General features: G+C 63.6%; 198 protein-coding genes and 4 pseudogenes (1 of these 202 only partly in view). 91 read left to right on the forward strand and 111 right to left on the reverse strand.

All coding sequences use genetic code 11. The annotated features are described in order from the left end of the window. On the reverse strand, positions 1-419 hold the 5' portion of the coding sequence (locus GV035_RS08960; RefSeq protein WP_236572497.1) for a phasin family protein. Its footprint begins 169 nt before the window's first position; only the first 419 of its 588 coding nucleotides appear in the window; the start codon lies at positions 417-419; its stop codon lies off the left edge, out of view. A gap of 90 nt (positions 420-509) precedes the next feature. On the opposite strand from GV035_RS08960, the gene GV035_RS08965 reads away from it, so the two are divergent. Continuing rightward, positions 510-701, forward strand: a complete 192-nt coding sequence (locus GV035_RS08965; RefSeq protein ID WP_159834586.1) for a DUF2964 family protein — start codon at positions 510-512, stop codon at positions 699-701. A 42-nt stretch (positions 702-743) separates the two neighbouring features. On the opposite strand, the gene GV035_RS08970 is transcribed toward GV035_RS08965, so the two are convergent. The 5 genes from GV035_RS08970 to GV035_RS08990 form a co-directional block, all read right to left on the reverse strand. Beyond that, complete coding sequence (locus GV035_RS08970) at positions 744-1118, reverse strand: DUF3564 family protein (protein WP_159834587.1); 375 nt, start codon at positions 1116-1118, stop codon at positions 744-746. A gap of 336 nt (positions 1119-1454) precedes the next feature. Beyond that, on the reverse strand, positions 1455-2138 hold the full coding sequence (locus GV035_RS08975; RefSeq protein WP_159834588.1) for a helix-turn-helix domain-containing protein: 684 nt from the start codon (positions 2136-2138) through the stop codon (positions 1455-1457). A gap of 61 nt (positions 2139-2199) precedes the next feature. Further along, complete coding sequence (locus tag GV035_RS08980) at positions 2200-3531, reverse strand: ATP-binding protein (protein WP_159834589.1); 1332 nt, start codon at positions 3529-3531, stop codon at positions 2200-2202. After that, positions 3528-4241 carry a response regulator gene (locus GV035_RS08985; RefSeq protein WP_159834590.1) on the reverse strand — a complete coding sequence of 238 codons (714 nt, stop codon included), beginning with the start codon at positions 4239-4241 and terminating at the stop codon, positions 3528-3530. The genes GV035_RS08980 and GV035_RS08985 overlap by 4 nt, the downstream gene beginning before the upstream one ends. A gap of 12 nt (positions 4242-4253) precedes the next feature. Beyond that, entirely contained in the window at positions 4254-4562 is a 309-nt protein-coding gene (locus GV035_RS08990) for an EF-hand domain-containing protein (protein ID WP_442859534.1), read from the reverse strand. Between the two features lie 253 nt (positions 4563-4815). On the opposite strand from GV035_RS08990, the gene GV035_RS08995 reads away from it, so the two are divergent. From GV035_RS08995 to GV035_RS09040, 10 genes are all read left to right on the forward strand, one after another. Next, positions 4816-5166, forward strand: coding sequence for a hypothetical protein (locus GV035_RS08995; RefSeq protein WP_159834591.1), 351 nt, complete (start codon positions 4816-4818; stop codon positions 5164-5166). A gap of 169 nt (positions 5167-5335) precedes the next feature. After that, the gene (locus GV035_RS09000) at positions 5336-5617 is read left to right on the forward strand and encodes a DUF3303 domain-containing protein (RefSeq protein WP_159834592.1); all 282 of its coding nucleotides are present in this window, start codon (positions 5336-5338) and stop codon (positions 5615-5617) included. 48 nt (positions 5618-5665) lie between these two features. After that, positions 5666-6502: a 3-keto-5-aminohexanoate cleavage protein gene (locus GV035_RS09005; protein WP_159834593.1), complete on the forward strand. Its 837-nt coding sequence runs from the start codon at positions 5666-5668 to the stop codon at positions 6500-6502. 135 nt (positions 6503-6637) lie between these two features. Continuing rightward, a complete protein-coding gene (locus GV035_RS09010) occupies positions 6638-7330 on the forward strand; it encodes a FadR/GntR family transcriptional regulator (RefSeq protein ID WP_159834594.1) in 693 nt (230 codons plus the stop codon). A 131-nt stretch (positions 7331-7461) separates the two neighbouring features. Next, a complete protein-coding gene (locus GV035_RS09015; protein ID WP_159834595.1) occupies positions 7462-8397 on the forward strand; it encodes a dihydrodipicolinate synthase family protein in 936 nt (311 codons plus the stop codon). Between the two features lie 342 nt (positions 8398-8739). Then, positions 8740-9912, forward strand: coding sequence for an ABC transporter substrate-binding protein (locus tag GV035_RS09020; protein ID WP_159834596.1), 1173 nt, complete (start codon positions 8740-8742; stop codon positions 9910-9912). A 75-nt stretch (positions 9913-9987) separates the two neighbouring features. Then, on the forward strand, positions 9988-11064 hold the full coding sequence (locus GV035_RS09025) for an ABC transporter ATP-binding protein (RefSeq protein WP_159834597.1): 1077 nt from the start codon (positions 9988-9990) through the stop codon (positions 11062-11064). Further along, entirely contained in the window at positions 11061-11921 is an 861-nt protein-coding gene (locus GV035_RS09030; protein WP_159834598.1) for an ABC transporter permease, read from the forward strand. Before GV035_RS09025 ends, GV035_RS09030 begins: the two co-directional genes overlap by 4 nt. Before the next feature lie 68 nt (positions 11922-11989). Then, on the forward strand, positions 11990-12829 hold the full coding sequence (locus GV035_RS09035) for an ABC transporter permease (protein WP_442859548.1): 840 nt from the start codon (positions 11990-11992) through the stop codon (positions 12827-12829). Next, a complete protein-coding gene (locus GV035_RS09040; protein WP_236572498.1) occupies positions 12826-13740 on the forward strand; it encodes an aldose epimerase family protein in 915 nt (304 codons plus the stop codon). The genes GV035_RS09035 and GV035_RS09040 overlap by 4 nt, the downstream gene beginning before the upstream one ends. A gap of 13 nt (positions 13741-13753) precedes the next feature. Here the strand turns inward: GV035_RS09040 and GV035_RS09045 are convergent, their stop codons facing one another. Next, positions 13754-14206, reverse strand: coding sequence for a histidine kinase (locus GV035_RS09045; RefSeq protein ID WP_159834600.1), 453 nt, complete (start codon positions 14204-14206; stop codon positions 13754-13756). Between the two features lie 195 nt (positions 14207-14401). On the opposite strand from GV035_RS09045, the gene GV035_RS09050 reads away from it, so the two are divergent. Then, on the forward strand, positions 14402-15097 hold the full coding sequence (locus tag GV035_RS09050; RefSeq protein WP_159834601.1) for a response regulator: 696 nt from the start codon (positions 14402-14404) through the stop codon (positions 15095-15097). A gap of 147 nt (positions 15098-15244) precedes the next feature. Beyond that, the gene (locus GV035_RS09055) at positions 15245-15787 is read left to right on the forward strand and encodes a hypothetical protein (protein WP_159834602.1); all 543 of its coding nucleotides are present in this window, start codon (positions 15245-15247) and stop codon (positions 15785-15787) included. 16 nt (positions 15788-15803) lie between these two features. Here GV035_RS09055 and GV035_RS09060 read toward each other — a convergent pair whose 3' ends face one another. Further along, positions 15804-16130 (reverse strand): hypothetical protein, encoded by a 327-nt coding sequence (locus tag GV035_RS09060; protein WP_236572499.1) that lies wholly within the window; start codon positions 16128-16130, stop codon positions 15804-15806. Positions 16131-16489: 359 nt separating this feature from the next. On the opposite strand from GV035_RS09060, the gene mprF reads away from it, so the two are divergent. The 3 genes and pseudogenes from mprF to GV035_RS29420 all read left to right on the forward strand — a co-directional run bounded on the left by mprF (position 16490) and on the right by GV035_RS29420 (position 20636). Continuing rightward, complete coding sequence (mprF, locus tag GV035_RS09065) at positions 16490-19087, forward strand: bifunctional lysylphosphatidylglycerol flippase/synthetase MprF (RefSeq protein ID WP_159834604.1); 2598 nt, start codon at positions 16490-16492, stop codon at positions 19085-19087. Continuing rightward, positions 19084-20373, forward strand: coding sequence for a virulence factor family protein (locus GV035_RS09070; RefSeq protein WP_159834605.1), 1290 nt, complete (start codon positions 19084-19086; stop codon positions 20371-20373). The genes mprF and GV035_RS09070 overlap by 4 nt, the downstream gene beginning before the upstream one ends. Positions 20374-20389: 16 nt before the next feature. Next, a pseudogene (locus GV035_RS29420) lies at positions 20390-20636 on the forward strand (hypothetical protein). Here GV035_RS29420 and GV035_RS09080 read toward each other — a convergent pair. Together GV035_RS09080 and GV035_RS09085 are read right to left on the reverse strand one after the other, a co-directional pair. Continuing rightward, complete coding sequence (locus GV035_RS09080; protein ID WP_159834606.1) at positions 20629-21138, reverse strand: DUF1993 domain-containing protein; 510 nt, start codon at positions 21136-21138, stop codon at positions 20629-20631. The pseudogene GV035_RS29420 and the gene GV035_RS09080 sit on opposite strands and share 8 nt — an antisense overlap. Before the next feature lie 97 nt (positions 21139-21235). Then, positions 21236-21412, reverse strand: a complete 177-nt coding sequence (locus tag GV035_RS09085; protein ID WP_159834607.1) for an oxidoreductase-like domain-containing protein — start codon at positions 21410-21412, stop codon at positions 21236-21238. Positions 21413-21683: 271 nt separating this feature from the next. On the opposite strand from GV035_RS09085, the gene GV035_RS09090 reads away from it, so the two are divergent. The 3 genes from GV035_RS09090 to GV035_RS09100 all read left to right on the forward strand — a co-directional run bounded on the left by GV035_RS09090 (position 21684) and on the right by GV035_RS09100 (position 26924). After that, positions 21684-24107: a penicillin acylase family protein gene (locus GV035_RS09090; protein WP_159834608.1), complete on the forward strand. Its 2424-nt coding sequence runs from the start codon at positions 21684-21686 to the stop codon at positions 24105-24107. Between the two features lie 72 nt (positions 24108-24179). Continuing rightward, entirely contained in the window at positions 24180-25649 is a 1470-nt protein-coding gene (locus GV035_RS09095) for a M20 family metallopeptidase (RefSeq protein ID WP_159834609.1), read from the forward strand. A gap of 171 nt (positions 25650-25820) precedes the next feature. Next, complete coding sequence (locus GV035_RS09100) at positions 25821-26924, forward strand: malate/lactate/ureidoglycolate dehydrogenase (protein ID WP_159834610.1); 1104 nt, start codon at positions 25821-25823, stop codon at positions 26922-26924. A gap of 58 nt (positions 26925-26982) precedes the next feature. Here the strand turns inward: GV035_RS09100 and GV035_RS09105 are convergent, their stop codons facing one another. Next, positions 26983-27879: an NAD-dependent epimerase/dehydratase family protein gene (locus GV035_RS09105; protein WP_159834611.1), complete on the reverse strand. Its 897-nt coding sequence runs from the start codon at positions 27877-27879 to the stop codon at positions 26983-26985. A gap of 114 nt (positions 27880-27993) precedes the next feature. Between GV035_RS09105 and GV035_RS09110 the strand changes: the two genes are divergently transcribed. Both GV035_RS09110 and GV035_RS09115 read left to right on the forward strand, forming a co-directional pair. Beyond that, complete coding sequence (locus GV035_RS09110) at positions 27994-28893, forward strand: LysR substrate-binding domain-containing protein (protein WP_159834612.1); 900 nt, start codon at positions 27994-27996, stop codon at positions 28891-28893. A gap of 37 nt (positions 28894-28930) precedes the next feature. After that, positions 28931-29326: a RidA family protein gene (locus tag GV035_RS09115; protein WP_159834613.1), complete on the forward strand. Its 396-nt coding sequence runs from the start codon at positions 28931-28933 to the stop codon at positions 29324-29326. A 590-nt stretch (positions 29327-29916) separates the two neighbouring features. Here the strand turns inward: GV035_RS09115 and GV035_RS09120 are convergent. Beyond that, on the reverse strand, positions 29917-31596 hold the full coding sequence (locus GV035_RS09120) for an acid phosphatase (RefSeq protein WP_159834614.1): 1680 nt from the start codon (positions 31594-31596) through the stop codon (positions 29917-29919). Positions 31597-31815: 219 nt separating this feature from the next. After that, positions 31816-32610 (reverse strand): sulfite exporter TauE/SafE family protein, encoded by a 795-nt coding sequence (locus GV035_RS09125; protein WP_159834615.1) that lies wholly within the window; start codon positions 32608-32610, stop codon positions 31816-31818. A gap of 188 nt (positions 32611-32798) precedes the next feature. Here GV035_RS09125 and GV035_RS09130 point away from each other — a divergent pair, with 188 nt between their 5' ends. Beyond that, positions 32799-35051: an amylo-alpha-1,6-glucosidase gene (locus GV035_RS09130; protein ID WP_159834616.1), complete on the forward strand. Its 2253-nt coding sequence runs from the start codon at positions 32799-32801 to the stop codon at positions 35049-35051. A 351-nt stretch (positions 35052-35402) separates the two neighbouring features. Here GV035_RS09130 and GV035_RS09135 read toward each other — a convergent pair whose 3' ends face one another. Next, a complete protein-coding gene (locus tag GV035_RS09135) occupies positions 35403-36584 on the reverse strand; it encodes a 4-hydroxybenzoate 3-monooxygenase (protein WP_159834617.1) in 1182 nt (393 codons plus the stop codon). Positions 36585-36767: 183 nt separating this feature from the next. Here GV035_RS09135 and GV035_RS09140 point away from each other — a divergent pair, with 183 nt between their 5' ends. Next, positions 36768-37634, forward strand: a complete 867-nt coding sequence (locus tag GV035_RS09140) for an SDR family oxidoreductase (RefSeq protein ID WP_159834618.1) — start codon at positions 36768-36770, stop codon at positions 37632-37634. 25 nt (positions 37635-37659) lie between these two features. On the opposite strand, the gene GV035_RS09145 is transcribed toward GV035_RS09140, so the two are convergent. Further along, positions 37660-38712 (reverse strand): aldo/keto reductase, encoded by a 1053-nt coding sequence (locus GV035_RS09145; RefSeq protein ID WP_159834619.1) that lies wholly within the window; start codon positions 38710-38712, stop codon positions 37660-37662. Between the two features lie 220 nt (positions 38713-38932). On the opposite strand from GV035_RS09145, the gene GV035_RS09150 reads away from it, so the two are divergent. The 6 genes from GV035_RS09150 (at position 38933) to GV035_RS09180 (ending at position 43370) form a co-directional block, all read left to right on the forward strand. Next, on the forward strand, positions 38933-39922 hold the full coding sequence (locus GV035_RS09150) for an AraC family transcriptional regulator (protein WP_159834620.1): 990 nt from the start codon (positions 38933-38935) through the stop codon (positions 39920-39922). 153 nt (positions 39923-40075) lie between these two features. Beyond that, positions 40076-40447: a COG4315 family predicted lipoprotein gene (locus GV035_RS09155; RefSeq protein ID WP_159834621.1), complete on the forward strand. Its 372-nt coding sequence runs from the start codon at positions 40076-40078 to the stop codon at positions 40445-40447. Between the two features lie 48 nt (positions 40448-40495). Continuing rightward, on the forward strand, positions 40496-41011 hold the full coding sequence (locus GV035_RS09160) for a sigma-70 family RNA polymerase sigma factor (protein ID WP_159834622.1): 516 nt from the start codon (positions 40496-40498) through the stop codon (positions 41009-41011). Further along, complete coding sequence (locus GV035_RS09165; RefSeq protein ID WP_159834623.1) at positions 41008-41775, forward strand: anti-sigma factor family protein; 768 nt, start codon at positions 41008-41010, stop codon at positions 41773-41775. The genes GV035_RS09160 and GV035_RS09165 overlap by 4 nt, the downstream gene beginning before the upstream one ends. 424 nt (positions 41776-42199) lie before the next feature. Beyond that, the gene (locus GV035_RS09170) at positions 42200-42679 is read left to right on the forward strand and encodes a DUF2778 domain-containing protein (protein WP_159834624.1); all 480 of its coding nucleotides are present in this window, start codon (positions 42200-42202) and stop codon (positions 42677-42679) included. Between the two features lie 205 nt (positions 42680-42884). Beyond that, the gene (locus GV035_RS09180; RefSeq protein ID WP_442859536.1) at positions 42885-43370 is read left to right on the forward strand and encodes a type VI secretion system tube protein Hcp; all 486 of its coding nucleotides are present in this window, start codon (positions 42885-42887) and stop codon (positions 43368-43370) included. Positions 43371-43477: 107 nt separating this feature from the next. Here GV035_RS09180 and GV035_RS09185 read toward each other — a convergent pair whose 3' ends face one another. Continuing rightward, positions 43478-43681 (reverse strand): hypothetical protein, encoded by a 204-nt coding sequence (locus GV035_RS09185; RefSeq protein WP_159834626.1) that lies wholly within the window; start codon positions 43679-43681, stop codon positions 43478-43480. Between the two features lie 313 nt (positions 43682-43994). Beyond that, on the reverse strand, positions 43995-44417 hold the full coding sequence (locus GV035_RS09190) for a BspC domain-containing protein (RefSeq protein ID WP_159834627.1): 423 nt from the start codon (positions 44415-44417) through the stop codon (positions 43995-43997). Positions 44418-44644: 227 nt separating this feature from the next. Between GV035_RS09190 and GV035_RS09195 the strand changes: the two genes are divergently transcribed. From GV035_RS09195 to GV035_RS09205, 3 genes are all read left to right on the forward strand, one after another. Beyond that, positions 44645-45184: a putative glycolipid-binding domain-containing protein gene (locus GV035_RS09195; RefSeq protein ID WP_159834628.1), complete on the forward strand. Its 540-nt coding sequence runs from the start codon at positions 44645-44647 to the stop codon at positions 45182-45184. 66 nt (positions 45185-45250) lie between these two features. After that, positions 45251-46330: a selenide, water dikinase SelD gene (gene selD / locus GV035_RS09200; protein WP_159834629.1), complete on the forward strand. Its 1080-nt coding sequence runs from the start codon at positions 45251-45253 to the stop codon at positions 46328-46330. Between the two features lie 35 nt (positions 46331-46365). After that, positions 46366-47295, forward strand: coding sequence for a cation diffusion facilitator family transporter (locus GV035_RS09205; RefSeq protein WP_159834630.1), 930 nt, complete (start codon positions 46366-46368; stop codon positions 47293-47295). 147 nt (positions 47296-47442) lie between these two features. Here the strand turns inward: GV035_RS09205 and GV035_RS29425 are convergent, their stop codons facing one another. After that, positions 47443-48117 carry a M23 family metallopeptidase gene (locus tag GV035_RS29425; protein WP_236572567.1) on the reverse strand — a complete coding sequence of 225 codons (675 nt, stop codon included), beginning with the start codon at positions 48115-48117 and terminating at the stop codon, positions 47443-47445. 339 nt (positions 48118-48456) lie between these two features. Here GV035_RS29425 and GV035_RS09215 point away from each other — a divergent pair, with 339 nt between their 5' ends. From GV035_RS09215 to GV035_RS09245, 7 genes are all read left to right on the forward strand, one after another. Then, positions 48457-51015: a mechanosensitive ion channel domain-containing protein gene (locus tag GV035_RS09215; RefSeq protein ID WP_159834631.1), complete on the forward strand. Its 2559-nt coding sequence runs from the start codon at positions 48457-48459 to the stop codon at positions 51013-51015. A 165-nt stretch (positions 51016-51180) separates the two neighbouring features. Further along, the gene (locus tag GV035_RS09220; RefSeq protein WP_159834632.1) at positions 51181-52296 is read left to right on the forward strand and encodes a purine-nucleoside phosphorylase; all 1116 of its coding nucleotides are present in this window, start codon (positions 51181-51183) and stop codon (positions 52294-52296) included. Positions 52297-52808: 512 nt separating this feature from the next. Beyond that, a complete protein-coding gene (gene flhD / locus GV035_RS09225) occupies positions 52809-53126 on the forward strand; it encodes a flagellar transcriptional regulator FlhD (protein WP_159834633.1) in 318 nt (105 codons plus the stop codon). A gap of 19 nt (positions 53127-53145) precedes the next feature. Further along, positions 53146-53817, forward strand: coding sequence for a flagellar transcriptional regulator FlhC (gene flhC / locus GV035_RS09230; RefSeq protein WP_159834634.1), 672 nt, complete (start codon positions 53146-53148; stop codon positions 53815-53817). Between the two features lie 191 nt (positions 53818-54008). Further along, a complete protein-coding gene (locus tag GV035_RS09235; RefSeq protein WP_159834635.1) occupies positions 54009-56417 on the forward strand; it encodes a DNA polymerase II in 2409 nt (802 codons plus the stop codon). Positions 56418-56510: 93 nt separating this feature from the next. After that, a complete protein-coding gene (locus GV035_RS09240) occupies positions 56511-59177 on the forward strand; it encodes an ATP-binding cassette domain-containing protein (protein WP_159835048.1) in 2667 nt (888 codons plus the stop codon). Positions 59178-59186: 9 nt separating this feature from the next. Beyond that, positions 59187-59798, forward strand: coding sequence for a ParB/Srx family N-terminal domain-containing protein (locus tag GV035_RS09245; RefSeq protein WP_159834636.1), 612 nt, complete (start codon positions 59187-59189; stop codon positions 59796-59798). Here the strand turns inward: GV035_RS09245 and GV035_RS09250 are convergent. The 10 genes from GV035_RS09250 to GV035_RS09295 all read right to left on the reverse strand — a co-directional run bounded on the left by GV035_RS09250 (position 59788) and on the right by GV035_RS09295 (position 70850). Then, entirely contained in the window at positions 59788-60771 is a 984-nt protein-coding gene (locus GV035_RS09250; protein ID WP_159834637.1) for a UDP-glucuronic acid decarboxylase family protein, read from the reverse strand. The two genes, GV035_RS09245 and GV035_RS09250, sit on opposite strands and share 11 nt — an antisense overlap. Before the next feature lie 36 nt (positions 60772-60807). Further along, positions 60808-61767, reverse strand: a complete 960-nt coding sequence (locus GV035_RS09255; RefSeq protein WP_159834638.1) for a glycosyltransferase family 4 protein — start codon at positions 61765-61767, stop codon at positions 60808-60810. Beyond that, positions 61754-62818: a glycosyltransferase family 9 protein gene (locus GV035_RS09260; protein ID WP_159834639.1), complete on the reverse strand. Its 1065-nt coding sequence runs from the start codon at positions 62816-62818 to the stop codon at positions 61754-61756. Before GV035_RS09260 ends, GV035_RS09255 begins: the two co-directional genes overlap by 14 nt. Then, positions 62815-63870 (reverse strand): glycosyltransferase family 2 protein, encoded by a 1056-nt coding sequence (locus tag GV035_RS09265; RefSeq protein ID WP_159834640.1) that lies wholly within the window; start codon positions 63868-63870, stop codon positions 62815-62817. The genes GV035_RS09260 and GV035_RS09265 overlap by 4 nt, the downstream gene beginning before the upstream one ends. Beyond that, the gene (locus tag GV035_RS09270; RefSeq protein WP_159834641.1) at positions 63867-65612 is read right to left on the reverse strand and encodes a carbamoyltransferase family protein; all 1746 of its coding nucleotides are present in this window, start codon (positions 65610-65612) and stop codon (positions 63867-63869) included. Before GV035_RS09270 ends, GV035_RS09265 begins: the two co-directional genes overlap by 4 nt. A 12-nt stretch (positions 65613-65624) precedes the next feature. After that, complete coding sequence (waaF, locus tag GV035_RS09275) at positions 65625-66809, reverse strand: lipopolysaccharide heptosyltransferase II (RefSeq protein WP_159834642.1); 1185 nt, start codon at positions 66807-66809, stop codon at positions 65625-65627. Then, the gene (locus tag GV035_RS09280) at positions 66806-67384 is read right to left on the reverse strand and encodes a D-glycero-alpha-D-manno-heptose-1,7-bisphosphate 7-phosphatase (RefSeq protein WP_159834643.1); all 579 of its coding nucleotides are present in this window, start codon (positions 67382-67384) and stop codon (positions 66806-66808) included. The genes waaF and GV035_RS09280 overlap by 4 nt, the downstream gene beginning before the upstream one ends. Next, positions 67381-68670, reverse strand: a complete 1290-nt coding sequence (locus tag GV035_RS09285; protein WP_159834644.1) for a glycosyltransferase family 4 protein — start codon at positions 68668-68670, stop codon at positions 67381-67383. The genes GV035_RS09280 and GV035_RS09285 overlap by 4 nt, the downstream gene beginning before the upstream one ends. Positions 68671-68868: 198 nt before the next feature. After that, complete coding sequence (locus GV035_RS09290; protein ID WP_159834645.1) at positions 68869-69825, reverse strand: glycosyltransferase family 2 protein; 957 nt, start codon at positions 69823-69825, stop codon at positions 68869-68871. Beyond that, positions 69822-70850, reverse strand: coding sequence for a PIG-L deacetylase family protein (locus GV035_RS09295; RefSeq protein WP_236572500.1), 1029 nt, complete (start codon positions 70848-70850; stop codon positions 69822-69824). The genes GV035_RS09290 and GV035_RS09295 overlap by 4 nt, the downstream gene beginning before the upstream one ends. 357 nt (positions 70851-71207) lie before the next feature. On the opposite strand from GV035_RS09295, the gene GV035_RS29080 reads away from it, so the two are divergent. Beyond that, positions 71208-71615, forward strand: a complete 408-nt coding sequence (locus GV035_RS29080; RefSeq protein ID WP_201303938.1) for a hypothetical protein — start codon at positions 71208-71210, stop codon at positions 71613-71615. Here GV035_RS29080 and GV035_RS09305 read toward each other — a convergent pair. After that, positions 71583-73208, reverse strand: coding sequence for an FAD-dependent monooxygenase (locus tag GV035_RS09305; protein WP_159834646.1), 1626 nt, complete (start codon positions 73206-73208; stop codon positions 71583-71585). The genes GV035_RS29080 and GV035_RS09305 overlap by 33 nt on opposite strands. Positions 73209-73389: 181 nt before the next feature. On the opposite strand from GV035_RS09305, the gene GV035_RS09310 reads away from it, so the two are divergent. From GV035_RS09310 to GV035_RS09350, 9 genes and pseudogenes are all read left to right on the forward strand, one after another. Continuing rightward, entirely contained in the window at positions 73390-74784 is a 1395-nt protein-coding gene (locus GV035_RS09310; RefSeq protein WP_159834647.1) for an MFS transporter, read from the forward strand. Positions 74785-75119: 335 nt separating this feature from the next. Next, the gene (locus tag GV035_RS09315) at positions 75120-76328 is read left to right on the forward strand and encodes a hypothetical protein (RefSeq protein WP_236572501.1); all 1209 of its coding nucleotides are present in this window, start codon (positions 75120-75122) and stop codon (positions 76326-76328) included. Positions 76329-76420: 92 nt separating this feature from the next. Continuing rightward, on the forward strand, positions 76421-76621 hold the full coding sequence (locus tag GV035_RS09320; protein ID WP_159834649.1) for a hypothetical protein: 201 nt from the start codon (positions 76421-76423) through the stop codon (positions 76619-76621). A 27-nt stretch (positions 76622-76648) separates the two neighbouring features. After that, positions 76649-76966, forward strand: a complete 318-nt coding sequence (locus GV035_RS09325; protein WP_159834650.1) for a four-helix bundle copper-binding protein — start codon at positions 76649-76651, stop codon at positions 76964-76966. 184 nt (positions 76967-77150) lie between these two features. After that, positions 77151-77378 carry a hypothetical protein gene (locus tag GV035_RS09330; RefSeq protein ID WP_159834651.1) on the forward strand — a complete coding sequence of 76 codons (228 nt, stop codon included), beginning with the start codon at positions 77151-77153 and terminating at the stop codon, positions 77376-77378. A gap of 98 nt (positions 77379-77476) precedes the next feature. Continuing rightward, positions 77477-79321 carry a glycoside hydrolase family 15 protein gene (locus GV035_RS09335; RefSeq protein WP_159834652.1) on the forward strand — a complete coding sequence of 615 codons (1845 nt, stop codon included), beginning with the start codon at positions 77477-77479 and terminating at the stop codon, positions 79319-79321. Positions 79322-79612: 291 nt separating this feature from the next. Continuing rightward, positions 79613-81006: pseudogene (locus GV035_RS09340) on the forward strand (GMC family oxidoreductase); the annotation flags it as partial. 39 nt (positions 81007-81045) lie between these two features. Beyond that, positions 81046-81540 (forward strand): DUF421 domain-containing protein, encoded by a 495-nt coding sequence (locus GV035_RS09345; RefSeq protein ID WP_159834653.1) that lies wholly within the window; start codon positions 81046-81048, stop codon positions 81538-81540. 101 nt (positions 81541-81641) lie between these two features. Beyond that, on the forward strand, positions 81642-83921 hold the full coding sequence (locus GV035_RS09350; RefSeq protein ID WP_159834654.1) for an FdhF/YdeP family oxidoreductase: 2280 nt from the start codon (positions 81642-81644) through the stop codon (positions 83919-83921). Positions 83922-83996: 75 nt separating this feature from the next. Here GV035_RS09350 and GV035_RS09355 read toward each other — a convergent pair whose 3' ends face one another. Genes GV035_RS09355 through coxB form a run of 4 tightly spaced genes read right to left on the reverse strand, consistent with a single transcriptional unit; the run spans position 83997 to position 89470 of the window. Then, a complete protein-coding gene (locus GV035_RS09355) occupies positions 83997-85289 on the reverse strand; it encodes a c-type cytochrome (RefSeq protein ID WP_442859549.1) in 1293 nt (430 codons plus the stop codon). A gap of 43 nt (positions 85290-85332) precedes the next feature. Beyond that, positions 85333-85803, reverse strand: a complete 471-nt coding sequence (locus GV035_RS09360) for a hypothetical protein (protein WP_159834656.1) — start codon at positions 85801-85803, stop codon at positions 85333-85335. After that, complete coding sequence (gene ctaD / locus GV035_RS09365; protein WP_159834657.1) at positions 85803-88403, reverse strand: cytochrome c oxidase subunit I; 2601 nt, start codon at positions 88401-88403, stop codon at positions 85803-85805. The genes GV035_RS09360 and ctaD overlap by 1 nt, the downstream gene beginning before the upstream one ends. 11 nt (positions 88404-88414) lie before the next feature. Then, complete coding sequence (coxB, locus tag GV035_RS09370; protein WP_236572502.1) at positions 88415-89470, reverse strand: cytochrome c oxidase subunit II; 1056 nt, start codon at positions 89468-89470, stop codon at positions 88415-88417. 296 nt (positions 89471-89766) lie between these two features. Between coxB and GV035_RS09375 the strand changes: the two genes are divergently transcribed. From GV035_RS09375 to GV035_RS09390, 4 genes are all read left to right on the forward strand, one after another. Continuing rightward, positions 89767-90183, forward strand: a complete 417-nt coding sequence (locus tag GV035_RS09375) for a MarR family winged helix-turn-helix transcriptional regulator (protein ID WP_159834659.1) — start codon at positions 89767-89769, stop codon at positions 90181-90183. A 258-nt stretch (positions 90184-90441) separates the two neighbouring features. Continuing rightward, a complete protein-coding gene (locus GV035_RS09380; RefSeq protein ID WP_159834660.1) occupies positions 90442-91443 on the forward strand; it encodes an SDR family oxidoreductase in 1002 nt (333 codons plus the stop codon). Next, positions 91440-93215 carry a glycoside hydrolase family 15 protein gene (locus GV035_RS09385; RefSeq protein ID WP_159834661.1) on the forward strand — a complete coding sequence of 592 codons (1776 nt, stop codon included), beginning with the start codon at positions 91440-91442 and terminating at the stop codon, positions 93213-93215. The genes GV035_RS09380 and GV035_RS09385 overlap by 4 nt, the downstream gene beginning before the upstream one ends. 376 nt (positions 93216-93591) lie before the next feature. Beyond that, on the forward strand, positions 93592-95886 hold the full coding sequence (locus GV035_RS09390) for a multicopper oxidase family protein (RefSeq protein WP_159834662.1): 2295 nt from the start codon (positions 93592-93594) through the stop codon (positions 95884-95886). A gap of 193 nt (positions 95887-96079) precedes the next feature. Here GV035_RS09390 and GV035_RS09395 read toward each other — a convergent pair whose 3' ends face one another. The 7 genes from GV035_RS09395 to GV035_RS09425 form a co-directional block, all read right to left on the reverse strand. Further along, complete coding sequence (locus GV035_RS09395) at positions 96080-97036, reverse strand: ABC transporter permease (protein ID WP_159834663.1); 957 nt, start codon at positions 97034-97036, stop codon at positions 96080-96082. 2 nt (positions 97037-97038) lie between these two features. Continuing rightward, positions 97039-98046 (reverse strand): ABC transporter permease, encoded by a 1008-nt coding sequence (locus GV035_RS09400; protein WP_159834664.1) that lies wholly within the window; start codon positions 98044-98046, stop codon positions 97039-97041. Then, positions 98043-99587: a sugar ABC transporter ATP-binding protein gene (locus GV035_RS09405; protein ID WP_159834665.1), complete on the reverse strand. Its 1545-nt coding sequence runs from the start codon at positions 99585-99587 to the stop codon at positions 98043-98045. Before GV035_RS09405 ends, GV035_RS09400 begins: the two co-directional genes overlap by 4 nt. A 10-nt stretch (positions 99588-99597) precedes the next feature. Continuing rightward, positions 99598-100617 carry an ABC transporter substrate-binding protein gene (locus GV035_RS09410; RefSeq protein WP_159834666.1) on the reverse strand — a complete coding sequence of 340 codons (1020 nt, stop codon included), beginning with the start codon at positions 100615-100617 and terminating at the stop codon, positions 99598-99600. Positions 100618-100698: 81 nt separating this feature from the next. Beyond that, positions 100699-102036: a metal-dependent hydrolase family protein gene (locus tag GV035_RS09415; protein WP_159834667.1), complete on the reverse strand. Its 1338-nt coding sequence runs from the start codon at positions 102034-102036 to the stop codon at positions 100699-100701. A 143-nt stretch (positions 102037-102179) separates the two neighbouring features. After that, positions 102180-102965: an alpha/beta fold hydrolase gene (locus GV035_RS09420; protein WP_159834668.1), complete on the reverse strand. Its 786-nt coding sequence runs from the start codon at positions 102963-102965 to the stop codon at positions 102180-102182. A gap of 2 nt (positions 102966-102967) precedes the next feature. After that, the gene (locus GV035_RS09425) at positions 102968-103846 is read right to left on the reverse strand and encodes a fumarylacetoacetate hydrolase family protein (protein ID WP_159834669.1); all 879 of its coding nucleotides are present in this window, start codon (positions 103844-103846) and stop codon (positions 102968-102970) included. Between the two features lie 126 nt (positions 103847-103972). Here GV035_RS09425 and GV035_RS09430 point away from each other — a divergent pair, with 126 nt between their 5' ends. The 4 genes from GV035_RS09430 (at position 103973) to GV035_RS09445 (ending at position 108029) form a co-directional block, all read left to right on the forward strand. After that, on the forward strand, positions 103973-104698 hold the full coding sequence (locus GV035_RS09430; protein WP_159834670.1) for a FadR/GntR family transcriptional regulator: 726 nt from the start codon (positions 103973-103975) through the stop codon (positions 104696-104698). Between the two features lie 396 nt (positions 104699-105094). Continuing rightward, positions 105095-106210 (forward strand): sugar ABC transporter substrate-binding protein, encoded by a 1116-nt coding sequence (locus tag GV035_RS09435; protein WP_159834671.1) that lies wholly within the window; start codon positions 105095-105097, stop codon positions 106208-106210. Further along, a complete protein-coding gene (locus GV035_RS09440; protein ID WP_159834672.1) occupies positions 106210-107220 on the forward strand; it encodes an ABC transporter permease in 1011 nt (336 codons plus the stop codon). Before GV035_RS09435 ends, GV035_RS09440 begins: the two co-directional genes overlap by 1 nt. Continuing rightward, a complete protein-coding gene (locus GV035_RS09445; protein ID WP_159834673.1) occupies positions 107220-108029 on the forward strand; it encodes an ATP-binding cassette domain-containing protein in 810 nt (269 codons plus the stop codon). Before GV035_RS09440 ends, GV035_RS09445 begins: the two co-directional genes overlap by 1 nt. A 209-nt stretch (positions 108030-108238) precedes the next feature. Here GV035_RS09445 and GV035_RS09450 read toward each other — a convergent pair whose 3' ends face one another. From GV035_RS09450 to GV035_RS09465, 4 genes are all read right to left on the reverse strand, one after another. Continuing rightward, a complete protein-coding gene (locus GV035_RS09450) occupies positions 108239-109981 on the reverse strand; it encodes a tannase/feruloyl esterase family alpha/beta hydrolase (protein ID WP_159834674.1) in 1743 nt (580 codons plus the stop codon). A gap of 471 nt (positions 109982-110452) precedes the next feature. Further along, entirely contained in the window at positions 110453-111160 is a 708-nt protein-coding gene (locus GV035_RS09455) for an H-NS family nucleoid-associated regulatory protein (RefSeq protein ID WP_236572503.1), read from the reverse strand. Positions 111161-111385: 225 nt separating this feature from the next. Further along, a complete protein-coding gene (locus GV035_RS09460) occupies positions 111386-111787 on the reverse strand; it encodes a hypothetical protein (RefSeq protein WP_159834675.1) in 402 nt (133 codons plus the stop codon). A gap of 206 nt (positions 111788-111993) precedes the next feature. Beyond that, a complete protein-coding gene (locus tag GV035_RS09465; protein ID WP_236572504.1) occupies positions 111994-113487 on the reverse strand; it encodes a DUF1254 domain-containing protein in 1494 nt (497 codons plus the stop codon). Between the two features lie 613 nt (positions 113488-114100). On the opposite strand from GV035_RS09465, the gene GV035_RS09470 reads away from it, so the two are divergent. Next, positions 114101-114925: an isocitrate lyase/PEP mutase family protein gene (locus tag GV035_RS09470; RefSeq protein ID WP_159834676.1), complete on the forward strand. Its 825-nt coding sequence runs from the start codon at positions 114101-114103 to the stop codon at positions 114923-114925. 17 nt (positions 114926-114942) lie between these two features. Next, positions 114943-115341, forward strand: a complete 399-nt coding sequence (locus GV035_RS09475) for a RidA family protein (protein ID WP_159834677.1) — start codon at positions 114943-114945, stop codon at positions 115339-115341. Positions 115342-115358: 17 nt separating this feature from the next. Here GV035_RS09475 and GV035_RS09480 read toward each other — a convergent pair whose 3' ends face one another. Further along, on the reverse strand, positions 115359-116486 hold the full coding sequence (locus GV035_RS09480; RefSeq protein ID WP_159834678.1) for a YbdK family carboxylate-amine ligase: 1128 nt from the start codon (positions 116484-116486) through the stop codon (positions 115359-115361). Positions 116487-116670: 184 nt separating this feature from the next. Here GV035_RS09480 and GV035_RS09485 point away from each other — a divergent pair, with 184 nt between their 5' ends. Then, positions 116671-117156 (forward strand): SLATT domain-containing protein, encoded by a 486-nt coding sequence (locus tag GV035_RS09485; protein ID WP_159834679.1) that lies wholly within the window; start codon positions 116671-116673, stop codon positions 117154-117156. A 12-nt stretch (positions 117157-117168) separates the two neighbouring features. On the opposite strand, the gene GV035_RS09490 is transcribed toward GV035_RS09485, so the two are convergent. Next, positions 117169-118581, reverse strand: coding sequence for a cytochrome-c peroxidase (locus tag GV035_RS09490; protein WP_159834680.1), 1413 nt, complete (start codon positions 118579-118581; stop codon positions 117169-117171). Between the two features lie 100 nt (positions 118582-118681). Then, positions 118682-120358: a phospholipase C gene (locus GV035_RS09495; RefSeq protein WP_159834681.1), complete on the reverse strand. Its 1677-nt coding sequence runs from the start codon at positions 120356-120358 to the stop codon at positions 118682-118684. A 461-nt stretch (positions 120359-120819) separates the two neighbouring features. Here GV035_RS09495 and GV035_RS09500 point away from each other — a divergent pair, with 461 nt between their 5' ends. Continuing rightward, entirely contained in the window at positions 120820-122001 is a 1182-nt protein-coding gene (locus GV035_RS09500) for a sensor domain-containing diguanylate cyclase (RefSeq protein ID WP_159834682.1), read from the forward strand. Here the strand turns inward: GV035_RS09500 and GV035_RS29435 are convergent. Then, a pseudogene (locus GV035_RS29435) lies at positions 121998-122258 on the reverse strand (molybdate ABC transporter substrate-binding protein); the annotation flags it as partial. The gene GV035_RS09500 and the pseudogene GV035_RS29435 sit on opposite strands and share 4 nt — an antisense overlap. A gap of 188 nt (positions 122259-122446) precedes the next feature. On the opposite strand from GV035_RS29435, the gene GV035_RS09510 reads away from it, so the two are divergent. Continuing rightward, positions 122447-122971 (forward strand): hypothetical protein, encoded by a 525-nt coding sequence (locus GV035_RS09510; RefSeq protein WP_159834683.1) that lies wholly within the window; start codon positions 122447-122449, stop codon positions 122969-122971. Between the two features lie 208 nt (positions 122972-123179). Here GV035_RS09510 and GV035_RS09515 read toward each other — a convergent pair whose 3' ends face one another. The 4 genes and pseudogenes from GV035_RS09515 to GV035_RS09530 all read right to left on the reverse strand — a co-directional run bounded on the left by GV035_RS09515 (position 123180) and on the right by GV035_RS09530 (position 129269). After that, on the reverse strand, positions 123180-124142 hold the full coding sequence (locus GV035_RS09515) for a 3-hydroxyacyl-CoA dehydrogenase (RefSeq protein ID WP_159834684.1): 963 nt from the start codon (positions 124140-124142) through the stop codon (positions 123180-123182). Between the two features lie 49 nt (positions 124143-124191). Beyond that, positions 124192-125124 carry a 3-keto-5-aminohexanoate cleavage protein gene (locus GV035_RS09520; protein WP_159834685.1) on the reverse strand — a complete coding sequence of 311 codons (933 nt, stop codon included), beginning with the start codon at positions 125122-125124 and terminating at the stop codon, positions 124192-124194. Positions 125125-126704: 1580 nt separating this feature from the next. Next, positions 126705-127370: pseudogene (locus GV035_RS09525) on the reverse strand (porin); the annotation flags it as partial. Positions 127371-128270: 900 nt separating this feature from the next. Further along, positions 128271-129269 (reverse strand): glycosyltransferase family 2 protein, encoded by a 999-nt coding sequence (locus GV035_RS09530; protein WP_159834686.1) that lies wholly within the window; start codon positions 129267-129269, stop codon positions 128271-128273. Positions 129270-129575: 306 nt separating this feature from the next. Between GV035_RS09530 and GV035_RS09535 the strand changes: the two genes are divergently transcribed. Continuing rightward, entirely contained in the window at positions 129576-130292 is a 717-nt protein-coding gene (locus tag GV035_RS09535; protein ID WP_159834687.1) for a YrzE family protein, read from the forward strand. Between the two features lie 497 nt (positions 130293-130789). On the opposite strand, the gene GV035_RS09540 is transcribed toward GV035_RS09535, so the two are convergent. From GV035_RS09540 to GV035_RS09575, 8 genes are all read right to left on the reverse strand, one after another. Next, entirely contained in the window at positions 130790-131953 is a 1164-nt protein-coding gene (locus GV035_RS09540; RefSeq protein WP_159834688.1) for an extracellular catalytic domain type 2 short-chain-length polyhydroxyalkanoate depolymerase, read from the reverse strand. A 124-nt stretch (positions 131954-132077) separates the two neighbouring features. Next, positions 132078-133991, reverse strand: coding sequence for a hybrid sensor histidine kinase/response regulator (locus tag GV035_RS09545; protein WP_159834689.1), 1914 nt, complete (start codon positions 133989-133991; stop codon positions 132078-132080). 236 nt (positions 133992-134227) lie between these two features. After that, the gene (locus tag GV035_RS09550) at positions 134228-134548 is read right to left on the reverse strand and encodes a DUF1840 domain-containing protein (protein WP_159834690.1); all 321 of its coding nucleotides are present in this window, start codon (positions 134546-134548) and stop codon (positions 134228-134230) included. Positions 134549-134602: 54 nt separating this feature from the next. After that, positions 134603-135055: a universal stress protein gene (locus GV035_RS09555; RefSeq protein WP_159834691.1), complete on the reverse strand. Its 453-nt coding sequence runs from the start codon at positions 135053-135055 to the stop codon at positions 134603-134605. A 320-nt stretch (positions 135056-135375) separates the two neighbouring features. After that, complete coding sequence (locus tag GV035_RS09560; protein ID WP_159834692.1) at positions 135376-135852, reverse strand: thioesterase family protein; 477 nt, start codon at positions 135850-135852, stop codon at positions 135376-135378. A gap of 3 nt (positions 135853-135855) precedes the next feature. Continuing rightward, entirely contained in the window at positions 135856-136803 is a 948-nt protein-coding gene (locus GV035_RS09565; protein WP_159834693.1) for an L-carnitine dehydrogenase, read from the reverse strand. A 17-nt stretch (positions 136804-136820) separates the two neighbouring features. Beyond that, positions 136821-137750 carry a 3-keto-5-aminohexanoate cleavage protein gene (locus GV035_RS09570; RefSeq protein ID WP_159834694.1) on the reverse strand — a complete coding sequence of 310 codons (930 nt, stop codon included), beginning with the start codon at positions 137748-137750 and terminating at the stop codon, positions 136821-136823. A gap of 60 nt (positions 137751-137810) precedes the next feature. After that, the gene (locus GV035_RS09575; RefSeq protein WP_159834695.1) at positions 137811-138749 is read right to left on the reverse strand and encodes a choline ABC transporter substrate-binding protein; all 939 of its coding nucleotides are present in this window, start codon (positions 138747-138749) and stop codon (positions 137811-137813) included. A gap of 180 nt (positions 138750-138929) precedes the next feature. Here GV035_RS09575 and GV035_RS09580 point away from each other — a divergent pair, with 180 nt between their 5' ends. Further along, on the forward strand, positions 138930-139901 hold the full coding sequence (locus GV035_RS09580) for a GlxA family transcriptional regulator (protein ID WP_159835051.1): 972 nt from the start codon (positions 138930-138932) through the stop codon (positions 139899-139901). Between the two features lie 2 nt (positions 139902-139903). Here GV035_RS09580 and GV035_RS09585 read toward each other — a convergent pair whose 3' ends face one another. The 3 genes from GV035_RS09585 to betC form a co-directional block, all read right to left on the reverse strand. Further along, positions 139904-141031, reverse strand: coding sequence for a porin (locus tag GV035_RS09585; protein WP_159834696.1), 1128 nt, complete (start codon positions 141029-141031; stop codon positions 139904-139906). Positions 141032-141209: 178 nt separating this feature from the next. Continuing rightward, entirely contained in the window at positions 141210-142157 is a 948-nt protein-coding gene (locus tag GV035_RS09590; RefSeq protein ID WP_159834697.1) for a choline ABC transporter substrate-binding protein, read from the reverse strand. Between the two features lie 42 nt (positions 142158-142199). Next, positions 142200-143735 (reverse strand): choline-sulfatase, encoded by a 1536-nt coding sequence (gene betC / locus GV035_RS09595; RefSeq protein WP_159834698.1) that lies wholly within the window; start codon positions 143733-143735, stop codon positions 142200-142202. A gap of 125 nt (positions 143736-143860) precedes the next feature. Here betC and GV035_RS09600 point away from each other — a divergent pair, with 125 nt between their 5' ends. The 6 genes from GV035_RS09600 to GV035_RS09625 all read left to right on the forward strand — a co-directional run bounded on the left by GV035_RS09600 (position 143861) and on the right by GV035_RS09625 (position 150107). Beyond that, complete coding sequence (locus tag GV035_RS09600; RefSeq protein WP_159834699.1) at positions 143861-144760, forward strand: choline sulfate utilization transcriptional regulator; 900 nt, start codon at positions 143861-143863, stop codon at positions 144758-144760. A gap of 121 nt (positions 144761-144881) precedes the next feature. Continuing rightward, complete coding sequence (gene betI, locus GV035_RS09605) at positions 144882-145469, forward strand: transcriptional regulator BetI (protein WP_159834700.1); 588 nt, start codon at positions 144882-144884, stop codon at positions 145467-145469. A gap of 30 nt (positions 145470-145499) precedes the next feature. Continuing rightward, positions 145500-146969, forward strand: coding sequence for a betaine-aldehyde dehydrogenase (betB, locus tag GV035_RS09610; RefSeq protein WP_159834701.1), 1470 nt, complete (start codon positions 145500-145502; stop codon positions 146967-146969). A gap of 11 nt (positions 146970-146980) precedes the next feature. Next, positions 146981-148684 carry a choline dehydrogenase gene (betA, locus tag GV035_RS09615; protein ID WP_159834702.1) on the forward strand — a complete coding sequence of 568 codons (1704 nt, stop codon included), beginning with the start codon at positions 146981-146983 and terminating at the stop codon, positions 148682-148684. A gap of 61 nt (positions 148685-148745) precedes the next feature. Then, entirely contained in the window at positions 148746-149675 is a 930-nt protein-coding gene (locus GV035_RS09620) for a choline ABC transporter substrate-binding protein (protein WP_236572568.1), read from the forward strand. 84 nt (positions 149676-149759) lie between these two features. Beyond that, positions 149760-150107, forward strand: a complete 348-nt coding sequence (locus tag GV035_RS09625) for a DMT family transporter (protein WP_159834704.1) — start codon at positions 149760-149762, stop codon at positions 150105-150107. Positions 150108-150241: 134 nt separating this feature from the next. On the opposite strand, the gene GV035_RS09630 is transcribed toward GV035_RS09625, so the two are convergent. The 9 genes from GV035_RS09630 to GV035_RS09670 all read right to left on the reverse strand — a co-directional run bounded on the left by GV035_RS09630 (position 150242) and on the right by GV035_RS09670 (position 159127). Beyond that, positions 150242-150847: an HAD-IB family hydrolase gene (locus tag GV035_RS09630; RefSeq protein WP_159834705.1), complete on the reverse strand. Its 606-nt coding sequence runs from the start codon at positions 150845-150847 to the stop codon at positions 150242-150244. Next, complete coding sequence (locus tag GV035_RS09635) at positions 150844-152343, reverse strand: helix-hairpin-helix domain-containing protein (RefSeq protein WP_159834706.1); 1500 nt, start codon at positions 152341-152343, stop codon at positions 150844-150846. Before GV035_RS09635 ends, GV035_RS09630 begins: the two co-directional genes overlap by 4 nt. Positions 152344-152435: 92 nt before the next feature. Further along, positions 152436-154307: a PP2C family serine/threonine-protein phosphatase gene (locus tag GV035_RS09640; protein WP_201303940.1), complete on the reverse strand. Its 1872-nt coding sequence runs from the start codon at positions 154305-154307 to the stop codon at positions 152436-152438. Positions 154308-154311: 4 nt separating this feature from the next. After that, on the reverse strand, positions 154312-155361 hold the full coding sequence (locus GV035_RS09645) for a TerY-C metal binding domain-containing protein (RefSeq protein WP_159834707.1): 1050 nt from the start codon (positions 155359-155361) through the stop codon (positions 154312-154314). A 96-nt stretch (positions 155362-155457) separates the two neighbouring features. Beyond that, positions 155458-156096 carry a VWA domain-containing protein gene (locus GV035_RS09650; RefSeq protein ID WP_159834708.1) on the reverse strand — a complete coding sequence of 213 codons (639 nt, stop codon included), beginning with the start codon at positions 156094-156096 and terminating at the stop codon, positions 155458-155460. Positions 156097-156120: 24 nt separating this feature from the next. After that, positions 156121-156762, reverse strand: coding sequence for a TerD family protein (locus GV035_RS09655; protein ID WP_159834709.1), 642 nt, complete (start codon positions 156760-156762; stop codon positions 156121-156123). Positions 156763-156774: 12 nt separating this feature from the next. Continuing rightward, on the reverse strand, positions 156775-157458 hold the full coding sequence (locus GV035_RS09660) for a vWA domain-containing protein (RefSeq protein ID WP_236572505.1): 684 nt from the start codon (positions 157456-157458) through the stop codon (positions 156775-156777). Next, positions 157455-158033: a TerD family protein gene (locus tag GV035_RS09665; RefSeq protein WP_159834710.1), complete on the reverse strand. Its 579-nt coding sequence runs from the start codon at positions 158031-158033 to the stop codon at positions 157455-157457. Before GV035_RS09665 ends, GV035_RS09660 begins: the two co-directional genes overlap by 4 nt. Positions 158034-158077: 44 nt before the next feature. Then, a complete protein-coding gene (locus GV035_RS09670; protein WP_159834711.1) occupies positions 158078-159127 on the reverse strand; it encodes a DUF475 domain-containing protein in 1050 nt (349 codons plus the stop codon). Between the two features lie 18 nt (positions 159128-159145). Here GV035_RS09670 and GV035_RS29440 point away from each other — a divergent pair, with 18 nt between their 5' ends. After that, positions 159146-159517: a hypothetical protein gene (locus tag GV035_RS29440; protein WP_236572506.1), complete on the forward strand. Its 372-nt coding sequence runs from the start codon at positions 159146-159148 to the stop codon at positions 159515-159517. Positions 159518-159538: 21 nt separating this feature from the next. On the opposite strand, the gene GV035_RS09680 is transcribed toward GV035_RS29440, so the two are convergent. From GV035_RS09680 to GV035_RS09710, 7 genes are all read right to left on the reverse strand, one after another. Continuing rightward, positions 159539-159760 carry a hypothetical protein gene (locus GV035_RS09680; RefSeq protein WP_236572507.1) on the reverse strand — a complete coding sequence of 74 codons (222 nt, stop codon included), beginning with the start codon at positions 159758-159760 and terminating at the stop codon, positions 159539-159541. 328 nt (positions 159761-160088) lie between these two features. After that, the gene (locus GV035_RS09685) at positions 160089-160754 is read right to left on the reverse strand and encodes a hypothetical protein (protein ID WP_159834713.1); all 666 of its coding nucleotides are present in this window, start codon (positions 160752-160754) and stop codon (positions 160089-160091) included. 31 nt (positions 160755-160785) lie between these two features. Further along, positions 160786-161892: a hypothetical protein gene (locus GV035_RS09690; protein WP_159834714.1), complete on the reverse strand. Its 1107-nt coding sequence runs from the start codon at positions 161890-161892 to the stop codon at positions 160786-160788. After that, entirely contained in the window at positions 161883-163043 is a 1161-nt protein-coding gene (locus GV035_RS09695; protein WP_159834715.1) for a hypothetical protein, read from the reverse strand. Before GV035_RS09695 ends, GV035_RS09690 begins: the two co-directional genes overlap by 10 nt. A 44-nt stretch (positions 163044-163087) precedes the next feature. Then, a complete protein-coding gene (locus GV035_RS09700; protein WP_159834716.1) occupies positions 163088-163552 on the reverse strand; it encodes a hypothetical protein in 465 nt (154 codons plus the stop codon). Beyond that, on the reverse strand, positions 163542-164201 hold the full coding sequence (locus GV035_RS09705; RefSeq protein ID WP_159834717.1) for a hypothetical protein: 660 nt from the start codon (positions 164199-164201) through the stop codon (positions 163542-163544). The genes GV035_RS09700 and GV035_RS09705 overlap by 11 nt, the downstream gene beginning before the upstream one ends. 37 nt (positions 164202-164238) lie before the next feature. Further along, entirely contained in the window at positions 164239-165429 is a 1191-nt protein-coding gene (locus tag GV035_RS09710) for a hypothetical protein (protein ID WP_159834718.1), read from the reverse strand. Positions 165430-165734: 305 nt separating this feature from the next. Between GV035_RS09710 and GV035_RS09715 the strand changes: the two genes are divergently transcribed. Continuing rightward, positions 165735-166085 carry a winged helix-turn-helix domain-containing protein gene (locus GV035_RS09715; RefSeq protein WP_159834719.1) on the forward strand — a complete coding sequence of 117 codons (351 nt, stop codon included), beginning with the start codon at positions 165735-165737 and terminating at the stop codon, positions 166083-166085. A gap of 41 nt (positions 166086-166126) precedes the next feature. On the opposite strand, the gene GV035_RS09720 is transcribed toward GV035_RS09715, so the two are convergent. Both GV035_RS09720 and GV035_RS09725 read right to left on the reverse strand, forming a co-directional pair. Beyond that, positions 166127-166804: a flagellar brake protein gene (locus tag GV035_RS09720; RefSeq protein WP_159835055.1), complete on the reverse strand. Its 678-nt coding sequence runs from the start codon at positions 166802-166804 to the stop codon at positions 166127-166129. 88 nt (positions 166805-166892) lie between these two features. Then, positions 166893-167216 (reverse strand): hypothetical protein, encoded by a 324-nt coding sequence (locus tag GV035_RS09725; RefSeq protein WP_159834720.1) that lies wholly within the window; start codon positions 167214-167216, stop codon positions 166893-166895. A gap of 178 nt (positions 167217-167394) precedes the next feature. Here GV035_RS09725 and GV035_RS09730 point away from each other — a divergent pair, with 178 nt between their 5' ends. Beyond that, complete coding sequence (locus GV035_RS09730; protein ID WP_159834721.1) at positions 167395-167745, forward strand: winged helix-turn-helix domain-containing protein; 351 nt, start codon at positions 167395-167397, stop codon at positions 167743-167745. A gap of 236 nt (positions 167746-167981) precedes the next feature. Then, positions 167982-170111 carry a TonB-dependent receptor gene (locus GV035_RS09735; RefSeq protein WP_159834722.1) on the forward strand — a complete coding sequence of 710 codons (2130 nt, stop codon included), beginning with the start codon at positions 167982-167984 and terminating at the stop codon, positions 170109-170111. Between the two features lie 14 nt (positions 170112-170125). On the opposite strand, the gene GV035_RS09740 is transcribed toward GV035_RS09735, so the two are convergent. The 9 genes from GV035_RS09740 to GV035_RS09780 form a co-directional block, all read right to left on the reverse strand. Then, positions 170126-170917 carry a DUF2182 domain-containing protein gene (locus tag GV035_RS09740; RefSeq protein WP_159834723.1) on the reverse strand — a complete coding sequence of 264 codons (792 nt, stop codon included), beginning with the start codon at positions 170915-170917 and terminating at the stop codon, positions 170126-170128. A 2-nt stretch (positions 170918-170919) separates the two neighbouring features. Next, on the reverse strand, positions 170920-171522 hold the full coding sequence (locus GV035_RS09745) for a DUF1326 domain-containing protein (RefSeq protein WP_159834724.1): 603 nt from the start codon (positions 171520-171522) through the stop codon (positions 170920-170922). Between the two features lie 307 nt (positions 171523-171829). Beyond that, the gene (locus GV035_RS09750; protein ID WP_159834725.1) at positions 171830-172996 is read right to left on the reverse strand and encodes a TIGR03118 family protein; all 1167 of its coding nucleotides are present in this window, start codon (positions 172994-172996) and stop codon (positions 171830-171832) included. A 656-nt stretch (positions 172997-173652) separates the two neighbouring features. Then, the gene (yjfF, locus tag GV035_RS09755; RefSeq protein ID WP_159834726.1) at positions 173653-174759 is read right to left on the reverse strand and encodes a galactofuranose ABC transporter, permease protein YjfF; all 1107 of its coding nucleotides are present in this window, start codon (positions 174757-174759) and stop codon (positions 173653-173655) included. Further along, the gene (locus tag GV035_RS09760; protein WP_159834727.1) at positions 174756-175793 is read right to left on the reverse strand and encodes an ABC transporter permease; all 1038 of its coding nucleotides are present in this window, start codon (positions 175791-175793) and stop codon (positions 174756-174758) included. Before GV035_RS09760 ends, yjfF begins: the two co-directional genes overlap by 4 nt. Then, a complete protein-coding gene (locus GV035_RS09765; protein WP_159834728.1) occupies positions 175790-177304 on the reverse strand; it encodes a sugar ABC transporter ATP-binding protein in 1515 nt (504 codons plus the stop codon). The genes GV035_RS09760 and GV035_RS09765 overlap by 4 nt, the downstream gene beginning before the upstream one ends. A 70-nt stretch (positions 177305-177374) precedes the next feature. Beyond that, positions 177375-178310, reverse strand: coding sequence for an ABC transporter substrate-binding protein (locus GV035_RS09770; protein ID WP_236572571.1), 936 nt, complete (start codon positions 178308-178310; stop codon positions 177375-177377). A 309-nt stretch (positions 178311-178619) separates the two neighbouring features. After that, positions 178620-180209 carry an alanine/glycine:cation symporter family protein gene (locus GV035_RS09775; protein ID WP_159834730.1) on the reverse strand — a complete coding sequence of 530 codons (1590 nt, stop codon included), beginning with the start codon at positions 180207-180209 and terminating at the stop codon, positions 178620-178622. A 171-nt stretch (positions 180210-180380) separates the two neighbouring features. Continuing rightward, positions 180381-181043, reverse strand: a complete 663-nt coding sequence (locus GV035_RS09780; protein ID WP_159834731.1) for a GntR family transcriptional regulator — start codon at positions 181041-181043, stop codon at positions 180381-180383. 324 nt (positions 181044-181367) lie between these two features. On the opposite strand from GV035_RS09780, the gene GV035_RS09785 reads away from it, so the two are divergent. Both GV035_RS09785 and GV035_RS09790 read left to right on the forward strand, forming a co-directional pair. Further along, complete coding sequence (locus tag GV035_RS09785) at positions 181368-183614, forward strand: alpha/beta hydrolase domain-containing protein (protein WP_236572508.1); 2247 nt, start codon at positions 181368-181370, stop codon at positions 183612-183614. Between the two features lie 14 nt (positions 183615-183628). Beyond that, positions 183629-184441, forward strand: a complete 813-nt coding sequence (locus GV035_RS09790) for a hypothetical protein (protein WP_236572509.1) — start codon at positions 183629-183631, stop codon at positions 184439-184441. Positions 184442-184459: 18 nt separating this feature from the next. Here GV035_RS09790 and GV035_RS09795 read toward each other — a convergent pair whose 3' ends face one another. Then, positions 184460-186172 (reverse strand): IlvD/Edd family dehydratase, encoded by a 1713-nt coding sequence (locus GV035_RS09795; protein ID WP_159834732.1) that lies wholly within the window; start codon positions 186170-186172, stop codon positions 184460-184462. Between the two features lie 1006 nt (positions 186173-187178). Here GV035_RS09795 and GV035_RS09800 point away from each other — a divergent pair. Beyond that, on the forward strand, positions 187179-188864 hold the full coding sequence (locus tag GV035_RS09800; RefSeq protein ID WP_159834733.1) for an alkaline phosphatase family protein: 1686 nt from the start codon (positions 187179-187181) through the stop codon (positions 188862-188864). A gap of 275 nt (positions 188865-189139) precedes the next feature. Continuing rightward, positions 189140-191170, forward strand: coding sequence for an alkaline phosphatase family protein (locus tag GV035_RS09805; RefSeq protein ID WP_159834734.1), 2031 nt, complete (start codon positions 189140-189142; stop codon positions 191168-191170). 315 nt (positions 191171-191485) lie between these two features. On the opposite strand, the gene GV035_RS09810 is transcribed toward GV035_RS09805, so the two are convergent. Next, positions 191486-191692 carry a hypothetical protein gene (locus GV035_RS09810; RefSeq protein WP_159834735.1) on the reverse strand — a complete coding sequence of 69 codons (207 nt, stop codon included), beginning with the start codon at positions 191690-191692 and terminating at the stop codon, positions 191486-191488. A 31-nt stretch (positions 191693-191723) separates the two neighbouring features. Here GV035_RS09810 and GV035_RS09815 point away from each other — a divergent pair, with 31 nt between their 5' ends. Next, positions 191724-193241, forward strand: coding sequence for an ATPase domain-containing protein (locus GV035_RS09815; RefSeq protein ID WP_159834736.1), 1518 nt, complete (start codon positions 191724-191726; stop codon positions 193239-193241). Positions 193242-193245: 4 nt separating this feature from the next. Further along, the gene (locus GV035_RS09820) at positions 193246-194937 is read left to right on the forward strand and encodes an ATP-binding protein (RefSeq protein WP_159834737.1); all 1692 of its coding nucleotides are present in this window, start codon (positions 193246-193248) and stop codon (positions 194935-194937) included. 70 nt (positions 194938-195007) lie between these two features. On the opposite strand, the gene GV035_RS09825 is transcribed toward GV035_RS09820, so the two are convergent. Beyond that, entirely contained in the window at positions 195008-196147 is a 1140-nt protein-coding gene (locus GV035_RS09825) for a PDDEXK nuclease domain-containing protein (protein WP_159834738.1), read from the reverse strand. Positions 196148-196287: 140 nt separating this feature from the next. Between GV035_RS09825 and GV035_RS09830 the strand changes: the two genes are divergently transcribed. Beyond that, entirely contained in the window at positions 196288-196512 is a 225-nt protein-coding gene (locus tag GV035_RS09830) for a hypothetical protein (RefSeq protein WP_159834739.1), read from the forward strand. A gap of 310 nt (positions 196513-196822) precedes the next feature. Beyond that, positions 196823-197797, forward strand: coding sequence for a glycosyltransferase family 2 protein (locus GV035_RS09835; RefSeq protein ID WP_159834740.1), 975 nt, complete (start codon positions 196823-196825; stop codon positions 197795-197797). Here the strand turns inward: GV035_RS09835 and GV035_RS09840 are convergent. After that, positions 197790-198419, reverse strand: a complete 630-nt coding sequence (locus GV035_RS09840) for a CDP-alcohol phosphatidyltransferase family protein (protein WP_159834741.1) — start codon at positions 198417-198419, stop codon at positions 197790-197792. The genes GV035_RS09835 and GV035_RS09840 overlap by 8 nt on opposite strands. Before the next feature lie 215 nt (positions 198420-198634). On the opposite strand from GV035_RS09840, the gene GV035_RS09845 reads away from it, so the two are divergent. Beyond that, on the forward strand, positions 198635-199264 hold the full coding sequence (locus GV035_RS09845; RefSeq protein WP_159834742.1) for a lysophospholipid acyltransferase family protein: 630 nt from the start codon (positions 198635-198637) through the stop codon (positions 199262-199264). 35 nt (positions 199265-199299) lie between these two features. Continuing rightward, a complete protein-coding gene (locus tag GV035_RS09850) occupies positions 199300-200223 on the forward strand; it encodes a phosphatidate cytidylyltransferase (protein ID WP_159834743.1) in 924 nt (307 codons plus the stop codon). Between the two features lie 67 nt (positions 200224-200290). Here the strand turns inward: GV035_RS09850 and GV035_RS09855 are convergent, their stop codons facing one another. From GV035_RS09855 to GV035_RS09875, 5 genes are all read right to left on the reverse strand, one after another. After that, positions 200291-201736 (reverse strand): NAD-dependent succinate-semialdehyde dehydrogenase, encoded by a 1446-nt coding sequence (locus tag GV035_RS09855; protein WP_159834744.1) that lies wholly within the window; start codon positions 201734-201736, stop codon positions 200291-200293. A gap of 162 nt (positions 201737-201898) precedes the next feature. After that, complete coding sequence (locus GV035_RS09860) at positions 201899-202723, reverse strand: NAD(P)-dependent oxidoreductase (protein WP_236572511.1); 825 nt, start codon at positions 202721-202723, stop codon at positions 201899-201901. Positions 202724-202814: 91 nt separating this feature from the next. Beyond that, a complete protein-coding gene (gene argG, locus GV035_RS09865; RefSeq protein ID WP_159834745.1) occupies positions 202815-204149 on the reverse strand; it encodes an argininosuccinate synthase in 1335 nt (444 codons plus the stop codon). A gap of 128 nt (positions 204150-204277) precedes the next feature. Continuing rightward, a complete protein-coding gene (locus GV035_RS09870; RefSeq protein ID WP_159834746.1) occupies positions 204278-204598 on the reverse strand; it encodes a DUF1330 domain-containing protein in 321 nt (106 codons plus the stop codon). Between the two features lie 85 nt (positions 204599-204683). Next, entirely contained in the window at positions 204684-205700 is a 1017-nt protein-coding gene (locus GV035_RS09875; RefSeq protein ID WP_159834747.1) for a 1-aminocyclopropane-1-carboxylate deaminase, read from the reverse strand. A 176-nt stretch (positions 205701-205876) separates the two neighbouring features. Here GV035_RS09875 and GV035_RS09880 point away from each other — a divergent pair, with 176 nt between their 5' ends. Beyond that, positions 205877-206377: an Lrp/AsnC family transcriptional regulator gene (locus tag GV035_RS09880; RefSeq protein WP_159834748.1), complete on the forward strand. Its 501-nt coding sequence runs from the start codon at positions 205877-205879 to the stop codon at positions 206375-206377. A gap of 24 nt (positions 206378-206401) precedes the next feature. Here GV035_RS09880 and GV035_RS09885 read toward each other — a convergent pair whose 3' ends face one another. Genes GV035_RS09885 through GV035_RS09895 form a run of 3 tightly spaced genes read right to left on the reverse strand, consistent with a single transcriptional unit; the run spans position 206402 to position 209005 of the window. After that, positions 206402-206848 carry a DMT family transporter gene (locus tag GV035_RS09885; protein ID WP_159834749.1) on the reverse strand — a complete coding sequence of 149 codons (447 nt, stop codon included), beginning with the start codon at positions 206846-206848 and terminating at the stop codon, positions 206402-206404. A 9-nt stretch (positions 206849-206857) separates the two neighbouring features. After that, on the reverse strand, positions 206858-208039 hold the full coding sequence (locus GV035_RS09890) for a Gfo/Idh/MocA family protein (protein ID WP_159834750.1): 1182 nt from the start codon (positions 208037-208039) through the stop codon (positions 206858-206860). Positions 208040-208078: 39 nt separating this feature from the next. After that, a complete protein-coding gene (locus GV035_RS09895) occupies positions 208079-209005 on the reverse strand; it encodes a LysR family transcriptional regulator (protein ID WP_159834751.1) in 927 nt (308 codons plus the stop codon). Positions 209006-209158: 153 nt separating this feature from the next. Here GV035_RS09895 and GV035_RS09900 point away from each other — a divergent pair, with 153 nt between their 5' ends. The 4 genes from GV035_RS09900 to GV035_RS09915 all read left to right on the forward strand — a co-directional run bounded on the left by GV035_RS09900 (position 209159) and on the right by GV035_RS09915 (position 213708). After that, positions 209159-210604, forward strand: a complete 1446-nt coding sequence (locus GV035_RS09900; protein WP_159834752.1) for a M20 family metallopeptidase — start codon at positions 209159-209161, stop codon at positions 210602-210604. Further along, positions 210597-211886 (forward strand): MFS transporter, encoded by a 1290-nt coding sequence (locus tag GV035_RS09905; RefSeq protein ID WP_159834753.1) that lies wholly within the window; start codon positions 210597-210599, stop codon positions 211884-211886. The genes GV035_RS09900 and GV035_RS09905 overlap by 8 nt, the downstream gene beginning before the upstream one ends. Positions 211887-211917: 31 nt before the next feature. Beyond that, the gene (locus GV035_RS09910; protein ID WP_159834754.1) at positions 211918-212979 is read left to right on the forward strand and encodes a serine hydrolase domain-containing protein; all 1062 of its coding nucleotides are present in this window, start codon (positions 211918-211920) and stop codon (positions 212977-212979) included. Positions 212980-213243: 264 nt separating this feature from the next. Further along, entirely contained in the window at positions 213244-213708 is a 465-nt protein-coding gene (locus tag GV035_RS09915) for a hypothetical protein (RefSeq protein WP_159834755.1), read from the forward strand. Between the two features lie 484 nt (positions 213709-214192). Here GV035_RS09915 and GV035_RS09920 read toward each other — a convergent pair whose 3' ends face one another. The 3 genes from GV035_RS09920 to GV035_RS09930 all read right to left on the reverse strand — a co-directional run bounded on the left by GV035_RS09920 (position 214193) and on the right by GV035_RS09930 (position 218124). After that, positions 214193-214408 carry a hypothetical protein gene (locus GV035_RS09920; RefSeq protein ID WP_159834756.1) on the reverse strand — a complete coding sequence of 72 codons (216 nt, stop codon included), beginning with the start codon at positions 214406-214408 and terminating at the stop codon, positions 214193-214195. Between the two features lie 1530 nt (positions 214409-215938). Further along, the gene (locus GV035_RS09925) at positions 215939-216916 is read right to left on the reverse strand and encodes a ParB/RepB/Spo0J family partition protein (RefSeq protein ID WP_159834757.1); all 978 of its coding nucleotides are present in this window, start codon (positions 216914-216916) and stop codon (positions 215939-215941) included. Further along, on the reverse strand, positions 216913-218124 hold the full coding sequence (locus GV035_RS09930) for a ParA family protein (RefSeq protein WP_159834758.1): 1212 nt from the start codon (positions 218122-218124) through the stop codon (positions 216913-216915). Before GV035_RS09930 ends, GV035_RS09925 begins: the two co-directional genes overlap by 4 nt. 175 nt (positions 218125-218299) lie before the next feature. Between GV035_RS09930 and GV035_RS09935 the strand changes: the two genes are divergently transcribed. Further along, positions 218300-220156 (forward strand): replication initiation protein, encoded by a 1857-nt coding sequence (locus GV035_RS09935; RefSeq protein WP_236572512.1) that lies wholly within the window; start codon positions 218300-218302, stop codon positions 220154-220156. A 15-nt stretch (positions 220157-220171) separates the two neighbouring features. On the opposite strand, the gene GV035_RS09940 is transcribed toward GV035_RS09935, so the two are convergent. Both GV035_RS09940 and GV035_RS09945 read right to left on the reverse strand, forming a co-directional pair. Beyond that, the gene (locus GV035_RS09940) at positions 220172-221443 is read right to left on the reverse strand and encodes a YbfB/YjiJ family MFS transporter (RefSeq protein ID WP_442859538.1); all 1272 of its coding nucleotides are present in this window, start codon (positions 221441-221443) and stop codon (positions 220172-220174) included. Positions 221444-221623: 180 nt separating this feature from the next. Continuing rightward, the gene (locus tag GV035_RS09945) at positions 221624-222709 is read right to left on the reverse strand and encodes a lipopolysaccharide biosynthesis protein (RefSeq protein ID WP_328698911.1); all 1086 of its coding nucleotides are present in this window, start codon (positions 222707-222709) and stop codon (positions 221624-221626) included. Between GV035_RS09945 and GV035_RS09950 the strand changes: the two genes are divergently transcribed. After that, complete coding sequence (locus tag GV035_RS09950; protein WP_159834760.1) at positions 222702-223049, forward strand: hypothetical protein; 348 nt, start codon at positions 222702-222704, stop codon at positions 223047-223049. The genes GV035_RS09945 and GV035_RS09950 overlap by 8 nt on opposite strands. 244 nt (positions 223050-223293) lie before the next feature. On the opposite strand, the gene tssM is transcribed toward GV035_RS09950, so the two are convergent. The 4 genes from tssM to tssJ form a co-directional block, all read right to left on the reverse strand. Beyond that, a complete protein-coding gene (tssM, locus tag GV035_RS09955) occupies positions 223294-227328 on the reverse strand; it encodes a type VI secretion system membrane subunit TssM (protein ID WP_159834761.1) in 4035 nt (1344 codons plus the stop codon). Positions 227329-227355: 27 nt separating this feature from the next. Then, the gene (gene tssL, locus GV035_RS09960; RefSeq protein ID WP_159835061.1) at positions 227356-228612 is read right to left on the reverse strand and encodes a type VI secretion system protein TssL, long form; all 1257 of its coding nucleotides are present in this window, start codon (positions 228610-228612) and stop codon (positions 227356-227358) included. Positions 228613-228742: 130 nt separating this feature from the next. Further along, the gene (gene tssK / locus GV035_RS09965) at positions 228743-230089 is read right to left on the reverse strand and encodes a type VI secretion system baseplate subunit TssK (protein ID WP_159834762.1); all 1347 of its coding nucleotides are present in this window, start codon (positions 230087-230089) and stop codon (positions 228743-228745) included. Positions 230090-230105: 16 nt separating this feature from the next. Then, on the reverse strand, positions 230106-230630 hold the full coding sequence (gene tssJ / locus GV035_RS09970; RefSeq protein WP_159835062.1) for a type VI secretion system lipoprotein TssJ: 525 nt from the start codon (positions 230628-230630) through the stop codon (positions 230106-230108). Positions 230631-230686: the final 56 nt, after the last annotated feature.

A 230686-nucleotide genomic window follows, 5' to 3' on the forward strand; every position in this document is an offset into this window, starting at 1 on the left:
AACGGCGGCTTGCCCGACGACGACGCGATCTGCTTGGCGATACTCTCCAGATCGCCCAGCGTCCGGCGCAGTATTTCGAGCTGTTTGTCGCGCAACGCTTCCATGCCGCCGAATGCAACGCGATTGGTCGCGGCGAGCGCCTCGACGTCCTTGCGCCGCGATTCCATGATGGCGGTGACGTCGAACCCTGGTAGCTGATACTGCTGGAACATGGCGGCAAACTGGCTGAACGGATCGCTGAATTTTGATTGATTCATCTTGCCTCCCAGGTTCAATCGGACGAGCGCGGGCGCGATTTGATGACCGTCGCCTTCGCGCGGCAGTGCGCCGGCCGCCGCGGTCGACGACCTTCGGCCGGCTCCTGATACTACCAATATAAGTGTCCTGAATGGGGCAAGGGAAAACACCAGATCGCTCAACGAACGACTTGATTCAGGTCAAATGCCTCTCGCGAAGAACGATCATCATAAGAATGTAGCGCCGCAAGAAAACCGGCGCGGAGGACGATCATGATCAGAGGCGAAGCGCGAATCGTCGCGGCGGCGGTCGCGGTGTTCGTGGCGCTGGCGGGCATCGTCGTCGCGCTGCACGGCCTCGTCTTCGACAAGCTGGCCGTGCTCGATTACGGCGCGCTCGCGATTCTTATCGGCGTCACGTCGTTCGCGGTGCTTTTGATGCCGATGCCGGAAGATCACGCCTGACGTTTGCCGCTGCGTGCGCTCGCGGCACGCGTGCGCGACGCGTCAGGCGTCCTCGTCGCCTGCGAAGACGCTGTGCTCGGCCTTAATCTGCGCGCGGTCGATGCACTGCACATGCCAGCGGCCCAGGCCCGGCGATGCCGCGCCGTCCGCATACCACAGCACCCGCCCGGCCACGCCTTCGGCCGGCCCGCCGGGCGCTTCCAGGTCCAGTTCTTCGAGCATGCAGACCGGCTGCTGCGCATGCGGATGGCAGATCAGCGTGCCGTTCGAGGCGCGGGCGAGTCCGCCCCAATCCGGCACATCCACCGACTGATGGCCTTCGCGCGACCAGCGGCGGGATTCCTTGTCGAGCCACAAGATGGCGTAGGCGGCCGGTGGCGCGCCTTCGAAACCATCGAGCTTGACGGTGATACGCATGACATCCTCCATGGAAACGGGTTTCGACGGGACGGACGCTGACTGCGTTCGGGACGTGTTGTCGAGCCGCGTCGCGAGACATTGAATCAGCTTCGACTGCATGCGGAACATTGCGTTCGCAAAGCGATGAAAAAGCAAGTCCAGTGCCGATTCCTTACGGCACTCCCCGCATTGTTCCAGCTTAGTCCTGGCCGTTGACACTGTGACGACAACCGTCATCATCGAGTGGAAATGACCGTGCGGACGCGCGCCACGCGCGTGCATCGTGCACCTTTGCGTCGAACGGACGCCCTTCTTTGGATATCGATCTGAGTTAGACGGTAGAACGAACGATCGTCAGACGCGTTCCAGCCGCGCGCGATCGACAATACGCAAGTGCCTGCCATTCAGTTCGATCGCGTGCTCGCGTTGCAGCTTCGACAGCGTGCGGCTCACGGTTTCCAGTTCCAGTCCGAGGTGACTGGCGATGTCGGCGCGCGTCATCGGCAGCAGCATTTCCGCGCTATCGTTCGATCCGAGCCGTGTCGACAGGTCCAGCAAGAATGCGGCGACGCGTTCGCGGGCGGCCATCGTGCCGAGCATCAGCGCGAGCCTCGCCGCGCGCACGATTTCCGCGCTCATGATCGCGAGCAGCGCGTGCTGCATTCGCGCATATTCGCGGCACAGCGGTTCGAGAATGCCGACCGGCATGATCCGCACGACGCTTTCTTCCAGCGCGACGGCGTCGCTTTGATGACGGCCGGTGCAGATGCCATCGAGCCCGAGCGTTTCGTCTGCCAAATGGAACGCCGTGATCTGCATGCGCAGGGGATTGTCGTCGTCGGCGGCGGGGTAGGCGGCCACGCTCTTGAAGCTGCCCGACTGCACCGTGTAGAGGCTGCGGAGCGGCTCGCCGGCGAAATACACGGCGTCGCCACGGGCGATGGTGCGCGTCGGAAAGGCAATCGAATCGGTGTCGGCAAAATGGACGTGCAGGGCGGCGGGCCGACGCGCGTGATCGGAATCGGTAACGATACGCATGGCCGTCTCCTGCGATCTTCTCTCTATCAGTATGGCCCACGCCGCGCGCAAAGAAAGAGCGTCAACCGGCGGCGGTGTTTTCGAGCGGCAAAACAATGCACGCTTCTGCGCCGCCGCCTTCGCGTGCGCGCAGTTCGAGCGTGCCGCCATGCAGCCGCGCCATGCGCTCGACAATGGCGAGGCCGAGGCCCGTGCCCTTCGGCTGGCCTTCGCCGCCGCCGCGCTTGAACGGCTGCTTCAACGCCTCGGCGTCTTGCGTGCCAAGTCCCTTGCCGCGATCTTCCACCACGATGCAAGCGCTGTGCGTCCGTTCATCCATCCACGTTCGCACGCCGAGCCCGACGACGCCGTACAGCACCGCGTTCTGCATCAGATTCATGAGCATTCGCATCATGCCGATCGGACGAAACGCGAACGGCGGTATCTCCCCGAGCGACAGCGCGAACGCGTGGCCGAGCCCCGCGAAATCGGCCGCGAGGTTCGCGACCAGCGCATTGAGATCGCCGACCACGGGCGTCTCTTTCGCGCCGCTGCCCGCGTAGTCCATGAACTGCTGGAGGATCGTGTCGATCTGGTCGAGATAGTTTTCCGCCGATGCCGCGAACGATGCGTCCACCGAAGGAACCGAGGACATCGCCATGGCGAGCCGCAGCTTGGTCATCGGCGTGCGGATGTCGTGGGAGATGCCGGCGAGCATCAGCGCGCGCGTGGCTTCGGCTTCCGCGAGCGCCGCCGTCATGCGGTTGAACGCGGTGCTCACTTGCGCGATTTCCGTCGGGCCGTCGGTGGGCAGCACGCCCGGCTCGCCACCTGCGGACAGGCGTCGCGCGGCATCGGCCAGATCAGATAGCGGGCGGTTCAGGTGGCGTTGAATCGCGTAAGCCGTCGCGATGGCGAGCGCGCCCAGGCCGAGCGACAGCAGGAGCGTCGTGGTCAGCCCGTCGTCGTGCGCGGCTTCCGGCACGGGCAGGGCGATCCAGCGTGCCTCGCCGGACAGATGGACGCGAATCCAGAGCCGCTGCTGACCATCGGCGGTGGTCTCGCCGCCTTGCCAGCGCACGGGCATGTCGGCGGGCAGATGACGCCGCAGGCTCTCGACGAACGTATCGCGCTGATACGTCCGATAAAAGCGCAGCCATGAGCCGGGCGCTTGAGTGTTGGCGCCCGCAGGCAAGTCCGAACGAACGTCGAGGCGCGTCGTGCCGGGAGGCGCATCGCGCAGCACGGTGTCGAGCGTTTCGATGTAGCTCGCGAAAGTCGCGGCGGCCCGCTCGATGCGCGGCGTCTGAATGAAATGCAGGAGCACGGCGAGCGCACACACCTGGCTCACCGCGACAAGCGCGACGAGCAACAGGACGTTACGCGCGAAGAGCGAGCGCGGCGCGAGGCTCACGGCTCGATATCCGCGAGCAGCATATAGCCGACGCCCCACACGGTCTTGATGAAGCGCGGCTTGCCCGGATCGTCCTCGATCAGCTGACGCAGGCGCAGCACCTGCACGTCGATGCTGCGATCGAGCGCGTCGTGCTCGCGGCCGCGCGTGCGGGCGATGAGGTTGTCGCGGCTTACCGCGCGATTCGGCGATGACCCGAGCGCGTTGAGCAACTGCATCTGCGCCGAGTGGATTTCGAACGGCTCGCCGCCGCGAAAGAGCCGTTGCTTGCCGAGATCGAGCCGGAACTCGCCGAAGCGGATGACGTGCGAGGTCAGCGTCGGATCGCCTGCGGCGATCTTTTGCCGGCGCAGCAGGGCGCGCACACGAGCGACGAGTTCCTGCGGCAGGAAAGGCTTCGCCAGATAGTCGTCCGCGCCGGTTTCGAGGCCGACCACTTTATCGACCGGATCGCCTTTCGCGGTGAGCATCAGGATCGGCAGCGTGTGGCCTTCGGCGCGCAGGCGGCGGCACACGGAGAGGCCGTCTTCCGGTTCCATCATCCAGTCGAGCACGAGCAGGTCGTACGGTTCGCGCTGGAGATAGCGGTCGAGCCGCTTGCCGTTTTCCACGACGCGCACCTCGAAGCCCTGCGACGTGAGAAACCGCTGCAGCATGTTGCGTAGCTCGGCTTCGTCATCCAGCACGATGATCTTCGGCGCGGTTTCCATGACGTGCCCCGTTTAGCGTTGCGCGGCGTGATCGCGCATGAAGGCTTCGATCTGCGGCAGCGTCACGTAGCCGTTCTTCTGCGTGTCGATTTCGTCGAAGTGCTTCGCGACCATCGGCATGCCGGTCGATGCCTGATCGCGCGTGAGCTTGCCGTCGTGCGTGACGTTCGCTTGCGCGAAGCGCGTCTGCAACATCTGCATGCCGCGTTCGACGCGCGGGGTCGCGCCCATCGGCTGCGTCGCGGTCTGCGCGGAGGCGGGGCCGCTTATCAGGGCGAGGCAGGTGGCGAATGAGGCAATTGAGGCGGCAATCTTCTGCACGACGTTCTCCTTGTTCAGTGCAAATCGAGGTGATCGGTGACAGAGATTTTTATTGAGCCGCGCGTGGAAGGCAATGACAGCGGCGCGACGAATCATGTCGGGATATTTCGTGGTCCGCGCTCATGCGCCGAGCCGACATACGGCGACACAAGTTCCCGCTAACGCATCGGTGACGCCTTGGCTATCGTTGCACAGGTCGCGCTTTCCGCGATTCAACCCGTCGATTCAACCGTCGATTCATGAGGACATCACGATGAACATCCGTCTGCTCAGCCTTTCCGCCGCCGCCGCCTTCACGTTGACCTGCACGCAGAGCGCGTCGGCGGGCACGGCCGTTCAGGTCTCCTATGTCGCGCCGGCCGTGGTCTATGCGCCGCCGCCGCGTCCGGTCTATTACTACGCGCCGCCCGCGCCGCCTTACTACTATGTGCCCGCGCGCACTGTCGTGGCCGTGCCCGTCGCGCCGCCTGTCGCAGTGATCGCGCCGCCGCCGATGAAACCGCCGGTCGTCGTCGTGGGCGCGCCGGTCCGCGTCTACGCGCCGCCCGTGCGCGTGATGTATGCGCAGCCGGTCGTGGCCGCGCCGATGGTCGTCGTCCGTTGAGCGTGCTGCACTGAGCATAGTGCATTTCGCTGGCGGCATCCCGATGCGCGGCTGCGGGACCGTTGCTTGCGCCTAGCGTGCGATGAAGCAGTCACGGCTCCTATACTGAATGAACCACGTCGGCGCTTTGCGCGCGTTTCGTGGCAATCGTCAGAAGGAGGGCCGAGCCATGTTGTTCATCGTCAGTTGGACCGCGCTGCCGGAAGTCCGCGAGCGGGCAGCGGAACGCTTTCTGCAGAACGCCGGTGCGCCGCCGGACGGCGTGCGTTTGCTGGGACGCTGGCACGGCATCGGTTCCATACGCGGCGTCGGCGTGGCCGAAAGCGACGACATTGAGCCGGTCGCGCGATGGGCGTACGAATGGTCCGATCTGTTCACGCTCGACATCATGCCCGCGATGACGGACGAACAGCTCGGCAAGCTGCTCGCCGATGCGGCAGGGCGGCGCTAGACGTTTTTGCAGGCAAAGCATCGGGGACACCCCGGACAGGAGACAAGCGTGACGCAAGCCACTACCAACGAACCGTGCATCATTTCCGTCGCGATCACCGGGTCGGTGCCGCGCAAGAAGGACAACCCGGCGGTGCCGATCACGATCGCCGAGCAGATCGAGAGCACGCACGAGGCGTACGAAGCCGGCGCGACGCTCGTGCATCTGCACGTGCGCGACGAAGACGAGCGGTCGAGTTCGGACCGGCATCGCTTCGAGGAATTGCAGGACGGCATCCGCAAGCATTGTCCGGACATCATCATCCAGTTTTCGACAGGCGGGCGCGGACGATCGTTCGAACAGCGCGGCGCGATGCTGGACCTGAAGCCCGACATGGCCTCGCTGGCGACCGGCTCGGTGAATTTTCCGACCATCGTCTACGAGAACCCGCCGGACTTCGTGCGCTCGCTCGCGCAACTGATGCTCGATCACAACGTGAAGCCCGAAATCGAAGTCTTCGACCTGGCGATGCTGTACAGCACCGTCGATCTCGTCAACCAAGGCTTGCTGAAAAGCCCGGTCCACGTCCAGTTCGTGCTCGGCGTGAAGAACGCATTGCCGGCGCGGCGTGAGATTCTCGAATTCGAAGTCGAGCAACTGAGAAAGCACCTGCCCGATGCGACATGGGTGGCCGCGGGCATCGGGCGGCATCAGCTCGAAGTGAACCACTGGACGCTGGAGATGGGCGGCCACTGCCGCACCGGGCTGGAAGACAACGTGCGCTGGGACAAGGACACGCTCGCGAAAAGCAATGCGCAACTGGTGAGCCGCGTGGCGTCGCTGTGCGCGGAGTACGGACGTCCCGTGGCGAGCGCGAAGGAGGCGCGGAGGCTGCTGTCGCTTTGAGCGGGGCTTGGCTGAGACGGGTGGACGGATACGGCGGGCGCCGCGAGTCTCGGGCGCTTCGCTCGACTCAGCGTCAACGGCGGGAGAATCTGCCTTACAATCGCCGTCTACCCTGACAAGCTGTCCAGCCTGAACATGAACGAGCGTAAGTCGCCCGGCCTGGCCGACCGCATCTACAGCGACATTCTCAACAGCATCATCGAAGGCGAGTTCAAGGAAGGCGACCGGCTCATGACCGAGCACGCCCTCGCGGACCGCTTCGCCACCTCGCGGCCGACCGTGCGCGAAGCTCTCGCACGTCTGCGCGCCGACGGCATCATCGTGACGCGACGCGGTTCCGGCACGACGGTCGGTCGTCGTCCCGATCCGGACGTGCGGCGGTTCGCACCGCTCGAAACGCTTTCGGATATCCGGCGCTGCTACGAATTCCGTATCGTCTCGGAAGCGGGCGCGGCTGAATTGGCAGCGCAGAAGGCCGACGACGACGATCTTCGCGCCATCCAGCAAGCCTGGGAACAACTGGAGCGTGTGGTCGAAGCGCAGCAGGGCATCGGCGCGAGCGACGACTTCGCGTTCCATCTCGCGGTGGCGCGCGCCTCGAAGAACCAGTTCTTCATCACCGTGATGTCGTTCATCGAGGAGCAGGTCGTCTTCAGCATGAACCTGTCGCGTAATCTCTCGCTCGTGAAGACGCTCGAACGGCAGCGGCTCGTGCAGCGCGAACATCTGGAGGTTCTCGAAGCCATCCGCGCTCGGGATTCGGCGCGCGCCGGACAGGCCATGCGCGCGCATCTCGCGGGGGCGCTGGAGCGCATGTTCGGCAATTAGATGTCATACGACCGCTCAGACGCGCTCGGGGAAACGCTCGGTTAACAAAGCGATCTGGCGAAGTTGTTTGACAACCTTCGGTCGCCTTGCTAGCTTCAACGCACACTCTGCCCCACGCGAAGCGAGGCGTCATGAAGGTCGACCCGATCACCATCACCGAATTCTCCCAGAGCGTCATGGCCGTGCCGCCCCTTGCGCGGCGAGCCGATTACTCGCTCGACGACGCGCAGAACCGCGCGCTCGTCACTCATATCGAAGCCGGCGGCGTGCGAACCGTGCTCTATGGCGGTAACGCGAATCTCTATCACGTCGCGGTCAGCGAATACCGCGAGCTGCTTGACATGCTGGCCGAAATCGCCGGCGCGCAGACTCGCGTGATTCCGTCGATCGGGCCAGACTACGGGAAAATGCTCGATCAGGCGCGCATTCTCGTGCAGACCGATTACCGCACCGCGATGATCCTGCCGCTCGCGGGCTTCACGACGCCGGACGGCGTGGCGACCGGCCTCAGGCGCCTGACCGATATCGCCGGCATGCCGTTCACGCTTTATATCAAGAGCGAGGACTATCTCGACGTCGATACGCTCGCGGCGCTCGTCGGGGACGGGACGCTGCTCGCTGTCAAGTATGCGATCGTGCGCCCCGATCCGTCCGACGATCCTTTCCTGCGGCGGCTTCTCGAAAGCGTGCCGGCAGCGCAGGTGATATCGGGCATGGGCGAGCGGCCCGCGCTCGTCCACACGCGCGACTTCGGGCTCGCGGCATGGACCACCGGCTCAGGCTGCATCGCGCCGCACGCCGTGATGGCGCTGCTGCACGCAGCCAAGTCCGGCAATGCCGAGGAAGCGCAGCGTCTTTACGACCGCGTTCTTCCGCTCGAAACTTTGCGCGACGAGATCTCGCTGATTCGCGTGTTGCACGACGCGGTCACGCTCTGCGGCATCGCGGACATGGGTCCGATCCTGCCGCTCCTGTCCGCCACGCCCGAACTTGCGTTGCCCTCGGTCGAGCGGGAAGCGCGGACGCTGCTCACATTCGACCGCTCGCTGGCGGGAAACGCCGGGTAAAAAGAAGTAAAACAAGTCGGGTAACGGCGCGCTCCGGGTATATCCCGACAAGTGGACGCAGCCCCGCACCGCAACGAGCAAAAGCCCTATTTCGCACGTCTGGGAAACACGGAAAGCCGTCTCCGATTTGCTTGACATACGATGATTCGGTTGGCTATTTTTCAGCTTCGTGAGCTAATAACGGACGCGAGGACGCCGACCGACAGACAAGAGACAGCGCACCGAGCACCATCAGAACGAAGCACGAACAGGCCGGCGATCGAATTCATCGACAGAACGACAGAATCGACAAGCGACCGGACCTCGTCCCAATAGTGGTTGCGAGAGAAGTGAGGAGACAACATGGCTTTCAAGGCAGGACTGTCAGTGAAACTGGCGGCGCTGTGCGTCGCGGTGAGCGCGGCATTCGCGGCGAGCGCGGCTCACGCGGCGGACCCGGTGGCGATCAACATCGTGGACGTCGCGGGCAATCTTCAACTGACGCAGAAGGGTTTCGAAGCGTTCAAGGCCAAGTACCCGGATCTTGTGTCCAGCATCACGTTCACCAATGCACCCGCGCCGCAATTGCCGGGCAAGATCAAGGCGATGCAGGCGGCGGGCCGCTCGGACATCGACCTCGTCGTGACGGGCACCGATGCGCTCGCCGCCGGCATCCAGCAGGGCCTCTGGGAGAAACTGCTGCCCGAACACGCCGCCGTCTTCCCCGGCGTGCTGGACAAATACGCGCCCGGTCCGCGCAAGATGCAGGACTTAGCGCAGGGCTATGGTCTCGAAGTGACGTACATGCCCGCCGGCCCGCTGCTCGAATACAACCCGGCCAAGGTCAGCGATCCGCCGAAGACGCCGGAGCAGTTGCTCGCCTGGTGCAAGGCGCATCCGAACAAGCTGATCTATGCCCGCCCGGCCAATTCCGGTCCGGGCCGCACGTTCCTGATGGGCCTGCCGTACGTGCTCGGCGACAAGAACCCGATGGACCCGGTCAACGGCTGGGACAAAACGTGGGCGTTCCTCAAGCAGCTCAACGACTGCATCCCTTACTACCCGGGCGGCACGTCGGCCGTGATGAAGGAACTCGGCGAAGGCACGCGTGATATGACCGTGACCGTGACCGGCTGGGACATCAATCCGCGTGCGCTCGGCATCGTCCCGGCGGACTTCAAGGTTCAGGCGTTCGACAACATGACGTGGGTGAACGACGCTCACTACATGGTCATCCCGAAGGGCGTGCCGAAAGAAAAGCTCGACGTGCTCTACAAGCTGATGAACTTCATGCTGGAGCCGGCGCAACAGGCGTTGACCTACGACGACGGCTATTTCTATCCCGGCCCCGCGGTCAAGGACGTGCCGCTCTCGGCCGCGCCCGCGAAGAGCCAGGAAGTGATCCAGAAGTTCGGCCGTCCGGAGTACGCGAAGCTGCTGGCCGACCGGCCGCACGTCGTGCCGTTGAATGCGCAGGCGATGGTCGCCGCGTTCCAGAAATGGGACCGCGAAATCGGCGCGCAGAAGACGAAGTAAGCACATCGCACTCGCAGGGCTATCGGCGGCGGCGCTCCTTCCGGGGCGTCGCCGCTCGCGCAACAGGAAATCGCCATGAAGCACACTTTTGAGCAGTTGCGCCTCGACTCGGTCTCGCGCAGCTTCGCCAACGCGCAGGGGCATCAGCTCGCCGCGCTGAAGGGCCTCGATCTGAACATCCAGCGCGGCGAGTTCATCGCGCTGCTCGGGCCGTCGGGCTGCGGCAAGTCCACCGCGCTGAACTGCATCGCCGGATTGCAGCCGTTGACGGGAGGCGGCATCTGGCTCGACGACAAGCGCATCGACGTGCTGCCGCCCGAAAAGCGCGGCTTCGGCATGGTCTTTCAGAATTACGCGCTCTTTCCGCATATGTCGGTGCTGGATAATGTCGGCTTCGGGCTGAAGATGCGCGGCATGCCCAAAGCCGAAGCCGTCAAGCGCGCCAAAGCGGCGCTGCAACTGGTCCAGCTCACGGGCCACGACGCGAAGCTGCCCGGCCAGCTCTCGGGCGGCCAGCAGCAGCGCGTGGCGATTGCGCGGGCGATCGTCATCGAGCCGCCGCTCGTCCTGATGGACGAACCGCTCTCGAATCTCGACACCAAGCTGCGCATCGAAATGCGCGCCGAGATCCGCCGCATTCACGGCAAGCTGGAGCGCGCGACCATCTACGTGACGCACGATCAGGACGAAGCCCTGTCGATGGCGGATCGCATCGTCGTGATGAAGGAAGGCGTCGTGCAGCAAGTCGCGCCGCCGAAGGAAGTCTATTCGCGGCCAAAGAACCTGCATGTCGCGCGTTTCATGGGCTTTCGCAATGTCGCGCCGTTCACGCTCGAAGGCACGCAGGGCGACACGGTCGCCGTGAACGCGAACGGCGTGCGCCTGCTCGGCACGCCGATGGAAGGCTTCAACAGCAAGAACGTGAGCGTCGCGCTGCGCCCGGAAGACATGGAACGCGCCGCGCCCGGCGATCAGAACGCATTCGACGCGCACGTCGAAGCCGTCGAATACGGCGGCCGCGATTCGCTCATTCGCGTGAACACGGCGTTCGGCAAGCTGTGGGCGCGGATTGCGGGCGAATGCGCGGAAGGCGAGCGCATCGTGCTGCGCGTGCCGCCCGCGAAGGCGCTCGTGTACGGAGAAGAGCAATGATCGCGCTTCCCGCGCAGCGCGACCCGAAGGGCTGGCTCGTCGCGCCGGCGCTCGTCTTCATCATCGCGCTCTTTATCTACCCGTTCGCTTACGGGCTCATGCTGTCGTTCAATCCGATGAACGGCGGCGCATGGGCGAATTACGTGACGTTCTTCACCGATACGTCGATGTGGCCGACGATCATCGTCACGCTGAAGCTCGCCGTGCCCGCGACGATCATCAACGTCGGCATTTCGGTGCCGGTCGCGTTCGCGTTGCGGCGCTCGTCGCCGTATCAGAAGTTCGCGACCACCTTGCTCGTCATTCCGGTGACGCTCGGCACGGTGCTGATCGCCGACGGCATGCTCACGTACTTCAGCCCGAACGGCTGGTTTCCGCAGGCAGTTCAGGCGCTGCATCTGTATGGCGATGAAGTGCGGCTCACGCATAACTACTGGGGCGTGCTCATTTCGCTGATCGTGTCGGGCTTTCCGTTCGCGTTCCTGCTGACGCTTTCGTATGTGACGGGTATCGACCCGACGCTCGCGCGTGCCGCCGCCACGCTTGGCGCGAGTCCGTGGCAGCAGTTCCGCCAGATCTATCTGCCGCTCCTGCTGCCCGGCCTCACGATGACCGCGTGTCTTTCGTTCGTGCAGGCGTTCTCGGTGTTTCCGTCGGCGGTCCTGCTCGGCGCGCCGGCGGGCCCCACGCGCGTCATTTCGATTGCCGCGTCCGAAGCCGCGTTCGAAAGCTACGACTATTCGCTGGCGTCGACCATCGCCATCGTCATGGGCTTCGTGCAATTGCTCGTGGTGGGCGGCATGCTCGGCGCGCGCCGCTTCTTCTACACCGGCCCGGTGAGCGGAGGGAAGGGATAATGGCAACCGACAACCGCGCGGCGCCCGCCTGGCAGGCGCCCGCGCCGACTCAACGCTCCGGCAAGAACATGAAACAGCAAGCGAGCCTGCGCGACAGGGTGTGGAAGACGTTCGTCTGGGTCACGATGGGCTTCTTTCTCCTCAACGTCCTTCTTCTGATCGCGACGGTCGCGGTGAATTCCGTCGCGACGCGCTGGTTCGGCACGCTTCTGCCGCAGGGGTTCACGCTGCACTGGTACGCGCAGGCGTGGAGCGACTTCCAGTTGTCGAGCGTGCTGCTCGTGACGCTGGAAGTGGTGGGCGCGGTGGTGCTGCTGTCGATCGTGCTCGGCGTGCCTGCCGCGTATGCGCTCGCCCGCGTGCAGTTTCCCGGCAAACGCTTCGCGATGCTCGTGTTCCTGCTGCCGCTGATGGTTCCACCCGTCACCTACGGCATCCCGATGGCGACGGTCATGTACAAGTTCCATCTCGCGGGCACGCTGACCGGCGTGATTCTCGCGAATCTGGTGCCTGCGCTGCCGTTCGTGATTCTGGTGATGACGCCGTTCATCGAGCAGATCGATCCGAATCTGGAATCCGCCGCGCGCATTTTCGGCGCGAACACGGTGCGCTACTTCCGCTACGTGCTGTTGCCGCTGCTCGTGCCGGGCATGCTCGCGGCGGGGCTGCTGGTGCTGGTGCGGACCATCGGCATGTTCGAGCTGACGTTCTTCACCGCCGGGCCGACGACACAGACGCTCGTCGTCGCGCTGTATTACGCGGTGTTTTCGACGGGCGTGCGCGCGCCGCAATCCATCGACGCCATGGCGATGATCTACATGGCCATCACGCTCGTCTGGGTGCTGATCGCGCTGCAATTCGTGAGTCCGACGCAACTCGTCTCGCGCGTGAAAGAGCAGCGGCAATGACGTCGCCGAAGCCGATGCGCCCGGTCGTCGAGTTGCGCGCCGAGCCGCGCCTTCGTGTGGCGAGCGGGCCGCATGTGCTGGAATTGGCGCCGGCCGCTGGCGGGCGCATCACGCGCTTGGCGACGCATGACGAAGCGGGCGCGCACGACTGGCTCGTGCCGATTACCGCGTCGAGCTGGCCGTGCGACGCGTGGCCGAAGGGCGGCAGCTATCCGCTGGTGCCGTTCTCCAACCGCGTGCGCGATGCGCAGTTTCCCGCGCCCAGCGGCGAGCGCGTTCAACTGGCGACGTTTCCCGGCATGGCGCACGCGCTGCACGGCTTCGGCCAGTACGCGGCATGGAGCGTCGAGCGGCACGATGCCGATTGCATCGAACTGCGTTACACGCATCGGGAAGGCGAGCACGGCTGGCCGTGGGCGTTCGAAGCGATCCAGACGATTCACGCGACCGCCGAAGGCGCGCGCCTGTCCATGCGCGTCGTCAACCGTTCGCCGCGTCCGATGCCGGCGGGCTTCGGTTTTCATCCGTACTTCGCGGCGCACGAAGCGCAACTCGATGCCGCGACGCTCTGGCGTCACGAAGCCGAGATCGCGCTGGGACCGTCGGACGAGCAACCGCCGCGCCGTCACACGAGGGAGCGCGACGGCTATACGCGCTATCTCAGCGGCTGGGACGGCCGCGCAACGCTTCTCTATGCCGATGGCCGCACGCTCGCGCTCGAAGCGGACGGCGCGCTGCGGCATCTGGTCGTGCATTGCCCGGCGGGCGGCGCGTATCTGTGCGTGGAGCCGGTCTCGCACGTCAGCGACGGCTTTAATCTCGATGCGCAAGGTATCGACGGAACGGGCGTCATCGTGATCGCGCCGGGAAGCGAAGTGGCCGCGTCAGTCGTCATGACGCCGGGGCGCTGAACCGCGCCGCCATTCAGCGCGCGAGCGGGGCGGTAAAGAACGCATCCACCAGATCGACGATGCGCCACGTCGAACACGGACGCCTGCAATGCGCGTCGAATCCCGCGTCCTTGAGCTTTTGCACGGGGTCGGCGGGCCACACGTTGCTCATCGCGACGAAGAGACGCCCCGTGACATCCGCGTCCATGCGCAGCGTGCGGATGAAGACATAGCCGGGATCGCTGTCGAGGGCCGTGTCGAGCACGAGCGCCTGCGGCTGCCAGCCATGCAGCAGCGCCCGAACCGACTTCAGCTCCTGCGAATGGATCACCTGCAAGCCCTTCAGCCGAAGCTGCACGGCAAGCGATTCGGCGATCGATTTGTCCTTGTGCGCGATCAGCACGCGCCGCGCGGCATCGCCCGGACACGCGCGCTTGATGCGCCACAGCGCGAACTCGGTCTCGTCGTCGGATAGGCGGGCTGGCATCGCGTTCTCCTGTTCCGTTCGTGCCGCAAGTTGATTCGAGTGCAATCAGTGTCGGCCAGCCGTGCGCTTCGCTAAACCCGGCACGGGCGGGGAAGGGCGGCGATTCTGGGAGACTGCCGAATGTATCCCTGCGAATGGAGGGGTTCGAACGCTCACCTGCGCGCGTAATATCGAAAGCGTTCTCGGGGACTTGCAATGGAAAACGGATATTTCAAAACAGTATTGCTGGTAGAGGACGAAGGGCTCACTCGCAGCGCGATGAAGACGCTGATCCTGGCGAACGAGCCCTTGCTCGAGATCGACGAAGCCGATGGATTCGAGCAGGCGAAGGCGAAGCTCTCGGCAAATACGTACGATCTGATGTTTCTCGACTATCACTTGCGCGGCCCGGCCACCGGCATGGACCTGCTCAACTGGATACGCGAGGCGGAGCGCGAGGTTCAGACCATCATGCTGTCCGCTCAGGATGACCGCGATACCGTGCTGGAGTGCATTCGCAACGGGGCGTGCGGCTTCATCTCGAAGGGCAGCGAACAGGGCGCGGGCGTGTTCCGCGAAGCCCTGAAGACCATTCTCAATGGGCGCGTCTATCTGCCCAACACGGTGCTCGGCAAGGGCGGCCACAGCCCCAAGCCCGTTTCGACGCATGCGGGCGTGACCATCGAATCGCTGGAACTTCCGCCGCGTCTCACGGAAACGCTGCGCTATCTCCTGCAAGGGCTGTCGAACAAGGCCATCGCGCGCAAGATGAACATCAGCGAGAACACGGCCAAGGAATATTCGAGCGACCTGCTCGCGCGCTTTCACGTCACGCGGCGAACCTTCCTGATCGTGGAAATGGCCCGGCGCGGTATAGAAATGCCGATGGGCAACACGTCGTCGGCTTCGTAAGCGGTTCTTCAGGCAGCGCGGCGCCCGAGGCGGCGTCGTGCGGCCACTGCGTCCCCGTTTCTCAAAACTCCGAGGATTCGCGCCGGAATGGTAAGGTAGAGCCCGGTTTATTTTGAGATGGGAAACGCGCAGGTGAACAGCAGGTCGATGATCCACAGTTTGAAAGGCGCCGGCACGGCATTCGCGTTTGCAACGGCGCTCGCCATGGCCGCGTGTGCGCCACTTCCTGACCAGCAAAAGAACGCCGATGCGGCGGCGGCTGCATCGGCGGCGCAGGCCGCGCAGGCGGCTTCCGCCGCGGCAGCGGCCAAGGCAGCCGCGGCTGCTTCGGGGCCGACGGAACAGCGGATCGCGGTCGGCGGGGCAAGCGGCTATCACGTGACCGTCAAGACGACGCCGCCCGCGCAGGTTTGCGACAACACCGCCTTCGCGGACGGCGTGCGCTACGGCTATGCGCTGACGTGGAACCGGCTCGTCGGCGAAGCGATCCGCGAAAACGGCGGCAAGCCGGTCAAAGGCAAGCTCGGCAAGTTCGACCCGTCCGCCATCCACTCGGAAGACGACCAGTACAAGATCCAGTGGAACGGCAAGGAGCGCACGAACGCCTGCGCGTCGGACGGCTATCTGATCGGGCGCATCGTCGGCACGCATTTGGCGGGTGTCGACATGCGCAACGGCAAGCCGTCGTAAGGTCGCGGGCGCGCGTTCAGTCGCAGGCGTGGGCTGCGGCGACGTAGCGGCTGCCCGCCGCGCTGTCGCCGTAGATCGTGTAGCCGGTGCCGTACGCCGCCGGCTGCGCGACGACCAACACAGTCGACGAACCGCCCTGTCCCGGAATCGAAACCGCCTGCGAATCCGCGCCGAGACCATATTCCCGCACGCGCGGCCCGATGGGCGTCCACTTGCCCTTGACGCACTTGATGAACTCGAACGTCGTCAGCGTCGACGTGCCGGAGCCGATCGGCACGGTCTTCAGAAGCGCGTCGTCGGTGCTCGCGCAAGCCGTGAGCGCCAGTGCAAAACAGACTGCCAACGCATTTGTGACACTTTTTCTCATATTTCCGATGCCCTTGGTGGTGGTATCCGCTTAGTCTTCTCGCCGATGATGCGCGGCGCACTTGCTTTGAAGCAGCCATCGCTCCCGGCGAAACCGGTCTGGAAGGGCGAGTCTGCCTGAAGCGCGACAGTCGCGCTCCCGAATAACGGTCAAGTCGGGTCAACCGTAGCCGTTATACAGGCGTTTCTTGCACGGAAACCTTATGAATGGCGAGCCGCCGGCGAAAACCGGCGCCGCGCGCCCACTGTGCATCATGCGCCACCCCCGATAACAACGATTCGCGCCGCAGCCGGCAGTTTCATCGCCCACGCGGCGCGAGCAAGTTCAGAAAACGCATGTCTCGCAGAAAGTCGTTCACCTCGCTTCGCGCCATTCCCGCGCTCGGACGTTCGTTCGCGGCGCGCCTCGATCTCCAGCGGTTCGCCGCGCCCGCGCTCACCGTGCTCGTCTGCGCGCTGCTTCTCGTGGTCTTCCAGCACCTGTCGCATACGGTCGATTACAAGTCCGTCGTGCGCTCGCTGCGGCTGCTCTCGCTGCAAGCCTGGGGCGCCGCGCTCTTTGCGACCGCGCTCAGTTTCGCCGCGCTCGTCGGGCGCGATGCCGTCGGGCTGCGTCATATCGGCGCCGCCGTGCCGCGTTCGCTGCTGTGGGTCGGCGCGACGGTCGGCTCGGCGCTCGGAAACGTGACCGGCTTCGGCGCGCTGACGGGCGGGGCGGTGCGATGCCGGGTCTACGGCGCGGCGGAAGTCACGCCGGCGCAGGTCGGCCGCCTGTCGATTTTCACGGGCGTGACGCTCGCGCTTTCGCTCGCGTTCATGGCGGCGCTCGGCATGGTGTGTTCGGCGGGCACGCTCGCGAACATGCTGCATCTGTCACCCGCGACGCTGCGCGCGCTCGGCGCCGCGCTGCTCGTGGTCTTCGTCGCGATGCTCGTCTTCTGCGGACGCGAGCCGCGCACGCTGCGCTCGCGCTGGACGTGGCTCGCGTTCTCGGTGCCGACGCGCCGCGATTTCATCGCGCAAACGGCGCTCGCCGTCGTGGATGTGCTCGGCGCGGGACTCGCGCTCTGGGCGATGCTGCCGGGCGCGCACGTCGGCTTCGGCGAATTCATGACGATCTTCTCGACGGCGATGCTGCTCGGGATGATCGGCCATACGCCGGGCGGCGTCGGCGTGTTCGAGGCGGCGATGGTCTTCGCGCTCGGCGGTCACGTCGCGACGCCGGACGTGCTGGCGGCGCTCCTCGCGTATCGCGCCATCTACTTCGGCCTGCCGCTGATTCTCTCGGCGGCGGTGATGGCCGCGTTCGAAGGCCGCGCGCTGAAGGGCCGGTTCGCGTTTCTGCATCCGCGCCGCGTGTCGCCGCTCGCGCCGTTGTTTCTCGCGATCGTCGCGTTCGCGGCGGGGTCGATGCTCGTCATTTCCGGCGCAACGCCCGCATTCAAGATGCGTATCGCGCTCTTGCAGACCGTGATTCCGCTGTGGGTGCTGGAAAGCTCGCAACTGCTCGGCAGTGTGATGGGCGTCATGCTGCTTTTCGTCGCTCGCGGGCTCATGCGCCGGCTCGACGCCGCGTGGTGGGTCGCGCTGATCCTGGCGGTCGCGAACTTCGCGTTGTCGCTGGCGAAGGGGCTCGCGTTCATCGAAGCGGGCGTGCTCGCGTTCCTGATCGTGCTGCTCGTTTTGACGCGCGAGCGTTTCAATCGCCGGGCGTCGCTTTTTGCCGAGCGATTCACAGCGACGTGGCTCGTTTCCGTCGGCATGGTGATCGCGGTCGCGGTGTGGATCATGTTCTTCGCGTTTCGCGACGTGCCGTACAACACGGACCTCTGGTGGCAGTTCGCCTTCGACGAGCGCGCGCCGCGTGCGCTGCGCGCGACGCTCGCGGCGGGCGTCTTCGCGTGCGCGTTCGCCGTGTGGCAGTTGCTGCGTCCGGCGGCGGGCCGCTTCGAGATGCCCGCGCCGCAAGATCTCGCCGATGCCGCGCGCATCTTCCGCGCGCAGGAGCGCAGCGACGCCGGCCTCGCGATGATGGGCGACAAGAACTTTCTGTTTTCCGAGTCGCGCGAGGCGTTTCTGATGTACGCGAAGCACGGCCGCACGTGGGCCGCGCTGCACGATCCGGTCGGCCCGCGCAGCGAGTGGGCGGGGCTGATCCGCCGTTTCGTCGAACTGGCGCATTCGCATAACGGCCGCGCCGCGTTTTATCAGGTGCGCGCCGACGCCTTGCCGCTCTATCTCGATGCCGGCCTCACGCTGATGAAGCTCGGCGAGGAAGCGCACGTCGCGCTGTCGGAATTCGACCTCAAAGGATCGCACCGCGCGCACTTGCGCTATGCGCTCAAGCGCGGCGAACGCGACGGCTTCGGCACGGAGTTGATCGGACCCGACCGCATTGCTGAAAGCATGCCGATGCTGCGCGAGATTTCCGACGACTGGCTCGACAGCCGCTCGGCGCGCGAGAAGAGCTTTTCCGTGGCCGCGTTCAACGAGGAATATCTCGCCGCGCAGTCGGTGCTGCTCGTGCGTCAGCAGGGCGTGCCGGTGGCGTTCGTCACCTTCATGACGACCGACCTCAACACCGAAGCGACCGTCGGCGTGATGCGTCACGTGGGCGAGGCGTCGTCGTATGCGATGGAGTACCTCTTCACCAAGCTCGCGCTGCATCTGAAGGAAGCCGGGTTCCGGTCGCTGTCGCTCGGCATCGCGCCGTTGTCCGGCATGGAGCCGACGCCGCTCGCGTCGCACTGGCATCGGCTGGCCGGGCTCGTGTGGCGGTTCGGCGGGCGTTTCTATAACTTCCGCGGTCTGCGCGGATTCAAAAGCAAGTTCCAGCCGCACTGGGAGCCGCGTTATCTCGCGGCGACCGGTTCGGTTGGCGTGTTCCTCACTTTGGCGGACCTCTCGCTGCTGGCGGGAGGCTGGCGTTCATGATGATGTTTAGCAAGAAACTGGCGGCGCTCGCGGCGGCCGCCGTGTGCGGCGTTTCGATGATCGGCGCGGCACACGCCGCGACCGTGTCCGGCGGCCGCTACGGGCAGGTCACAGTGACCAAACCCGCAGGCGCGATGACCGGCTTCGTCGTTCTGTTGTCGGAAAAGAGCGGCTGGAGCGAATCCGATCAGCAAGCCGCCGATGCGCTGGCCGCGAAGGGCGCGATGGTCGTCGGCGTGGATACGCCGCGCTACGCCGCGCGTCTCGCCAACGAGAAAAAGGAGACGTGCCACAACCTCGTCGGCGATGCCGAGGACATGAGCCATCAGCTCGAGCGCACGGTGCAGACGAGCCGCTATTTCTCGCCGATTTTCGCCGGCGCGGGACAGGGCGCGACCGTCGCCGAACACGCGCTCGGTCAGGCGCCGGACAACACGGTGGCGGGCGCGGTGTCGCTCGCGCCCGAGGCGAAGCTCGACGCGCGGTTTAACCCGTGCCCGCCCGATCCGACGATCATCCACATGAAGGGCTTGCCGGGCTTCATGGAACGCGCCGCGTGGCAGCCGGGCCGCACGAAGGCCGACGCGCTCGTCGCGCTGACCGCGCCGCATTTGAAGCAGCCCGAAGCGCCGGCCGCGAACGACGTGTCGGATCTGCCGCTGATCGAACTGCGCGCGGCGCAGCCGACCGACCTGCTCGCGATCGTCATTTCCGGCGACGGCGGCTGGCGCGACCTCGACAAGACGATGGCGCTCGCGCTTCAGCACGATGGCGCGTCGGTGGTCGGCATCGACTCGCTGCGTTATTTCTGGAGCGAGAAGCCGCCGCAGCGCACGGCGGCGGACATCGCCCGTGTGATCCGCACGTACAGCGCGCGCTGGCATACGAGCCACGTGGCGCTCGTCGGCTATTCGTTCGGCGCGGACGTGATGCCGTTTGCGTACAACCGTCTGCCCGACGACGTGCGCGCACAGGTTTCGTATATCTCGCTGATGGGCTTCGCGCCCGAGGCGGATTTTCAGATACGCGTGACCGGCTGGCTCGGCATGAAGGCAAGCGACAAGGCGCTGAAGGTCAAGCCCGAACTCGCGAAGCTGCCGCCCGCGATGGTTCAGTGCATCTACGGCGAGAAGGAAGACGACACGCTGTGCCCGGCGCTCACGAAGACGGGCATCGACGTGGTGAAGCTGCCGGGCGATCACCACTTCGGCGGCGACTACGACGCGCTCGCGCGGCGCATTCTCGCGGGCTGGCGCAAGCAGATTGCGGCGAAGCAGGCTGCTTGAAGTCGATGGGCGGGTTCTGATTGATCGGTTCGGCTATCGGGTGCTCACCTGTGTCGACGTGGAAGCCACAAACGCTTCTACGTCGACGTGCTCCAAACGCAACTCGGAGCCTCCGGCTCAGGCCGCATGGCGTTTCGTTTCGGCAATCAAACACAATCTCCACATGCGCCGTTCGGAATTCGACGGGCGCGACGCGGAAGCTGCGCTCCGTCTACGTGCGCGATCCCGAATGCAACCTGATCCAAATCTCCGAACTCATTTGAGCGGCCCGAGATAGTCGCGCTTGCCGATGGGCGCGCCGAGGTGCCGCAAGATGTCGTGCGTCGTGGTGACGTGGAAGTAAAAGTTCGGCAAGCCGAAGCCGAACAGATAATCGACGCCCGAAAATGACGGCGAAAAGTCCGGAAACTTCAGCGTGACCGTGCGCGTCTCGCTGCCGTCCATCGTCTCTTGCTGGATGCTCTTCAAGTACGCAATCGTCTTCGAGATGCGCTCTTGCAGCGCCGGAAAGCTGTCCTCGTTGTCCTCGAAGCTCGGCGCATCGACGCCCGAGAGACGCTGCGCCGAGAGCTTCGCCGTATCGCTCGCGCGCTGGATCTGCGCGGCGAGCGGCAGCATGTCCGGCGCGAGGCGTGCGGCGATCACATCGGCGTGGGCGAGGCCCTTTTCATCGGCGAAGGCGGCGCCTTTTTCCAGCAACGACGAGCAGACTTCCAGCCCGCGGATAAAAACCGGGATCGACGCGCGATACATCGAGAGGGACATGGTCTTGCGCTCCTTAAGGTTGTGCGGACCGTGGGGGTCCGCGCTAGACGTGGGCGACAAGCATAGCGCCGTGCGCGTCGCTGCGCAGAAACGGCCCCTACGGTCGCGCGTGCCGTGCCTGCCATTCGCGCAGATCCGCTTCGTAGCGTTCGAGCGCCGCCTGATAGAGGTCGAACACGCAGGGATGGCAGCCGCTGCGGCAGCAATCGCCCGGCGCGGGGCGCTCGGGCGGCGTCGGGCGCGGGTCGTCTGCGGGGGCGTCGGGTTCGTTCATGGGCGTTGAGCATGAGCCGCCGTTTCATCGGATTCAACGGGAGGCTGCGCGTGGCCACAAAGGAGCCGGTCATCCCGCTATCGCCTTGACGGGTCACATTCGAGTATGACCTGCCACCGGCTCATCGGACGCAACGCGCTCTGAAAATGGCCGCATTCATAGCTAGCTTTTGGCGGGTTCAAGATTCGCTCAGTGCGATACTTCGCCGAAAGCCGCAAACGATAGCGGCTGCCATCCGGCCTCAACTCGACTGGACCGAAGGACTCCCTCGATGACTCAGACCGTCAGGCTTGCGATCTTCGGCGCGCTCGTGAGCGCGATGCTCGCCGGCTGCGCTTCGCCGCAGGATGCATCCGACCGCGCGCACGCCGCGCCGGGCAAGGACACGCCGTACAGCGCCGAAATCCGCCGCACGCAGTCCGGCATTCCCCATGTTCGCGCCGCCGATTGGGGCAGCCTCGGTTTCGGCTACGGCTACGCGCAGGCGCAAGACAATCTCTGCACGCTCGCCGATGGCTTCGTCACCTATCGCGGCGAGCGGTCCGCGTATTTCGGCGCGGATGCCCGCTTGCCCACCGCGACGACCTTCGGCCAGCCACGCAATCTCGACGCCGATTTCTTCTTCCGCCTCGTCGACGATCAGCCCACCGTCGACCGTTATCGCGCCGTGCAGCCGCCTGAATTGCGCAGTCTCGTCGACGGCTTCGCGTCCGGTTACAACCGCTATCTGGCCGACCTGAAAGCCGGCCAGTTTCCCGGCGCGCACGCGGCTTGCCGCAGCCAGCCGTGGGTCGATGAGATCGAGCCCGACGACATTTACCGTCGCGTGATCGCGGCGAATCTCGCGGGCGGTTCGGCGCGCTTCGTGCAGGGCATCGCGGCGGCGCATCCGCCCAAGCGCGGCGTGCAGCCGGCGGCGGCGTCGCTGGACGCGAAAGACCTGCGTTATGCCGTGGGCGACATGCCGGGCATCGGCAGCAACGCGCTAGCGTTCGGCGCGCCGATCACGCGCGAGCGGCGCAGCATCCTGTTCGGCAATCCACACTGGTTCTGGCGCGGCCCGGACCGCTTCTACCAGGCGCAACTGACCATTCCCGGCCGCGTGAACGTGGGGGGCGCGTCGTTCCTCGGCATGCCGCTGATCGTGCTCGGCTTCAACGAAAACATCGCCTGGACGCACACCGTGTCGACCGGACGCCGCTTCGGGCTTTTCGAAATGACGCTCGATCCCGCCGACCCGACGCGCTATCTGCTCGACGGCGCGAGCCAGCCGATGACGCCCGTGCCGCTCACCGTGCGCGTGCGCAGCGCCGACGGCTCGCTGGCATCCGTCTCGCGCACGCTGTATCGCACGCGCTTCGGGCCGGTCGTCGATTTGTCGGCGATGAACGCCCGCCTCGGCTGGAGCGCGCAGCGCGCCTATGCGCTTGCCGACGTGAACGCCGACAACGTGCGCAGCTTCGAGAATTTCTTCGCGTGGGATCAGGCGCGCTCACTCGACGATTTCATCGCGATACAAAAGCGGTACGCGGCGGTTCCCTGGGCCAACACGTTCGCCATCGGGCGCGGCGATCCGCGCGTGTGGTTCGCGGACATTGGTCCGATCCCCGGCGTGCCCGACGCGCTCGCCGACGCCTGCACGACGCAAACGGGCCGCGCCCTCGCGAGCCGGATGCCGGGCGTGCCGGTGCTCGACGGCTCGAAAAGCGCCTGCGCGTGGCGCACGGACCCGGCGAGCGCGCAGCCCGGCACGCTGCCCGTCGCGCAATTGCCGACCCTGCTTCGCGGCGACTACGTCGGCAACTTCAACGACAGTTACTGGCTCACGAACGCGAACGTCCCCCTCACGGGCTATGCGCGCGTGCTCGGGCCGACGCGCGACGAACAGTCCTGGCGCACGCGCTACGGGCATCTGCTCGCCGCGCGGCTGCAGCGTGAACCCGGCGGCGTGACGCGCGGCGCGGTGGAACAGGCGGTGCTCGAAACGCACTCGATGTCCGAGCAGTTGTACCGGCAGCCGGTGCTCGACGCGGTCTGCACGCCCGGCGACGCGACGAGCGCGCTCAACGACGCCTGCGACGTGCTGCGCAACTGGAACGGCACCGCCGACATCGACGCGCGCGGCGCGAATCTGTGGGACGAATTCTGGCGGCGCGCCATGAAGCTCGCGCCCGACAGTCTCGCCGCGACGCGCTTCGATCCGGCGCACCCGCTCACCACGCCGAGCGGCCTCAAGGCGGACAACCCGGCCGTCGTGCAGGAGTTGCGGCAGGCGCTCGGCGGTGCGGCGCTGTCGCTGCGGCTCAACGGCTTCGCGCTGGATTCGCGGCGCGGCGATCTGCTCTATTCGACGCGCAACGGCGCGAACGTGCCGCTCTACGGCGGCTGCGACGACGCGGGCTACTTCACCGTCGTCTGCGCGGGGCGTCCGCTCGATTCGAAAGGCTATCCGATGGACGCGAACGGCGAGGGCGACAGCTATATGCAGGTCGTCACGTTCACCGCAGACGGCGCGGCGGGCGTCGAGGCGGACACCATGCTCGCGCCGTCCGAATCGGACGATCCGGCGTCGCCTCGTTCCGGCGACGCCACGCGTCTTTTCGCGGCGAAGCACTGGCAGCGGTTCCCGTTCACCGACGAAGCCATCGAAGCGGATCCGGCCGTCACGCGCGTCGTCGTCACGGGCACGCGTTGAGCGCCGCAGGACGCTTCGCGAGCCGGAAGTTTCCCGTCTATGATGGAGGTTTGCCCGCACGGAATCTCTGTCATGACTACTGGCGACAGCACACCGCAAGAAGAAGCAGTCCGGCTCGACGCGTCCGCGTTGCAAGCATTCGTCGATCGCACATGGAACGATGAGATCGTTCCCGCGCTGACCGATTACATCGCCGTTCCCGCCAAAAGCCCGATGTTCGACGCCGACTGGGCGCGCCACGGCTTTATCGAGCGCGTGGTCACGGACGCCGTCGACTGGGTGAAGGCGCAGCCGGTCAAGGGCCTGACCGTCGAGATCGTGCGGCTCGCCGGACGCACGCCGGTGATCTTCTTCGAAGCCCCCGCCACGCGCTCGGGCAGCACCGAAACGGTCGTGCTCTACGGCCATCTGGACAAACAGCCGGAGTTCGAAGGGTGGCGCAGCGACCTCGGCCCGTGGACGCCGAAGCTCGAGGACGGCAAGCTCTACGGGCGCGGCGGCGCGGACGACGGCTACGCGACCTACGCCAGCATCACCGCGCTTGCGGCGCTGGACGCTCAGGGCGTGGAACGGCCGCGCTGCGTCGGCATCATCGAGACGTGCGAGGAGTCGGGCAGCTACGACCTGCTGCCGTATATCGACGCGCTGCGCGACAGGCTCGGCGACGTCGGGCTCGTGATTTGCCTCGACTCCGGCGCGGGCAACTACGATCAGCTCTGGCTGACCACGTCGCTGCGCGGACTCGTGGCGGGCGATCTCGAAGTGCAGGTGCTGGAGGAAGGACTGCATTCGGGCGGCTACGGCGGCATTGCACCCTCGACGTTTCGCATCATGCGGCAACTGTTCGAGCGCCTCGAAGACGCCGCGACCGGCAATCTGCTGCCGAAAGACTTCCACTGCGGCATTCCGGCGCAACGCCTGCGCGAAGCGGAAGCGACCGCGCAGATTCTCGGCGACGACGTGTGGAAGAAGCTGCCGTGGAGCTGCGGCCAGGATGGCGCAAGCGTGCTTCCGACGACCACCGACCCGAAGGAAGCGTTGCTCAACTCGACGTGGCGGCCTTCGCTGACGGTGACGGGCGCCGCCGGCCTTCCGCCGCTCGCGGACGCGGGCAACGTGCTCGCGCCGCGCACCGCGTTCAAGCTGTCGCTGCGTCTGCCGCCGCTCGTCGAAGCGACGGAGGCGGTCGCGCAACTTAAGCCCTTGCTCGAATTCGATCCGCCGTACAACGCGAAGGTCACGTTCAAGCCGGAAGCGGGCGCGGCAACGGGCTGGAGCGCGCCGGACCTCGCGCCGTGGCTCGCGTCGTCGCTGAACGACGCGTCGCGCCGGCATTTCGGCGCGGATGTCGCGTATATCGGGCAGGGCGGCACCATTCCGCTGATGAACACCCTGAAAGAAGGCTTCCCGCGCTCGCAGTTCATGGTGTGCGGCGTGCTCGGGCCGAAGTCGAACGCGCACGGGCCAAACGAATTCCTGCACGTGCCGTACGCGCGCAAGCTGACGGCGGCGGTGGCGGAAGTGATCGCGGCTGCGCCTTGAGCGGTTTTTCCTCTTGCGGTTATCGAAGGAACGCCCGCGCTCGCGGGCGTTTTCTTCTCTTTGGCCGAAAAACAAACTGGTCAGGCCAGTTGATCGTCTGTAAAGTAATAGGCCCGCGCGTTGCACGAAGAGGCGACGCGCCGCAACCGACTTTGGGAGACGAGAGTCGCAATGAACGAAACCAGCCAAACCGCAGCACCGGAGCGGCGCATCGCCGCCGACACCTTGCACGCCTACGTCCGCGCCATCTGGGAACACGCGGGCAGCGCGGCGCGCGAGGCGGAACTCGTGGCCGATCACCTCGTGATGGCCAATCTGTCGGGCCACGATTCGCACGGCGTCGGCATGATTCCGCGCTATACGTCCTCGCTCGCGGACGGGCAACTGAAGCTGAACACGCACGCCGAGATCGTCCGGGACGCCGGCGCGGTGCTGACCATCGACGGCCGCAAGGGGTTCGGGCAAGTCGTCGCCTATGAGGCGATGGAGCACGGCATCGAGCGCGCGAAGAAGTTCGGCGTGTGCGCGGTGGGTCTGCGCAACGCGCATCACATCGGGCGCATCGGCCACTGGGCGGAGCAGTGCGCGAAGGCGGGGCTCGTGTCGTTCCACTTCGTGAACGTCGCGGGCGATCCGCTCGTCGCGCCATTCGGCGGCATCGACCGGCGCTTCGGCACGAATCCGTTCTGCGCCGCCTATCCGCGCGACGGCAAGAGCCCGCTCGTGCTCGATTTCGCGACGGCAGGCATCGCCTACGGCAAGACGCGCGTCGCCTACAACAAAGGCGTGAAAGTCGCGCCGGGCATGCTGCTGGACCACGAAGGCCGTCCGACCGTGGAACCCAAGGTCATGCACGAGGAACCGTTCGGCGCGCTGACGGCGTTCGGTCTACACAAGGGATCGGGGCTCGCCGCGCTGTGCGAGATTTTCGGCGGCGCGCTGTCGGGCGGCTACACGACGCACGAAAGCACGCTCGAAAAATCGAGCGCGATCATCAACTGCATGACTTCGGTGATTCTCGACCCGAACGCCTTCGACGCCCCCGCCGCGCAGGCGGAAGCGGAAGCCTTCCTCGACTGGATGAAGGCGTCGCCGCACGCCGAGGGCGTCGATGCAATCTACGCGCCGGGCGAACCGGAGGACGCGCGTCGGGCGGAACGCGGCGCGAACGGCGTGCCGATCGACCCGACCACGTGGAAGCAGATTCGCGAATCGGCGCAGAAATCGGGCATGGCGGAAGCCGAAATCGCCCAATACGCCGACGCGCTGAAATAAAGCGCAGACGCCCTGCGCGGCCGAATTGGTCAAACCAATTTCGGCCGCGAGGTTCAACTCAGCGCACCATTTCCTTTTCGATCCACTCGATTACCGACGTGCGCTTCGGTTCCCAACCGAGCAGCGCACGGACGCGCTCGCCCCGCACGCGACTGTTCGATCCCAGCCCGTACGACGCCATCTCGTAGCCCCATTCCTCGATTGCCTGTTCGAGCGGCCAGTCTTCAGGGCCGCGCAGGCCGAGCGCCTTCGCCATCGCGGCCGTCATGTCGCGGAATTGCGCCTCGCCGCTCTCGATGAAATAGAACGTGCCCGCTGGCGTCTTCGCGAGCGCGCGCCGGTACGCGTCCACGACATCGTCGATGTGGACGTTCGACCAGATATTCATGCCGCTCCCGACATGACGCACGACGCCGCTTTTCTTCGCTTGCCGCTCGAGACGCGGCAATTGCACGCTGGCCGTGCCGGGAAGCGCGCCGTGGCCGTAGATCAGCGTGTTGCAGAGCACTGCGGAGCGCACGCCGCGCTTGGCCGCGTCGAGCACGAGCGTGTCGATGGCGACGCGCGGCGCCTTGTCCGCGGTCGGCTCGGGCAAGTGATCTTCGGTGTAGACCGCGACCGACGCCTCGCCGCCCGACGCGTCCCCGACAATGCTCGATCCGCTCGTATGCAGGAACGGCTTGTCGGAGCCTTCAAGCGCGTGCACCAGCGCTTCGACCGCGCCGCGATGGTCACTGCTCGCCGCGTTGATGACGGCGTCGGCGGCGCGCGCTTCGTCGGCGAGCAGCGCGTTGTCGTCCAGACTGCCGACGACCGGCTCGATACCCGCACGTATCAGCGCATCACGCTGTTCTTCGCGGCGGATCAACCCGCGCACGCGGTGTCCGTCGCGCACGAGCCCCGCAGCAATCGATCCGCCGATGAAACCGCCTGCGCCTGTCACGAAAATTTGCATGCTGTTGCTCCAATGAGTGAGTCAGTGCGCAAAGTATGGCCGGCTTAGATTTTCTCGGAAACGGTGTTAGTCTCAAATAACTCTTGATCTGAAATCAACAATCGACGCGCCGCCATGAAGACCAATACTGACGAACTACTCGTGTTCGTGACCGTGATCGACAGCGGGTCGATGACGGCGGCGGCGGAAACGCTGCAACAGACGGTATCGGGCGTAAGCCGGACGTTGACGCGTCTAGAGAAGAAGCTTGATGCGACGCTCGTTCGCCGCACCACCCGCCGCCTGCAACTCACCGACGAAGGTGAACTGTTTCTGACCCGCGCCCGCGCCATACTCGCCGCGATGGACGACGCTGAGGAAGCCCTGTCCCGGCGCCGCGAACGACCCGCCGGCCGGTTGCGCGTGGATGCGGCGTCGCCGTTCATGCTCCATTGCGTCGTGCCGCACGTGAAGGCGTTCGCCGCGCTGTACCCGGATATCTCGCTGGAACTGACGAGCAACGAGCGCATCGTCGATTTGCTGGAGCAGCGTGTCGATATTGCGATCCGGATCGGCGCGCTGCAGGATTCCACGCTGCATGCACGGGCGCTTGGCAGTAGCCGCTTGCGCGTGCTTGCCAGTCCGGCTTACCTTGCCGAGCACGGCGAGCCGCGCGACGTGGACGAACTCATGCGCGCCCGGCTGATCGGTTTCACGGCGCCGGAAAGCCTGAACGACTGGCCGCTGTGCAACACCCGCGAAGGCGGCGATGCGGATTTTTTGAGCATCGAGCCGGCCATCTCGGCGTCGAGTGGCGAGACAATCCGGCAGTTGGCGGTCGACGGCGGCGGCATAGCATGTCTCGCCGATTTCATGACCGCCGCCGACGTGAAGGCGGGCCGCCTGCGCCCGATTCTGCATGACGCGCTGCGCGACGTTCGCCAGCCGATCAGCGCGGTGTACTACCAGAGCACGTCGATGGCGGCGCGCGCCCGCGCGTTCCTCGACTTTCTTGCAAGCCGGCTGGCGCTGTGACGCGACCGGCTGCTTCCATTAGACACAGGACCACGCCATGCCACCGATCGAAGCGATCAACGCTCCCGGCCTGCCGATTCCCGCCGGCCACTACAGCCACGCCACGCGCGCCGGCAATCTGATTTGCGTCTCGGGCCAGTTGCCCATGCGCCCGGACGGCACGCACACTGGCGAGCTCTCGTTCGAGGAGCAGGCCGAACAGACGTTGCGCAACCTTCGGACCGTGCTCGAAGCGGCGGGCGCGGGGCTGCGCGACTGCATCGAAGTGACGGTCTATTTTGTCGGCGTCGAGCATTGGAAGACGTTCAATGACATCTACGCGCGCCACTTCGGTACGTGGAAACCAGCGCGCGCTGTGGTGCCGGTCGGCGCGCTGCATTATGGCTATCTGCTTGAAGTTTCGGCGCGTGCGTGGGTTGAACGGGCCGCATAGCGAGCTGTTTAGGTCGGATCGAGCGCGCTCGTCAGGTCGCCCAGCGGCGCTTCGTCTTCCGGTGCCTGGAAAAACGGCGCGCCGTCGTGGCGGTCGCGCTGCGTTACGGCTAACTGCTCGAAATCGCGGCGCGCGCCTAGGTCGAACGGGCTGGAAGCGAACCGTTTAGGTCAGACAGAGCGCGTTCGTCAGGTCGCCCAGTGGCGCTTCGTCTTTGGTGCGTGGAAAACCGGTGCGCGCCGTCGTGGCGGTCGGCGCTGCGTTACGGTTATTCGCTCGAAACCTCGGCGCATGCGGGGTTCGAACCGGCTGCGTAGCTAGCCGTTAGGTCAGATAGCCCAGCGGCGCCTCGTCGTTCGGTGCCCGGAAGAACCGGTGCGCTGCGTTACGGTCCTTCGCTCGAAATCTCGGCGCCTGCGCCGGTCGAGCTACCCGCGTCGCGAGCCGTTCGACTCAGATCAAGCGCGTTCGTCAAATCGCCCGCCGGCGCTTCGTCCTTCGGCGAATGAAAGCCGGCGCGCGCCGTCTTGCGACTATCGGCTCGAAGTCTCGGCGCGTGCGTCGGTCGAACCGGCTCCGAAACGACCCCTTCAAGCCAAATCAAGCGCGTTCGTCAGATCGCCCAGCCGCGCTTCGCCGTTTGCCGCCATCGCGCGGTCGCGCGCGGCGACGCCGTCGAGCGGCGCGAGATCATGCACGCGCGAGATGAAGCGCAGGATCGAATTCGTGTCGTAGACGGTGCGATCAACGTAGCCCTGTTTCGCGAACGGCGAGATGACCAGCGCCGGAATGCGCGATCCGGGCCCCCAGCGGTCGCCCTTCGGCGGCGCGACGTGATCCCACCAGCCCCCGTTTTCGTCGACGGTCACGATGACAACGGTGTTCTGCCACTGCGGACCGCGCCGGATATGCTCGATGACGTTCGAAATGTGGCGATCGCCCGAGGCAACGTCCGCATACCCCGCATGCATGTTGAGGTTGCCTTGCGGCTTGTAGAACGTGACGGCTGGCAGACGGCCTGCGTCGATATCGGCGAGCAACTTGTTCGTCGAGGGAGCATCGCCGATGCCGGCATCGCGCACGTGCCGCTCCCGCGCGGCCGTCCCCGGCGCGTAGTTGCGGAAATAGTTGAACGGCTGATGGTGGTACTGAAAATCGGGCACGGTGCCCGTGTCGCGGTGATCGAGCGCGTACTGCCACGCGCCGCTATACCACGCCCAGTCGATGCCCTTGTCGGATAAACGATCGCCGATGGTCGCGTAGCTTTGCGGCGGCAGCACGAGCGCGTTGGATGTATCCGCCAGGCGCGGGTCGCCGCCGGGCGCGGGCTTGACGTTGCTCGGCTGATACGGCGGGAACATGGTGTTGACCGCGTAGCCGTCCGCTGTCAGCGCGCCGTCGCGCACGAATTTGGGCGGGCCGTCCAGCGCGGACTCCGGCGAATCGGTCGCGAGCTTCAGGCGCGTGCCTGTCGGGTCGTCGCCTTCGACGACAGCGAGCAGTTTCGCCGCCGGGCCGCTGCCTGCGTCAGGGTAGAAGGGCGCCTGCGCCGAAATCAGGAAGATGTGGTTGAGCCACGAGCCGCCGAACGCAGACATGAAGAAGTTGTCGCACAGCGTGTACTGCTGGGCGAGTCCCCATAGCTTCAGCGTATCGGGCGAATTCCGGTAGTGACCCATGACGAGCCCGCCCGAGTCGCCCCACGCGGCGAACTGGTTGTTGCGCCCGGCGTTGATCTGCATCTGGTTCTGGTAGAAACGATGCACCAGATCACGCGTGATGACGCTGTTCGGCAGCGGTTCGCCCTGCGCGTCCATAATGCGGAACGGGCTGTTGCGAAGCTCCCCGAGCTGATGCTCGGCAATGGCATACCGCTTGCCATCGACTTCCTGCGCCTGCGGCACGAGGCCGCCCCAGATCTTGGGCAGGGTGGGCAAGGGCGTGACGCCGTCGCGGTCGAGTTGCGTGTACCGGGACGCCGGCACCGCCGAGAGCGGATATCGGACGCCGGGATAGTCGCCGTACAGGTTTGTGAAGCTGCGGTTTTCGGCGTAGATCACGACGATCTGGCGCACGTTCGCCGCGAGCGTGCGATCCAGCGACAGTTCGGCCGCCGTCTTCGGCGTGGCCGGCTTCGGCTCGAACAGATTGCAGCCGCCGAGCGACAGTCCGGCAAGACCGACGCCGGCCGCCAGTAAGCGCCGCCGCGCGGGATCGGCGGGCGCGTCGTCGGTGGGAAGCTCGTGTTGCGGCTCGTCGTTGGCTTTCATCGCGTGACTCCTCGTTGCATGCACGCGCTTGCCGGCGCGCAGCATGGTCGACGCCAAAATGACGCTCGCGTGACGCTGCGCCCTTGGTCTGACAGCGCATGATGCCGCATCAGCCCGCTGCCGGAAACCCGGCCGAACGGCATAAGCAAAAAAACCGAACCATGCCAATTTGCCTATGCCGTTCGGCCGACTGGAAACCGCGGTGCCGCGTGACTAACATCAACTGAACGCGAGCTTTATTCCGACGAGAACGAGGGTAGCGGCGAGCAGATAGCGCAGCAGTGCCTCGGGTGCCTTGGACGACAGATTGCTGCCGATCACGATGCCTGGAATCGAACCTACGAGGAGCGACACCAGCAAAGACCAGTCGACCGAGCCCATCATCCAGTGGCCCGCGCCGGCAATCAACGTGAGCGGCACGGCGTGCGCCACATCCGAGCCGACAATCCGCACAGTCGGCAGGCGCGGGTAAAGCAGCAGCAGCACGGTCACGCCGATTGCGCCCGCGCCGACGGACGTAATGGAGACCAGCATGCCGAGAATGGCGCCGGTGAGTACCGTCCAGACCGCCGTGCGCGCGGGCTGCTGCGGCCGGCTGCGGCCTTTACGGTAGGCGAAGCGTGCGAGTTGCGGCCGGAACACGAGGGAAACGGCGGTGATGAGCAGCGCCGTGCCGAGGATCGACTGGATGAGCCGCGCCGTGCCCGGCGAGGTGATGCCGTGCTGATTCAGAAAGTACAGGGTGACGGCTGCAGCGGGCACGCTGCCTGCCGCCAGGCGTCCGGTGATGCGCCAGTCGACCGAGCCTTTGAGGCCATGCACGAGGGTGCCTGCAGTCTTCGTCGCGGCGGCGTAAAGGAGGTCCGTTCCCACGGCGGTGGCCGGATGGATGCCGAACAGCAGCACGAGAAGCGGGGTCATCAGCGAGCCGCCCCCCACGCCGGTGAGCCCGACGAGAAAGCCGACCCCCAGCCCGGAAGCGGAATAAAGTAAGTCGATATGCAGAAATGACATGCGCGCGGAAGAACCCGTCAGGCGTGGGTGGGTCGAAAAACCGTCGATGATAGCCGGTCAGCGGCCCACCTGCTGCACGAAACCCGTGCCTGAACCGCCGTCCGCACGCCGCTAATGGCCCGCGGCGCACTGAAACTTGCCACTTTGCGCCATCAGGCGCCCTTTCACGTCACTTTCAGGAAGGTGCAATGGATACGAAGGAACAGACGCAGAACCCGACGCAGCAGCAACAGCAGCAGCAACCGCAATCCGGCGCGACGGACGAGGCGTTCATCCCGACCGAGCACGCCAACATGCCGAACGAGCGGCAGTTCGTCCTCAAATCCGGCAACACGTTCGCGGTCTACGACGCAAACGGCGATATTCGCGGTCGTGACGACGGTCTCTTCGTCAACGACACGCGCGTGCTCTCGGAACTCGTGCTGACTTTCGGCGGCCGGGCGCCATCGCTGCTGTCGGGCAGCGTTTCGAGTGACAACGCTGTCTTCACCGCGCATCTGACGAACCGACCGTTGCCGCCGATAGGCGGGGCGCGCACGCCGGAGGGCGTGATCCATGTCGAGCGCAAGCGCGTGCTGTCGGGGCATGTGCTGCACGAGAGCATCGTGCTCACGAATTACGGCACGGAACCGTCCACCGTGCCGCTATCCATTTCGTTCGCCGCCGACTTTCTGGACATGTTCGAAGTACGCGGCACCATACGGCCGAAGCGCGGCACCTTGCGTCCGCCCGCCGTCGAAAACGGCGAGGTGATCCTGAGTTACATCGGGCTCGACGAAGTGGAGCGCACGGCGCGCATCCAGTTCACCCCCGCGCCGGACGTGCTTTCGCCGACGCGCGCCGACTACGCGCTCCACATTCAGTCGGAAACGGCAATTTCGGTGTATTTGTCCGTGACCGCGGTCACGCACGCGCTAAACGATGCCAGCGAGGAGAGCAAACGCAACGCGGCGGAAGCGCCGGAATGCGCGCCCGAGTCGGGGCGCCCGGCCATCCGCGAGGCGCTTGTCGACGCGCACCGCAGCATGCGCGACAAGCGCCGTGCGGGCGCTCGCGTGCGTTCCAGCAATCCGCTATTCAGCGAATGGATAGACCGGTCGCTCGCTGACCTCGGCCTGCTGACGACCGATCTCGAAACGGGCCCGTACCCGTACGCCGGCATACCGTGGTTTTCGACGCCCTTCGGACGCGATGCGATCATCACGTCGCTTCAGATGTTGTGGCTGCAACCGACGCTTGCGCGCGGCGTCTTGCGCTTTCTCGCGGCGCATCAGGCGCGCGAGGACTCGGCGTTTCGAGACGCCGAAATCGGCAAGATCATGCACGAGACGCGCAAGAGCGAAATGGCGGCCACTGGCGAAGTGCCGTTCGCGCTGTACTACGGCGGCGTGGACAGCACGCCGCTTTTCATCGTGCTCGCCGGCGCGTACGCGGAGCGCACGGGGGATCGCGCGCTCATCGACGAGATCTGGCCGGCGCTGCAACTTGCCGCCGACTGGGTCGCGCGGCATTGCGACAGAAATCCGCACGGCTTGCTGAGTTATCAGCGGGCGACGGAATACGGCCTCGCCAATCAGGGCTGGAAGGACAGTCACGATTCCGTCTTTCACGCGGACGGCCAGTTTCCGATCGGGCCGATTTCGCTCGTGGAAGTGCAGGCCTACGCGTCGACGGCATTCTCGACGATGGCGCGCCTGGCCCGCGAGCGCGGGGAACACGAGCGCGTAGCGGAATTCGAGCGGCGCGCCGAGCATATCCGCGAACGCGTCGAGGCGCTCTTCTGGATGCCGGAGATGGACTTCTACGGCATCGCGCTCGACGGACGCAACGAACTGTGCCGCGTGCTGTCGTCGAATGCGGGGCATCTGCTTGCATTCGATCTCGCCGAGCGCAAGCGCGGGGAAGCGGTCGCGCGGCAACTGGAATCCGCGCTCTTTCACACTGGCTGGGGCGTGCGCACGCTCGCGGCCGGGCAACCCCGCTTCAATCCGATGTCGTATCACAACGGCTCGGTGTGGCCGCACGATTCGGCGCTTTGCGCGCGCGGGTTGGCGCGTTACGGCGAGCGCGGCGCGGCGGTCGCTTTGCTGCAATCGTTGTTCGAAGCGGCCGTCACGTTCGACATGCGCCTGCCGGAACTCTTCTGCGGCTTCACGCGGCAGCGCGGCGAGCGGCCCATCGCGTATCCGGTCGCGTGCTTGCCGCAAGCGTGGGCGGCGGGGTCGCCCTTCATGATTCTGGAGGCGTGTCTGGGCGTGACGATCGACGCCGTCAACGACGAGATTCGCGTGGATCGGCCGCAGTTGCCGGAAGGCATCGACTGGCTGGAAATCGGCGATCTGCGGATCGGCGAGAAGAACGTCACCATCACGTTCCGGCGCGTGGGCGGGCAAGTGGTGCCGTCGGTGGAAGGGGACGCGCGGGTCGTGGCGGTGCTGTGAACGCGCGAAGGCGCCCGGGCGACGCCGGGCGCTTGGCAGCGAAGCGGGAGATAGATTGCTACGCTGCCAAAGTAGTTTCCGCGAGCGCGGCCGCGCGCGAAGTCGTCCCGTGCTCCAGTCCGGCGACTCGCAGCCGCCGCCAGAACCCCAACGTCGGCCACCTCGCAACCGCCGAGCACAGCGAGGCAAAACGGGACGTCAGACCGCCACACTCCGAACGTAATTCTTCGCAAGCGCCGTCGCCGCCGCGCGGAGTCGCCCCGCGCTTGACTTCGGCGACTCGCAGCCGCCGCCAGAACGTGAACGCCGGCCACCTCGCAACCGCAGACCAAAGCGAGGCAAAACGGGCTATCACACCGCCACGCTTCCGACGTAATTCTCCGCAAGCGCCGTCGCCGCCGCGCGCGAAGTCGTCACATGCTCGAGCTCGGCAACTTGCAGACGCTGCTCGAACGGCGACGTGTCGTCGAGCTTGTGCAGCATCCTCGTCATCCACCATGAGAAGTGTTCGGCGCGCCATACGCGCTTGAGCGCGGTCTCGGTGTAGCGGGCAAGCCGGGCGGTGTCGTTGTCCTCGTAGTAGCCGACGAGCGCGGCGGTCAGCACGCGTACGTCCGACACGGCCAGATTCAGGCCCTTCGCGCCGGTCGGCGGCACAATGTGCGCGGCATCGCCGGCGAGGAAGAGCTTGCCGGACTGCATCGGCGTCGAAACGAAGCTGCGCATGCCGACAATGTTCTTCTGGAAAATGCGCCCTTCGGTGATCTGCCAGCCGTCCGCCGTATCGACGCGTGCGTGCAATTCGGCCCAGATGCGGTCGTCGGACCAGGCATCGGCGGAATCCTTCGGGTCGCATTGGAAATACATGCGCTGCACGCCCGGCGAGCGCGTGCTGATGAGCGCGAAGCCGCGGTCGTGTCGCGCATAGATGAGTTCGTCTGACGAGGGCGGCGCTTCCACCAGAATGCCGAACCAGCCGAACGGATACACGCGCTGATAATCCTGCCGCACCGCCTCCGGAATGCATTGGCGCGAGACGCCTTGCGAGCCGTCGCAGCCGATGATGAAGTCGCATTCCAGCTCTTCGTCGCGGCCCTCGTGGCGGTACGTGATGCGCGGCTTGCGATCGCTGTTCTCGGCGAAGTCGTGCAGCGAAACGTCGGAGACGTTGAACTTCAGCGCACCGCTCGCCGCCATGCGCGCCGCGACCAGATCCTTGATGACCTCATGCTGCGCGTAGACCGTGATGGAGTGGCCGGTCAGTTCGGTCAGCGCGATGCGCCGCCGTTGTCCCTCGAACGCCAGTTCGAAACCGTGGTGCAACGCGCCTTCGGCCTGCATCCGTGCGCCGAGCCCCGCTTCGTTGAGCAGGTCCATCGTGCCTTGTTCGAGCACGCCCGCGCGAATGGTGGATTCGATGTCCTGCTGGCTGCGCGCTTCGAGCACGACCGATTCGATGCTGCGCAGGTGAAGAAGATGAGAGAGCAGAAGCCCCGCCGGGCCCGCGCCGACGATGCCGACTTGAGTACGCATGAGTGTCTCCGTTGCGTCGTGATGTTGTGCGTACAGTGTCGGCATCGCGGCGCTATGCCGCAACGCGATACCGCGGATAGCGCCTATCGCCTATCTCGATAATGCCCCCGAAAGCGCGTGAAATCAGGTCCGGTGCTTGCTGACCAAGGGTTTATCCCGACTCACCGACACGAGGACACCGACATGGACGCAAGCGCATATCCGAAGCCGCCTTTCGCTGAACAGCAACAGGAACGCACGCCGGGCCTGACCGAATCGTCGAATCCGAAGCCCGACCACGGCGAAGAGACGTATAAGGGCAGCGGCAGACTCGCGGGAAAAGCGGCGTTGATCACCGGCGGCGACAGCGGCATCGGGCGCGCGGTGGCGATCGCCTTCGCGCGCGAAGGGGCAGACGTCGCCATCTCGTATCTGGACGAACACGACGACGCGAAGGAAACCGCGCGCTGGATCGAGCAAGCGGGGCGCAAGGCGCTGCTTCTACCCGGCGACATCACGGATCGCCAGCATTGCCGCGATCTCGTCGCGAAGACGGCCGAAGCGTTCGGACGCCTCGACGTGCTCGTGAACAACGCCGCGTATCAGATGACCTACGACAGCCTCGAAGAGATCAGCGACGACGAGTGGGACAAGACCTATTCGACCAACATCGGCGCGATGTTCCGCATCACGAAGGCCGCGCTCGAACATATGAAGGAAGGCGGGGCCATTGTGAACACGACGTCCGTGAACGCGGACGCGCCGAATCCCGGCCTGATCGCGTACGCGAGCACGAAGGGCGCGATCCAGAACTTCACGGGCGGACTCGCACAGTTGCTGGCCGAACGCGGCATCCGCGTGAACTGCGTCGCGCCGGGGCCGATCTGGACGCCGCTGATTCCGTCCACCATGCCCGTCGAGAAGGTTAAGAACTTCGGCTCGCAAGTGCCGATGAAGCGCCCCGGCCAGCCTGCCGAACTCGCACCGGCCTACGTGATGCTGGCCTCCGACGAGGGCAGCTACATTTCCGGCGCGACCATCGCGGTGACGGGCGGCAAGCCGATCATCTGACCGGCCTGCCGGCACGCACAGCGCCTTACTTCGCCGCCGCTTCCTTCAACTGGTTGCGGCGGTATTCGCCCTGGCGCGTGAGCATCCAGCCGGGGTATTCGGACGGCAACTGGCTCACTTCGTCGAGCGCGGCCAGTTCGTCCTCATTGAGCTGCACGTTCGTCGCCGAGATGTTGTCGTCGAGCTGCTCGATGCGCTTTGCGCCGACGATCACGCTCGTCACGACCTTCTGGTGCAGCAGCCACGCGAGCGCGATCTGCGCGACCGACACGCTCTTCGCTTCGGCCATGCGTCGCATCGCGTCGATGCAGTCGTAGGCGCGCTCCACGTTCACCGGCGGAAAATCGAACTTCGTGCGACGGCTGCCTTCTTCCTTGCCGCCTTCGCGCGTGTACTTCCCCGACAGCAGGCCGCCCGCGAGCGGACTCCACACCATCAGGCCGACGTTCTCGCTTTGCAGGAGCGGCACGAGTTCGCGTTCGAGATCGCGTCCGGCAATCGTGTAATACGCCTGCAACGATTCGAAGCGCGCAAGCCCGAGCCGCTCGGAAATCCCGAGTGCCTTCATGATCTGCCACGCCGCCCAGTTCGATACGCCGATGTAGCGCACATGGCCGTGCTGCACGAGCGTGTCGAGCGCGCGCAGCGTTTCCTCGATCGGCGTGGCCGGATCGAAGCCGTGAATCTGATACAGATCGACGTGATCGAGTTGCAGGCGCTTCAGGCTCGCCTTGACGCCGTCGATGATGTGATACCGCGACGCGCCGCGCGAATTGACGCTTTTCGTGCCCGATTCGCCGAGAATCTTGGTCGCGACGACGACGTTCTCACGCGGCACCTTCAGGTTCCTGAGCGCCTGACCGGTGATGATCTCCGACTGGCCGTCGGCGTAGACATCGGCGGTATCGATGAAATTGATGCCTGCGTCGAGCGACCGGCCGACGAGCTTGTCGGCGTCCGCTTGCTGAAGCTGGCCGATGTTGTCCCAGATACCGCCGCCGCCACCGCCGAACGTCATCGTGCCGAGACACAGTTCGGAGACGAAAAGGCCGGTGTTGCCGAATTTCCTGTAGCGCATGGTTGCTCCCGAGTGAACGATAGGCGTGAAGCGTTCGCTAAAAAGCGGCGAGCGTTCACTGCCGGCCATGCAGTATCGTCCGGCAACGCGCGCCGTTCATAGCCTGATCCTGTCGAATCCTTGCCTTTTCCTGCAAACTCGGGCGCGCGGCGCGCGCACGTTTTCGCTCGCGCGAGTAAGCTATCCCGACTTCTTCCACGCTCGAGTCCCTCCGGAAACCATGGCGCTGAACGACACGCCCGGCCTGGCCGGCAAAGATGCTCACGATCAATCCCGCGAAACCCGCCGCGCGCTGCCCGGCGCCACCCTCGATCAGGCGCGCCTCGATCTCGTCGCGCTCATTGACCGCTTCACGGCAGGCTGCGAAGGCACGGTGGAAACGCCGGTGCCGGGCGTCTTCCTGCATCGCGTGATGAACCCCGGCGGACCGAAGCCCGGCATCCAGACGCCGGCGCTGGCGCTCATCGCGCAGGGTTCGAAGCGGGTGATCGTCGGCGACGACGTGTATGTCTACGATCCGATGCATTATCTGGTGTCGTCCGTCGATCTCCCGGTGATCGGGCAGGTGACGGTCGCGAGCGATTCAGAGCCGTATCTCGGCTTGCGGCTCGACCTCGATGTCGAGGAAATCACCTCGCTGATTCAGGACCAGAACCTGCCGCCCGCGACGCAGACCGACGCCTCGCGCGGGCTTTTCGTGAATCGCCTCGGCTCGTCGATGCTTGACGCCGTGCTGCGCCTCTTGCATCTCATCGACACGCCCGAGGACGTGCCCATCGTCGCGCCGCTGGTTAAGCGCGAGATCCTGTATCGGCTGCTGATGAACGGCTCCGGCGCGCGTCTGCGCCAGATCGCGCTGCACGACAGCCAGACGCAGCGCATCGCGAAGGCCATCAAGCTGCTGCGTCAGAACTTCGATCAGCCGTTGCGCGTGGAGGACATTGCGAAGGACGTGCATATGAGCGTGTCGTCGCTGCATCATCACTTCAAGGCCGTGACCGCGATGAGCCCGCTGCAGTATCAAAAGCAGTTGCGTCTGCAGGAAGCGCGGCGGCTAATGCTGCTCGATATTGCCGATGCCGCGACGGCCGCGCATCGCGTAGGCTATGAAAGCGCGTCGCAGTTCAGCCGGGAGTACAGCCGGCTTTTCGGCGCGCCGCCGCTGCGCGATACCCGCCGCTGGCGCGACGCGGCCGCCGCGGGCGCCTGAACCGCGCCGCTCGCGCGCACGGCTGGCACCGGAATGCTGACTGGCGATGCGTCGGCGCTGCCGCATCGGTTTATTTCATCGTCCGCGGAATAACGCAGCGCCGCGCGACGTTCTGCGGAAACTGCCACGTACTTTTCCAGCGAGGAAGATGAAATGAACAAGCACATTCTGATGGCCGTCACCGTTGCGAGCGCCGCCGCGTGCGTCGCATCGTCCGCGTATGCGGCCGCGCCGAAGGAAGCCAACGGCATGTATGTCGATGACAACGGCATGACGCTCTACACCTTCGACAAGGACACGAAAGGCAGTCCGAGCGCCTGCACGGGCGGCTGCGCGAAAGCCTGGCCGGCCGCGATGGCAAGCGACTCCGATCAGCCGAGCGGCAAGTGGACGACCGAGACCGCCGACGGCGGCAAGCAGTGGGCCTACGACGGCAAGCGCGTTTACCGCTTCTCCAAGGACACGAAGCCCGGCGACAAGAACGGGGACAACTTCCGCGACGTGTGGCACGTGGTCAAGCCCTGAGGGCGTGACGATCACAACGACGCGTCGGCGCTTTGCCGAACCACGCCCTTGGACTTCGAGCACGATCTTCTCGCGCATCTCCCACAGCTGCGCCGCTATGCGCGCGCACTGACGGGGGATCGCGCGTGGGCGGACGACCTCGTGCAGGACGCGACCGAACGCGCGCTCAACCGCGCGAGCCTGTTCCGCGCGGGCACGAACCTGCGCGCGTGGCTCTTAACGATCATGCGCAATATCTATATCGATCAATTGCGCGCACGCCGCGATATTGCCGTCGACGATGAAGCCGCGCCCTGGCGGCAGATGGCCGCGCCGCGCGGCGAAGTGGACGGGCTCGTGCTGCGCGACGTGCAGCGCGCGCTGTACTGTCTGCCGGTCGAGCAGCGCGAAGTGATGCTGCTCGTCTGCGTCGAGGAAATGAGTTATCAGGAAGCGTCGCAGGTCCTGAACGTGCCGGCGGGCACCGTGATGTCGCGCCTCTCGCGGGCGCGCGAACATATGCGCGTGCTGCTGGGCGAAGAGCCGGGGCGTCGCGCGCCGCTGAAAGTAGTGAGCCGCACATGACGAATCGGGACCGCCCAGCCGACGACAACGAGCGCGCCTTGCAGGCGCTCTCCGCCTATATCGACGACGAGTTGCCCGGCGCCGAACGCGACGCGACCGCCGCGCGCATCGCGAGCGATGCCGCGTGCGAAGCGACGGTGGCGGCCTATCGCGCGCAGGACAATGCGTTGCGCGCGCTTTTCGCGGCGGACCGGGCCGAGCCGCAGATCGTGGTGATGCGCCCGCGTGCGAGGCAGCGGTATTTGATGGCCGCGTGCTTGCTCGTCGTCGGCATGGCCTGCGGGTTTCTCATGCACATGCTGCTGCCGGCCTTCGACGAGCCCCGTGCGCGTTTCGCGGAGCGCGCGGATATCGCGTATGCGGTGTATGCGCCCGAGCAGCGGCACGCGGTGGAAGTGGCGGCATCGCAGCAGGATCATCTGGTGAGCTGGCTGTCGAAGCGTCTCAACCGGACGCTCACGATTCCGTCGCTTGCCGAGTACGGGTTTCAGCTCGTCGGCGGACGGCTCTTGCCGGGCGAAGAAGGGCCCGCCGCGCAATTCATGTATCAGAACGCGGCCGGCGAGCGCCTCACGCTCTACATGACGACGGTCGCCCGCAACGACGCGAAAGTGAGGATGCTGCGCGACGGTCCGCGCACGACGTATTACTGGGCGTCGGATCGCGTCGGCTATGCGCTCTCCGGGCAGATCGGGCAGACGAAACTGCAGGCGATCGCGTACGACACATGCAAGGAACTGGGCGGCGATCCGAAGAACTGGTAGCGGATGGAGACGGCGGAATGTGTGTCTCGGCGCAAACATCGAGTGGCGTGACAGAAAGCCATACATAGCGTTGTCCATTAGCGATACCCTTACAGCGCCGCTGTCGGTGTTGATAGGGAATGCTTACTATGGTTATGAACGTTCATGTATTCGTCAAGGTAGCTCAACGTAACCACTTTCGCGATGCTTGTTTTGCTGTTAATCGGCCAGCAAGCTCCGAAATTGCTGCGCTGTCGCATGGATTGACCGCGTCATTGCGCCGAACCAGCCCAATGAATTACCAGAACTGTGAGCCTATGCAGTTCGCGCACGAGACAACCTCGACTTTGCGCGCTGAGGACAATGAGAATGAACGCCGCAGCGATGGTTATCTCAACGTATTCCATTCTTTAAGGGCTGAGCGCGCAGCAGCGAGGGTGTGAGCATGCCGGTTCGCTGCACTTTCACTCTTAACAATCGCCGCACTTCTACGCTCCTGTGTGAAGGGTACGGAACGGTAGAGGCGTTTTCGGGCCAAAAGCAAGGCCGGGATAATCCGGGGAAGGTGGCTACGCCGAAGATCGGCCCCATACCGCCGGGGCAATACTACATCGTTGATCGTCTTTCAGGAGGGATACTCGGCGCGTTGCGCGATTTTGGGGCCCCCATCGTCGGAAGCCCAGACCGTAGAAAATGGTTCATGCTCTGGAACCCGAGAACCGGCGACGTGACGATGATCAACGGCATACGGCGAGGGCAATTCAGATTGCATCCTGAGGGAACGCACGGGATCAGTGAAGGATGCATTACTCTCGTCAACCCCGCTGAATTTGAGTTCCTTCAGCGATTCATTCGCCGGTCCCCGCCCGCTGTATCCGTTCCGGGGTCGGCGCTCAGAGCATATGGCACAGTGACGGTACGATGAAACGCACAAAGGTTCTTTACATCGTCACGATCACCGTTGCGTCTCTGGTGATAGGCATCCTACTAGCACGCGCCATCATAGTTCGATGCGGGATGATGCCCTACGAAGAGGATATGGCGATCCGTTGGCTACTTGGCCTCTTTGGATTGGAATACCCTGCGCCTGAAGATATTCAGGATGTCGGAATTTACTCGATTGTTCTTGCGTGTTGGGCAAGCGTAGCGGCGGTTTTGATTTCTGTTCTAAAGTTTGCGAAACGCATGGATCGCAGGCGCAAGTCCATCAAGAGTTGATTCGCGAAGCGAATCTCCCGAGGATCGTTCAATGGCTTCAGATATTTTTATTCAATTCGACGGCATCAAGGGCGAATCGCAAGATGCGGATTTCCCAGCAGGAAACAGACTACGCGTCACCGACGCTTGCGGCGTTCTGCTTTCAGGGCAAGCACATAAGCGAAGTCAAACTCTCGATGCGCAAGGCGGGCGGGTTGCCGTTCACCTTCTATCGAATCACGATATCCGATGTGGTTATCACGAAGGTCTTGCCTTCGGCCGATGGCGGTTACGCGATCGAAGCGATAGGGCTTTCGTTCTCGCGCATGAAACAAGAATACGTTCCGCAAAATCGGCACGGCGGTGGCATGGGCGCCGTTACGGGATTAATCGACATAAGGAACAACGAGATCGCATAGGCTTTACCTCAATGGCATGCGGCCTCGCACGAGCCCGATCAATGCCACAAAAAAGCCGCCGCGAGAAAAAACTCGCGGCGGCTTTTCCATTGCGTGACGCCGTTCAATCAACCGTGATGCGAATGATGACGCTCCCACTCGGCGCGTTGCCAGTAACGATGACCGTCCCAGTAACGATCGCCATGCCAGCCCGTCTTCACAGCATGATGATGCTCGTGATGGACATCGGCGGAAGCGGCGTTCACGAGCCCCAAGCCAAGCGAAGCGGCAATGGAAGCGATAAGCAGGCTCTTCTTCGTCTTGTCGAACATGATTAACTCCTTCGAATTTTGATGACGCTAGGCGTGCCGGTATATGGCAGATACGACTTAGCGGTAATAGTCGTGATGATGGTGATAGCCGCCATCCCCAGGCACGATGATGCAGCCCGACAGCGTGCTTCCCAGCACCACGCTCAGCACCGCAAGAATCGCTAACTTCTTCATGGGTTTCTCCGTGTGAATCCGTGGAAACCAATTTAGCCGTTAGCAAAATGACAAGCCGTGTTCGTTTGTAAGCAAACGTGTTGCCTGAAATAATTACGAAGCTGGCTTATTAAACGACGACGCGTCAGCCATTGCCAAGTCAGCGCACGATCTTCGGCTTCATGTTCGGCGTGAGCGAAACGCCGACCACCTGACCGTCGCGCACGCCGCATCGGCTATCGACGCGCTGCCATTGCGCTTTGCCGCGCGCCTTCGCGAACGCGCGCATCACGATCACCTGGTCAACAGGGATGGGGTTCGCGGGACTCAGAATCGGCGTGTCGTCGTCGATCTTCGCGGACAGCACGCGGCGGTCCGGGACGATGAGCGTGTCGTACTTCGGCGCATTCTCGACCCAGCGATCGAACGCCGCGACGCATTGCACGACGGTATCCGGAACATGCAGGCGGGTGAGATACGAATAGTCTTCGGAGGGATCGGGCGTCTCTTGAGCCTGAACGATCTGGAACAGCGACGCCGAAAGCAAAAGCGCGCACAGCGCAGGGGCGAACAGAGTTTTCATGCAGTCACGATGGCGATGTCGGCAGGGAACGAGAAGAAGCACAGGCGCGCATCGCGGGAGGAAGGCGACAGCCGTATCGGGCCGGAAGTCGTGCGCCTGTTTTTCGAGATGGCGCGAAGTATACCGCGCGAAGTTTTTCTGCGTCGAGCGCGTCGCGCGGTTGAATGCCGATCGAAAGCGTTCGCGCCGCGTTGTATGCTTGCTGCGAGCCGAGACGGAGCCGCGTGATGAAAGTCGTGCGATGGTCGCAGCGGGACGGGGCAGGGCTCGAGCATCTCGTGCTCGATGAGCGGTCCGATGGCGTCGTCATCGAGAGCGTGATCGTCGGCGAGGGCGATGCCGGGGCGTTCGGCATGACGTATCGCATCGAATGCGATGCGCGCTGGCAGGTCACGCGGCTCGCGGTCAAGCTGGCGGGCGGCGCGTCGATCGATCTGCATCGCGGGCACGACTGGACCGACGCGCACGGTGCGCCGCAAGACGCGCTCGGCGGCTGCATCGACGTGGACATCATCGCGACGCCATTCACCAACACCTTGCCGCTGCGCCGCCTCGACTTACAGCCCGGCGCGCGTCGCGAAATCCGCGTCGTGTACGTGCGCGTGCCCGAGATGACCGTGAGCGCCGTCGCACAGGCCTATACGTGCCTGGAGGCGGACCGGCGCTATCGCTTCGAAGGACTCGACACGGGCTTCACCGCCGAGATCACGGTCGATGAATACGGCCTCGTGACCGATTATCCCGGTCTCTTCCAGCGGATCCCATAAAGACGCGCCGGCCCGCAAGCGGCGATAATGCGGGTCATCGAACGACTTTCTCGCGTGATTTCAACGATGACCGATACCGCACTCAACACAGAACCGAACCACGGGCCGCGCCTGACGAGCCTTTCGCATGGCGGCGGCTGCGGCTGCAAGATCGCGCCAGGCCTGCTCGCCGATCTGCTCAAGCGCAGCGCGCCGATGCCCGCGTTCCCGAATCTGCTCGTCGGCAATGACACCGCCGACGACGCCGCCGTCTACCAGCTCAACGACGAGCAAGCCATTGTCGCGACGACGGACTTCTTCATGCCGATCGTCGACGATCCGTTCGACTTCGGCCGCATTGCCGCGACCAACGCGCTCTCGGATGTTTACGCGATGGGCGGCAAACCGATTCTCGCCCTCGCGCTCGTCGGCATGCCGATCAACGTGCTGCCCCACGAAGTCATCGCGCAGGTATTGAAGGGCGGCGAAGCGGTATGCGCGGAGGCGGGCATCCCGGTCGCGGGCGGCCATTCGATCGATTCCGTCGAGCCGATCTACGGGCTCGCCGCGCTCGGCATCGTGCATCCGTCGCGTGTGAAGCGCAACGCGGCGGCCCGTGCGGGCGACGTGCTGATTCTCGGCAAGCCGCTCGGCGTCGGCGTGCTGTCGGCGGCGCTCAAGAAAAATCAGCTCGATGCAGCGGGCTACGCCGCGATGATCGCCGCGACCACGAAGCTGAACCGCCCCGGCGCGGAACTGGCGAAGCTCGATGGCGTCCACGCCCTCACCGATGTCACCGGCTTCGGCCTGCTGGGTCACACGCTCGAACTGGCGCGCGGCGCGGGGCTGACGGCGCGCATCCGCTACGCGGCGCTGCCGTGGCTGCCGCAGGTCCAGGACTTCGTGCGCGCGGGCGTCTTCACGGGCGCTTCGGGGCGCAACTGGGCGGCGTATGGCGCGGACGTCGCGCTGCATGATTCGCTGGAGGGCTCGATCGAAGCGGCCCGCGCCTTGCTCACCGATCCGCAGACTTCGGGCGGCCTGCTCGTGTCGTGCGCGCCCGAAGCCGTCGATGATGTGCTCGCGATCTTCCGCGCCGATGGCTTTAGCGAAGCCGCGGTCATCGGCGACATGACGGACGGCGCGGGCCGTGTCGAGGTGCGATAGCGCAAGACTCTATAAACAACGATTAGCGGGTGGACATGAAGGAAGAATCGCCGAAAGCCATCTTCTACGCGCTCGCCGCGAATTTCGGCATTGCAGTCTGCAAGTTCGGAGCGGCCGCGTTCACGGGTTCGGGCGCGATGTTCGCCGAAGCCATTCACTCCACCGCCGACTGCGGTAATCAGCTGCTGCTGCTCTTTGGCCTGAAGCGCGCGCAAGCCCCGGCGAACGCGCTGCATCCGCTCGGCTCCGGACGCGAGATTTACTTCTATGCGCTTCTCGTGGCGCTGCTGCTGTTTTTCGTGGGCGGCGCGTTTTCGGTGTACGAGGGCGCGCATCGGCTGATGCATCGCGAGCCGCTGTCCAATCCGGTCGTCGCGCTCCTGATTCTCGGTGTGTCCGTCGCGCTGGAAGCGTTTTCGCTCGCCGGCGCGATCCGCGAAATCCGCAAGACCACGCCGAACAAGAGCATGTGGCGATGGTTCCGCGAGACGCGCGAATCGGAACTGCTCGTCGTGGCGGGCGAAGACGTGGCCGCGCTCGCGGGCCTCGCCATCGCGTTTGCCGCCGTGCTGCTGACCATGATCACCGGCAATCCCGCCTACGATGCCGCGGGCTCCGTCGTCGTGGGCCTGCTGCTCATGGTCATCGCGTTTCTCGTTGCGCGCGAAGTGAAGTCGATGATCGTCGGCGAATCCGCGAGCCCGGAAGTGCGCAAGGCCATCGACGCGCATCTGCGCGCGCGGCCCGAAGTCACGCGCATCATCAGCCTCATCACGTTGCAATGGGGCAAGCATCTCGTCGTCGCGGTGCAGGCGGAGATGATCGATTATGCGAGCGGCCGCGCGATGATCGACGCGATCAACGTCATCGAAGACGACCTGCAACGCGCGTTTCCGCAAGTGCGCTGGGTATTTTTTGAGCCGGACGTGCCGCGCGAGGCGCAGAAACCGGCCGCTGCGGCCTGAGCGGCTGCATCGGATATGAGAGTAAAGGCGCGGGCGGACGCGGCGTGACAGGCGTCGCGAGCACCTGCGTGCGGCCGTGGTCCGGATCTGCGTGACGACCATTTTGGGGCAACGGCGCGGCGTTTGATAAATCGCCTGCGAGCGCCCCTAAGACGCCCACGACGCGCCTTGCATTCCGCTCGGCGCTGCGTAAAGCGCGCCGATTTTCGGGCAAGGGCGCGGCGTTTGACACTCCGTCCCTAGCGCGCCCGAGCAGCCAAGACGCGCCTGGCATTCCGCTCGGCGCTGCGTAGAGCGCGCCGATTTCGAGTAAAGCGCCGTCTGGCCCGTCGCCCGCGAGCGCGCCCGAAGCTGCCCACAGTGAGCCCGGCATTCCGGTCGGCGCCGCGTAAATCGCGCCGATTTTCGCGCAAGAGCGCAGCGTTTGACACTCCGTTCGCTAGCGCGCCCAAGCAGCCAAGACGCGTCTGGCATTCCGCTCGGCGCTGCGTAAAGCGCACCGATTTCGAGTAAAGGCGCGGCGTCTGGCCCGTCGCCTGCGAGCGCCCGAAGCCGCCCACGACGCGCCCGGCATTCCGCTCGGCGCCGCGTAAAGCGCGCCGATTTTCGGGCAAGGGCGCGGCGTTCGACACTCCGTCCGCTAGCCCGCTCAACGCTGCAGGCGGCCCCCTTAGGGCTTCGGATCGAGCTGCGCGCCGCCGACGATCGCACCGAAGTGCAGATGCGGCCCGTCGATCCGACTTCGGCGACCTCATCGCCCGGCATCACGTACTGGCCTTCCGTCACGCAGATGCGCGACGCATGTCCGTATCGCGACAACATGCCGTTGCCGTGGCGGATATCCACGGCCTTCGTAACCGTTGTGATCGCCTGAACGCCGCGTCAAGCGGAGCAGGAGCGCCAAGTGCTACACACAACGAAGCCGCGACAAGCGCGACTTCGCCGCGCGCGCCCTGCCTTTCAACCCGCGAAATCGACCCCGGTATGGCGAACGTTTGAGCATTGTCCTTGTCATTCTCGTTTCAGCCCTAACGCGATAGCACGCTTCGGTCCGCAGCGTGCGCCGCTTGCGGCGCACCGCCAGCCAAGCCATCGCGCGATTCCGTACCGTGCGCGTCGTCCGCATCGAGTCCCCGAAATTTCGTGATCTTCATCCGACCCATGCGCAAACATCTACTTGCCGTCTCTTTCATCGTCGTGTCGAGCTTCGTCTCGATACTCTCGCCAGCCGCCGAGGCCGCCGCGCCCGCCCAGCACGCCTCGCAGCCGGCCGTCGCGCTGACGCCGCAACAGGCGCGCGATGCGCTCTCCGTCCTCAACGATCCGCAGCGACGCGCGCAGGTTGCCGACACGCTGCGCGCGGTCGCCGCAGCCGGCACGCTGGCCGCGCCCGCGAGCGCGACGCAAGCGGCTTCGGCTGGAGCCGCCGCGCCGGCATCCGGGGCGTCGGGCGTGCTCGCGAATTCGCTGAAGGCCAACGGCCTCGCGTCGCAGATATCGCATCAGGCCGGCCACTGGCTCGTGCATTTCGGCACGGGCCTGCGCCATTCGGCAGCGGCGCTGCTCAGCGTCCGCTCGGTCGTGCGCTGGTGGCAAGACCGCCTCGCGAGCGAACAGGCGCGTGCCGTCATGGCGCATGTCGCGTGGGCGGTGCTGCTGTCGCTGCTGCCCGCGCTCGTGGTCGAATATCTCGCGGCGCGTCTTTTGCGAAAGTCGCGCGAGAAAGTCGCGGGACGCGGGGTGGCGGACGCCGAAGTCACCGAGCCCGAATTGGTGATCGAGCAGCGCGCCGCCGAACATGCCGAAGACGCGGCCCACCGGTCCGGCGACGAAGTCCAGCAGCATGTGGCCGAGCGCCACGCGGACGCGGCGCGCGGCAAGCGCCACGCGGCGCGGCACTGGACCTTGTTGCGGCGTCTGCCGAGCGCGCTGCTGCATCTGGTGCTGAGCCTGATTCCGCTCGGGATCTTCATGGGCGCAGCGACCGTGCTGATGTCGATTTTCATCGACGACAACACGACCGAAGCGCACGTCGCCGGCGCGCTGATCGACGTGTATCTCGTGTGCCGCCTCGTGATGATCGTGTTCGGCTTCTTCGTCGCGCCGCATGCGCGCGGCCTGCGGCTCCTGCAGGTGCGCGATCAATACGCGATGTACATGTATCGCTGGCTGCGGCGCATCGTGATGGTGGCTGGCGCGGGCATCGCGCTCGCGAACGCGTGCGAGCCGCTCGGCCTCACGGATGCCGCGCATATCGCGATCCTCAAGGTCGTGACGCTCGTCGTGCATCTGATGGTCGCGTGGGTCATCTTCGAGTCGCGCAGGCAGGTTGGCGAAAGCATTCGCCAGCGCATGACGGCTTACCGGTCGGTTGCGCTCGTCGGCAACTGGGTGGCCGATGTCTGGGCGGGCGTCGCTATTTTCTTCGTGATCGCGCTGTGGTTTGTCTGGGCGCTCGACGTGCAGAACGGCTACAGCACGCTCTTTCACCTCGGCGGCGTGTCGCTGCTGGTGCTGGTCGGCGCGCGAGTGGCGGCGATCGTCGCGTTCGGCGCGCTCGGGCGAGTCTTCCGCGACAACGACGAGGAAGACTTCGCGAGCAAGTCCATCGCGCATCGTCATGCGTACCGCTATTACCCGGTGCTGCGGCGGATGGTGCAGACGGTGATCGGCGTGGCGACCGTCATTGCGCTGCTCGAAGTGTGGGGCGTGCATGTCGTACGCTTCTTCACGTCGGGCGGCGTTGGCAACCGGCTCGCGTCGGCGATTCTGACCATCGCGGTCGCCGCCGTCTTCGCGGTGCTGGTGTGGGAAACGGCCAACGTGCTGGTCGAGCGCCGGCTCGAACAGTGGAACGCCACCGGCGACCGCGTGCGCGCGGCACGCCTGCGCACGCTCCTGCCGATGATGCGTACCGCGCTTCTCGTCGTGATCGGCATGGTGGTCGTGCTGACGGGGCTCTCGGAGATCGGCGTGAACACCGCGCCGCTGCTCGCGAGCGCCAGCATTTTCGGCGTGGCGCTCGGCTTCGGCTCCCAGAAGCTCGTGCAGGACTTCATCACGGGCATTTTCCTGTTGATGGAAAACGCGATGCAGGTCGGCGACTGGGTGACGGTCGCGGGTGTGTCGGGCACGGTCGAATATCTGTCCATTCGCACCGTGCGGCTGCGCGGCGGCGACGGTTCGCTCTACACCGTGCCGTTCAGCTCGGTGACGACGGTGAACAACACGAACCGCGGCATCGGCAACGCGGCGGTGCGCGTGTCGATCGCGCTCGGCCAGGACGTGGATCTCGCCATTTCGACGCTGAAGGAAATCGGCGCCGCGCTGCGCCAGGACGAAGCGTTCCGCGACGGCATTCTCTCCGACTTCAGCTTCTGGGGCGTCGATGCCGTCGATGGCTCGACCGTCACGCTCGCCGGCCAGATCCAGTGCCGCGACAGCGCGCGCTGGCCGGTGCAGCGCGAGTTCAATCGGCGCATTCTCAACGAGTTCACGGCGCGCGGCATCGAAATCGCGAATCCGCAGCGCAACTTCGTGATCGTCGGCGGGAACGGACACGAGACGGCGCAGGAGCTTCAGCAGGACAGCGAACAGGCGGGCGCGGAACAGCGCGCGGAGCCGTCGACGGCGGCGCAGCATCCGACGAACGAGGCCGCCGCCGGCAACAGTGTCGCCGCGAGCGCGCCGCCGCCGCGCGGGGCGCAGAGCGGCACGTGAGCGCGAGTAATCGCCAATCGAGCGGCAGACGCGCGCCGACGCCGACGCCGCCGAATCCCTTATTGGCTCTCCTATAATCGTCCGGGCCGGCCGCGCCGGCGCATGATCCGGACGGCGCGGCGGCTTTCCTTCGAAGTTCGAACCTTCAAGAGGACGATGCCCGCCATGAGAATCGCCGCCCGGTTTCAATCGACTCGTTTCAAGCGCCCGCCGCCCAAGCCGATACGCACGGCGCTCGCCGCCGCTGGCCTGGCGACGCTGTGCGCCTTCACCGGTTGCGCCCTCGCGCAACAACGCGACGACATGAGCGGCGAACGCCACGGCAACGGCGGCCGGCATGTCAAGGTGATGATCATCTCGATGTTCGGGCCGGAAGGCCAGGTCTGGCTCGACAATCTCGGTCCGTGGCAGGCGGTGCAGGTGCCGGGACTCTCGCCGGATTATCCGGACGTGCATTGCAATCGCGACGACGTGTGCGTCATCACGACCGGCATGGGCCACGCAAACGCGACGGCGTCGATCATGGCGCTGACGTTCTCCGATCAGTTCGATCTGCGGCACACGTATTTCCTGATCGCGGGCATCGCCGGGATCGATCCGGCGCGCGGCACGCTCGGCTCGGCGGCGTGGGCCAAATATCTCGTCGATTTCGGCATCCAGTGGGAAATCGACGCACGCGAAAAGCCGGCCGACTGGCCGACCGGCTTTCTCGGCATCAACACCAAGAGTCCGCACGACAAGCCCTCGCTCGACTATCGCACGGAGGTTTTCGCGCTCAATGCATCGCTCGCCGACGCGGCTTACGCGCTCTCGCGCAACGTGACGCTTTCCGATAGCGATCAGGCGAAGGTCGCACGCGCCAAGTTCAACTACGCGCCCGCGAATCAGCCGCCGCGCGTGATTCAGTGCGACACGCTGGCAGGCGATACGTGGTGGTCCGGCAAGTACATCGGCGAGCGGGCGCGCTACTGGACGCGCCTTTTGACCGACGGGCAGGGCGTCTACTGCACGACCCAGCAGGAAGACAACGCGACCTTCGAGGCGCTCAAGCGCGCGGCGAGCCTCAAGCGGGTGGACTTGGCCCGCGTGGCCGATCTGCGCGCGGGTTCCGACTTCGACCGGCCGTACGAGGGCCAGACGGCCAGCGACAATCTTCTTAACTATGCAGCGCAGGGCGGATTTACACCGGCCATCCAGAATTTGTATCTGACCGGCAATCCTTTCGTCCAGGAAGTCGTCACGCACTGGGGTGCGTGGCGCAAGGGCGTTCCGCAACGGTGAACAAGCGCAGAGGCACCTTTTTGTCTGAAGTCACACCGAAGTAACAAGTCTTCGGAACGAATTACACTCCAAGCCGCGAACCGGTAATTTCTGGTATCGCGGCTTTTTTACCGCTTTTTACCTGAAAAGCGCGTCTCAAAAATAGCTCGCCAGACTGTCAACCGAACGCCGTGATGCCCCGTTGTTGCGGGCGTCAGGCAATTACTCAGATAAAAAATAAGCCTGCGAATTTCCGAACGAGCAGACGGAAAACATCCTCGAAATCGCAGTCAAATTTGCCGATTTTTCGGGGAAGCAAACGTTACCGATGCAAAGTGTTGTTTGCAACAAAATATTATTGAGATGGTCTTGCGCTCGATTAAGGCCGTACTTAGAATCCGTTTCACAGTGTTGTTACAAGTTGTAACGGCCTGTATCAAAGTACGTAGCCGGGCGAAGAAAGCCCGGTGAGGCACAAAAAAGATATCGGCATAAGCCGGCTGGGAAATCGGGGATTACTGGAAGCAGCAACCATGAACGGTCGCGAGACGCTGGAATCGATCCGGGAAATCAACTTGTCTTACATCATGCTCGCACAGCGTCTGCTGCGCGAGGACCGGGCCATCGGCATGTTCCGGCTCGGGCTGTCGGCTGAACTGGCTGACTTGCTGGCGGGGCTCACGCTCGCGCAGGTCGTCAAGCTCGCGCAATCCGACAACCTGTTGTGCGCTTTCCGCTTCAACGATCACACGATGCTGTCGGCCTTGACGCAACCCGCGAAGAACGCGGATATCGCGCCGACGCACGCTGCAATCCTGCTGGCTGGCCAGCCGGCCGAACAGTTCGCTTAAGAGAGAGACGGAGCGAGCCATGCTGAAGAAGAGCCTCACCGAAGACGCCCAGGAAGTGTTCCGCGCGATCGCACTGATTGAACTCGGCGCGCGCATGCAAGTGCTGGAGAGCGAACTGACGCTCTCGCGGGACCGCATGATCCGTCTCTATCGCGAAGTGAAGGGCGTTTCGCCGCCCAAGGGCATGCTGCCGTTTTCGGCGGACTGGTACATGACGTGGCTCGCGAACATCCACGCATCGCTTTTCTACAACACCTATACGTTCCTCAAGAACGAAGCCGGTTGCTCGCATCTCGATGCGTTGACCAAGGGGTATCGGCTGTATCTCGAGCACTGCAACCATAGCGGCGCGGAGGCGGTACTCGATCTCACGCGGGCCTGGACTCTTGTGCGCTTCTTCGACGCCGGCATGCTGCAGATGACGCCGTGCTGCCGCTGTACCGGCAAGTTTGTCGCACACAAACATGATTTGCAGAACAACGTGGTGTGCGGGGCCTGCCAGCCGCCGTCACGCGCGGGGAAGACCAAGAAAGCGGCGGCCGCTCGACAGGCCGTTCAAGAAGCCGCTCTGGAGGTGGTGTCTAGCAAGAGCGAAGTGCCGCCAGCACCGGAGTTTCCGGCGCATGTCGCACTCGACAACGTGGCGGCCTTGCAGCCGTCACGCGCAAGCCTGGTCGCACAGGCTGCTTAGGCGGTAGCGGCGCCGGCTCATTCGTCGAGGACCATCCAGCGTGGATGTTTCTGGATGGTGGATGGCCGGCATGCCGCTACCGCGTTTTCCTTCCTGTCTCAGCCTTTTCGTTTCGTTCACGCCGGCGCGCCGCTCATGCGCGCCACTGATGCGCGCCGCAGCGTTCTCCCGCCCCCAAGTAAAATGCTTCGATGGCACGCGCTTTCGAAGGACACGCCTTGGCTCAGGCACCGAATCACTCCCAGCAGGGCTTTCTGCTGACGCGTCACTGGCGCGATACAGCCGCGGGTACCGAGGTCGAGTTCTGGCTCGCCACCGATGCCGGTCCGCGCAAGGTCCGCATCGCCCCGCAAACACCCGTCGCCTTCATCCGCGCGGAAGACCGCGATAAAGCCGAGCCGCTCGTTCGCACGGTGCGCGATGCGCACTTGCGCGAGTTGCCGCTCACGGATTTCCGCCAGAAGCCGGTGCTCGGCCTCTACTGCGCGCAGTATCGTCAATTGCTCGCGCTCGAAAAGACGCTGAAGAACGCGGGCGTCGTTGTCTACGAAGCCGATGTCCGTCCAACCGAACGCTATCTGATGGAGCGATTCATCACCGCGCCGGTTTCGTTCGAAGGCGAAGCGCGTGATGGCGTCGTGCAGAGCGAATTGAAGCCCGCGCCGGCTTATCGTCCGGCCCTCAGGCTCGTCTCGCTCGATATCGAAACGAGCGCCACGGCCGAGCTTTACTCCATTGCGCTCGAAGGCTGCGGCGCGCGGCAGGTGTTCATGCTCGGGCCGCCGACGAACGACGTTCACGCTCCGCTCGACTTCGAGCTCGACTATTGCGCGAGCCGCGCCGAGATGTTGCAGCGTTTCAACGGCTGGATCGCCGAGAATGATCCCGATGCGATCATCGGCTGGAACGTCGTGCAGTTCGACCTGCGCGTGCTGCAAAAACACGCCGACGCTTACGACGTTCCATTATCCATTGGCCGCGACGGCAGCGTGATCGAATGGCGCGAGCACGGCATGAAGCGCAATCACTTCTTCGCGTCCGTCGCGGGAAGGCTCGTGGTGGACGGCATCGAGGCGCTGCGTTCGGCAACGTGGAATTTCCCTTCGTTCAGCCTTGAATACGTCGCGCAATCGCTGTTGGGAGAAGGCAAGGCCATCGACAGTCCCTATGCCCGCATGGACGAGATCGAGCGGCGCTTTCGCGAGGACAAGCCCGCGCTCGCACGTTACAACCTGACCGACTGCGAACTCGTCACGAAGATCTTCGAGAAGACCGAACTGCTGCCGTTCCTGCTCGAACGCGCGACGGTAACGGGACTCGCCGCCGACCGCAGCGGCGGTTCGGTCGCGGCGTTCACGCATTTGTACATGCCGCGCATGCATCGTCTCGGCTATGTGGCTCCCAATCTGGGCGATGTGCCCGAAGAAGCGAGCCCCGGCGGTTTTGTCATGGATTCGCGGCCCGGCCTCTATGACTCCGTGCTCGTGCTCGACTACAAGAGCCTGTATCCGTCGATCATTCGTACGTTCCTGATCGATCCGGTCGGTCTCGCGCAGGGCATGAGCGAAGCCGCGAACGAAGCAAAAGAAACCGTGCCTGGCTTTCGCGGCGCGCGCTTTTCTCGCGACAAGCATTGTCTGCCCGCCATCGTCGAGCAAGTGTGGGAAGGGCGCGAGGCCGCGAAGCGTCAGCGCAACAAGCCGCTTTCGCAAGCACTCAAGATCATCATGAACTCGTTTTATGGCGTGCTCGGTTCGAGCGGATGCCGCTTCTTCGATCCGCGGCTCGCCTCGTCCATCACCATGCGCGGCCATGAAATCATGCATCGCACGCGTGAACTGATCGAAGCGCGCGGCTACAGCGTCATTTATGGCGACACGGATTCGACCTTCGTGTGGCTGCGCCGCGCTCGCAGCGAGGACGACGCCGCGCGCATCGGCCGCGCACTCGTCGATCATGTCAACAATTACTGGCGCACGCATCTGCGCGAAACATTCGGCCTCGATAGTGCACTGGAATTGCAGTTCGAAACGCACTTCGAGCGATTCCTGATGCCGACCGTTCGCGGGACCGACGAAGGCAGCAAGAAACGCTATGCGGGACTCACACAACGCGCGGACGGCAGCGAAGAAATCATCTATAAAGGGCTAGAGACGGTACGCACGGACTGGACGCCGCTCGCGCAGCGTTTTCAGCAAGAGCTTTACATGCGCGTCTTCAAGGACGAGCCCTATGAAGACTATGTGCGGGACTACGTCGAACGCACGCGGCGCGGCGCGCTGGACGAGTTGTTGATCTATCGCAAGCGCCTGCGCCGCAGTCTCGACGACTACCAGCGCAACGTGCCGCCACATGTACGCGCCGCGCGCACTGCCGACGAATTCAACGCGCAACAGGGCCGTCCGTTGCAATATCAGAACGGTGGATGGATCAGCTACGTGATGACCGTCGGCGGCCCCGAACCGGTCGAGGCGCGTCATGCGCCCATCGACTACGAGCATTACGTGAGCAAGCAGCTACAGCCCGTGGCGGACGGCATCTTGCCGTTTTTGCGCAACGACTTCACCACGCTGATGTCGGGGCAGCAAGAACTCTTCTGAGCGCCGAAAGGCGAACGGGCATGCGCGGGCGCGGCACTTGCTGCCGCATGACGCGTTGCTTGCATCGACAACGAGAATGGAAGCATGTACATGATGACTGCGTCCACGGAAATCAGCCGCTCGCAAGTTCGTAACCGCATCGTGAAGGACCTTTGGCAGGCGATCTGGACATTTCGCTTGCAGACGCTCGGTGCCGTTGCGTTGATGATTGCATCGCGGCTCGCGGTGGTATCCGTTCCCCTGATGCTGAAACACGTCATCGACGAGTTCAGCAAGCCGACCGCGAACGCCGTCTTTCCGGTGTTCGTCATCCTCACGTATGTGCTGATGCGCTATCTCGGCGACGTGCTCAACGAAGCGCGCGATGTCTTATTCAGCGTCGTGACGCAACGTACGGTCGCATCGTTTACCGCGCGCACGTTCTCCCATTTGCACAACATGGGCGCGCGTTTTCATGCGCAACGCGAAACGGGGGGCGTCGTGCGCGACGTGCAAAAAGGCGCGGACGGTATCGGCTTCTTGCTCGGCGTGGCCATCTTCACCATCGTGCCGACGCTTATCGAAATCGGCACGGTCGTCGCCATCATGGTGAGCCAGTACGCGAAGACGTTCATGGTCGCGATCGGCGCGACGTTCGTCTGCTACGCGGTCTATACGCTTCTTTTCACGCGCTACCGCATGCGCTTTCAACGCGCGGTGAACCGGCTCGAAGCACAGTCGGACAGCCGCCTCGTCGACAGTCTCCTGAACTACGAGACCGTTAAGCTCTTTGCGAGCGAAGACGTCGAACGCGGGCGCCTTTCCACAGTGCTCGACAAGTGGGTCGACGCACGCACCGCGAACCAGCGCGCATTGACGATCCTGCATGTCGGACAAAGCACGGTCATCGCTATCGGCATCGCGGCCGTGATGCTGCTCGCCGCGCAGAACGTGGTGGCCGGCACCATGAGCGTGGGCGATCTCGTGCTGGTGAACGCCTATATTGTGCAAGTGTGCGCGCCGCTCAACACGCTCGGCTTCGTGTTTCGCGAGACGAACGATGCGATCGTCAACGTCGAACGCATGTTCGAGATTCTGCTTGCGCGGGGCCGTCGCGGTGAGGACGTTGACGAGAACGACGCCAAGCCGCTCGTGGTGTCGGCAGGAGAAATTGAATTCGAGCACGTGGACTTCGGCTACGATCCCGCGCGTCAGATTCTGCGCGATATCGATTTTCGCGCGCATCCCGGCAAGAAGCTGGCGGTGGTGGGCGGCAGCGGATCGGGCAAGTCGACGCTGATGAAGCTGCTTTTCAGGCTCTATTCGCCGACGTCAGGGATTATCACCATCGACGGTCAGGATATCCGGCAGGTCACGCAAAAGAGTCTGCGCGAAGCCATCGGCATCGTGCCGCAAGATACCGTGCTGTTCAACGATACGATCGCCTACAACATCGCGTATGGCCGGCCATCCGCCACGCGAGCCGATGTCGTGCGCGCAGCGCGCGCGGCGCAACTGGACGGCTTCATCGAACGCTTGCCGGATCACTACGATACGCGCGTCGGCGAACGCGGCGTGCGGCTGTCGGGCGGCGAGCGGCAACGCATTGCGATTGCGCGCGCCATTCTGAAAGACCCGCGCATCATCGTGTTCGATGAAGCCACGTCCGCGCTCGACACGCGCTCCGAGCGTGCGATTCAGAGCGAACTCGACAGGCTCGCGCAAGGCCGCACGTCCATCGTGATTGCGCACCGGCTTTCGACTGTCGTGAATGCTGACTGGATTCTCGTGATGGAGCATGGGCGCATTGTCGAGCAGGGCCAGCATGCGGAACTGATCGAACGCGGCGGCGTGTATGCGCGCATGTGGGCGCTGCAATCGCAACAAGGCGAACTCGCGCAGGTGCAGCGCAAGGTGTCCGCGCAACCGGTCGGGCTCGGGGCGTTGATCGCGGGCGTGGTCGATGGCCTGCACGAAGAAATCGTCGAACATGGCGTGCAGCTTTACACGATGATGCCCGATGCCGATCTGCGCGTGACCGGCGACCCCGGCGTGCTGCAGTTCGTGATAGCGGACCTGTGCCGCACCGAGATTCGCGCGGCCGAGCGTGGCGAGCGTGTGGAACTGCGTGTGGAGCGCGAAGCGAATCAGGTGCGCGTGTGCGTGCTGGGCCGTCGCGCGCAGCCCGCGCCGCTTTCACAGCAGCAGGCGCGCCGGCTCGAACAGGCGCTCGCGGAAACGGGCGGCACCTTCACCGTGGGCTATGTCGACGGCCACCTCGCCTACGTCGCGATGATGCCGCTGCGCCCCGTGGTCGATACCGACAGCCTCGCGAGCCTGGCGGAGCCGAACGCAAACGTTGCCGGCAATCTGGATGGCCTTTGCGTCATGGTGCTGGACGATCAGGACGCCGCCCGCGAGGCGCTCGGCGCCGTCCTGGAAATGTCGGGGGCGCGCGTGAGACTCGCGGCCTCGGGCAAGGACGCGCTGGAATGGCTCGCGCAAGCGCCCACGCAGGAATGGCCGGATGCGTTCTTATGCGACATCGTGCTCGGCGAAGAAGACGGCTATCAAATATTGCGCCGTGTTCGCGAACTGGAAGCGAGCCGCCGTGTGTCGCTCGGAGAGCGCATGCCTGCCATTGCGTTGACGGGACACACGCAAACCGAGGACCGCCTGCGGGCGCAGATGGCAGGTTTCCAGATGCACATGACCAAGCCCGTTTCCACCGAGCGGCTGATCGCGGCGATCAGGCAGGTCGCCGTGCCGACCGAAGCATGAGGCGACGATATGGACACCGAATTATTGGTTCGCATCGACGAGCTGAAGCCGACGCAGGGCGCGATCGGCATGGAGCATGTGCGAGAAAAGATGCATCTGACGAGCGCCACGCCCGCGCACGAACGCGCGGCATTCTTGCGCGAGCACGCGCTGCGTGTGGTGCGCGGGCCGGGTGGCACGCTCCATGTGATCGACCATCATCACTGGGCGCGTGCCTGGCACGAACTGGGCATCGACGTCGTGCCGGTCGTGATCGATTGCGACTTCAGCGACCGCGATCACGACGGATTCATCGCCGCGCTGCGTGAGCGGGGCTGGGTCCATCCCTTCGATGAGCAGGCGCGTGAAACGTCGGTCGACGCGCTGCCGCCGTCCATCGCAGCGATACCCGACGATCCCTATCTGAGCCTCGCGGCTTTCGTGCGGATGGCGGGCGTCTTCAACGATCCGCCCGGGACCAACGCGAAGTACGCATGGGCCGACTATTTCCGCGAGCGCGTACAGGGCGATTTCACGTCGATTGCGGGCTTTGCCAAGGCGTTGGCGCAGGCAGTGGCCGCTTCGCGTGAAGACGAAGCGCGCGCACTGCCCGGATTCAACGTCGAAAACGTCAAAGGGTAGCCAATGCCGAGCGCGTCTGCTGCGCTTCGATGATCTGCCGGAAGTACGCGGCGGTGCGGCGCAACCCCTCGTCGAGCACGGTCACGGGTTCCCAGCCGAGGAGTTGGCGCGCCTGCGTGATGTCCGGCTGACGATGCCACGGATCGTCCATCGGCAGCGGGCGGAACACGATCTCCGACTTCGAACCCGTCAACGCGACGATACGTTGCGCGATCTCCAGCATCGACAACTCATGCGGATTGCCGAGATTGACCGGGCCGGTTATATCGTCGGGCGTGTTCATCAGGCGGATAAAGGCATCCACCATGTCGTCCACGTAGCAGAAGGAGCGCGTCTGCGTGCCTTCGCCGTAGACGGTGATCGGCTCGCCGGCGAGCGCCTGCATCATGAAGTTCGAGACCACGCGGCCATCACTCGGATGCATGCGCGGTCCATACGTATTGAAGATGCGCGCAATCTTGATGTTGAGCCCGTGCTGACGACGATAGTCCATGAAAAGCGTCTCGGCGCAACGCTTGCCTTCGTCGTAGCATGAACGCGGACCGATCGGGTTCACGTTGCCCCAGTACGCTTCCTGCTGCGGATGAACGCGCGCATCGCCATACACTTCGCTCGTCGATGCCTGGAATATCTTGGCCTTCACGCGCTTGGCCAGCCCCAGCATATTGATCGCGCCGTGCACGCTCGTCTTCGTGGTCTGCACCGGATCATGCTGATAATGCACCGGCGACGCGGGACACGCGAGGTTGTAGATTTCATCGACTTCCACATAGAGCGGAAAGGTCACGTCATGACGCATCAGTTCGAAGTTGGGACTGTCGAGCAGATGCGCGATATTGTCTTTCGTGCCCGTATAGAAGTTATCGACGCACAACACGTCGTGCCCTTGCGCCAGCAGGCGTTCGCAAAGATGCGAGCCGAGAAAGCCCGCGCCGCCCGTCACCAGAATGCGCTTCCGATATGCTTCCTTCATGTCCGTTCCTTTTTATGGTGATTGCGTCGCGGTCGGTCAACTGCACACATGGCGCAAGGTCGCTTCCCATTCTGCGGCGAAGCGATCGATATGAAAGCGTTCCAGCGCGAGACGGCGCGCGCCTTCTCCGAGACGCCGCGCTTCCGCGGGATCGCGCAGAAGCTGTTGCATGACATCGACGAGGGCGTTGGCATCGGTATGGATAAAGCCGCTCTCTCCATTGCGGATCACGGTGGCAAGCTCCGTCGTCGCGAGACCGATGATCGGCATGCCGATCGTCATCGCTTCGACGATGGCAAGGCCCAGGCTCGTCCAGCGAATGGGATTGAAGAAGAAGCGGTAATGCGCGGAGAACGCGGTTAATTCCAGATTGCCGATCTCCCCGAGACCGCCCGCCGATTCCGCGTCCATGCCGACGAGATCCAGCGGCACGCGCTGCGCGGCATCCGCGAATACATCATTGCCGAGCCTGCGCCCGCGCTGCCGCAAATGATTGATGACGACGATGCCCCTTTCCTTTTCGCCGGTATAACGCACGCCTTCCGGCACGACCACGCCATGTTCGATCACGCGCGTGGGCGTCTCGCCGCTGTCCCACATCAGGCGGTTGAAGTGCGTCACGTGCACGAGCAGCGTGTCGCGGTCCTGCACCCAATGACGTTGCTCGAACGGATTCTCTTGCGGCGGATCATGTTCGATATAGACGCGAGGCAAGCGCCGCTGCGCATCCGAGAGCAGGTTGATGCGATCGTCGTCCCAATGCGTGCGATGCTGAAACAGCACGACGTCGAACTCACGCGACGCCACTTCATCGGCGGGTACTTCGTGAACGTTGTCGCCCCACGGCAGCACGCCGACCTTGCCCGCATAGCCGGGCGGATGACCGGGCTTCGTCACGAGATAGAAGTCGTGCTTCGCCTGAGTCAGGTAGTAAAGGTAGTTGCCGTGTACATGCCACGTGAGCACGCGCAGGCGTCGTTGATTAGCAGTGGGCATCGGTTTCCAGTTTTTCTACGGGCAATTGGAGTCGTGCGACATCGAGCACTTGCGCGACGCTGACATTGAGCGCGCATGGATGCCCATACGGACATTCGCGAAACGAACAGGGACGGCAAGGCGGATAGTCGGCCAGCACGCGATGCCGTTCGTGATCGAGCGGCGCCCAGCGTTGCGTGTCGCTGCCCGACGCGATCACGACGCTTCTCGTTCGCATCGCGGCCGCGACGTGCGAAAGACCCGTGTCGTTACACACGACAAGCCGCGCACGCGCGACGAGCGCAGCCAGCGCGCCGAGCGACGTTTTGCCGGTCAGATTGATCGCATTCACGCCGGGGGCATTCGCGATGCTCGCGGTGATAGCCGCTTCGCCTGCGCTTCCGGTCAACGCCACTTGCCAGCCATCGTTTGCAAGCGCGGCTGCGACTTGCGCGAAGCGTTCCGCAGGCCAGCGGCGCGAAGGCAATTGCGCGCCCGCGTGCACGAGAACGAGCCGCGCGGTGTCGAGACCATAGCGCTCGATCAGTTCATCGCACTCGCGCGTATCTTGCTGAGTGAGCGGGATCTCGAGTTGCGTGTCATGTGCATCGACGCCGAGCGCCTCCATCAGCGCGGTATAGCGCGCGATTTCCTGTAACGCGTCGGGCCACGGAATGAACACGCCGTTGCGCGGCGCTTCGTCCGGCTTCAGAAAGCCCGCGTTGGTCCGCGCGAGCATCTGTTCGACGATATCGTTCGCCACGCCGCCACTGCCATGCAACTGGATCGCGAGATCCAAGCGGCGCGCGCGCATCGCGTCATGAAAGGCGGGGAGGTGTGCGTCCGTTTCCTCTTGCTCCGGAAAACCGACCGCGCCGGGAAAGACGATCAACTCGTCGACGAGATGCGCGTAACGTTCAACGAAGCTATGCGCCCAAGGCAAGCCGATCAACGCGATGTGCGCGCGCGGATAAGCGCGACGCAATGCGCGCAACGCAGGCACGCAACACAGCATGTCGCCGAGTTGCAGCGCCCGGAAGATCGCAATGCGCTCGACGTTTTCCGGCTTCATATGAACACCACACGGAACTTCACGGCGCCGTAGATTCGCCAGTACACCGAAAGAAACGGTATCCATAGCGATGTCCACGCCATCTCCATGACATGCGACGGCGTCATCGCGGTCGCCTTGAGGCGCTTGACGCAGAACCAGGCGGTCATGCCGAGCCACCCCGCGACGCAGACGCCCGCGAGCGTGTTATTACCCTTGGCAAGCGCGAGGACGGCGACCAGCACCGCGACGATGATCGCGTAATAGAGCAGCGGCGGCAGGCTTCGAATGCGTGTCTTGAAGAGAGAACGATGCTTCTTGTAGAGCAGCGCATCGAACTGGCTCTTCTTCTGCTGCGACAGGCTCACGCCCCAGCGCGCAGGCCGCACGGGATGCAGCACCATTGCATCGTGCGATCGCACGATGCGCGCGCCGATACGCATCAACTCGAATTGAAGGTCGGAGTCTTCACGCCATGCCGATGTAAAGCGGGCATCGAAGCCGCCCACGCGCGCAAGCGCCGAGCGCGTCACGAACGTGTTGGCCGTTGCGAACTCCGCGCGAGCGAGCCCTGCGGCGTCCTGCTCATAGTCGGTCGGACGCGGGCCGAGCGGCACCACGATACGGCCCGACACCGCGTCCGCGCCCGCTCGCAATGCGGCCACGCCTGCCGCGAGCCAAAGCGGATCGGGAATGGTGTCGTCGTCGGTGAAGGCGATCAGCGCCGCGCCCGATGCTCGCCATCCCGCGTTGCGTGCGCCTGCCGGGCCTTGCGTCGCGGTCACGGGAACATAGCGGATGCGCGGCGCTTCCTCGAACTCGCGTGCGAGCGCGGCAACACGCGAGCGCGTCGCTTCATCAGGACCGTCGTCGCACACGATGATCTCGAAGCGCGTCTTGTCATACTCCTGCGCGATGATCGCGCGCAGACAGCGTTCCAGCATGTCGGGCCGCCGATACGTCGGCACGACGACGGACACATCGAACGCCGCGCCCGCCGCTGCGCCTGCATTGCGCTGCGTGGACGCGTCCTTCGCGCCGTCGTAGGGAAACGAGCCTGCCATCGTGCTCATGCACGCACTCCCGGCTTTTCGATCAGGAATGGACCGATCACGAGCGCGTCGAGCGGCGAGGTCCAGAACGATTCGACCGCATCGCGCGGCGAATTGACCATCGGCTCGCCGCGCGTATTGAACGACGTATTGACGAGCACCGGCACGCCTGTGCGCGCCTTGAACGCGGCGAGCAGGTCGTAATAGAGCGCATGCTGCGAGCGGTTCACGGTCTGCACGCGCGCCGTACCATCGATATGCGTCACGGCGGGAATGCGTGACTTCATGTCCTCGCGGACATCGAATACGAAGAGCATGAACGGCGCGACGCTCGCATCGACGAACCAGTCCGCAGCGTGTTCTTCCATCACCACGGGCGCGACGGGCCGGAAGTCTTCGCGGTCCTTGATTTCGTTCAGACGTGCCTGCATGGAAGGATCGATCGGCGAAGCGAGAATCGAGCGCGCGCCGAGCGCACGCGGCCCGAACTCCGTGCGTCCCTGATACCAACCGATCACGCGATTCGACGCCAGAATCTCAGCGGTTTCGCTCGCGATGTCGTTCAGCCGGCGATACGGCGTCTTCGACCACTTGAGGAATTGCTCGATCTCGTCATCTTCATAGCGCGGGCCGAGATACGCGTGGTTCATGGCCCAGCGGCGGCTGCGGTCTCCTTGCTTGACGCGCTCCTGATAGTCGGTCCAGAGCGCCGCGCCGAGCGCCGTGCCTGCATCGCCCGCAGCGGGTTGAACCCAGATGTCTTCGAACGGGCCACGGTCACGCAAGCGCGCATTCATCACGCAGTTGAGCGCCACGCCGCCTGCCATCGCCAGATGCGAAAGGCCGGTGCGCTCATGCAGCCAGCGCGCGAGGTCGAGCGCAGTCTCCTCGAGCACCACTTGCAGCGAATGCGCGATGTCGTAATGGTGTTGCGTGAGCGGGCCACCGCGTTCGCGGCGCGGGCCGAAACGTTCGACGAGGCGCGGCGCATCCACGGTATAGCTGCCGTCGTTGCGATACTTCACGATCTCGCGGAATTGATCGACGTAGGCCGGCTTGCCGAACGATGCGAGCGCCATCACCTTGTACTCGTCCGACGAGTGCAGGAAGCCCAGATAGTCCGTCACGTTTTCATACAGCAAGCCCAGTGAATGCGGCAGTTCCACTTGCTTGATGCGCTTGTACTCGCCATCGACGAACTGACCCAGACTCGTGGTCACGCCTTCGCCGCGGCCGTCCATCGTGAGCACGGCGGTATCCTCATACGGCGCCGCGAGGAACGCACTCGCTTCATGCGACAGATGATGATCGACGTTATGCCATTCGAAGCGCGGCGCGCGTCCGCCGCTGGCAAAACGCTTCTTGAGATGATGCGGCGCGCCGTCGAGCAACTGGCCGCGCGCATTCACGATATAGCTCAGGAAAAGCGGGTCCCACGGCGATTCCGACGGGTTGCCGCTCACTTGCTCGGAAGGCATGAAGGGCAGGGCGATGGTCGCCTTCGCCTGCTTCGGCATGCCCGAGAAGAGATGCGGATCGTAGGAGTACGCCACATGGTCGATATCCGCGAGTTCGATGCCCGCTTCCTTCAGGCAATAGTCGATGGCATCGAAGGGAAGCTGCCACGTCGAAAAGGGCACGGGGCGCTTCGCATGCTTGACGTGCGTGAAACGCTCGTCTTCCGCCGCCGCGATCACGACGCCGTCGCGAACCAGCGCCGCCGCGCTGTCGTGATAGACCGCATTGATTCCGAGTGTGTACATAGGGCGTGTCTCTCAGGAGAGTGTCAGATGAGCGGGATAATGTTCGGTGCGGGCATCGATCAGGGACAGCGCGGCGTCGACGACATCATCGACGCTCACGCCGAGCAGACACGCGTGATGCCCTTCGGGACACACGCTGCGATAGCACCAGCGGCAAGACACATCGCGGTAAAGCACGCGATGCGGCGTTTGCCACGGCATATGCTGCGGATTGGTGAGCGCGTACAGATCGACGACCGGCGCGCCGAGCGCGGACGCGATATGCACCGGACCGCTGTTGTTCGAAATGAGCACACGCGCATGCGCGATCAATGCCGCAAGCTCGCCCAGTTCGAGCGCGCCCGCGAGATTCACGACGCGCGCATCGTTCGTGCTGACGGCCTCGCATAGCGCGGCTTCGCTCGCCGAGCCGGTGACGAGCACGGGCCAACCTGTGCGATCGGCGAGAACGCGGGCCGCCTGCGCGAACCGCTCCGGTGGATAGCGTCGCGAGGCAGCGGTCGCGCCCGGATGCATGACGAAGAAAGGCGCGTTAAGATCGACACCGCGTGCATCCAGTTTGCGTGCAAGCGAGGCGTCGTCGTCGCCACGCAACGCGAAACGCATGCGCGTATCCGCATTCGTCGCGCCGACGCTTTCGACCAACGCAAGCTGACGCTCAACTTCGTGCCTCGTGCCGTGCTGCGGTTCGCGTTCCGCGATCCAATCCGTCAGCAGTCCGTATGGGTTTTCGCGGCAATGCGCAAGGCGTCGCGGAATCTTCGCGAGATGACAAAACATCGCTGCCGGAAGCGGGTTCTGGCTATAAACGGTGAAGATGACCGCGGCATCGAAGCCGAGCGATGCAAGACGTTCGCACATCGCCAGGTCAACGTTTGCATCGATGGGCTTGTCATGCTTGACCCACGGCGCGTCGTATTCGATCACGTCGTCGATATCGTCGATGAAGCGCGCCGCCTGTGCGCCCGAACGCGATGCGAGCAACGTGAGATGCCGCCCCGGATAAGCGTGCTTCAACGCGTGCAGCGCAGGCGTCGTCATCAGCACGTCGCCGAGGTTGTCGAGGCGAATGCACAGGATACGCCGCACGTCCGCGCCCCAGACGCGTTGCGGCGCGACAGCCGGTACGCGGGCGTGCGCGTCGGCGGGCAGAAGCGTGATGGCGATATCGTTCGCTCGCAACGGATCGCGCTTCATGTGGCGATCTCCGTGTCATGCCACGCGCGCTCGATGATGCGCGCGGCTTCGCCCATATGCCTGGCGATGGCATCCGGCTCGCGCAACGGGCCGCGCTGCCATAGCGTCTCGTTGCCGTTGTCGATCAACACGGCGCGGCAGCCCGCGCGGTGGCCCGCTTCGATATCGTCGAGTATGTCGCCGACAAACCAGCTTCGCCGCAAGTCGATGCCGAGCTCGCGCGCCGCACGCTGAATCATGCCGGGTGCGGGCTTGCGGCAATCGCATACGCGCGCATAGCGTGCGACCGTGCCTTGCGGATGATGCGGGCACCAGTAAATGCCCGAAAGCCGCGCGCCCGCTTCCGCAGCAAGTTCATGCAGCTTGCGTTCGACATGCCGCAGCGCGGCTTCATCGAACTTGCCGAGTGCAACGCCGCTCTGATTGCTGATGACGACAGTCGGCACGTCCATGCGCGCAAACGTGGCAAGTGCGTCCCGTGCGCCGTGCGCCAGACGCATCTTGTCGGGATCGACGTTATAGGGCACGTCGTCGAGCAGCGTGCCGTCCTTGTCGAGAAAGACCGCGGGCTTCATGCGGTGGCGCTGCCGTATGCGGCACGCCGGCTGTCGAGATCCTGTGCGATATCCACGTCGGCCACGCGCGCGTAGACGCGTTCGAGCGACTGCGCGACGCCCGACCAGGTGAACATCGCGCGGGCCCGTTCGAGGCCCGCCGCGCCCATGCGTTCCGCGAGCAGCGGGTTGCGCTTCAACGTGGCGAGTGCATCGGCGAGGGCGCGCGGATCCTTGGGCGGCACGAGCAGGCCCGTCTCGTCATGCGCCACCGAATAGCGGATACCGCCCACGTCCGCGCCAATCACCGGCCTGCCGCACGCCATCGCTTCGAGCGGCGTGATGCCGAAAGGCTCGTACCACGGCGTCGTCACGAACACATCGGCTGCGTTATAGAAGGTCTTCAGGCGCTGCCTTCCATGACGGCCGAGGAAGTTGACCTTCTCCGCCACGCCGCACTCCTGCGCAATGCCGCGCAAGCGGCCGATCTCCGGCGTCGCGATTTCATTCGCTTCATCGGAGTTGCCGCCGATCACATACAGATGCGCGTCCTCTTTCAGTTCGCGATTGCAGAGGCCGATGCCGCGCACGACATTGTCGATGCCCTTGCGCGGCACCATGCGCCCGAGTTGCAGCACGATGAAGCGGTCTTGCGGCCAGCCGAGGCGTTCACGCGCTTCGGCCTTGCTCATCGGATGAAACTCGGTGCTGTCGAAGCCGCACGGCACGAGGTCGATGCGCTCGCGCTCTGCGTGATAAAGCGACACGAGGTCCGCTTCGTCTTGCGGACATTCCGCGATTACCGAATCCGAATCGCGCACGAGCGTGTCTTCGATCTCGAAGCGTTCGTCGGGGAAGCCATCGCCTGCGCCCTGATGAATGCGCCGCACGCGCCCCAGCGCATGAAACGTCGTGACGAGCGGCACGCCCAGCGCCTCCTTGATGCGCAAGCCGACGAGCCCCGACATGAAGAAGTTCGCATGCACGACGTGATAAGGCGTCGCCTGCTTCTTGAAGAAGCCGATCATGAAGCGAGCGAACTCGTCCATGTGCGGCAGAAGCTGTTCCTTCGGCAACTGCACGGGCGGACCGGCAGGCACGTTGATGACGCGAATGCCGCGTATGCGTTCGAAACGCGACACCAGCGGCAACAGGGAACGGTCGCGGCGCGTGAAGACATCCACTTGATGGCCGTTGCGCGCGAGTTGCCGCGCGACATGCGCGACGTAGATGTTCTGCCCGCCGCTGTCGACGCCGCCCGCCACCGCGAGAGGCGAGGCATGCTCACTGATAAGTGCGATCTTCACGTGTAGGCCCCCTCGATTCGCGTTGTTCGAAATGGGCTTCGAGCCGTTGCGCGCGCACAAGGCTTGCCAAGTCTTTCGAAGCTTGCATGCCTCAGAGCATTCGTTGTGCCACGCGCTGGAAAATGCGCAGAATCGTTGGTTCGTTGCAGAACGAACCGAATTTCGTTAGACATGGCGCGAACGGCAGCGGCGCGGTTTTTACACGGTGCGTGTAGCGTCTGCCGGCATCGCGGCTTCTTCGCCAGCATGGCGGCGGTCGTCTTCGCGCACGATCGATCGCATCATCTGCACATGGCGGCCGACTACGCGCCGATGTGACAGCGCCCAAGGCAATCCGCGCAACATCTGAATGGCGTCGCGCCGAAACGCGCCTTCGCGGCGCATGACGGTGAGCGCCTGCGCGGTCGCGTACAAGGCTTCACGCAACGGCAACCGCAGCCAGGCGACCCACGCGGCGTTGCGCGCGAGCAGACGTCTGCGCAATGCGCTATCGCGTATCGGAGAGGGATGATGGTGCAGCACGAGTTCGTCGGCATAGACGAGGGCGTGCCCGTGATCCAGCATGTCGAGCGCGAGCAGCGACTCTTCGCCGCCTATGAAAAGCCGCGGCTCATAGCCGCCCATCTTTCGATAGACGCTCGTGCGGAACACGCTCGCACCCGCCATGTAGCCGATGAGCGCCGGCCCCGGCAGACCATTCGCGCCGAGCGGACTCACGCGCATGCGCTCGCACGTTTCGTCGGCATCGCCGTTTTCGCCGACGACCACCTGCGCACTCAGCACCGCGACGCGCGGCGAGGCATCGAGAATCGCTGCGGCACGGGAGAGCGAGCCGGGGCCCCACCACGTATCGTCATCGCAGAACGCGACGTATTCGGTGCGGACTTTGGCCACGCCCAAGTTGCGCCCCGCCGCGCCCATGTTGGTCGGCGCCACGACCAGTTCGACGAACGGAAAGCCTTTCGCGATGCGCGCGGCTGTATCGTCGGAGGAAGCGTTATCGACCACGACGATATCGATAGGGTCCGGCAAGGCCGACAGCCGGGCGAGCGTGTCGAGCACCTGATCGGCGCGGTTATACGTCAGCACGACCACGCTCACGCGTGCCGCTTCGTCGTGAGCAGGGCGCGCGAGAGGTTGCGGAAGCGCGCTCATGCGCGCGTCTCCGCAGGCTCAAGGGTCCAGAAACGCTCGGGCAGGAACACGTCGCCGTATCCGTCCGGTCCGAATGCCTTAAGCTGGCTCGGATACGCGTTCACGGCTTCGCGCTTCAATGCCTCGCGGCGCTGCGCTTCGGCGTGGTCTGGAAGGCGGGCGTTGAGCGGCGTGGCCTCGATGCCGCGTTCGAGCAGATCGGCAAGCCGCTTCTGCAAAAGCGCGCGCTTGCATCGATACAGCGCCTCTTCGTACGCGATGCAGGGCAAGTCGGCGTGACGCAGCCACGCATCGCAGGCGGCTTCGTGGACGAGCGCGTGGTCCGAATGAAAAAGCCCGAGCGGAATCATCAGCGCATTGGGCCGGTATGTGTCGATGGCGTCGAGAAATGCCCGCGTCAGCGCGCCGCGCGTGGGTTTGTCGGCATCGGCTGCGAAAGGAACGTATTGCGAGTCGAGAAAGCCGAGATGCAACGGCGTCGCGCCGAGCAGTCCGAGCGCGCGGTTGTCTTCTTCGATGCGCGCGGGCATCGCCTGCCGCGCGTCCGGGAAGCCGCACTGGGCGTCCCAGTCCGTGTGGGCATCGGCGGCGGGGCAGCCCGTGAAGACCGTGCAGACGAGCACGTCTGACGCGCCCGCGAGCGACGCGCCGCAGCCGAGCACGGCGTCGTCGAGGTGAGGGGAGATGAGCAGCGTTCTGAGCGGGACTTCGATCATGAGTGCACGGTCGGAGAGAATAACGGCTCGTTCGAACGCAAGTAGCGCGCCAGCGACGGACGCAGCGGCTTGGTATCGGAAGCGCGGGCCGATGCGCGGGTGGATGATGTTCCGCGGCGCGTCACCGTGCGAATTCACGTCGCGCACCGCCCAGCCACTTGTGGTTCGATCGCTCGCGGACGGCGCGGCGAGGCCGGCGAATCGGCTGTCGCCGGTGCGGTTCTGCGGCAGATCGTCGTTCCGCCTGATCGACCGATGCGGCCCCGCGCCGACGCCGAGCGTCAGTTGGTCGTCAAAAAACGCACGCATGTTGCACGACTGCGCGGCGACTGCACGCGCCGCTCTCATGAAGGTAGATACGGCCACGCGCTACGCCAAGCGTCAGCCGGTCGTCGACGAACGCACGCATGTTGCACGACTGCGCGGCGACTGCACGGGCCGCTCTCATGAAGGTAGATACGGCCCCGCGCCGACGCCGAGCGTTAGCCGGTCGTCGAGAACGCGCGCGTGGCCCGCTACTCCGCAGCGACGGCACTCGCCGCTCTCATGCCGGTACGACACGCCGACAAGCACGCACCTCAGCAGCATCCGATGCCTCCCGCCACATTCGCTTCGCAGCCGACCCGCCTCGAAATCGTCAAATCACATTCACGTCGCAGAACGACAATGTTCGTCGACGCACTTCCGGACGCCCGGTTTGGCGCTACAAATGAGGCGTCACGGCCCGCCTGCGTCCGCGTTCGCGAGCGGCCCACGCGATCGAGCCATTTCCCAAGCGAGAGTCAGATGGACGCCATTCCAGTTGAGTACCGGGGCTGCGAGTTGTCGGCGGTCGTCGTTCGTGCGGCCGGCGAATTTGTCGCGACGGTCCTGATCGAGCGACCCGGCGGGCTGCGGCGCGCGGTCGGCCCGTTTCGACCGTTCGCAACGGCGAAGGCCGCCGAACAGTTCGCCATCCAATATGGAAAGGACGAGCTCGACGGACGGCACGTGCCGCGCGGCATGAACGTCGCGACGCACGATGATCCGCCGATTCGACGCTCAGCCGCGTTCGCGCGCGAGCGTCCCTTCTAGCCACGCGATCAACGCCTGCACGGCGCCCGCGCTGCTTCTGAAGCCGATGTGACCGTCCGGCCGCACGGCCCAGATCATCCCGTCGCGCGCGCCGAACGCGCTGGCGAACGCACCCGCCGCGTCGGTCAATGTGCGATGGGTTTCGCTGCGGGCGAGCGCCGGCGCGTCGGCGTCGGGAGCTGCGATCAGCACCGCGTTCGCCGCCGGGCCGAGCGCCACGCGCCAGGCATCGGCTGCGGCTTCGAAAGATGCCGCGTCTGAACTTCGCGCATAGCCGATCAGCGTATGCCGGCCACCGCCCGTCAGCGCCGCAAGCCGCTCGACGTGTCCGATGAAATCCTCCGTTAATCCGCCGACTTCCGGCACGCGATCGCCCGGCGCGGGCAGTTCGTCGGGGAAACCGTCGATGTGGTCCGCGACGATCGGGCTGCCGCGATAGCCCACGAGCAGTTGCGTTTCGCGCATGGCGGGCCGCACTTCGCCGTGCGCGAGCACGGTATTGAGCGCGCGGCTCGTCGATTCGACGACATCGAGCCCGACCGGACGCCGCTCCGCCTCGTAGCTCGCCAGCAGCGCCGCGCCCGCCAGATCGCGTGCGGCGAGCGTCAGCTTCCACGCGAGGTTGCAGGCGTCCTGCAAGCCGGTGTTCATTCCCTGACCGCCGACCGGCGGATGGATATGCGCGGCGTCGCCCGCGAGAAAGACGCGCCCTTGAGCGTAACGCTGCGCAATGCGATGGCTGACGCGGTACACCGACGACCAGCGCAGCGCCGAAAGCCGCGTGCCCTCGGGCAGAACCGGCTGCATGATGCGCTCGACCTCGGCGAAATCCGGCGCGACGACCGACGCGTCGGACGCGACCGACGCGAGACGGGCGGCATCGTCGGGCAAGAGGACCATCGACAGGCGATAGCGCCGCACGGAACCGCGCACCGGCAGCGCGGCGAGCGTCGTCGGTCCTTGCCCGTCGGCGCGAGCCGAGCGGTTGAAACGAAACATCGCGCCGCGTTGCAGCGGCCAGTCGACGTCGAGATCGGCAAGCATGAACGTCTGCGGATACTGGTCGCCTTCGAAGGGAATGTTCAGATGCCGGCGGACGGTGCTGCGCGCGCCGTCGCAACCGACGAGCCATCGGCAGCGGACTTCGCGCACATCGCCCGCCGCGTCTTTCACACGGCATAGCACGCCGTCCGCATCATCTGCGAAGTCGACGAGCGTCGCGCCGTAGTCGACGCGTCCGCCATGCCGCGCGAGCGCGCGTTCGAGAATGCGCTCGGTCTCGTACTGCGCGAGCGAAAGCGCGCCGTAGGGCAAGCCCGTGCGCGGCACTTCCGTGCTCGATACCAGCGCGCCGTCACGATAAACGTCGGCGCGCTCGATCCAGACGCCCGCAACGATCGCTTCCTGCGCGATGCCGAGATCGTCGAAAAGTTCGAGCGTGCGCGCCGTCACGCCGAGCGCCTTTACGAAGAACGAGCGTTCGGCGTGGGTATCGATGATGCGCACGCCGACGCCATCGCGGCGCAATTCTGTCGCGAGCATCAGTCCGACGGGGCCCGCGCCGGCAATCAGCACATCGGTCATGTCAGGCATGGGCGTCTCCGGTCGCGGGGCGGGCATCGCCCGAAAAGCATAACCGGGCGCGCTTTCAACGTCGGCGCTTTTCGCTTTCAAGAATGAAAGCCCGCCGCTTGCTTTACACGCCGATGGCGGCGTCCGTTACCATGCGGGCGCCGCGTGGATCGACTTCGCCACGGGCATATCGAAAGAGAACATGAACAACGCCATACACGCCGTACGCGTCAACTATTGGGCCGTCGTGTCCGTGCTGCTCGGGACGTTTCTCGGCAATCTCGACTCGTCCATTGCGAACGTCGCGCTGCCGACGATCGCCCACAATCTGTCGCGCAGCGCCGCCGATACGGTGTGGGTCGTCACCGCGTATCAGCTCGCGGTCGCCGTTTCAGTGCTGCCGCTCGCGGCGCTCGGGGAAATGCTCGGCTTCCGGCGCGTGTTCCTGTGGGGCTTCGTGGTCTTCACGCTGGCGTCGATCGGCTGCGCGGCCGCGCCGACGCTGCCATTGCTCGTCGCCGCGCGCGCGGTGCAGGGCGTCGGCGGCGCATGCATGTCGACCATCGTGCCTGCGCTCTTGCGGCAGGTCTATCCGCCGAAGCTCGTCGGCCGCGGCGTGGCGCTCCTCGGGCTCACCGTCGCGCTGTCGGCGGCGCTCGGCCCGACAGTGGCGGCGGGCATTCTGTCGGTGGCCGGCTGGCGGTGGCTCTTTGCGGTAAACGTGCCGCTCGGCATCGTCGGACTCGGCCTCGCGATCACGATGCTCCCGCCCGGCACGCCGAACCCGTCGCGCCGCTTCGACTTCGCAGGCGCGGCATTGAGCGCGCTTTCGATCGCACTTTTCATCCTGGGCGTCGGAGGGCTGGGCGCAGGCGAGGGCGCCGGGACCGGGCATGTGCAACTGCGCGCGCTGCCCATCGTCGAGATCGCGTGCGGGTGTATCGCGGGCTTCGCGCTGATCCGGCATCAACGCGGACGGCCCGCGCCGCTCGTGCCGCTCGATTTACTGCGCATTCCGATTCTCTCGCTTTCGTCGGTGACGTCGATCTGTTCGTATGTCGCGCAGACGCTCGCGTATCTGGCGATGCCGTTCATGCTCCAGCACCAGTTTGCCCGCAGCGCGACGACCACCGGCTTGCTCGTGACGCCGTGGCCACTCGTGATCGTGTTCGTCGCGCCGCTCGCCGGACGCCTCTCGGACAGGCATGCGCCGGGGCTGATCGGCGGCATCGGGCTCGGCATCATGGCCATCGGGCTATGCCTGCTGATCGGCCTGCCGGCGTCGCCTTCGAACCTGGACATCGTGTGGCGGGTCGCGGTGTGCGGCATCGGCTTCGGCTTCTTTCAGACGCCGAACAACCGCATCATGCTGACGTCCGCGCCGCACGAACGCAGCGGCGCGGCGGGCGGCCTGATGACGATGGCGCGCATGATCGGCCTTTCGCTGGGTGCGGCGCTCGCCGCTGTCGCCTTCGGCGTGTACGGGCAAGGCGGCGCACAGGTGGCGCTCGTGGGCGCGGCCGCAGCGGCGGCGCTCGGCGTCGCGGCAGGCGTCGTGCGGGTGGTGAAGACGCGCGAGCGCGCCGGCATTCGCTAGCCGTCGGTCGCTTGTGCTTTCATGCGCCCGCGCACGTCCTACAATTGAGCGCGAGCCGCTCTTCGCCGCGCGCAAGAATACTTCGGTTGACGCAATAATTTGCAAGTTCGTTGACCGCAGCGGATATGCTATGGCCCCTCGCGCGCGGCCCGAGCGCCGCGCTTCGTGCGTCCACGCCATTCACTTGCCGCCACAACATGGTCACACTGGTTAGCTGCTTCTCCGACCGCCGCGCGACATCGTCACGCGACAACCACGCCGAGTTTTGTCGCCGAACGCAAGCGGTTCATTGCGACGAGTCGCGATCGAGCAGCGCCGACTCGCTCGAACTCGGTGTGCTATTCAAGTATCAGATGATCAGCGACCGGCTCGCGCAGGCCGCCGAGGGCGAAATCGTGATCTTCGCGACCGAGAACGCGCTCTTCATTCGCTTTGAGGATTTCGGCCGGATCATGGAAGGGCGAGACAGCCTCGTCACAAAAGGTTTCTTCGGCATCAATACCGAAATGTTCGTTATCCGAAATACCGAGGATAACCGGGGCATCGCACGCGGCATGGCCGCGCGATGCCGAGCCTTTTACGAGTACGGCAAGTTCGTCACTGAAGAGGAACTGCTCGAAGCGTTCCCGACCGTCACCGACTGGGACATGCTCAACGGCGTGATACCGATTGCATCGATGTGGTCGGGGCAACATCCGGATGTGCGCGGCGCGCCGGTCGTCGCGGTGTCGCTGGTGTTCACGCCGCGCCTCTATAGCAAGTACGGTCCGCGCTGGCGCGCGGTGTTCGCGCGTCATGTGAACGCGTGTCATGCGGCGGGACACAGCGCCTTCTTCGACGTTCCGCCGCCGCCCCAATGCGATACCGACGAGCCGCTGACCGTGTATCAGCCGGGCAGGCCGATCGCGGTCGTCATGTTGTACACGCCGAATATCGCGGGCTATGCGCGCTTCGGCGAAGCGAGCCTGCGCGCGTTCTGCGAGCGCCACGGTTATACGCTGTATCAACATCGCGCGGTGCCGGCTGACTTTCAGCGGGAAGCGTGCGGCAACTGGTCGAAGCCCTTCTTGCTGAGCAAGTATCTGCCGCATCACGAATGGGTGTTCTGGGTCGATGCCGATATCCTCGTCATGAATCCTTCGATCAACCTTGAAAAATTCACCAAAGGCCGTGATCGCGTGCTGACCGCGGACATCTGCGGGTGGCGTTTCAATTCCGGAGTGATGGGCTTTCGCAACACGGAGGCGAACGCCAACGTGCTGCAAAGCGTGCTTGCGCGCGTGCTGGAAACAGAGGACATCAAGTACACGTTCTCCAGTCAAGGCGACCAGTTCTACTTCATGGAGCAGATGATTTCGCATGGCCTGTGCCCCGAGCAGGATTCGGCGGAACTGGTGAGCTTCAACGAGCTCAACACGCCGTGGTACTACGCGAACCCGGATACGTTCATGTGTCATTTTCACGGCCTCAGCACCGAACTGCGCATGCTGTTCATGTCGATGGACACGGTGCCTGTTGGCGGATACGAGTCGATCGAACGATAGGCGCCTTCTTCTGCCGATGTCAGCTACAGCGCGACGCGGGACCGTCGCTTGCTGCAATCTCCATGAACGAAGATCACGTCAAGGGAGGCAGCATGACTCAAGTCTCGGGCGATAACCCCGGCTCTCGCGCAACAGCCGACGATATGGACGAACCGGTGGGCAGCCTGTCCACGAGCGACACGCGGCAGAAGGAACTCGACACTCGGGAAAAGCAGCAGCATCCCGGCAGCGAGAACGCGCTGCCTACCGCGCAGGACAACAATCCCGTGCCGCCGGAATCGACGCGCGAGTAACCGACCGATCCCACAAGGAACTGCCGAATGAGCGACTACATCGATTGCATTGCCGCGCTCGACCGATGCGCGGCGGCCTGCGATAACTGCGCATCCGCGTGCATCGCGGAAGGTCATCTGCCGGACATGGAGAAGTGCATCCGTCTCGATCTCGACTGCGCGGCGTTGTGCCGGTTCACGTCGGAATCGCTTGCGCGCGACACCCAGTTCATGCGCGATTTCTGCGATCTATGCGCCCGAATCTGCGATGCCTGCGCCGACGAATGCAGCCGTCATACCGCCAGTCATTGTCAGGCGTGCAGCGATGCGTGCCGGAAGGCCGCGGAGGCGTGTCGGGCGCTGTGAAGAACACGGCAGCCGGCGAAGAACATATCCACAGTTTCTGTGCCCAACCCTGTGGACAAGCCAGGGACGCGCGCGCTATCCGCTTGACGCGACGAACAAATTTTCGCGCGTTCGAATGCGCGCCGTCACACGGTACGCGCCGCTCTCCGCTGCTACCGTGCAAACGAACAGACCGGGGGGCGTCATGAAGCGCAAGTCATCGGGAGTGGCCGTGGTCGCGGTGCTCGTGGGCGTGGCCGTCGCGGTGACGCTGTATATCGCCAGCTTCGGCAGGTCGTCGCATCACGCTAGCATCGCCACGCCGGCGCACGACGCCGTCGCGACACATGACATCGCCGCGAGCGACGCAGCGTTCACAGCAGCACCGATGCCACTCGCGTCCGGCCCCGACGCCACCACCGCCGCTCGCTGAACTCAGGCATCGTCGCGTCGAGCGTTTGTCCTGGACGCGAGAGATCACGGGAATATGCCTTGCTCTAAGGCTTGCAACTCAAGCCGGAGCACGACCCGATGGGCCATCCATCACAGCAGCTTCCATCCGCCGTACTGCCCGTCGATGCACGCGGCCTCATTGGCAACATGAAGACGTCCGCGCTCGTGTCCTTGCGCGGCACGATCGATTTCATGTGCTTTCCTCGCATCGATTCGCCGACGCTGTTCGCGGCGCTGCTCGACGACGAGCGCGGCGGTTCATTCGCCATCACGCCGCGCGATCTCAACGCCAACGTCAAGCAGATGTATCTGCCCGAGACCAACGTGCTCCTCACGCGCTTCATGACGGGCGAGGGCGTCTGCGAGTTGCTCGATTTGATGCCGGTGCCATCGTCCGAGGCGCGCGTCGATGCCGTGCCCAATTGCGTGATGCGTATTGTGCGCATCGTGTATGGCCGCATGACGCTCGATGTCCGATGCGATCCGCGCTTCGACTATGCGCGTGTCCGCCACACCACGCACGCGGTGGAGAAGGGCGTGCAGTTCACGCGAGTGGACAACGGCACGCCGTTGGAACTGCGCGCGAGCGTGCCGCTTTCGATCGAACACGAGGCCGCATGCGCGACGCTCGACATGAAAGAGGGCGATTCAGCCTGCTTCGCGTTGGGTGCGGCTGACGAGTTGCCAAAGCTCGACACCAAAGAGAAGTTCGACGGCATGCTGCACGAGACCATCGCATTCTGGAAAGAGTGGTCGTCACGCTCGACCTATCGCGGACGTTATCGCGAAGTCGTGCTGCGTTCGGCGCTGACGCTGAAGCTGCTCAGTTCGGACGAACATGGCGCGATCGTCGCCGCGCCGACTTTCGGACTGCCCGAGGCGCAGGACGGGTCGCGTCGCTGGGACTATCGCTTCACATGGATACGCGACGCCGCGTTCTCCGTCTATGCGCTCTTGCGTCTTGGCTACACGGGCGAAGCCGAGCGATTCATGCGATGGATCGCCGAACGCAATCGCGATTGCAGTTCCGACGGCTCGCTCGCCGTCATGTATGCCGTCGACGGCGAGCCCGCGCCGGCAGAAACGGAGCTCGAAACGCTGGGCGAATCCGCGCCGGGCAGGTTGTTCGTGGGCAACGGCGCACGTGGACAAACGCAGTTGGATGTTTATGGCGCGCTGCTCGATTCGGTCTATCTCTACAACAAATACGGCGCGGCGATCTCGTATCAAGGCTGGCGCCATGTGACACGCACGGTCGATTATGTCGTCGAGCACTGGCGCGACGCCGATCACGGCATATGGGAGTTTCGTAACGGCAAGCGGCCGCTGCTGCATTCGCGCCTGATGTGCTGGGTGACGGTGGATCGCGCGCTGCGTCTTGCGCAGAAACGCTCGCTTCCCGCGCCGCTTGCGACATGGTTTCAGACGCGCGACGACATTCATCGCGACATACACGAGCATTTCTTCAACGAGGAGCTTCAGTCGTTCGTGCAGACGCCGGGCTCCGCGACGCTCGATGCGTCCGCGCTGATGATGCCGCTCGTGCGCTTCATCGGTCCGAAGGATCCGCGCTGGATCGGCACGCTGGATGCGATCGGCCGCGATTTGCGCGTCGATCCGCTGGTGTTTCGCTATACGCGCGGCACGACGCTGGATGGTCTGCCTGGCATGGAAGGCGGCTTCAGCGCGTGCTCATTCTGGTATGCGGAGGCGCTGGCGCGCGCCGGCCGCGTGGATGAAGGGCGGCTCGTATTCGAGAAGATGCTCGCCTATGCAAATCACGTCGGACTGTTTTCCGAGGAAGTGGCGACCAACGGCGCGGCGCTCGGGAATTTTCCTCAGGCGTTAACGCATCTGGCGTTGATCAGCGCGGCGTATCAGCTCGATCGGGATTTGGACCGGACGCATGTCGCCTGGACTTGAGGGAAGCGGCTGCGGCCGTGATCGTTGCGTGAGTTGACATAACGCAAATTAGCGCATTTTATATATGTAGCGGCTATATCCTAATGTCGTGTTCTGGCTATTTACAGATGTCGGGTTTCAACCGGTGGCAAGCTGGCAGTTGGTCATCCAGCGGGAGCTCAGCCATGTCACCGAACCCACCTGTGAGCTTGACCATGCGCGAATGGGACAGACTGAAGGTTATCGAAGCGCTTGTCGAGACGGGTTTGAAGCCCGGACGCGCCGCTGAGCGCTTGGGTCTGACGGTACCCNAGGGCAAGCTCTTCTGGACCGACGACCGCATCTGCGACGGCGAGAACCCGCTCAAGCTCGGCAACAACAACAGCGGCAAGGCGGTGGGCGGCAGCACCGTTCACTTCGCGATGGTCTCGCTGCGCTTCAGGCCGGAGTGGTTCAGATCGCGCTCGCTGCTCGGCTACGGCGCGGACTGGCCGCTCGACTGGCGCGAGATGTGGCGTTATTACGGCGAAGTCGAAGAGGCGCTGAAGATCGCCGGGCCCGTGAACTATCCGTGGGGACCGAAGCGGCCACGCTATCCATATCGGCCGCACGAACTGAACGCCGCCGCGCTCGTGCTTGCGCGCGGCTGCGAGGCGCTCGGCATCGACTGGTCGGCGACGCCGCTCGCAACGGTCTCGGCGCCGCGCGGCGAGGCGCATCCCTGCGTATATCGCGGATTTTGCGTATCGGGGTGCGCGACCAACGCGAAGCAAAGCGCGCTCGTCACGTGGATACCGCGCGCCGTGCGCGCAGGCGCGGAGATTCGCGACCTTGCGATGGTCGGACGCATCGTCATGGGCGACGATGGCCGTGCCACCGGCGTCGAATATCTGCGCGAAGGGCAATGGCAATTCCAGCGCGCACGCAACGTCGTGGTCGCGGGCTATGCGATCGAAACGCCCCGGCTTCTTCTGATGTCCGCGACGGACCGCTATCCCGATGGCCTCGCGAACAGCTCGGGCCTCGTCGGCAAGAATCTGATGGTGCAGACGAATCAGGCCGTCTGGGGAACGATGGAAGAAGAAGTGCGCTGGTACAAGGGGCCGCCTTCGCTTTCGCTGACCGAGCATTGGAACTATGAAGACAAGGGCAAGGACTTCTTCGGCGGCTATTGCTACATGAGTCAGGGACCGCTGCCCGTGGCGTGGGCGTCGGTGCAGAACGGACGCGGCTTGTGGGGTCAACAGTTGCTCGACGAGATGCAGAAGTACAACCATCAGGCGGGCTTGAAGATAGTCGGCGAGACGCTGCCGCAGGAACGCAATCGCGTGACGCTCGCCGACGAGAAAGATCAGTATGGCCTGCCGGTGGCGCGCGTGACCTACTCGCTATGCGACAACGACAAGCGCCTCGTCGCGCATTCGCTCGACTTCATGAGCCTCGCGCTCGAAGCGGCCGGTGCGCGCGATGTCTGGCGCGAAACCGACGACACGTGCCACCTGAACGGCACCGCGCGCATGGGCGACGATCCCGCGACGAGCGTCGTCAATGCGGATTGCCGAAGCTGGGACATCGACAATCTATGGATTTGCGACGGCTCCGTCTTTCCGACGGTGGGCGGCGTCAATCCGTCATTGACGATACAGGCGATCGCAATGCGGACCGCCGACCGAATCGAGGCGCTCGCGGCGCGCGGGGAACTGTAGATAAAAAACGCATGGCCGCTCTCAAGAGCCGAGTCATTCATGAACTTGCTAAAGGACATTTTCGGCACCCAAGGCCACGTCACGACGCTGCAAGAATGCGCCCGGGCGGCGATCGTTTTCTGTTGGGGCTTGTTTCTCGTGAGGGTCGCCGGGCGCAGAATCTTCGGGCGATGGGCGGCGCTCGACATCGTGGTGTCGATCATCGTCGGCTCGAACCTGAGCCGCGTCATCACGGGCAGCGCGCCGCTCGTGGGCACGCTCGTCGCAACGGGTTTCATGATCGCCGCGCATTGGGTGCTCGCGCATCTGGCTTCGCGCTACCGGCTGTGGGCATTCATTTCGGAAGGCAGTCCCATTACCCTGTTCTCCGAAGGCGAGCCGTGCACGAAGACCCTCTTGCGGTATGGCGTGTCCGAGAATGACATCAACGAGGCGCTGAGTCAGAACGGCATCGACCATGTGAGGAATGTGCAGAAGATGACGCTCGAACCAAGCGGAAAAATAAGCGTCTCCAGACGAAATCGCGAGTCCTGAACTCGATGATTGACGACGAATGCAGGCGTCGTTCGCAGCTTCTGATCCGGAACGACGCTTGCTTGTGTCACGACGTGATATTAGCCCCCGGGAGCGCGCTGATGAGCAAAGAAACCAAGAACCCAACGTATCCTTTCGCTTCGGGCGGTTGGGGATCGTTGAAGTCGGTCGCCACTATCCTCATGCAGGAAAAGGTGCCGCTAAAAGACAGCGCGATCCTGCTCAAGCAGAACAAGCCGGACGGCTTCATGTGCGTGAGCTGTTCGTGGGCCAAACCCGCCGATCCCCACACGTTCGAATTCTGCGAAAGCGGCGCGAAGGCGACAGCGTGGGATACGACCGCCAAGCGCATGACGCCCGAGTTCTTCGAGCTTCACACGGTTAAGCAGTTGCTCAACTGGCACGATCACGATCTCGAAGAAGCAGGACGGCTGACCGCGCCGATGCGCTACGACGCAGCCACGGACAAGTACGTCGAAGTCAGCTGGCAGCAGGCGTTCGACGACATCGCCAAAGAGCTGAATGCGCTGGATCCGGAGACCGTCGTCTTCTACGCGTCAGGGCGCGCATCGCTCGAGACCGCTTACATGTACCAGCTTTTCGCGCGCATGTACGGCTGCAACAACCTGCCCGACAGCTCGAACATGTGTCACGAGAGTTCGAGCGTCGGTCTGAAGGAAGCGATCGGTGTCGGCGTCGGCACCATCACGCTCGAGGACTTCGAGAAGACGGACCTCATGTTCTTCTTCGGGCAGAACGTCGGCACGAATAGTCCGCGCATGCTTCACCAGTTGCAGGACGCGCGCAAACGCGGCGTGCCCATCATCACGTTCAATCCGCTTCGCGAGCCGGGCCTCGTGTCGTTTGCGAATCCTCAGTCGCCGGTGGAGATGCTGACGCCCAAGGAAACGCAGATCAGCACGCAATATCATCAGGTGAAGACCGGCGGGGACACCGCCGCAATGCTCGGCATATGCAAGGCAGTGATCGAGGCCGACGACCGCGCACAGGCCGAAGGCACCGAGCGCATGATCGATGTGGCGTTCATCGCGGAGCACACGACCGGCTTCGAAGATTTCGCGGCCTGTGCGCGCAAGACCGAATGGAGTGAAATCGAACGTGTCAGCGGTCTGCCGCGTTCGGCGCTTCTCGAAGCAGCCGACGAATACATGAAGGCCAAGGCCGTGATGGCGCACTACGGCATGGGACTCACGCAACACCGGCTCGGCGTGCAGAACGTACGCATGCTGTGCAACCTGCTTTTCTTGCGCGGCAATGTGGGCAAGCCGGGCGCGGGGCCGTCGCCGATACGCGGTCACTCCAACGTACAAGGTCAGCGCACGGTCGGCATCACGGAGAAGCCGGAACTCGCGCCCCTCGATCAACTCGCGAAGCAGTTTTCATTCGAGCCGCCGCGAAAGAAAGGGATGAATACCGTCGAAGCGTTCGAGGCCATGGTCAAGGGCAAGGTGAAGGCGGTCTTCAATCTTGGCGGAAACCTCGTGCGTTCGGTGCCGGATCGGTTACAGACGGAGCCGGCGTGGGCCAGCCTGCGCCTGGCCATCAACGTGGCGACGAAGCTTAATCGCAGTCACCTCGTGCATGGCGAAGTGTCGTACGTGTTGCCGTGTCTGAGCCGCATCGAATTTCATCGCACGCCGCTGGGCGATCAGGCGGTCTCGATGGAAGACAGCACGGGCTGCATGCACGGCTCGAAGGGTGTCACTGAACCAGCAAGCGAGAAAGCGCGGGCGGAGCAGTTCATCGTCGCGGGCATCGCCAAGGCGACGCTGGGCTCACGTTCAACGGTCGACTGGGACGCGTGGAGCAATGACTATTCGCTCGTCAGAAACGAGATCGCAACGACGTATCCCGAGACGTTCCATGACTTTAACGAACGCATGTGGCAGCCCGGCGGTTTTCATCGGCCGCTGCCCGCTTGCGAACGCGTGTGGAAAACGAAGTCCGGTAAAGCCGAATTCATGACGCCGAACTCGCTCGGCGAAGACCCGGACATGCCGGAGAAGACGCCGGACGCACTGCGCCTCATGACCTTGCGCAGCGACAGCCAGTTCAACACGACCATCTATAACCTCGATGACCGGTTCAGAGGCGTGAAGGGTTCCCGCATGGTCATTCTCATGAGCGAAGCGGACATCAAGAAACATCAGCTCAAGGAAGGCCAGGAGATCACGTTGCAAACCGTTGCGGACGATGGCATCGACCGTCGTCTGTCAGGGCTGACCATCAAGGCTTATGAGATCCCGGAGGGCTGCATCGGCGGCTATTACCCGGAGTGCAATGTGTTGCTTCCGCTATGGCATTACGCCGAAGAGAGCAAGGTGCCGGGCGCCAAGTCGATTCCGGTGCGTATCGTCTGATCGCTGGTTGCTCGTCGCTCGTCGAAGCGACATGCTCGCGGCCCATGTGCGTCACGGCGCACAGGGGCCGTGACCTTACTGATGGATCTCTGAGCGAAGGCGTTCGACCTCGCGGTCCGAAACCGGCGCCGCATGATTCCCCCACGTGCCACGAATGAAGCTCACGACCTGAGCCATTTGCGCGGTCGTCAGTTGACCATGGAAGCCCGGCATTTTCTGCGGCGCCGGGCCCGTCGCGGTCGTCGGGCTCTTGCTGCCTTCGATCACGATCCGCATCACGGAAGTCGGATCTTCTGCGAGCACGAGCGGGTTTCCGGCAAGCGCGGCCACCTTGCCTGGCTGGCCCTTTCCGTCGGCCTGATGGCAGCGCGCGCAGAACGACAGATAAACGCCCGCGCCGGGGCGCTCGACCTCGCCGGTCTGAATGCTGCGCGCCGTCTGTACCTTGGCGTGCTCCGTGTTCGCAAAGCTGCCGTAGGTTTGCTGCGGCGGTAATGACTTGAGATAAACGGCGATTGCTTTGAGATCGGCATCGGTCATGTACTGCGTGCTGTCCCCGATGACCGGCGCCATGGCTCCAAACGCAATCGCACCGGCGCCGTGACCCGTATGCAGAAAATCGACGATATCCTGCGCGGTCCAGCGCGCGAGTCCGCTTCCCGGATCGCCAGTGAGATTCGGCGCGAGCCAATGATCGTTCGCGCCACCCGTGAGATACCACGGCGACTTCTCGCTGTATCCGAGCTCGTTATACGCCGGGCCGCGCGGCGTGTGACACGCGCCGCAATGCCCCAGCCCTTGCACGAGATAGGCGCCGCGATTCCATTCTGCGCTGCGCTTCGGATCGGGCTGGTATTCATCGCGATTACCGAATGCGAAGCTCCAGAACAACATCCCCCAACGCTGATTGAATGGAAAGGGCAGATGCGTTTCCGGCGCGCGCTTGGCGCTCGGCTTCACGCCATGCATCAGATACGCGTAGAGCGCAGTGACGTCGTCATCCGTCATATTGGCGAGCGACGGATACGGCATGGCCGGATAAAGCCGCTTGCCGTCGCGGCGCTTGCCGTAGCGAAGCACGTCCGAAAACTCTTTCAGCGTGTAGCGGCCGATACCGAACGTGGTGTCCGGCGTGATGTTGCTTGCGTAGATGGGACCAAACGGTGAGTTGACCGGCATGCCTCCGCCGAGCGGCGTGTGGTCGGCGGCGTCGTGACACGCGCTGCAATCGCCTGCCTTCGCGAGGTATTCGCCGCGAGCGATCAATTGCGGTTCGGTCGTCGTCGGCGACTGCGCCGTGACGTTATCGGGAAGATTGTCGTTTGCCCGGCCACTGCATGCGCCCAGGGTGGCGAGCACGACTGGCATCAGTGCAGCGGCGATATGGTTTTTCAGACTCGTCGCGTTCATTTCAATGCCATTGATTGCAGGAATCGAGGAACACTTCAGCCAGGATGGTAAACACTAGCGCAAGGACGAAGAGGCAGCCGATCAATGCACTGCAAAGCGCAATGAACCGCTTGCGGCTCAACTGCTCTTGAAGGCGCGAAGGCTTTTCTGACGACGACTCGCTCGCCTCTTTGACTTGTTTCTCCTTTTTCTGCAAGAAGCGAAAGCCGTAGACTGCCAGTCCCGCGCAGACAACCGACACCATCACCGCCGCGACCGACGTGCCGTAAAGCCACGCATGAAAGTGCGTGAAGACCGGCTTGGCCCGGCGAATCGACTCGGCGTAGCAAGCTTGTGCAGAGATCGTCTCGGAGATCATCACCTGTAGCAGCCATGCGCCCGGCGAGAGAAAAAAGCCCGCACAGGCGCAGAGCACGAGACGTCGCTTTTCTTCTTTCGTGAGAGGCTGCTCGGGCAGCGCAGACGTTTGCATCAGTGGCCCCGCATCCAGAAAGGCGTCACGTAGAGCGTCGTGAAAATGAAGATCCACACCACGTCGACGAAGTGCCAGTACAGGCCGCCGATATGCATCGGCGCATTGCGTTCTTCGTCGAAATAGCCGAGCGCGATCCACACGGCGAGCAACACTAGAATGCCGATGCCGACCATCACGTGCGCCATGTGAAAGCCGGTGATCGTGAAGTAGAGGGAGCCATATAGATGAGCCGTGATGCCGTAAGGATGGTCGTGCCATTCCTTCAACTGCATGCCGGAAAACGTGCAGCCGAGTGCGATGGCGCCGAGCATCCACGCGAATGCCGGCCAGCGCCTGCCCTTCTTGAGCGTTCTCTCCGACATCCACGCCAGCACGCTGCTCAGGATGAGCACGCCCGTAGCCATTGCGCCGGTACCGATCTTCGGCATGCCCTCAGGCGGCCACGGCAGCGTCGTCTGCGACTGCGAGTAGAAGTAGCAAAAAATGAGGTAGCCGAAAAGGCTCGCTTCTGTAGCGACGAGCGCGAGCACGCCCCACCATCCGCCCGAATGCTCGCCGGTGCTTCCGACCGGCAGCACATCCTTCTTTTTCGCGGCTTTAGCCGGAATGGTTTCCTCCGGCGTCGGCGGCTCGCGTTGCGCGAGCGAGCGGCGCGGCCACATCCACGCGATCAGTGTCGCCCCGCAACCCGCGACAGCGAGGCCCGCGAACCAAGGTGAATGCAGCAGCATTCCCGCAAAGGAGAGCGCGGCAAAGAGGCCGAGCAGGAACGGTGACCATGCATCCTCTGGCATCTTCAGAATCGCGTCGGGCTTGCCGTTGAACGGATGCACGCCGAGCGCCTCGCGTCCCTGATGCAGCAGATAACCCGACTCGAGGCTCGACTGCCGCCCTTTAGGCTGCAAGCGGTCTTCCCACATCGGATGCCGTGACTCGACAATCGGCAACACCGCGAAGTTGTATGCAGCCGGCGGCGAATCGGTCGACCATTCGAGGCCCGGCGCGTCCCAGGGATTCTGCGGCGCTTTCTTCCCTCGCTTCGCCGACACGAGCGCGTTCACCGCGAAGATCCCGACGCCGATGGCGAAGATGAACGAGCCGATCGTGGTGATGAGATTGGATGTATCCCATCCCATGCCTTCAGGATAGGTATAGATGCGCCGGGGCATGCCGAGCAGCCCGGATATGTGCATCGGGAAGAAGCCGAGGTTGAAGCCGACGAGAATGATCCAGAACGCGATCTTTCCCCATCGCTCACTCATCATGCGCCCGGTGAACTTGGGAAACCAATAGGTGATGCCGCCGAATACAGGGAAGACGTTGATGCCGAGCAGCACGTAATGAAGGTGCGCAACGACGAAGTAGGTATCTGTGAGTTGCCAGTCGAGCGGCACGGCTGCGGTCATGACGCCCGACACGCCGCCGATCACGAACATCAACACGAAGCTCGCGAAATAGAGGAAAGGCGTCGAGAACACAGGCCGCCCCGTCCATATTGTCGCGATCCACGCGAAAACGGCGACCGCGCTCGGGATCGTGATCAGCACGCTCGCTGCGCCGAAGAACGCCAATGCAAGCGGCGGAATGCCGGTCGCGAACATGTGATGAATCCACACTTCGAAACCGATGATCATCGTCGCGACCGTCGACATGGCCACGGCGGCGTAGCCGACGAGCGGACGCCGGCAGAACGTCGGTAACGCATCGGAGACGATGCCCATTGCGGGCAGCACGACGACGTACACCCACGGGTGCGCGAACATCCAGAACAGGTGTTGCCATAGGAGCGGCCGGCCGTCGCTTGCGACATCGAAGAAATGCGTGCCGACGTTGCGGTCCATCCATAGCAGGAAGAACGCGAGGCTCACGGACGGCACCGCGAACAGGTTCGCGAACGAAATGGTCAGCGTGCCCCACACGATGATCGGCAACCGGTCCACCGACATGCCGACCGCGCGCATGCGAAAGAGCGTCACGACGAAGTTGACCGCGCCGACGGTCGTCGAAATGCCGAGCAGGACCATGCCGAGCGAGTAGACGTCTATATTGATGCCGCGACTGTATTCGAGCGACGAAAGCGGGACGTAGTTGAACCAGCCCGCATTCGGCGCCTCGCCGATCGGAAAGCTGCAATATAGAAAGATGCCGGCGAAGAGAAAGACCCAGTACGAAAGCGCGTTCAGACGCGGGAACGCCATGTCGCGCGACCCCAGCATGAGCGGCCAGAGGAAATTGGCGAAGCCGCTTAGCACGGGGAGCGCGTAGAGAAAGATCATCGTCACGCCGTGCATGGTGAATAGCTCGGCGAACTGCCCCGGCGTGACGAGCGACTCATTCGGCCGCGCGAGTTGCAGGCGCATGATGAGCGCCTCCGTGCCGCCCAGCAGCAGAAACACGAACGCGGTCACGATATAGCGCAAGCCGATCTTCTTGTGATCGACTGTCGTGATGAAGCCGCGCCATCCGCCTTCGCCTTCCCATACATCGAGCAGCCGCTTCTCTGCTTCCGAACCCTTCGGGACGCTGCCAAACTCCGGCTCGCGTTTGAACGCGACCCGGTGGGATTGCACGGCGCTTCGATCCCCTGTCACGGCCATCGTCTTTGTCCTTACCTGAGAGTAGCGAGGTATGCCGACAGATCGCCTGATTCGACGGGCGAAAGCTTCATGTCGGGCATGAGCGTGCCGGGCTTGATTTCCTGCGCATGCTGAATCCAGTCCATTAGATTCTCCGGCGTATTCACGACGGTGCCTGCCGCCAGCAGCCGGCGCGACAGAACATGCGTGAGATCGGGTGCCTGCACCCCCGCCGACTTGCTGCCGCGAACCGCATGGCAACCCGCGCAGCGTTCTTCGAACAGCTTCCTGCCGTGGATCGCCTGCACGGTGGCGGGCGCGGGCGCATTACGTTGTTGCGCGGCGTACCATCGGTCGTAATCTGCTTGCGACTGCGCATAGACTTCGAATGCCATGTGAGCATGTTGCACGCCGCAGTATTGCGTGCATTGACCGCGAAAGATGCCGGGCCTGTCTGCCTGTATCCACTGACGGTTCGTGTTGCCGGGTATCGTCTGCGTCTTGCCCGACAATTGCGGCACCCAGAACGCGTGAATCACGTCCGCGCTCTTGAGCAGCACCAGTACCGGCACGCCCACCGGCATATGCAGTTCGTTGGCGGTCGTGAAGGCGCTTGCGCCCTGACCGTAATCCACTTTCCACCACCAGTCGTAGGCGGTGACTGTCACCGTGAGCGCGGGTGCCCTAGGCGGATCGGCGACTTCGGCGAGTACCGTCAGCATGTACACCGCAATGCCGAACAACGCCACGGTGGAAATGGTCGTGCCCACATAGATGAAGCTCAGGCCGCCTCCTTTGCCGAGCGCCCGGTGGTCTTCGCGTTTGCGGCGGCGAAACATGGCGATCAACAACATCACCGCGATGATGATGCAGACGAGACAGCAAATGGCCGTCAGCACCCAGTCGAGCTGCAGCACGGGATGGGCCGCAGGCCCTTTGCTGTGGAGGAAATAGGCGAGCGGCGTCGGCCCGCTCGTGAGCGAATCGGCGGGGTCGGGCGCGGTCTCGTTCGCATACGCTGCGATCTGACGAAGCGAGACCGCGAGCGCCAGCCCGGTCCGGAAAAGGGATACGAAAAACCGACGCACACAGATCACATCTTCTCCTTGATGCCTCGGCATTCTCAAAAGAGGATTCTGTCTCGGGGCTTGGTTCTAGCAAGGCGTATTCCGTGCCGGCCTCGCTGACTGCCCCAGCGTTGGGATCGCGCGCCGAGTTGTAGCACATTGTGCTTTTTTCACGCCCATTGCAAAATGTTCTTTAGTGCCGCAGCGCGTAGCGTGAGGCGGCGAATGTGGCATGCACATCTGCTACCATGAATGGCACTTTCAGCCGAAACGCTATTCATTTACCCATCAACTGACCAGCAGGACGCGTGCGCAGAATGAAGCAAGCGAATAACCGCGGTGGCAAGGGCCTGCCGAGCAAAACGGACCTCGAATCGCTTTCGAATTTCCGCTATCAACTCCGGAAGTTCCTTCGCTATTCCGAGGAAATCACGCACGCGGCCGGCATCACGCCTCTTCAGTATCAACTCCTGTTACATGTGCGCGGCATGCCGGGACGCACGTGGGCCAGTGTCGGTGAGTTGGCCGAACGCCTTCAGGCGGCACCCAACGGCACCGCCGCGCTGGTCAGCCGATGCGAACGCGCAGGGTTCGTCATGCGCAAACCCGGAGAGAGCGATCGGCGTCAAGTCGAAGTGCATCTCACGCCCAAAGGCGAGCGATGCTTGCTGAAGCTCGCCGCGATGCATCTCACCGAAATGCAAACGTTCGGCTGGCTCGCCAGCAGCGTTTGATTCGTTCATGCGGTCGATGTGAACCTGAGCGAAGCTCGACACGCGAGCACGGGAGGCCGGGTTCATCCACATCGCTTGCGACGACAAGAAAGACGCCATCGACGCACCATGCGATCCGCGCTCATTGAACCAGCACGGCGTGACATTCTTTTCCCGCCGCCGACATATTGGGCACGCGTGCTGCTCCGAGCCGTTTGACTGTCGCACTTCCAAGCGTTATTCCTGAAATCGCCCTATGCGTCGACGAGGAGGCACCGAATGCCCAAGGTAGTCGTCATCACAGGCGCCGGTGCCGGCGTCGGTCGCGCCACCGTCGACGAATTCGCGCAGCAGGGCTACGACGTGGCTCTCCTGTCACGCGACGCTGAACGGCTGGAGCGGGCGGCGTTGCAAGTCCGCGCGGCCTACGGCGTGCGCGCGCTGGCCATTCCTACCGATGTCGCCGATGCACAGGCGGTCGACCATGCTGCATCGCGTGTGGAAGAGACACTGGGACCGATCGATGTCTGGGTGAACGTCGCGATGGCGACCGCGTTCTCTCCGGTTTCCAAACTCACGGCAGACGAGATCGAGCGCGGCACGAAGGTCACTTATCTCGGACAAGTCCACGGCATGATGTCCGCGCTCGCGCGCATGCGTACGCGCAACCGCGGCACCATCGTGAATGTCGGCTCGGCGCTCGCCTATCGTTCGGTGCCGCTGCAATCGGTGTATTGCGGCGCGAAGTTCGCGATTCGCGGCTTCACCGATTCGCTTCGATCCGAAATCATTCACGACCGGCTGAAAGTCCATCTGACGGTGGTCGCGCTGCCCGCTGTGAACACGCCGCAATTCGATTGGGCGCTCAACAAGATGGGCAAGCGCGCGCGGCCCGTCGCGCCGATTTTCGAGCCCGAGGTCGCTGCGCGCGCCATCTACTTCGCCGCGACGCACCGTCGTCGCGAGGTCTGGGTCGGCTTTTCCAGCGTCAAGGCGATTCTCGCGAATCGGATCGCGCCGGCGCTCATCGACCGTTATCTGGCGCACTCCGGCTATAGCGGCCAGCTCACCGACGAGCCGCTGCCGAAAGACGCGCCCAGCAATCTGTTCGATCCCGTTCCCGGCGACTACGGGGCTCACGGTCGTTTCGACGACGAGGCTCGGCCACGCAGCATGGAGATGTTCACTGACCGCCACCGCGCGCTTCTCTGGGGACTGGCGGGCATCGGCACCATCGGTCTGTTCGGTATACTAACGAAACGACGGAGCGGCGAGCGGTGAGCCGGCTCATAGAAGACTATGCGCTGCTGGGTGACGGACAGACCGCCGCGCTCCTGAGCCGCGATGGTTCGATCGACTGGCTGTGCTGGCCGCGCTTCGACTCTGACGCGTGCTTTGCCGCTTTGCTCGGCACGCCCCAGAACGGATGCTGGTCGCTCGCGCCCGCAGGGTCCGTCGAGCGACAGACACGGCGGTATCAGGACGACACGCTCGTCATAGAGACAGACTTCGAGCTGCCCGGCGGCGCGGTTCGCCTGATCGACTTCATGCCTGTGGGCGAAGCGTCGAGTTCGGTGGTACGCATGGTCATCGGGCTGCGGGGCGTCGTGCAGATGAACATGGTCTTGCGACTACGCTTCAACTATGGCGCCCTCTGCCCCTGGAGCGAACAGATCGACGGTGCGATTCAGGCTTGCATCGGACCGGACCGCGTCGTACTCCGATCGGATATTGCTTTGAGCATGACGAACGGAACAGCGGAAACGTCGTTCGCGGTGCATGCCGGCGAATCCGTCACCTTCGTGATGAGCTATGGCGCGTCCCACGATGCGCCGCCACCGCCCGTCGACGCGCAAGCCGCGCTGCGCAAGACGCAGCACGACTGGCGCGAGTGGATCAGCCGATTCGACAACAGCAGAACCGACTGGCCCGAAGCAGTCAGGCGTTCGCTGCTGACGCTGAAGGCTCTCACGCACGGGCGCACGGGCGCGATCGTCGCCGCGCCCACGACGTCGCTCCCGGAAGCGCCGGATGGCCGAATGAACTGGGATTACCGTTATGGCTGGCTGCGCGATACGAGCTTCGCGATGGTCGCGCTTCTCAATGCCGGGTTCAACGGCGAAGCAAGCGCATGGCGCGACTGGCTCTTGCGTTCAATTGGCGCGTCGCCTGAGCATATTCGGATCATGTATCGCGTCGATGGCGGGCGTCATCTGTCCGAATGGACGGTGGACTGGCTGCCCGGCCACCGCTATGCGCTGCCTGTTCGCGTCGGGAACGCGGCGGCGGAACAGCATCAGGTGGATGTGCTCGGCGAAATCATCGACTGTCTGGACGTCGGCCGGCGCGGCGGGCTCGCGCCTGCGAGCAGCGAGGACTTCGTCGAGACAGGCATCGTCGAGCATCTGGAACACGTGTGGAACACGCCGGGCTCGGGTATCTGGGAGTCACGCAATACGCCGCGCCACTATACGTACTCACGCGTGATGGTGTGGGTGGCGCTCGACCGTTTCGTGAACAGCCGATCCGGTGACGCTGCTCGCTCGTCCCTCATGCAACGGCTCATCGCTCTTCGGCAGACGGTTCGCGACGAAATCTGTCGTGAAGGATGGAACGAGGGCCTCGGCAGCTTCACTCAGTACTATGGCGCCGACGAACTCGACGCCAGCCTGCTTCTGATGCCGCTCGTGGGCTTTCTGCCCGCCGACGAACCGCGGATGGCATCGACAATCGAAAGGATTCGCCGGGATTTGAGCGAGAACGGGCTCATCAGACGCCGCAAGGTTCGGCCCGAAGGCCCGAACGAAGGCACCTTTCTGGCGTGCTCGTGCTGGATGGCCGATTGCCTTCAATTGCAGGGACGCACGGACGAGGCGCGACAGCAGTTCGAGCGCGTTCTTGCCGTGGCGAATGACCTCGGACTGCTTTCCGAGCAATACAATGCGCAGCGCCGCGAGCTTGCCGGCAATTTTCCGCAGGCGCTCACGCATCTCGCGGTCATCAATACCGCGCTCGGGTTGTGCGGGCCGACGATACAGCGGGGAGGCGGTTAAGCGCCTCTCGCAGCGTTAATACGTAGTCCGCAGTAATACTCCATAGCGCCCATTTCGCGGGTGCGCAAGACGCGCCACCTCACTGCCGCCCCAAAGGGTAACCGCGCATTGACACGCCAGGCATTCGATGCGCAGATTCAACCAGTTGCGGCTCAGGCGCAATCCTTCGATGAATACGCACAGGCGCAGCGCCAACTTGCTTAGTCATCCCGTCTTTCGACCACCGAATCGAAGCTGCCCCAAACTTACCGATTCGGCCCACTATCCTTTGTGGGGTATCGCACAAACGGAAAACGATTAGGGATACGACGGTTTTTTCAATGACCTAATGTCTCCTTGCGGCGACCCGACGCCGTCCGCGGACAAAGGAACAAACATGAAAAGGTCATTGAAAGGATGCGGCCATGCGCTGCGTACGGTGCTTCTCACGCTCGTGTTCGTTCCTGCGCTATGTTCTGCACAGAGCACTCTGAACGCGCGCTCCTTTACCGATGTTGACGATACCGCCGACGCCACCGCCGGCAATTCGGCCGTATCCACGGCGGGCAGTCTGGTCTCTATTTTGCAACGGTTGCAATGCGCCTCGGGACTGAATCCGTCAGGCAATTCGGCGACCGTTTCGCTCACGGCGAAGATGGGTTCTTATAAAATCTTTAACCCGTCGACGAACGTGTTCGATACGGTCAACATGCGTTCGTACAACGGCTGTCCGTCAGGACCGACCATCAGCATCAAGCCGGGCGCCACGCTCAAGCTGAACTTCACGAATAATCTTCCGCTGAATCCGGACGACGGCACCTGCCCGAGCCAGCCCGATCACGTCACACCGCATTGCTTCAACAACACGAACATTCATACGCACGGATTGCACGTATCGCCGTCGGGCAATGCCGACAACGTGCTGATTACCGTGCCGCCGAGCGGCGGCAAATCGACGAGTGCGAGCACGCATCAGTACGTCTACACCATACCGTCGAACCATCCGTCCGGCACGTTCTGGTATCACTCACACTTGCACGGATCGACCGCCATCGACGTGGCGAGCGGCATGGCGGGCGTGCTGATCGTGCGCGGCTCGCGCCCGGCACGCGCGGGCGTCGCCAACGGCAGCGCGGACATCGATACGATTCTCCGACGCAAGCTGCTCGGATTGCCGCTGACCGAGCATGTGATGCTCTTCCAGCAGATCGAATACGCGTGTTTCAGCGATGCCACGTCCACCGTTCCGCTTCTTGATCCGACCACGGGCGAGTGGATTTGCCCTTCGGGCAAGGTGGGCGAGATACGCGGTTATAACTATCAGCTCGGCTTCGTGACCGACACGCGCACAGGCGCGCCCGCTGGCGCGGTGAACTCGTCGTGGGTCATCTCGGGCCGCTATACGCAGATCAACGGCGTGGTGCAGCCGATCTTCCCGAGCGCGGCCGGCTTCGTGGCCGCCGGCGACATCCGGCGTCTGCGCATGGTGCATGGCGGCAACCGCGACACCATCAACGTGAAGATCGTGCGGGCGAATCTGTCGGCGCTCGGCCTCGCGGATTCACAGTCGTTGAGCACCGCACAAGTGAACACGGCGACGAACGCCGCGGCGTCCGCGTTGGCGAACGACAAAACGAAGACTTCACAAACCGTCACGCTCGACTCCCTGTGCAGCGGCGAAACCGTCAAGCAACTGGAGTTCGCCGAAGACGGCATCACGATGCAAACGATGGTGGAAAAGGACGTCAACTCGATGAACCCCGGTTATCGAAGCGACGTGCTGGTGGCGTTTCCGTCGCCCGGCTTGTATTGCATCCTCGACGAAGCGGCATCGGCGTCGGCCACCATCAACTTCCGTCAAGGCGCAAGCAAGGTGAAGGACCGCCGGCTGCTGTCGTTTGCGCGCGTGGGCCCGGGCGTGAACATCCCCAACACGACCGTGGGCAGCCATTCGAAGTACTGGCAGTATGTTCGCGATCAGCTCGTGGCCGCGAATCCCACGCTGGCTCAACCGGCGAAGACCGATCTTCAGTCGCTGTCGCTGCGTGCCTTCGCGCCGACCGTGCCTGTGGACGGTCCGATCAAGCAGACGGTCAATCAACAATTCCAGATCACGTTCCCGACGGGGCCGAACCTGCCGCTAAACTTCATGATCGAAGGTTCGTCGTATGATCCGTCCGTCATACGCGTGACCGGCACGTTGGGCACGGTGGATCAGTGGAATGTCGGCGCGTCGACGTTCGCCACGCACGTGTTCCATATCCACACGAATCCGTTCAAGATCATCGACATCAAGAACGCGGCGAACAACTCGATCTTCGATGGTTCCGGCAACTGCACGCCAGAGGAACTGGCGACCGGCGACAGCGAGTACTGCAACCTGCAAGGCGTGATACGCGACACGCTCTTCATCAAGGCGGGCTACACGTTGCAGATGCGAACGGCATACGAGGACTTCACCGGCGAGTTCGTGATGCACTGCCATATCCTCGATCACGAAGACCGCGGCATGATGGAGAACGTGGCCGTGGTGTCGCCGACGACCGCCTGGTTGCAGCGCCTCACTTCGCCTGTCACCGCGATGAAGGCGAGCACGAGCCGATGGCTCGCCCGCCTGCGCGGCGAAGACGAAACTAAGCTCGCGCTTGCGGCATCGCTCTGTTCTGCGAAGGATTATTCGCGCGGCCAGTGAGGGTGAGAGAACCTCCGCCATTGCGCGCCGGGACGCACACTTATTGAGTCCGATGGCCGCGCATGGCGGAGCGTGTCTGTTCTCGCGATGAACGTCAGCGCACGCAGATGGTATCTGAGACCCAAAAGCGCCGGCCCTTTCGACAGATAGCGGCCAAGAGCCTGACAACGACCTCAACGGCGACTCGGCATCTTCAAGCCTGCGCCCGTCGCACCGGGCCCTTGAACGACCATCCGTTGAGCGCGAGAAAAACCAGCAGCGTCGCGCCGAAGATGCACTGACGCCCTGCTTCACCGATCTGCAACGCCGTCAGCAGACTGGTGAGCGCCGTCAACAACAGCGCGGCCATCGCGACGGCAATGTAATCGCCGCGTCCACCCGCGAGCGACACGCCGCCTATCACAGCAACGACCACGCTCGGCAGCACGTACGTCGTGCCGAGCCCGAGAAACGCCTGACCGACATAGCCGACCAGCAGCACGCCCGTGAGCGCCGCGATGATGCCGCTCGCCGTATAGACCGCGATGCGTACCGCGCGCACGCGCGTGCCCGCGATGGCCGCCGCCGTCGGATTCGCGCCGGTGGCGAGCAGCCGGCGACCCCATGCGGAATGATCGAGAAAGCGCCACACGATCGCCCCGGCCGCGAGCCAGATGAGCGCGACGGTCGGCACGCCCGCGAGCGTCCTTCCGGCGAGCGCCGCGAGCGCCGGGCTCGCCGCCGTGTTGACGTGCATCACCGACGACCACACGATCAACCCGCCATCCACGAGACTCGCCATCGCGAGCGTCATGACGAGCGGCGGAATGCGCAGCAGCGTGATGCCGACGCCGTTCACGGCGCCCACCAGCGCGCCGCTCGCCGCTGCCACGATGAACGCCACAGCCAGACCCGGCGACGCGGGCCCGAGCAGCGCCGCGCCGAGAATGCCGCCGAGCGTCGCCGCCGCGCCGACGGAGAGATCGAGCCCCTGTTCGCCCGCGATCATCACGAGCGATTGCGCGATGCCGAAAAGACCGAGAAAGGTCGCGATCTTCAACTGATTGGCGATCTGTCCCGGACTGGCGAAGCCCGGCACCGCGAACTGCCCGCCGACCAGCACGATGATCGCGAGCACCAGCAGAAACACACGGCGCGATTGCGTATTCATGGTCAAGCCCTCCTCTTCGCGCCGACGAACGTAAAGCCGAGCGCGATCACGATCACCGCGCCCTTGAACACTTCCTGATAGTTGCTCGGGATGCCGGCGAAGTAGACCACGTTGCCGATCAGCGCGAGCACGAGCGCGCCGCACACGGCGCCGAGCATGGAGCCGCGCCCGCCCGCGAGCGAGATGCCGCCGATCACCACGGCGGCCACCGAGTTCAGCGTGTATGGCAAGCCGAGGCGCGCATCGCCGGATGCGGTCTGCGCGGACAGGCACACCGCCGCCGCGAACACGAAGAGCCACGCGAGCATATAGCCGAGCAGCTTCACGAGCCGGACATCGACGCCGACCTTGAACATCGCGTCGGCATTGCTGCCGGTTGCGATCAGCCGCCGCCCGAAGCGGTGCCGCTGCAACACGGCCCAGATCACGACAGCGGCCAGCACGGGCAGCGCCGCGACCGGCACCATGCCGACGCGCGCCGCAAACCATTCGCCGAGCGCATCGGGCACCGTGCCGCCCGGCTGCGGCATCAGAAGCAGCGCGCAGCCGAACCACACCGCGCCCGTCGCGAACGTCGCGATGAGCGCGCTCTGCTTCGCGTAGCCAACGAGAAAGCCGTTGCACGCGCCAGCGGCGAGCGCGGCGGCCAACGCCGCGAGACACGTCGCGCCCGTGCCCCAGCCCATGAGACCCGGCACGGCGGCGAGCACGCAATTGACGAGCGAGATGCCCGCGCCCACCGACAAGTCCAGCTCGCCCATCAGCACGACCACCGCTTGCGCCATGCAGACGAGAATCACCGGCGCCGCGTTCTGCATGTTGCTCGCGATCGAATCGAGCGTCAGAAAGTCAGGTTGCAGCCACGCGTTGCACACGACCACGGCAATCAGCATGATCAGCGCGGGCAAGGCGCTCGCGGCGCGCGCAAGCGTCGCCTTCAGTCCCGTGCCGATGCGTTTGACCGGCACGGCCTTGGTGCTTGGAAGCCCTTCGCTCAAGTGCGCTTTCATGCCGCGCTCCGGCCAAAGAGGGCGCTTGTCACGCGCGATTCGTTCATTTCGTTCCCTTCCAGTTGCGCGACGATCCGGCCTTCGTACATGACGACGAGCCGGTCGCACACCGCAAGCAATTCTTCGGTGTCCGAAGCGTAAACCAGCACGGCGGTCCCTGCCGCGGCGAGCGCGCCGATCGCCTCGTAGATATCCTTGCGGGCGATGACATCGACGCCCTTGGTCGGATCGCTCAGAAGCAGCACATCGACCTGACGGTTCAGCCAGCGGCCGATGACGACCTTCTGCTGATTGCCACCCGAGAGATCGCGCACGGGCTGCCGCGCGTCGGATGTCTTGATGCGCAGGCGCTTGACGACATCGTCGACGAAGCGGCGGATCGGCGCGCGATGCAGCCGCCACGGGCTTGGCGCGAAGTTCACGCCGACTTGCGCGAGATTGAATTCGACCGAATGATCGAGCCACAAACCCTGACGATGCCGGTCGTTCGGCACGAGGCACACGCCCGCCGCGATCATCTGGCGCGGCGAGCGCGGCATGACGGTTCTCGCGCCGCCCGGTCCCGCGAGCGTCACCGTGCCGGCATCCGGCACGCGAAAACCCGCGAGCGCATCGAGCAACTCCTCCTGACCGTGGCCCTGCAATCCCGCGATACCGAGAATCTCGCCGCGCTTCAATTCGAGATCGACGCCGCAGAGCCGCGCACCGGCTCGCAGGCCGCGCACGGTCATCGCGATGGATTCGCCGTTGCGCGCGACGCGGTCCTGCTGCGCCCGCTCCTGCGCGCCGTCGTGCAGATGCGCGGCGGCCGCGCCGCCCGCCACGCCGCCCATGAGTTCGAGCACGCGCGGCTCGTCGAGCTGGCCGCGCACCGGCAACTCGCCGACCGCGCGCCCATTGCACAGCACCATCAAGCGATCGCACAGCGACTCGATCTCCGCCATGCGATGCGAGATGAAGACGACCGCCGTGCCGCGCGCCGTCAGGCCGCGAACGGCGCGCATCAGGCTGTCGACTTCCGCTGCGGCGAGCGCGGCGGTCGGCTCGTCCAAGATGAGAACGCGCGGCGCGAGCGCGAGCGCCCGCGCGATTTCGACCAGTTGCTGATCCGCTGCGGTCAAGCTGCCCGCCGGGGCATCGACGTTCCATCCCGTCCGCAAGCCTTCGAGCAATTGACGCGCGCGCTCGCGCGTGCGCGACGGGTTCAGAAAGCGTGCGGCACGGCACAACTCCGCGCCGAGGAACACGTTCTCCCAGACCGGCAAGTCGGGCGCGAGACCCGGATGCTGATGCGCGATCGCAATGCCCGCCGCGCGCGCCGCTTTCGGCGAGCCGGCGGCGAGCGGCACGCCGTCCAGTTCGATCGAACCGTGGTCCGGCATCCTGTCGCCCGCGAGAATGCTCGACAACGTGGATTTGCCGGAGCCGTTCGCGCCGAGCAGCCCCAGCACTTCTCCGGCGTCGAGCGTGAGGCTCGCGTCGTCGAGCGCCAGCACGCCGCCATAGCGTTTCGTGAGTCCCTTCGCGATCAATACGGACATGAGGCCGCCGTCACTGCACGAACAGCGCGTCGAGCTCGGCTTCGGAGAGCCATTGCCCGAGGAAGTAGCTGTCCGGCTTGCCGTTCATCGACGCGAGCGTGGCGTCCAGCGTGTCGCTCGTCACCGTCTTCGTGATCGGGAAGTAGTACGTGTTCTCCGGCAGGGCTTTAAGCTTGCGTCCCTGCGCGAGACGCACTGCAATGCCGAGCGCCGTGCGGCTGATGTCGGGCGGATTCACCTGCACGAAGACCTTCATCGGATTGCCCGCGTCGCGCTGCTTCTTCCATTCGGTGAGAAAGCCCTTCTGCGCCTCGCCGGTCATGATCGGCACGCGGCGGTTCGCGTTCTCGAAGGCGCGCAGCACGCCGAGCGCCATCGCGTCTTCGGTGAACACGGCGTCGATCTTCGGTTGCGCGGCGATCACCGTCGCCATCACGGACTGCGCCTTCGCTTCGTCCCATTCGCCGTAGCCAGACCACACGACCTTGATGCCCGGATACTTCGCGAACGTATCGAGCGCGGCCTTCTTGCGCGCTTCCGCCGCCGGATGGCCGGGAATACCGTCCAGCACCACGACGTTGCCCGTGCCGTGCAATTGCTCCGCGATCCATTCGGCGTAACGCTGGCCCCACTTGTAATGGTCCACCGTGACGTTGGTCGCATAGCGGTTCGATACCGCCTGATCGAACGAGACGACCGGAATCTTGCTGCGCTCGGCCTCGTTGATGACGCCGTTGAGCGCGGTCGCGGAATTGGCATCGACCATGATCGCGCCGACTTTCTGGCGGATCATATTGCGCATGTCCTGAATCTGCTGGCCGGTGTTCGCGCCGGATTGCTGGACGACGAGCTTGTCGGCCATGCCCTTGGACTTATAGGTCTCGAACTGCTGATTCGCTCCGTCGATCATCTGATTGCGCCATTCGGTGCCGAAGTAGCCGTTGGACAGCCCGATGGTCGGCGCGGCGGCGAACGCCGATGCGCAAGCGAAACCAGCCGCCAGCGCGGCGAGCAAGGTGCGCGTTCTCATGTGGTCGTCTCCTGATTGTTCCTAAGCGAAGGCGCCGGCCGCAGGTGCGCGGCCGGCGCCATGCAACGCGTCTGCGGGCGTTCAGTGAACGGGCGCGGGGGCGGCTTGCTCCACGCCAGCATCGGCGGGCAGCGGCGTGCCGATATGCAGTTCCCCGCGCGGCGGCAGCGAATCGTGCGTCGTCTTGAAGATGTCGCCGTCTTTCATGACGAGCGTGATCTTCGCCGGGTCTTGCAAAATCGTCAGGTCCGCGAGCGGATTCCCATCCACGAGGATGATGTCGGCGAGATAGCCCTCGCGGACCTGGCCCAGCTCGTCGGGCATCATCATCAGTTCGCCGCCGAGGCGCGTCGCCGAAATGAGCACTTCCATCGGCGTCATGCCGATGTAATCGACGAAGTACTGAAGGTCGCGCGCGTTGGTGCCGTGCGGCATCCACGCGAAGCCGTAATCGCCGCCCGGCAGAATGCGGATGCCGCGCTTGTGCATCTTGCGCAGCGTGTCGGCGGCGGTTTCGAGCTCGCGCTTGTAGCCCATTTTCGTCGCCATTTCTTCCGTGATGCCCCACTTCTCCGCGTGATACAGCGTGCTGATGAGCCAGCCGATACCGGGCGCGACGAAGTGCTTGTCCTTGTTGGCTTCGAGCATGTCGAGCGCCTCTTCGTCCGCGAAGCTCGCGTGGAAGACCAGCTCCAGACCGTGCCGCACGCACTGCTTGACCGATTCGCTCGAACGCGCATGCGCGGCCACGCGCTTGCCCGCGCGCTTGGCTTCGGCGGCGAGCATCGCGATCTCTTCCTCCGAGAACGGCGACGATTCCGCCGAAATGCCCGCGATGTACTCGCCCGACAGGTTGATCTTCAGGTGATCGACGCCGTACTTGACGAACATGCGCGTCGTCGCGCGCATCTCTTCCGGGCCGCTCACGACCGCGCCGAAATTCAGCTCCTTGAACGGCATGTGCGGCAGCGTGTTGTCGGCAAGGCCGCCGAGAATGGTGATTTCCTGACTGCCCGCGAGATAGCGCGGCCCCGGAAACTCGCCCGCGTTCACGGCGTTGCGCAGCACGACGTCGAGCCGGGGCTTCGCGGCCGCCGCGCCGAGCGCGGACGTCCAGCCCATTTCGAGGTAACGCTTGGCCACGCGCACGCACCAGAGCATATGTTCTTCGGGCGGCATGAACTGAATCGCGGAAAGCGACGGCTGGTCGTTCCACGAGAAATGCGTATGCGCTTCGGTCATGCCGGGCATGAGAAACGCGCCGCGGCCGTCGATACGCCGCGCGTCGGGCGCGCTGATCGGCGCTTCTTCGCGCGCCACGCGCACGATGCGGCGGCCATCGACGAGCACCTGGCCCTTGAACGGCTGCGCGCCGCTGCCATCGAAAACGGATACGTTGTCGAACAAAATCGAACTCATGTCTGTCTCCTCCACGCGGACCCGGCGCATGTGGCGCGGGCCGCCGGTTGATTACGCTTGACCTGGTTGGCGCGGGTCCGGCGCCGGTCGATCGCCGTCTGTGCGGCGCTTGATCGACGCGGCTTGCCGGCGCGTTCAGTTCCTCACTGCGCCGCCTCGTAGAAGCTCTTGAGTTCCGCCGTCGATTCGGCCGGCTTCTCGAACGTCGTCCAGTGGCCGCAGCCGCTCAGCACGACGACCTTCGCGCCCGCGATGCGCTCGGCCATCGCCTTGACCGCATCCGGCTTGCCGACGCCGTCCTGATCGCCGGTGACGAGCAGCGTCGGCACTTGGATGCGCTCGATCTCGGCGGCCTGCGCGCCCGCGAGCGCCTCGCAGCTTTGCGCGTAGCCTTCGGGCGACTGCCGCATCACGCTTTCGCGCACGAGCGCGAGCGTCACGGGCCGTTGCGACTTCGTTTCGTCGCTGGTCGCGCCTTTCACGATGGCGTCGGCGATATCCTGCACGCCCGGCACGCCCTTCTCGCGCGCAATTCCCGCGCGCTGGCGCATGCCTTCGCGGCCGGCATCCGGCGGCGCGACGAGCGGCCCGAACAGCGCGAGGCTCTTCACCAGTTCCGGATGCTTCACGGCCAGATGCTGCGCGACGATGGTCCCCATCGAATGCGCGACGACGTCGGCTTTCGTCACGTCCATTTCGCGCAGCACAGACGCGATGGTGTCCACGTACAGGTCGATCGACAGCTTCTGTTCCGGCAACGGCGAGCGCGCGCTGCCCGGCAGGTCGATGCGAATGACCTTCTTGCCCACGAACGCCGGCAGCACCGGGGTCCAGTTGTTCGACGAACCGCCCAGACCGTGAATGCAGACGACCGGCGCGCCTTCGCCTTCCGTCTCGATGAATACGCCTTGCACTTGCGTCGTTGCCATGTTCACGCCACCTCGTTTTCAAGAATGCCGATGCCCGGAATTTCCATGCGGACCACGTCGCCGCTTTGCAGGAACTTCGGTGGATTGAAGCCGATGCCGACGCCCGCGGGCGTCCCGGTCGCGATGACGTCGCCCGGCTGAAGCTCCATGCCAGCCGAGAGCGTCTCGATGATCGTCGGGATATCGAAAATCAGCTGCTTCGAGTTCGATTCCTGACGCAGCTCGCCGTTGATCCAGCAGCGCACGTCGATATTCGATGCGTCGATCTCGTCAGCCGTGACGAGCGTCGGGCCCATCGGGCAGAAGCCGTCGAGCGACTTGCCGATGAACCATTGGCGATGCAGCTTTTGCAGATCGCGCGCGGTCACGTCGTTGATGATCGTGTAGCCGAAGACGTGGTTCATCGCGTCGGCCTTTTTGATGCCGCGCCCCGCCTTGCCGATGACGACGCCGATCTCGACTTCGTAATCCATCTGCTGCGTCACGTCGGCGTGGCGCGGAATGCGCTCGCCCGTCGCGATGATCGTGGAGGCGGGCTTGGTGAAGACGACCGGCGCTTCCGGAATGTGCTCGCCTGCCTGCGCGCTCTTGTCGAAGCCCGACTTGCTGAACTCTTCCGCGTGGTCGTGATAGTTCTTGCCGACGCAGAACACGTTGCGGCGCGGTTCGTCGATGGGCGCGAGCAGTTGCGCCGACGCGAGCGGCTTGCCTTCGCCGCGCGGACGCAGCGATTCGCGCAGATCCGCGAACTGTTGGACCAATTGGACCATGTCGCCCGAAAAGCCGTCGCAGAGTTCGGAAACCGGCCAATATTTGCCGGCTTCCGAATCAATGACAGCGACGGTTTTCGCGCCATCTACCCGCAAGGTTGCTAATTTCATGGTGGGCCTTTAATCTAGACTGGTCGGTGAATCTGGAGCCACTCTAGGACCAAAAAAGAACAAAGAGAACTAGGGTTAACCAATCTTCGATACCAATTGGTCTATACGGATGGTGCAGGAGAAGTCATGAGCAGCGTCGATGAAATCAGGCTGACAGTCAGGTCCAAGGGAGCGCGTGAACTCGCCCACTATCTCGAAGAGGCGATTCGCAGCGGCCGGCTGGGCGTGGGCGTGCGTCTGCCGCCCGAGCGCGAACTGAGCGAGGAATTCGGCGCGTCGCGCGGCGCGGTGCGGCGCGTGCTCGCGGACCTGAAAGGGCGCGGGCTGATTCGCCAGGCGGTCGGCAGCGGCACCTTCGTGATGCCGGGCGCATTCGTGGCAGCGCCGGTTTCAGCGCCCGAGCCCGAGCCCGAGCCGAAGAGCGAGGTCGTGCAGACGAGTCCCGCCGAGTTGATGGAAGCGCGTCTTCTGATCGAGCCGCTGATGCCCGGTTTGATCGTGCGTTATGCGACGGTCGCCGACTTCACGCACATGACCGAGTGCATCGAGCGGTCGGAAGCGGCGGCGAGCATCGAGGAATTCGAGCACTGGGACGGCGAGTTGCATCGCGCGTTCGCAGTGGCGACGCACAACAGCTTCTTTCTGCGCGTGCTGGAGTTGACGAACGAAGTGCGCGAACAAGGCGAATGGGGACGCCTGAAGCGCAAGTCGCTCACGCCCGAGCGACGCAGTGAGTACGAGGCGCAGCACCGCGCCATCGTCGATGCGCTTCGGGATCGCGATGCCGAACTCGCCTGCGAGCTATTGACGGGACATCTGCTCCAGATTCGCGACAACCTTTTCGGCCGTTAGAACACGCACGCGCCGCCGCTTGCATCGACACGCTTTTCGCGGACTCATTCACCGCATTGAGTCCGTGCGTGCGTTTCATCGGGAAAGCTCTAATCGAAGCGCCGAAAATAGCTGCATATAGTGGCTCTGTTCTTTTTATCCCGCCTGTGCGCTGCGATAAACCAAACTATGAGACAACCGCGCGATTCCATGCATCATGCCCGCCGCGATTCGTGTTTCTGAGCGCCACGACTCGAAGAATCAAAGCATTCAGAGTTTCATCGCAACGCGTAGAAAGAAAATCATCACCGACGCTTTCCAATGTGAAAGCCGCTCTGAAGTGATTAGCAAGCGATCACCCATTATCTGGACGCAAACGACCAGGTCGATTTGCATCGGCCAAGAACGGAGGTGGACATGACGCAGCACCGGGACGACAAGACGAAAGACGGCAGTACGACCGACGGCAACGGCACGATCAGCACCGCGAGGCGCGGCTTGATGCAGGGCGCGGGCCTTGGCGCTGCGCTGTCGCTGCTGGGCGGCGCGGGCGGATTGATTTCGAGCGCGCAAGCCGCCGAAGCCGCGTTTCCGCAGCACAAGAAATGGAAGATCGTGTTCGTCAATCATGTCACCACGAATCCATTTTTCGTGCCGACGCAATACGGCATTCAGGACGCGTGCTCGCTCCTCGGCATGGATTATCAGTGGACCGGCTCGGCCACATCCGATGCGGGCGAAATGGTGCGCGCGGTGAATTCCGCGATCGCTGCGAAAGCCGATGCAATCGCGGTGCCGATCGTCGATCCGACTGCTTTCGACAAGCCCATACAGGCCGCGCTCGATGCCGGCATTCCGGTGTTCGCCTATAACGCCGATGCGCCGCGCGGCAAGACGAGTCCGCGTCTCGCGTACATCGGACAGGAACTGTATCTCTCCGGTTATCAGATGGGCGAGCGCATTGCGAGTCTCGTCGACAGCGGCATGGTGGCGCTTTTCATCTCGACGCCGGGTCAGTTGAACATCCAGCCGCGTCTGGACGGCGCGAGCGATGCCATCAAGAAGTCCGGCAAGAAGATCGACATTCAGACCGTGGCGACGGGCGCGACCGTCAACGAAGAGCTGTCCAAGATCAAGTCCTTTTATCTGGGACACCAGAATCTCAAAGGCATGTTCGCCGTCGATGCGGGCAGCACGCAAGGCGTCGCGCAGGTGATGAAGGAATCGAATCTGCCGTCGAAGGGCGTGCATGGCGGCGGCTTCGACCTGTTGCCGCAAACCGTTCAGCTGATCCACGAAGGCTTCCTCGATTTCACCATCGACCAGCAGCCGTACGTGCAGGGCTTTTATACCGTGGTGGAAGCGTTCACGTTCCTCGCGTCGGGCGGGCTCGTCGGACCGGCGAATATCAACACGGGTCTCAAGTTCGTGACGAAGGCGACCGTCGAGCCGTACCTCAATACGTCGACGCGTTATGAAGGCAAGACCACCAAGCCGCAGATCGTTCCGATGAGCGGCGCGATCAAGTCGTGATGAATACGCTGAACGAGCCGGGCAAAACGCGAGGCGCCGCGCCGGTCGCGAGACCGCGTGGCGCGTTCTTCGCACAGTGGGCGGCCGAGTTGCGGATACTGCTCGTCGCGGTGCTGCTCGCCGCGTACTTTCAGATTGTCAACCACGACTTCCTGCTGTCGAACGCGAGCCTCGTCAACCTGTCGCAGTTCATCGCGCCGGTCGCGATCATCGCGCTCGGCGAGATCATGCTGATGATCGGCGGCGACATCGATCTGTCGGCGGGCATGGTGTTCGCCTTCGCGCCATTCATGATGGTGTTCGCCAACGATGCCGGCGCGCCGATGTGGCTCGCGGTCATCGCGGGCCTCGTCGCGGCGGCGATCATCGGTTTCGTGAACGGCGCGGTGACGGTGTATCTGCGCTTGCCCTCCTTCGTCACGACGCTCGGCACGCTGTTCCTCATCAACGGCATCACGCTCACCGTCTCGCGCGGCACGCCGGTCGCGACGCCCGGCTCGCCGGAATTCGCCTCCGTGATGGGCGCGTGGGGCTACAGCGAAATCATCTGGACGCTCGCGCTCGCGATCATCATGCACGTGCTGTTGCGGCACACGCGCTGGGGCCTGCACACGCAGGCGGCGGGCGCGAATCCGCTCGGCGCGGGCGAAGCGGGTATTCGCGTGAACCGGCTGCGTCTCGGCAACTTCATTCTCGCGGCGGTGCTCGCGGGCCTCACGGGCATACTCGAAGGCTTTCGCATCACGTCGATCGACCCGCAAGCGGGCGGCAATCAGATCATGTTTCTCGCGGTCGCGGCAGCCGTGATCGGCGGCACACCGTTGACGGGCGGCTCCGGCACGATTGTCGGCGGCGTGATCGGCGCGGCGGTGCTCGGCATTCTCAACGACGGCTTCACGCTCATCGGCATTAACGCGTTCACGTTCAACATCATTCTCGGCGCCGCGATTCTCGCCGCGATGATCTTCAACATTCACATCGGACGCATTCGCCGCAAGGGGGGACGGTGATGAGTGAAGCGCAAACCATCGCGTCCAATCTCGCGCCCGATCTCGCGCTCTCTGGCGACAATCTCGTGAAACGCTTCGGCGCGGTGACGGCGCTCGACGGCGTCTCGCTCACGCTCGGCAAGGGCGAAATTCTCGGCGTGCTCGGCGATAACGGCGCGGGCAAGTCCACGCTCGTCAAGATTCTCACGGGCTTTCATCAGCAGACGAGCGGCACGCTGCACGTCCACGGCCAGGAAACGCTGATCCGTTCCGTCGATCATGCGCGCTCGCTCGGTATCGAATGCGTGTATCAGGACCTCGCGCTCGCGAATTCGCTCAGCATCTACCACAACATGTTTCTGAACCGCGAGATCGTGCGGCGCGGGCCGCTCAGTCTCATGGGGCTCGTGGATCACAAGCAGATGCGCGAGCGCGCGGCGCAATGTCTCGACGATATCGGCGTGCATGTGCCGTCCGTCGATTTGCCGGTGGAGCGTTTGTCGGGCGGTCAGCGTCAGGCGATTGCGGTGGCGCGCGCCGTCAATTCGAACGCGCGCATTCTGCTGCTCGACGAACCGCTCGCCGCGATGGGCGCGCGTGAAGCGGCGCTCATCATCGATCTCGTGCTGCGGCTGAAGGAAAAAGGCGGCCTGTCGATCATCATGATCATGCACAACTATGCGCAGACGCTCGACATCGCGGATCGCATCATGCTGATGCAGCGCGGCCGCGTGACCTACGAACAGCGCAGCGCGAACACGTCAGTCGCGGAGCTGATGGATATCGTGCGGCGGGAATATCGCGCGATGCGGGCGACGACGGCTCAATAGAAGCGGCGTTCGACAAGCGTGAAACGCTCGCGAGAAGCCTGAACGGGTCGTTTGATGGCGCGGGCCTCGAAGCGTACTCACGCGCGCCCTGCATTGCCGAGGCGGAGATCCGGCGGCACAGGCGCCGATCAACCGAAGTTATTCGAATCAGCTGAACGCCGACACCGCGGGCATCATGCAAACCCGCGGCATCGGCCATCAGATTACGGTCACTGCGAAGCGCACGTGAAGCTGGACGCCACGTTCACATCGCCCGAGCCGGTGTAGCGCGGGAAAGTCGGGTATTCGCAGAGCGGCCGCGTGCGGCCGGGCACGCCCGTCGTGTCCGCGACGGTCTGCGCAGGCGGCGTCACGCCCTTCTCGACCCAGTTTTCGAGCGTCGTCAGCGAGTCCCACGATGCGTTGAAGATGCTGCTGGTCGCATGCCCGTAGCCGGGAATCTCGTAGAAGCGCACGAAACTGCTGACAGCCGACGGTCCCATCGTCTGACGCAGACGCAGGTAATACTGCTCCGTCGACTGCGTGCTCACCAGGGCATCCGCCATGCCGTGCGCCATCAGGATCTTGCCGCCCTTTGCATTGAACGCGGACAAATCCGTCTTGTTCACGTCCTGCTCGGCCGTCAGCGAACTGATGCGCGCCTGATATGCGCCGGGGTTTTGCGGATCGACCGTGAGCGAATTCACGCTCGGATCGCGCGCCACGAAGTAGCGAATCCACTGGTCCCAGAAGACGCTGAAGTAAGGCGCGGTCGCAGGCATCGGACTGGCCGGCTGCACGAGATTCAACGCGAGGCTGATGACGGTCGGCTGCACCGCCGACGCATTCACGACGCCCAAGTCCGCGCCCCACACGTTGAAGCCCGGATACTGCGTCTCGCCGCTGCCGAGCGCGTAATTGAACGTGATCGGCGTGGCGTAGACCTTCAGTGCGGCGATCTGCGCGTCGGAGAGGCAGGTGTCGCCCGTGTCCGCGCCGTTCGCGCATCGGAGCGGCGTGCCGTTGAGCGTCGCGGTCGCCGGATCGAAGCTCGCATTGCACGCGGCCACGTTGCTGATGAGTCCATCGGCCACGCCGTCGAGTGCGTCGCAGGCGGCCATCGCGGCGTTGAGCAGCACTTTGCGCTTCGCCTGATTCGGGTACGCGCCGGGCTGCGCGAGCGCGCGCGTGATGCGGCCGAACTGTAGGTCGAGCGTCGCCGCATTCCAGGCCGGATACAGCACGATGGAGCCGTCCCAGTCCTGCGGCCAACGCTGTACGACCGCAAGCGCCTCGCGTCCGCCGGACGAGCCGCCCGCGAAGTACGCGCGCTTGGGCTTGTCCACCGCATAACGCTTGCCGATCAGATAGACAGCCGTGTCGCGCGTCTTCTTGAGGGCGTCGCCGGAGAAGTTCGCGACGGCTTCGTCGTTGGTGCCGAAGGAGCCGTCGCGGCTGCCGAGCGCGCCGGCCTGATGACCGGAATCGCTCGCGAACACCGCATAGCCGCGCGCGAGCGGCGCAGGCTGTGTCGTCGGCCCGGCCGGGACATTGCCGCTCACGGCGGGCACCGTGCCGTCGTAGCCGCCGCCGCCGAACATCATCGCCTTGTTGTTCCACTGCGTCGGCATCGCAATCTGGAAGTTGATCTTGGGCGCGGTCGGATCGACGGGCGCAATCGATCCGGTCACGAGGCAATACTCCGGCGTCGCGGTGACGCCCGTCCCCGAAGCGGGCACGGTCGCGGCGGCAGCGACGGTCGCGCCCGTCGTCGGCAGACCGATCGCGCTCGCGGGCACGCTCATTCCCGCGAGCTGCGCACAACTGAGTGCTGCGGTTGGCGGCGTGCCGTTGTTGTTGTCGTCGTGTCCGCCGTGACAGGCGGCGAGCGCCAGCGCGGCAAACGGCGCGGCGGCCACCGCCGCCCTGTTGACGTATCCGATATAGCGAGGCCTGCAGGATGCTTCGGGCATGTCTCCTTCCTCCTGGCAATGGGATGCTCTCGTGAACGGCTTTCGCTTTCGCGTCGGCGTCGTGCGGCGACATTTTTTTGCGTCCGCGTAAGAATCGTTGACGGCGGCGTAATGGAAGTCAAGCGGGGCGTGTACCGACGCGTGGGCTGGCAATCAGTTCAACCGAACTTACTGCCACGCGCGGGAAAGGGATGAGTGGCGGAGGTAGGCTTTACCTTGCCGATGAGCGTCGATGCTTGCAGAGTTTGTTTGCAGTACAGCGAGCAGAGGACTCGCCGTCGATTCTTGAGTCTTCGATGACCCGCCGCGCGGGCCGTCGAGTTGATGGAACGCCGCAACCGTGCGTCCAGAATTGCCGACCACGAGACGCCAGCGAACGGATCGCTTTGATGCGTTGTCGGCAAAGACTCTTTGGTTCTGGTTTGGAGCAGCGCCGGAGTCATTGAAATGACGAACCGGCGCCTGAATGAATTAACTCGCCTCTGCGCCGTTGGCGTTGCCATTTTGCGCAGCGGCCTGGGCGGACTCGGAGCCCGAAGCGCGCTTGACGGAAGCCTTCTTGGTCGCGGCCTTTTTAGTTGCGGCCTTCTTGGTCGCAGTCTTTTTTATCGCCGCCTTCTTGGTTGCGGTCTTTTTCGCCGGTGTCTCTTTCTGCGCCGCGCCATCCGCCGATGCCGCATCGATCAAGAACTTGGTCCTGTCCCTGGCGGTCGCAAGCCAAGCCGGGGCCTTGCCTCGGCCACTCCACTCCGCGCCCGTTTTGGGATCGCGGTATTTCGCGGGTTGCGGTCCACGTGCATAGTTGCCGAGCGCCTTCGCCGGCTTCGCGTTAGCAGCGGACGCCGTGCCGGTGCTCGCGTCGATGAGAAACCTGTTGCGGTTCTTGGCGCTGGCAATCCATCCGGGCGCGCGGCCGTGACCGCTCCACGTCGCTCCGCTCTTCGGATCGCGATACTTCGCATTCGACGCGCCACTGTTCTGCGATGCAGTGCTCGTGCCGCGTTTTCCGCCACTGCCTTTGCCGGTCTTCTGCGAGCGGAGGTCGTCGACAGTCAAGCCGTATTCGTCCATCAACGCATGAATTTGCGCGATGACACTTGCCGATTGTTTCATGGTTATTTGTTCGGCTTGCGCCTGCAGCTTGGCGATTTTCGTCTGAATGTCTTTTAGCGTTGCCATGGAACTCCCCTTTTGTTTGCAATGTCCGCACTATGCCATAGGCATTGCCCCCAATGCAGATTCAGCCGCAACACAATCACCGGCGTTGCTTCAACGAAACGCAATGAGAGGACTTTTCCGCAACGCAGAGCGCGCGTCTTCCGCTATCTGCTGACATCGGTTGATAGCGACGAGAAGCTTATCGGGCGCTTTGAATCAGTGCGGCATGAAGCGGCTAAGGCGCAGTTATCCGACAATGCGCGCCCATATCCACCGAATGCGGCGAGCGCGATCTTCGAAAAGATATGACGCAGCGAGCGCCAGAAATCCTGACACCGCTCCCGTCGCAATATGCTCGACATAGGGATTGGAGTAATGGCTTGCGTGCGAGTAAGCATCGCCCAAAGCTGTCAGCAAACCCACCAGCAACGCATTGCCGTATCGGTTTTCATAAAGTTTTGTCGCAAGCGTGAAAGTCAGAAGTACGGCGAGAAGTCCGGTAAGAAGCCCTGTCCTGAACGCGATAGTCCAGTGCGCGAGACTCATCACATTGCTCCAGCTACCCGGCATGCAGGTCATGCACGCACTGGTCGGCTGCCAGAATCGCTGCACGAACAATCTGATGCGGCGCTTCCACTCGCTTGACATGATGGATGCCCTCGCCACTGCCCACGCCAACGTCGATGCTATCGCGCGGCGTCGTCACGCCCGATTGCGCCACGAAGGCCGCATTTATCGGGTATTGCCTCGAAGCATTCGACGCGCGATAAGCCACGTTACGACGACGCGCAGCCGTGCGCAATCCCGGCAGTGATCGAGGTTCGTAGGAGGGATAGTCGAGCGGGGCGCCGGATTCACTGCAACCGCACAACGGCCGGCGGCGTCCAGTTGGCGCTTTGCGAATCGCCGGCGGGCCCGTAATTGCGCAGCATCAGCGAAAACGATGCGCCTGCGGGCGCGGGCAGCCAGTTCGCTTCCTTGTCGGCGCCGGGCGAGTCGGCCTGAAGATAAAGCGTGAGCGATCCGTCGCTGCCGTATTGCAATTGCGTGTTGCGCGTGCCCAATGCATAGCGGTTCAGCGCGTTCTTCACGAAGAAATGATGATCGTCGTAGAGCGCGAGCGACCAGAAGCCGCGCGTCGGCGGCAGTTGCCCCTTGGCGAACGTGATTTCGTAGCGGCCTTTGCCGTCGAGACGATTCCCGGACGCGTCGAGGTCTTGATAGTAATAGCGCGTCTCGTTCGCCGCGTTGACCATGATGTTCGACTTCGCCACTGCCGTGCGCGTGAAGTAATCGACCCCGAAACGCGCGCCGTCGTCCAGCGTCGTCCAGTGAAACGGCAGCGGTGCGCCCCATTTGCGAAACTGCAGCAGCGGATCGACCAGTTCCTGTTCGGCCTTCTTCGCCTCGTCGATCATGGCTGCTTTCAGCGCCGGGTCCTTCCGCGCGGCGGCGATCACCGCCAGCACCTTCGCGTACATCGCCTCTTCGCCCGCGCGGGGCGGTGCGTCGGCGAGCACGGCGGGCAACTCGTCGAAGAACGTCTCGGGCCGCACCCAGCGCACTTCGCCGTCGCCGGAACCGGCCGGTTCGGGGAAGACGCGCAGCGTATGCCAGTCGCGTCGCTTCATGCGGCCGTCGTAATCGGCCAGCGGATAGACGTCGATGTCGCGGATGACTGCCTCGACGGCCGCCCGGTCCTCGGGCGTATCCGCCTGGAAGACGCGCGGGATGACCATGGCCGTTTGCGAATCCGCATGCAGGACGGCGATGATGCCCGCCGGGACCTCGCCCTTCCAGCGCGGCCCGACCACCATATAGAAGCCGGGCTTGGTGCCGTACATCGAGCCGAGTGTCGCGAAGCCGTCGGTGCGCAGATTGGCAAGCTGATAAACCCAGAACCGCTTGCCGAAGTCCGGCACCTGGATAACGACGGGACTCGCGTCGAGCGCAAGAATGCCCGCCCCGTAGACGACATCCTGGTTCGGGCACGCCACCCAACGCTGATTCGGCTGCATGTAGTCGGTGAGCATCGCCATGCGGTTCAGCGGCGCGAATGGCAACACGCCGCCAGCGAGGCCGGGTTCGGGCGCGCGTTTGAATGCGAGGCGGCGGTTGTAGACATTGACCATCGGCCACGCCCAGAACAACGCATCGCGCGCAACGAGGCGTGCATAGGACTCGGTGATTCTTCCCTGTGAATCGGGGCCCGGCGCGGGCATCACCGTGGCTGGCGCAGTGCGCGCGGCTTCGAGCGCGTGAGCATCGACTGAGAACTGCAAAGCCGCGCAGAGAGCGGCCGCGGCGAACGGCAATTTGAGTGAGAAGGATGTAGGTACGCGATTCATCGTCGTGATCTCTTGATGTCGTGCGGTGCAGCGTCCGCTGCGGCTTCTATGCCAAGCACTCCGTTCCCACGCAAGCAGCCGGTGACGCACGCGCCTTTTTTTCTTCCCGCTTGGGTCCAGCGCCAAGTTAATCACTTTTGCAGAGGTTCTTTCCCCCTCGTTCCGAGGGGGAAAGCTGTGTGTCTACTGAAAGCGGTCTTATTGAATACTTAATCGGCGCGTAGACCGTTTGCAATTCGACTGAATGCGACTGCGTTTCTTGAGATCAGACATTCACAACGCGTATGAAACACATGCGCCCGGTCGCCAATCTTTATTTAGTATCCCGATACATTGCATATTTCACGCAGCCCAGTCCCACAAGCCTCGCTTCGATGGCATCGTCGAGCGGCGTACGCGGTTCATGCCCGAGCGTATCGACGAGACCCGCGTTCGTCATCCGCACCGGCGTGCGCCATGAATTGCGCATCGCCCGGAACGTCACGTCGAAAGGCGCAAGGGTTGCCAACCTATCGTCGATGATGCAAACATGCTTCACGCACGAGTGAAACGACTCGTCGGCAGCAGGTGAGACAATCGCCTCAGTCAACGCAGATCCATTCGGGAGAGCGTCATGTCACGCACCGTCGCAGAGAAACGCGCCGCCTTTCGCGCATTGCATCAGTCGGGCTGCTTTCTTTTGCCAAACCCTTGGGACGCGGGCAGCGCCCGTTATCTCGCGAGTCTCGGCTTCAAGGCGCTCGCGACGACGAGTTCCGGTTTTGCCTGGTCCACCGGCAACGCCGACAATCACATCGCGCGCGACGTCGTCCTCGCGCATCTGCGCACGATGGTGAGCGCCACCGACCTTCCCGTGAACGCCGACTTCGAAAACGGCTTCGGCGCGACGCCGGCCGAGGTCGCCGAGAGCGTCGAACGGGCGATCGCAACCGGCGTGGCGGGATTGTCGATCGAAGACTCCACCGGCGACGCTTCCGCGCCGCTCTTTGCGCTCGATGTCGCCGTCGCGCGCCTGCAAGCGGCGCGTCAAGCAATCGATGCGAATGGCGGCGACACGCTGCTGATCGGCCGCGCGGAGAACTTCTTCGCCGGCATGCCCGATCTGGACGACGCGATCGCGCGCCTCACGGCCTATGCCGCAGCGGGCGCCGATTGCCTGTACGCGCCCGGCATCCAGACGCGCGAGCAGATCGAAGCCGTGGTCGCCGCGGTCGCGCCCAAGCCCGTCAACGTGCTGATCGGCGGACCATCTGCTTTCACGTTAGACGATCTCGCCGCGCTCGGCGTGCGGCGCGTGAGCGTCGGCGGCGGGCTCGCGCGGGCCGCGTGGGGCGGCTTCATGCGCGCGGCGCAGACGCTCGCCGATGGTCGCTTCGACGGTTTCGAAGGCGCGGCATCCGGCGCGCAGCTCAATGCGCTCTTCTCAGGCAACGCGTGATTGCAAAGGAGACCGTCATGGCTCGTGAAATCATTCGCGTGGAACCGCTGTCCACCTGGCTCGAACGATGGAAGGCGCCGACATCGGTTGTCACGCGGCATCGCGACACGGTGTATGTCTCGGGTCTGCCGCCCTTCGATCCGGCGACGGGCGAAGTGCTCGATGCGCCAATCGAGCAGCAGACGCAACGCGTGCTCGAACAGTTGAAGCTGTGCGTGGAAACGGCGGGATCGTCGCTGGATCAGGTGCTGAAGTGCAACGTCTACTGCACGTCGGTCGAGATGTTCCCCGTCGTAAATGAAATCTATGCGCGCTTCTTCGGGCATGAGCCGCCGGCACGAATTTTCGTGAACGTTCCCGCATGGCCGGGACGTTTCGACATCGAGATCGACTGCATTGCGGCGATGTCAGATTAAGCCAGCGACGACTGCGGTTATTCCAGCGTCTGCGCGCCACGCCATACGCGGCATTGCTGGCGCACGACTTCATGCAGCGAATCATGCGCGCCATAGACGCGGCGTAACCACATGGCATCGCTCAGACCGTCGGTCACGGTGCGGCGGATGGCATCGAGACCTTCTTCCGCACCGAGAGCGTGCGCGTGCGGCGCGACTGCATCGAGCGTCGCAAGAATGTCTTCGCGAATCGGGCGGCGATCCCCGGTTTCCGGATTCACGCAGGTGCCATCCAGTCCGAAACGGCAGGCCATGAACCGGTTTGCCCGATAGACATCGTAATCGCGCTCGCTCAAGTGCAAGGGCGAATCGGTCAGCACATAGCGCGCCAGCGACTGAATATAAGCGGCGATGGCCGCCGCCCATTCGACGCGCAGCGGGGTATCCATGACGCGCACTTCGATGGTGCCGTATCCCGGACTCGGACGAATGTCCCAATAGAAGTCCTTCAGGCTCTTGACGAGACCCGTATGCGTCATGCGATCGAAGTATTCCTCGAAGTCACTCCATTTCGTCACGAAAGGCGCTTGCCCCGAGAGAGGAAACGGCGCGACTGAATTCAGCCGGGCGCACTGGAATTGCGTGTCGCTGCCTTGCACGAACGGAGAAGAAGCAGCCAGCGCGATGAAATGCGGCACGTACCGCGAAAGCGAGTGCAACAGCACGAGCGCCGAGTCGGGATCGGGGCAACCGACATGCACATGCTGGCCGAAGATAGTGAATTGCTGGTAGAGCGCGCCGTACAGCGCCATCAAATATTCCGAGCGTTCGCGTCCGTCGGAACGCTGGTCGTACCAGTTCTGGAAGAAGTTCGTTCCTCCGCCGCACACGCCGACATTCAGAAAATCGCCTGCGCGCACCAGCGTATCGCGCAGCACCTGCAATTCGCTTCTTGCCTGATCGAAATTCGTGCATATGCCCGTCGACAACTCGATCATGCCCTCCGTCGTCTCGGGATTGATCGCGCCCGCGAAACGCTCTTCGCGCACGCGATTGAGCAACTCCGTCGTCGCCTTCGTGAGGTTGTAGTCGTGCGTATTGACGACCTGAACTTCGAGTTCGACGCCAATGGTGAACGGCTCTGACGACGCAAATGGCTGCAGCATGGGATGTCCTGTTTCACGCGAGACGAGACAAAGCGGCGAATTCATTCTACCTGCTTGGCCTGTTTGACGAGTCGCGCGCGCGCATGTGAGTGGCTACCGACGCGCTCGCCGCCAGCGCGTCCGAGACACCGTTTGTCCTTTTCAGCAGGCATAGTCAGTATCGAGATTTCACCGCATCCTGACCATGCCCACTCCTGCCAAGCACGCACCGTACGATCCGCCGCACGACACGGAATCGCTCGTCCTCACCTGGATAAGACGCGCCCGCGAAGCGCAGATCCGCCACTACGCGATGGCCGATCGCCTGAGCGCATGTGCGCGACGTCTGGGGCTGGCGGTCATCGCCATCACCGCGCTCACGGGCACGTCGGCGTTCCTGTCGCTGGTGACGCTCGCGGTGTCGCCGCAAATGCGTGTCGTCGTCGGCCTGACGAGCATGAGCGCCGCGGTGCTGGCCTCGTTGCAGACGTTTCTTCGCTATAGCGAGCGCGCGGAATTGCATCGCAAAGCCGGCGCGCGCTATGGCGCGGTGCGGCGTCGGCTCGAAACCATTCACGTGGACGGGGCGCGCGAAGAAACCCTGTTCAGCATCGATGTCGTGCGCGACGAACTCGACGAGATCGCGCAAAACGCGCCGCACGTGCCGCGCCGGATCATGGCCGCGTCTTAGCGGCCCCGCATTTCAGGGCTTGTAACCGTCGTTCAGCGTCTTGAGAAACGCGACGATGTCGTGAATGTCCGCTTGCGTCATCGCGGGCGTGTCGCCGAGCTTGCGATCGAACGGCGCGTCCTTGCCGTCCACATTCGCCCGGAATTGCGGCGGCAGGTCGTCGTACTTGCGCACCTCGCCCTTGCCGTCTTTCGGATAGAACTTCTGCGGCGCGGTGTTGCGCTCGTTGTAGAACGCCATCACGTCGTCGAGCGAGCGATAAATGCCGTTGTGAAAGAACGCGTGCCGCGTCGCGACATTGCGCAACGTGGGCGTCAGGAACATGCCGCAATACTGCGTCTCGCCGCGAAGGTCTTCGCGAAACGGGCCGCACACGCCCATGTCGTAAAACTTAGGATTGCGATTGATCGCAAGCGCATAGTTGCGCGGCACGCCGAGCGATTCGTACTGGAAGTCGGTGAACATCGGCGGCAGTCCGTCGGGGCTCGGCTTCGACAAGTGGCAGCCCGCGCAATTCGCCTTGTCGGGATCGTTGAAAAGGCGCAGGCCGTGCAATTCCGCCTGCGTGAGGCGCGCCTTGCCTTCGAGCCAGTAGTCGAATTTGCTCGTGTACGGATGAAACGCCTGTTCCTCGACCTGATAGCGAGCCACCGCGAACATCGCCTCCGACACCGCCAGGTCGCCGCTATGGAATATGCGCGGCCCGAAGAGCTTCTCGAAGTCCGCCTTGTATGCCGTATGCGCGAGCTTTTCCGCGACTTGCGCGAGGCTCGTGTTCGCCATCTCCACGGGATTGACCATCGGACCGCTCGCTTGCGCCTGCAAGGTGTCCGCGCGGCCATCCCAGAAGAGACCGCCTTGCGGCACCATCGCGGGGGCGGCGGGCGCGACGCCTGCATTCTTTTGCGCGCGTGCCGTGCCGCTCGCCCGCGCCGCGAGCTTCGCGAGGTCCGGTGCTTCGTCGGCATCGCCTTGATCGGGACCGATGCTGAATGCCGGCTGCCGATAAAGGTACATGAGCGAAGGCGGCGGCCGGTATCCCGGCAACGTCAGATGCGGCCCGCCCTGCTGCACCGCGAGGTCGTTGGGCGGCCCGAACGCATGGGCCGGATCGTGGCACGAGGCACACGACTGCTGGCCGGACGCCGACAGACTTCGGTCGAAGAAAATGTGCTTGCCGAGCTGCGCGACGGCGCTCAGTTCGACCGTCGGTGGACGCTGCAGCACGACCGGATGCGCATTGGCGCCGGTCAGGTTCTCCACGATATCGCCGATCGCCGCCGGCACGCGCGACGGCGCCACGACGGCATACGCGGCGAACGCGCCCGCCGCGACGACGAGCGCGGCGGCCACGCGAAGCACGCGGCGCGTTGCGCCCGGTTTGTCACTGGGGGGACCGAGAGCCGGATCGACGATAGTGGACATGAACTGACGAATACAAAAAGCGTTGCTGAAAACGCGTCGTCGCCGGCAAGCGGCGACATGAACACGCACGGACGTGCCGTGCGTCCGTGCGTGGCTCGGCTCAGATGGCAGGCACCGATGCCACCGGCGAACCGAGGTTCGGATCGACGAAGAGCGTCGGGTTGTTGCCCTTGCCCGTGAAGTCGAACATGCCCATGATGCTGCCCGCAGTGGCATCGAACGAGCCGCCGCCCAGACGCGCCGAGCCGAGCCAGTTGTCTTCGATGAAGCGCACGACGGAAGCCTGGCTGATCGGCGTGTGATCGACGTAGTTCACCTTCGCCCACGGCGAGATCACGAGGAACGGAATGCGCGTGCCGGGACCGCAGCGGCCGTTGACCGCGCCGCCGTTCACGCCGATCGGCGCCGCGCCCGAGCCGCACTTGCCCGCGCCGTTCAGCTGATCGGCTTGCGCGTCGAACGACGACGAAGTCGGCGTCGCATACGCGTGGTCGTACCAGCCGTCCGAGTCGTCCCATGCGACGATCACGGCGGTGCTGCTCCAGTCCGGCTGCTGCTGCAGGAAGTTCACGACCTTCGCCGTGAAAGCCTGTTCGTCGAGCGGGTCCGAGTAGCCGGCGTGGCCGTCCTGAAACGCGGGCGCCTTCACGAAACTCACCGACGGATAGTTGCCGGCCTTCACCGCCGCGAAGAAGTCGTCGCTGTCGTACTGATGGTTCGCGGGCTCCGGCGTCTTGCCGTCCGCCTCCACCGACGAGCCGATCGCCGCCGTCGCGCTCGGGCGCAAGTGCTGCGGATTCGCCGTCGACGCGTAGTACTGGAACCAGTTGTGGTGCGCGACATAGTCGGCGGTCGGCTGCCCGACCACCGGCGACACGGTGCTGCGCTTGCAGCCGGTCGTGCCGTTGCTGTTGACGGTCGCGAGGTTGAAGCCGCCCATGAAGCCGCCCCACGTGATGTTCTTCGCGTTGAGCAGGTCGCCGATATTCTTCGAGGTCATCAACGCCTGATCCGTCGCGCTCGAGCAGATGTCGTTCGCCGGATCGACGTCGTTGATCATCGAGTAGCCGCCCTGGCCGTCCGCGACATAGTACGAACCGGAAGCCGTCGTCAGATTGAACACCGGCTTGCTCGCCTTGACGATCTGCATGCCGTTGTTCTGGCCGGACACCACTTCGAGCGCGCCGGGCGTCGACGGGCCGTAGGTGTCGGTGTAGGCGTTGTCGCTCATCGCGAACTTCTGCGCGTAGTTCCAGAGCGCGGCGACGGTATTGCCGTCGAAGTAGCCCATCACCTGCCCGGCCGTGCCGAACGAACCCGCGCCGCCGCTCGAACCCTTACCCGTGTATTTCGGGAACAGGTCCGCCGCGCCGTTGTTGTAAGCCTGCTGCTCGGCCGTGTAGGCGTGGTTCTGGTCGGCCGTGGCCGCTTGCGTGCGGTCGAGGCGGAACGGGTTGGCCGCCGCCGTGCCGTTTAGCGTGTTGGTGAAGTTCGGGTTGGCGGTCAAAAGCGTGCCGCTCGGACCGTTGACGGCCGGCGTGCCCGCCGCCGCCGTGAAGGCCGGTTCGCCGGCGGGGTTCGTGGCGTTCGGATAGGTCGCGAAGTAGTGATCGAACGAAACGTTCTCGTTGAAGATCACGACGAGATGCTTGATCGGCGTCGCCGTGGCGAGCTTGTTCTGCGCGCTTTGGGCGCTGTCGTTGTGATCGCTGCCGCAGGCGTACAGGCCAAACGCGGCGGCGGCCGACGCGCCAACCATGAGGGCTCGACGAAACATGAAGGGAACTCCGGTGTCGTTTTGATAGTGGTTCGTTCGTTCGCGCTTTCAGGCGCCACGGAAGCGATGGCGGCACTTGCAAGCTCAATGGATTTAAGCACTTGCTGATGGCCTCATTAAGACAGCGCGCTTGCGAGCCACTTACTCGGAGTTGACGTTCCTTCGCGGCTGTCTTTCGCTTTCGTTACGACCGCGTGCGCCACCTGCCCGACTGGACAGAAAATGAGCACGGCCGATGCGGGTAAATGCGCGCTTCGTGCCGCTAAAGCATCGCGTTCGGGCGACGTAAACCAGCTATCGCCCCGCTTACGATCCGGGGCTAGTCGAGCCGCTCGTCCATCGGAAGTCTGCCCTTCAAAGCCCATGTTTACTCACCTTCGAGTTATCACGCGCCGCGTCGTCGCCCGTCGCGGCGATGCGCCGGGCACGCGCGGGCCTTCCATCGACCGGAGGCAGTCGCCATGATTCTCGATGATGCGTCCGCTGCGACGTCCGATGTGGCGTCGGACGGGTGCCCGACGACGCATCGCCGCGGCAGCGGCTTTGCGCGTCGCTCGTACGGCCTGCGCTGCATCGGCCTCGCGATGGGTTTCATGCTCGTCGAGACCGTGCTCTGGACGCAGCAAGCATCCGCCGGCGCGCGGCTCTTCGTGCTTGCGTATTGCTTCGGCTGGCCGCACGTCGCGTTTCTGCTCGCGCGCAGGGGCGCGCACCCGGACCGCTGCGAGCGGCGCAACATCTATGTGGACAACATGGCCGGCGCGATGATCGTCGTCGCGATGAAGTTCGCCTGGCTGCCGTCCACGCTCGTTCTCCTGATGTTCATGATGAACAACGTCGCGGCGGGCGGCGCGCGCTTGCTCGCCCGGGGTTCGCTCTTTTGTCTCTTCGGATTCGGGCTGGGCGCGCTCGTGTTCGGTGTCGGTTTCGACTGGGGCAGCGTGTCGGCAAGCACCATCGCGAGTGCGCCGATGCTCATCGTTTATCCGCTGTCGCTCGGCATCGTCACGCACCGCACGGCAATCAAGCTGGCCGATCGCTCGCGCGCGCTCAAGCATCTGAACGAACGCGACGCGCTCACCGGCCTCCTGAATCGCGCGACGCTCGCCCGCCGTCTGGACGAGACGCTCGCGCGGGCGCGCGCCGAGGGCACGCGCGTGAGCGTGCTCTTCATCGATCTCGACGAGTTCAAGGTGGTGAACGATTCGCTCGGCCATCACTTCGGCGACGAACTGCTCGCGACCGTCGCGACGCGGCTCGCGCAGACGGGCGGCGTCACGGAGCAGATCGGGCGGTATGGCGGCGATGGATTCGTCGTGGTGTCGACGCTGCCCGCGCTGAAAGCGGTGCAGTCGCTGGCGGGACGGCTCATCGACGCGGTGAACGCGCCCGTGCAGCTTGGCGGCGACGTGGTGCGTCCGCGTCTGAGCGTGGGCATCAGCACGTGCCCGGAAGACGGCAACGGGGCGCAGCCGCTTCTCAACAAGGCAGACGCGGCGATGTATGCGGCCAAGCACGGGGGAAGAAATCGGTGGATCGTGTTCGGCGATGAACTGGCTGAGCTGCGGTGTACGGGTGAGTGCGGCGCTCGGGGCGCTGGCGTTCACGCAGCTTACTGCGCGACGGAATCCAGCCCGGTTTAGCGCACCGTCGGCTGCGCGGCGGGCGACGCGAGGAACTCGATCAGCGCCCGCGCTTCGTCCGGATGCTTCGCGCCGACCCGGAATGCCGGCCGCATAGCGCGTCACCGACTGCACTTCTTCCGGCACCTCGCCGACGAATTCGACGCCCGGCACGGGCAACAACTCGGCGATCTGCTGAAGGCCCAGCTCGTAGTCGCGCTCGCGACAATCGACGCCACCGGGATGTGCGGCACCATCTTCGCCTTCGGCGCGACCTGCTTCTCGATGATCACGCGCAAAACAAACTGATGACATCGCTCGGTTCTGCGTCTGACGCCCGGGCCAAGCCCGACAACTTCACGATGAGATTTCCGGCGAAGGCCTCGGATATCACGAGATCATGGAGCGCGCAAAGGACATGTTCAACCTTTGGTAATGTGCGAAAAAGCACACACGGAAGAATCCAATGACCGATTCAAAAAAAGAAATCGAGCGGCGTCTCTCAGTTCTTCAAGGGTTGCAGTTAAGCGGCGTGAATCGCGCAGCCGATATGCTTACCTTGGCGTTCGGTGCGCAACGACCGGTAACCAACTTTAGAGGGGTGGTGAAGCATGTCGGCGAGTGGGCGCTTCACATCCAATCTGCGTGGCGACTTGAACAGATGGGCCGTGTCGCGGCAACAGAGGTAGATCTGCGACGCGGGGATGACGAGGCGCGCGCAACAGTTCACCGTCTGCAACGGTTATTACTCGAACCCGACTTCCCGATTGTTGAATCGGTGACAGCGAATGAAGCAGGCGGTGTTTCGCTTTCCCTATCGGGCGACTTAAATCTCACGGTTGTCCCAGATGCTGTAGAGGAAGATGAAGATTGGCGCTTTTTCGCGTCCGGGGTCGGGCGCCGCACTTGGTCATCAAAGGTGGCGCGGTTGCTCCAGAGTCTTCTGGCTGAAGAAAAAGCCTCGATGAGCTCCTCTCCCACGGCTCTTTGATCGTCGCCGCCTTCGGCATCCCAGTCGCGCGTCGGCGGCATCCTGGTTCACGCGCGCTGATGGGCAAAGCCTGAGCTTCCCGCCAGCACGCGGTGGCGTGCGCGATGAATGCCGGGTTGGTCTGCGTGCGCCCGGTCGAAGCGTTGTCGATGAGCGCGCCTTGCTCGTGAAGCACCTTCGCGAGTTCAGCAGCTTGCACAGCCACGCCCTACGCCACCGACTCCCCGTCGCCTTGCTCCTCCTCCAGCGACCGCCGATGCGCCAGCAACGCCATCAGCCGACGATCCCGCCAGCGGCTGCGCTCTTCGATGTTCTCTCGCGCAAGCACCGCGCGGCGCTCCGCATCGAGCTTCGCCAGCGTGTCGGCGGACCAGTCGAACGGCACGCGCGTCGCCGCGATACTGCGATACGTCCCGCCATAGCGCGACGCGTAATCCGCCACGCCGCCGGGCGCGTTCAGATCGATGGTTTCGAACGGGCCCATGAACGACCATCGCATGGCGAGGCCGTCGCGCATCACCGTGTCGAGATCGGCGGCGCTCGCGTAGCCCTGCTCGTAGAGACTCAATGCTTCGTCGAGCACGGCGCCTTGCAGGCGATTGAGCAGAAACCCCGAAATCTCGCGATTGACGATCACAGGCTTCTGCCCCGCTTCCTCATACAGCGCGCGGGCACGCTGCAAGGTCTCGGGCGCGGTCCACGGCGCGCCGCACAGTTCGACGAGCGGCACGAGCGACGGCGGATTCACCGGATGCGCCACGAGACAGCGCGAGCCGCCTTGCAACCCTTCCGTGAAGGTCGATGCAGGCAAGCCCGACGTCGAGCTCGCGAGCAGCGCGTCGGGCTTCGTCAGGCGGTCGAGCTCGGCGAAGAGCGCGCGCTTTGCTTCGACCACTTCCGCGATGTTCTCCTGCACGAGATCGGCATCCGCGACGGTCTCGGCGAGCGTCGCGCCGGCTGTGATGCGCGCGACGATCGCGTCCACCGGCTCGTCGATCAGCCCGAACGAGGCGAGGTCCTCCACGCTCTCGCGAATGGCGGGCAGCGCGCCCGTCAGCATATGGGGCGCGGCATCGTGAATCCTGACTTGGAAGCCGTTGCGCGCGAACACGATGGCCCACGCGCGCCCGATACGTCCCGAACCAATCACCGCGACCGTTCTTGCTTGCATTCGATTCATCCTCGATGGTTTGCCGTTGTCCTTCGCGACGCTTCGCGCGTCAGAAGTGAGTATCGCTCGCGCCTTTCAGTTGCAGCATTTCGCGCGCTTCGGCGGGCGTCGCGATGTCGAGCGAGAGCCCTTCGATGACCTGCCGGATCTTGCGCACTTGCGCGGCGCTCGATTCGGCGAGCTTGCCCGGCTCGATCCACAGCGAATCTTCGAGGCCCACGCGCACGTTCGAGCCCTGCGCGACGCCTATGGATGCCAGCGGAATCTGATTGCGTCCCGCGCCGAGAATCGACCATACGTAGTCCTTACCGAACAGGCGGTCAGCCGTGCGGCGCATATGCGCGAGGTCTTCCGGATGCGGCCCGATACCGCCCAGCAAGCCGAACACGCTCTGCACGAAGAACGGCGGCTTCGCGAGCCCGCGATCGACGAAATGCGCGAGGTTGTAGAGATGCGAGATGTCGTAACACTCGTACTCGAAGCGCGTACCGTTCGCGCTGCATGAAGTCAGAATGTATTCGATGTCGGCGAACGTGTTCTTGAACACGAGATCGCGGCTGTTTTCCAGGTGCTTGCGCTCCCAGTCGTGCTTCAGTTCCTTGAAGCGGTCGAGCATCGGATAGAGGCCGAAGTTCATCGATCCCATGTTGAGCGATGCCACTTCCGGCTTGAAGAAATGCGCGGGCTTGAGCCGCTCGGCCACGGTCATGTGCGGACTGCCGCCCGTCGTGATGTTGATGACGGCATCCGTCTGCGCCTTGATGTGCGGCAAGAACTGCTTGAACACGGCGGGGTCCTGCGTCGGATGACCGTCGTCTGGATCGCGCGCATGCAGGTGCAGGATGGCCGCGCCTTCGCGTGCCGCGGCGAGCGCGGCATCGGCGATCTGTTGCGGCGTGATCGGGAGATACGGCGACATCGACGGCGTGTGGATCGCGCCAGTCGGTGCGCAGGTGATGATGACCTTGCGTTTGCTTGCCATGTGACTCCTCGTGTTCCTCGTTCGGTTTCGAAGGACTTCGACGTTGTTGCATGGGAAATGGCCCGGCGATCTGGACGAATCTAACCGAAGACCGGCGCACCGGGTATTGCGGTTTTCAGCATATTCGGGTGATGCGGATATGGCCGTGGCGATGCGAGAGGCGTGAAGACCGCGCGAAAGTTGGATGGAAGCGGCGAGAGAGGTCGGCTATCGGCTGGCGAGCATGGCAGTGACTCGCGGACTGAACCGCTTGGCTTGCTGGTTCTTGGACAGGTTCGGGTGCGCCGCCATCGCGTCGGCGAGGGGCTTGCGCATCTGCGCTTCGTCGCGAGGCGGCGCGTGGGGCGTGGGGCGTGAATTCGATGAAACGGGCGGGCGGTCATCGGCTCGCGACCACCGGTGCCTTCGTCGCATGGCGGCAGTGACTCACAGAATCGCGACAGGCTGACAATGCGTGCTGCGCGCTTTCGTTCGTGTCGCGCCGGCCGTACGCGTAAGTCGCGGCAGACCTGAGCCAGTTCCGGACGAGGCTGGACGGTCACGGGCAAGCGGGCAAGTTCGCCGGTATTCCTCGCAGCGGCAAGGCGGAACGGCAGTACCGCAAATCTCAGCTCGAGCGCGCATGTGCGCGGAGCCGGCGCGGAGCCGTCTGACGTACGAAGACGTCCCGAGCATATCGGTCCGCTTCCATGTTGTCGTGACTGGAAAAACTTCGAGCGAGTCATCGGCGAGCGTGGAGCATTGTCGTCGTCGCGCTTGAAAAGCGGCGAAGGTCATTCATCTGCATGCCCCTCGGTGCCCTTCGACTGTCCCCGAAGTGTCCCCGGCGACTTTTGCGTGATACAAACCGCCGGAGACGCCCGTCGGACGGGCTGGCCGTCCCGTCAATCACGACACGTCATTCTTGCCGACCGAAAAATACTTACGCCTGGCTTCGTCAGTCAAACATCGACTCAAATAAGCGCATGCTGGGCACCACGTGCCCGCCAGAATCGACGCCGGCTGCGCGTGCCACGCATGACCCAGCTTGCACAGCCATTCGAGCTTGATCGACCCGTTGACGTACTCATCGGACAGGCAGCGTCCGCCTCGCTCTCGGGCGATCGCATGCATTTCCTCGATTGTGTGCCGCCGCTCGATCCACGCACATTGTGGGCACCACGCCCCTCTCTTGATGTTCCCAGGCGCCGCCAACCAGACATGGCCTCCTTTGCATCGCCAACGCAAGACTCGGTGCGTGCCCTCATACTTATCGGACAGGCACCCTCTTTCCCACCTTCTTCGAGCCCTCATGCAATTGATCGCTTAGCAGCCTGTAGTATTCCGTCACCGTCAGTTCGACTGTGAACCGCGTCACCGTGCGTTTCAAATACAGTTTGGCAACAGCCATATTCATATGACGCACGCCTCGTGTGATCCCTTTCGCCAGTTGTGGGCGCAGACTCGTTGCCCCTGCCTCGCCCGGCGCCTCAACTGCGGCACATAGTCTTCGGGCTCGAAGCGCATCCCCGTGATCGGCGCGTTCGTCGCGGCCTGACCGAGCCAGGTCGACCAGCCAAGCTGCTCCGAGCCGCGACGGCCGAGCTGCCGCTATAGATGCCGCCGCCGTTGGCCGCATTGTTGAAGCGTTCGAACGCGACCGTCATCCCGACCGGACCCTGCGCGTACTGCACCGCCGCCGACCACGCCGAGCCCTGATAAACGCTGCCCGGCACGCCCGCGAACGAGTACGAGCCGCTTACTGTGAAGCCATAGAGTTTCGGCGACGTGTACACGACCGAGTTGTTCGCCCGGTAGATCGTGTCCATGTTGTCGATATCGCCGGGGTGCGCGCCGAAATAGCCGGTCAGCCAGTTCGTCGGGCTATACGGCGACAGCAGCGTGTAGTAGGACGTGTACTGACGGCCCAACGTCAACGTACCGTAGTTCGCGTTGGTGAGCCCGACCCATGCCTGACGGCCGAACATCGCGTTGGTGAACTGCTGACCGCCGCTATTGATATCGAAGCCCGATTCGAGCTGGAAAATGGCCTTGTTGCCGCCGCCGAGATCTTCCGCGCCCTTCAGACCGAAGCGGCTGCCCGCCCAGATGCCCGAGGCCATCTTGACGTTCGAGCGGCCCGGCGTGCTGCGCGCGAGGTTCGTCTGGCTGTTCTGATAGACGATCGAATCGTCGACGATACCGTACAGCGTCACGCTGCTCTGCGCGAACGCCGGCGCGGCGATGGCCGCTGTTCCTGCAATCATTGCCGTGCCTAACTGCTTCAGTCGACGTGTCACGTTTGAATCCCTCACGATTTGTTTTGATGGTTGCGACGTTGGGCAAAGCCGGTCCCTGCCGCGCATCACGGAGTGACGGCGGCCATGGCTTGCGATCGTTATTACTGTCGGTGCTGCTGGCTGTCTCGCTAACGCGCGCGGGCGCTAGGGACTCAAGGCATCAGGCATGGAAGCGTCTCCCTTCTCGAATCGTTGTGCCGCGTATCGTCATCGGCTTGAACGTTGGTACCGGCTACAAATTGGCGTTGAGGCGATCAGCGCGAAAGAGCGGGTTAACCAGTGAGCAGACGCCTGTGGCTGAGCGTCGGGGAAGGGTTGCCAGCAAGCGAGCCCTTGTCGGATGGGACTCTTGAAGGCATGGACGGCGGGATTGTCGATGCGGGGACGCCGGTCTCGCCGCGCATCGCCGATAAAGAAAATAGATAGCGTTGTCCGGTGATTTGCATTGGACCGGGCGTTGGCTGGTCGCGTGCAGGTCTTGTCTTCACGGCTGCTTGCGAGCTTCGTGGAAAGACATTGTCCCAAGTGCGTGCGACGAAACACTTCTATCGCACGTATTGGAGCTCGAGCCACTTCGCGGCGTCAGCGCGAACCGCCAGTTGGGAAGCCGCATGCAGCGGTCAAGCGCGCCGACCTTCCCATAGCGATGAAACTCGTGGACGTAAGCGATCCGTCGCCGATGCGCTCGTCACACTGCGCCAATGCCGGGTTGTTGACCAGAAGAGATGATCTTGAGGACGTGATAGACCGGCGGCTCGATGCGAGGGCGATCGACCAGCCGTCAGCAAATGCGCTATCGATAGAGGAATACTTGAATCGGCACACGCGGACAATCGAGAGTCACTCACCGATAGCCTCATTGCGCACCTAACGCAGCGGCCGCGAGCCTCTTGAACTGAACGTTGCGTGGCCGAGTGCATTCACCTTTCGCGAGATGCGGCGGATCAGAAAACGACCGACATTCCACGCGATCCACGGGTCGCCTGCGCAGGTTTTGAGGACGCTTGCCGTTCCCTCGGATCGCATTTTCGCGACCAGCTTGGCTTTCGCATCGAGCCACCTCAGACCGCGCGAGCGACGGGCGACGAGTTCTCGCAGACGCGCATTGCTGCTGATGGCTGGCCGTGACAACAGCTGATCAGTCGCCGCCTTCATTGCCGCGTAATTGACCTTCGTGCGGCTCATGCCGGACGACTGTTTGCTAATCGAACCCGTTCTCTCAGTGTAGAGATAATAGGCATCGCTGGTACACACCCAAGTAGAGCCGGCTAGCAGCGCGTCGAGCATCAAATGAAAGTCCTCGCCGTGACGCAGGTTCACGGGATACCGAAGTCCTCGTTCGATCAATGTGTCGCGGCGAAAGATCGGCATCAGTAGCCCGAAGTCGCATTCGGTCGATTCGCCTGCCGCGTTGTACAGAAACGAATCCAGCGTCACTTCAAAATGCGATTCATTGTCCCTTCGACGGAATCCTTGCCGGGCAATTTTCTGTGCCACGGCGTCGTAAATCAATAGGTTGTCCGTAACAATGTCCGCCTTGGTTTCTTCCCCGAGCTGCACGAGCCGTTCTAACCGTTCGGGCGCGAAGCGGTCATCGGCGTCAAGGAGCGCGATCCATTGACCGCGCGCTTCCTCGATGCCCGCGTTACGAGCGCCACCCGGCCCCATGTTGGATGCGAGATTGATCAGTTTAATGCGGCTGTCTTTCTTCGCTGCAGATTCGACGACCTTCGCCGTGTCGTCGGTGGATGCATCATTCACAACGATGATTTCGAGTGGCGGCAGTGTCTGCGCTTGCAGTGATGCGATCGCAACCTGTATGAAATCCTGCGCGTTGTAAGCGGGGACTACAACTGATACTGACATGTTTTGCCCTCCCGACTACCGCATTGTTAGACAGATGCGTTTCGCGACTGGAATAACCACTGTGCCGCGCAAGACAGGCGTCTCTCGCCGATTGTAGGCGAGTCGAAGCCGTGAAGAGCAAAGATAGCGAGTAGGCGACGCAAAATCATCGGGATAACTACCTGCATTGATTCGTTGTCAAATCAAACGGCACAACGGGTTCCAAACCAACGTTATAAGACGCTCGTTAACTACTGGCTTTTCCCCGATCGGCATGGCGATTGCTTGATCCGAAGGCATTCATAATCCAACTCACGGGAGACATCAATGAAACTTCTAACGACGCAAGAGGGTCTGCCACGGCTCTCGTGGGGTGCCATCATCGCCGGCGTGATTCTTTCGATGATCGTCTATCTGATTATGAGCGTGCTCGGCACGGCCATCGGCGCGTCCTTGCTTTCGCCGATGTCGAAGCCCGACGCGCTGCACGGTTTCGGCTTCGGCTCCGGGGTATGGGTCATCGTCACCACGGTCCTTGCGGTGTTCGTCGGCTCGTATTACGCCGGACGCTGCGCGCCGGTAATCGGGTGGCTGCACGGACTGCTCTCGTGGGCTGTCATGACCCTGTTGATCGTGTACGGCATGACGTCGCTGATCACGGGCGCAGTGAGCACCGCCGGCAGCGTGGCCGCGACGACGGCGCAGGTCGGCGCCACAGCGGCGAATCAGTCCGGCAGTGGCAATCAGCTGATCGATTCGGCGAAGCAGCAGGTTCAAGCCGCGGTCGCATCGGCGGCGTCGGCGGCATCCAGCCCCGAAGCCGATCAGAACGCACGCCAGGCTGCCGATACCGCCGCTCGCGGCGTCGCCCGCGCAAGCTGGTTCTCGTTCGCCGCATTGATCGTCGGCGCGATCATCTCGATCGTCTCGGGCGGCGCGGGCTTCCGTCACCAGCCGCCGTTCGAGGAAAGCGGCGGCTCCGCCGTGGATCGCGACACGGCTCTGGGCCGCGATCGCGCAGTGTCGGGAGGCGTGCGTCGTTAAGCGGCTGTCCGGCGTCCGTCTAGGTAGAAGGGGCAATGCTGTCGTGAGCGCGCAACCGGCTTGACGCTCAGTGGTTTAAGCCCGGTGCGCGCCAGCAAGGTCACGGCGCGCGTCCACGAGAAGAGTGGAATGCGCGCCGCTTTAGGCAGTCCCGCTAGGGCTTCCGCCAAGACAGCCGCGCTGTATGAGAACCGTTGAGTGACGGTGTATCCGTGAGCGAAAAGAAATCGCGGCGACTAGATCGACGCCCATCGCGTATTCGATAGCGATGATCGCGACCGAGCGTGCTCCCGGTTCCACGTTCATTCCGATTTCGCACGCGAACGCACGGTCGATCTTATTGCGCTCGACGCTGCACCCGTTCAGCCTATGAAAACGCCGAGTTCGCGCAGCACCCGTTGCGCGGACTCGGCGTCGCGTATCAACGCGCTGACGGCCATCGCGCTTTATCGATCGACCGGACGACAACGCCGAAGCGGTGGAACGATGGCAAGAGCCTAAGGCCGCCCCGTCACGCGTTGCACCATCGCGTACAGCACCGACATCTGCAAGCCGGTCTTGAGCGCGTAGTTGGGATCGTATTGATTGGAGTATCCCCACCAGTCGAAGCACCCGTTCGGGTTCGTCGGCCCCGGCGCGGATGACGCGACCGTGTCGGGATAGACGACGACCAGCTTGTTGGTATCGGCCCACTCATTGATGCCGGCTTCCGTGACCCAGCGGTTTCCCACGAGCGACGCCTGCTGCAAGCAGCCATGAAGTGCCAGCACGAATCCGCATTGTTGCCCTTGCGCGCAGGCCTTTGGAACAAAGACGCTGCCGGTCGGACTCATCGAGAGGTTGGACGACGCGCCGAATTCGGTCTGATCGAACGTCAGCAGCGCACCGGACAGCTTTCCGTCGTTGCGCGGCTTGAGCGGGCCGATGAACATGGTCAGCCACGTCTTCACTGAATCGTAGGTTGCACCGTTGGCCGAGCAACGAACCATGTACGGGCTTCCGAGCGTGCCGCACGCAAGCTCGCCGTCGGGCGATTCCCAGCCGTGCGCAGCGGGATACGTTTTGTCGAAGTGAATCTGCGCCCCGTAATGCCGGTACTCGGAATCGAGGTCGGCCATCTCCAGCGGATTGACCACCTCGTCTTGCGTGCCGGACCACAGGTAGACGGGTTGTCCGCGAAGATTCGTCGACGGGTCGATCGTGCCGAGAGCCGACTGCGTGTCCAGATACGTCTCTGAAGCGATCAGCGTGCTGTTATACGACGCCTGATTCGTCGGAAGCGTCAGGCCGCCGCAGTTTGCCAGGGCGCTCGCTGCGCCGCCGACGCCGGCGCACCAATAGACGCCGCCGGCATAGACTGCGGCGCCCTTGAACGTCGCCGAGTGAGCGACATGCATTTGCACCGCCGCGAATCCGCCCGACGAGATGCCAGCGACGAAGACCTTCGCCGGGTCGATCTTGTAGCGTTGCAGTCTGACGGTCGTGGCTTGTTGCGATGCGCCACTCGGCGCGGCGCTGGCTGTGACGGAAGACGCGCCCACGGTTGCCGACCGCGCCGCTGCGGCAGTATCCGCACTCGCCGATCCGCCGCCGCACCCCGCGAGGCAGAATGCGACGCTTGCTGCCGACGCCAACCGTGCGCCTAACGAGATGGTCGCCATCGTCGTCCCCTCCCAAGGGCGAAGAAACATCGAACGCGTTTTTTCTAGCGAGCTATGTGCCGTTCGAGCAAAAGTTGCGCCCAAGGCGCGTGGACGCTTTACGCGCCCCCCTCGCGACGCTGCGCTACGAGACGGACAACGCGCTGTCTATCGCCTCATTGAGCTGCTCGACATCGACGGGCTTCGTGAAATGGAAGTCGAATCCGGCGTCGGCGGTGCGCGCGCGGTCCTGAGGCTGTCCCCAGCCAGTGATGGCAATGAGCGTGACGTCCTTTGTCGCGGGCCTCGCGCGGATCTGGCGGGCGACGTCGATGCCGGTCATGCCGGGCAAGCCCAGGTCGAGCAGCACAATCTGTGGACCATAGTGGCTGAGGATATCGACGGCCTCCTCGCCCGAATACACGGTCCGCACCTCGTGCCCTTCGAGTTCCAGGAGCGCCGTGAGCGCGTCCGCTGCATCGACGTTGTCGTCGACGACCAGAATGCGACGCCTTTCCTGCTTTTCGGTAGGCGCTTGCGTCGCCGGGGCCTCGCGCTTGCGCACCGGCGGCGGCACGACCTTGCATTGCACGGGCAGATGAATGGCGAAGCAACTCCCCTGATCTTTCCCGGCACTCGACGCGGTGATCCGGCCTCCATGAAGTTCGATCAGCGACCTCGAAAGCGCGAGACCGATTCCAAGTCCGCCTTGACGATGATGGTCGGGATTCACCTGGGAAAACATGGAGAAGATCGCCGACAGCTTCTCAGGCTCGATGCCGATTCCATTGTCAGCGACGGACAGAACGATCTCCGAATCGTCGGCCCTTGCATCCACTTCGATGCGCCCGCCGGGTGGCGTGTATTTCGCGGCGTTCGTCAGGAGATTCGCCAGCACCTGCGCCAATCGCAAGCGGTCCGCCTCAATATGCACCGGGCGCGCGGGATGTTTCAGCACCCACTCGTGGCCCTTGCCCTCCAGCATCGGCCTCGCGATCTCGACGGCGTCGTCGATGACATCCTTGACCGCCACGGCCTCTTTGCGCAATGTCAGCGCGCCGCGCGTGATGCGCGACACATCGAGCAGGTCGTCCAGCAGAAGCGCCATCGCTGCGGACTGCCGGCGCAGTATCGTGATGCACCAGTCTCTGCGCTGCTCGGTGAGTCCGGGCTGTTCGAGGATCTCCGCCACCTGTCTGATCGGCGCAAGCGGGTTGCGCAGCTCGTGAGCGAGCGTCGCCAGGAACTCATCCTTGCGGCGGTCCGCTTCGGAAAGGGCCTGCTCGGCGCGCACGCGCGGCGTCACGTCGCCGAACCACGCGACGACCGAGCCATCGAGCGACGCAGCAACGACGTGAAACCACTGCTCGCCGTTCTTCCCCTCGACGCGCAGGTCGAAGGCATCGCGTCCGGCTATCTCGGCGAGCGGCGCGAGGCGGTCGAGCAGAATGTCCGGGTCCCACCCCGCCGGACGCACATACGTGGTCGAACTGCCTATCACGACTGCGGCGGTCTGGTTGAAAAGCTGCGCGGCTGCGTCGTTCAGGTAGTCCCATCTGAACTCGCCGATTCTGTTCTCGCGGATCACCGGCGTCAGGATGCAAAACGGCACGCCGGCACTGTTCAGCGCGACGTCGAAGCGGTGCCGCGCATCGCGCTCGACGCGCAACAGCCGCTCGCCCGCTTCGTGAGACGCCGCCTCCGCTTTACCGGCGCGTTTTGCCACCATCGCGAGTTGTTGACCGGCCAGGACCAGCAGCCCGCCGACCACCACATAGACCAGAAGCACGATCTGGTCGTCGCGTGCCTCGACCGTCAACGTACCGAGAGGTTGCATCCATAGCGAGCCGAATGCCGTTCCGCCTATCAGGAGAAGCACTCCGGGCACCGCACCGAACAACACGGTGATCAACGGTAGCGATGCGCTGACGAGCAGAAATGTCAGTCGTCCGTGTGCGACGACTGTCAGCGCCTGCTGAAGCAGGAGCACCGCCGCCCCTGCAGCGAGTCCCAGCACCAGCCGCTTCCTGGCCGGGAATTGTGCGATGCGAACGATCATGGCGAAAACCGAGAATTGAGTGACGCCGATTCGTCTGCATTAAACATTCCCAGGCTGCGGAACTCGTCATGCGCGTTTAACGGTGGCGGGTGGTGTTAGAAAGAAGAGCGGACGTCCGTGCTCTTTTCGCTTTCATGGACGCTGAACTCAGGCCGTATCGGCAGATGCAAAGACCGTACGGGCGTTCGATCGCAGGACAAGCTGGATGTTTCGAACTCGCCTCCGCACACCTTCTGCTACAGCCCCCAGATAATATCGGCGTCCCTGAGCCTGGCTTCGCGCAACATATCGAGGAAAGGAAGCGCGCGGGATTGCAGCCCGAGCCCGGTCCGCTCGTCCGTCAACGACAGCGGATGATAAAGCGCGCCGTGCTCGTGCGCGATCCGTTCGTCTTCGTTCAGGACTGTCTGCAGGCGCTCGATCGCCGCGTCTACCTCGCTATGCAAGATGACGCCCCTCGAACCGATACGCTTACCGATGATTCCCAAAAGGTAGCCTGCGAGGTCACGCAACATCACGACATCGGGCGTGGCCCTCGAATGAAATGTGACTAACATTGCCGTTCTCCCTGGCGCGAGCGCCTCGAAGTTCTGCAGGCGGCGCGGGCCTGGCTATCGCGTTTGCGGCTCGTGCTGCTCCATCGCGACGAGGACGCTGCATGTAACGCGATCCAGCAGCCAGCCATCGTCCTGGCCGGTCCACCAGCGCGAGAGCATGCCGCTGCGGTGATGTCCGACGACGATGAGATCGATATTCAGCGCACTCGCAAACGAAGGAATCTTCGTCATCGGATTGCCGGTCGCAAGATGACCCTGCGCGACGACGCCCAGTTGCGCCAGCTTGTCCACGCCTTCACGCAGGACATCTTCTGCGGTGTCGCGTTCGAGCTGGATTGGCACCGGAAAGACCACATCGAGCCCTCGCGTCCATTCGGTATCGTCGAGGACCGCAAGAAGATGCGTTTCCGCATGAAGCTCGCGCGCGAGATGAGCGCCGAGACGCAACGCGCACCGCCCTTCGTGAGTGCCGTTGTAGCACAACAGAATTCGACGATAGCTGGCCATGATGCCTCCCGCTGCATTGATTCCAATATATCACAGCGTGATGTATATCGGGCGGCGGCGCGTCGGCGCGATTTCTTGCAAGGGGTCTGTCAATCTCGCCCGAAGGAAGAAGCAGACGCTCGGGTGCGGCTTTGTTTGTGCGACTTATAGAATTCCGTGTCGCGTCGTTTCGTTATCGACGGACGATCGACATCATTGCTCCCGCGAAGAACTCCGCGCTGCCGGATGCACGGCCGCGCTCGTCGAGCATCATGCAGATACCGAAGCGTGCAAGCACCGCATGATGCTTTCGAGCCCGCGCATCATGCCGCGTCGCCGTGCTACTCACGAGCCCCTCGCGAACCCGCCGGCAGCTCGATCACCCGACCCGCATAAACCGCATCCGTCGCCGAGATGGTCGCCTGTGCGGCGATGTTCGCTGCGATGTCATCATCCAACGAAGCGGCTTTCGGCGCGCCGCTCGTGTCGATGTGCATGAGCATCTGTTCGCAGGCGGACACGGGATCGACGCTGTCCCCTTCGAACATCTGTAAATACAGGTGGATGCGCTTCCTGTCGTGCGCGATGACGCGCGCATCCACACGCACGGCCGCGCCTTCCTTCAACTCGCGCAGATAGCTGACATGCGCCTCCAGCGTGTAAAGCGTGCGATGCCGTGCGCGGCGCGCGGCATCGCCCAGGCCGATGTCATCCATGAAGGCATCCGTCGCGAGGCTGTAGATCAGCATGTAGAACGCATCGCGCAAGTGCCCGTTGTAGTCGACCCACTCGGGCCTGACCGTGTCGCGATAGATCATCTTTCAATCCTCGATGCCGTGACGTGCCTTGGCCTGCGCGATCGCGTCGATCACGCTCGTGATGCAGTCGTCGCGATAGCGTTCGAGGTCCTTGATGCCGCGGCCCCTCGTCTGCTTTGCGGTGCCATCCACGACGCGATCGATGAGTTCGTCGGTCAGCTCGGGCGCAACGAGTTTCGTCCACGGCAACTTCAGCGCCGGTCCGAACTGCTGCATGAAGTGCCGCATGCCCGCCTCGCCGCCCGCGAGCGTGTAAGTCAGAAACGTGCCCATGAACGACCAGCGAATCCCCGCGCCGTAGCGGATCGCGTCGTCGATCTCGCCTGTCGTGGCCACGCCTTCGTTCACGAGATGCAGCGCCTCGCGCCATAACGCTTCCAGCAATCTGTCGGCGATGAAGCCGGGCACTTCTGCGCGCACGCGCAACGGCCGCATGCCGATGGAAGCATAGAACGTCATCGCCGCGTCGATCGATTCTTCCGACGTTCTACCGCCGCCCAGCACTTCCACCAGCGGCAGCAGATAGACCGGGTTGAACGGATGCCCGACGACGCATCGCTCGGGGCGTACGGCACGCGCATAGAAGTCGCTCGGCAAGAGCCCCGATGTCGACGACGCGATGATCGCCTCGGGCTTCGCCGCGCGGCTCACGCGTTCGTGCAGCGCGAGCTTCAGCTCTTCGCGCTCGGGCGCGCTCTCCTGAACGAAGTCGGCATCGGCGACACACTCCTCCACGCTCGCCACCACGCGCAGCCGTTCCTGCGAGGCGCCCGCAGCCAAACCGACGCGTTCGAGCGCCGGCCATGCGTTCGCGACGTTCGCGCGCACGACCGCTTCGGCGCCCGGAGCCGGGTCCCATACGACCACATCGAGACCCTGCGCGAGCGCGCGCGAAACCCATCCGCTACCGATGACGCCCACGCCGAGCGCGGCGAATTGCTTGACTTGCATTGTCGTCTCCCCAGCACTCATGCGAATTGTTCGACTGCACGCTTTTCCAGCGGCCGTTCGCCGCGCGCCGGCAGGCCAAGCTTGCTGCGCCCCTCGGCGGGCGTGAGCGCGCGGCCACCCAATCGTTCGATGATCTCGACCGCCCGCTGTACCAGCGTTCCGTTGCTCGCAGGCACGCCGCGATCGAGCCACAGGTTGTCTTCCAGCCCGACGCGGACATGGCCGCCAAGCAGCATTGCCTGCGCCACCATCGGCATCTGCATCCGGCCGATGCCGAAGCCTGCCCAATGCGCGCCGGGCGGCAAGTTGTCCACCATCGCCTTCATCGTGCCCGTGTCGGCGGGCGCGCCCCACGGAATACCCATGCAAAGCTGAAAGAGCGGCGGCGCGTCGAGCAGGCCCTCTTTCAGCAACTGATTCGCGAACCACAGATGCCCGGTGTCGAAAATTTCGAGCTCGGGCCTCACGCCGAGTTCCTGGATGCGCTTTGCACCCGCGCGGAGTTGCGCGGGCGTGGAGACGTAAACGTAGTCGCCATCGCCGAAGTTGAGCGTGCCGCAATCGAGCGTGCAGATCTCGGGCAGCAGTTCCTCGACATGCGCGAGACGCGTGAGCCCGCCGACCAGATCCGTGCCCTTGCCGAAGCGCATCGGGTCTTCGCCCGGACCGATTTCCAGATCGCCGCCCATGCCCGCCGTCAGATTGATGATTACGTCCACGTCCGATGAACGAATGCGATCCACTACCTCGCGGTACAGCGCGGGATCGCGGCTGCCTCGTCCGGTGCGAGGATCACGCACATGGCAATGCGCGACCGTCGCGCCGGCGCGCGCCGCTTCGATGGCTGCGTCGGCGATCTGCTTCGGCGTGACGGGAATCGCGGGATGCCGTGCCGTGGTGTCGCCCGCCCCGGTGACTGCGCAGGTAACGATGACGTCGTAGTTCATGGTTTAATATGGATGCCTAATTGTTACGGAAGCCCGGCGTACACATCACCGGGGCGAGAATCAGAGACCGAGATACTGTTTGACGGCGGGCAGCCCGTCTTTTCCATCGACGGTCTTCACGCCCGCAAGCCATGAATCGAGCAGTTGCGGGTTCTGCTTGAGATACGCCTTGGCCGCATCGGCCGGACGCTCCTTGTTCATCACCGGCTGCATGAGGCGGTTCTCGAGGTCCGTCGTGAAGTGCAGGTTCTTCACGAGCTTGCCCGCGTTCGGGCAGCGCGTGAGAAAGTCCGGGTTCGTGAGCGTATAGACGCGTGCCTCGCCATAGTTCGGGCCGAACACATCGTCTCCACCTGACAGATAGTTGATCTTCATCTGAATGTTCATCGGATGCGGCTCCCACGCAAGAAACACGACCGGCTTTTTCTCGCGAATGGCGCGCTCGACGGTCACGAGCATCCCCGCTTCGCTCGACTGAACCAGCTTGAAACCGCCGAGACCGAATTGATTGGTGTCGATCATCTTCTGAATCTTGGCGTTTGCGCTGCTGCCGGGTTCGATACCGTAGATCGTGCCATTCAGCTCATCCTTGTGCCTCGCGATATCGGCGAAGCTCTTGATGCCCGCGTCGTATGCATAGCCGGGTACGGCGAGCGTCGCCTTGGCGCCAGAGAGATTCGGCGGCTCGATCTTGTCGATACTTTTCGCATCGAGGAACGGCTGCACCGCCTTTTCCTGCACCGGCCACCAGTAGCCGAGCGACACATCGATCTGCTTGTTCTTGAGACCCGCGAGCGAAATCGGCACCGATGCGACCGTCGTGCGCGGCGTGTAACCCAGCCCTTCGAAGAGGACCGACGCGAGCGCCGTCGTCGATGTGATATCCGTCCAGCCGATATCGACGAAGCGCACGGTGCGGCACGTCGCATCGTCGTTCGCGTAGGCGACGTTGGCGGCACATGCGAATGCAACGAGAGTCCAGCGGAAGCGAGGTTTCATGGTGGCGTGACCGTCGAAAGGGCGTGAGTAGAAAGTACCGCTGCATTAAACCATCCGAACGCCCCATTGCGACCACCAGTTGACTGCCAGCGACGTGCGGGTTTTCAGGGACACGCCCGATTGCGCGCGCTTTTTGCACTTGATAGCGTGACTGATCGCGGCCCGCTGCTCACTCACTCGATGCCCGTCCCTCAAGACTTCCACTTCCTGCTGCTGCCCCAGTTCTCGTCGATCGGCTTCATGTCCGCGATCGAGCCGCTGCGCGTCGCGAACCGCTTCCAAGGCGAGCTGTATCGATGGCACATTCTTTCGGTCGATGGCGGGCCGGTCGCCGCGAGCAACGGTATATCGCTGAACGCGGACCGTTCCATCGACGATGCCGCCGATGTGCGCACGCTCATCGTCGTGTCGGCATTCGAGCCGCTGGCGGTCTATACGCGCCGCATCGGCGAGTGGTTGCGCAAGCTGGATCGCGCGGGCGCGACGCTCGGCGGCATCGACACGGGCAGCTTCATTCTTGCCGAAGCGGGGCTGCTCGCGGGCAAGCGCGCGACCTTGCATTGGGAGGCACTGGCGGCATTCGCGGAGCGGTATCCGTCCATCGAAACGAGCCAGGAAATCTTCGCGATCGACGCGCGGCGCATCACGTGTGCGGGCGGGACGGCATCCATCGATCTGATGCTCGATCTCATCGCCCGCGATCATGGCGCGGAACTCGCGGCGCAGGTCTCCGAGCAGTTCGTGCTCGGGCGCATTCGCCAGCGCAGCGATCATCAACGCATGAAGATCGCCGCGCGTTACGGCATTCACAACCGCAAGCTGATTCAGGTGATCGGCGTGATGGAACAGCACATGGAAGAGCCGCTTGCGCCGGATGCGCTCGCGGAATCGATCGGCGTCACGCGGCGTCAGCTCGAACGCCTCTTCTGCTCCGCGCTGAAGGACACGCCGACGCACTTCTATCTCGGCCTGCGTCTTGCGCGCGCCCGCGAACTGCTTCAGCAAACCGACATGTCGATACTCGCGGTCTGCGTCGCGTGCGGCTTCGAATCGCCGTCGCATTTCTCGCGGACGTATCGGGCGCGCTTCAATACGAGCCCGCGGCAGGACCGCAGCGCATTGCGCGCCGTGATCACCGCGCGAGCCGCCTGACCTTAGAAAGAATGCCTCATACCCACGCGCACATCGGCCTGCGTGTTCGACGTGGACGGCGTGAAGCTATAGCCGATGACGGCATCGACCGGTCCCGACGCGCGCAGATAGTCGCCTGAGATATAGACGTCGGTGCGCTTGGACAAGAGGTAGTGCAGTCCGAGCGATCCCTGATTCCAGTGATTTCCTTCGAATCGCGTGTGCTGATAGCCGCCGTAGAGCGCGATATCGGGCCTGAAGTTATACGACGCGCCTGCCTCGTAGACTCTCATGTAGGACGTGACGCCAAGCCCCTTGATGCTCGTCCACGTGAAGTTGCCCGACAGCATGAGGTTGCCGATCGTCCACGCGGCGCCCATCGCGAGCGCGCCTTGCTTGTCGGTGGGAAACGCGTTTGTGCTGTACAGGTCCGTGCGCGCGCCCGTCACGGGATCGATGCTGACGACCGGCTGCCCGAGGAACGTATACGCGCCGATCATCGCGTAGGGATCGAACGCATAGATGCCATTCGGGTTGTTCAACTGCGTATAGGCGATGCCCAGATTGAACGTGTTCGCCGCATAGTGCCCGCCCACACTCCACGCGCTGTTACGATGAAAATTGCCCGCGATATTGCCGAACGAATACATGCCGCCGAACGTGAAGCCGCCATAGTCGCTCGACAGAAACTTCACTGAATTGGGCAGCCGGTCGCCGTTCATGCGATCGAAGTCTCCCTGGTGAATCGCATAGCCGCTCGCCCACGCCGAGATGTTGTAGAGATAAACGAACTCCTCGGTCATATCGAGCTGATTACCGAACGATATCTGGCCCCACTGTTTGCTTGCGAGACCCACATACGCCTGACGGCCGAACTCCGCGCCGCCGAACGCGTAGCTTCCGGTGCCGAGATGAAAACCCGATTCCAGCGCGAAGACCGCTTGCAGTCCGCCGCCCAAATCTTCCGTTCCGCGAAAGCCGATACGGTTGCCGTAGGAGATGCCGTCATCGAACTTGACGACGTGCGAACCCCCGGTGTTGTTCACATAGGTAATGCCGGCATCGATAATGCCGTAGAGCGTCACGCTGCTTTGTGCTTGCGCTTGAGCGGGCGCGAGCGCCGCGCTCGCGGCGAGGGCGAGGCTGGTCATGCAAGATACACGTCGTGCGTGGCGGTGTACGGCGTTGGGTGTATTCATCAGCGTGTCCTTTTTATTGTGGGTCGACACGTAAAGTAAATTGCCATATACGTGGCGGCTCGACTAATTGCGACGCAAATGTGCTCAGGTGCGACGGGTTCGCGTTTCGCGCGCATTGGCGCATGCCCTTCTACTTCACGCCGAGCGCGCTTTGAACGGCTTCCAGTCCGTTGCCGCCGTTCGCGGTCGTCACGCCGTCGAGCCACGTCTTGAGGAGCGCGGGATTGCGCTTGAGCGCATCGGTCGCGGCCGTGTCGATCTTCTGCTTCCTCTCGAGCACGTCCGCGATAACGCCGTTCTCCAGATCGACGTTGAACGCCATCTGCCTGAAAAGGCGTCCGAGATTCGGGCATTGCTGTTCATAGCCGCTGCGCGACACGGTGTTCACGGTCGCGCCGCCGAAGTTGGGGCCGAGGTATCGATCCCCGCCGTCGAGATAGACGAGCTTGAACTTCGTGTTCATCAGATGCGGCTCCCACGCGAGAAACACGATGAACTTCTTGTCGCGTATCGCGCGCTCGACTTGCGTCAGCATGCCGGTTTCGCTCGATTCGACGACCTTCCAGTCGCCGAGGCCGAAGGCTTTGTCGTCCACCATCTTCTTGAGGTTCTGGTTGGCAGGCGCGCCGGGTTCGATGCCGTAGATGCGCTTGTCGAACTTGTCTGCGTTCTTCGCGAGGTCCGCGAACGAATGCACGCCCGCCGCCGCCACATAGTCCGGCACGGCGAGCGTGAACTTGGCGTTGGACAGGTTCGCCCGCACCACGTCGATGGACTTCTCGTCGACGAACGGCTTCACGAGCGGCGCCTGCGCCGGCATCCAGTTGCCGAGAAACACGTCGATCTGCCCTTTCTTCAAACCTTGATACGTGATCGGCACCGACAGGTTGGCGACGTCCTGCCGATAGCCGAGCGCCTTCAGCACGATGCCGCTCATCGCGTTGGTCGCGTCGATGTCGGTCCAGCCCGGATCGGCCATGCGTACCTGCGCGCACGACGGCGGATCCGCGGCGAATGCAAGCGACGCCGCGCAGCCGAGCGCGGCGTGAAAAAGCGCATGAAAGAGGACTTTTTTCATCTGCGTTCCTGTCGAAAGGTGCGGTTGATGGTGCAGCGGCTTTTAGTGCTCGACGGCGGGAAAGCGCGCCATCGCTTCCAGATCGTCGAGGTCGAGATGATTGCGCATGTAACGCTGGCTCGCATCGACGCGAGGCTGCCAGTCCCACGACTGGATCGTGCCGCGCGTGGTGGACGCGAAGTGAAAATGGCGGCGGCGCTGGCTCTTCAGCACGTCGCGATGCAACGCTTCCAGATCCCAGCGACGCGCGACTTCCTCACGGAACGCGGCGGCGAGTGCCCGATGCCGTTCGTCTTGCGCCAGATTCGTCCGTTCGAACGGGTCGGCATTGACGTCGTAGAGCTGGTCGGGATCGACCGTCGTGTGAATGAACTTGTAGGCTCCGCGCCGGATCATGACGATGGGCGCGATCGCGCCCTCGGCCAGATACTCGCCGATCGCTTCGTCATGGCCGCCCGTTCGCGTCAGATGCGGCAGGAGGCTGCGTCCGTCGATGGCGTCGGGCCATTCACGCGGCGGCGCATTGCGCGCCAGTTCGACGAGCGTCGGCAGCACATCCAGATGCGAGACCGACTCGGCCACGCGATGCGCCTCGAAGCGCCCCGGCCGATGCACGATCAGCGGCACGCGGCAGCCGCCTTCGAAGAAGGTCATCTTGTACCAGAGGTTGCGCTCTCCGAGCATCTCACCGTGATCGGACGTGACGATGATCGTGGTGTCGTCCGCGAAGCCGGCCTGCTCCAAGGCTTCGAGGATCGCGCCGAACTGGTCATCGACATACGACACCGCGCCGTAATACGCGCGCCGTGCGTTGCGGATTTGCGCGTCGGTCGGCGGCGTGCGATCGGCTTCGTAGACGTGACGCAGACGCCGCGAATGCGGATCGCTTGCTTCGAGCGCGTCGCGATGAAGCGGCATGTCCACGTCCTCATCGCGATACATGTCCCAGTATTTGCGCGGAATCGCATACGGATCGTGCGGATGCGTGAGCGACGCGACCATCATGAAAGGCCGCGCGTCCTTGCCCGCTTGCCGCTCGCGCGCCATGTCAAAGAGCTTCTGTCGCACGGTGAACGTGACTTCGTCGTCGAAGTCGAGCTGATTGGTACGCACGCACGGGCCGGCTTCGATGACGGAACTCATGTTGTGATACCACGAGGGACGCGCCTCGAAGTTCTCCCAGTCGGGCGTCCAGCCGAAATCGGCGGGATAGATGTCGGTGGTGAGCCGTTCCTCGAAACCGTGCAGCTGGTCCGCGCCGCAGAAATGCATCTTGCCCGACAGGATCGTGCGATACCCCTCCGCGCGCAGATAGTGCGCGAAGGTCAGCGTTTGCGACGGGAACTCGGCGGCGTTGTCGTAGGCGCCGATGTTCGAGGGCAGCTTGCCCGACAAAAACGAGAAACGCGACGGCGCGCAGAGCGGGCTCGCGCAATACGCGGATTCGAAGACCACGCCGTGACGCGCGAGCGCATCGATATGCGGCGTCTTCGTCACGCGGTTGCCGTACGCGGCGAGCGCGAACGGCGTGAGTTGATCGGCCATCAAAACAAGGATATTTTGTTTCGCTTCAAGCATGGAGCAAGCCTCGAATAGAATCGGATGCAAGAACCGCGCGCCCGGTTGTTCGCGCAATGTCACTATTGCCGTCCGATTTTCGTCTGTGAAGACGGCATTTCGTTATGCGCCCATAAGGAGCCGTTATGCCGCGACAAGACCGCCTGCCGCCTATGCAGGCGCTCCTGATGTTCGAATCCGCCGCGCGGCTCGCGAGCTTCACGGCCGCTGCGCGCGAGCTCGGTTCGACCCAGCCCGCAGTGAGCCAGCGCGTCGTGCAGCTTGAAGAATCGCTTGGCACGGCGCTGTTCGAGCGCGGCCACCGCGGCGTGACGCTGACCGAAGACGGCGCGCGTCTCTTCGATGCAGTGCGTCAGGGCCTCGATGTCATCCGTGAAGCCACGAGCGATATCCGCGCGCGCCATACGCAGCGCGCGCTGACCTTGTCGACGGACTTCGGCTTCGCCACCTACTGGCTCATGCCGCGCCTGCCGCAATTCAAGGCGCTGATGCCCGATGTCGACGTGAAGATCATCACGTCTCAGCAGATGCCGAGCGCGTCCGGCGATTGCGCGGATGTCGCCATCGTGTTCGGCGACATGCACGGCGACTGGGGCGCGCGCCGGGCCGTGAAGCTGTTCCCGGAACGCGTCACGCCCGTATGCAGCCCGACTTTCGCGGCGACGCATGACACCTCCGATCTTTCGAAGCTACCGCTGCTGCATGTCGAACGCACGCAGCCCGAGCGATGGCTTTCATGGAACGCCTGGTTCGACGCGCACGGCGAGACACCGCCGCCCATGCACGGCGGACTGACCTTCAACAGCTACGCGCTCGTCGCGCATGCGGCGGTCATGGGCCAGGGCGTCGCGCTCGGCTGGTCGCCGCTCATCGACGAACTCGTGTCCACGGGCCAGCTCGTCTCGCTCAGTGCGGCCTCGCTCGTCACCGATCGCGGGTACATGCTGCTCACGCGACGCGACCAGTCGGCGGCCGTGCGCGCTTTCCAGGACTGGCTGCTCGACGAGTGCGACGCAATCGTCTGACGCCGACCGCTCGTTCGCTTCATTTCGCTGTTTTGTTGATTGACCGTCCAATATAAAAAAAGTAGCATGGACTGACGTTCTGCACAACCGGGGCCGCCATGCTCTCTTTACGTCGACCACCATGCCAAAGCTAGGAATGCGGGAAGTGCGCCGCGCGCAACTCATCGATGCCACCTTGCTGACCATCGACGAAGTGGGACTGACGGGCGCCACGCTCGCGACGGTGGCCCAGCGCGCGTCCATATCGACCGGCATCGTGAGCCATTACTTCGGCGACAAGGACGGGCTGCTGGAGGCCACCATGCGCCATGTGCTGCGGTCGTTGTGGCAAGGCACGTCGCGCCGGCGCAAGGCCGCGAAGCCCGATCCGCGCTCGAAACTGCGCGCGGTCGTCGCGGCCAACTTCGATGTCGAGCAGGTCAACGGGCCGGTCATGAAGACATGGCTCGCGTTCTGGTCGGAAAGCATGCATAAGGAACAACTGCGGCGTTTGCAGCATGTGAACACGCGGCGTCTCTACTCCAATCTGTGCACGGATTTCTCGCGCGTCATGAGCCGCGCTGCGGCCCGCCGCGCGGCAACCGGGCTCGCGGCCCTGATCGACGGTCTCTGGCTGCGCGGCGCGCTCGCGGGCGAACCGTTCGACACGAAGACCGCGTTGCGCGTCTCATACGACTACATCGATCTCATGATCCAGCCACGAGACTGATCATTCCAACGCATTCAGGAGACGCAGGCGATGCCAGTTTTCGAAGAGCAACGGCTTTACATCGGCGGCCAATACGTCGATGCCACCAGTGGCGAAACCTTCGACACGCTCGATCCCGCCACGGGCGAAAGCCTCGCGCGGGTGCAGCAGGCGTCGCAGGCCGACATCGACCGCGCGGTTCGATCCGCGCAAGCGGCGCAGCAGGAATGGACCGCATTGACGTCGATGCAACGCTCGCGCATTCTGCGTCGCGCGGTGGAGTTGCTGCGCGCGCGCAACGACGAACTCGCCGCGCTCGAAACGCGCGATACAGGCAAGCCTATCTCCGAGACGCGCGCCGTGGATATCGTCACGGGCGCGGATGTCATCGAGTATTACGCGGGGCTCGCGACGGCAATCGAAGGCGAGCAGATACCGCTGCGCGAATCGTCGTTCGTCTATACGCGGCGCGAGCCTATCGGCGTATGCGCGGGCATCGGCGCGTGGAACTATCCGATACAGATCGCATGCTGGAAGTCCGCACCCGCGCTCGCGGCAGGCAATGCGATGATCTTCAAGCCCAGCGAAGTCACGCCGTTGAGCGCGCTCAAGCTCGCGGAAATCTACACGGAAGCGGGCGTGCCACCGGGATTGTTCAACGTGGTGCAGGGCGATGCCCGCGTCGGCGCGATGCTCGCGGAGCATCCCGGCATCGACAAGATTTCGTTCACCGGCGGTATCGAGACTGGCAAGAAGGTGATGGCGCGCGCGGGTGGATCGACGCTCAAGGACGTGACGATGGAACTCGGCGGCAAGTCGCCGCTTATCGTCTTCGCCGATTCGAACCTGGAGCGCGCCGCCGACATCGCGATGAGCGCGAACTTCTTCAGCTCGGGCCAGGTCTGCACGAACGGCACGCGGGTGTTCGTCGAACGCAGTGTCATCGAGCAATTCGAACGTCTGGTGCAGGAACGTGTGAAGCGCATTCGTATCGGCGCACCGGATGATCCTCGTACCAACTTCGGGCCGCTTGCGAGCACCGCGCAGTTGCAGAAGGTGCTGGGCTATATCGAAGCAGGCAAGCGCGAAGGCGCGCGGCTGCTTGCGGGCGGCGCGCGTCTGACCGATGGCGCATTCGCGCGCGGCAACTACGTGGAGCCGACCGTGTTCGCGGATTGCCGCGATGACATGCGCATCGTGCAGGAAGAGATATTCGGTCCGGTCATGTGCATCCTTCCCTTCGACGACGAAGGCGAAGTCATCGCGCGCGCCAACGACACGGTGTATGGCCTCGCGGCAGGCGTCGTGACCGAGAACCTCTCGCGCGCGCACCGCGTCATACATCGGCTGCACGCGGGCATTTGCTGGATCAATACATGGGGCGAGTCGCCGGCGGAGATGCCCGTTGGCGGATACAAGCAATCGGGCATTGGTCGCGAGAACGGCATCGTCACGTTGCACGCCTACACGCGCATCAAGTCGGTTCAGGTGGAACTCGGACCGTATCAACCCGTGTTTTGAGGAGCTGTCCGATGAGCGCGAAAGAGTTCGACTATATAGTCGTCGGCGCGGGTTCGGCGGGCAACGTGCTCGCGTCGCGTCTGACCGAGGACGAGGACGTGACCGTGCTGCTGCTCGAAGCAGGCGGCCCCGATTACCGCTTCGATTTCCGCACGCAAATGCCGGCGGCGCTCGCGTATCCGCTGCAAGGACGCCGCTATAACTGGGCCTACGAAACGGAGCCCGAGCCGCACATGAACCATCGCCGCATGGAATGTGGACGCGGCAAGGGGCTCGGCGGATCGTCGCTCATCAACGGCATGTGCTATATCCGCGGCAATGCGCTGGATTACGACAACTGGGCGTCGATGCCGGGCCTGGAGAACTGGAGCTACCTCGACTGCCTGCCGTATTTCCGCAAGGCGGAGACGCGCGATATCGGCCCGAACGAATACCACGGTGGCGATGGCCCCGTTCATGTGACGACGAGCAAGCCCGGCAACAATCCGCTCTTCGCCGCGATGGTCGAAGCCGGCGTGCAGGCGGGCTATCCGCGCACGGACGATCTGAACGGCTATCGGCAAGAAGGCTTCGGCCCGATGGATCGCACCGTCACCGCGAACGGACGACGCGCGAGCACGGCGCGAGGCTATCTCGATCGCGCGAGACAGCGTTCCAATCTCACGATCGTGACGCATGCCACCACGGACCGCGTGCTGTTCTCGGGCAAACGCGCGATCGGCGTCGCCTATCTGCATGGCGGCCAGCGCGAGACCGCGCATGTACGCCGCGAAGTGCTCGTGTGCTGCGGGGCGATCGCGTCGCCTCAGTTGTTGCAGCGTTCGGGCGTGGGCCCCTCTGCGTGGCTGAAGGAACTGGACATTCCGGTGGTGCACGACTTGCCCGGCGTTGGCGAGAACCTCCAGGATCACCTCGAAATGTACATGCAGTACGCATGCAAGGAACCGGTGTCGCTCTACCCGGCGCTCAAGTGGTGGAACCAGCCCGCCATCGGGCTCGAATGGATGGTGAATGGCACCGGCATCGGCGCGACGAATCATTTCGAGGCGGGCGGCTTCATCCGCACACGCGACGACGACCTGTGGCCGAACATCCAGTATCACTTTCTGCCGGTTGCGATCAACTACAACGGGTCGAATCCCATCGATATGCACGGCTTTCAGGCTCACGTCGGATCGATGCGCTCGCCGAGCCGGGGCCGCGTGAAGCTGAAGTCACGCGATCCGAACGCGCACCCGAGCATCCTCTTCAACTACATGGCCGATCCGCTGGACTGGCGCGAGTTTCGCGACGGAATCCGCATGACGCGCGAGATCATGCGGCAGCCCGCGCTCGCGCGCTATCGCGGCAAAGAGCTTCACCCCGGCGACGATGCCATGACGGATAGCGAACTGGATGCCTTCGTGCGCGCGAAAGCAGAGACGGCTTATCACCCGTCATGCTCGTGCAAGATGGGATATGACGACATGGCCGTCGTCGATGGTGAAGGACGCGTGCATGGGATCGATGCGCTGCGTGTCGTGGACGCGTCCATCATGCCGCAGATCACGACGGGCAACCTGAACGCGCCGACGATCATGTTGGCGGAGAAGATCGCGGATCGCATTCGCGGCATCGCGCCGCTTCAGAAGATCAATACTCCTTATTTTGTGGCTGATGGCGCGAAGAAGCGGACGGATTTAGTAAGCGCCCAGCCTGAGAGAGTCTTGAAGTAATCAGCAAGCGACAAGATCAACCTATCCAACTGGAGCAGCGATGAGACACCTTGTAGCCGGGATGACATGTACCCTTGCTATCGCCAGCAACTTTGTCGTCAATGCCTATGCAGCGGATCCGGCAAGCTGCCGCACCGTTCGGATGGCCGACATCGGATGGTCGGACATCGCGGCGACGACGGGCCTCACGACCAACGTCCTGTCGGGCCTCGGCTACGCGCCATCGAAGATGATGGCATCCGTTCCGATCACCTTTGCTGGCGTGAAGTCGAAACAGATCGACGCCTTTCTCGGCTACTGGTCGCCTTCCATGGACCCGGTCATCGAGCCGTTCGTCAAGTCCGGGGCGCTCAAAGTGGTGAACCCGCCCAACCTGACCGGCGCGAAATACACGCTGGCCGTGCCTGATTATGTGTATCAGGCGGGCATCAGGAGCTTCTCCGACATCGCGAAGAATGCCGACAAGCTGCACTACAAGATCTATGGAATCGAGCCGGGGAACGACGCGAATATCCTGATCGACAAGATGATCAAAGCCAATCAGTTCGGCCTCGGCAAGTTCAAGCTCGTGGAATCGAGCGAGGCGGGCATGCTGGTCCAGGTGAACCGCGCGGTGCAGAACAAGGAGTGGATCGTCTTTCTGGGCTGGGAGCCGCATCCGATGAATGTTCGAATGAAGATCGACTATCTGTCGGGCGGCGACGACGTGTTCGGGCCGAACTATGGCGAAGCGAAGGTGTACACGGTGCAGCCGACCGATTACGCCGCGCGATGCCCGAATGCGGCCCGGCTTTTCGCCAACCTTCGCTTCAATACGTCCATGGAGAATCAGATCATGACGCACATCATGGACAAGGAAGACCCCAACAAGGCAACGCTGGAGTGGTTGAAGGCGAATCCTTCGATTCTCGACAGTTGGCTTGCCGGCGTAACGACTCTGGATGGAAAGCCTGGACTGCCGGCGGTCAAGGCGTATCTCGCGAACCACTAAAGGTCGGACAAAGCAGTTGCCGACGCGGTCGATGCCGTGTTGCTAGCAGCATGGCATTCGACGACGAAGCCTTCTGGATGATTCATGACCCACGAAAAGACGTCGGCCTATGGCGCACTGTTTGTCGCGATACTGCTGGAGATCGCCGGCACGACTTGCCTGCAGAAGTCGGAGCAGTTCACGAAGCTCGCCCCAACCCTCGCGATGGCGGGCTTCTATCTCGGCGCGTTCTATTTTCTTTCGATCGTGTTGAAGACGATTCCCGTCGGACTGGCTTACGCGATCTGGAGCGGGCTAGGCATTGTTCTGATCTCTTGTGTCGGCGTGTTCGTCTTTCGTCACAAGCTGGATGCGCCTGCCGTGATTGGCCTTGGGCTGATCGTGGTGGGTGTGGTGATTATCAACGTGTTTTCGAAGGCGAGCGTGCATTGAGGGGGATTTGATGTAGCCCCTCACCGCACGAACATCGTCGATGTCTGCCGCCTCCGCGAAGAGCACGACTCAATGCATCTATTAACCGCTTCCCGCATTAGCCGTAGATTGAAGCGTTATCGCCGATATGCGCCTCAATCCCTGAACGGTCGATAAGAAGGATGAACCGCCGCGCGCAGCATCTCGGCGTCGCCGTCGCTATCGCCGTAGGCGTAGGTTTCGAAGTCCGCAAGCGGCCTGCCGAGCAGCGATTCGATGCGATGCACCTTTTCGGCCGCGCGGCAATTCGCTCCTTGCATGCGGCCTGTGGCCTGCGCGCCGGCGCGTTCGATTCGCGTGCAAAGCAGATCGTCGAAACGAAGATCGCGCGCAATGTGCTCCAGATACAGATCGAGCGATGCGCTCACCATGATCAGCCGATGCCCGCGCTCGCGATGCCAGCGAATGCGCTCGACCGCGGCGGGCCGATACCACCTGGGCACCGTCTTGGCATAGGCGCGTCCGACGGCTTGGAGACGCGCATAGTCCGCGCCGGCAAACAGCCGTGCGAGCAGGCGGGCCTTGAAGCGATCGCGGGTGGACAATCCGCCGTAGACCATCAGCGCATGTGCGCCTAACGACGCAAATGCGGCGCATACGCGCGTCCTTCCGAGGGCCTCGAACAGATAAGGTGCGAAAGTGTCTTTCGTCGTGATGGTGCCGTCGAAATCGAAGAGTGCGAGGGTCTGCGTCGTCATCATGCCTCGACCATCTGCACGATTGCGAGACGTCCGCCGTCGCCTCGGGCAAGCAGAATCTGCTGATCGTGCTTCAGTTCTACCTTTCCGCCGATCGGAATGTCCGTCTTGTTCGCGACGTCGCGAAGATCAGGCAAACGCTCGTTCACGAGCCACCATCTGTTGTCGTGAAACACGAAGTAACCTACGCGCGACTTTTGATCGTCTGCCAGGCGCTCGTTCGGCACGATCAGGTTGTTCGCGTGCCACCAGAAAAGCGACTGACCGGTCCACACCATGAGGCGATGGTTGTCACTACGGAAGCTGCCTTGCTTTCGCGACGAATATAGGTTCAGCACCGGCAGCTTGCCTTTGAAAGCCGTATCGCAGAACGCACATTTGGGCTTCGTCGAATTGTCGAACACGTACCACTTCTGTTCGCACGCGGCGTTCTGGCAAGGTTGGACGAGATCGACGGTCTTGACGAGCGCGGTTTCCCAGTCGCTGGCGGACGGCCGCTTCGACGGATCATGGAGACCGTCGACGAATGCCTCCTTGAAGCACTTGGCGAGATACGGCCCGGTGATCGTATAGGGGAGTTTGTCAGTATCGGCCCACGGCAGCTCGGAAGGCTTCGCGTTCTTTGTGCGAATGCGATTGCTCGCGTCGCTCGGATGCTCGACGAACAGCGCGCGCTCGCCCATCATGAGCGCTTCGTCGCGCTGTTCGTCCTGCATATCGTGTACTTTGCCGCCGCGCAGCGGATGCCGATAAAGCAGATACATGTAGATCAATACGGCGAGGGCGTGCAGATCGGTCTCGCGTCGCGGCAGTGAACGCTTCGGGTCGTTCTTCGGCAGATGCGTGGTCTTCACCACTTCCGGCGCGATAAAGTCGGGCGTTCCCACGACATCCGGCGGATATTTGCCGGGCACGACAAGCCCGTCGAGATCGATCACGCACGCACCGCCGCGCGAAGGATTCACCAGCACGTTCTTGTAGGAAAGGTCGGAATGCGCGAGGCCGGCGAAATGCAGTCGGCGCGTTGCGCGGGCGAGCAGCACGCACATTTTCAGATGCGTGAGCCAGTCGCCCAGTTCGCGTGGGTCGACGAAGCGATTGCGCAGATTCGACGCCGCGAACCACTTGCCCTCCTTCTCATTGCCCTTGATGCCAAGGCTGTCGTTGTTCTTCGAGCCGTACTCGAAGAAGAATTCCTTGGCATAGGCCGGAGCCACGATGCCGAGTCGTCCTTCGTGTTCGAGCACATTAGTCGGCCAGCAGAACAGGTTCTTCCAGTACTCGCCGCCGACGTTGTTGAAAACGCTTTCCCGGTATCTTCCGGTGATCATTTGCAAGCGGTCTTTAGCCTGCGCGTCTTGCTTCTCGCGATAGAAGCCCACGACATACGACCTGTCCGGCGAGAAGTACACGTCCTTCACTGCGCCTTGCGCGATGATCTCATCGACGAACTCCACATCCCTCCCGTCGAGCGTCTTGCATTTGACGACTTTGCCCATGCCAATCACCTCAATGTTTTCTCAGCGTGCCGGCACGTGCTTCCAAAGCGTTCGCACGGCCGGGTCTGCGTGATTCGCGGCCGCTTTCGCGATCACCAAAGCAGGGTGATCGTCCGGTCGTCGTGATGTCCCTGTCTGAAGAAGTGCAGCCAATCGACCAGTGCTACCGCTGGATCATCCGAGTTCAGCGAGGGCTCGATGTCCTGCCACAGCGCATCCCACTTCGCCGGATCGGCAAGACCGTTGTCGGTTTCGAAGTACGGGTCCGATACGCCGTCGGTCATCAGAATGACCGCCGACAGGTCGCCGTATCGTCCGATGCTCACGCGCTTCGCGAAGCCTTCAGCCAGCGTGGCACGATCCAGGAAGCGCGTCTGACCGGCGAACTCTCCGCCATCGGGCGTGCCCATCAGCTTGACGGTGCCGCTGGACCAATACGCCGCAATTGCGCCGTCGCCCATCCAGAAGGTCGCAAGGAACGCGTTCTCGCCGTCTCGTTTGATAGCGGCTGCAAGCAGCGTGGTCGCATAGCTGCGGACCGGCGCGCCGCGCTCGTTCGCGGCCTGCTCGATGCCCTGAACGGCCAGCGTCGCCATGCGGTGGAAGCAGTAGTGAAACTCATTGCCAAAGGTGTTGGCCGAATCGGCATCCCACCTCGCCAGCAGGCCGTTCACTTTCGCGCCGAACTCACCTGCGAGCTCCTCGACCAGCGCGCAGCCCGCCGTCTGGACGGCAACGCGTGAGCCTTCGCGTGAGAACTCCGCGCTGCCCGCGCCGTCCGCCACGATGAGCACGTTCCAGCCGTTCGTCTGCGTCGACGCGATGAAGAAGTCGTCATCGCGGAACGTGCCGCCGTGCTCGTGCGAGCGTCCGCGCCGGCTTGCCGCGACCATCCTGAAGCCATCGCCTTCGATCAACTGTTGCGCGAGATGCGGCTTCTGATAAGGCAACGCCTGGTCCGGTTCGACGACCTTCCACAACGAGCGCGGATCGGGATTCGACGTAAGACGGCACTCGCCGGTTTGACGCGACGCGTGCCCCGGATAACGCCACTGCAGCGGTAGAACGAAATCTCCGGCGAGCGTCGGGACACCCGTGACGCTTTGTGTCGCCACATCGAAGCCGAGGCCGAGACCTTGAGGAACCACGATGTCGAGCACTTCCAGTTCGCGTCCCGCGCTGTCCCGTCCTTCGATCTTTGCGGTGTATTCCGTGCCGACCTTGCAATTCGCAAGCACAAAACGCGGTTGCGGAACCTGAGCTGGAATCGCAGGCGCAGATGGCGCGGCACGGTCGGACGGCGTGGCAGGCTTGGTTATCGATACCTGTATCGGCGATGGCGCGGTCGGCACGGCGGCAGGCGCAGCAGTCGTCGGCGCGGAACTTTCGGGGACTTGTTCCGGCGTAGGTGATTGCCCTTCGAGCGTGGATGTTTGCACTTCGTAAGCGTGTGTTTGCGCTCCGTGAGCAGTTAAGGACTCGGATTCTGCTTCGGCCTGCTTCGCGGGTTCCGCTGCGTCAGGTTGCACGACGTCGCGCGGCGCGATGTCTGCCGGGCTGGTTGTCGCTGCGCCGGGATCGATCGGGGAAGGTGGCATGGGAATGGGCTCGGTCATCGGCGACAGAGCATAGGGCGTTGCGGCCGGCTGCGCTTCGGGCTCGATGGAAAGGTGACTCGACGATGCATCTTCGGTGCTTTGACCTGTTTGCGTGGCGGGATCTTCGCTCGCGTCCGCGCAATGGCTTTTGGCGCTCGTATGAAGCGCCCACGCGAGGCTCAGCACGAGGTCGCAGGCCTCGTCGGATTTGGCGAAGCTTTGGATATGAGCCTTCGGGAGTGCCGGCAGCCGCAACAATTGGAAGGTGCCGGTGCCGCTCAAGATGTCATCGACCAGTCGCTGCACTGCCGGAGCCGTGCTTGCTTTGACGCCCGCCTTCGCGGACCACTTCTGTTTCTCGCTCACCGCATCACCCCTGTCCACGCCGAACATCGAATCCGCCATCGCCTTCCGACGAGCCGTAGTTGAAGAAAACGTCTTTGGCGCACCACGGGCAACGTGCCTCACCGGGCGCCGCGATGCACATCAGCTTGCCGCACGCGCAAGCGGCAAATGCCGTTGTGTTGCCGCAATGCGGACAGCTGGGCGAGCCATAGAGCATCGACGTGTTCACCTTGGCATCGGTCGCGCTCGGATCAGTCCATTCGAAATAGTCCGCACCGATCGGATAGCAGCCCGTCAGCCGATAACCGGATACTTCCAACGTAAAGTCGCGCGTGTTCACGGCGCTGGACTCACGGTCGTACTTGATCAGATAAGGCTCGCTGCTCTTCTGGCAGCGCCCCACGAGCGTCACACAGGCTTCGTCGGCCGCGGGTACCGCCTCCTTGACGACGTGAAGGATTTTTTCGTCGAGAACAGGCAAGGCATCGGCCTTGGCGCCATCGCCGACGCTCTTGCTCTGCGCAACGACGGACGACGACACCCACCTCACGAATTTCGTGAACGCTTCTTCCTGCGTGTCATCGAAGACGAGCGCGTGGCCGGTCAGCTCCTTCAGCACCGACAGGTCCGCGTTGCTGCCGATTCCCACCGCGATGAGCGTTGCACGATGCGCGTAGTCGGCGTTCCAGCGCTGAATTGCCGCACGATAGCGGTCGGTCGGACGACCGTCTGTGAACAGATAGACGATCGGCTTCCAGTCGCCCTTCGTATCGGCTGTCGTACGCACGACGGAACGGTCCATCGTGTCCATGAGCGTGGTCAACGCCGCGCCGAGAGCCGTTCCGCCGCCCAGCGGCAACTTCGGTGGATAGAACGACACGACTTCGACTAGCGGCACCACGGTCTTCGCGACACCCGCAAACGCCAGCACCGACACATGCACGGTTTCGAGCGCGTGCGGATCGGTGCGCAGCGTGCGTACGATCGACTGCAGCCCGGCTTCCATCTTTCTGATCTTGTCCCCCGCCATCGATTCCGAGCAATCGAGAACGAAGAACACAGGCAATCTGCGCATCGAACTTCTCCTGAGGCTTTTTTGCACGATTCGAGCAGGCGCCCACGGAGCCGGCCGCGCACTTGGGCACGGTCGCCGATGCATTCGTGGACGCATTTAGAGAACGAGCTGCACCTCGGGCGGAGGCGGCGGCAACGACACTTGTCCGTTCATGCCCGCGCTGCTCGAGCCGACCGCGACCGACGCCGACACCCACTTGAAGAAGCCCGAGAATGCCGATGCATCCATCGTGTCGAGCATCACAACGCGATCGGTCAGCTCCCGCAGCACATCCTGCTTTGCTTTGGGGCCGGCCGCACAAGCGATGATCGAACCGAAGTTGCGCGCCTTGACCTCGGGCACCGCCTGACGGAAAGCATGAAGATCGGAGGGACTGCCGTCCGTCATGACGAACAGCAGCGGCCGCCAGTCGCCCTTGCTGGCGGCAGTCGTCTTCCTGACGTCGCGATCGACGCGTTCGATGAGCAGTTCCAACGCTGCGCCCATGAACGTCGCGCCCGCCTCCGGCACCGTGATCTCGCCGAGACTCACGTCGTCGAGCCCGGTCAGCGGAAGATACTCGCGTGCCTCGATATCGAACGTGATGATCGAAAGATGCACGCTCTCCAGCGCATAAGGGTCTTGCCGGAGCGCACCGATCATTGCCTGCAAACCCACGTTCACCGAGATGATGGGCTCGCCGCGCATGGAACCGGAGGTGTCCAGAAGAATGTAGACAGGAAGTCGCCTGCTCATGGATTCGCTTTTCTCCGCTCGATCTCAGAGGTAACGCTTGAGCCAAGTCACGAACGTGTCTGATTGGTCCGGGCTGCCGATTGCGTTGAACTTCCAGCCGCTCGACTCGCGCACCAGTTCGGCGAACAGCATCGATCGGCAATCGGCGAAGGCCGCGCCGCCCGACAGATCGAAGCGGACCATCTCCTTGCTCTTGCCGTCTTCCGCGCGAATGTATGCGTTCGCGACCTTGCCGAAGTTCTGCCCGCGCTTCTCGCCTTCGTAGATCTGCACGACAAAGACGATCTTGCTGAATGTGTCAGGCAGATCGTTAAGCTTGACGATGATCTGCTCGTCGTCGCCCTCGCCCGCGCCCGTCCGGTTGTCGCCGGTGAGCCAGATACAGCCCGACGTGTGACGCATGCTATTGAAGAACACGACATCGCCGCCGGCCAGCGTCGGCCGGCCGTTCTTCTGATCGCCAAGGTGATGAACCTTGCCGTCGTCGTGGCACAGGAAGGCCACTACGTCGAGGTCGTACTCCTCCGGCTTCTTGCCGAACAGACCGCCGAGAAAGCCGCCCTTCTGTTCGTTGATGTCCCAACCGAGCCCGATGGTGACCATCGACAGGTCGTACTCGTTCTTCTTCAGGCTGACGCCTTGGCCTTTCTTGAGGGTGATCGCCATGTCTTTATCTCTCTAGAGCACCACATTGACTTCGGGCGGCGGCGGCGGAAGGTCGCCAAGACCGCTGACTTCTTTTTGCTGATCGACCTTCTGGCTGCCGGTCGACACGGAGGCGGAAACCCACTTGAAGAACGCCTTGATCGTGCTCGAGTCCGCCGTGTCGAGCGACACGACGACTTCCGTGATCTGCTTGAGCACATTGGTATCCGCGCCATGACCCGCCGCGCACGCGACGATCACGCCGGTGCGGACCTTGCGGAGCTTCTCGAGGCCGCGCGCCCAGTCGTCGGTCGGCACGCCGTCGGTCATGATGAAAACGAGGGGCTTCCAGTCGCCTTTGACCTCAGCCGTGGTCTTGTTCACCTCGGCTTCAATGCGCGTCGCCAGCAGCCCGAGCGCCTCGCCCAGGGCGGTGGTGCCGCTGGCCGCGATGTGGGGCGTCTGGAACGCCGAGAGCTCCGTGAGCGGCACGGCCTGACGCGCCAAACTGTCGAACGTGATCACGGACAGGTACGCCGTTTCGAGCGCATAGGGGTCCTGCCGCAACGTCGACACCAGAATCTGCACGCCGTTCTTCAACGCCTCGATGGGCTCGCCGCTCATCGAACCGGAGACGTCGAGCAGTAAATAAACCGGAAGCCTTCTCATCTTCTTCTCCTCTTTGAATTCAATGCTTTCAAGGCCGATGCCGCTCACGCGACCTGCACGCCGAACTGGCCGCACAGAGACTCGAGGCCGCCCGCGAAGCCCTGGCCGACCGCCTTGAACTTCCATTCGTCGTTGTGTCGATAGACTTCGCCGAAGATCATCGCGGTTTCGGTGCTGTAGTCTTCGGACAGATCGAAGCGCGCAATCTCCACATCGTTGTCGAGGTCCACAATTCGCATGAACGCGCCCGACACCTGACCGAAGTTCTGACGGCGCGCTTCCGCTTCGTCGATGGTCACGCATACCACGACACGCTTCACGTGATTCGGCACGAGCGTCAGATCGATCTTCAGTGCTTCGTCATCCCCCGCACCGGCGCCCGTGCGGTTATCGCCCGTGTGCTCCACCGAGCTGCAACGCGAATCGAGTTGGTTGTAGAAGATGAAATCTTCATCGCCGCGCACCTTGCCGTTCTCGCCGACCATGAATGCGCTGGCATCGAGATCGTAGTCATCGCCGTCCGTGGCACGGGCTTCCCAGCCCAGACCAACGAGGATGCGAGTCAGCGAAGGCGCGGTCTTCGACAGCGAGACGTTGCCGCCCTTGGATAGAGAAACTGCCATGAGTCTTCCTTTCAACAATGACGTGAGGAATGGGCGAAAGCGCGTTAGCCTGCTTCCGCGTTGGAGTCGGGATGGTTCTTGCGATGCATCAGCGACGACGCCATGGCCGCGACGATGAACCCGACGCCGATCAGACCGGTCACCACTTCGCTGACATGCCAGACGATGCTCGCGAGCATCATCAGCGCGAGCGCCCCGATTGCGTAATGCGCGCCGTGCTCCAGAAACACGTATTCGTCGAGCGTGCCCTTTTCGACCAGATACACGGTCAGGGAACGCACGAACATGGCGCCGATGGCAAGACCGAGCATGATGATCACGACATCCTGCGTGATGGCGAATGCACCGATAACGCCATCGAACGAGAACGACGCATCCAGCACTTCGAGATAGAGGAAGCCCATCACGCCGGCGCGCTTGGCCGCACGGCCCACTGCTTCGCCCTCTTCGTCGTCTTCGAAGAGGTTGCCGAGGCTGTCGACCAACGCATACAGGAAAATGCCGCCCACGCCGCCCACTAGCACCGTGACGCGCGTCGCTGCATCGATGGGAAAGAAAGCCTGGACCAGAAGCAGGATGGCAAGCGCGCAGATCGTGCCCGCCGATCCGAACTTGCCGAGACAGGTCAGTTTGGCCTCGAGCGCGCCGAGCCAGTGCAGGTCTTTCTCGTTATCGAAGAGGAACGATGCGAATACCAGGAACAGGAAGATGCCGCCGAAGGCCGCGATACCCGCGTGCGCGCCGCTCAGATACGCCGCGTATTGCTCGGGTGCCTGCAGCGCCATGCTCGTGACGTCGACGAGACCCTGGCCGGTGGCGACGGCGACAACCAGAATGGGAAACAGCAGACGCATGCCGAAGACAGCGACGAATATGCCGACCGTCAGGAAGAGCCGGCGCCATCTCGCGTCCATCTCTCTGAGGATGGACGCATTGACCACGGCGTTATCGAAAGACAAACTGACTTCCATCACGCCTAGCAACAGAACGAGTGCGATCGCCGGAATGCCGTTACCGATGGACGACTGTCCCCAAACAAATGCCAGGCCGATGCAAGCAATGGTAAACAAAAGTGAGTAGCGAAAGTGTCGCATTAGAAACACCACAAATAGATGAGAAAGCTAGCCAAGCGGGCCGCCGACCATTATCGAAAGCCCCTTGGTACACGCGTCGTTCAAGAACTCACTGCAACGTGGTCGTCGATTCGTGCGTTCGTTGAATTGAGCACCGCCTCAACTGCGGCACCGTACACCCGCACCGAATGCTGTTTCTACAAAGTCCGGCGGCAGATCGGACGCCAGTCGACGGTTGAATTCGAGCAATTGTTCGGCGCCATAGTGAGCTTTCAATTGGTCGAAAATACAACTGCAAACGGAAGTCTCTGCTCCTTGCGCATGACAGCCATCGACAAAACTTTCTTCCGCTTTGTCGATCTTGGTTTGGCAGGCCGCCAAGGCCAACGCGACGGACAAGCTCGCAATTAAGATCCGCACTTTCATAGCGTCTCAGTCCTTCCCTTTACCGAACACAAGAATTCCTAGAATGACCGCGAGCAGAATAATTGCACCGATGACTTCGCCCAACGAAGGAATCATGACGACAGGCCAGACAAGTCCTCGCCCGGGGTTATATGCGAAGCTCTTGTAGTGCGTTGCGCCCCAAAAGCTTTCGTAGACTGCCACCATCAACCCAATGATCAGGTAGCCCGCCCATAACGTTCTTTTCACGGTTTTTTCGCTCTTGTTGTTAAACGCGCAGTCCTAAATTGTCCTAAGTACAGCCTGTCGTGCGAAGATTCAGGCGCCGCATTGTACTTCGTTTTACGCCCTGCTAATGCGTCTGACGACATGGCATGATTGATATTGACAATCTGCTGACGACCTTGTGTCAATTGGTCCGAAAAGGCCGGCGAGAAGGATGCCCCGCTTGACTTCCGCGGCTGCCTGGCAAAACTCGAGTCAGAACGGTTCGTTCTTGATTCACCACCTTTCCATGCCGGCGAGCGCCTGCATGCAATGGCCCGCCGGCTGAGGTCGATGCCTAACCTCGAACGACTCAGTCACCCATGCTAGCGCCAGCCACCTTGATCGCTGACGTGTCGATACCCTGCGACGTCGCATAAGTAACCAGTTGACTCGTCGTGCTGCCAAATGCGGACATAAGCGTCGGCGCTTCCTTTGCCACGTACAGCAGGCTGCTGAGCTTGAACAAGATGGTCGGATCGATCGTATGCGTGAGCGACTGGCCCGCCTCGGCCGCCTTCTTGCCGGCGTTCACGAGTCCCGCCGTTCCAACGCCATACGGTACGAGCGACTTGGCAAACATTGCCTTGCTTTCACCGCTCAGTGTGCCCGCCTTCGCGATATCCTTCTTTGCGTAGTCGTTGAGATCGAGGCTGCTGTCGAGGGCCTTCTTCATGTCGTCCTTGCCCGTCAGCGTCCCGCCGCTGAGCGAGTCGGCCGTGTGTTGCGCGGCCTGCGCGCGCTCGTCGTCGCCGAGTGCCCTGAACATCATCGCTTGCGCTTTCGACAGATTGAGCAACGACACAGCCATCGATGTGAGAAGTTGCGTTTGCTGGGTCGACAGTGCATCGACGTTGAGGCTAGGGGCGCTGTTGCTGCCGCTAATGCCGGGAATCGACGGCAGACCAAACGCCATCGAAGGCGATGCATGAACAGCGGAAACAACTAGTGCAATAGCGGAAAGCGTGCGGAGTTTCATGGTTCATATTCCTTCTCGTTAGATGGGACTGCTAGTGGATTTGTTTGGCGTTCAACTGATCGACCAACGTTTTGGCGGCGTTGCGGCTCGCCAGATTTAACCCGTTACGCGTCGCGACGCTTTCATCGGGTCCAAGTCCCGCGAATTGGACGGGACCGACCGACGCGACTTTTCTAGGCAAGACCTGCCGGATGTCCCAGACCTGTCCGCGAACCGAGACGAAGACCCGCTTGTTGCCGGTGACGGGGTCGGTGTCGTGTACGCCCATGTCGATGGTTCCCGTCGCGAATAGCGATGCGCCGCATTGACGCGATGCGCCAATCATCGAGCGGCGCATCTGCATGGTCATGTCGTCGCTCGCGCCGAATTCCTTCATGACGATGCTCCTGTCCACTCCGCCGCAGTTCGCCACGACATCGTCATAACCTGCGATCTCGAAACCTGACGTGCTGAGCACGTCGCTCATTGCGGCGGTGACATCCTCGGGACTCGTCACGTCGTAGACGGTTTGCGCACGCTTGCGCTCCGTCGAGCCGCCGTATGTCACTTCCTTCATGTCGGACGTACGGCTGCCGGTGGCCTCGACATCGTCCGCATCGACGGCTTTTTCCATCGACGTGCTGGACGATTCGATCTTCGCAACTTTCGACACACGCGCATCGAAGGACTTGGTTTTGATCACTTCACGGGCGAGAAACACGAACACCAGCGTGCTGCCGTTACCCGTGCCCTGGCGCGCTGCCTGAGAGGTCGAACCAAGAATGGCATCGACGGCGGTCTCGTTGATGTTCGCCCGCACCGCGACGCGCAAGGTATGCGACGCGGGATCGGTCAACTGATCGACGATCGTCAAATCCTTGACGTATTCGTCGATATCACCCGTGAAGCGCTCCTTGTTTGCGAGGTAGTTCTTCATTTTTGCGTCGTTGAAGCGCGACGTGAACAGATCCCATGCCGCCAGCTTCGCTGCGCTGAACGCGGCCTTGCTGGATGCCGCGTCCGGAGCACTGGAGAAGAGGCCGGTCGAATACGGCACGGTGACGGTGCCGCGTACTTGCACCACGTCCGCCGCTGCAAACAACGGCATCATGAGCGTCAACGCCAGCAATGCGCGTCGAGCGTGTCCGATTACATGCATCTGTCGACCACTCCTTTGAATGCAGTCATTTGCTTGTCGATGTCCGGCGCCTTCGTCATCTGGGCGAGCGTCTTCGAATCGCGCTTCGAAATCTGCTGCGTCAGTACGGTGAAGAGACGGCGCAGGCTTGTCTGATAGGCGTCCCAGTCATTCGGCGTGAAGCCTTCCGAACGATCGAGCACGACGTAATTGAGATTCTTGAAGTCGGCGCTGACGTATTGCGTCTGCAATTGCGGCTGCTCGACGTTCAGCGTGATGAACGAGCCGAACACGTATTGTTCGGTCGCGTTGGTCTGAACTTGTGCACGGCGGAAAGCACGCACGCGGATATCGATGACGAAGTCCGGATCGGGCAGATTGAGCGTGTAACTGTCGCCATTGGCGAAGCGCGCAACCATGCTCTGACCGATCGCCTGACCCTTGGTATAAGGCACGAGGCCCACGTTCTGCGCGGACGCCAGGCTGTATTCGAAGGCTTGCGCCACTTCGGTCTGGTAGGCGTCGTTCTGCTTGAGGGCATCGGGTATGACGGCTTCGGCCTCAGGCGCAATGGTCACGTTCCGCACGCCGATATACGACGTGTAGCTCTTGCCGACCGGCGCATCCTTCAGACGCCGCACCCATTCCGCGAAGACGTTGGCCCCGAAGGCCTTGTCGAGATACATGTTGCGAAAAACTGCCCGGTGCTCTTTGAGCGTGCGGCCCGGCGCGCCGACATCCTGATACTGCGCCATGGCCGGGATGTCGAGCAGCAGCGTTTTGGTCTGCATGTCGAAGACGAGCACGTCCCCGATCACACGATAGACGTACACGTCCTTGTCGCCGCGCTTCACGTCTTCGACGCTTTCCTGCTGCAGCGCGAACGCGAGTGTGCTGGCGTTGCCGGCGTGGGAATCGCCCAGGCCGTACTTCAGCGTGATGTCGCTCCGATCGAGCGCGGCGAGTTGTTCCTTGAGCGCGGCATCGAGTACGTTCATGCCATTCGCTGTCTTTTCTTCCTTCAGTGCTTCGGCGTAAGGGTAACGCTGTGAGTTCTGCGAGAAGTTGCCGGCGAAGGAGAAGCCCGCAAAATAGAGGTCTTTCGCGTTTGCCGCGCTCATCGCCATGCAGGGCGTCAGGCAAAGAATCAGTTTGAGTAGCAGGTGTCGCATGTTAGTGAATGAAATCGTGCAGCCTGTTTAATCGTCACGCCAGTTCAGTCGATCACGCCGTTCTGTTTGAGAAAGGCTTTGACCGGCGGCATCAACGCATCCGGATCGAACTGTCCCGTGGTCCAGCTCAAGCCGCTCCACGGAACCTTGAAATCGAAGACCTCGTTGCCGTGGCACGATGCCGCCACGCTCTGCATGTCGCGGATATCGAGCGCCGCGTGTGCGTCGGGCCGCCGCTCCGCGCGATCGAATTCGACGAACAGCGCGTTTCTTGCGGCGTGCGCCGCCACTTGCGGCAACGCGCGGCCGGAGCCGTATCGTTCGATCAGCCGTTCGCGCGTCGTGCGAAACTCGATCCAGTCCTCGCCCGCTGCGCTCCACTTGCGAATCTGCCCGTCGCGGACGGTCTGAAAGCCGTCGTCATCGCAGACATCGAATGCCCACGATGCCGGGGCGTGCGCGATCATCTGCACGAGCAAATACGCCGGCGCGAGCCGCTTAAAATTCATCGGCGTGCGGCACGGTCTGTTTGAAGTTCGACAGTTGCCCCGGCGGCGTCCGGTATTCTTCTGCGCGCGGCGCAGCGGCCTGACCGTTAGCGCCCGTCTTCTGCGCATAAGCGGCACGTGTCGCGCCGGACTGCGACTGCGCGGCCGCCGCCTGACTCTTGCAACTCACGCCGACCTTGACCGTGACGGTCTGCTGTTTCGTATCGACTTCACGCGACACCACTTGCACGCCCGACAGAATCGATTCGGCACTCGTGCTGCTGACCGATGCGATCAACCGCTTGGCCGACGATGCCGTTGCCTTGCCGCCATCCGATGTGCTGCGCTGCGCGTCTTCGCGAATCGTCGAGAGCGATTGCTCGGCCTTCTGCTTGCTGCTGTAAAACTTCGCCAGCTCGTTGCGGGCTTCGATCGACCCTTCCTGCGTCGCCGCCTGCAAGTCCGCTCCGGTATTGCCATACAACGTGCCGACGCCGGTGCAGAGAATGCGCGCATCGCACGAGTCCTTGGGCGGCGCGACGAAGCAGCCAGGGAATCCGCCGAGCGGGATATCGCCGCCGCCGTCGTTCGACGCGGGACCTTGCTGAGCGAAAGCGTGCGACACGACTACCGAACCGATGAGACAAGCGACTATTTTCTTGAAGTGCATGATGTGATGTCTGCGTCGTTGAAGGCGGTTAGATTGATCAGTAATCCGATTCGATCGAGTGACTTTCCGCCTGAGCATGTCCGGGCGCAGGACGTCCGCCCATGTCCGCCGCCAAGGAATTGAAAAGGTCGTTCGCCGAGGCCGCCACTCGCCACGCCTGATACTTGCGCGCGGCGACCGTGCCCGCGTCGAGCGGTTGCGAGTGATCGAGCGTGGCCTGAGAAATGCGCGCGTCGCTGTAGGTGATGGTCGCAGTGCCGACTTCGCTGCTCTTGTAGCCGAGAAATTCCTTCGTATAAGGGTCTTTCAGCGTGCTTTCGATGAGCCGTACGGCGCACTTGTCTCCTACCTTGAAGTAGCTCGATCCTTCGGCAATCGTGAGCGTGCCGTTGTCATTTCCGACGACCAGCGGCGGATAGATAGACTGAAGCAGGTCACCCGACAGCGCGTGTGCCACGCCGAGCAGGCGCTTGACCGCCGGTAACCGGTCATTTCCCTTGACGTTGATTGACTTCTGCTCGGCGAACTTGATCTGCCGGCTCGAATAATCGATGACCTGGAGTTGCGCGCGAATCTGCGTCGTGCCTTCGCCCGAACCTGCGTTAGTTCGCGTCGTGACGATCGCGAGGAAGTCGGGCGCCACGCCCGAGGACAGCCGCGCGAAGTCCTCGATCTGCGTGCCTGCGCGGATCTGGGCCATCTGCGCTTCGATCGCTTCCTTCTGCTGCCGGTCGAGAATGGCGAACTTGCGGCTTTCGACGAGATCGGTGGTGATGGCATCGACGATCGCCGCAGTGCTGGCATCGGCCTGGCCGTGCGAGGGAACGACCGCGATCTTGATCCGCTTCATCTGCTCGGATTGCTTGAGCACGGCCACGCCGACCTGCACTGTCGCCTGGTAGCCGCCATCGGCAGGCTGCGTCGATAACGCCCGCCACGACTTCACGACGCCGTTGGTCGTGCGGCGAATGTCTTCATCGATACTCCTTGAGCTTTGGGTCGCGGCGCCCGTCGATGAAGTCGAAGACTTCGTCAGTCGCTCCGTCGATTCGATGCGCTCGCCGTTCACCGAAGCCACACCGTTGCGCACGGCATCGACCGTGGCGGACGCTGCGCTCGAACCAAAGCCCGTGGCGGTAACCGAAACGACTTCGAGTTGTCCCGCATGCGCTCCGTGTGCCGCGCCAAAGAAGCAAGCGAAGGCCGCGAGCACGGTCATCTGAATCAATCTGCTCGCCGGTTTCGCAAGATGGATAGTCGTTTCGATCTTCAATTTCGTTCTATTTTTTATAGCGATAAAAGCGTAGTTCCTGCTTCTCACTGGCTATCGGCGCGGCGCGGCAATACTTTAGGAACTTGCTGTATTTTTTCCGGGCAGCTCATCGCCCGGCACGGTCGATGCGGCAAGCCTGCTTTGTTTTATGATTTATAGCGGCTCTGAAGCTACCGAGGCGGACCGGAGCATACGTAGAATGTCGGGGGTCCGGCTTTCGTCTGGCAGCTCATATGGGTGCTTCGAGGAGAACCAGCGTCATGGCGCGTAAAGCTGCCATCTATCTTCGGTTCCTACAGTTGGCCGAAGCACTGCGAGGCTTGCCTTCGCTGCCCGCGCTCGACCCACTCGAAGAGAGAATGCTCGAACTCATTGCACGTGCGACCCAGGACAGGGTCCGGCTCTCGGTCAGAGACATGATGTCGCAGCAGGACCTCGCCTCGCCGGCCACATTGCATGCCCGACTGAAGTCCATGCGCGATAAAGGGTGGATCACGCTCGCCGACACCGAAGATTCCCGACGCAAGCAGATCGAGCTATCGCAGGCCGCGCTGCGACATTTCGACCGACTGTCGGAGTGCTTTCTCAAGGCAGCCGAACAAAGGCGATAAGTGCGATGCGTCGGACGACCAGCTCGACCCCGCGGGGCGCATCACAGTCGCGCCGCGCGCGCTCCGTGGCGCATTTCCAGCTGCAGGATCGCGCGCTGGAGCACCCGTTCCGCGTTTCCTTTCAATTCGACGAAACGGCAGCCCAGCACGGTGCGGCACTGGCCGGTTGGCGCGAGGACTGGTCGCGGTGCGACGATCTGCAGATCCACCAGAACCGCGCCGAGTCCGCCCGCTTGCAGCCGCACGTCCTTCAAGATGGTGCCCGGCGTGAGCGATTCGAAATGCGCTTCACGCGCGCGCAAAGAGACGCCCCCGAGGGACAGGTCCTGCAATTCGTATCGAAACGCTACACCGGCGTGATCGTTCCCGCTGAGCACGAACGCATCCAAAAGGGGCGCATCGACGCGGTAGTACTCGCGGCGCTGCACGTAGTGAAGCAGTTCGGGAAACGGTGCCTGCAACGCGGGACGTCCTTCGAAGGTCGTCTCGACGGCCCGCCCTGTCACGCACCCCGTACGAACTCCCGATGGCTGGCTGCGAAACGTCAGTTCCGCGGCACCGGCGAGTGCGCGATTGAGCCGCTGCATGCTGCTGACGTCGAAAACGAAGTGCGCCTCGCGCACATCGACCTCCAGCAGTTGGGTGACGAACTGCGTGCCGTCGAATTCGACTGTGAGGAAGTCACCGCGAGTCAGAATGCTTGGCAGGAACCCCGCTATCTGCGGTCCGAGCCGCTGCGCGTAGCGGTCGTCGGCCTCTTACCCATCCGTGTGATCGCGCTTTCATCCATCGCCGGGGATTCGGCGATCATCGTGCGTTGCCAATAGCCGCGCGGACCGGCTGCGCGCCGATATGCAACATCTCGCCGTGCGTGGAAGAAGACGAAGACGACGAGGACTCGAGCTGAGCCGCGATTCCCTCGAGTTCAACGAGCAGCGAAAGCAGTTGCGCCTGCTGACCCGGCGCCGCCGCCGGCGCCTGGCGCAACCTCTCGATGCGCTCGCGCCAATACGACACCGGCCACGCGACACTGCGATGCCAGTGTCGGGAGCGGATCATCCTCGCGAGATGCTCGATTTCCCGCTCGATGAAAGGTTCGGTGATGTAGGTGAAGTCGCGTTGTTGAACCACGGTCGTGTCCCTGACTCCTGATGGCAGCTCTGGCAAGTCGACGCTTCACGTCTTCGCCGAGCCTTGGCTTGCCGATGATGTTAGCATTCACTTATCATTTTGATAAGCACAAGGGCAACGCGGACCGTTCTTTTTGCCCCGACGCTCTCATCGAATCATCCTCCTTCAAGGGTTCTACATGGCCAAAAAGAGCTTCGATGCCTATTTCCGCTTCCTCAATCTGGCTCAGGCGGTCCAGGCATTGCCCTCGGTGCCGAAGCTCGACGCCGTCGAGGAACGCCTGCTGGAAGCACTCACGGCGTCGTGGCACGCGGGGCACGCGCTGACGGTCACCGAAGCGATGACGCTGTCGGTTGCGGGCGCCCCGGCCACCGTGCATCGCAAGTTGACGAGCCTGAAGAATCAGGGGCTCGTATCCGTCGATGAAAGCAGCGACGATCTGCGCATCAAGACGGTCGCGCCGACGCGCAAGGCGCTGGCGTATTTCGAAAAGCTGGCCGCGTGTCTTGAAGAGGCGAAGAATCGCTAAAGCGTTGCAACGCCCCTACCATAAACACGCGTGGAGAACGTTATAATCTGTCGCTTTCCGGCGCATGAGCGCAGTAATTTTTCCCACCCGGGCCGTTATCCCTCTTGAGAGCGGGGATGGCCAGCAGTGTCCGACAGCCTCCGTAGCAATCGCAGGTGTTGTGCTGCATCCAGACTGCGATTGACATGTTCTTCCCGCGTAACGTAGTCGCTCATCGCCGCCGTGCTTCGACGGCGATGAGCGTGCTTGTCCTGTGCATCGTCCTTTCCCCCGGCGTTCGCGCCGATGAAAGCGATTCAGATGCGCAGCAGCTGAAGCCCGTCATCGTCAGAGCGGAGAAGCTGCCCGCGCCCGAAGAGCGCACGCCCATCGCCATGAGCGTCTATGGCAATGCCTTCCTCGACAGCACGGGCGTGAGCGATATCAAGTCGCTTGCCACCATCGCGCCGGATTTGAGCTATGCGCAGGTGCAGACGGTCGTGCCCGTGCTGACGATTCGCGGCATCTCCAGTCGCGACACGACCGAAATCGGCGATCCATCCGTGGTCGTCGTGACGGACGGAAGCTCGAACAATCGCCCGTATGCATTGAGCGGCACGCTCTACGATCTCGACCACATCTCGGTGCTGCGCGGCCCGCAAGGTACGCTGTACGGGCGCAACGCGGTGGGCGGCCTCATCGATATCGTGACGGCGAAGCCTTCGCGGATTCTCGAAGGCCGCGCATTGGTCGATCTCGGCAACTACGCGACGCGCAATCTCGACGCGATGGTCAACGTCCCGGTGAACGACGTCCTGCAGTTCCGCGTGGCCGCCATCTCGCGCCGGCACGACGGCTATCTGAACAACGCGCCGCAGGCGGACGGCGACGACGAGGACACCCGGTCCGGACGACTGTCCGTCGCGCTCGAACCGACCTCGCATCTGCGCGTGCTCTTCACCGCGCAACAGACGACGATAAAGGGCGTCGGCCCCGTCTCGCTCGACATACCCTATATCTACGACGCGAGCGGCCACCTCTCGCACGACAAGCCGCCCTTCCCGGCCGATCCGCGCACCTTCACCTATGCGACGCCGCAATCGCAAAGCATCGAGGATACGATCGCGCGATGGAGCGTCGCTTACGATTTTCCCAGCGTCGAACTGAGCTATATCGGCAGCTATGACAACCTGACCTGGCGTCACGCAGCCGACAGCAGCCCGAGTTTCGCGGAGCCGGTGTCGTACCGGCAGAACGAGTTTCCCAAGACGCTGAATCAGGAAGTGCGCGTAAGCTCGCTCGGCGATGGGCGGTGGTCGTGGCAGGCCGGCGTGTCGTACTTTCGCGAGTCGTCGTCGCTGTCGAGCGCGAACGAATCACCGTTCGATGGCGGCGTGTATCTGCCCACGCTTGCGTTCGCGTACGGCATCCGCACGACATCGACGGCGGCGTACGGCCAGTCGTCGTATTGGGTGACCGACAAGATCAGACTGACTGCGGGCATGCGCGTGACGCGCGACGAAAAGAGCCGCGATGGCGAATACTTCTTCGCCAATTCGAACGAGCCGCCGTTCGTCTATACCTACGTGCCGCAAGACAACTCGGGCACCTGGTCCGAGCCGACGGTTCATCTTGCGGCTGAATACGCGCCCACGTCCGCGTTGATGAACTACATCCGCTATGACACGGGCTACAAGTCGGGTGGCTTCTCGTCGTCGGGGTCGTATGCGCCGGAGACGCTCAAAGGCATCGAGATCGGCACGAAGTCGCTGTGGAATTCGCAGCGCCTGCAGCTCAACGCGAGCATCTTCGACTACGACTATTCGGGCCAGCAGATCGCGCAACTCGTGCCGTTCGCGGACGGGCGCACGGGCACGAGCATCGTTAACGCGGGCCGCACGCGCATCTATGGCGCCGACGCCGATATCCGCGCGTTGATCGATCCGGTCGGGTTGCTGACGCTGTCGGTGGCATGGCTGCACGCGCGCTTCACCGATTTCGTCGTGGACGATGGCAGCGGCCACAACGTGCAACTCGCCGGCAACGCGCCGCCGCAGAGCCCGGCGTTCACGGCCGGCTTCGGGCTGGCCCATACGTGGATGACGGCGGCCGGGCGCATCGTCGGCCGCGTGGACGCGAAGTTTCAGAGTGGTCAGCACTTCACGATCTACAACTACGCGGACGATTATCAGAAGCCATATGTGACCGCCGATCTCTCGGCGACCTGGATGCCGAACCGCAAGAACATCGAGTTGATGGCGTACGTGCGCAACGTGACGAACAAGCGCGTGTTCACGGCCGCCGAAGAATACACGTTCGACGACTCGTATCGTTATGCGTTCGCGGCGCCGCGCACGTTCGGCGTGAAGGCGACTTACTTCTGGTGATGCGAAAAGTCGCCTCAGGCGAGGCCCGCGTTGTGCACGACGATCCATCCCGACCATGCAATCAATGCGACACCGAGCGGCTTCGTGATCGATCTCCCCAGGCGCATGTTTTTCTCGGCCGCCATGATCGCACCCAACGCCAGCATCCAGCCTACGTTTCCTGTGCCGACCGCGAACATCAGCGACATCAGCGCCCAGCAGCAGCCGATGCAGAACAGGCCGTGACTCACGCCGAGCAGGAAGCTCTCGCGACGCGCGCTTCGGCCATGCCAATGCGCGGCGATGAACAAGAGCGGCGAGCGGCACTTGTCGAGGCATCGGTGCTTGAGGCTGCTGAACTGATACACGCCCGCCAGCGCGACAGTCGCGGCGCCGATCAACCAGCCATTGGCGAGTACCGTCGACGAATGGTCGGCGAGGCGATGGAGCGCCGCATCGACGCCATGCGCGACGAAGCCGAACGCGGCCCACGCCGTGACGTAGCCCGCGATCAGCAATGCGACCAGCGCGCGCCGGCTCCCGCGCGAGCGTGTCATGCGCCTGAAGGTATCGAAGAGCGGGAAGGCGGTCGGCAGCATCATCGCCGCGATCATCAGTAGCCATGCGACGCTGTGCAGCGACGCCGCCACCGCGTCGCTCGCACCGGGTACCGCGCGGCACATCGCGCCGATGCCGGGCAAGTCGGCCCAGCTCACATGGCTTGCATAGCGCGCATACGGCCCCGTGTTCCACCACCACAGCGCCGCCCACGCGCTCGCCGTCAATGCGGCAAAGAGCGACACGAAAAGCCGTGAGCGCAGGCGCATCTTCACGACACGAAGCTGAACGATCCTTGAATAGCGTTATGTCCCGTCAACTCGAGATCGAGCCCAAGCACTTCGTGCTTGAGGCGAAACGCATTCGCGCGACCGACGAACGCGGGCGATCCGGGTATCGTCGAGAAGATACTGTCGACGAGTTTTGTCGGCTCGCCAGTCGGGCCTCGATAGGGTTCCAGTTCGGCCTCGATGGTTTCCCCGACCTTCATCCGGCCCCGGCCTTCGACGACCGTGTACTCGATCGACGCTCGATTCACCGAAACGACCTCGCCGATGAGCTTCACGATATCCGCGAGTGGTCCGCCGCGTTCGCCGCGGTGGACGCTCACCAGCGCGTCGAATTGCGCGTCGGTCGCGCGCTCGTCGACGTACATGGCGACGCGCCAGCCGCCTTCGAGCACGTTGCCCGGAATGAACGCCGCAAACGCGACTGTCGTCCCCGAGACATCGACGCCGTCGATCGTGCCCTGCTCGTAGTGATATGCGATCGCGCTGCGGCAAATGCCGTTATCGGGATCCTCGCCGATCCAGCACGGGCACAGCACTTTGCATTCGCATACTTCAAGGATGCTGCCCATCAGTTGATAGCTCATGTTCGCCTCTTCTGCGGGTTGAATCCGGCCTCACAGAAAATGACCGGACATCCTTCGTTGTAGTCGTTAAGCGAACGAGAATCAAAGCGTGCGCCGCTGTCATTCATGAAGCGGCTCATACACGTGCCGCGCGTTCGTGATGACCGTCGTGGACGAGGCGCATGGCGGCTTGCTGCCCCATGTCTTGCGCACTGCGCTTCCAGTATCTGCCGAAGCCGAAGCTGCTTCGAGTCGCCGGCGACACTGCCTTTGCGATTTATGAATGCCTGCGCTGTTGACCGGCCACGCCGGCCAACGCCGCCCATGCCTACATGCCCACGCTCGCGCCTCCGCTCGAACTGGTTCCGTTGCTCGCGCCTGCCGTCGAACTCGACGATGACCCCGGCGCAATGTCGATCCGCCCGTAGACGCCATCCGCTTCGTCATTCGGCCCCGCCGCGAAGAAAAGCGTATTGGACGGCTGATTGTTGAGACCGTTGCCGAAGGCGATACCCCACAGACCCTGCTCCACAATGGCATGTCCGTTCGAGTCATCAAGCGGACCGATCGACTGACCGCTCGATGCGTCGAACGCGTTGATGGTGCCATCGCCAAAGTTGCCGATGAGAATTGCGCCGCTCAGTGAGCCAAAGTTACCCGGCGCCTGTGCAATGCCCCACGGCGCATTCAGCGCGCCGGCCGTCGCGAAGTGCTGCTTGAGGTTGCCTGCCGTATCGAATACGTCCACCATGCCGAGTCCCGCGCCGGCGACATCGTCGTGCTTGGCGTCGTCCTGCTTCGCATACGTCACGAACAAGTTCGATCCAACCAACTGGATACCGAACGGTGCGAAGCCAGCGGGAATCGCGGGGTCCGAGAAGCCGCCCGGCATGACCACCTTGGCGAAGCTGGCATCGAAAACATCGATCTTGCCGTTATGGAAATCGGTGGCGTAGAGGAAGTTGCTGCCATTGTTCGCCGCGAGCGCCAGCCCTTTATAGACCGCGCCGCCCACGCCGTCGTCATACATGACAAACGCGCTCGTCGGACCGACAGTAGGCGCCCACGCGGTAAGGGTGCCGCCTTCACCCGCGAAGATGAACGCCGCGACGCCGGACTTGCCGTTTTCCGTCACCGCGAAGCTTGGCGTGCTGTTGAAGACGATGCCCGTCGGCGACGCTGAACCATTCTTGCCGTCGGGTATCGTCACGATCAGTGATTGAGGCGCACCGTTACCGTCATAGAGCGTCGCGACGTTGGTACCGTTATCCGCGACCCAGACGAACCCTTTGGGATTGAATGCAACGCCCCAGGCGTTCTTCAGGTTGGAGTCGGTATGAGTCGCGGGCACCGGACCATTCGACACGAGCGCGGTTGCCGCGAACGAAGACTGCACGGGCGGACCGGAATCGTTGGAGTGGGAACTCCCGCCGCACGATACGAGCGTCGCTAAAGCGGCGCCGCAGGCGAAGACTGTCAACATTGAGCGTTTCATGGCCGCACTCCTCGTTCGTCCTTAGGTCACAACAGCTTCGAACGAGCAGAGGAGTGGCTTTATTCCGGTACGCGAATGCTTTCGTGCTGCTCTCACTACATGAACTGGTTAGCGAAAACAGAACGAGTTCGGATGGTGCGACGCTTCACGCAAGTGCATGGCCTGGGCCGCAGCCGTTTTAGGCGTCGGGATCGTGCCCGGATGCGACTGAACTATTTGCCTGCTCCAGTCGACGGAATGCACGTCAGCACGAGAACGCCGCTGCTGGGGCCGATTGCATCGACTGAAGCCTCATGAGACTCTCCCGAGCCGCAAGACCATCTGGCGACGAAATCGGCTTTGCAATCGGCTCTATTGGCACGCGTAGCTGGCAGGGCAACCGGATACACACAACGGTCGGTGAAGTCGCAATGCAAAGCCAGGTCGCGAGTCGAATCGATAGTGTGGGCACCGCAGTTCCCGTCATAGACGCCGGACTGGATCCGTATCGAGGCGGCCATCGTCGAGCAGGAACTCGCTGCAAGCAGCACGCCGAGCGAAAAGCCCATGCACGTGTCTCGCATGATCTGGCCTCCGGCAAGTCGAGGAAGCGCAGCAGCGGCGTCCCCGCCTCAAGTGTAGGTGACGAGCACGTTCAATGCAGGCAAGTTCACTCTTCAAAGCCTGAACGCAGCATCCGTCCGCGGCACGGAACCCAGTGGCTTCGCTTCGCCGGCCGCATCGGGCGTCAGCGGTTTCGGCGACTTCTTCGACTTCAGCCCTTCGCCCAAGGTCGTGCCGTTCGACTTGCGGCGGGCCGCATGCCGCTCGATCACCCGTTGCAACAGGCAGAACGCGCACAGCAACGCGCCGATGACGATGCGCGTCCACCACGAACTGAGCGTCCCATCGAAGGTGATGAGGGTCTGGATCGTGCCGAGAATGCCGACGCCGAACACCGAGCCGATCACGTACCCCACGCCGCCCGTGAGCAGCGTCCCGCCGATGACCGTCGCGGCGATGGCGTCGAGTTCCATGCCCTGCCCTTGCAGCCCATAGCCCGACAGCACGTACAGCGTGAAGACCACGCCGCCGAGCGCCGAACAGAACCCGCTGAGCGCATAGACGCCGACTTTGGTGCGCGCGACCGGCAAGCCCATCAGCAGCGCGGAGCGTTCGTTGCCGCCGACCGCGTACACATTGCGCCCGAAGCGCGTGAAGTGCGCGACGAAGATCGCCACGAAAAGCGTCGCCACGGCGATGAGCGCGCCCGCCGTGACCGACGCCCCGCCGACATTCACATGAAAGCCGGACAGCGCGTGAAACGTCGTATCGTTGATCGTGATGGATTGCGTCGTGATGAGAAAGCACGTGCCGCGCGCGAGGAACATGCCCGCCAGCGTCACGATGAACGGCTGCAGCTTGAAGAAGTGGATGAGCGCGCCCATCGCCGCGCCGTAGAGCGCGCCCGCCGCGAGCACGAGCGGCACGATCACCCAGACCGGCCAGTGCAGTTTCTCCGCGAACACGGCGCACAGAATGGTCGTCAGCGCGACGACCGAGCCGACCGACAGGTCGATACCGCCCGACACGATCACGAACATCATTCCGATCGCGACGATCAGCAGGAACGCGTTGTCGATCAGGAGGCCGAGCAACACTTGCAACGAGAAGAAGCCGGTGTACATCACGGAGCCGAAGCCGAACAGCGCGGCGAACAGCACGATGGTAATGACGATCGGCAATACGCGCGGGTCCGTCACGCGGTCGAGCAGGTTTCTCATTGCGATGACTCCGCGAGCGGCTGTTTCGATGCGGCCGGAATGACGCGTTTGAACTGCCGCAGCAGCACGGTGCGCGCGGTGGCCGACTGAATGACGCTCACGACCAGCACGACCGCCGCCTTGACGACGAGCGTCGCTTCGGGCGGCACGCCGATGGAATACGTCGTGTAAGTGAGAGTCTGGATAATGAGCGCGCCGAGCACCGTGCCGGCAAGGCTGAAGCGCCCGCCGAGCAACGACGTCCCGCCGAGCGTGACCGCGAGGATCGCATCGAGTTCGAGCAGCAGGCCGGCGTTGTTGCCATCGGCGCTGCGCACGTTGGAACTCGCGAGCACGCCCGCCAATGCCGCCGTCAGGCCCGAGAACGCGTACACGCCGAACACGATCATGCTGGAACGCAAACCGGCGAGCCGCGTTGCGACCGGATTGACGCCGATTGCCCGGATGAACAGGCCGAGCGCCGTGCGATTGACGAGCAGCGCGGTCAGCACCAGCGCGCCGCACGCGACCCACACGGAACACGGCACGCTCGCCAGATAGCCGCCCCCGACGACGAGATAACCCTTGGCGCCGATGGGAATGATCTGGCCGCCCGTCAGCAACTGCGCAACGCCGCGTCCCGCGACCATGAGAATGAGGGTCGCGATGATCGGCTGCATGCCGATAAACGCCACGAGCAAGCCGTTCCACATGCCGCCGAGCACGCCGACCGCGAGCGCCGCCGCGATGGCGAGCGTCACGCGCGACGGATCGTCCGCGAGAATCGTGGCAGCGGTCGCGCCGGCGATGGCGACGATCGCGCCCACGGAAATATCGATGCCGCGCGTCGCGATCACGAGCGTCATGCCGAGCGACACGAGCACGAGCGGCGCCGCGCGATTCAGAATGTCGATGGGCGCGCCGAACAGATGACCGTCGAGCATCGTGATCGAGAGAAAGTCCGCGTTGTGCGCGAGATCGAGCACGCAGAGCAGGACGAGCGTGAGGCACGGCCACACGAGCGGATGCTGCGCCACTGCCTTGAGCCGGTTCATTCCGATCCTCCCGCGATGAGCCGATACACTTCGTCTTCTGACGCCGTATGGCCCGCGACTTCCGCGACCTTGCGGCGATCGCGCAGCACCGCGATCCGGTGACTCACTCGCACGACCTCGCTCACTTCCGACGAGATGAAAAGAATCGAAAGGCCCTTCGCGCAGAGTGCGAGCACGCGATCCATGATCTCGAATTTCGCGGCCACGTCGATGCCGCGCGTCGGTTCGTCGAGAATCAGCATCTTCGGTTCGGTCGCGAGCCAGCGCGCAAGCAGCACCTTCTGCTGGTTGCCGCCCGATAGCAGGCCGATGGGCTGCTCCGCGTCGCGCGCCTTGATGCCGAACTGCTGGATGTACCGGTTGGCGATCTCGCGCTGCTTCGCCTTGCCGATGCAGCGCCACAGGCCGCGCCGCGCCTGCACGGCAAGAATGATGTTCTCCCGTATCGACAGGTCCGCGACGATGCCTTCCTTCTTGCGATCTTCCGGACAGTAACCCATGCCGTGCCGCACCGCGTCGCGCGGAGAATGCAGCTTCACCGTCTTGCCGCCGATACGCGTCGCGCCCGCATCGGAGCGTTCCGCGCCGAACAGGAGCCGCGCCGTTTCGGTGCGGCCCGAGCCGAGCAAGCCCGCGAGCCCCAGTATTTGTCCGGGCTGCACGTCGATATCGACGGGATTCATCACGCCGCGCCGCGCCACGCCACGCATCTCGAGAAAAGGCGACACGTCGCTCTGCTCGGCGGGCGCTTGCGTCGCGGCGCGTTCCAGCCGCTCGGTCATGCGTTCATGGCCGACCATCTTCGAGACCAGCAGTTCGACGGGCAGCTCTTTGGCGAGATATTCCCCTTCGCGCTCGCCGTTGCGCATGACCGTGATGCGGTCGGATATCGCGTAGGTCTGTTCCAGAAAGTGCGTGACGAAGAGAATCGCGAGACCGGACGCGCGCAGTTTGCGCAGCACGTTGAAGAGGCGCGTCACTTCGCCGTCGTCGAGGCTGGACGTGGGTTCGTCGAGAATGAGCACGCGCGCATCGACCGATAGCGCCCGCGCGATCGCCACCATCTGCTGCACGGCGATCGGATACGTATCGAGCGACTTGGTGACGTCCACCGAGACGTTGAGTTCCGCGAGCGCCGACTGCGCGCGCGCGTGAATCGTCTTCCAGTCGATCGCGCCGCGCCGCTTCGGCTGACGGCCCGCGAACATGTTCTCCGCGACCGACAGATTGGGGCACAGATTCACTTCCTGATACAGCGTCTGGATGCCGGCCGCTTCCGCTTCGAGCGGGGCGGAAAAGCGCACGGGACGGCCCGCGAGCCGGATCTCGCCGGCGTCGTGCTCGTGTACGCCCGTGAGGACGTTGATCAGCGTCGATTTGCCGGCGCCGTTCTGTCCCATCAATGTGTGAATCTCGCCGGGAAACAGACGGAACGCGACGTCATGCAGTGCGCGCACGCCGGGGAAGGACTTCGACAGGCCGATCGTTTCGACCACGGGAGCGTCGGTCATGGAAAGCGCCGGGAAGAGGAATGGGTCGTCCATCGCGCGGCGAACGCCCCGCGCGATGGACGCGCACGCTTCAGTATTTGCGCTGCGGCAAGGTCTGCGCGGCGACGCTCATCGGGAAAATAGTCTCTTCCGTCACGATGCGCTTGGGCAACTGCTTGCCCGCGACGATGTCCTTCACGGCGGTCATCAACTGCGGCCCGAGCAGCGGACTGCACTCCACGTCCACGTTGATCTTGCCCGCGACCATCGCCTCGAACCCGCCCTTGGTGGCGTCGAACGAGACGACCGTCACGTCCTTGCCGGGCTTCATGCCGGCCTCTTCCATCGCCTGGATCGCGCCGAGCGCCATGTCGTCGTTATGCGCGTAGACGACGTTGATCTGCTTGCCGTAGGTCTTCACGAAGGCTTCCATGACCTGCTTGCCGCCCGCGAGCGTGAAGTCCCCGCTTTGCGAGGCGATCACCTTGAACTTCGGGTCGTTCTTGATGACCTCGAGCAGGCCCGCGCGCCGGTCGTTGGCCGGCGCCGATCCCACCGTGCCCTGCAGTTCGACGATATTGATCGGTCCTTTCTCGTTCTTGTAGTGGTCTTCGAGCCACTTGCCGCCACGACGTCCTTCTTCGAGGAAGTCGGAGCCGATCATCGTCACATAGAGCGACTTGTCCTTCACGTCGATATTGCGGTCCGTGAGGACGACAGGAATCTTGGCGTTCTTCGCCTCGACGAGAATGGGCTCCCATCCCGACTCGACGACCGGAGAGAACGCAATCACATCGACCTTTTGCGCGATATACGAGCGGATCGCCTTGATCTGGTTTTCCTGCTTCTGCTGGGCATCGGAGAATTTGAGGTTGATGCCCGCTTCCTTGGCGGCCGATTTCACGGAGACGGTGTTGGCGGTCCGCCATGCGCTTTCCGCGCCGACCTGCGCGAAACCCAGTGTGATCTGCTTGTCTTCGGCGTGTGCGCTCACGCCCGCGGCAAACAACAGGACCGAACCAAGCATTGCGCCCAGCACCGTGCGTCGGGTCTGTTTCATTATCGTCTCCTGATGGATCATCTTGCCGCGGCTCTGAGTCCGGGGTCGTGGACTCAGGGTTGAGTCCTGCGCAAGATTAGTCTGGCGACGCATGCGGGTCCAATCACTTATTCGACGTAGGGGATACCAAGACTGATATTGGGGAAAACGCGGCAATGGCTGGGTTGCCGCGTGTTTTACCCGGAGAAGATAGTTTCAGTTAGCGGCCGGATCGTCCTAGTCGATCAAGAAATCGCACCAATGAACGACGGCGCGCGGTGTTCGAACTGCTTCCCGCTAGAGAACGCCAGCGTCCACAGGCTCGCGTTCGCGAACCGGCGGGGCGTTGTTCGCATCGGCGGACCAGCACGCCGTTTGCACGCCGATATCCTCGGAGACGAATCGCCCGCCGCCTGTCGCGCGATAGTGCGCGAGCGCCTTGTACACGAGTCCCTGTCCGAGCAGAACGATCGGCACGTTGAGCAGCACCATCACGATGTTCATCAGGTCGGACAGCGCCCACAGGTTCGGCAGTTCGAGCCCGGCAAGCACGGTCAACGCGCCGAACGGCACGAACACCAGCGAGCCGACCACGCGAATGCCCGTAATGAAGTAGCGGCTACGCGAGATGAAGTTCGCCGAAATCTCGGCGAACGAGATCATGCCGAGCAGCGTGGTGAACGCGAACAGCCCGTAGCAGACGCACATGACGATCTTGATCGCATGGGCGGCCCATACGGGCACCAGTGTCTCGACGGACGCAAGATACACCGTGATCTTCGAGGCGCGTACCGCTTCCCACGCCTGACCGTCGACGGTGCCCGTCCACACATGCGCCATCACGACAATAAAGCCGGTCATCGTGCAGATCACCATCGTGTCGAAGAACACGCCGAGGCTTTGCACGAAGCCTTGTTCGCAGGGGTGTTCGTTATCGGCGATTGCGGCGGCCATCGTGATGGTGCCCTGCCCGGCCTCGTTGGACATCAGCCCGCGCTTCACGCCCTGCGCGAGCGCCGTGCCGATCGCGCCGCCGAACAGCGCATGCGGCGCGAACGCCCCGACGATGACCTCGTGAAAGAAGTACGGAACGAGCGGCAGATTGATCAGGATGATGACGAGCGACATCGCGCAGAAGAGCGCGGCCTTGATGGGCACGAGCACGTCGGTGTAAGCCGTCACCCGCCGGATGCCGCCCATGATGATGAACGCGCACGCAACGACGAGCGCCGCCGCGATGACGTAATACACCGTCGATTGCCGCGCGAGATGCGCGCCCGAAACCGTATCCGCGATCGTGCCGAGCGCGGTGAACACGTTGAACGTTTGCGGCGGCACGTTGAATAAGGCATAGACGATGAACACGAGCGACAGGAAAGTGCCCACGATGCGCCGTCCGCCGAGCACGCGCCGTCCATAGAAGGGCAAGCCGCCGACGAAGTCGTCGCCCTTTTTCTCCTTGAACAACTGCGCGAGCACGGATTCCATGAAGGCCGTCGCCATGCCGAAGAAGGCGGCGACCCACATCCAGAACAAGGCGCCGGGACCACCGACGGAAATCGCGCCCGTGATGCCGACGATATTGCCCGGTCCGGCGCGCATCGCGAGTCCGAGCATGAACGAGGCCATCGCGCTCACGCCCGTTTTCGGCGACTGCCTGCGCTGCATGATCCGCACGATCTTGCGCATGTTCATCGTCTGAATGAAGCGCGTGCGGATGCTGAAGTGGATGCCGACGCCGACGAGCAGCAGGATCGCGAACGGAAACCGGCCGAGCACCGGAATGTGCGAATACGCGCTGAAGTTGGTTGGAAAGTCCCACAGGAAATCGGAGATGGGCGCGATGAACGCAAAGAACGCGTTGACGGATTGGAAAAGGTCTTCCACGCGGGCTTTCCTTCTGTTGCTTCGAGCTGGTTAAAGCAGAAGTCCTGGTTGAATGGACCGGAATCCTTGGGATCGGCACTGTCGCACGTGCGCGCGCGCAGGCGCCCGCGGTCGTGGCGGGCGGCATTATACGGTGCCGGCTTGCCGCATTTGTGCGCAATGGATACAGGCTCAAGCGCTCGCTTGCGCGAGAGCGGCGATCAGGTCGCCGAACCGCTCGCCCTGCACGACGATATGTCCGCGCAATGCGGCAGCGGCCGCTTCGCCATCGCCGCGCGCGAGGGCATCGACCACGGCTTCGTGTTCATCGAAGGAGTCGTTCATGCGGCCCTTCACGCGCAACTGCAAGCGACGATACGGCCTCAACAGCTTGTGCAAGGCCTTGGCCTGATCGCGCAGGAACGTGTTGTGACTGCCCGCATAGATCAGGCAATGAAACCGCTCGTTCAGATGGTAGTAGCCGTCCGTGTCGCCCGCAGTCCGCGCTTCGCGGCAGGCGAGATGCGCGGCGCGCAGGGTCTCGACCTCGTCCGCGCTCATGCGGCGCGCGGCGAGGCGGCCGCACATGCCTTCCAGTTCGGCCATGACTTCGAACATTTCCACCAGCCGATCGAGGCTGATCTTCGCCACGACCGCGCCGTGGCGCGGGCGCATCTCGACCATGCCAGCGGCCGCGAGTTGCAGCAGTGCCTCGCGCACGGGCGTGCGGGATACCTGAAATCGCGCGGTGAGTTCCGTTTCTTCGAGTGGCGCGCCCGGCAGCAGCGCGCCGGTTGCAATGTCCTCTTCAATCGACTCTCGAAGCTGGTCCGCACGAGTGAGCTTGTTCGGCATGAATGACCCTCGCGACTGCGTTAATACAAGGACGAGAAGGCAGCGATTGCTGTACTCGTAAACGCTAGTTGGCAATGCGATTGCGCGACTTATCAATACACAAGAACGTCCTGCGTATATTCAAGCATTCCTTCACCTTACGACTGTTTTTCGGCTTCATCCACGCATGTTTCGCCGCGAACGCCAGACGTAAGAATCGCCGGCACCGCGTGATGTGCGGTTTTGCACGGCCTCGCGGCCCTTGTCACGTCCTGCGCGCGAGACCTTGACGTCTGTAGGCCAACAAGGTTCGGAGACTCGATGATGAATGCACGATACATAGGAATGCTACTTTTCGCCGGCGCGGGCGTGGCGGCACTCGGCGGATGTGGACATGACGACAACAACGGGCCGAAGCCGGTCGCAAAGGGCGCGGGGTTCATCAACAGTTTCCAGATCATTTCGAGTGCGCCGGCGTTCGGCGGCGCGACACCGGCGGGCGCGGCAGGACCTTATGAGGTCATTACCGCAGTGGTGCATGGCGAGCTCGATCCGAACGATCCGTTGAATGCGGGCATCGTCAACATCAAGAATGCGCCCGTCGGGGCCGACGGCTACGTGGCGTATGCGACCGATGTCGTCATTCTCAGACCGCAGAACGCATCGTCGGCGAAGCGCGTGCTCTTCTACGATGTCGTGAATCGCGGCAGCAAGATCGGCGATGCCTCGTTCATCGGAGGCGGTGCGCTGGACACCGGCGCGGCTCCGCCTGCGAGTTTCCCATCCTTGCTGCGCAACGGCTATACGATCCTCTGGAGCGGCTGGCAGGGCGACGTGCCGCTCAACGGCACGACCGCGCTCGCGGGTGCCGGTCTGCTCGGCGCGAGCTTCCCGGTGGCGACGAACAAGGACGGAACGCCCATGACCGGCCTGTCGCGTGAGGAGTTCATTCCCGACTATGCGGGCGGCAACGCCACGACCATTCCGCTCACCTATCCACCCGCCGACCTGAACGACAAGACCTCCGTGACCTTCACCGCGCGACAGTCATGGCTGACCGCGTACGGCAGCATTCCCGGCGGCGTCGAGACCTACAGCGCGCCCTCGGTTCCGGTGACGGCCTGGAGCTATATCAGTACGCCTAATAATGTGTACGAAGGAAACTACTCGGTGAGCTTCACGCCGCCGTCGACGGTCCCCGGACCCAACGGCGCAAGCGTTCAGCCGGACGCGGGGACAATCTACAGCTTTGTCTACAAGGCAGCGGCGCCGACGGTGGACGGCATCGGCTTCGCGGCCTTGCGCGATCTCGTTTCCTTCCTGCGCTACGAAAGCAGCGATGCACAAGGCGTGGCGAATCCGTTGAACGATCTGAAGGGCGCGGGATGCGTGGCATCGACGTGTTCGACGAGCACCAACTTCGACATCGCGATAGGCGAAGGCATCTCGCAGTCCGGACGCTTCATGAAGGACTTCCTCTATCAGGGCTTCAATGTCGACAAGAACGGCAAGATCGTCTTCGACGGCATGTTCCCGATCATCTCCGCTGCCCGCCGCACCTGGACCAACGCGGCGTTCGCGCAGCCGGGCCGCTGGTCGAAGCAACATGAAGATCACTTCATGCCCGGCTTCCAGTTTCCGTTCACGTACGCGGTGACGACCGACCCCGTCAGCGGCATGACGGACGGCCTGCTCAAGCAGTGCACGGCGACCAACACATGCCCGAAGGTGATGCAGCTCGACGGCTCGTTCGAATGGTGGGGCGGCGGGGCGTCGCTCGTCGTGACGGACGGACGCGGCACGGATATCCCGTTGCCGGCCAACGTGCGCTACTACCTCGTGGCGGGCACGCAGCACGGGGGCGGCAGCGGCGTGACGACCGGCACGTTCACCGTGCCGCCCGCCGGCAGTCAGTGCCAGTTGCCCGGATCGCCCGTGGAAGAAACGCCTGTGGAACGCGCGCTGATTCCCGCGCTCGTCGCGTGGGTCGGACAAGGCACGCCGCCGCCCGCATCGCAGTATCCGACCGTGGCGTCGGGCAATCTCGTCGCGCCGACACAAACCGCGACCGGCTTTCCGAACCTCGGCAACGTAACCGTGCCGAGCGGCCCCGCCGCCACGCCGATGCCGCTCAAGCTCACATTCAACGGCGAGTACAACCAGCTCTTCGTCACGGACTACAGCAACGCCGTTCCCGTGGTGAATACGGCCGAGCCGTACACCATTCTCGTTCCGAAGGTCGATGCCAACGGCAACGAGACCACGGGCGTGCTCGTGCCGGACGTGAGCGCGCCGCTCGCGACCTACACGGGATGGAACTATCGCGGCTCGGGCCATGCGATCGGCGAAGGGTGCATCTCGAACGGCGCGGCCATACCGTTCGCCGTCAACGCGGCTGCGCAAGCAGGCGGCGTCGACACGCGGGCCACGCTCGACTCGCTCTATGGCGGCAGCAAGGCGCGCTATCAGGCAGCGGTGGCCGCGGCGGCGAATGCGCTCGTGAAACAGGGCTACTTGCTGCAAGACGATGCGAACAACGTCTTCATCACGAACGCGTCGAGCGTGTCGTCGGCGCTGTTTCCGAAGCCATGATCGGATGGGCTGACATGCGCGAGACGATCATCAGGCAGCACGCCGTCACCGTCTGCATAGCCGCTGCGTTGACGACGACGCTCGCGGCGTGCGGCGGGGGCGGCGGCAGCGACAATGCGAACTCCAATCCGCCGCCTGCACCGAATTCGCTCGCGTATCAGAAGAGCGTGATGCTCGGCAGTACCGCGCCCGTCGCCTTGTCGGTGATTCCCGCCACCACGACGACGAGCGCGCTGCTCGTGAGTCCGGTCGCCGCGCCGCTCGTCGCCGCCGGAAACAACGCGCTCGACGGCCTGTATCAGCCCGCGACCCTTCCGGGCGCGGGCGTCGCGTGCGTGTCCGCGCCGACGAACAGCATCGGCACGGTGACGAACGTGAATGCCGGCGTCAACGTCAAAAGCGTCGCGGCGCTGCTCGACTCGACATGGACCGTGTCCGCCAATGCCACTGCGGACTGGTCGGCGTTCGGCGCGAACGCAAAGAGTTTCGACGGATGGGAGAACTGCGGCGCGAAGGCGGAAGGCAGCCCGTCGCCGTCATCGACCTTGACGATCAATGGCGACGGCAGCTTTTCCGACAATGTATTCGACGGCAATCCGTCGACGACGGTCAGCATCGTGAACCAGAGCTTCAGCGCGGCGCAGGCAACGTCGATGCTGTCCGACGCCGGCTTGCTGGATACGAGCCAGGCCGGCAACCCTCAGGTCATCCGCCTGAGGGTGTACAGGAACACGGCGAGTCAGACCGTGCTGATCGAACAAGCCATACCGGTGGCGGGTGCGACGAACGAAAAGCCCGGTTATGTCGCGATCTACTTCGCGCGCTGAACGGCGCTCGCGACGGCATCAGGCGTCCTTCGGTGCAGCCTGCAAAAAATCGAAGTCGCACCCTGCATCTGCCTGGAGCACATGCTCCTGATACAGCTTCTGATAGCCGCGCAGCACGCGCTCGGGCAGCTTCACATCGTTTGCGCGCGCCTTGAGTTCGGCCTCGTCGACAAGCAGATCGATGCGCCGTTCCTGCACCGAAAGCCGGATGCGATCGCCGTTGCGCACCAGCCCGATCGGGCCGCCTAGCGCCGCTTCCGGCGCGACGTGCAACACAATCGTGCCGTACGCCGTGCCGCTCATGCGCGCATCGGAAATGCGCAGCATGTCTTTCACCCCTTGTTGCGCGAGCTTTTTCGGTATCGGTAGATAGCCGGCCTCAGGCATGCCCGTGCCGCTCGCCGGACCGGCGTTTTGCAGCACGAGAATGTCGTCGGCGTCGACATCGAGCGCGGGATCGTCAATGCGCGCGGCCAGGTCTTCCAGCGATTCGAACACCACCGCGCGGCCTTCGTGCTCGAAGAGCGACTTGTCGGCGGCGGAACGCTTGAGAATCGCGCCGCGCGGCGCGAGCGAGCCGAACAGCGCGACGAGCCCGCCTTGCGGCTCGACGGGGTCCGCTGCCTTGCGCACGATGCGATGATCGACCCACGCCTCGCGCTCCGCCGCGATGCGTTCGCCGAGCGTTTCGCCGGTGACGGTCATCGCATCGAGATGCAATCGCGGTTCGAGCTCGCGCAGCACCGCCGTCATGCCGCCCGCCGCGAAGAAGTCTTCCATGTAGTTGTCGCCGGTCGGCTTGAGGTTGACGAGCACGGGCGTTTCATCGGACAGGGCGTTGAGGCGTTCGAGCGACACGGGGATGCCAAGCCGCCCCGCCACTGCGGTCAGATGAATGATCGCGTTGGTCGATCCGCCGATGGCGAGCAGCACGCGCAGCGCATTCTCCACGGACTTCTGCGTGATGATCTGGCTCGGGCGCAGCGGCGCGTGAATCAGTTGCACGGCGCGCGCGCCGCTCGCTTCGGCGGCCCGAACGCGGTCTGCGTGAACGGCGGGAATCGCGGCCGTGCCCGGCAGCGACATGCCGAGCGTCTCGGCGATGCAGGCCATGGTGCTCGCGGTGCCCATGACGGCGCACGTGCCGGCCGTGGTCGCGAGCCGGCCTTCGATCTGGTCGATCTCCTGCTCGCCGACCTCGTTCGCGCGGAACTTGCCCCAGAAGCGGCGGCAATCGGTGCATGCGCCGAGGCGCTCGCCCTGATGACGGCCCGTCATCATCGGTCCGACGACGAGTTGCACGGCGGGGATATCGGCGGACGCGGCGCCCATCAGTTGCGCGGGCACGGTCTTGTCGCAACCGCCGATCAGCACGACGGAGTCCATCGGCTGCGCGCGCAGCATTTCCTCGACGTCCATGCTCATGAGGTTGCGGAACATCATCGAGGTCGGATTCAGAAAGACTTCGCCGAGCGAGATGGTCGGAAAGTCGATGGGCAGACCGCCCGCCGCGAGCACGCCGCGTTTTACCGCGTCGACGAGTTCGGGCATTGCCCGATGGCAGTTATTGAAGCCCGATCCGCTCGATGCAATGCCGACGATCGGCTTTCGCAGCATGTCGGATGAATAGCCCATCGATCGGGCGAACGAGCGGCGCAGGTAGAGGGCGAAGCCGCGATCACCGTAGTTGGTCAGGCCCTTGGACAGGCCCTGGGTCTTTGTTTCGGACATTCTTTCTTTGTCTCCGGTTTTTTTGCGCTTATTTTGCGTTGCCTTGTTCGCCTGCTGTTGCTTTAGTCGTACTTCGTTTCCATGGAACTTGACTTCACGTCGGTCTATTGGCGTTGCCCCGCCCCGGGGAGGGGCACTGCCAATAGACCGACATCAAACCAAGTGCCATGGAAGCGAAGTACGACCAACGCAACAGCCCGCAGCAAGGCAAGACAAGACAAGACAAGGGCCAAGCGAACAGCATTAGCAAACGCAAAGCTTAGACCGAAAAGGTTTAACGCGCCCGACGTTCAGCGCTCAAAGAATGCAATCCTCGACCGCCCATGCGCCATTCCAGCAGAACCCTCCTCAACGGTAAGACGGTTTCACCTTACCCGCGGGCAAGGAACCGCATATGATCCACACGCCCGAATACGACCAACGTCCGGCAGCGCAGAGAAGCCCCCCGCGCGCCGCCAGCAGGGAAGAAACAAAGGAGCCGAATCGAAGTGTGAAAGAGCACATACCGTATAGCGGCGATCCCCCGCGATCGAGTCCGCGCTGAACGAAGGGCCGCACACGGGCGATCTTGGCGGCAAGGGAAGACAAGGGAAGTCGGAAATCGATCGCTCAACGGCTCGCTTGATAGTTCGTCGCTATTCACTCCGGGATACTAACTACTTTTTCGGGAAAAGGCGCCAAACCCATCGCGCATGACGAGGCGCGCTGCCGAGCGACCGGCCGGCAGTGCTGCATTGCTGACATGGCACGCGCTGGGCCGTTCGCACTCGCTACCGGACGAACGCTTCTCATCGATTTGAACGAGGCATGATGCCCCGCTTATCTCCGCGCGCTTCACAGTTTTCCTTAAGGGTGGCTTAAGAAAACATAATTGCCAATGTATTTATTTTCCTCAAACGCGCCCAAGCGACAGCGAATAGAAAGTCAACGTTCATGGACTCGACGCAAAGGCGTTGCACATTGTCAAAGGAGGAAAACAGCCTCGAACTACCAACGGAGAGAAGACATGAAGCGAAGAAAATTGCGTGCGCCTTTGAGTCGCGCGCTCACGGCATCAGTCATGGCTTTGGCTGTTTCGCACGCCGCCAACGCGCAGCCCGACGATCACCACGGCCGCGACAGGGACCGCGATTCGAACCGTCCGGCCGTCTCTCACGTTCTGTTGATCAGCTTCGACGGCCTACACGAACAGGACGTGGCGCGCTGCATCGCATCGAATGCCTGTTCGAATATCGCGCTGCTCGCGAAGGCCGGCACCACTTACTCGCGCGCTTTCACGCCGGGTCTGTCGGACTCGTTCCCGGGCCTCGCCGCGCTCGTGACCGGCGGCTCGCCGAAGAGCGCGGGTCTCTTTTACGACGTGTCATATGACCGCACGCTCTATGCGCCGTCCGACACGACGTGCAGCGGGCAGCAAGGGTGGAACGTCGTTTTCGACGAAACCACAGGCATCGACGCACAGAACGGCGGGGCACTCGTTCACCTGAACGGCGGCGGCGGATTCAATCCTCAGGCGATTCCGCACGCGAAGATCGACGGCGTGTGCAAGCCGGTGTACCCGCACGATTACCTCAAGACGAACACGCTCTTCGAAGTCATCAAGCAAAACGTCCCGAACGCCCGCACCGCATGGGCTGACAAGCACGCTTGGGGCTATGACTGGCTGAACGGTCCGTCAGGGCAAGGCGTCGACGATCTGATGCGGACCGAGATCAATTCCATCGATCCCGCGACGAAGACCGACTACACGGACGTCTACACGCACACCGAGAAATTCGACGACTACCACGTGCAGGCGATCATCAATCAGATCGACGGCAAGACCTCCACGGGCGACGCGAAAGCCGCCGTACCGACCGTCTTCGGCGGTAATTTCCAGACCCTGAGCGTCGCGCAGAAGGCGCCGGTCGCCAAGGGCGGCGGATATCTCGACGCGAGCTTCACGCCCGGTCCACAGGTCAACGCGGCCATCGCGTATATCGACGCGTCGCTCGGCCGCATCGTGGCGGAACTCAAGCAGCGCGGCCTCTATCAGTCGACGGCCATCATCGTGACGTCCAAGCACGGGCAATCGCCGGCGGATCACAGCAAGCTCGTGAAAAACGGGGACACGCTCTCCAAGCTACTCGAAGCGAACAACTATCTCGATTCGAACGGCAGCATCGGGCAAGCGGCGACCAAGAGCGGGAATCTCAACGACGGCACGGGACTTGTCGGCACCGGCTTCGTTCAGACCGACGACGTGGGCCTCGTCTGGCTGCGAGATCAGAATCAGCTCGCCGCGGCGGTGAAGACGCTCAAGGACAACCTCAGCTGCAACGCGCCGGGCATCTGCGCGGACGGACCGCATGCCTACATCCTGTACGGCGAGCCGCTCGCGGCGCGCTTCGGCGATCCCGCGCAGGGCCGCACGCCGGACATCATCGTGCAGCCGAACCCGGGCGTGATCTATACATCCAGCACGTCGAAGGACGAGGAGCACGGCGGCAATGCGCCGGACGACAGTCATCTCGGCCTCGTCGTCTACGTGCCGGGCGAGCGGCACGCGGGACGCACGGTCGATGAGCGCGTGCATACGACACAAGTCGCGCCCACGATCCTCCGTCTGCTCGGTCTGGATCCGAGGCTGCTCAACGCGGTCGTCCGCGAGGACACGCATTCGTTGCCGGAGACGGACGACCGGCGCTTCTGATGCGTGGCGCGCGCCCGCGTTTCGCCACGTTTCGCTGGCGGCGCCGGCGCGCGTGCTTCATGTGAGCGAGACTCATCGGCGCGGGCTCGGCCGATGATGTCCTGCCTGCACAAAAGATCTACCAAGCGTAATCAGCGGCGCTCCGCTGCGACGAGAGGTTCAGCGACCCGTCGCGTCGTGTTGTTCTCACGATGCAAGCACCGCGTGCAGCGACATACTATCGTTAGTACACCTGCACGTTTGATGATGTCTACATTCATAGACAGGAGCAGTTCATGAACAAGGTCGGAACCCGAATCCCGCTTCTCAAAGCAAGCTGTTGCATTGCCGGCGCTGCGCTGGCAAGCGCGGCTTCGATCTATTCCTCGCTTGCCAACGGCCAGTCGCAGACCGCGGATGCCTCCGCGAATACGGCCTCGCCGATCAAGCATGTCATCGTGATCGTCGGCGAGAACCGCACGTTCGATCACGTGTTCGGCGCGTACCAGCCGCGCCACGGCCAGAGCGTGTCGAACCTTCTGTCCAAGGGCATCATCACCGAGGATGGCAAGCCGGGACCGAACTTCGCGGCCGCCGCGCAATACACCGCCAGCGCGACGAACACCGCGCGCTTCGAACTCAGTCCCGATTCGAAGAAGCCGTACAGCGTGCTGCCGGCGCCCAACACCGGGTCGACCGCGACCAGCCCCAGCGATACCCCGACCACGGCCGACTCCAGCCCGCCTCCTTTCGCCACGCTCGCCGCAGCCACGCTCGCCGAAGGCGCCGTGCTCTATGCCACGGACCTCGTCCATCTGACCACGGGGGCATCGGGGCTGCCGCACGACGTGCCGGACACGCGCTTCGGCACCAACACGTTCAATCTGCCGAACGGTCCGTATCAAATCTCCCGCCTCGGGCCGGACTACGATCAGTACATGAATAGCCCGGTTCATCGCTTCTATCAGAACTGGCAGCAGTCCGATTGCAGCGCCGCGCATGCGACCGCCGACAATCCGAGCGGATGCAGGATGGACCTTTTCGCATGGGTGGAAACGACCATCGGCGCGGGGTCGAACGGCAAGCCGCGCCCCGCGAACTTCACGGACCAGACGACGGGTGAAGGATCGACCGCGCTCGGCTACTACAACGTCAACGCGGGTGACATGCCGTACTTCTATCGGCTGGCACGCGAGTACACGATCAGCGACAACTACCATCAGCCGGTGATGGGCGGCACGGGCGCGAACAGCATCATGATCGGCACCGCCGACGCGCTGTACTACACCGACGGGCACGGCCACGCCGCGACGCCGCCGCAACTGGAGATAGAGAATCCGCGCCCGCAAGCCGGCACCAACAACTGGTACACGCAAGACGGCTACTCGGGCGGTTCGTATAGCAACTGTTCCGACAGGCGGCAGCCCGGCGTCGGTGCCGTGCGCCACTATCTCGACTCGCTGCCGTATCACCCGAACGCGAACTGCGCGGCCGATACCTTCTATCTACTCAACAACTACAACCCCGGCTATAACGGCAACGGCACGGTCAATACGACGCAGTTCACGATTCCGCCGTCGCCGGTGCGGACCATCGGCGATACGCTGCTCGAGCGGAACGTTTCGTGGAAGTACTACGGGGAGGGGTGGAACACATTCGTTGCGCAGTCGCCGGATAGCGTGTACTGCAATATCTGCAATCCGTTCCTGTATGAAACGGCCATCATGACGAATCCCGCCACCGTCAAGGCGCACCTTCAGGACACGAGCGATCTGTATCAGGATATCGCCAAGGGCACGCTCCCCGCGGTGTCGTTCGTGAAGCCCGGCGGCTTGCTCGACGGCCATCCGGAGTCGTCGAAGTTCGGACTGTCCGAGGCCTTCACGCACAAGCTCGTCGATGCGGTTCAACATGACAGCGCGCTCTGGGCGTCCACGGCTATCTTCATCACGACCGATGAAGGCGGCGGCTACTACGATTCGGGCTATATCCAGCCGGTCGATTTCTTTGGCGACGGCCCGCGCATTCCGCTGATCGTGGTCTCGCCGTACGCGCGCGGCGGCCGCGTCGTGCACGAGTACGCCGATCACGCGTCGCTCGTGAAGTTCATCGAGCGGAACTGGAAGCTCGACCCGATCACGGCGCGCAGCCGCGACAATCTGCCGAATCCGGTGCAGTCGGGGGCGAATGCGTACGTGCCCGTGAACGCGCCTGCCATCGGAGATCTCTTCGCGTCGTTCCGCGTCGATCATGACCATGACCATGACCATGACCGCGGACGCGGTGACGACGAGGCGCGCGGCGGCGCTGGGTGGTGGCCGTTCTGAGTATTGCCGCATGTAGTCGTTGGCCCGCAAGCCAGGGCGCAGCGGTCTTGTCGAGACCGTTGTGCCCGTCGGGATCGTCCCGGGTTTGCGGGCTTTTGCATTCTGGCGTTCGGACGCCGCCGGGACTCATCGCGGTCGCGTGCCAATGCCGTTCACCGCTATCGAAGCTTGTGCGAATCGATCCAGCGCAGGAACGCTCGCGCGAAGCGAACAGTGCGAATATGCGGACGCGCGAACTGAAACGCGCCCGCCGCAAGCGCCGATCAACATGATCGGCGCGCCCCGGCCGTCGCACACAGCGCACCTCTCAGCAGCTCACTCGCGCATCGCGAGCACCCGCGCCGTTTTCATCGATTGTGGTAGCCTTCGCCGATAATCGAACGAATGCCCGGTGGCCGCCCGGTAGCCGTCACTCCGCGGCACGACCGCGCTCGCGAACCGAACGACCAGCGTTCGCTCTCCCATCCGCCGCAACACGATGACGAACCCGGCCTGCTTCTTGCAGTCCAACGTGCGAACCATCGCCCACTTCGTCGATCACAGAAGCAATCACATGCCACAGAACCTCATAGCGCCACAACGGGGCCGCGTTCATTCCGGGATCGAGGGAATCGACGATATTCTCGGTGGCGGGCTCACGCCGCACCGCATGTATCTGATCGAGGGCGCGCCCGGCGCAGGTAAAACGACCCTCGCCTTGCAGTTTTTACTCAAGGGCGCGGAACTCGGCGAGCCGGGGCTGTACATCACGCTGTCCGAGACGCGCGCGGAACTCGTCGCCGTCGCGGAAAGCCACGGCTGGAACACGGACCGCTTCGCCATCATCGAGTTGTTGTCGGACGAAGGGCTCGATCCCGCCTACGAGCAGACGGTGCTGCATCCCGCCGAGGTCGAACTGGGCGAGACAGTGCGCGACGTGATCGCCAAAGTGGACGAACTGAAGCCCGCGCGCCTCGTCTTCGATAGCCTCTCGGAGCTGCGCATGTTGTCGCAGAATCCGCTGCGCTATCGCCGGCAGATTCTCGCGCTGAAGCGATATTTCGCGACGCGCGCCTGCACCGTCATGCTGCTCGACGACAACACGTCCGAACCCGGCGACTTGCAGTTGCACAGCATCGCGCATGGCGTCATCAGCCTCGACAACCTGGTGCACGACTACGGCGGGGAGCGCCGGCGCGTGCGTATCGCGAAGATGCGCGGCATCCGGTTTCGCGAAGGCTTTCACGACATGACGCTCAAGACGGGCGGCATCGAGGTGTATCCGCGTCTCGTCGCGGCGGAGCATCACATCGAATTCTCGTCGAGTTCGCTCAGCACGGGCACTAAAGAACTCGACGCGCTCATGGGCGGCGGCCTCGTGCCGGGCACCAACACGCTGATCGTGGGGCCGTCGGGCGTCGGCAAGACGACGACGGTCGCGTCGTGCCTGCTCGCCGCGCTGAATCGCGGCGAGCCGTGCGTGTACTACCTCTTCGACGAGACGCTCACCACGCTCGTGCGCCGTTCGACGAACCTCGGCATCGACCTGAGGCCGCATCTCGAAAGCGGCCTGCTGACGCTGCGTCAGATCGACCCCGCCGAGATTTCGCCCGGCGAATTCACGAGCGACGTGCGCAAGAGCGTCGAGGAAGACGGCGCGCGCTTCGTGGCGATCGACAGCCTCAACGCCTATCTGCAAGCCATGCCGGGCGAGCGTTACCTGCTCTTGCAGATGCACGAACTGCTCACGTATCTCAACCAGCGCGGCGTCATCACCATGCTGGTGCTGGGGCAACACGGGATCATCGGCGAGATTCAGAGCGATATCGACATCAGCTATCTGAGCGACGTCGTGCTGCTGTTCCGCTATTTCGAGCGGCAAGGCGAAGTGCTCACCGCGGTGACCGCCGTCAAAAGCCGCACCAACGGACACGAACGCTCGATCCGGCAGTTCCGGCTGGGCCGCAATGGGCTGAACGTCGGCGAGGCGCTGCGTGACTTTGAGGGCATTCTGAGCGGCCTGCCCACTTACCGGGGCGATACCGCCATGCTCGCGCCTGCCCAGCGCGAGCCCGCCTCGCCGCTGGACTAGCGCGATGGAGTATCGGGTTCTGATCGTTGCGCCTTTCGGCCGCGACGCCGACGTCATTGTCGATGTCCTCAAGGCGGACGGCCGCGAGTGCTTCGTCTGCGCCAGCTCGCGCGCGCTCGTGACGGAGCTGGATCGCGGCGCGGGCGTGGCCATCGTCACCGAGGAATCGCTTCTGGACGACAGCGCGATGGCGCTCGCCGCGTGGATCGAACAGCAGCCCGCATGGTCCGACTTCCCGATCGTGCTGCTGTCCGGGCGGCTCGCGGGAAGGCGGTCCGCCAGCAGCATTGAGATGCTCGAACGGCTCGGGAACGTGCTGGTGCTCGAACGGCCGCTCAACTCCGAAACCTTGCGCCGCGCGGTGGCGTCGTCGTTGCGGGCGCGCGCCCGGCAGTACGATGCGCGCAAGCATCTCGCGGAGTCGGAGCAGCATCTCATCGACCGGGCGAGAGCGCAGGAGGCGCTGGAACGCCTCAACGAATCGCTTGAAAGCCGCATCGAGGAACGGACGCAGGAACTGGCATCGGCGAACAACCGCCTGATGCGTGAAATCCACGAGCGGGCCAAGGTGCAGGCGGTGCTCGTGCAGTCGCAGAAGATGGAGGCGCTCGGGCAGCTTACCGGCGGTATCGCGCACGACTTCAACAACCTGCTGAACGTCATCATGGCGAACGCGGAACTGCTCGCACGCATCAGCAAGGACGAGCGCGTGCTCAAGATGGCCGCGACCACCAAGCGCGCGACCGAACGCGGCGCGAAGCTCACCGCGCAATTGCTGACGTTTTCGCGCACGAGCAATCTCGATCTCAAGGCCGTGAACGTCGCGGCGCTGCTGCACGGCATCCGCGACATCATTTCGATTTCGCTCGGCTCGACCATCGCGTTGTCGATCACCACGGCTTCCGACGATCTGTGGACGCAAGCCGACGCCAACCAGCTCGAACTCGCGATACTCAACCTTGCGATCAACGCCCGCGACGCCATGCCGAAGGGCGGCCGTCTTTCGATCCACGCCGAAGAACGGCCCAGCGTGGACGAAGCCCTCGCGCCTGGGCGTTACATCGTCATCAGCGTGACGGATTCGGGCTCGGGCATCGAGCCGAGCGTCCTGTCGCGCGTATTCGATCCGTTCTTCACGACCAAGCCGGTCGGCAAGGGAACCGGGCTCGGGCTCAGCCAGGTGTATGGCATCGCGCGTCAAGCGGGCGGCGTCGCGCGCATCGAAAGCGAAGTGGGCACTGGAACCACGGTGCAGATCTGGCTGCCGTTCGGGGCGCGCGATGCGTCCGAAGCGGCGGAAGGCCCGGGCCCGCGCGACGATGCCGCCACGCCGTGCCGCATCCTCGTCATCGAAGACGACGACGACGTTCGCACGATGATCGTCGATTGCCTCGACGCGCTCGGCTACGACGTCACGCAGGCGCAGGACGGACCGAGCGGCCTCGCGCGTCTTGGCATCGACAATCCCGATGTGATGATGGTCGATTACGCCATGCCGGGCATGAACGGCATACAGGTGCTGGCGAGGGCCCGCGAGTCGCGCCCTGACCTGCCGGTGATTCTGGCGACGGGCTATGCGGATATCGATGTCACGACCATCACGGACCGGCGCTTCACGGCGCTTCGCAAGCCGTTTCAACTGGAAGACCTTGCGCGCGCCGTGCGCCTCGCGTTGAAAAGCGCCGAGAAGGCGTGACCGCGGAGCGGCAACAAGACATCTTCGCGAGTTCGCCCGGCGAGCCGTGATGCCGGCGGCGGACGGCGGACTATTCCTCGCCGCCATCCGCCAGCCGCCCCGCCTCCCACTCCCTGCGCACCCGCGCGAGTTCCTCCGCGAGCACCGCCTCGTCCGGCAGCATCATGTGATATTCGGCGGCGAGCACCTTGTTCGGCAGGCCGTCGAGTGCGTATTTCGCGACCGCCGCGTTGGTCCGCGCGCACAGAATCAGTCCGACCGGCGGATTCTCGCCCGGCAGCATCCAGTGCTCTTTCGCGTAGTTGCAGTACATGTGCATCTGCCCGACATCGGCGTGATTCAATTCGGTCAGCTTCAGATCGATGATGACGAGACACCGCAGCCGTCGATGAAAAAAGAGCAGATCCACGCGATACCAGCTATCGCCGATGCGCAAGCGCCGCTGCCGCCCGACGAACGTAAAGTCGCCGCCCAGTTCCAGCAGAAAGTCTTCGAGCCGGTGGATCAGGGCGTCTTCGAGCTGACTTTCCGAGTACTCGTCTTTCAGGTCGAGAAACTCGAGCACGTACGGGTCCTTGATGGCTTCCTCGGGCGTCACGCTGTCGCCGCGCGCGGCGATGCCGCCTTTGGCAAGCATCGCGCGCTTGTCGCGGGACATCAGCGTGCGCGTGTAGAACTGACTGCCGATCTGCCGGTCGAGTTGCCGCACGCTCCAGCCGCCGCGCAACGCTTCGGCTTCGTAGAAGCGCCGCTCGTCGTCGGAACGGGTGCGTCTCATCAGATGAACGTAGTGAGTCCACGACAGCGGGAATCGCTCGGCCAGTTGCGCGAGCGTCGAAATCCGAATCGCCGGTTCGGAATTTCCCGTGAGCGCGGACGCCGCCGAATTCCGAATCGGCGATTCGGAAATCCCGCCGCTCGCGTACGCCTGGTAAAAGAGCCGCATCAGTTCGAGATTGTCGACGCCGAAGCCGCGCCCGAAGCGCCTCGTCAGATCAGCCGATAGCCGCTGCAACAGCGCCTGCCCGTAGGCCGCGCGGCCCGCGCCGCCCTGCTCGAATTCGACGATCCGGTGCCCGATGCGCCAGTACGTCGCCGTCATCAGCGCATTGATGCTGCGCGCGGCGGCCTGACGGCCTTGTTCGACGAGCGCGAGCACGTCGCCGAGCGTCGCGCCGTAGTCGTCCTCGGGCAGAATCACCTCGTTCATCGTCTTCCTTTTGATCGTTCCAAAGCGCGCATGGCGCTTTCGCGAAGTGTCGCATACGCGCGTGCGTCGCCGAGCGCACATTATTGTCCGACGAATATCCCTACGCTGTGGCCTTCAGACGGATCAGCGTTCGGTGGTCAATGACTCGATATTTCACCTCAAGGCAAGGCGCGATCAAGCGTCTGATGGACCTCAAGCGGGAACTCGCGCGGATGAATCGCCCGGCAGCGGCGATCGACGGATGCCGCAGCGACGGCATCGAAATACTCGGCCTCGAACAAGTGTTGCTCGACGTGCGCGCGGGGCGCGTGCGCTGGTATCGTCACTCGGCGGCGCACGAGGATCAGCTCGTTTTTATCAGCTGAGTCGCGGGCGTCCTCACGCCGCCCGCTGCCGCCGCGAGCAGCACGGACCGGCGCTGCGGCGAACGCGGCGGAAAGCTGTCTGTCATGTCGGCAGCGCGATGAGCGTGTAAGGTGGGTTGTATCCGCGCGAGCCGCTAACCCGCAGTGACCGATGCGCCCAACGGGGCCTCGCCGCTATGTGCGGTCGCGCACAATCCGGCGCCATTCGCCACGGTAGTCTCGACGGCGGTCCACCGCCGTTTCGCGGCGACGCGGCCCTCCGGCGGCGCTCGACACCGCCCCTTCCACCGGCCCCAACCTGCGAGCCTGCATGCCTAAACCGAAAGTCAGCATTCTTTTGCCGATGTATGCCGTCGAAGCGTGCATCGCCGAGTGCATCCGCTCGATCCTCGGCCAGACGCGCACCGACTTCGAGATCGTCGCCGTCGACGATTGCAGTCCCGACCGCTCCGGCGACATCGCGCGTGCGCTGCTCGAAGCGCAAGACGTGATTCCGTGGAAAGTGGTGCGAAACGAGAAGAACGTCGGCATTGCCGAGACGCGGCGCATCGCGGTGAGCCACGCGAGCGGCGAGTATGTGCTGTGCGTGGACAGCGACGACTTCGTCGCGCCGAATGTCGTGGAGGTCGCGTGCCGCGAAGCCGACCAGCACGGCGCGGACGTGGTGATCTTCGCGGCGAGGTGCATCGACCCGCAAGGCCGCGAGGTGTATCGCGTCAAGACCGGCGACGAAACCATCACCGGGCTTCAGGCCGTGGCCCGCATCATGGACCTGAGCTTGCAGGCGTATTGCTGGAACAAGCTGTTCCGGCGCGAGCTGTTTGCATCGGTCGAGCATCCGGCCGGGCTCATCTACGAAGACATTCTCGTGTGCGTGCAGGCGCTTTCGCGTGCGCGCGTGGTGCGCCTGATTCCGGACGAACTGTACTTCTACGTGAAGCGCGGCAACGGGCTTTCCGTGCGCTTCAATCCGCGTATCGTGGACCTGTTCGAGATCATGGACCGCGTCGAGCGCGACACGCGCGGGCTGCCGATCGACAACCACAGCAAGCTCTTTTTCCGGCTCAAGTACGTGTACGCGTACCGGAACATCGCGTTCGAAGCAGCGCGTCTCGCGCCCGATTACGCAACCGCCGCGCCGATACTCGACAGCGTGTCCAGCAAGCTGCGCTTCACGCACGTCGGCAAGATTTATGCGGACAAGCGCCCCAAGCTATCCGTCGCCATGTGTCTGTTGAAGATTCATCCGCGCATCTTTTATCGCTTCGTGCGGCGCTTCAACTGACTTCGCCGCCGATGCGTGCGCGGTTTGCCTCCTTGACGCCCGCCTGCACGCGCCGGATCGCCGTCACGACCGACAACACGATCAGCACGCGCCACAGTCCCACGCCGACGGCGCCGACCGTCCCGCCCGCGCCGATCCAGAGCGCGAACGCCCCGATCACGAATGCGCGGTCGCTCTTGCCGAACGGACCGTCGTAACGGCGGCTCGCGCCCGCGAGCGGTCCGGCAAGCCCCGCGCATTCGACGATCACCGCGAACAGCGCGAAGAGCCAGACATCGGCTGCGCAAAACGCCGACACCGCGAGAAACGGCAGCGTCAGCGCGACGTCCGAGACTACATCGCCCAGTTCGTTCAGATACGCGCCGAGCACGCTCTTCTGGCCGTGCTCGCGCGCCAGCATGCCGTCGATGGCATTGAGCGCCATGCGGATGAATAGCCACAGCGGGACCAGCAGGAATAGCGAAGTGTGCGAAGCGTCCATCGCGGCGATCGCGCCGACCGCGATCGACCCGCCCGCGGCGGTCACCGTCACCTGATTCGCGGTCACACCGTGGCGAAACAGCCAATCGGTGAGCGGACGCAGAAGGTTCTGGAAGCGTGGTTTCAGTGCGTAAAGGCTCATGTGGCGCGTTGCATGTCGGGAGAAAGGCGCTACTATCGCGGCCCGCGCCTCACGCGTCAAACACGCGTCAAACGATAAGGACGCCGAAGCCAATCGTTTGAGCATGTTTGTCACAGCATCGCCGATATTTGGCAAATCTCGTCAACGTGCGTTGCGTGAAAGCGGTCGATGTGAAAGGAATAGCGGCCCGACACTCACGACTCGCACTTTCACCGATGAAACTCACGCATATCTGGCAGCGCGACCTGCTGCTCTCGCTCGTGCGGCTCATGGCGGGCGCGTATCCGGTATGGCATTGCGCCGCATCGGCCGCCACGCAGAAGCTGTTTTTTTCGAATCACACGAGCCATATCGACACCCTGGCGATTCTCGCCGCCCTGCCCCGCGAACTGCGCGATCAAGTGCGGCCCGTCGCCGCGCGGGATTATTGGGACACCGGGCGCATCAAGCGTCATATCGCGCGCAAGCTGCTCAACGCCGTGCTGATCGACCGCCGCCGCGAGACGGAAGGCGATCCGCTCGATCCGGTGCGCGACGCGCTCGCGCAAGGCCATTCGATCGTCATCTTTCCCGAAGGCACGCGCGGCGCCGACGCGCTGCCGCAAGCCTTCAAAAGCGGCCTCTTTCATTTGGCGAGCGAGTTTCCGGACGTGGCGCTGACGCCCGTGTATCTCGAAAACCTTCAGCGAATCATGCCGAAAGGCGCCATCTGGCCGATTCCGCTCATCTGCAAGGTGCATGTCGGCGCGAGCGACGCGCGGCGCGACGGCGAGGAAAAGGCGCCGTTTCTCGCCCGCATGCGCGACACCGTGATCGCGCTCGCGCCGCAGTCGAACACGCGCTGAACGCGTCGTCTCAATCAGACCATCGAAAAGAAATTATGCCGACTTCATTCTGGAATCTGGTGGCGGGCGTCGTGGGCGCGCTGACCTTCGCGACGCTGATCGGCGCGCTGCTCGGCGCGAACAGCAAGAGCGCGACCATCGTCAACCTCAACGAGCGCATCCGCGCGTGGTGGGGCATGATCGCGGTGATGGTCGTCGCCATCGGTCTCGGCGACACGGCCACCTTCGTCGTCTTCGCGCTGCTGTCGTATCTCGCACTGCGCGAATTCATCACGCTCACGCCGACGACGGCGAGCGACCACACCGCCCTCTTCGTCGCGTTCTTCGTCGCGGTGCCGGTGCAGTATGTGCTGCTCGGCATCGACTGGTACGGCATGTACGCGATCTTCGTGCCGGTGCATCTGTTCTTCGCGATGTCGCTCGTCTCCGCGCTCACGCAAGACACGCGCGAGTTCCTGAGCCGCAACGCGCGGATCAACTGGGCGCTGATGGTGTGCGTGTACGGGCTCAGCCACGCGCCGGCCTTGCTCACGCTCGACATTCCCGGTTATCGCGGTCAGAACGCGCTGCTGCTGTTCTACTTCCTGCTCGTCGTGCAGATCAGCGACGTGTTGCAGTATGTCGTCGGCAAGCTGTTCGGGCGGCGCAAGATCGCGCCCGTTCTCTCGCCTTCGAAGACGGTGGAAGGATTCGTCGGCGGCGGATTGCTCGCGACCTTGTGCGGCGCGGCGCTGTATCGCGTGACGCCGTTCGGCTTCGGCGCGGCGTTTCTCATGTCGCTTGCCATCGTGCTCGCGGGCTTCGTCGGCGGCCTCGTGCTGTCGGCGGTCAAACGCTCGCTCGGCGCGAAGGACTGGGGCGCGATGATCGCGGGGCACGGCGGCATACTGGATCGCGTGGATTCCATCTGCTTCGCGGCGCCGGTGTTCTTTCACCTCGTCCGATACTTCTACGTTTGAGCGGCGCAAAAAAAGCGGCCCCTCGCGGGGCCGCCTGCTTGCCGTCAATAAGAGCGACGCGCGGAAATCAGACCGCCATCACTGTCACCGACTTCGACACGAGATACGGCTCCAGCGCCTCGGGCCCGCCTTCCGAGCCGTAGCCCGAATCCTTCACGCCGCCGAACGGCATTTCCGGCCACGGCGTCGCGGGCTGGTTGATCCACAGCATGCCCACTTCGAGCTGGTTCGTGAGCAGATGCACGTTCTTGAACGAGCGCGTGAACGCGTAGCCGGCCAGCCCGTACGGCAGCCGGTTCGCCTCGACGATCGCGTCCTCCAGCGAATCGAAGCCGCGAATGGCGGCCACCGGGCCGAAGGGCTCGTTGTTGAACACGTCGGCTTCCAGCGGCACGTCGGTCAGCACCGTCGGCGCGAAGAAGTTGCCCGCCGAGCCGATGCGCTCGCCGCCCGTCGCGATCGTGGCGCCCGCCTGACGCGCGTTCTCGATCACGCTCGCCATCGCGGTGATGCGCCGCGCGTTGGCGAGCGGCCCGAGCGTCGTGCCTTCGGCGAGGCCGTCGCCGACCGAAAGGCTTTCCGCGTGCCTGACCAGCGCCTTCGCGAAATCGTCGCGCAGGCTGTTGTGGACCAGAAAGCGCGTCGGCGAGATGCAGACCTGTCCCGCGTTGCGGAACTTCGCCGCGCCCGACGCCTTCACGGCAAGCTCGACATCCGCGTCTTCCGCGACGATCACGGGCGCGTGCCCGCCGAGTTCCATCGTCGCGCGCTTCATGTGCTGGCCGGCGAGCGCAGCCAGTTGCTTGCCGACAGCGGTCGATCCGGTAAACGTCACCTTGCGGATGACCGGATGCGCGATCAAATACTTCGAGATTTCGGGCGGATCGCCGAACACGAGTCCGAGCACGCCGTTGGGCACGCCCGCGTCGGCGAACGCGCGGATGAGTTCGGCGGGCGAGGCCGGCGTCTCTTCCGGCGCCTTCACGATGAACGAGCAGCCCGTCGTCAGTGCGGCGGAGAGCTTGCGCACCACCTGATTGACCGGGAAGTTCCACGGCGTGAACGCGGCGACCGGGCCGACCGGTTCCTTCACGACCGTCTGCTGCGCGTTGACGTTGCGCGGCGGCACGATCCGGCCGTAGACGCGGCGCCCTTCGTCCGCGAACCATTCGATGATATCCGCCGCCGAGTTCACCTCGACGCGCGCTTCCGCGAGCGGCTTGCCCTGCTCCTGCGTCATCAGGCGCGCGATGCTGTCGGCGCGTTCGCGCACCAGCGCGGCGGCCTTGCGCATCAGCGAGGCGCGTTCGATTGCGCTCATCTTGCGCCACGTCGCGAAGCCCGCCTGCGCGGCGGCCACGGCGCGATCCAGATCCGGAATGCCGGCCCGCGCGACCGTGCCGATTTTTTCGCCGGTGGCCGGATTCACCACGTCGAGCGTGGCGCCGCCCTGCGCGTCGCACCATTCGCCGTTGATATAAAGACGCGTGTTCTGATACGTACCTGCAGTCATTGAGCACCTCTTGCTGGAAAGATGATCCACGCCGATGCGTTCGCCGGCGCGGCGCCTGTTTCATGACGAATGCCGCGCGGGCGCTTCGGCGCATGCGCCGGCTGCATCGTCGTCGAAAGGAAAAGGATACGGATTAAATCGTTCGAGCGCATGGGTCGCCATTCACTGCGCGCGGTCGCCGAAGAAGCGGACGAGCGCATCGGTGGCGGCGTTGTCGCTCGCGAGCCGCGCGTAGAGGCCCGCTGCGCCTTCGTAGATGCGATGTTCCGCGTACGCATCGCCGACGAACGCCGCGATCTCTTCCATTTCCGCGACCCAGCGATACGCCTTCGGCGGCATGCGCGGCACGTTCGCAGCGAGCCACGCGGCAAGCGCGGGCTGGCTCTCGGACAACTCGTCGATGAGCGCCGCTTCCGCGCCGTTGCGCATGGCGGCGAGCGACATGGCCGAGCCGATCGCGGTCAGCCCTTTGGTGATGCCCGCATACGACATCTTGAGCGCGGAGGCCGCGCCGATCGGCCCGTCGAGCACGCGCACATTCAGGCCCGCGTCGCCGAGCACGCTGGCGCGCGCCGCGTGCGGCCCGGACAGATAGAACTTCGGCGCCGACGGCGGCCCGATGATGGCGGCATCGACGAACGCCGCGCCGGTGGCATCGACCGTTCGGGCGATGATCGCGGCGGTTTCCGGGCTGATGGCGTTGCAGTCGATGTAGACGGCTTTCTTATCGGCCTGCGTGAGCGCGGGCGCGAGACGTTCGGCGGATTGCACGGCGGCAGCGGGCGGCACGATGGACAGAAGAAAATCGCACGCGGCCAGTTCAGCGAGGCTCGCGTCTTCCATGCCGGCGTCTTTTGCGCGCGCGGCGCTTGCGTTGCTGCGGCCTTCGAGCGTCGTGAGCACCCGCGCGCCCGACGCCGATAGCGCCCGGCCGACCGCCGATCCCATGCTGCCCGCGCCGAGCAGCGCAATGGTCAAACGAGTCAAGTGCGGCTCCTTGCGGATCGGTGACGAGACCCATAAGAATACGCGGATGAGCGCGCGCCCGCAGCGCGCTCATCGTTACGTGCGGGACGGCTTACGACTCCTCGCCCTTGATTTGCGGCAGCGCGGACGCCTCGCCCGGCGTCAGCAGGCCGACTTGCGCGTAGATGCGCAGCTTGTCGCGCGTGTCGGTGATGTCCAGATTGCGCATGGTCAACTGGCCGATGCGGTCGCGCGGCGAGAACGTGGACGCAACTTTTTCCATCGACAGGCGTTCCGGCTGATACGTCAGGTTCGGCGACTTCGTGCTGAGAATCGAGTAGTCGTTGCCGCGGCGCAGTTCCAGCGTCACTTCGCCGGTGATGGCGCGCGCGACCCAGCGTTGCGCGGTCTCGCGCAGCATGATGGCCTGCGAATCGAACCAGCGGCCCTGATACAGCAAACGCCCGAGGCGGCGGCCGTTCTCGCGGTACTGCTCGATGGTGTCTTCGTTGTGAATGCCGGTCACGAGCCGCTCATACGCGATGTGCAGCAGCGCGAGTCCCGGCGCTTCATAGATGCCGCGGCTCTTCGCCTCGATGATGCGGTTTTCGATCTGATCGCTCATGCCGAGGCCGTGCCGCCCGCCGATGCGGTTCGCTTCCAGCAGCAACTCGACCGCGTCCGTGAACGTCTTGCCGTTCAGCGCGACCGGGCGGCCTTCCTCGAAGCGGATCGTCACTTCTTCCCGGTCGATCTTCACGTCGTCGCGCCAGAAGGCGACGCCCATGATCGGATTCACGATCTTGATGCCGGATTCGAGGCTTTCGAGGTCCTTGGCTTCGTGTGTGGCGCCGAGCAGGTTCGAATCCGTCGAGTACGCCTTCTCCGCCGACATCTTGTATTCGAAACCGGACTGGCGCATGAACTCCGACATTTCCGCGCGGCCGCCGAGTTCGTCGATGAACGTCTGGTCGAGCCACGGCTTGTAGATCTTCAGGTCCGGATTCACGAGCAGGCCGTAGCGGTAGAAACGCTCGATGTCGTTGCCCTTGTACGTGCTGCCGTCGCCCCAGATGTTGACGCCGTCTTCCTTCATCGCGGCGACGAGCATGGTGCCCGTTACGGCGCGGCCGAGCGGCGTCGTGTTGAAGTACGTGACGCCCGCCGTCGAGATATGAAACGCGCCGCATTGCAGCGCGGCGATGCCTTCCGCGACGAGTTGCGCGCGGCAGTCGATCAGGCGCGCGCCTTCGGCGCCGTATTGCGTGGCGCGGCGGGGAATGGAGTCGTAGTCGTCTTCGTCGGGCTGGCCGAGGTTGGCCGTGTAGGCGTACGGCACCGCGCCCTTCAGGCGCATCCAGTGCAGCGCGGCGCTGGTGTCGAGGCCACCTGAGAACGCGATACCGACTTTTTGCCCAGTCGGAAGGCTTTCAAGAATTGTGCTCATTAGCGAAACCGTTAAGTCGACGTACGGGAAAAGGTGCAACGGGTCAGTATCAACCATGCCCGGTGATATGACAAGTTTGCGCCAAAACCGCGAGTGCAGACCGTGGTTCCGTGGTTCGCGTGAGACCGCTAGCGCAGGACGTCCGTGGCCTTGTGCGTGGCGTCGACGCCTTCCATCAGAAACACGGTGCCGCGCGCGTGGCGCGTGCGCAGCGGCAGGATGCGCCGATACGCGTCGGACGCATACCAGCCGCGAGCGTGTTCCATATCGGGAAACGCGATCACGATGAGATCGCCCTTCCACGCGCCCTCGCGCACGTCGCACGGTCCGCCGTGGATGAGGAAACGCCCGCCGAACGGCGCGAGCGTGGCGTCGATTTGCTCCAGATACGCGACGATATCCGCGCACATGTCGACTTCAACCAGATGGCCAATCGCGTAAGCGGTCATTTCGCGGCTCCTTTTCCTGTGTCCGGATGCCGCCGATCTTGCCCGCGTGAGTGCGGTGCGTCGATTACGTGCGAGGTAAAGCAAGTCAGCCGTTGCGGAACAGGAAGCTGTAAGCGTTCAGCGCGGGCGCGCCGCCGAGATGCGCATACAGCACCTTCGACCCTTCGGGGAACTCGCCGTTGCGTACCATCTGGATCATGCCGTCCATCGACTTGCCTTCGTAGACGGGATCAGTTAGCACGCCTTCGAGCCGCGCGCACAGGCGGATCGCGTCGAGCGTGCCCTCGTTCGGCAGGCCGTATTCGGGGCCGCCGAAGCGCGTGTCGAGAATCACGTCGTCGCGCGTGATGTCCTGACCGAGATCGACAAGCTCCGCCGTGTGCTTCGCGATGCGCGTGATCTGCTCGTGCGTCTGCTGCGGCTTCGCGGATGCGTCGATGCCGATCACGCGCCGCGCCCGGCCATCCGCCGCGAAGCCGACGACCATGCCCGCCTGCGTGCTGCCCGTCACCGAGCACACCACGATGTAATCGAACTTGAAGCCGAGTTCGGCTTCCTGCTGCCTGACTTCCTCCGCGAAGCCGACGAAACCCAGCCCGCCCAGCGGATGCTCCGAGCAGCCCGCCGGAATCGCGAACGGCTTGCCGCCCGCCGCGCGCACGCTGTCCATCGCGTCCTGCCAGCTTTTGCGAATGCCGATATCGAAGCCATCGGCAACGAGGCGCACGTCCGCGCCCATCATGCGCGACAACTGGATATTGCCGACGCGGTCGTACACGGCATCCGAGTAGTTGACCCAGTTTTCCTGCACGAGCACGCACTTCATGCCGAGATGCGCGGCGACGGCGGCGACCTGTCGCGTCTGGTTCGACTGAATGCCGCCGATGGAGACGAGCGTGTCGCAGCCCTGCTCCAGCGCCTGAGGAAGCAGATATTCGAGCTTGCGCGTCTTGTTGCCGCCGAACGCGAGACCGCTATTGCAGTCCTCGCGCTTCGCATACAACTCAACCTTGCCGCCGAGATGCGCGCTCAGGCGCTTGAGCGGCTGAATGGGCGTCGGGCCGAAAGTGAGTTTATAGCGGGGAAAACGTTGCAGGTTCATGATCGGCATCCTTGTCGAGTGAGGTCGGGCTGCCGCGCGTGATCCGCGAGGCCTGATGCAAATCGTAGTTAATTTGCGGGATGCCGGTGTTGCGAAGAAATTCGTATTTGCCTAACGTATTGGCAGCGCGGCGTGGTTCACCGCACGATCATTTCGTCAGGAGGGCATTTGAAGCAATGAAGAAAACCACGACGCGGCGAGAGCCGCTAGGATCGGGCGTCGAGATCGATCGCGTCGATCGCGCGATTCTTCGTCAGCTTCAGCGCGATGCCTCCATCTCCAATGTCGCGCTCGCCGCCAAGGTTCACCTGAGTCCGCCCGCGTGCCTGCGGCGCGTCGAGCGGCTGCGCGAAGCCGGGCTGATTCGCGGGACCGTCGCGCTTTTGAACCCGAAGGCGCTGGATGCCGGGATGCTCGTGCTGATCGGCGTGGTGCTCGACCGCTCGACGCCAGAGTCGTTCACGGACTTCGAAAAGGCCGCGCAGAAGGTGCCGGGCTGCATGGAATGCCACGTCGTCACGGGCGACTTCGATTTCTTCATGCTGATCCGCACGCGCGACAGCGACAGCTTCAACCGGCTGCATGCGGAAAAGCTGCTCTATCTGCCGGGCGTTCGGCAGATTCGGACGTTCGTCGTGTTGCGCGAAATTCTTTCGACGACCGCGTTTCCGGTGTGACGCGAAATAGCAAGACGGTCGCGTCTAGAAAACGGCGATCAGAATCACGCCCGCGACGGCGAGCCCCGCGCCGAGCAGCCGCAATGCGCTGGCCTCGCGCACTTCGAAGCCCATCAGCCCGAAGTGATCGAGCGCGATGGACGTCACGACCGCCGAGATGACGACGATCGTCGTGAAGGTGGCTGAACCGAGCTTTCGCGTGATGAGCAGCGAGCACATCAGAAAGAGCGCATTGCAGATGCCGCCGATGTACGCCCACCACGGCACGCTGCCGAGCCGCGAAAGCGCGGGCCGCACGCCGAAGCCGAAGAACGGCACGCACACGGCAAGACATGCCGCGCCGATCAGATAGACGATCAACGCCGACACGATAGGCTCGTGCGTGCCCTTGAGCAGCGCCGAGTTGCTCCCCGATTGCAGCGGGTTCGAGATGCCCGCGAGGACCGCAAAGACCGCGAGTAGCCATTGCATGATGTCGCCTCAAACGGAGAGCCGGGCGTCGCGGAAGGCGTCGCGCCCGGCGACAGCGGGAAGCTCGACCGGGCGATTTTCCGCCGCCGAGCGATAGATCGCTTCCATGATCCGCTGATCCTGCAAGCCCTCTTCGCCGGGCGTCGCGGGCGTTCTGCCGGTCAGAATGCACTCGGCCATGTGATCGATTTCGGCGGCGAACTGGTTCGCGTCTTCGAGAATGCGCTCCTCGCGCACCTCGACGTCCTCGCGTTCCGGCGAGCGATGCTGCACCGACAGGCGCAGTCCCTTGTACGCGAACGCGGGATCGAGCACCACCGTGCCGCGCTGACAATGAAGGCGTGCGATGCGCGATTCGTGCGCGTCATAGGCCGCCGAACAGCGCGCGACGACGCCCGACGGAAAGCGCATTTGCCACGACACGTTCTCCTCGACTTGCGCAAAGCGCGCGTCGCCGGGCGTGCTCCAGACCCAAGCCGACACTTCGACCGGCTCTTCGCCCGTCACGAAACGCGCGAAGTTCAGACAGTAGAGCCCGATGTCCGGCAACGATCCGCCGCCCGCGAGACGCTTGTCGTGCCGCCATTGATTCGCCTCGCCCTGCACCTGGCCGTTATGCGCCTCGATAATCTTCAGTTCTCCGAACGTTTTGCTTCGCACAAGCCGCGCGGCTTCACGGTTATGCGGCTCGTATTGCAAGCGGTACGCGACCATGAGCATCACGCCCGCGTCCGCGCATGCGCGAATCATCTCTTCCGCTTCCGCCGATGTATTGCTCAACGGCTTCTCGCACAGCACATGCTTGCCGATGCCCGCCGCCGCGATCACCTGTTCGCGATGCAGGCCGTTGGGCGTCACGATATAGACCGCCTGCACGTCGTCATTCGCGGCGAGACGCGGCCATTCGTCGTAGCCGTAGACCGCGTCCACGGGCGCGCCGTATTGCAGCGCCACGCGCTCGCCCTTCGCCTTGTCGCTGGTCATCACGGCGGCCAGCCGCGCGAGTTTCGTCGATGCCAGCGCGGGCAAGATCGAATCGAGGCTCAGACGGCCGAGGCCGACGATGGCGAAGCCCACCTTGCGATCAGGCGCAAGCGGCGGTGGCTCGACGGGCGAGCGCCGTTCGGACGCGCCGACAAAGGGCGGGCGTGTCTCGGGTTTGTCCTGCCCGGTCGATGGCGAGTCTGACATGATGCGCTCCGTAAGTTGCAATGCCTGATGGCGTCGGCATCACCTGGAGCAACGGCTATTCCTGTCGATGATCGCCGGGTCTTCAATCGCCCGCTTCAGCAGATCGACGAAGGCCACGACTGGCTGCGGCAGCGTGCGTCCTGCCATCGTCTGAATCTGCAGCGTGCGTTGATGTAGTTCGGGATTCGAAATGGGCACGGCTGCGAAGCCGTCCGCACCGAGACGGCTGCGCACCGTGAGATAGCCGGTCAGCGTGATGGCGTCCGTGAGCCGCACGAAGCTTTGCAGCGCCATGTGGTAATTGCCGACGAAGACCGGCTCGAACACGAGTCCTTCGAGGCTGCACGCGATGTCGAAGAGTTGTCGAAGCGTCACGCCCTGGCTGTGCATCGCAAGCGGCCACGCGAGCAGGTCCGACAGCGACACCGTTTCGCGCGAGGCGAGCGGATGGCCGCGCCGCATGAGCGCGTAGACCGGCGCGCGCTGCGCGTAATGCACGTGGACGTCCTGCTCGGGCGCCATGCTGAAGCACACGGCGATATCGTGCGTGCCGTCGCGCACGCGCTGCGTCGCGATGGACGGCGCGGATACGTCGAGCTGAAAGTGCGCCCGCGGATGCGTCTTCAGGAAATGCACGAACGCTTGGGGCAGAAAGTCGGGCGCCACGCCTTCGGATGCCGCGATGCGAATGGTCGCGCGGCCGCTCGCGCTTAAGCCCCGAATCTCGTCGATGACGCGCTCGTCCTCCAGCTGACTGCGGCGCGCATGATTGGCGAGCAGCCGGCCGGCTTCGGTCAGCACCATGCCGCGCGGGCGGCGCTCGAAAAGCGGCGTGCCCATCTGCTCCTCGATCTTCGCGATCTGCCGGCTGAGCGCGGACACCGCCACGAAGAGGCGCTCCGACGCCTTGCTGAGCGAACCGCTGCGCGCGACTTCGAGGAAATAGCGTAAAGCCGTCTGATCCATGCGCCGTCCTTTGTCGCGTTCGACGAATCGCGCTTTGCCGAAACGGCAAAGGTTCCTGTGAAATATTGTAATTGTCCAGAAATATCGGCCACGTCAGCATGATTTGTCGGCGGCTTCGGCTGCCCTTTCAGATTCGATTCGACGGAGACCGACGTGACCCGCGACAACGCCATTCAGATTGCCGAACGCTACTTCGCGTCCGGCGCTTTCCTCGACGACTTGCAGCGGCGCGTCGCGTATCGCACCGAGAGTCAGGAAGCAGACAGCGCCGCGCGGCTCGTCGCCTATCTCACCGAGGAACTGACGCCGACGCTCACTGCCTGGGGCTTTCGCTGCCGCGTGGTCGAGAATCCGGCGGCGGGCGCGGGGCCGTTTCTGGTCGCGCATCGGCACGAAGGCGACGATCTGCCGACCGTGCTGAGCTACGGCCACGGCGACGTGGTGCGCGGCTACGACGCGCAGTGGCGCGATGGCTTGTCGCCGTGGCGCGTGACCGTGGACGGCGACCGCTGGTACGGACGCGGCACCGCCGACAACAAAGGGCAGCACAGCATCAACCTCGCCGCGCTCAAAGCGGTGCTCGACGCGCGCGACGGGAAGCTCGGCTTCAATTTGAAGCTGCTTTTCGAAACCGGCGAGGAAGTCGGCTCGCCGGGACTTTCTACGATTTGCGAGCAGTTGCGCGACCAACTCGCCGCCGACGTGCTGATCGCCTCCGACGGACCGCGCCTCGCCGCCGACCGCCCGACGATGTTCCTCGGCTCGCGCGGCGTCATCAATTTCCGGCTCGACGTTAAGCTGCGCGACGGCGCGCATCACTCTGGCAACTGGGGCGGGCTGCTGCGCAATCCGGGCATCGTGCTCGCAAACGCGATTGCCACGATGGTCGATGCGAACGGCAAGATCTTGATCGAAGGTTTGCGTCCGCCGCCGATTCCCGATTCGGTGATTCGTGCGCTCGCGGATATCACCGTCGGCGGCAATCCGGGCGAACCGGAAGTCGATGTGGACTACGGCGAACCGGGTCTGACGCCCGCCGAGCGCGTTTTCGGCTGGAACAACATCGAAGTGCTCGCTTTTCGCGCGGGCAATCCGGACAAGCCGGTGAACGCCATTCCCGCGACCGCATTCGCGCATATGCAGATCCGCTTTGTCGTCGGCACCGACTGGCGCAATTTGCAGCAGATCGTGCGCGATCATCTCGATGCCCACGGCTTCCCGATGGTCGATGTCGAAGTCGAGCGCGGCATGCCGGCCACGCGCGTCGATCCGGACAATGCGTGGGTCAAGTGGGCGCTGCGCTCGCTCACGCAAACCACGGGCACGCAGCCCGTGCTGCTGCCAAATCTGGGCGGGACGCTGCCGAACGACGTCTTCGCGGATGTGCTCGGCATGCCGACGCTGTGGGTGCCGCATTCCTATCCCGGCTGCTCGCAGCATGCGCCGGACGAGCATTTGCTCGGCTCCGTCGCGAGCGAAGGTCTGCGCATCATGGCGGGCCTCTTCTGGGATCTCGGCACGCGCAAAGGCGATGCCGCCGACAGCAACCCTGCGCACCATCTGCCGCGCAAGACGACCGGAGGGCATCGCCATGAGTGATTCCGCCACGATTTCGACGACGCGCGAGGCGCACGGCAACAAGCGCGGCGTCGCGCGCTTGATCGTCGCGACGTCCATCGGCAATGCGCTTGAGTTCTACGATCTCGTCGTCTACGGCTATTTCGCCGGCACGTTGTCGAAGCTCTTCTTCCCGACCCACGATCACACCGTATCGCTGCTGCTCACGCTCGGCACGTTCGCGCTCTCGTATCTTGCGCGGCCGGTCGGCGCGCTCGTGCTCGGCTCGTACAGCGACCGCCACGGGCGCAAGGCATCGCTCACGCTCTCCATCGCGATGATGACGCTCGGCACCGCGATCGTCGCGCTGATGCCGACTTACGCGACGATCGGGCTCGCCGCGCCAGTGCTGATCTTCGTGTCGCGGCTGCTTCAGGGCTTCTCGGCTGGCGGCGAGTTCGGCAGTTCGACCGCGTTTCTCGTCGAGCACGCGCCCGAGCGCAGCGGATTCATGTCGAGCTGGCAGTTCTCGAGTCAGGGCGCGAGCACGCTGCTCGCCTCGCTCTTCGGCGCGGTGCTGACCGCTTCTTTGACGCCCGCGCAAATCGAAGGTTGGGGCTGGCGCATTCCGTTTCTCTTCGGCGTGCTGATCGGACCGATCGGGCTGTATATCCGGCGACGCATCGACGAAACGCCGGAGTTCGAGCACGCGGAGAAAGTGGCATCGCCCGTGCGCGAACTGCTCGCGACGCAGAAGGAGCGCCTGCTCGTATCGATCGGATCGCTCGTGCTGACGACGACCGCCAACTACATGCTCCTCTACATGCCGACGTATGCCGCGCGGCAGTTAGGACTCGCGCCCTCCTCCGGCTTCATCGCGACCTTGACGGCCGGTTTCATCATGATGGTGCTCGTGCCGGTGGTCGGGCATCTCTCGGACAAGTACGGGCGCACGCGCATCATGCTCGTGACCGGCGTGATCTTTTTCCTGACGGTCTATCCGGCGTTCATGTTCATGAACGCGCATCCGTCGCTGCCAACCTTGCTCGCGGCCGTGATCTGGGTCGCGCTGCTCAAGGCGACGTATTTCGCGCCGATTCCCGCGCTGATGTCGGAGCTCTTCCCGACCGCGACGCGCACGACCGGCATGGCGTTCGGCTACAACATCGGCACCACGGTGTTCGGCGGCTTCACGCCGCTTGCCGTCGCGTCGCTGATTGCCGTGACGCATAGCAATCTCGCGCCGGGGCTGTATCTGATGATCGCGGCGGTCGTGAGTCTTTTCACGCTTGTCTGGGCGAGAAAGCGCCTGGACGTGCGTTGAACGTTTCGATTCTCAGCCAGGAAGCTCTCACATGAACGAAGCATTGCAGCGTGCGATCCAGTTTTCGGTCGATCACGAATCGACCTGGGATCGGCAAGTCCACGGCAACTGGGGCGTGCACGTCAACGATCCGCCGCCGTGGAACCGGCTGCTCGGGCCGGTGCATGATCGCGGGCCGGTGTCGGGCGCGCTCGCGGTCGACGGCCGCGTGGTCACGACGTGGGGCGAGCCGGACCGTGCGGACCTCACCTTCAGCATCGCCAAGACGTATCTCGCGCTGCTCGCGGGCGTCGCGCACGATCGCGGCCTCTTGCCCGATCCCGATGAGCCGGTGCGCGTGCGCGTGCCGGGCATCGGCTTCGACGATCCGCATAACGCGCCGATCACGTGGACGCATCTGCTCCAGCAAACGAGCGAATGGCAGGGCGAGTATTTCGGGCTTTCGGATCAGGCCGACCACTATCGCGCCGTGACGTTTGGCGAGCCGCCCAACGGCAAGAAAGGCGATTTGCGGCCGTTGCAGACGCCGGGCACGTATTGGGAGTACAACGACGTTCGCATCAATCAGCTTTCGCTCGCGCTGCTGCATCTGTTCCGCCAGCCGTTGCCGGATGTTTTCCGCGATGCTATCGCGCGTCCGCTGGGCTTGAGCGACAACTGGAACTGGGCGGGGTATGACCACGCGTGGGCCGACATCGACGGGAAGCGCATGCAGTCCGTGCCGGGCGGCACGCACTGGGGCGGCGGAATGTCGATCAGCGCGAACGATCAATTGAAGATCGCGCAGATGTTGCTCGATGACGGTGTCGGTGATGGAAAGCGCGTGTTGTCGTCGGAGTGGATCGCGCGGATGCGCGCGCCCTGCCCGCTCGCGTCGTTTTATGGCTATCTCGTCTGGCTCAATACTGGGCGCAAGATGTTTCCGTCTGTGCCGGAGACGAGTTACTTCGGTGTCGGCGCGGGGAGCTCGTTCATGTGGATCGAACCGGAGTCGCGGATTGCGTTGATCGTGCGGTGGCTGAACTCGGCGCACGCGGGGGAGTTTTTCGGGCTGATGTTCGGAGCCGTGGACGCGATGCGGGGCGGGAAGTAGGTATGCGGTGTGGCGGGCGCGCGGTGTTTTTGGTGGTTCGGTCGTGCGCGTTCGCCAGCGGGTATTTTTTTGTCTTGCGGATTGTCTCGTCGGGCAACGCGCTCAATTTACCGGGATCGTTCTTCGTCGGCGACAGCAAGACTCGACCGTTAGTTGCATCTGTATTGCGGGCTTGGCCGGATTCAGTTAACGATGACAGCGCGCAGCTCTTAAGAACGGCTTCGGTTGTTCGTTAACATGACCAAGCCAACCAATGACCGACGCATGTCTTCCACCATCCCTTTCCGCCGCCCGGCGCACGCGACGCACACGCGGCTCTCCAAAGCACAGTTGCTTCCGATCGCACGCGGCATAGCGGACGAACTCGCCCTTCGAGCGCACCTCGCACTGGAAGCATTGCGTGCCGGTTCGCCGGACATCGGACCCGCTCAGCAAATTACCGAAGTCATGCTCCTCGCCAAGTTTCTCGCAGACGCAGGACACGGCATTTTCTCTGACGACGCCCTTGTCGATGCCGATGAAACGATTGCGCGCGTGTTCGACCGAGGTCGCGAGTCGGGGTCGTGGGCCATTCATGCCGACGAGTTCGACCGCTTGGCGGCGATCGTGTCGCTGTACGATCATCAACTGAAGCGCGCCACGCTTGGGGCGCTGACTGCTGCTAGCGATCGGCTCGAACGGTTCAAGGCCGGCGAGCCGTATCAGAGTTCGCGGAGAAAGCGGGCGTGAGTAGGGGGCGCTGAGGGGCTGGGAACGGGCCCAAGGATCGGGTTGGGGTCTTGATACGCGAAGTGTGTTGATTGATACGAAGCCCCTCATTCGTTCGCGAGTGAGCCAGACGTGCGGCGCTCGAGTCGGCTTGGAAGGCGCGTTCCGCGTTGTTAGAAAGGTCGTCTCGTGAAACAAGACGAGGAATTAGCTGTAAATCATTGATTATAAAAGATTTTTATATCTGGTGTTCCTGCTGCCGCTGTTTCACGTGCACGACCGGCCAAAGCCCGTGCGTACGACGGAGGTCGCGACCGCACTGCTCGACTGTCCAACGCTCGAAGGGCGAAGCGACTGAGAATGCGGCTTCCCTGAGAAGTTGAAACCGTGAAGGGCCCCCGTCAGATCCCTCGGACGCGGCTCCCTGAATGCAAGAACTGATAGGCCGGCAGGGTCCGATCCGGCGCAGCTAAATCGAACCGCCGAGCGTCGAGCTCTGAAGTTGTCAATCGACGATGTCTTCAGCGGCACGCCAGCCGCATGCGCAGTTTTGGTTGCTGCCGATCAAAGAAGGCCCCATGTCACCTCGCGCGGCGTTGCGACGTCGGAATGTGGCATCCCGAGCATGTTCGCCTCCCACCCGCAGAGCCTTATTGACGACGGCATTCGAGAGGAGTTGGTATCCGTGTGGCGGATCGGCTTCCGCGTTGCCGTCGACCATCGAGTTCGCCAGTCTAACGTCGCGCCGACACTGCGTCGCATCGAGCGTCGGCAACGTACCCATCCGCGTGCTGTCGCGTCGTTGTCGCGCGCATGCGTGTGTAGAACGACGAGTCGAACTGCAACCTTGAATTCTCTACTGCGCCCAAGGTCCCGCCTTCGATGCGATTGTCTGAACGGGGCAGCACTTTGGAGCAGTCAACGATCTTCGCCCTAGCCTCCCCAGACCTCTGGCATGGTCTGTTCAGTATCGATGCGCTAGCACTACCGACTAGGCCGCGTCTTCAACAGTCTGCTTAGACGGAAACTCTTTGCCACAACAGCGTCGGACGAGGACGCTTTTGTCGCCCAATTCAGCCCCCGCCAAACTGACAGCGGCGTTCCACTGGCGGGCTGTGATTCTGTCTGGATTAGGTTGTGCCTTCGAGGGCGCGTTCCTGGGCAGCCTCACCAGCCGTCGGAGCGACTTGCGTCGAGAAGATTGGGGCCGCGCACAGCGATCTACCTCAGTAGCGCAGTCGCAGCAGCGGCGTCCGAAAGGGGATGAGGCGGGATGCGGGGGCGGCGGTTCGAACCAACACGACGGGCGCAAACCGTGCGCCGATTCTAAGGCTGAGGGCGCCGTCGAAGATTGCCGCGTGTAGGAGCGTCGAGGTTCGTCTCGCGGACCCTGATGCGGGCGGTTGGAAAATAGCGCAGCAGCCGACTCATACAGCTTGAAGTTTGGTTCCAGTTTTCATTCATCTCCGGCTACGGCTCCGGCTCCGGCTCCGGCTTCGGCTTCGGCTTCGAGCTTCAGCTTCTGGCTCCGGGTCCCGCACACCGCTTCCCGCAGCGGGTCCGTTGTTGCATAACTTATCGCGCGCGGCCCGACGCCACAGGTGCCGCACATCCGTATATAAAGTGCCACTACGAAAATGCTCTGTTGCTTCGCCAAGCCCGCGACCACGCAACCAGCCCGGCAGTCAGCGGGACCGACTGTCCGAATTCGGACACTCCCCTTATCTTCAGCCACAAGGAACGTGCGAACTTTCAGTCGGGCGCAGCTGTCATTCTTTTGGCTGGCCGCTGTGTATGGCGTGTGGACGCGCTAACCGCCTAGTTAGGCGCACCGGACCGTTTCCGGATCTCCGTGTGTTCGCTATCGTCGCCCGATTCCTTCGCGGCGTCGCATCGCTCGCTATTTTGTCCGAATTTCGGACAACTCAGGCCGATCTTGCTGACAGCGTTTTGCCATGGTTCTTGCAAGGCGTCATTCGATCCGATCGGGGCTGAAAAGAACACCGGTTTCTTCGAGCTGTTGGTGACGTGAGGAGCATAGAGTGCGAGGTTTGGCGCCCCGCGTTTCGCACCATTCATCAGGCGCCGCCACCGCCGGCCGTTGCCTGCGGGAAGTCCGATCTCAAGACTGTCCGAATTCGGACACCGCCTAATTACCCTACCATCGACCCTGCGGTACCACATAGCCGCTGCGCTGACTTAGCAGCCCCCGTTACGGCCACAAAAAAGCCCGCTTAGCGGGCCTGTTGCGTCACTCCGATCGTATAGAGAACATCTTCCCTATATGCTCTCGGAGTTGATTCTCCTGTTCCTCCGTGACCACGCCCGCTTTGAATTTAAACGTCAACCCCTTCACGTCCTTAGTGATGCTTCCAGCCTGAACCTTCCCGGCGAAGATCTTCAATATACTGCGACCGCCGGCATCAGTCGCCGGTCCTCCACGACTTATCTGCGCACCGAGACTTGCGGCCAGTTTGGTTTGCACAAGATCGCCCGACAGGACCTGCGGCCACAATTCCTGCAACGCCTTTAGCCCCGCGTCGCCCGATTTCTTCAACGCATTAGCCACGTCCTGCGCCGAGGAAGCGCCCAGCACCGAAGGGGTAAGATCGAGATCACGTTTCATGAAGTCTGGGAGCGCATCGAATGCGAGGAACCTGTACAGATCGCTGCGCGAAATTCCCATTGCTTCGGCCAGCCGCGTGCGGTTCGGAAACTCCGCTTCGGCCCGACGTATCGCAATCGCGATCTCATAGTCCGACAGATCGTCGCGCGTGACGTTCTCCATCAACGCCAGCGCAGCCATGTCCTGATCCGAACACTCAATGACGACCGCCCGAATCGTCTCCTTGTTGATCAGCTTGTGCGCGCGCAGCCGGCGCTCACCGGCCACCAGCTGAAACGATTCCCCGATACGCCGGACCGTGACCGCCTGCAACAATCCGACCTCGTCGATCGATCGTGCCAACTCCGACAACTTGGCCTCACTGAACTGTCGACGTGGCTGCCACGGGTTCGGCACAATCCCATCGAGTGCAATCTCCGTTTCGACGCCCTTCGACTCCAGTTCCTGTATCCGCAGTTGCGCTGCCGCGAGCGCGCTCGTGATGCCCGGCATCGTCTGCGGGCCGCGAGAGGTCCGGTCCTTCTTACTCTCGCCCTTGAAGTCCGCCGGCTTCGGAAGGTTGGCCGTCTTGGCCATGAGCTGTTCTCGGATGTTGTTACTCATGCCGCCTCCCTCCAGGATTTAACGAACATATCGTCGAGCCACTTCGCGTATTGCATCATCGGCTGCCGGACGCGCTGCAAGGACTTCGCTGTCGAATGCGTGCTGACGACGTCGAGCGCGGTCGAGAACGACAACGCACCGCCGCTCATCACCGAGCTCGCCGGGATCTCAAACGGATCAAGCCAGCGTCCATACGCGCTTTGAGCCCACTGCCGAACCACCGGCGCCGACGACGTCTTCCCATAGTCCACCTTCGATAGCAGGATGGAGATGAAGTCGTACACTTTGTCTTCCTCATACGGCAGGAAGTCTTCCGCCACGTCCGAAAAAAGCCGCCAGAAAGCCAGCGAACTGATGAAGTCCAGGTTCTCCGGAATCATCGGCATGACGAGCGCATCGGCCGCGAGAAGTGCATTCAGGTTCATATAAGACAGCGAGGGCGACGTATCGATGAGGATATAGTCGTACTGCGCGCGCAGCGGCTCGAGTCCCTCACGCAAGACGGCCCAGAACCGGTAGCCCTGGATAGTCTTCTGTCGAGCCGGAAGCAGGAACTCGGCCCCGTACAAAAAGGTGTGACCGGGAATGATGTCGAGGCCATCCCAGTATGTCGATTGAACGCTCGCGCCAAGTCCCCCCTCGACGTTTTGGTCGTAGATATAGGGGAGCACGGTGTCGTCTCCCGAGATTTCCTTTTCGGCGTAGAGTCCGCACAATTCGGACGCCGATGCCTGCGGATCCAGATCGACGAGGAGGACTTTCCGCCCGAGGAGGGTGAGGGCTTGTGCGAGGCAGACCGTCGTCGTCGTCTTGGCGGACCCGCCCTTCAACTGCGCCGTGGTGAGAACCTTGCCCCGGAAATTGCCGTCGGCATCGTCAAGACGCGTCTGGTAAATGTCCGAAGCCATCTTCACCCACATACGGACCTCAGGAAGCGTGAACGTGCGGCTGCGTCCATTCCCATTGAGCGTGCCGCTGGGCAGGCCGCCTTCGCCCTTTGTCACCAGATACTGAATCTGCTGACGCGTGAGGTTGCACATCTCCGCGAGTTCGCTGATGGTGTAGAAGGGCGCAGTCTTGCGCGGCCGGGGCGCGAGGATCTGCTCGCGAAGATTGTCCGAGAACGGTTCGAGGTTATCCGCGAATTCCGCGACTTCCCGTAGCGAAACCTTTCGGTCTTCCATTGGTAGGCTGCCTACGTTAGCCATTCTGCGCTTTCTCCATGTATTGACGCTGAAGCGCAGAATACACGAATATGCGTAAACAAGCTTACCAAGCGGACAAATATCTCACTTTCGAGCCGATTTTTGCGCGCTTCGCACTGTGAAGGCCCGTGATTCCTCTGCACGAAGAGGCTCTCCTCGAGCGTCGAATCACCTAGACGTGCCTAAGACCGCCTCGCCGCCAATCGCCGCACAAAAAGCGCCCCGAGTCGGTTTTTGTGCGCGTCCCACAAAGACTAATCAAATCAATGCATTACGCGGTCAAACTCAGAAGTTCTTCTATGTCTTCTTGGCCCTGTTCGTTTTGTGTTTTGTAAACCTTCACCGACCTACTTACAAACACGCGGCAAAAATCCGTTCCAATTCAAAGCTAACCCCTGTGGATAGGGACGGTTTTTGTGAAGCGCCGGTCGGTTTTTGTGTCGGACGTGGCCGCAAGTTGGGCAGCGACGGCCGGTTTTTGTGCGCGCCGGGGTGGAATTTGTGCGATCAGAGAGCGTGCGGGACGGTTTTTGTGCGGATTGGTCAGCGGCATTCCGGTTCTAAATCCGGGGCGGTTTTTGTGTTGACACGCTTTTCTTGCCTGTTAGAGTGCCGGGGACCGAAGCCGAATCAAAGAATGGAAAACGAAGATTTCACCGTCACCCCGCAGCAGCTCGCGCTGGACATCTATGAGGATATGTCCGGCCAGGGAGCCGCCATCTGCGAGGCGACGCGCGACATCGGTTTCCTGCGAAACAACATCTTCACGCGCGTCGGCGGACTCGGCATCGCGGCGCGCCGGGTGCTCGACGCCGCCTATTTCATCGTCGCGAGCAAAGCTCCTGACGAACTCATCGACGACAAGGTGTACACCTTCACCGCCGATGTGAACTACTTCAAATGGCTGATGCGCTACGACAGTCGCAATCACAGCCACCTCATCGCTCAGATGCGGGCCGCCGCCCGGGCGCGCGTCGAAATCATGACTGCGCCGTCCATCGAGGAACTAACCGAGAAAGACTCGTGGGGCACCATTAGTCTGCTCGGTGACTGTTATATCGAACGAAACGTTGTCTGCGTCCTGCTTTCCGGGCGCGTCATCAAATATCTCATCAGCCCGTATAAGGCGCACTGGCTGAGCTTGCGTGCGTCGACGGCGTTTTCTTTGTCGCTCGCTCGCGCGATCTATGACCGGCTGATCCCCTGCCAAGGTCACGGCGTGACAGAGTGGTTCCCGTTCGAAGAAGTGCTCGAATGGCCCGGCAAGGTCGGTGAGTCGCGCAAAGAGGTGAAGGAATTTAAGAAGCGGTTCCTGGAGCCGGCCATCGACCAGTTGAATGAAGTGTCCGACTTCGACGTGAATTGGGAAGCGAACGCCGACCGGGCGACACGTGACAAGCTCAAGATTCGCTTCCGGTTCACGAAAAAGCAGGGCGCGGACGCGGCACGGGCGGGCATCGCGGACGAGATGTATTTGCTGCTTCACAACGAGTTCGCGTTCGACACACCCGACTTCGAACGGCTCGCGAAGCGTCGCGATGTCTGGACGGACGAACGTCTCGAACAGGCAATCGAGTACACGCGATTCAAGCTGAACGAAGGCAAGGTCACGGTGAGTCCGCGCGGCTACTTGTTCAAGGCGCTCGAAGGCAATTACCGCATCGGCGATGCCGATCGCAAGATGGCCGCCATCAAGGCGAAGCAGCTCGAGGATGACAAGAAAGGCCGTCGCGAGCGGGATGCCGTGCAGGCGCAACTCGAGGCGACGATCCAGGCCCAGAACGATTCCGCGCGCGCCAAGATGAGCGAGGAAATCAAGGCCGGCCGGGAGTTTTTCGAGGCTGCGGACGCGCAGTCACGCAAAGAGCTGTGCCACTCTTTCGTGAGCCAGCTCATTCCGCAGCGGCTCATCGAGAAACAAGGGCTGTCGCGCGAATCGTTGAGTGCGGAGAACATACTGACGGTGAATCGCGTGGTCGCGGATGCGTTCTGTTCCCATGTGTACGTCAAGATGAAGAAGGCGCGCCCGGGCTGAGTCCGGGCGTCGGCCTCAATCTTGTCGCCGGACCACGTCGTCTAGCGGCTTCTGCCACGCCGCGAGCGCTGCGCCGAGCGCGAGCATCGCGGCGGAATAGACTAGACCGCGGCTCAACCCACCGCTGTCCGATATGCGCCCGATCACCGTCGGACCGACAATCTGTCCGACAGCAAAGACGATCGTGAACGCGTTTATACCGCTTGCCCATTGGGTGACAGGCAGGTTGTGCCGAACGAAAGCCGTCGTCGACGCCACCGCCGAAAGGAACGTCCCGCCAAACAACACGCCGGATGCAAACGCGGCGAGCGGATGCGCAAATACGGCGGGAACGAGGGTCGCCACCGCGAGCAGCGCGTTGAGGAGCGCCAGCGCCTGACCGCCGCGCATGCGATCGAGCAGCCCCGACCACACGCGCGCCGAGACGACCGTCGCGACGCCGAGCACCACGTAGAAGCCGCTGACCACGGCCGCGCTCATGCCGGCGTTGCGTAGCAGCGCAACGATGAACGTCATGTAGCCGATATAGCCGACGCCGAAGCAGCCATACCCGGCAAGCGCGAGAGCAAAGCGGCTCCGCGCGACGGCGCGGTGCGGCAAGGCCCGTCCCGCATAAGTGGTTGCCGGCTTCGAAGAGGCGGTCTCGATACCTCGCGCCGCCGACACTGCGACCATTGCGCAGACCGCGCACGCCGCCGCGAGCGCGAACCATGCGTATCGCCAGCCGTGCGTTTCGGGGAAGACCGTCAGCGGAACGAGGATCGACGATAGCGCGATGCCCCAGCCCGTGCCGCCGTAGTACAAGCCGATGATCAGTCCCGAATCGCGCGGCGACAGCGACGCGAGCCGCGCCGCCAGCACGCCGCCGCTGACGAAGACGAGCGCGCTGCCCGCGCCGGTGAGCACGCGCAGCACAAGCAGCGTGTTCGTTTGGGTGACGGTGCCGCTCAGCGCCATCAGCAGGGCGGTCGCCACGCAGCCTGCCGTGAAGAGCGTGCGCGGCGCCGTCTGCCGCGACAGCCGCGAGAACGCAAACGCGCCGAGAAGATAGCCGAGCGCGTTGGCCGTGTTCATCGCGCCGGCCTGTGCGAAATTCCAGCCGAGGTCCAGCTTCATCGGCGGCAGCAGCAAGGCGTACGCGAAGCGGGCGAAGCCCAGCGCAATCGCGCTGCCGAGGGACAACGAGACGGCGAGCCGCCGCGCCTTCGAGCGGTTCGTCGACGCGCTCGCGGCCTGCGACTCCGGCGGGCAGTCGGCGCGGCTTTCGATGATCTCTGGGTTCGGCACTCTCGTCGCGTCTCCGGGTCGCTTCTTACGTTCTTTTTGACGCCGCCGGCTCCTTGAGCACGTCTCTAAACCGGACGGCACCGCTTCTGCGACGTATGGTAGCGCCCGCATCGCGTTCACGCATTGCACATCTCGCGCTTCGGGAGCCAACGCCGAATTCGAACGCCCGCGCGAAGGTCATCACATCGGATGCGCCGCGACGAAGCTCTTGAACGCCGCATACACCGGCTTCTGCGTCGCGCCGTCGTTCTTCAGCAAACCGTAGTTGCCTTCCCCGCCGACCGGATCGTCGTACAGCTCATAGACTTGGATCGCCTGGAGGCCGTACTTCGACGCCACCGCGACGAACTGCGCCATCATCGTGTTGCCGACCATGTACGACGCGATCTGCGCGTCGGACCCGTAGGACGGGCGCACGCCGAACTCCGTCAGCCAGATCGGCTTGCCGAAAGCCTGCAGCGCCGCGAGCACGTCGTGACAACCCGTTCCGCCGCACGCGTGCGTGATGTCGCCCTGCTCGGAGTACCAGTGCCAGCCGGTGATGTCCCACGTGACCTTAGGATGGCCCGTCGTGCCGTCCGGCTGCGTTCCGTCCGCGAGCATCTGGTCGAAGCCGTAGTGCAGCCACGTGTCGCCGCCGATGATGATCTTGCCGTTCGTATCGACCGATTTGATGCCCGCGATCATGCCGCGTATCACGCCGCGCGCCTTCTGGAATAGCGCGTTGTCAAACTGCTGCGGAAAGACCCCGTCCACGTTGCCGACCAGCGCGGCCGCGCCGAGTTCGTTCGACACCTCGTAGTACGGATACCGGTACGAAGTCGCGGTCTGCTGGCCGAGCGCATAGCCGGCGTTGTAGGCGCCGGCTTCATCGATGAACGCGTTCGGATCGGCGAGCAGCACGGGAAAGACGGTGACGCCGCCCGCTGCCATCGACCTTGCGATACCCGCGAGCTTCGTCACCGATGCCTGGCTGTACACCTCGTTGCGATACAGCTTCGCGCCCAGATCGTTCAACTGCGCGAGCTGGAGCGCGGAACTGGACATGTCGTAGGCGCCGCCCTCGTTGTTGTGGCCGTTCGCGCCATAGAAAATCGAGGCAGCGGCATTGACCGACGCCGGTGCGCTGACGGCCGCGCCTGCGTTGCCGGCAGTCGCCGTGCTTGTCGGCGAGGTGTTGGCCGCCGACATGGCCGTGGTTGTCGTCGCCTGAGACGCGGCTGCGGCGCCGCTCTGCCCGGCGGAAGCAGGGGAGGCTGTGGACACGCTGTCGCTGGCTGCGGTGCTGGCCGTGCTGGCGGTTGCGGCGTTCTTCGCTGCGCCGGCGGTGCTGTCGCCTCCGCCTCCGCCGCCGCACGCCGCCAACATCGCGGTCATCGCAAGAGCAGCGGCGAGTCGTGCGCACGAACGCATCCGGAAAAGGGCGCGCGCATTGGAGCTCGTCGTCATCATGATGTCACTTAGGAATGCAAACAGGAACGCGCGGGCCATGCTTCCAACGAAGAACGATGGACGAAAGAACCATTTCCGCGGCAAGCCCGATTGGCGATGCAGATGGAAGTGCGGCGGAATTCAGCGAGCCGTCCGACTTGGGGTTCGAACGTAACTACGGCAGGAAAGGGGCGGACTTTAGGCGCGGCTGCGTCGTTTTTGCGTGAACGGCAGGCGCCGAGTCATTCACGCCGTGCAGAGACCAACGTTTGCGTGAATGCGGAAGGAAACGGTAATACGTGCAGACGAGCCGGGCGCCGATCTCGCAGCATCGGGCTTGGCCTTTTCGAGCTGGAATGCCGTGACTGCGGCGCGACTGGCAAACGGACGCGGCGCCCGCCTGCCAGAAGCGTCGATGCTTATTGATGGCTCGCCGAAGCGGTCGGTGCTGCGTCGGCAGCGGCGGGGGAAGACGTTTGCAACGGCAGTGCCGGCAGTCCGGGCGGCGGACCGCTGTCGGGCAGGTTGAAGATCGGCATCGAGCTCGGGCAGCGGAACGTGGTGAGCAAATCGCTCGTCAGCGGATTTGCGACGCTGCCAGCGGTGGCGATATCGAGCACGGCCTTGCGGCCCTCGAAGCCGAACACGACGCGCGTGCGGCCCGGCGTCGCGGTCTGCACGACCTCGCCGAGACGCATCAGGCGCATGAGCGCCCACGGGCCGTCAGCCGCGATCGTCGACGTCTCGGCGCGGATGCGCGGACTCGCGGTGAGTTCTGTGTGGACGCCGCCGCGTGGTCCGGGCCAACTGATGCGCATTGGCGCGACGGGCCCATGCTGGTAGAGGGCGTTCTGACCGTCGATGTCGATGGACAAGCCGAGAATCGTCGGATCGAGTTCCGCGATGCGCAGATCCGCTTTCCATGCGAGCTGTTTTTGTCCCTGATCGCTGAAGAACACGTCGCGGATTTCCTTTGCGTGCTGAAACGGCTCGAGATCCGGTCCGTGCACCGGCTCGGTGGAGCCGGCGAGCGTTTTGTAGCGCCACGGCCGCGCGGACGTATCGACAAACGGCAGCAAGTTCTTCGTGAAGAAGTCATCGAGTACGCCGCCCTGCGCGAACACGCGCGTGAAGTCCTCCACGCTCACGTCGCGCTTGCTGTCCGGCGAAAACGGATAGTTGCCTTCCACGGTGAGCCGGCAGGCGTCCGTGACAACGGCTTGCATCTGCCGGGAAAGCAATTGCCCGATGCCCTGGTTCACTTCGCGCGAGCCTTGCATCGACAGCCCGAGCAGGACTTCGCGGAAGGGCGCGGGCATGGTGTTGGCGGCCATCTTCAGCTTGGATGCCGCGTCGCTCGTCGGAGGCAGGCTGTTGTTGGCGATCGCGTTGTCCGCGACGGTGAGGGACGTGTAGTAGTCGTTGAGCAGGCTCGTTACCCCGTCGAGGCCCGTTGCGCCCGCCCGGCCGTTGCCGGCGGTCTGGCCGCCCGACTGCGTTTCCGCGCTGCCCGTGACCATCTCGCGCAAGGCGGCGAAGTGACTGTCGACCAATTCCCGCTCGACGCGCTCCGCGGCGCGGATGCCGAGCGTTTTCTCCGCTTTGTCCGCGACCTTGTCGCTCGCCTTGTCGAGAAGGGAAGGGCCGTCGGCGGAGACGTTGCGCGTGAGCGTCGTCTCGTGGACGGCCGCGCTTGCGAGACGCGCGAGCGGCGAATCCGGCGCCGCGAAGCGCCGCAGCACCTGAAGATCGAACGCGAGACTCGTGCCGCTGACCGTGCGGATGTCGCCGAGAAAGGCATCCCACTGCTGTGCGTACTCGGTCAGATACAGCCGGCGGATGGCCTCGGTGAGCGGATCGTCGGCGCCAGCGACCGCACGCGCAATCTCAGCCGTTTTTTTTTGAGCCTCGCCGAGATAAGAGCGGCCCATCACCCAGGCGTCGTCGTCGCGGGCGGCATCGACGAACTCGTGCAGCCGCTTGTCGAACAGATTGCGATAACCATCGAACGTGAAAAGCCCCGCCACGCCGCGCGACAGCGGCGCGCCGCTCGCGCGCGTGAAGACGGTGCCCGCCTGCGGACCCACCGCGCGCAGGAGGGTGAACTCGTCCGGCGCTTCTTTCTGCATGTCGGCTTTGGCGCGGTCGTACAGGCGTTGCGTGGCATTACTCGAATCGAGGAAAGCACGCGCCCGCTGAATCAGCCCGTCGTTGCGAATGAGCGGCGATTGCACCGTCCGGTCGCCCGAAAACAGTTGCTCGACGTGACCGATCATCGACGCGCGGCCGCCGAAAATCGACGCGCTGTCCGTCTTCGCCCAGTCGTCGAGCACCCACGCCTTGACGTCGCCGGCCTTGAACTTCGCGGGGTCGTAGAGCATCAGGTAGACACGCAGTGCATCATACGCGGACTTCGAATCCTGACTCGCAATGGACGACGAGATGACGTCCTCGAGGCGATGCACGATCTGGGGCACCAGCAGGTTGTCCTCCAGCGCCTGATACGTGGAGCGGCTGGCATCAGCGATACCGGGCGCGGTGTACAGGCCGTATCGGAAGCTCGTGTCCGGCTCCGCGAGGTTCAGCCCGGTCCACGTCGGCAGATACAGCGCCTCGCTGAGCGTATCCGGCACGGCTTCGGGCTTCGGCTCCTTGTAGAGCGCCGTGACACGCGCCGCGAGCGACTGCGTCTTGTGCGCGATCGCCCCCAGATAATTGCTGTTATTGTCGAAGCTCATGTGCAGGCCCACCGCGAGCCAGACGAAGAGCATCAACGCCAGCGCGTGACCGAGCAGGCGCAGCATCCGCAAGCGGTACTCCCAACGCAGGTTCGGGCGCACGAGATCGGCCTCGGGCACGATCACCTTCGCGAACAGGTCCTGAAGGAAGTAGCTGTGTGTGCTCTGCGGCGGCGTTTCATCCGCGGTCACGGCATGGCCGAGCCCGGTGGCGAGGCGCTGCACCACAGTCAGCGGTTCCGCGACGACGCGTTGAGCGCTCTGCACTGCGCTCGTGAAATAGACGCCGCGCAGCGTTGCCTGAAGCTGGGTGTCGTCGTAGCGCGAATCGACGAAAAGTTGCGAGAGGAAATCGACGAGCGGCGCGGCCAGCGCACTGAACGCCTCGGGCAATACCGACAAGCGCCGGCGTCTGTCCATGTCGTACTCGTCTTCGAGCCGCGTGTTCACGCCGTTCGCGAGACGCGACGCGAGTTGCCGAAGCTCGCCGTCGCAACGCAGCGCGAGGTCGATCTGCGTCGCTTCGTTGCCGAGCGGCAGCGTAAAGCCCCACATCTGCGCGCGATTTTCTTCCGTCAGCGAGCTGAAGTAGTCCGCGAAGCCGGGCAGATGGTCCGTCTGCGTGACGATCAGATACACCGGAAAGCGGATGCCCAGCGCCGTGCGCAGGTCTTCGAGACGCGCGCGCAACGCGGCCGCTTCCGACGCGCGCGCAGCGGGGTCGGCGGCGGTCAGGACGTCGAGCTTAACCGTCAGCAGCGCGCCGTTGAGCGGTGCGCGCGGACGGTGGCGTCGCAAGAGCGCGAGAAAGCCGCGCCATTCGTCGCTGTCCACGGTCAGACGCCACTCCGGGTCTTCATGGTCGCGGCTGGCGTTGAGCGCGGGCTCGGTCATCGACGCGCTCGCCGCTGTATCCGACTTCACGCTTTCCGCGACGCTTTTCGGGCGAAGCACCGGGCCGCTCGACGTGCCGTGACGCGTGTAATGGCCCGCCGTGTCGATCAGCACCGCGTCGTTGGTGAGCCACCAGTCCACGTTGTCCGTGGCCGCCGAGTTGCCCGTGAAGCGTTTCGACGTACCGCCGACCGGAAACTCGAGCCCGGCGTTGAGCAGCGCGCTCGTCTTGCCCGACTCCCTCGAACCGAGCGTGATGAACCACGGCAGCTCATAGAGGTATCGCGTTCCCTGAAACAGACGTCCGATGCCGCGCGCGCCCGTGCGCATGGTCCGAAGGCGCGAAATCGCACTGTTGACGCGCGCCTCGACCACGCGCAGGCGCTCCGATGCAGGCGGCGCATCCTTCTTCTTGCCGAACGTGAGTGCCTTCTCGAGAAACTTCTCGTCGTCGCGCATCCTCAAGAAGACCCAGGCGAGCCAGTAGACCGCGAAGCAGACGAGCACAACGGTGATCGCGATGATCCGCGTCGATTCCGGCGCGAACGGCTGCGCATTGCCGAAGCTGAGCAGGGGCGTCGCGTACCAGATCAGAACGCACAGCAGCGCGATGAACGCGGGGCTCGTCGGCGCTTCCTTGAGCCACAGCAGCACGCCAACCATCAGCAACGCGATGATGAACACGCGCATGCCGACGCCGGCGAGCGGCTTCAATCCGCCAAACGCCAGATACGGTCCGAGAAACCAGATCACCAGCCCGACGACGACGAGCGCCAAAAAACCGAGGAACCAGCGTGACCTCAGAAACGACAGCATTTTCATTCTTTCTTTCCGAATGGCGTGAAACGGCTAGGGCGTGACCGTGATGGCGACACGGCGGTTCAACGCGCGGCCCTGCGCGGTGGCGTTGTCGCCGACCGGCTCGGCTTCGCCTTTGCCGATGGCCTCGAGGCGCGAAGCCGGCACGCCCGCCGATTGCAGCATCTGCATGATCTGCGTGGCGCGTTCGAGCGAAAGCGCGTCGTTAGAGGCGAACTGCTTGCTCTTGATCGGGATGTTGTCCGTGTAACCCGCGACGACGACCTTGCCGGGCACTTTCATCAACTCGTTCGCGATCTTGCTCACGAGCGGCCCGATGGACGCTTTCACGGCCACGCCGCCGGGCGCGAACATCGCATCGCCCTTGAAGGTGACGGCGCTGTGACGCGCGTCTTCGTCGACGCTCACGGTGCCCGCCGCGATCTCGCTGGCGAGCAGTTCTTTTAGATGCGGCAGTCGGGGCGCGGGCGGCGGCGTCATGCGGCCGATATCGACGATCTGCTTTTCGAGCGTCGTCGTCTGATCCAGCAGGTGATACTTGAACCAGCCGAAGAGTCCCAGCAGCACGACGCCCAGCACCGCGAAGGTGATCCACGCGGGAAAGTCGTACACCGACATGCGGCGCCCTTTCGCGTCGGAGGCGACGTGCGGAGACAGCGCCATCGGCACGATGCCGCGCTGCGTCTGGATTTCGTTGTAGAGGCGCTTGCGCACGGCGTCGTGCTTGCGCGCGCCGTCGGCTTCGTGCCGGTAGCGGCCCATGAAGCCGAGGCTCAGCACGCGATAAATCACTTCGAGCAGATCGATATGCTCCTGCGGCTCCATCATCAGCCGGCCGATCAGCAGATAGATCTTGTCGCCCCCGTGGCGGTCCTCGTGGAACTCGGTCGCGAGGCCCGTCGCGATCCATCGCACGCCGGATTCCCGCTTGCCCCACGGCGTTTGCATCGCGGCGTCGTCGAGCGCGGTGCACAGGCAGTAGCGCGCGCCGATCATGTGGTCGCGCCGGATGTTGGCCTGCTCGCACAATCGCTGGAAAATGCGCACTTCCTGCTTCAGCAGCAGATGCAACTGGTCGATGCCCTGAAGATCGAGATCGTTCGGCATGTCCGCGAGCGCGCGCAACAACACGCGAGCGGCTTCCAGCAATGGGTTCTGCGCCTCGCTCATCGCGTGCAGCCGGGTGGCCGGCGGCTCGCCCGGCGGAATGCTGGCGAGCAGCGTGACCGTCTGCTCGTGCAGTGCGGCAGCGGCATTGCCGGAATCATACGTGCCGGCGGATGACAGGCCGTCGCGTGGCGGCAGCCCTGTCCCGTGGCTAGGGTATCCCGCTTGCGGATTCACTCTCTTCCCCTGAATTCATGATGGCCGGGCGCGGCTTCATCGCAGCGCGCCCGGATGATGCGAGCGAGGCGGCTCAGCCGCGCACGCCCCACAGCTCGAGCTTGAGTTGCGGGAAGTCGCCGGCGACATGCAGCGCGATGCCGCCGTGCTGCGCGACCGTGTCCCAGAGCGGTCCGGAGCGCGACAGCTCGAAGTAGACATAGCCCGCGTTGAACGGAATCTGGCGCGGCGGCACCGGCAAACCTTGCAGCGTGATGCCGGGCAGGTGCGCGCGCACGAGGTCCGGCAGACGCTCCGACGGGCCGACCTTCGCTTGCGTGGCGAACTGCGCGAGCAGGGCGTCGGGCGGCATCGCGGCCGAGACGGCGAGCACGATGGAGCTGAAGCTGCGAATCTCGCTCGGATCGACCACCGCGTTGCGCATGCCGTAGCCTGCATCCTCGAATGCAATGGCCTGCGCGCTGCGAACGAGCACGGCGTTGAGTAGCCAGTGCGTGTCGTCGACCACGGGCTTCAGGCAGACATGCGGCTCGATGTGCTGGTACGGCGGGTGACTCTCCAGCGGCCGCCGCGTGCTCGTGCGTACGTAGGTGGACAGCTCGCCCGCCATGCTGATGAGCAGTGCGTAAAGATCGGCGGGCGAAGTGGTCGGCACGCGGCGCATGTGCTGCAGCAGCGGCTCGTAGCGGTTGAGCGTTTGCAGCAGCAGATAGTCGGACACTTCCGCGACCGAGCCCGCCTTGCCGTCGCTGCCGGTCAGCCGGCTGGCGAGCGCATTGGCGCGCAGGCGCGTGAGTTCGTGAATCTTGTTGAGCCAGCTTTCGAGCAGCGTGCTTGCGCCATAGCCGGAGACGGGCGGCACGAGCGTATCGTCGAGCTGGATGCTGCCGTCCGCGCGGATCGATTTGACCTTGGTGAGCGGCAACCCGATCCACGCGTCGGTCATCTCCTTCTCGGGCACGAGGCGGAGCCGCAGGTTCGAAAGCTGGACCGTGCGCGCGCCCTGACCGACCGAGTTGGTATCGCGCAGGTCCGAATCGAACACGGCGTAGCGCGCGAGCGAATCGGCGGAGTCGTCGAACGTGGTTTCCTCGCCGTTGGGCACGCGGATCGGCGTCGCCAGATGGATGACCTGTTCCAGGTGCTCGGAACGGATGCTGAGCGGCGGCGGAGGCGGCGTGCTGCCCGGCGCGTCGAACGGCGTGCCGTCCGCGAACACGCCGCTCGCGGACTTGATGATGACCTTGCCGAGGGCGAGCGCTTCGTTGTCGATCGCGAAGTGGCTGAAGCCGAAGAAGAACGGCGACAGCGACGCTGCCCGCTTGTGAGCGAACTGCTCGAGGTAGCGTTCCTGCTGCTGGAAGAGTTGCGGGCGCAGGAAGAGGCCTTCGCTCCAGGTGACCTTGTTGTACCAGCTCATATGCGTGAGTCCTTACCTATTTTTTCTGTTGTTCGGCTTGTTCGTCGACGATCCTGATTGCGTTCCCGTCGAGATTGATCGTCAGCTTGAGTTTGGGCGAGAAGATGCGATACCACGCGGCGCTCGGCGCGGCGGGTAGCGGCCAGACGGCACGCCAGACGGAATTCGGCAAATCCCGGTACGCGGCGATCACGCCGAGCACCGTGGCGGCCTGTTGCGCGTCGCGCTTGATCGCCCGGGTGTCGCCGGGGCGCATCTGGAACTGGTCGCGGCTCACCAGGTCGTCGGCGAGCGCAGTCTTGTCCTTGTCCTGCAGGGAGAAGAAGTCCGCTTCGTTGAAGGCGGCCGCGTCCTTCAGTTCGTAGACACGAACAATAATCGGCGCGGCGCGCTTCTGGTCGTCCGGATTGACACCCGACGCTGCCTTCAGCGTCAGCGTCATCTTGACGGGTTCGTGGGGTGGAGCGGGGTCGCTGCTCGCGCACGCGGCGAGTCCCAGCGTGCAGATGAATGCAACGAGGACGGATTTGAACGGGCGCATCAGAGAAGAAACAGGTAAGGAATCGGGCATCGAAAGGGCCCGGCGCACCAGACAGC

The sequence above is a fragment of the Burkholderia sp. 8Y genome, from assembly GCF_902506145.1.
Taxonomy (GTDB): Bacteria; Pseudomonadota; Gammaproteobacteria; order Burkholderiales; family Burkholderiaceae; genus Caballeronia.

Coding starts and splice junctions, on each gene's coding strand:
- GV035_RS08965 (WP_159834586.1), top strand. CDS start 510: ATGATCAGAGGCGAAGCGCGAATCGTCGCGGCGGCGGTCGCGGTGTTC.
- GV035_RS08970 (WP_159834587.1), bottom strand. CDS start 1,118: ATGCGTATCACCGTCAAGCTCGATGGTTTCGAAGGCGCGCCACCGGCC.
- GV035_RS08975 (WP_159834588.1), bottom strand. CDS start 2,138: ATGCGTATCGTTACCGATTCCGATCACGCGCGTCGGCCCGCCGCCCTG.
- GV035_RS08985 (WP_159834590.1), bottom strand. CDS start 4,241: ATGGAAACCGCGCCGAAGATCATCGTGCTGGATGACGAAGCCGAGCTA.
- GV035_RS08995 (WP_159834591.1), top strand. CDS start 4,816: ATGAACATCCGTCTGCTCAGCCTTTCCGCCGCCGCCGCCTTCACGTTG.
- GV035_RS09000 (WP_159834592.1), top strand. CDS start 5,336: ATGTTGTTCATCGTCAGTTGGACCGCGCTGCCGGAAGTCCGCGAGCGG.
- GV035_RS09010 (WP_159834594.1), top strand. CDS start 6,638: ATGAACGAGCGTAAGTCGCCCGGCCTGGCCGACCGCATCTACAGCGAC.
- GV035_RS09015 (WP_159834595.1), top strand. CDS start 7,462: ATGAAGGTCGACCCGATCACCATCACCGAATTCTCCCAGAGCGTCATG.
- GV035_RS09020 (WP_159834596.1), top strand. CDS start 8,740: ATGGCTTTCAAGGCAGGACTGTCAGTGAAACTGGCGGCGCTGTGCGTC.
- GV035_RS09025 (WP_159834597.1), top strand. CDS start 9,988: ATGAAGCACACTTTTGAGCAGTTGCGCCTCGACTCGGTCTCGCGCAGC.
- GV035_RS09030 (WP_159834598.1), top strand. CDS start 11,061: ATGATCGCGCTTCCCGCGCAGCGCGACCCGAAGGGCTGGCTCGTCGCG.
- GV035_RS09035 (WP_442859548.1), top strand. CDS start 11,990: ATGAAACAGCAAGCGAGCCTGCGCGACAGGGTGTGGAAGACGTTCGTC.
- GV035_RS09040 (WP_236572498.1), top strand. CDS start 12,826: ATGACGTCGCCGAAGCCGATGCGCCCGGTCGTCGAGTTGCGCGCCGAG.
- GV035_RS09045 (WP_159834600.1), bottom strand. CDS start 14,206: ATGCCAGCCCGCCTATCCGACGACGAGACCGAGTTCGCGCTGTGGCGC.
- GV035_RS09050 (WP_159834601.1), top strand. CDS start 14,402: ATGGAAAACGGATATTTCAAAACAGTATTGCTGGTAGAGGACGAAGGG.
- GV035_RS09055 (WP_159834602.1), top strand. CDS start 15,245: ATGATCCACAGTTTGAAAGGCGCCGGCACGGCATTCGCGTTTGCAACG.
- mprF (WP_159834604.1), top strand. CDS start 16,490: ATGTCTCGCAGAAAGTCGTTCACCTCGCTTCGCGCCATTCCCGCGCTC.
- GV035_RS09070 (WP_159834605.1), top strand. CDS start 19,084: ATGATGATGTTTAGCAAGAAACTGGCGGCGCTCGCGGCGGCCGCCGTG.
- GV035_RS09080 (WP_159834606.1), bottom strand. CDS start 21,138: ATGTCCCTCTCGATGTATCGCGCGTCGATCCCGGTTTTTATCCGCGGG.
- GV035_RS09085 (WP_159834607.1), bottom strand. CDS start 21,412: ATGAACGAACCCGACGCCCCCGCAGACGACCCGCGCCCGACGCCGCCC.
- GV035_RS09090 (WP_159834608.1), top strand. CDS start 21,684: ATGACTCAGACCGTCAGGCTTGCGATCTTCGGCGCGCTCGTGAGCGCG.
- GV035_RS09095 (WP_159834609.1), top strand. CDS start 24,180: ATGACTACTGGCGACAGCACACCGCAAGAAGAAGCAGTCCGGCTCGAC.
- GV035_RS09100 (WP_159834610.1), top strand. CDS start 25,821: ATGAACGAAACCAGCCAAACCGCAGCACCGGAGCGGCGCATCGCCGCC.
- GV035_RS09105 (WP_159834611.1), bottom strand. CDS start 27,879: ATGCAAATTTTCGTGACAGGCGCAGGCGGTTTCATCGGCGGATCGATT.
- GV035_RS09110 (WP_159834612.1), top strand. CDS start 27,994: ATGAAGACCAATACTGACGAACTACTCGTGTTCGTGACCGTGATCGAC.
- GV035_RS09115 (WP_159834613.1), top strand. CDS start 28,931: ATGCCACCGATCGAAGCGATCAACGCTCCCGGCCTGCCGATTCCCGCC.
- GV035_RS09120 (WP_159834614.1), bottom strand. CDS start 31,596: ATGAAAGCCAACGACGAGCCGCAACACGAGCTTCCCACCGACGACGCG.
- GV035_RS09125 (WP_159834615.1), bottom strand. CDS start 32,610: ATGTCATTTCTGCATATCGACTTACTTTATTCCGCTTCCGGGCTGGGG.
- GV035_RS09130 (WP_159834616.1), top strand. CDS start 32,799: ATGGATACGAAGGAACAGACGCAGAACCCGACGCAGCAGCAACAGCAG.
- GV035_RS09135 (WP_159834617.1), bottom strand. CDS start 36,584: ATGCGTACTCAAGTCGGCATCGTCGGCGCGGGCCCGGCGGGGCTTCTG.
- GV035_RS09140 (WP_159834618.1), top strand. CDS start 36,768: ATGGACGCAAGCGCATATCCGAAGCCGCCTTTCGCTGAACAGCAACAG.
- GV035_RS09145 (WP_159834619.1), bottom strand. CDS start 38,712: ATGCGCTACAGGAAATTCGGCAACACCGGCCTTTTCGTCTCCGAACTG.
- GV035_RS09150 (WP_159834620.1), top strand. CDS start 38,933: ATGGCGCTGAACGACACGCCCGGCCTGGCCGGCAAAGATGCTCACGAT.
- GV035_RS09155 (WP_159834621.1), top strand. CDS start 40,076: ATGAACAAGCACATTCTGATGGCCGTCACCGTTGCGAGCGCCGCCGCG.
- GV035_RS09165 (WP_159834623.1), top strand. CDS start 41,008: ATGACGAATCGGGACCGCCCAGCCGACGACAACGAGCGCGCCTTGCAG.
- GV035_RS09170 (WP_159834624.1), top strand. CDS start 42,200: ATGCCGGTTCGCTGCACTTTCACTCTTAACAATCGCCGCACTTCTACG.
- GV035_RS09185 (WP_159834626.1), bottom strand. CDS start 43,681: ATGTTCGACAAGACGAAGAAGAGCCTGCTTATCGCTTCCATTGCCGCT.
- GV035_RS09190 (WP_159834627.1), bottom strand. CDS start 44,417: ATGAAAACTCTGTTCGCCCCTGCGCTGTGCGCGCTTTTGCTTTCGGCG.
- GV035_RS09195 (WP_159834628.1), top strand. CDS start 44,645: ATGAAAGTCGTGCGATGGTCGCAGCGGGACGGGGCAGGGCTCGAGCAT.
- selD (WP_159834629.1), top strand. CDS start 45,251: ATGACCGATACCGCACTCAACACAGAACCGAACCACGGGCCGCGCCTG.
- GV035_RS09205 (WP_159834630.1), top strand. CDS start 46,366: ATGAAGGAAGAATCGCCGAAAGCCATCTTCTACGCGCTCGCCGCGAAT.
- GV035_RS29425 (WP_236572567.1), bottom strand. CDS start 48,117: ATGTTGTCGCGATACGGACATGCGTCGCGCATCTGCGTGACGGAAGGC.
- GV035_RS09215 (WP_159834631.1), top strand. CDS start 48,457: ATGCGCAAACATCTACTTGCCGTCTCTTTCATCGTCGTGTCGAGCTTC.
- GV035_RS09220 (WP_159834632.1), top strand. CDS start 51,181: ATGAGAATCGCCGCCCGGTTTCAATCGACTCGTTTCAAGCGCCCGCCG.
- flhD (WP_159834633.1), top strand. CDS start 52,809: ATGAACGGTCGCGAGACGCTGGAATCGATCCGGGAAATCAACTTGTCT.
- flhC (WP_159834634.1), top strand. CDS start 53,146: ATGCTGAAGAAGAGCCTCACCGAAGACGCCCAGGAAGTGTTCCGCGCG.
- GV035_RS09235 (WP_159834635.1), top strand. CDS start 54,009: ATGGCACGCGCTTTCGAAGGACACGCCTTGGCTCAGGCACCGAATCAC.
- GV035_RS09240 (WP_159835048.1), top strand. CDS start 56,511: ATGACTGCGTCCACGGAAATCAGCCGCTCGCAAGTTCGTAACCGCATC.
- GV035_RS09245 (WP_159834636.1), top strand. CDS start 59,187: ATGGACACCGAATTATTGGTTCGCATCGACGAGCTGAAGCCGACGCAG.
- GV035_RS09250 (WP_159834637.1), bottom strand. CDS start 60,771: ATGAAGGAAGCATATCGGAAGCGCATTCTGGTGACGGGCGGCGCGGGC.
- GV035_RS09255 (WP_159834638.1), bottom strand. CDS start 61,767: ATGCCCACTGCTAATCAACGACGCCTGCGCGTGCTCACGTGGCATGTA.
- GV035_RS09260 (WP_159834639.1), bottom strand. CDS start 62,818: ATGAAGCCGGAAAACGTCGAGCGCATTGCGATCTTCCGGGCGCTGCAA.
- GV035_RS09265 (WP_159834640.1), bottom strand. CDS start 63,870: ATGAGCACGATGGCAGGCTCGTTTCCCTACGACGGCGCGAAGGACGCG.
- GV035_RS09270 (WP_159834641.1), bottom strand. CDS start 65,612: ATGTACACACTCGGAATCAATGCGGTCTATCACGACAGCGCGGCGGCG.
- waaF (WP_159834642.1), bottom strand. CDS start 66,809: ATGAAGCGCGATCCGTTGCGAGCGAACGATATCGCCATCACGCTTCTG.
- GV035_RS09280 (WP_159834643.1), bottom strand. CDS start 67,384: ATGAAGCCCGCGGTCTTTCTCGACAAGGACGGCACGCTGCTCGACGAC.
- GV035_RS09290 (WP_159834645.1), bottom strand. CDS start 69,825: ATGAGCGCGCTTCCGCAACCTCTCGCGCGCCCTGCTCACGACGAAGCG.
- GV035_RS09295 (WP_236572500.1), bottom strand. CDS start 70,850: ATGCGTGCGTTTTTTGACGACCAACTGACGCTCGGCGTCGGCGCGGGG.
- GV035_RS29080 (WP_201303938.1), top strand. CDS start 71,208: ATGTTCGTCGACGCACTTCCGGACGCCCGGTTTGGCGCTACAAATGAG.
- GV035_RS09305 (WP_159834646.1), bottom strand. CDS start 73,208: ATGCCTGACATGACCGATGTGCTGATTGCCGGCGCGGGCCCCGTCGGA.
- GV035_RS09310 (WP_159834647.1), top strand. CDS start 73,390: ATGAACAACGCCATACACGCCGTACGCGTCAACTATTGGGCCGTCGTG.
- GV035_RS09320 (WP_159834649.1), top strand. CDS start 76,421: ATGACTCAAGTCTCGGGCGATAACCCCGGCTCTCGCGCAACAGCCGAC.
- GV035_RS09325 (WP_159834650.1), top strand. CDS start 76,649: ATGAGCGACTACATCGATTGCATTGCCGCGCTCGACCGATGCGCGGCG.
- GV035_RS09330 (WP_159834651.1), top strand. CDS start 77,151: ATGAAGCGCAAGTCATCGGGAGTGGCCGTGGTCGCGGTGCTCGTGGGC.
- GV035_RS09335 (WP_159834652.1), top strand. CDS start 77,477: ATGGGCCATCCATCACAGCAGCTTCCATCCGCCGTACTGCCCGTCGAT.
- GV035_RS09345 (WP_159834653.1), top strand. CDS start 81,046: ATGAACTTGCTAAAGGACATTTTCGGCACCCAAGGCCACGTCACGACG.
- GV035_RS09350 (WP_159834654.1), top strand. CDS start 81,642: ATGAGCAAAGAAACCAAGAACCCAACGTATCCTTTCGCTTCGGGCGGT.
- GV035_RS09355 (WP_442859549.1), bottom strand. CDS start 85,289: ATGCCAGTCGTGCTCGCCACCCTGGGCGCATGCAGTGGCCGGGCAAAC.
- GV035_RS09360 (WP_159834656.1), bottom strand. CDS start 85,803: ATGCAAACGTCTGCGCTGCCCGAGCAGCCTCTCACGAAAGAAGAAAAG.
- ctaD (WP_159834657.1), bottom strand. CDS start 88,403: ATGGCCGTGACAGGGGATCGAAGCGCCGTGCAATCCCACCGGGTCGCG.
- GV035_RS09375 (WP_159834659.1), top strand. CDS start 89,767: ATGAAGCAAGCGAATAACCGCGGTGGCAAGGGCCTGCCGAGCAAAACG.
- GV035_RS09380 (WP_159834660.1), top strand. CDS start 90,442: ATGCCCAAGGTAGTCGTCATCACAGGCGCCGGTGCCGGCGTCGGTCGC.
- GV035_RS09390 (WP_159834662.1), top strand. CDS start 93,592: ATGAAAAGGTCATTGAAAGGATGCGGCCATGCGCTGCGTACGGTGCTT.
- GV035_RS09395 (WP_159834663.1), bottom strand. CDS start 97,036: ATGAATACGCAATCGCGCCGTGTGTTTCTGCTGGTGCTCGCGATCATC.
- GV035_RS09400 (WP_159834664.1), bottom strand. CDS start 98,046: ATGAAAGCGCACTTGAGCGAAGGGCTTCCAAGCACCAAGGCCGTGCCG.
- GV035_RS09405 (WP_159834665.1), bottom strand. CDS start 99,587: ATGTCCGTATTGATCGCGAAGGGACTCACGAAACGCTATGGCGGCGTG.
- GV035_RS09410 (WP_159834666.1), bottom strand. CDS start 100,617: ATGAGAACGCGCACCTTGCTCGCCGCGCTGGCGGCTGGTTTCGCTTGC.
- GV035_RS09415 (WP_159834667.1), bottom strand. CDS start 102,036: ATGAGTTCGATTTTGTTCGACAACGTATCCGTTTTCGATGGCAGCGGC.
- GV035_RS09420 (WP_159834668.1), bottom strand. CDS start 102,965: ATGGCAACGACGCAAGTGCAAGGCGTATTCATCGAGACGGAAGGCGAA.
- GV035_RS09425 (WP_159834669.1), bottom strand. CDS start 103,846: ATGAAATTAGCAACCTTGCGGGTAGATGGCGCGAAAACCGTCGCTGTC.
- GV035_RS09430 (WP_159834670.1), top strand. CDS start 103,973: ATGAGCAGCGTCGATGAAATCAGGCTGACAGTCAGGTCCAAGGGAGCG.
- GV035_RS09435 (WP_159834671.1), top strand. CDS start 105,095: ATGACGCAGCACCGGGACGACAAGACGAAAGACGGCAGTACGACCGAC.
- GV035_RS09440 (WP_159834672.1), top strand. CDS start 106,210: ATGAATACGCTGAACGAGCCGGGCAAAACGCGAGGCGCCGCGCCGGTC.
- GV035_RS09445 (WP_159834673.1), top strand. CDS start 107,220: ATGAGTGAAGCGCAAACCATCGCGTCCAATCTCGCGCCCGATCTCGCG.
- GV035_RS09450 (WP_159834674.1), bottom strand. CDS start 109,981: ATGCCCGAAGCATCCTGCAGGCCTCGCTATATCGGATACGTCAACAGG.
- GV035_RS09455 (WP_236572503.1), bottom strand. CDS start 111,160: ATGGCAACGCTAAAAGACATTCAGACGAAAATCGCCAAGCTGCAGGCG.
- GV035_RS09460 (WP_159834675.1), bottom strand. CDS start 111,787: ATGTCAAGCGAGTGGAAGCGCCGCATCAGATTGTTCGTGCAGCGATTC.
- GV035_RS09465 (WP_236572504.1), bottom strand. CDS start 113,487: ATGAATCGCGTACCTACATCCTTCTCACTCAAATTGCCGTTCGCCGCG.
- GV035_RS09470 (WP_159834676.1), top strand. CDS start 114,101: ATGTCACGCACCGTCGCAGAGAAACGCGCCGCCTTTCGCGCATTGCAT.
- GV035_RS09475 (WP_159834677.1), top strand. CDS start 114,943: ATGGCTCGTGAAATCATTCGCGTGGAACCGCTGTCCACCTGGCTCGAA.
- GV035_RS09480 (WP_159834678.1), bottom strand. CDS start 116,486: ATGCTGCAGCCATTTGCGTCGTCAGAGCCGTTCACCATTGGCGTCGAA.
- GV035_RS09485 (WP_159834679.1), top strand. CDS start 116,671: ATGCCCACTCCTGCCAAGCACGCACCGTACGATCCGCCGCACGACACG.
- GV035_RS09490 (WP_159834680.1), bottom strand. CDS start 118,581: ATGTCCACTATCGTCGATCCGGCTCTCGGTCCCCCCAGTGACAAACCG.
- GV035_RS09495 (WP_159834681.1), bottom strand. CDS start 120,358: ATGTTTCGTCGAGCCCTCATGGTTGGCGCGTCGGCCGCCGCCGCGTTT.
- GV035_RS09500 (WP_159834682.1), top strand. CDS start 120,820: ATGATTCTCGATGATGCGTCCGCTGCGACGTCCGATGTGGCGTCGGAC.
- GV035_RS09510 (WP_159834683.1), top strand. CDS start 122,447: ATGACCGATTCAAAAAAAGAAATCGAGCGGCGTCTCTCAGTTCTTCAA.
- GV035_RS09515 (WP_159834684.1), bottom strand. CDS start 124,142: ATGCAAGCAAGAACGGTCGCGGTGATTGGTTCGGGACGTATCGGGCGC.
- GV035_RS09520 (WP_159834685.1), bottom strand. CDS start 125,124: ATGGCAAGCAAACGCAAGGTCATCATCACCTGCGCACCGACTGGCGCG.
- GV035_RS09530 (WP_159834686.1), bottom strand. CDS start 129,269: ATGTCAGTATCAGTTGTAGTCCCCGCTTACAACGCGCAGGATTTCATA.
- GV035_RS09535 (WP_159834687.1), top strand. CDS start 129,576: ATGAAACTTCTAACGACGCAAGAGGGTCTGCCACGGCTCTCGTGGGGT.
- GV035_RS09540 (WP_159834688.1), bottom strand. CDS start 131,953: ATGGCGACCATCTCGTTAGGCGCACGGTTGGCGTCGGCAGCAAGCGTC.
- GV035_RS09545 (WP_159834689.1), bottom strand. CDS start 133,991: ATGATCGTTCGCATCGCACAATTCCCGGCCAGGAAGCGGCTGGTGCTG.
- GV035_RS09550 (WP_159834690.1), bottom strand. CDS start 134,548: ATGTTAGTCACATTTCATTCGAGGGCCACGCCCGATGTCGTGATGTTG.
- GV035_RS09555 (WP_159834691.1), bottom strand. CDS start 135,055: ATGGCCAGCTATCGTCGAATTCTGTTGTGCTACAACGGCACTCACGAA.
- GV035_RS09560 (WP_159834692.1), bottom strand. CDS start 135,852: ATGATCTATCGCGACACGGTCAGGCCCGAGTGGGTCGACTACAACGGG.
- GV035_RS09565 (WP_159834693.1), bottom strand. CDS start 136,803: ATGCAAGTCAAGCAATTCGCCGCGCTCGGCGTGGGCGTCATCGGTAGC.
- GV035_RS09570 (WP_159834694.1), bottom strand. CDS start 137,750: ATGAACTACGACGTCATCGTTACCTGCGCAGTCACCGGGGCGGGCGAC.
- GV035_RS09575 (WP_159834695.1), bottom strand. CDS start 138,749: ATGAAACCTCGCTTCCGCTGGACTCTCGTTGCATTCGCATGTGCCGCC.
- GV035_RS09580 (WP_159835051.1), top strand. CDS start 138,930: ATGCCCGTCCCTCAAGACTTCCACTTCCTGCTGCTGCCCCAGTTCTCG.
- GV035_RS09585 (WP_159834696.1), bottom strand. CDS start 141,031: ATGACCAGCCTCGCCCTCGCCGCGAGCGCGGCGCTCGCGCCCGCTCAA.
- GV035_RS09590 (WP_159834697.1), bottom strand. CDS start 142,157: ATGAAAAAAGTCCTCTTTCATGCGCTTTTTCACGCCGCGCTCGGCTGC.
- betC (WP_159834698.1), bottom strand. CDS start 143,735: ATGCTTGAAGCGAAACAAAATATCCTTGTTTTGATGGCCGATCAACTC.
- GV035_RS09600 (WP_159834699.1), top strand. CDS start 143,861: ATGCCGCGACAAGACCGCCTGCCGCCTATGCAGGCGCTCCTGATGTTC.
- betI (WP_159834700.1), top strand. CDS start 144,882: ATGCCAAAGCTAGGAATGCGGGAAGTGCGCCGCGCGCAACTCATCGAT.
- betB (WP_159834701.1), top strand. CDS start 145,500: ATGCCAGTTTTCGAAGAGCAACGGCTTTACATCGGCGGCCAATACGTC.
- betA (WP_159834702.1), top strand. CDS start 146,981: ATGAGCGCGAAAGAGTTCGACTATATAGTCGTCGGCGCGGGTTCGGCG.
- GV035_RS09620 (WP_236572568.1), top strand. CDS start 148,746: ATGACATGTACCCTTGCTATCGCCAGCAACTTTGTCGTCAATGCCTAT.
- GV035_RS09625 (WP_159834704.1), top strand. CDS start 149,760: ATGACCCACGAAAAGACGTCGGCCTATGGCGCACTGTTTGTCGCGATA.
- GV035_RS09630 (WP_159834705.1), bottom strand. CDS start 150,847: ATGATGACGACGCAGACCCTCGCACTCTTCGATTTCGACGGCACCATC.
- GV035_RS09635 (WP_159834706.1), bottom strand. CDS start 152,343: ATGGGCAAAGTCGTCAAATGCAAGACGCTCGACGGGAGGGATGTGGAG.
- GV035_RS09645 (WP_159834707.1), bottom strand. CDS start 155,361: ATGCGCAGATTGCCTGTGTTCTTCGTTCTCGATTGCTCGGAATCGATG.
- GV035_RS09650 (WP_159834708.1), bottom strand. CDS start 156,096: ATGAGCAGGCGACTTCCTGTCTACATTCTTCTGGACACCTCCGGTTCC.
- GV035_RS09655 (WP_159834709.1), bottom strand. CDS start 156,762: ATGGCGATCACCCTCAAGAAAGGCCAAGGCGTCAGCCTGAAGAAGAAC.
- GV035_RS09665 (WP_159834710.1), bottom strand. CDS start 158,033: ATGGCAGTTTCTCTATCCAAGGGCGGCAACGTCTCGCTGTCGAAGACC.
- GV035_RS09670 (WP_159834711.1), bottom strand. CDS start 159,127: ATGCGACACTTTCGCTACTCACTTTTGTTTACCATTGCTTGCATCGGC.
- GV035_RS29440 (WP_236572506.1), top strand. CDS start 159,146: ATGAGAAAGCTAGCCAAGCGGGCCGCCGACCATTATCGAAAGCCCCTT.
- GV035_RS09685 (WP_159834713.1), bottom strand. CDS start 160,754: ATGAAACTCCGCACGCTTTCCGCTATTGCACTAGTTGTTTCCGCTGTT.
- GV035_RS09690 (WP_159834714.1), bottom strand. CDS start 161,892: ATGCATGTAATCGGACACGCTCGACGCGCATTGCTGGCGTTGACGCTC.
- GV035_RS09695 (WP_159834715.1), bottom strand. CDS start 163,043: ATGCGACACCTGCTACTCAAACTGATTCTTTGCCTGACGCCCTGCATG.
- GV035_RS09700 (WP_159834716.1), bottom strand. CDS start 163,552: ATGAATTTTAAGCGGCTCGCGCCGGCGTATTTGCTCGTGCAGATGATC.
- GV035_RS09705 (WP_159834717.1), bottom strand. CDS start 164,201: ATGCACTTCAAGAAAATAGTCGCTTGTCTCATCGGTTCGGTAGTCGTG.
- GV035_RS09715 (WP_159834719.1), top strand. CDS start 165,735: ATGGCGCGTAAAGCTGCCATCTATCTTCGGTTCCTACAGTTGGCCGAA.
- GV035_RS09730 (WP_159834721.1), top strand. CDS start 167,395: ATGGCCAAAAAGAGCTTCGATGCCTATTTCCGCTTCCTCAATCTGGCT.
- GV035_RS09735 (WP_159834722.1), top strand. CDS start 167,982: ATGAGCGTGCTTGTCCTGTGCATCGTCCTTTCCCCCGGCGTTCGCGCC.
- GV035_RS09740 (WP_159834723.1), bottom strand. CDS start 170,917: ATGCGCCTGCGCTCACGGCTTTTCGTGTCGCTCTTTGCCGCATTGACG.
- GV035_RS09745 (WP_159834724.1), bottom strand. CDS start 171,522: ATGAGCTATCAACTGATGGGCAGCATCCTTGAAGTATGCGAATGCAAA.
- GV035_RS09750 (WP_159834725.1), bottom strand. CDS start 172,996: ATGAAACGCTCAATGTTGACAGTCTTCGCCTGCGGCGCCGCTTTAGCG.
- yjfF (WP_159834726.1), bottom strand. CDS start 174,759: ATGAGAAACCTGCTCGACCGCGTGACGGACCCGCGCGTATTGCCGATC.
- GV035_RS09760 (WP_159834727.1), bottom strand. CDS start 175,793: ATGAACCGGCTCAAGGCAGTGGCGCAGCATCCGCTCGTGTGGCCGTGC.
- GV035_RS09765 (WP_159834728.1), bottom strand. CDS start 177,304: ATGACCGACGCTCCCGTGGTCGAAACGATCGGCCTGTCGAAGTCCTTC.
- GV035_RS09770 (WP_236572571.1), bottom strand. CDS start 178,310: ATGCTTGGTTCGGTCCTGTTGTTTGCCGCGGGCGTGAGCGCACACGCC.
- GV035_RS09780 (WP_159834731.1), bottom strand. CDS start 181,043: ATGCCGAACAAGCTCACTCGTGCGGACCAGCTTCGAGAGTCGATTGAA.
- GV035_RS09785 (WP_236572508.1), top strand. CDS start 181,368: ATGCTACTTTTCGCCGGCGCGGGCGTGGCGGCACTCGGCGGATGTGGA.
- GV035_RS09790 (WP_236572509.1), top strand. CDS start 183,629: ATGCGCGAGACGATCATCAGGCAGCACGCCGTCACCGTCTGCATAGCC.
- GV035_RS09795 (WP_159834732.1), bottom strand. CDS start 186,172: ATGTCCGAAACAAAGACCCAGGGCCTGTCCAAGGGCCTGACCAACTAC.
- GV035_RS09800 (WP_159834733.1), top strand. CDS start 187,179: ATGAAGCGAAGAAAATTGCGTGCGCCTTTGAGTCGCGCGCTCACGGCA.
- GV035_RS09805 (WP_159834734.1), top strand. CDS start 189,140: ATGAACAAGGTCGGAACCCGAATCCCGCTTCTCAAAGCAAGCTGTTGC.
- GV035_RS09810 (WP_159834735.1), bottom strand. CDS start 191,692: ATGGTTCGCACGTTGGACTGCAAGAAGCAGGCCGGGTTCGTCATCGTG.
- GV035_RS09815 (WP_159834736.1), top strand. CDS start 191,724: ATGCCACAGAACCTCATAGCGCCACAACGGGGCCGCGTTCATTCCGGG.
- GV035_RS09820 (WP_159834737.1), top strand. CDS start 193,246: ATGGAGTATCGGGTTCTGATCGTTGCGCCTTTCGGCCGCGACGCCGAC.
- GV035_RS09825 (WP_159834738.1), bottom strand. CDS start 196,147: ATGAACGAGGTGATTCTGCCCGAGGACGACTACGGCGCGACGCTCGGC.
- GV035_RS09830 (WP_159834739.1), top strand. CDS start 196,288: ATGACTCGATATTTCACCTCAAGGCAAGGCGCGATCAAGCGTCTGATG.
- GV035_RS09835 (WP_159834740.1), top strand. CDS start 196,823: ATGCCTAAACCGAAAGTCAGCATTCTTTTGCCGATGTATGCCGTCGAA.
- GV035_RS09840 (WP_159834741.1), bottom strand. CDS start 198,419: ATGAGCCTTTACGCACTGAAACCACGCTTCCAGAACCTTCTGCGTCCG.
- GV035_RS09845 (WP_159834742.1), top strand. CDS start 198,635: ATGAAACTCACGCATATCTGGCAGCGCGACCTGCTGCTCTCGCTCGTG.
- GV035_RS09850 (WP_159834743.1), top strand. CDS start 199,300: ATGCCGACTTCATTCTGGAATCTGGTGGCGGGCGTCGTGGGCGCGCTG.
- GV035_RS09855 (WP_159834744.1), bottom strand. CDS start 201,736: ATGACTGCAGGTACGTATCAGAACACGCGTCTTTATATCAACGGCGAA.
- argG (WP_159834745.1), bottom strand. CDS start 204,149: ATGAGCACAATTCTTGAAAGCCTTCCGACTGGGCAAAAAGTCGGTATC.
- GV035_RS09870 (WP_159834746.1), bottom strand. CDS start 204,598: ATGACCGCTTACGCGATTGGCCATCTGGTTGAAGTCGACATGTGCGCG.
- GV035_RS09875 (WP_159834747.1), bottom strand. CDS start 205,700: ATGAACCTGCAACGTTTTCCCCGCTATAAACTCACTTTCGGCCCGACG.
- GV035_RS09880 (WP_159834748.1), top strand. CDS start 205,877: ATGAAGAAAACCACGACGCGGCGAGAGCCGCTAGGATCGGGCGTCGAG.
- GV035_RS09885 (WP_159834749.1), bottom strand. CDS start 206,848: ATGCAATGGCTACTCGCGGTCTTTGCGGTCCTCGCGGGCATCTCGAAC.
- GV035_RS09890 (WP_159834750.1), bottom strand. CDS start 208,039: ATGTCAGACTCGCCATCGACCGGGCAGGACAAACCCGAGACACGCCCG.
- GV035_RS09895 (WP_159834751.1), bottom strand. CDS start 209,005: ATGGATCAGACGGCTTTACGCTATTTCCTCGAAGTCGCGCGCAGCGGT.
- GV035_RS09905 (WP_159834753.1), top strand. CDS start 210,597: ATGAGTGATTCCGCCACGATTTCGACGACGCGCGAGGCGCACGGCAAC.
- GV035_RS09910 (WP_159834754.1), top strand. CDS start 211,918: ATGAACGAAGCATTGCAGCGTGCGATCCAGTTTTCGGTCGATCACGAA.
- GV035_RS09915 (WP_159834755.1), top strand. CDS start 213,244: ATGTCTTCCACCATCCCTTTCCGCCGCCCGGCGCACGCGACGCACACG.
- GV035_RS09920 (WP_159834756.1), bottom strand. CDS start 214,408: ATGGTCGACGGCAACGCGGAAGCCGATCCGCCACACGGATACCAACTC.
- GV035_RS09925 (WP_159834757.1), bottom strand. CDS start 216,916: ATGAGTAACAACATCCGAGAACAGCTCATGGCCAAGACGGCCAACCTT.
- GV035_RS09930 (WP_159834758.1), bottom strand. CDS start 218,124: ATGGCTAACGTAGGCAGCCTACCAATGGAAGACCGAAAGGTTTCGCTA.
- tssM (WP_159834761.1), bottom strand. CDS start 227,328: ATGAAAATGCTGTCGTTTCTGAGGTCACGCTGGTTCCTCGGTTTTTTG.
- tssK (WP_159834762.1), bottom strand. CDS start 230,089: ATGAGCTGGTACAACAAGGTCACCTGGAGCGAAGGCCTCTTCCTGCGC.
- tssJ (WP_159835062.1), bottom strand. CDS start 230,630: ATGCGCCCGTTCAAATCCGTCCTCGTTGCATTCATCTGCACGCTGGGA.